The following is a 222,643-nucleotide window of genomic DNA, read 5'->3' as shown; positions in this document are numbered from 1 at the left end:
TACCGGGGCGAAATTCCTGCGCCCCTAAGGGCTTGGCCCGAAGCGGCGCGCCTCTTGAAACGTCGCGAGAGATTTCCCAAATTTATGAGTGCCGGAATGCCTGATGAGGGTTCTGGCACCCAACTGCCCGGCCCCGGAAAGGGGCGGGTTTCATAACCATCGCTCAAGAGAGGATGATGATATGCGAAGCTTTGATCTTTCGCCCCTTTACCGCGCCACCGTGGGCTTCGACCGCGTGGCTGATCTGATGGACCGTGCGCTGACCAGCGATCTCGCGCAGCCGACCTATCCGCCCTACAATATCGAGAAGACCGACGAGAATGCCTATCGCATCTCGATCGCCGTCGCGGGCTTCGGATCGGACGAGCTGACCGTCGAGATGAAGGACGGCGCGCTGATCGTGACCGGTCGCAAGGCCGAGGACGATTCCGGCCGCACCTACCTGCATCGTGGCATCGCGACCCGCGCCTTCGAGCGCCGCTTCGCGCTGGCCGATCATGTGAAGGTCACCGGGGCCACCCATGAGGATGGCATGCTCCACCTCGATCTCGTCCGCGAAATGCCCGAGGCGCTCAAACCGCGCCGGATCGAGATTGCAGGCCCGACCAAGACCGAGGCCAAGCAGGTCGAGACGGTCGACGCCTGAGGCATCTGCCATCGGTAAAAATGACGGGCGCGGGGGGTAACTCCCGCGCTTTTTGCTGTCTGGGGTTCAGGGCGGCGTGAGATCGGTGCCGCCGCGCTGGAACACCATCACATGGTCGCCGCTGCCGGTGAAGGTGACCGCCGCGCCTTCGACCTGCGCCTGCTTCATGTCGAAGAACAGCTGCGCGAGGCCCGCATCGGCCTTGAACTCCGGCGTCTCCTGCTCGCAGGCGAAAGTGGGCGAAGCCGAGGTCGGCCGGATACCAAGCGCGGGGTAGGGGGCGAACATCACCCCGGTCACGCAGAGGCAATGCCCGCAGACGGCGAAGCGCGAATTCTCCCCGATATAGAAGCGGATCGCCCGCGCGGGTGCCTTGCCATCCACCGTGGCGAGGTCATAGGCGCGCCGGGTTTCCACCTTGGCGGCAAGCGTCTGCGCGTCGGAGGTGCCGCTCGGCATACAGGCTGCGAGCGCGACTGCGAGCCCGAGAGTCGCAACGCGCGCGGCCATCTTTCTTGGAAGATCGGTCATGGTCTTGGTCCGTTACTGGCTACTTCCAGCAGGATGCGCGGTCCCGACCATAGGCGCATTGATCCGGCGCAAAGACCGCCGCGGGCTCAGTCGGCGACCATTGCGCCGATCAGGGCGATCTCTTCGGTGCCTGCCTCGCGGGCTTTCTCCTCCAGTCGCCGATAGGCTGCGAGGACCGCTTCGCCCTCGGGCGTCAGCGATGCGCCGCCGCCTTTTGCCCCGCCGCGCGCGCGGTCCACCAGCGGTTCCTTGAAACCCGCATTCATCTCTTCGACCAGCGACCACGCACGTTTGTAGCTCATTTTCATCGCGCGCCCCGCCGCCGAGATCGAGCCGTGTTCGGCGATTTCCTCCAGCAGCCGGACCTTGCCGGGGCCCAGCATCGCCTTGTCGAAATAGAGGCGCATCATCAGGCGGGTCAGTTCCATTCGGGCATCCCTCGCGCTCGTCACGTCATGCGTCCCTTATCCTGATCCTGTGCACGGGCCAAGACAAGGGGGCGGGAGCGAATAGGAAAGGGGGCGAGGGCGCATGCAACAGGGCCCGAGCGCTCTTGCCATTGCCCGCGCCTTGGGCGAGCGTGCGCGCGAAGGAGCCCCCGCATGTATATCTCGATCGCCTCGCTTGTGGGCGCCTATCTTCTGAGCCAGTTCTATCGCACCTGTTTGGCGGTGCTGACGCCCGTTCTGGGCAAGGAAATCGGCGTGACGCCGGGCGATCTCGCCGTGTCTCTGGGGCTTTGGTACGGGGCGTTCGCGCTGATCCAGATCCCGATCGGCGAGGCGTTGGACCGGATCGGGCCGCGCCGCACCGTGGGCGTGTTGATGGCGCTTGGCGGGGGCGGGGGCGCTGCCGTCTTCGCGATGGCACAGGGGCCGATGGGCATCCACATCGCGATGATCCTGATCGGGGCGGGCTGCGCGCCGGTGCTGGTAGGCAGCTATTTCATCTTCGCGCGCAGCTTCAAGCCGGCGCTGTTCGGCACGCTCGCGGCCTCGATGATCGGCGCGGGGAGCCTTGGCAATCTCGCGGGCGCGGCGCCGCTGGCGGCCTCCATCGAGGCTTTCGGCTGGCGTCCGACGCTTTGGGCGCTCTCGGCGCTGACGCTGCTTGTGGCGGCGCTGATCCTGTGGCTCGCGCGCGATCCCGAGCGGGTGGAGCAGCCCGCAGGCCGCCGCGGCACCGCGCTCGACGTGCTGCGCCTGCCGGGCTTCTGGGTGCTGCTGCCGCTGACGGTCGCCAATTACACGGCAGCCGCCGGGATTCGCGGCGTCTGGGCGGGCTCCTATCTGGCCGATGTCTTCGGCGCGGATGCGCAGTTGATCGGCAAGGTGACGCTGGTGATGGGCCTCGCGATGATCGCGGGCAATTTCGCCTATGGTCCGGCGGACAAGATTTTCGGCAGCCACAAGCGGGTCGCGCTCTATGGCAATGCGGTGCTGGCCGTGGCGCTGGCGGGGCTGTTCGTGCTGCCAGGGCAGTCGCTGTGGCTGGCGACGGTTCTTCTGGCCGCGATCGGCTTTTTCGGCGCGTCCTTCCCGGTGATCATGGCGCATGGCCGCACCTTCTACCCGCCGCATCTGACGGGCCGGGGTGTGACGCTGCACAACATGTTCTCGATCATGGGGGTGGCTGCGATGCAATTCGCCTCGCGGCCCGTGTTCGACGCGGTCTCGGTGGGGCACACGCCCGCGGTGGCCTATGGGCTGCTGTTCGCGTTCTTCTTGGCGCCGCTGATGATCGGGTTGGTTTTCTACGTTTTCGCCCGCGACAGCGGCGATGGCATGAGCTAAACCCATCGCATGACCCGGCTTGGATTTCTGATCAATCGCACGCTGCGGCGCGAGGCCCCGCTGGCCGCGCTCTCCGTCTCGCAAAAGGCGCTGCTGGGCGATCTGGCAGGCAAATCCGTCGCGCTTGTGGGCAATGCCCGCGCGCTGGCCGAGGGGCAGGCGGGGGCCGAGATCGACGCGCATGACGTGGTGATCCGGATCAACCGCGCGCCGATGCCCTCGGCGACAAGCCACGGCACGCGCACCGACTGGCTCGCGCTTGCGACCTCGCTGCCCGAAGCCGAGCGCGCCCGCATCGCGCCGTCGCGCATCCTGTGGATGAGCCACAAGCGCAAGCGGCTCGATTGGCAAACCGCCATAAGCCCCGGGTTTTACCTGCACCCGCTGGACGACTACAAGGGGCTGAAGGCCAAGCTCGGCGCGCAGCCCACCACCGGGGCGATGCTGATCGAGATGCTCCTGCGCTCGGATCTGGCGCGGCTCGACCTCTATGGCTTCGATTTCTTCGCCTCGCTTTCGCTGTCGGGGAAGCGCTCGGCGGACAAGGTGCCGCATGACTTCGCGGCAGAGGCAGAGATGGTCGGCGGGTTTCTCGCCTCCGACCCCAGGCTCATTCGGAACTGACCCTGCGTCGAATCCCTTTCATTTCCTGACATAAAGCGGTAGGAAGCCGCGTTCTATTCGAGCAAGGAGGTCCTCATGGGCTATAAAGTCGTCGTTGCAGGCGCCACGGGGAACGTGGGCCGCGAAATGCTGAACATCCTGGCCGAGCGCCAGTTCCCGGTCGATGAACTGGTGCCGCTCGCGTCGCGCCGGAGCCTCGGCACAGAGGTCAGCTTTGGCGATCAGACCCTGAAGACTAAAGATATCGATGGGTTCGACTTCACCGGCTACGACATCGCGCTGTTCGCGATCGGCTCGGACGCCACGAAGAAATACGCACCCATTGCCGCCAAGCAGGGCTGCATCGTGATCGATAACTCGTCGCTCTACCGCTACGACCCGGACGTGCCGCTGGTCGTGCCGGAGGTGAACCCGGAAGCCGTCGACGGTTACGCGAAGAAAAACATCATCGCGAACCCGAACTGCTCGACCGCACAGATGGTCGTGGCGCTCAAGCCGCTGCATGACCGCGCCAAGATCAAGCGCGTCGTGGTCTCGACCTACCAGTCGGTGTCGGGCTCGGGCAAAGAGGCGATCGACGAGCTTTGGAACCAGACCAAGGGCATGTATGTCCCCGGTCAGGAAGTGGAGCCGAAGGTCTATCCGAAGCAGATCGCCTTCAACGTGATCCCGCATATCGACGTGTTCCTCGACGATGGGTCCACCAAGGAAGAGTGGAAGATGGTCGCCGAGACGAAGAAGATCGTCGATCCGAAGATCAAGCTGACCGCGACCTGCGTGCGCGTGCCGGTCTTCGTGGGCCATGCCGAAGCGATCAACATCGAGTTCGAGGACTTCCTCGACGAGGACGAAGCGCGCGACATCCTGCGTGAAGCGCCCGGTATCATGGTTGTCGATAAGCGCGAAGATGGCGGCTACGTCACCCCGGTCGAGTGCGTCGGCGATTTCGCCACCTTCATTTCGCGCATCCGTCAGGACTCGACCATCGAGAACGGCCTGAACATCTGGTGCGTGTCGGACAACCTGCGCAAGGGCGCAGCGCTGAACGCGGTGCAGATCGCCGAGACCCTGGGCAAGCGCGTGCTCAAGAAGGGCTGAGGGTTCGGCCTTATTTGAATTGGGAAACGCCCGGTCGGAAGATCGGGCGTTTTTCTTTTGGCGGTGTTCTCTGAGACGAAGGTCCGCCCGGGCCTCCAGCCCGGGCCGCGCCCGACCCTCCCCCCGGGAGGGCGCATTGGCGATGTCAGCGCGCGCATCACCGTCACTCGGGCTTGCGAGATAAAGCGCCAGGCCACAGGCGGATCGAAGCGCCCACCCAAGGCTCGGGCGCGTCCCTTACCACGATACACAGACGGCCCACTGCGCCGCGTCTCGGGCGCGGCCCGGGGCTGGTCGCCCCGCGCTACAAAGCCTTACCGCGTGACCCGCTTAACCCCGAGATACGTCCCTTCGCCCGCCGCCGCGATCCGCGCCTTGGCGGCCTCGATGCCCTCATAGGCCACGCTCATCGTGTGACCGTTGGCATGGATCATTGTCTCGCCATCGCAGGCGAGCGCCACATGACCTTTCCAGAACAGCAGGTCGCCACGCTGCAGCGGCGCGCCCTCCGGCACGGTCTCGCCCATCTCCGCCCATTGCAGGTCGCTGTCGCCCGGCACGGACTGCCCGCACAGCGCGAAGCCGATCTGCACCAGACCCGAGCAGTCGATCCCCGCACGGCTGTTGCCGCCCCACAGATAGGGCGTGCCCAGCAGCCGCTCGGCCACCGCGACGGGATCGGCCTCGGGCTGGTCGAGCGCGCGCAGATGCTGGCGCGGCACGAAGCCCTCGGCGGTCACGGCGAACATGCCGTCGTTCCCGGTCACTGACAGATGCGCGCCCATCGAGAGCTGCATGACTTCGCCGCGCTTGATCGCCGCCTCGCGATAGACATGCGTCGCAGGTGCGGTGACGACATGGGTGGCCGGCTCGGGCGTGCCGAAGGTATCGGCGGCGATCCAGCCGCAATAGCCATCCCATGCGGCCTGCACGAAGGCGAAGCCGTCGCGCTGGTCGATCACCGTCACCGCGGCGCCAAAAAGAAGCTGCCGGTCGCGCAGGCTTCCGGGCTCGGGGCAGAGATCGGTCACGGGCACGACGATCCGCGCGGGCATGCCGTGGGTGAAGCCTTCCGCCTCGATCTGGCCGCGCAGGGCCTCCAGCGCGATCTCACCTGAATAGGGCAGGCGGCGACGGTCGGTCATTTCAGCACCTCGGGCAGGGCTGCGAGGATCGCCCGCGCGCCTTGGCCGACCCCGCCTTTCGGTCGGGCGGGGGCGGCGGCGGGTTGCCAGCCGTAGATGTCGAAATGGGCGAAGCGCTCTGTCTCGGTCACGAAGCGGCGCAGGAACAGGGCTGCGGTGATCGAGCCCGCCATGCCGCCCGAGGGCGCGTTGTCGAGATCGGCGATGCCGGGTTCGATCTTCGCCTCGTAGGGCGCCCAGAACGGCATCCGCCAGAGCGGGTCTGCCACCGCGCCAGAGGCCGTCGCCAAAGCCTGCGCGACGCCCTCGTCATCGGTGTAGAACGGGTGAATGTCCGGCCCCAGAGCGACCCGCGCGGCCCCCGTCAGCGTCGCCATGCAGATCATCAGATCGGGCGGGGTTTCATCGGCATAGGCGAGCGCATCGGCCAGCACCAGCCGCCCCTCGGCATCGGTATTGTTGATCTCGACGGTCAGTCCCTTGCGGCTGGTCAGGATGTCGCCGGGGCGGAAACTGTCGCCGCCGACCGAGTTCTCGACCGCCGGGACCAGCACCCGCAGGCGCAGCTTCGCGCCGGTCGCCATGATCATATGCGCAAGGCCAAGAACGGTGGCCGAGCCGCCCATATCCTTCTTCATCAGCCCCATCGAGGCTCCGGGCTTGAGGTTCAGCCCGCCCGTGTCGAAACAGACGCCTTTGCCGACCAGAGTCAGCGCAGGCCCTTCGCTGCCCCAGCTCAGTTCGATCAGCCGCGGCATGCGTGGCGAGGCGCGGCCCACCGCGTGGATCATCGGGAAGTTCTGCGTCAGAAGATCGTCGCCCTTGATCACCTTGGCCTCTGCGCCGTGGCGTTCGGCCAGAAGGCGCGCGGCGCCCTCCAGCTCGTCCGGGCCCATATCGGAAGCGGGGGTGTTGATCAGGTCACGGGTGAAGGCCTCGCCCTCGGCCACGGCTTCGATCTGCGCCGCGTCCAAGCCCTCCGGGCAGACCAGCCGCGCTTTCGGCGGCGCGGCTTCGGCATAGCGACCGAACCGATAGCCCGCGAGCAACCAGCCGAGCGCCGTTTCCGCTTTCAATTCTTCCGACAGATCGCCCTCGATCCGCCATGCGCCTTCGGGCAGCGCCGAGGCCGCCCGCGTCAGCGAGAACCGCTCGCGCGCCCGGGCAGCAGAGGTCCCGAGGCCCAGCAGCGCCGCCTCCGCGCCATCCGGCCCGGGCAGAAGCGCGATCTGACCCGCGCTCGCCTTGAAGCCCGTCGCCTCGACGAAGGCGCGCTGCGCGGGAGGCAGATCGGCCAGAGCCTGCTCCAACCCCTCGGGCGCAACGGCGATCAGCGTGCGCGCGGGCGCATCCGCCTCGGCGAAGCGCATCGCGGGTCGGGGGGCGAGAAAGGAAAACTCGGCGGGCATCTCTGCGGTCTTGTCTGCGCTCATGGGGGCGGCTCCTTGGCTCTGGTGGTTGCTTTCGTCCCAGAGCCTAGCGTCGCCGCGCCTGCCCGCAAGGGCCGATCGATCACGCCTCAGGAAGACAGGTTGCCGATATCCCAGACCTCGGTGAGCGAGCGTTCCGCAATCCGGCCCAGCCGCGCCATCACCGCCGCCTGCGCCACCGCATCGCCGCCCGAGATGCAGTCCAGAAGGTCGCGCGCCGTGCTGACCATCGACAGCAGCCCGACCTGTTCGGCCAGCTCCATCACCTCGACGATCGCGCGGCGCAGCTTGGCGCATTGGCCCGATTTCGTGGCCTCTTCCAACGCGCTGAGATGGAAGGCGAGATCTTCGACCGTGGCGCAGATCACCCGCTCCGCCCCGTCCTGTCCCAGCTCTGCATAGAGCACCACCAGCCGCGCCGTATCCAACGACATCTTTTCCTTGCAGCGCAAGCGAGACACCTGTGTCACCCCGACACCCCCTTTGATTTCACCATCGCCCGGGCGGTAACGTGATCGAGAGGTCTCAAGATTTCGTTGAGCGATCCGGAAAATCTACTCGAAACCGGGCGCGCAACGCGCTATTTGACGCAGCGATAAGACGCCAGACACCAGACGAGGGATCGATGAGAGAGCATGTGAAACCGCTGCCCAGCTACCTTGTGAGCCGTTATCAAGGATGGCACGCCACCACTTATAACGAGAACCGCGCCTGGTATCGCCGTCTCGCCTCCGAAGGGCAGCGCCCGCGCTCGATGATCATCGCCTGCTGCGACAGCCGCGTGCATGTGACCTCGATGTTCGGCGCCGATCAGGGCGAGTTCTTCATCCACCGCAATATCGCGAACCTCGTGCCGGAATTCACGCCCGATGGCGATCACCACGGTACCTCGGCTGCGGTCGAATATGCGGTGACCAGCCTGAAGGTCGCGCATCTGATCGTGCTCGGCCACTCCAATTGCGGCGGCGTCGCGGGCTGCCATGCGATGTGCTCGGGCCATGCGCCGGAGCTGGAGGAGAAAAGCTCCTTCGTCGGCACCTGGCTGAACCTGCTGCGCCCGGGCTACGAGCGCGTGACCGACCTGCCCGAGGATCAGCAAGTGCTGGCGCTCGAGCGTGAGGCGGTGAAAGTCAGCCTCGAGAACCTGATGACCTTCCCCTTCGTGCGCGAGGCGCTCGATGCGGATCGGATGACGCTGCACGGGCTGCGCCATGACATCGGCGAAGGCGTGCTCGAACAATATGACGCCGACACGGATCGGTTCGAGACGTTCTGAGGCTTTGCCTTTTCCGTTGGCCCCCCGCGCGGGGCCGACGGCTCCGCTGCGGCGGAAATCCGACTGGTGTTCACGGGCTGTTAAGCTTGATGCGCGAGGCTGGGGGAACCCCGCCAATGCGAACGAGCTTCGACCCGCCATGTCTCAATCTGCATCCCGCTCCTGTTCTCAGCACCGCCTTGTCTCTCTGCGCCTGCCGCTCGATCTGATCGACCGCATCGCGGCGGAAGCGCGTGCGTTCGGTCTGCCCCCGGCAGAGCTGATCCGGCGCGTGTTGCAGGACGGTCTGGCGGAGGAGGCAGCGCCCGAAGCGCCTGCTGCGAAAGCGCCGCTGCCGGAAATGCACGCGGTGCAGGAGGCGCTGGATCAGGCGCGCGACTGGTTCGATCTGCAACATCGGCTGCGGGGGGAGGGCTTCGTTCTGCGGCTTGCAGGCGGCGGGGCCTTGGGGCTGCACGCATGGCCCACCAACCGCTTCCTGATGCTGCTCGACGAGATCGGGCCGAGCCTGACGGAGCTTGTGTTGCGGTTCGGCGCGCCGTTTCCGGGCGACGATGGCGGGCGCACCAAGATCGTAGGTGCGACGGCGGGGCAGGGCGCGACCGTGGAGGAGGGCGCGTCAGCACGGGCGGCTGCTGCCGAATATGCCGCGGCTCAGGCCGCGCAGGCGGCGGGGCCGCAAGCCGCGCCGGACGAGAAGACGCCCAAGGGAACCGAAAAGACCGGGGGTGCAGAGGCGCAGCCCCCCGAGGCGGCGAAGGCCGAGCCGCCCGCGCGCGGGTTCCTGCGCCTCTCGCCGTCGCTGCTCGCGAAACTGCGCGCTGCGGCCGATCCGCGAAACGCGGCCTGATCACGCGGGCCTCGGCCGCGCGCGGGGCTGTTCGCGCAGCCTTGCCTTAGCGCAGGACCTGATCGGTGGGCCAGCTGAGCGTGGTCTCGGTGCGGATCGTCTTGGTCTCGCCTGCGCCCAGATCGAAGCGCCATGCGAGCACGCCGCGGCGATGGTCGTAATCGCTCTCGCTCGCGGGCGGGGTCGCCTTGGTCGTGATCTTCAGGTCTTCCTGTTCGGAATAGGGCACCCGGTCGATCACCCGCATCGGCCAGCCTTTGTCGGTGAGGTTCTTCACCTCGATCTCGACCACCTCGCGGCGCTCATTGGATTTCGAGATGAAGCCGCTATCGCCCTCCATCGTGTCTGGCATACGGCGGTCCACGCGGATGCCTTCGATCGGCCCGAAACCAAGCGTCAGATCGTCACCCGCCGCGACCATCGGCAGATGCGACTGGCCGACCAGCGCGCCATCGGCATAGAGGTTCGCGGGTCCGGGCAACAGGATCTCGCCGGTCGCGTTCTTGCCCTCGGCCACGCGATAGGCCTGCGGATCGGTCAGCGGCGCGGCCTCGGCGAAGACATCCATCGGCAGGGTCTTGGAATCGAGGCTCAGGCGCAGATCGTCCACCCCGTCGCGCAGGTCCACGGCGCTCGGGTAATGGTAGGTCACCGTCTCGCCCTGCATCTGCATATCGGCGCGGTCGCTGATTGCGGCCTCCATCGTCGGCTCGGGCGCAGCACCGGACGCGGCGAGGGAGCGCTTCATCGGCACCGGCGTGGGCGGCGCGTCGGGATCACCGATCCGGGCCAGCCGCGGATAGACCTCGCCGGGTTCCGCCCGTCCGCCGGGACGTGCCGTCGAGAGGGTCAGATCGACGCCGCGCCAATCCTCGCCCGTGGCCTGATGGACCGAGACGAAACGCTCCATGTCCACCGCCCCCTTGTCGCGGTCGAGCCGCAGATCATAGGAGGGCTGCCAGCCCGCATTCTGGACGTAGGAAGTGATCGTCAGCGTGCCCGAGCCCTGCACCTTGGCGCTCAGCACGTCACGATCCTGCGCCGGGTTCAGCAGCGCATCGAGCGCCGTTTGCGCCTGCTTCACCGCCTCTTTCGCAGGATCGAGCGCGGCCTCCGCGCGGCGCGCCTCGGCTTCAGCGGTAATCGCGCGCTCAGAGGCGGTGAGGATCTGATCTTCGACCATCTGCGCCAGTGCGCGCAGCTGTTCGGGCGCGGTCACCTCGGATTGGGTGTTCTTGAGATAGGTGATCTGGTCGCGCGCGGCCTGCGCCTTGGCGCGGATCACGGCCACCGAGTCCTGCTGTTCCGCCAGCGCTTCCTTCGCGGAGGCCAACCGATCCCGCGCGGATTTCACCGCCGCGCTCTCGCCATCGCCCACAGCGGGCGGGCGCCCGGAGATCAGGCTCACCGCGCCGATCTGCACACCGTCACCCGACACCCGCAGCGTCGAGATGTCGGTGCCTTCGGGAAAGCCCGGCACCAGCAGGTCATGGCTGCCCTCGGGCGCGTCCAGCGTCACCTGCCGCACCACCTGCGCGCCGCGCGGAAAGAGCGTCACGGCTGTGATCTTGCCCGGCGCCTCGATCGTGTCGGCCAAGGCGGGCAGGGCGGTCGCGGCCAGCAGGGCCGCCGTCAGGGTGATGCGCATCGGTTCCTCCCAAATCCGTACCAGATTGAGCCTGCGTCGCCCCGCGCGCAGTTGCAAGCCATTGAAATCCGGCGCGGCTCGCCACTGGCGGGAACTCGCCAGAGCGTCCGGGGCGCGGGGCAGGGACGCTGTGCCTGCTTGCCCTTGCGTCCGCAGCCGCGCGCGCTTACGTTGCGCCCTACCTCGGGGTGCCAGCGCAAGGCTGGCTGAGATGCGATCCGCGCGAACCCGTTGAACCTGAACCGGTTAAGACCGGCGGAGGGAAGGTAGCCGGATCTCCCGGCCCCACTCCGCCCGGCAAGCCCAAGGAGTGAGGCATGAAAACCCACCTGATGCTTGCGGGAGCCCTGAGCCTGATCGCCACGATGGCGGCGGCCGAGGACAAGCCCGTACTCACCGTCTACGCGCCCGATTATTTCACGAGCGAATGGGGCCCCGGCCCCGCGATCGAGAAGGGGTTCGAGGCGACCTGCGATTGCGATCTGAAATTCGTGGCGGGCGATGTGCTGCCGCGCATCCTGCTCGAAGGCGACAAGACCTCCGCCGATATCGCGATCGGACTGAACACCGACGTGACCGCGAAGGCGCGCGCCACAGGCCTGTTCGCCCCGCATAACGAGGACACCTCCGATCTGACCATGCCGGTCAAATGGGACGATCCGATCTTTCTGCCCTTCGACTGGTCGGAGCTGGCCTTCGTCTATGACAAGACCAAGCTGAAGAACCCGCCCGCGAGCTTCCAGGACCTTCTGGATGCGCCCGACGACGCCTACAAGATCGTCATCGAGGATCCGCGCAGTTCGGTCGCGGGGCTTTCTCTGCTCTTGTGGGTGAAGGACATCTATGGCGACAAGGCCGAGGAGGCCTGGACGAAGATCGCGCCCAAGGTGCTGACCGTTACGCCGGGCTGGTCCGAGGCCTACGGCATGTTCACCGATGGCGAGGCGGATATGGTGCTCAGCTACGTCACCTCGCCCGCCTATCACATCATGGCCGAGGAGGATGACAGCAAGGTCGCCGCGATCTTCCCCGAGGGGCATTACTTCACCCCCGAACTGGTCGCGCAGCTGAAGACCTCGAAGCATCCCGAGCTGGCGCAGAAATTCCTCGATTACGTGCTCAGCCCCGATTTTCAGGGCATGATCGCGACGGCGAACTGGTCCTTCCCGGCGAAACTGCCCCACGATCAGCTGCCCGAGGTGTTCCGCAACCTGCCGATGCCCGACAAGACGCTCTATCTGGGTGAGGCCGAGGCCGAGAAACTGCGCGGTCCGGCGCTGGAAGAATGGCAACGCGCCTTCTCCAAATAAGACGCACGCCCCTCTGGGCGGTGCTGGCGGGTGCGGCTTTGGCCGCGCTCGTCCTTGGCACGTTGGCGGCGGTGACGTTCCGCGCGGGCGGGCTGACGGGGCTGCGCGAGACCGACCTCGCCGCGATCCGCTTCACGCTGTGGCAGGCGGCGGCCTCGGCGCTGATCTCCTGCGCTCTCGCGATCCCGGTCGCGCGCGCGCTGCACCGGCGCCGCTTTGCGGGGCGGGGGCTGCTGATCTCGCTGCTGGGGGCGCCGTTCATCCTTCCGGTGATCGTCGCCGTCTTCGGGCTGATCGCGGTGTTCGGGCGGCGCGGGCTGGTCAATGCGGCGCTGGCGCCCTTCGGCATCGATCCGATCTCGATTTATGGCGCGCAGGGCGTGATCATCGCCCATGTCTTCTTCAACCTGCCGCTGGCCACGCGGATGATCCTGCACGGCTGGAAGGCGATCCCGGCCGAGCGGTTCCGCCTTGCGGCCACCCTCGGGTTCGGCCCGGCCGAGGTCACCCGCCACCTCGAACGCCCGATGCTGCGCTCGGTTCTGCCCGGTGCGTTTCTTGCGATCTTCCTCGTCTGCCTGACCTCCTTCGCGGTCGCGCTGACACTGGGCGGAGGCCCGCGCGCGACCACGGTGGAGCTGGCGATCTATCAGGCCTTCCGCTTCGATTTCGACATGGGCCGCGCGGCGAGCCTTGCGCTGGTGCAGGTCGCGATCTCGGTCGTGGCGCTGCTGATTGCGGCGCGCGCCACCCTGCCGTCGAGCTTCGGCGCGGGGCATGACCGCCGCGCCACGCCGATCCGGCAGTTGTCCGGCGGGGCGGATCGCGTGGCCTTCGATACGCTCGCGATCCTTCTGGCAGCCGTCTTCCTGCTGCTCCCCATCGGGGCGGTCTTCGCCCGTGGGCTGCCTGCGCTCGCCGAGCTGCCCGCGATGATTTGGCCCGCCACGCTGACCTCGCTGGTGATCGCGCTGGCCTCGACGTTTGTGACCCTCGCCATCGCCCTGCCGCTCGCGCTGGTGGCCACGCGGCGACGCTGGGCGGAGATCGCGGCGATGCTGCCGATGACCGCGTCGAGCCTCGTGATGGGGACCGGCGCCTTCTTGATCGCGCGGCCTTTCGTGAACCCCACGGACCTCGCCCTGCCGATGGTGCTGCTGACCAATGCCGCGCTGTCGGTGCCCTTCGCGACCCGCATCCTGATGCCCGAAATTCGCACGTTGCAGGCCGATTACGACCGGCTCGCCGCCTCGCTCGGGCTGCATGGCTTTGCCCGGCTGCGCCTGCTGACGATCCCGCGCCTTGCCCGTCCGCTGGGCTTTTCGGCGGGGCTGGCTGCGGCCTTCTCGATGGGCGATCTGGGCGTCATCACGCTGTTCTCGGATGGCCAGACCCGCACCCTGCCGCTGGCGCTTTTCCAGCTCATGGGTTCTTATCGCATGGATCAGGCAGCGGGCGCTGCGAGCTTGCTTCTGATCCTCACCTTCGCGCTTTTCTGGGCGCTCGACCGCGCGGGGCATTATGCTGACCCTCGATAGACTGACCCTCACACAGGGCGATTTCCGCCTCGATTCCGATCTCACCATCCAGACCGGTGCGCGGGTTGCACTGATCGGCCCGTCCGGGGCGGGCAAGTCGACGCTGCTTGCGGCCATCGCGGGGTTCTTGTCGCCCGCAAGTGGCCGCATCCTCTGGCAGGGCGAGGACATCACCGCGACGCCACCGGGGGAGCGCCCGCTCTCGATCCTGTTTCAGGACCAGAACCTCTTCCCGCATCTGCGGCTCGAGACCAATCTCGCGCTTGGCCTGAACCCGAAAGGCAAGATCGACGCCACCGACCGCGCCCGGATCGAGACGGCGCTGGCGCGTGTGGGCCTTGAGGGGATGGAGAGGCGCAAACCCGGCGCGCTGTCGGGCGGGCAGCAAAGCCGTGCGGGGCTCGCGCGGACGCTGCTCCGTGGCCGTCCGATCCTGCTGCTCGACGAGCCCTTCGCGGCGCTCGGGCCCGCGCTGAAATCCGAGATGCTGGCGCTGGTGGCCGAGATCGCGCGCGAACAGGGCACGACGGTGCTGATGGTCAGCCACGATCCCGAGGATGCGCGCGCGCTTTGCCCGCAGACGGTTCTGGTGGCCGAGGGCCGCGCCCATGCGCCGCAAGAGACCGGACCGCTTCTCGACGATCCGCCGCCTGCGCTGCGGGACTATCTGGGAGAGTAGGGGCTCTGCCCCTCTTCGCTGGCACGAATTCACCCGGGGATATTTGAACAAGCCCGAAACGGCCTGCGCTTCGGGCTTGCTGGAAATATCCCGGGGGTCCGGGGGCAGTGCCCCCGGCCTTGGGCTCAGTAGATCACGACCGAGCGGATCGACTCGCCCGCATGCATCAGATCGAAGGCCTTGTTGATGTCTTCGAGCGGCATGGTGTGGGTGATCATCGAGTCGATCTCGATCTTGTCGTTCATGTACCACTCGACGAATTTCGGCACATCGGTGCGACCCTTGGCGCCGCCGAACGCGGTGCCTTTCCACGTCCGGCCCGTGACGAGCTGGAACGGGCGGGTGCCGATCTCGGCCCCCGCGGGTGCAACGCCGATGATGACCGACACGCCCCAGCCGCGATGCGAGCATTCCAGCGCGTCGCGCATCACCTGCACGTTGCCCGTGGCGTCGAAGGAATAGTCCACGCCGCCGATCTGGTCGCGCTCGGTCTTGGTCAGGTTGACGATCTGCTGCACCACCGGAACGTCCGATTTCGAGGGGTTCACGAAATGGGTCATGCCGAACTTGCGGGCCATTTCCTCTTTACCGTCGTTCAGGTCCACGCCGATGATCATGTCGGCACCCGCCATGCGCAGGCCCTGGATCACGTTCAGACCGATCCCGCCGAGGCCGAAGACTGCGGCGGTCGAGCCGATCTCAACGCCAGCGGTGTTGATCACCGCGCCGATGCCGGTGGTGACGCCGCAGCCGATATAGCAGATCTTCTCGAACGGCGCGTCGTCGCGGACCTTGGCGAGCGCGATCTCGGGCATCACCGTGTGGTTCGCGAAGGTCGAGCAGCCCATGTAGTGATAGATCGGCGTGCCATCGAGCATCTTGAAACGCGTGGTGCCGTCCGGCATCAGGCCCTGACCTTGGGTGTTGCGGATCGCGGTGCAGAGGTTCGTCTTGCCCGAGAGGCAGGACGGGCATTCGCGGCATTCCGGGGTGTAGAGCGGGATCACGTGATCGCCCGGCTTCAGCGTGGTCACGCCTTCGCCGACCTCGAGCACGATGCCCGCGCCCTCATGGCCGAGGATGGTCGGGAAGATGCCCTCGGGGTCAGCGCCCGAGCGGGTGAATTCGTCGGTGTGGCAGATGCCGGTGGCCTTGATCTCGACGAGCACTTCGCCCGCTTTCGGGCCTTCCAGCTCCACTTCCATGATTTCGAGCGGTTTTCCCGCCTCCAACGCGACTGCGGCACGGGTTCTCATGGGCGCATACTCCTTGTATAAATTCCGCAATAGCCTGCGTTATCGGCGCGGCCAATGCAATGAAGGGTGCGACATGTTGAAACGATTTTTCGTCATGGGTTCGATGCTGGCGCTTGCGGCCTGCGATCCCGCGGGTCCGATGAGCGAGACCCCCTCGGATAGCGCCGCTCCCGCGCCTCAGGCCGAAGCGCCCGCGCCCTATGTCACCCCGCCTGTCACCCTCACCAAAGGCGGCCTGCAGGAGCGTGAGCCCGACACTTGCGGCGCGGTGAACTACACCTCGGTCCTGGGCCAGCCGGCGGCGCAGATTCAGACGCTGGGGATCACCAAACCCTATCGGATCGTGGAATGGCGCGGCGTCGAGGATCAGGTCTACAACCCGCAGCGCGTCGTGTTCCGGCTCGACTCGCGCGGGAATGTCTACAACATCGATTGCGGGTGAGCCTGATGGAACGGAGCAGGGCGCGGATCGGTCTGATCGTCACACTTGGGGTCGCAGCCTTCGGGGTCGCGGCTTGCCAGCCGCACCGCATGCCGCCGCGATCGGGTCCGCCCGCGGTTGGCGTCTGCCCGCCGCCCGGACTTGCGTCGCTCGTGGGGCGGCCTGAAACGGTGCTGGCGGGGCTAACCCTCGCGCGGCCCCATCGCATCATTCATCCGGGCGATGCGGTGACGATGGATTACGCCCCGGGGCGGGTGAATTTCGAGATCGACGAGAACGGCACGATCAAGGCGGTGCGCTGCTACTAGGGCAGGGCGTGCGGCAGATCGGAAAATGAAAAGCCCCGTGTCTGACCAGGACACGAGGCTTTTCTGCAGGAGGGAAAAGCGCCCGACGATACGAACTGGGTGGGGGCTGTTTACCGCACCGTCGGGCTTTTAGCGTTTTCCGCTGATTTGAGGGTGTCGCTGAATCCCGGCAGGAAGGCGCAGGAAATCAGGCATTTTCTAGGTCATATTCCGGCGCGGCAAAGGCGTGTGCAACCTTAGCGCGGGTGGGCTTGATTTGCGCCACGCGCGATGTACCCTTTGTAAATGACGGTTCAAACGCCTTCCCCCCATCCGAACCCTTCCGGCGTGCCGGAGCAGATCGCTTTCGATCGCTCCGAGCTTGGCGTGATCCTGTCGCTTTACGGGCGCGCGGTCGCGGCGGGGGAGTGGCGTGATTACGGGATGAGTTTCCTGCGCGATGTCGCGGTCTTCTCGATCTTTCGCCGCGCCGCCGAAGTGCCGATCTACCGGATCGAGAAACGACCCGCGCTGCGCTCGAAACAGGGGCAATATGCGGTGATCGGGCAGCAGGGGCAGGTGCTTCGGCGCGGCCACGATCTGCGTCAGGTGCTACGCGTGCTCGAGCGCAAGCTGATCCGCGCGGTCGAGTGAGCGCGTCCCGCGCGCAACCAAGGTCTTTCTAAGCAGCCGCGCGCAATGCCATGCGCGTTGCCTCGCAGCCCCTGACTTGCTAAGCCAGCGCCGAAGGAAACCTGCGAGGCGCGCGTCCCATGTCGTTCAACACTTTCGGTCACCAGTTCCGCGTCACCACCTGGGGCGAAAGCCACGGGCCCGCGCTTGGCGCGACGGTGGATGGCTGCCCGCCCGGCATCGAGATCGACGAGGCGTTCATCCAGCAATTCCTCGATCGCCGTCGTCCGGGCCAGTCGAAGGAAACGACCCAGCGCAAGGAGCCTGACGCGGTGCGCATCCTGTCGGGTGTGTTCGAGGGCCGCACGACCGGCACGACGATTCAGCTGATGATCGAGAATACCGACCAGCGCTCGAAGGATTACGGCGAGATCGCGCGGCAGTTCCGCCCCGGTCATGCCGATATCACTTATCACCAGAAATACGGTGTCCGCGACTATCGCGGCGGCGGGCGGTCGAGCGCGCGCGAGACGGCGGCGCGTGTGGCCGCCGGGGGCGTGGCGCAGGCCGCGCTGCGCCAGTTGGTCCCCGATCTGCAGATCTATGGCTACATGGTGCAGATGGGCGCGAAACATCTGGACCGCGCGAAGTTCGACCGGGACGCGATCCTGCAAAACCCGTTCTTCCTGCCCGATGGAGAGGCTGCGGATGAATGGGCCGATTATCTCGCCGCGATCCGCAAGGGGCAGAACTCGGTCGGGGCCGCGATCGAGGTGGTGGCCGAGGGCTGCCCGGCAGGTCTGGGTGCGCCGATCTACGCCAAGATGGATACTGAGCTGGCCGCCGCGATGATGTCGATCAACGCCGTGAAAGGCGTCGAGATCGGCGAGGGCATGGCTGCCGCGGCTCTGACCGGCGTCGAGAATGCCGACGAGATGGTGATGGGCCCCCCCGACGGCGTCGAATACCTGTCGAACCACGCAGGCGGCATCCTTGGCGGGATCACCACCGGCCAGCCGATCACGGTGCGCTTCGCGGTGAAGCCGACCTCGTCGATCCTGACGCCGCGCCGCTCGGTCAATGTCGCGGGCGAAGAGGTGGAGGTGATCACCAAGGGCCGCCACGATCCTTGCGTCGGTATCCGTGCGGTGCCGGTGGCCGAGGCGATGATGGCCTGCGTGATCCTCGATCAGTTCCTGATGGATCGGGCGCAGACCGGCGGTGTGCGCGGCACGATCGGCTGAAGGGGGCGCTGCCCCCGTCGCCGGAGGGCGACATTTGCGAGGAGAGAGGGGGCTCTGCCCCCGCTCCTGCGGAGCCCCCCGGGATATTTTGGCCAAGCCGAAGCTAGGCCGCGGTCTGTCGGTTCGCCGGTGCATTCCGCTATGACGTGACGTGTGCGACCTTGCGGGATGTGAACCGCCCGGTTTATTCTGCGAGCCCGGGTCGGTTTCCCGGGACCGGAGGGCAGATGTCACAGGCAGATCAGATCAATCGCGGGCGCAAGTTCGATCAGGTGCTCGAAGGGGCGCGGACGATCTTTCTGCGCGATGGGTTCGACGGGGCCTCGGTCGATGACATCGCCAAGGAAGCGGGCGTGTCGAAAGCCACGCTCTACAGCTATTTCCCCGATAAGCGGCTGATGTTCGTCGAGGTCGTGCGATCGCAGCTCAAGGAGCAGACCGACAGCGCCGTCGCCACGATCGATTTCAGCGCCGCCCCCGAGGTAGTGCTGTCGCTTGCCGCCGCGCAGATCGTCGACTCGATGAACTGCAAACTCAACCAGGGGCTCTATCGGCTCTGCGTCGCCGAATCCGAGCGGTTTCCCGAACTGGGCCGCGCCTTCTACGCGGCGGGTCCGGAACTGGTGCACGAACTGCTGATGGAGTACCTGCGCTGTGCTGCCGACCGGGGCGAGCTGGTGATCGACGATATCGATCTTGCCGCCTACCTCTTCATCGAGCTGTGCAAATCGGAACTGCACCCCAAGCTTCTGTTCGGGATTTGCGACAGCTTCACCGGTGAGCAGAAAGAGCGCGTGATCCGGGGCGCGGTCGCGATGTTCCTTGCACGCTACGGGGCGAAGGCCTGATTAGGCCAGATCGCGCACCATCCACTGATTGCCTTCACCGCGCTGCAACTGGAAGCGGCCCGTCTTGATCAGCAGGTCCGACAGCTTCGCGCTGCCATAGGTGCGGGTGTCGAAATCCGGGTTCGCCTGCGTGATGAACTGGCCGAGCTGGCCCAGCGAATACCATTCCTCTTCCAGACCGATCGCTTTCATCGCGTTGACGATGATCGGGATCGCGGCTTTGGGCTCCTGCTTGCCGCCCGAAGTTTTCGGGGCGCTGGTGCCGGTCTTGCCTGAGGTGGGCTTGGCGGCGGTGTCGGCGGTGCTGTCGCCATTGCCGAGGTTCTCGACATAGATGAAGCGTTTGCAGGCCTTGCGGAAGGCTTCAGGCGTCTTCTGTTCGCCGATGCCGTAGACGTCCAGGCCCTGCTCGCGGATGCGGGCGGCGAGGCGGGTGAAGTCGCTGTCCGAGGAGACCAACACGAAGCCGTCGAACAGGTCCGAATGCAGGAAATCCATCGCCGCGATGACGAGCCCGATATCGGAGGCGTTCTTGCCCTTCGTATTGGCGAATTGCTGATCCGCGACGAGGCCCAGTTCCGCCACACGCTTGGCCCAGCCCGCGAGGCGCTGCGCCGACCAGTCGCCGTAGATCCGGCGCACCGAGGCTTCGCCCAGCGAGGCGATCTCTTCGAAGATCGCTTCGGCATATCCGGCGGGGACGTTATCGGCGTCGATCAGCACGCACAGGCGCGGGGCGCGGGAGGCGGGGCTGATATGGGGCAGGTCGGAAATGTCGGGCATTGTTACTCCTGTTGTCCCTTCCCAGATAGCCCGCTTGCCCGCGACATCCAAGAGCGCGGACGCTTTGCGCCGCGTCAGCGGAGGGAGAATTTCAGCGCCCCTCGGGGCCGTCATACTGGCGTTCGACCTTGGCGACGCGCAGGGCGTAATGGCGATACCAGCGATCCTTGCCGAGTTGCTGCGCGAGCTGGTGCTTCGCCACCGCCTTCCACGCGATCAGCGCCGCTTCGTCGGCCCAGTAGCTGACGGTGAGGCCGAAGCCTGTTCCATCGCGTGCGCTCTCCATCCCGATATAGCCGGGCTGCTGAGCGGCGAGCGCGGCCATCTGTTCGGCCATGGCGCCATAGCCCTCATCGCTCGCTCCGGGCAGAGAGGCGAAGATCACCGCGTAATAGGGCGGGTCGGGCAGGGGCGCGAAGCCGGGGGGCGGTGTGGGCATCGGGCAGCTCCAGAGAACGGAAAACGCCCCCTCGCGGACGAGGGGGCGTTCATCAGTCTAGCAGGTCGAGCCCGGGCTTACAGGTCGAACTTCTTGCCCTTATGCGGCGCCCAGAGCTTCTTGTTGGTCAGGTAGAGCAGCGTGCTCAGCACCGCCAGCATCAGCACCGCGACGAAGCCCCAGCGCTTGCGCGATTCCAGCTTCGGCTCGGCCGTCCACATCAGGAAGGCGGACACGTCCTGGGCCATCTGTTCGACGGTGGCGGGCGTGCCGTCCTCATATTCGATGAGGTCTTCCGAGAGCGGCGGAGGCATGGCGATCCAACCACCCGGGAAGGTGTGGTTGCCGTAGAAATACGAGCCCGCCTCTTCCTTCTCTTCGCCGGTGTAACCGGTCAGGACCGAGTAGATATACTCGGGACCGCCGATGCCGCGGAAGAACTGGTTGATGCCGAGGCCGTAGGGGCCGTGGAAGCCCGCACGCGCTTTCGCCATCAGCGACAGGTCCGGACCCATGCCCATGCCGGAGATGAACGGGAAGTGGTCGGTCTCTTTGCCGGGGCGCTCTTCGCCGGTTTCCTTGTCCATCACGGTGAACTCGGCGGCATAGGCGCGCACCCAGGCCGGGTCCATCATCGGGCCGCCCTGATCAGCGAGCGTGCGGAAGGCGACATAGCGCAGGCCGTGGCAGGCCGAGCAGACCTCCCGGTAGACCTGGAAGCCGCGACGCAGCTGCTGTTGGTCGAAGGTCCCGAAGGGGCCCTCGAAGGAGAAGTCGATATCCTCGACATGGCTTTCGCCGCTTTCGGCCGCCATCGCCGGGGAGGTCAGGGCGCTTGCCCCGATCACCAGCGCCGACAGGGCAGAGATCAGAAGATGTTTCATTTGGTGTCCCTCTTCCTTACTCATTCAGCCGATTTGATGTCGTAGTGGTGGTTGAAGTCTTCCTCGATCGTCGCCGGCATCGGTTGCGGCTTCTCGATCAGGCCAAGCAGCGGCAGGATCACGAGGAAGTAGACGAACCAGTAGGTCGCGCCGATCAGCGAGATGTAGGGATAGATCCCGTCGGTCGGCATCGCGCCCACCCACATCAGCACCATGAAGTCGATCGCCAGCAGCCAGAACCACCATTTGAACATCGGGCGGTAGGCGCCCGAGCGCACTTTCGAGGTGTCGAGCCACGGGGCCAGCGCCATCACGAGGATCGCGCCGAACATCGCGAGCACGCCGAAGAACTTCGCGTCGACGATTCCGAAGGTGATCCAGTTGACGAACATCACGGCCCAGACGTCCGAGGTGAAGGCCCGCAGGATCGCGTAGAACGGCAGGAAGTACCATTCCGGCACGATGTGTGCGGGCGTCGCCAGCGGGTTCGCCTCGATGTAGTTGTCGGGGTGGCCGAGATAGTTCGGCATGAAGCCCACGACCGCGGCGAAGACCAGCAGGATCACGGCGAGCGCGAAGAGGTCCTTGATCACGAAATAGGGCCAGAAGGGCAGGGTGTCCTTCTCGGCTTCCGCTTTCGAGCCGGTGCGGACCGGAACGCCCGTCGGGTTGTTGTTGCCCGTGGTGTGGAAGGCCCAGATATGCACGATCACCAGCGCCGCGATCACGAAGGGCAGCAGGTAGTGCAGCGAGAAGAAGCGGTTCAGCGTCGCGTTGTCCACCGCCGGGCCGCCGAGCAGCCAAGCCTGGATCGACTCGCCGATGCCCGGGATTGCGCCGAACAGGCCGGTGATCACGGTCGCGCCCCAGAAGGACATCTGACCCCAGGGCAGAACGTAGCCCATGAACGCTGTGCCCATCATGCACAGGTAGATGATCATGCCGATGATCCAGGTGATCTCGCGGGGCGCCTTGTAGGAGCCGTAATAGAGGCCGCGGAAGATGTGGATATAGACGGCGAGGAAGAACAGCGAGGCGCCGTTCGCGTGAATGTAGCGCAGCATGTAGCCGCCATTCACGTCACGCATGATGTGCTCGACCGAGGCGAAGGCCAGATCGACATGCGGGGTGTAATGCATCACCAGAACGATGCCGGTGACGATCTGCAGCACGAGGCAGAAGGCCAGCACGATGCCCCAGATCCACCACCAGTTCAGGTTCTTGGGGGTGGGGATCATGATCGTGTCGTAGATCAGCCCGATGATCGGAAGACGCTTATGCGTCCATTTCTCGAAGCCCGTCTTGGGCTCGTAATGGTCGTGGGGAATGCCCGACATTTAAATGCCTCCTCAGCCCAGCTTGATGGTGGTTTCATCGGTGAACTGGGCCACCGGGATATCGAGATTGCGCGGTGCGGGGCCTTTGCGGATCCGGCCGGCGGTGTCGTAATGCGACCCGTGGCAGGGGCAGAACCAGCCGTGGTAGTCCCCGGAGCCGTTGCCGATCGGCACGCAGCCCAAGTGGGTGCACACGCCGATCATCACCAGCCACTCGCCCGCCTCGTCGAGCGTGCGGTTCTCGTCGGTCGCTTCGGCGCCCGGCTTGTTCGCGTTCTCGGCGGAGGTGTCGACCAGATCGGCGAGCGGCACTTCACGCCCCAGTTCGATCTCTTCCTCGGTGCGGCGGCGGATGAAGACCGGCTTGCCGCGCCATTTCACCGTGAGCTGCGTGCCGGTCTCGACGCCCGAGATGTCGACATAGATCGACGAGAGCGCCTTGACGTCGGCCGAGGCATTCATCTGGTTCACCAGCGGCCAGACGGCTGCGCCGGTCACCACCGCACCGGTGCCGGCGGTGGCGTAATAGAGGAAATCCCTCCGGGTGCCTGCGTTATTATCTGCGTGGGACACGTTGTCTCTCCTTCCCGGGCCCGCGAGGGGGCCGATAGTGACGTGCCGGGGCACGTCGCGAGGTGCCGCCAAACATGGCCGCTCTCATACCAATCACGAATTTGTCAGTCCAGAACACATTCGCCTGATTTTGCCCTGCGGGACAGTAAATTGTCGCTCTTGCAACAGATCACGCAGGGTCAATGGCCATACGCGCCGGGGAAGGCACCCTCGCGCGACAAGTTCGACGCGCAACTGCCGCTCCCGATTGGGGAAAAGCGATTCGTGGCCTGTAAAACATATAACAAATTCGCATTTTTGAAGATGATGGTTCTGCATCTGGCTCGGACCGTTGGCCGAGCGGAGGGCGGGCAAGCTGGAATACGCCGCCGCCATGTCGCTCAGTCGGGCGCGAGCAGGTAGCCCAGACCGCGCACAGTCTGCAGATAGCGCGGCTCGCGGGGGTCGCGCTCGATCTTTCGGCGCAGGCGCGTGATCTGAACGTCGACCGCCCGATCGCCGCCGCCTTCCTCGCCACTGCCGCGCTCGCGGCCCAGCTCCTCGATCAGTTCCGTGCGGCTGACCACGTCGCCCGCATGAGTCGCGAAGATGCGCATCAGCTGCACCTCGGTCGCGGTCAGCTTCACCAGCGCATCGCCATCCCACAGCTCGCCCCGCTCCTGATCGTATTTCAGCGGCCCCAGCGAGAGGTATTTCGGACCGCTCTCGGTCTCCTGCGGCACCCGGCGCAGGATCGCGTTGATCCGCAGCAGCAGTTCCTTCGGCTCGAACGGTTTCGCGAGATAGTCGTCGGCGCCCGCCTCCAGCCCCTCGATCCGTTCGCGCGTCTCGCCGCGCGCCGTCAGCAGCAGGATCGGCGTCGCGATCGATCTGGCGCGCAGATCGCGGGTCAGCGATAGCCCATCCTCGCCCGGCATCATCACATCCATCACGATCAGGCTGAATTCCAGCCCCGAAAGCAGCGCGCGCGCATGGCCCGCGTCGCGCGCGGCGGTAACGAGAAAGCCGTGACGCTGCAGAAAGCTCTTCAGCAGCGTCCGGATGCGCTCGTCATCGTCGACGATAAGGAGATGAGGGTCGGCCGAGTAGGGCATCAGTCGTCTTTCATCATTTGATAGAGCTTGTGCAAGTCGGGGCCCATCATCGCCTCGAGAACCTGCCGGAAGCCTGCCACCGCCTGCGGTCCTGCCGCGCGATAGGCTGAGCGCATCCGACCGCGCTGCGCCTCCGACAGCGCGCGTTCCAGCGTTTCCCCTTCCGCCGTCAGATGCAACCGCCGCTCGCGCTTGTCGCGAGTGCCGACGCGGCTTTCCACCAACCCGTCCTCGATCAGCGTGCGCAGCACCCGGTTGAGCGACTGTTTGGTCACGCCCAGAACCGCGAGCAGCGTCGTCACCGTCAGCCCCGGCTGGCGGTTGATGAAATGCAGCGCGCGGTGATGCGCGCGCCCGTAGCCGTATTCTTCGAGCAGACGGTCAGGATCGGCGGTAAAGGCGCGATAGGCGAAGAACATCGCCTCGATGCCTTTGCGCAATTGCTCGTCCGTCAGGAAAAGAAGTGTCTCGCCCCCGGGGCTTCCGCTATCTGCCATATCGTCCCTCTCTTTTGCGTGACTTTATGTCAGCCTTGTTGACTATCCAAGACTCAACTGCTACCGCAGAACAGTTTTGGCGCAACAAAGTGTCCACTTCGGACGTAAGTTGCGCAATATTCGTAAAATGGCGTGACTGCAAGGAGAGTAAGATGTCGGGCTCGTATGACGATCGTGACGGCAAGATCTGGATGGATGGACAGCTTGTGGAGTGGCGCGACGCCAATGTCCACATCCTGACTCACGCGCTGCATTACGCGTCCTCCGTCTTCGAAGGCGAGCGTTGTTACAACGGCAAGATTTTCAAAGGCGAAGAGCATTCCGCCCGCCTGCGCAAATCGGCGCAACTGCTCGACATGGAAATCCCCTATTCGGTCGAAGAGATCGAAAAGGCCAAATACGACATGCTAAAGGCCAATGGCTGGACCGACGCCTATGTGCGTGCGGTGGCCTGGCGTGGCGCGGGCGAGGATATGGGCGTCTCGGCACGCAAGAACCCCGTGCGTCTGGCCGTCGCTGGCTGGGAATGGGGCAATTACTACGGCGATGCGAAGATGCAGGGCGCCAAGCTCGACATCGCGAAATGGCGTCGTCCCGATCCGCGCACGATCCCGGCTGAAGCGAAGGCCGCCGGTCTCTACATGATCTGCACCATGTCCAAGCACGCCGCCGAAGATCGCGGCTATTCGGACGCGCTGTTCATGGACTGGCGCGGCTACGTGGCCGAGGCGACCGGTGCGAACATCTTCTTCGTTAAAGATGGTGAGGTTCACACGCCCAAGGCCGACGTGTTCCTCAACGGGATCACCCGTCAGACCGTGATCGGCCTGCTGAAGGAAAAGGGCATCACCGTCCACGAGCGCCTGATCGAGCCGACCGAACTGGCCGAGTTCGAGCAATGCTGGCTCACCGGTACCGCTGCCGAAGTGACCCCGGTCAGCCAGATCCGCGACTTCAACTTCGAGGTCGGCGCTCTGACCCGCGACATCGCCGAGACTTACGAGAAACTCGTGCGCGCCTGATCCGCGCTTGGGTCGAGAAAACAGAAGGGCGTGCCCCCCGGCACGCCCTTTCGCGTTTTCATAGCTCTCAAGCGTAAGTCAGATGGTCAGGTAGCTTCGGCCCGCTCGATCCGCAGGAACTGTTTCATCCGCGCGCCGTGGTCGGGCCGCCCGCGTTTGCTGAGCTCCTTGATCACAGGGTGGATGCCTTCGCGCCGTTGCAATTCGAGAAACCGCTTCACGCGCGGCCCTTCCGCCTTGAGTTCGGCGCGGTCGATGATGTGACGGGACATATCTTCCTCCTCTCGTCATCGCCTCTGATAGCGGGACTATAGCACGGTTCGACTGAGTCGTGACGCAGGGGCAGGCAGGTTTTTTGTCGCAGGCGGATCGGCGCTCAGCCTTGGGGCGTTGCGGCCTTGCGCGCGCGCTTGCGCTCCAGCCCCAGCCAATGCTCGCGCAGAATGATCGCGATGCCGGCCGCGATGATGAGCGCGGCCCCGGCCAAGGTCGCATGGCTCGGCACTTCCGAGAAGATGGTGTAGCCGATCACCAGCGCCAGCAGCATCGAGGCGTAGTCGAACGGCGCCACCAGCGAGGCATCGGCGAAGCGATAGGCCGAGGTGAGCATGATCTGCCCGGTGCCGCCGATCAGCCCTGCGAGGATCAGAAGCGTCGCCTCCCCCGCGGTCGGCACGACCCAACCGAAGGGCAGGGAGGCCAGCGAGAGCACCGAGGCGGTGCAGGAGAACCAGAAGACGATGGCCGAGGTGCGCTCCGTCCCGACCATGCGGCGGATCTGGATCTGCGCCAGCGCCGCGCAGGTTGCGCCCGCCAGCGCCAGCCCGGCGCCAAGCGCTTCCGCCCCGCCTTCCGGCCCGCTGCCGCCCAGCCGGGGCCAGAGCACGATCAGAACGCCGACCATGCCCAGCCCGACCGCCGAGAAGCGGAAGATCCGAACCGTCTCGCCCAGCAGGAGCGCCGCAAAGACGACGGTCAGCAAGGGGGCCGCATAGCCCAGAGCGGTCGCTTCGGGCAGCGGCAGGAAGGCAAGCGCTGCGAAACTCAGCGCCATCGCGGTTGTTCCCACGACGCCGCGCATGACGTGGTTTATCGGTTTTTCCACCCGCAACCCGCCATGCAAATCACCGCGCCACAGCAGCCACAGCAGGATCGGCACGATGCCGAAGAAGGAGCGAAAGAACACCGCCTCGCCCGGCGGCACCCGGTCCGAGACCGATTTGATAAGCGCCTGCATGATGACGAAGCCCGTGACCGTGCCGAGCTTCAGCGCGATCCCAAGGAGTGGCCGAGGGGTCTGGGTGGTAACGGGTGTCATGACCGCGATCAGATAGGCCATGCGCGGGGCGCGGCAATCGCTTTCATCGCGATACCTGCGCAAGCTGCTCGAGCGCCCATCGCGCGGCCTCGGCCACCACCGGATCGGGATCGTCCAGATGCGGGTGCGCGGCCTCGGCCAGTTTCGGATCCTCGGAATTTCCGATCGCATAGAGGACGTTGCGCAGGAACCGGTCGCGCCCGATCCGCTTGATCGGCGAGCCCGAGAACCGCGCCCGGAACCCCGCATCGTCGAGCGCGGCCAGTTCCGCCAGGGGCGGCGCGCCGACGCCGCCGTGATAGCGCGCCTCGCGCGCCTCGGCGGCGAACTTGTTCCACGGGCAGACGGCCAGACAGTCGTCGCAGCCATAGATCCGGTTGCCCATCTTGGCGCGCAGCTCCTCGTCGATCGGCCCCTTGTGCTCGATCGTGAGATAAGAAATGCAGCGCCGCGCATCGAGTTGGTACGGCGCGGGAAAGGCCTCGGTCGGGCAGATGTCGAGGCAGGCCGTGCACGACCCGCAATGGCTGATCTCCGGCGCGTCGGGCGGCAGCTCCACCGTGGTGAAGATCGCGCCGAGGAAGAACCAGCTGCCCAGATCGCGCGCCAGAAGGTTCGTGTGCTTGCCCTGCCAGCCTAGCCCCGAGGCCTCGCCCAACGGCTTCTCCATCACCGGGGCGGTATCGACGAAGACCTTGATCTCCTCGCCCTCCGGCGCCTGCTCCAGCAACCAGCGCCCGACGCGCTTGAGCCGCTTCTTCACCAGATCATGGTAATCCTTGCCCTGCGCATAGGCCGAGATCACCCCGTGATCGCGCGCCTTCAGCAGGTCCAGCGGGTCGTAATCGGGCGTGTAGGTCTCGGCCAGCATCACCACCGAGCGCCCCTCGGACCACAGCGCCGCCGGATCGCCGCGCCAGCCCATGCGCTCTTCCATCCAGCCCATCTGGCCATGCATGCCTGCGCCCACGAAGGCGGCCAGCCGCTCGGCGGCCTGCGGGATCGCGTCGGGCGTGGTGATGCGCGCCTTTGAGAAACCCTCGGCAAGGGCCGTCTCTATCAACCGCGCTTTCAACTCCGCACTCATGGCTTCGCCTTGGTCCAAATATCCCGGGGGGCCGCGCCGCAGGCCGGCGGGGGCAGAGCCCCCTCGGCGCGCGACGGATGCGGCCCGCATCGCACCGTGGCCGTATCCTTTCGAAGCCGGGCGGGCAAGGCAAGGGGCGGGGCGGCGCGCGTCAGCTGGCGAAATGCGCCGCCGCGTAAGCCGCGACCGCGCGGGCTGCGTCGGTAAGCGGCGCGCTCAGTGCCACGTAGCCGTCGGGCCGCACCAGCACCGCCGCGCCGTCGTGGCCGAAGATCTGCGCGAACGCCTCCGCGTGGTCGGGGACGGGGCGTAGTTTCAGGCTTTTGGCAAAGCGGCTCTGCGGGGCGGGGCCATCCCCCGCGCAGAGCAGGACGAACCCCGACGGATCGACCAGCTCCTGCGCGTGGGCCGGATGCCATGCCCCATCGCGGTCCACCTCCAACGGCGGGTCGGGGAGGCGCGCGCCCGGTGCGATGGTGCCGCGCGCATGCGGGCCGTCGGCGAGTGGTCCGCCCTCATAGCCGATCGCGATCTGGCCCATCCGGGCCGCGACTTTCTCCTGCACGAGATCGCGGCTGCCGAGATAGGGGCTGAGATGGTCGATCAGCATCCGGCGCATGGGCGAGGTCGAGGCCATGTTCGCGGTCAGCGCCTCGGTCCCGTGCAACAGATCGCGGATCACCGGCAGCCGCTCGGCTTCATAGCTGTCTAGCAGGCTTTCGGGCGCTTTGCCCTCAATCACCCGCGCGAGCTTCCAGCCGAGGTTCATCATGTCCTGCATGCCCGTATTCATTCCCTGACCGCCCGCGGGCGAGTGGATATGCGCGGCATCGCCGCCCAGCAGGAAGCGCCCAACGCGCAGCGTCCCGACCATCCGGCTGTTGATCGCGAAGCGCGAGGACCACTTGAGGTCATGCAGCGTCGCGGGCAGATGGGCACGGGCATCGAAGACCTGCTGCAGCGTCTGCAGATCGGGCTGCTCGCTGCCCGCGACATCGGAGGCGATGAGCCGGAAACGTCCGCCGCCCAAGGGAAACATGCCCAGAAAGCCGTCGCTGGAGGAGAAGATATGCAGTTCCTCGGGGGCGAGCGCGCCGCTGACCCTCTGGTCGCCGAGCACGAAGCCCTGACCCACGGATTTCCCCTCGAAGGGCAGATTGAGCGTGCGGCGGATCAGGCTATGCGCCCCGCCGCTGGCAATCACCCAATCGGGGCGCAGCTCTTCGAGCGTACCATTTGGACCGCGCAGCACCGCCATGGGGCGCGCCTGCGCATCGTGACCCTCGCGGGCGATCGCGACGAGTTCGGTGTCCCATTCGGTTTCGACCCCGACGGCCTTGCAGGCGTCGCGCAGCACGGCCTCGGTTTCGACCTGCGAGACGAAGAGGATGTAGGGGAAGCGGCTCTCGAGATGGGCGAAGTCGAGCCGGAAGAGCGGGGCGCCCTCGCCATAGAACTGCGCGATCCGGGTCTGCACGCCCCGCGCCACAAGGGTGTCTGCCAGACCGCGCTGCGCCAGCATCTCCAGCGTGCGGGCCTGAACCGCGATCGCGCGCGAGGTGGTGGCGGGGCGTGCAGATTTCTCGATCAGGCGGACGGGCACGCCTTGGCGGGCCAGTTCGTAAGCGGCAGTGAGACCGGTCGGGCCGGCCCCCACGATCAGCACAGGATGGGGCATGGCAGTCCTCGCTTTGCATTCCGGGCCAAGCTCCGGATCGGCTTGGGCCTGTTCCTGAGGTAGCGAAGCGAATGATTAAATCAATTGTTTGAAATTTGCGAGACGCGCACCTTTGCGTGAGCCAAGTTCGCGAAGGACCAAATGACTGCGCCGCCCGAACGGGTCGGACGGCGCGGTGTGAGACTGGCGGTGTCGGATAGAGGCGCGGGGCGCGTTCAGAAATCCAGCTCCGCATATTGCGACGCGGGCGGCATGCCGGGCAGCTGATCGGCCAGAAGCGAGCGGAAGGCCGGGCGCGACTTGATCTTCGCATACCAGTCCTTCACGGCCTCCTGCCGGTTCCAGTCGACGTCGGAGATATAGTCGAGGCAGCTCAGATGCGCGGCGGCCGAGAAATCCGCAAGCGTCATCACGTCGCCTGCGAGCCAGCGCCGCTGTTCCAGCAGCCAGCCCATGTAATCGAGGTGATACTTGATCGCGGACAGGCCCGCCTTCACGGTCTTGCTGTCCGGATAACCTTCCTTGCGGACCTTCTTCCAGACCCGCTCGCCCATGATCCGCGCGGTGACCTCGGAATTGAACTTGTCGTCGAACCACGCGCATAGGCGGCGCACCTCGTAGCGCGCGGCGGGATCGCGCGGCATCAGCGGTGCGTCGGTATGGGTCTCGTCGATATATTCGCAGATCGCCTGGCTCTCGGCCATCATCATGCCGTCCATCTTCAGCACCGGGACCTTGCCCGCCGGGTTGCGGCGCAGGAAATCGGGCTGCTGTTCCCAGTAGCGTTCCTCGACGAGTTCGACCTCGAGTTTCTTCTCGGCCAGCGTGAGGCGGACCTTGCGGCAGAACGGGGAGAGGGCGACATGGTAGAGGCGGATCATCGGGGCGACGCTCGCAATTCTCGTTTGGGGATTTGAAGAACTGATAACGGCGGGCGCGGGCGGGTTCAATGGCGACAAACCCGCCGATGGCGCTCCCTTGCCGGAAGGTGATCGGCACGGCACAGGTCGGATGTCTCCGGCGGGGATATTTTTGCCAAGCCGAAGGGGCGCGGGGACTAGGCTTTCGGTTTGGGTTTGCGCTTTGGTTTGGGGGCGGGCAGGGCGGTCTCGATCACGCTCAGAAGACCTGCGAGCCACTCCGTGTCTTCCCAGAGGTCCGGGTCGATCTGCCAGTGATCCTTGGCGCGCGGATAGGGTTTGCCTGCGACGGGCGCGTGGCCGCTGTCTTCAAGGTAGCGCGTGGCCTCGGGCAATTGCCGCACGAACAGCGTGTCGTCGCACAGAAGGGCCACTGTCTTGCCGCCCATATAGACCGCGTATTCGCCGAACATCGGCCGGGTCGCGATCCGGTCGCCGAGACAGTCGCGCAGCAGCGCCTCCGTCTCGGGCCGGGTGCCCATCAGAAGCTTTTGCGGGCGCGCAGCGCCGCCTGAATCGTGCCGTCGTCGAGATAGTCCAGCTCGCCCCCGATCGGCACGCCCTGTGCGAGGCTGGTCACTGCGATGCCGCGTCCTTCGAGCGCCTCGGCGATGTAATGCGCGGTGGTCTGGCCCTCGACGGTGGCGTTGAGGGCGAGGATCACCTCGGTGATGCCTTCCTCGGTGGCGCGCTCGAGCAGGTCGGGGATGCGCAGATCCTCCGGGCCGATCGCATCGAGCGCGGACAGCGTGCCGCCAAGGACGTGGTAGCGGCCCTTGAAGGCGTGACCGCGCTCCATCGCCCAGAGGTCGGCCACATCCTCGATCACGCAGATCTCGCCTGTGGCGCGTCTCTCGTCTTCGCAGATATCGCAGATCGGCGCGGTGGAGATATTGCCGCAGCGGCTACACTCGCGCGCGGTGCGGGCCACTTGCGCCATCGCCTCGGCCAAGGGGCCCATCAGCTGCGCACGTTTCGAGATCAGATGCAGCACCGCGCGCCGGGCGGAGCGGGGGCCGAGCCCCGGCAGCCGCGCCATCAGGGCGATCAGCGCCTCTATCTCGTCGCGCGCGCCGCTCATCGGATCAGACCGGCAGGTCCATGTTCTCGGGCAGGCCCAGCTCGCGCAGGAGGCGTTTCTGCTCTTCCTGCTCGCGGAACTTGGCCTTTTCCTGCGTGTCCTTGATCGCGGCGAGGATCAGGTCTTCGACGACTTCCTTCTCGGAGGCCTGCAGGATCGAGGGGTCGATGGAGAGCCCGGTCAATTCGCCCTTCGCGGTGGCGCGGGCCTGCACGAGACCGGCCCCGGCCTCGCCGGTGACGACGATGGATTTGAGCTCTTCCTGGAGCTCGCCCATCTTCTCCTGCATTTCCTTGGCGGCCTTCATCATCTTGGCCATGTCGCCCATGGCGCCCAATCCCTTGAACATCGCTTTCTCCGTCACGTTTGGCTTGAGTGAGAGATACGCATCGCTGCGCGAAGGGACAAGGGACAAGGCGGGAAAACGGCGCGGCAGGGCGGCGCATGCGATTGCGCAGGGCCGCCCTTGGCGTGGCTCAGCCTTCCTCGAAGGGGTCCCATTCGTCTTCGACCTCGGCCAGGGCCTCGGCCTCGATCGCGGCGGTATCTTCCTCGGGCAGGATTTCGATCTTCGCGCCGGGGAAGCGGGCGAAGATCTCCGCCACCAGCGGGTTCTTCATCGCCTCGGCTTCGGCCTTCGCCATTTCCTCGGCCTTCACCTCGGCAATCGTGGGCGCGCCGCCTTCGGAGACGACCGAGACGCCCCAGCGCGCGCCGGTCCAGCCTTGCAGCCGTGCCGAAAGCGTCGCCGCGAGATCGCGCGAGGCCTGCGGGGTCGGTTCGAACTCGATCCGGCCGGGGCGGTAATTCACGAGGCGCAGATTGCTCTCGACCTCCAGCAGCAGGGTCATGTCGCGCATCCGGGCGATCAGATCGACCACGTCGTCGAAGCTGGCGAAGCGGGCGAGCGCGTCAGCCATCGGATCGTGCTGCGGGGCAGGGGCCGCCGCAGCCACGGCCCCACCACCGGCACGCCGGGCGCGCAGCGTCGCGCCATGCACCGGCCCGGTCGAAGGCGCGGGGCCCCGGCCTGCGGCCTGGGTCTGGGTATTGCCCTGCTGGATCTTCTTGATCAGCGTTTCCGGGTCGGGCAGGTCGGCCACATGGGTCATGCGGATCACGGCCATTTCGGTCGCCATCATCGCATTGGGCGCGCTCGCGACTTCTTCGAGCGCTTTGAGCAGCATCTGCCAGAGCCGCGAGAGCACCCGCATCGGCAAAGCGGCCGCCATTTCCTGACCGCGATTGCGCTCCTCGGGCGGCACGGTCGGGTCTTCGGCGGCCTCGGGCGTGACCTTGATGACGGAGACCCAATGCGTGATCTCGGCCAGATCGCGCATGATCGCCATCGGATCGGCGCCATCGGCATATTGCGCGGCAAGTTCGGTCAAAGCCTCGGCGGCCTGACCGTGCAGGATCATGTCGAAGAGATCGAGGACGCGGGCGCGGTCGGCCAGACCCAGCATCGCGCGGACCTGTTCCGCGGTGGTCTCGCCGGCGCCATGCGCGATCGCCTGATCGAGCAGCGAGGTCGCATCCCGGGCGGACCCTTCGGCGGCGCGGGTGATCAGCGCGAGCGCGTCATCGGCGATCTCGGCGCCTTCGGCATCGGCGATCCGGCGCAGCAGCGCGATCATTTCCTCGGGCTCGATCCGGCGCAGGTCGAAGCGCTGGCAGCGCGAGAGCACGGTGACGGGCACCTTGCGGATTTCGGTGGTCGCGAAGATGAACTTCACATGGGCGGGCGGTTCCTCGAGCGTCTTCAGGAGCGCGTTGAACGCGCTCGTGGACAGCATGTGAACCTCATCGATGATGTAGACCTTGTAGCGTGCCGAGGCCGCCCGGTAATGCACGCTCTCGATGATCTCGCGGATGTCGCCCACGCCGGTGCGCGAGGCGGCGTCCATCTCCATCACGTCGACATGGCGGCCTTCCATGATCGCGCGACAATGCTCGCACACGCCGCAGGGATCGGTCGTGGGGGTGCCGTTGCCGTCGGGGCCGATGCAGTTGAGGCCCTTGGCGATGATCCGCGCCGTGGTGGTTTTCCCGGTGCCGCGAATCCCCGTCATGATGAAAGCCTGCGCGATCCGGTCGGCCGCGAAGGCATTCTTGAGGGTGCGCACCATCGGCGCCTGTCCGATCAGGTCGGCGAAGGTCTCGGGACGGTACTTGCGGGCGAGAACCTGATATTGGGTGTCGGTCATCGAAGCTCCGGTGTCATAGGCAGCCGTCAGACTAGGCCCCCGGGGCGTCGGCGTCCACCCGGCTCATTCCCATTCCATCTGGCTGAACACCGCCTGCGCGTTGCGTTTGGCGAGCGTGTCGAAATCCTCGAGATATTCGAACTGCGACTGGTCGACATTGACCGAGCCGATGATGTCACCGCCCTCGTCGATATAATCGGCCATCTGACTGCGCAGATTGGTCAGGTAATCATAGGTATCCTTCGTCGCGGTCGCGAGATCGGTGGCGGGGCCGTGGCCCGGAACGACATGAGCGGGCTCATAGGCGGCCATCGCCTCGAAGGCCTCGACCCAGCCGATCGAGGAGGACATGTCGAGCACGCCGAGGATGCGGCCCACGAAGACGATATCGCCGGTGAACATCACCTTGTCTGCAGGCAGCCAGACGAAGCTGTCGCCGGGCGTGTGGGCGGGGCCGGGATGGGTGATCTCGATCTCGCGCCCGCCGAGGGTGAGCGTGTAGCTCTCGTCGAAGGTCGTGTCGGCATAGACGGGGTCTGTGCCTGCGAGCGCCTCGTTGCCGACCAGCGCATCCAGCATCGTCAACTCCAGCGACGCGCGGGCCTCCTGGTCGGCGAGCGCATCCTCTGAGGTGATGATCTCGGCGCCATGCTCTTTCCAGTAGCCATTGCCGAGCCAGCGGTGATCCTGCCCGCCGGTGTCGATCACGTATTTCACCGGCTGGTCGGTGAGGGTGCCGATCACTTCGTCGAGCGCCGCCGCCCCTTTATAGGTGCCGCCCGCATCGACGAGCACCGCGCCCTCATCCGTGACGATCAGCCCGAAGGTCGCGTTATTGCCGAGGTTCTCGGCATCGCGCTGCCCGAAGGGGCCCTCGATGGCATAGGTGTTCGGTGCGACTTCGACGGTTTTGAGCGTGCCCGCGAAGAGCGGCAGAGGAAGAATGGCCAGAGCGGCCAGAGCGAAACGAAACATGGTGAAACCTCCCTTTTGACAGGAAGCTTAACGCGATGATGTCATCTCACAACCGGGCATGGTGACGCGGCGGCAAAACAGAAGCGAGCTTGTAGGGGATAGGGTGAGAGGCTGGACAGCGACCCAAGCGGGGCTCGTTGCGGCTGCTTCCTTCCGGACCTGACCGGGTTGGCGAGGCGCTCGCCCGCGCCAACCTCTCGAGGGGCGATATAGGAAACCCGGATCAGATTCGCAAGCGTTGTGCGGGAAGAGGTTGAAGGAGAGGGGGCGCTGCCCCCTCGGCGCGTCCGCGCCTCACCCCCGGGATATTTCAGCCAAGCCGAAAATGGGCTGATTTGCGCGGCCGGGACTTACTCGGGCTGGAAGCCGTGGATCAACTGGCGCAGGCCGATCAGCCCGCCGATCACGATAGAGGCCAGCGTGACCGGTGCGGAGAAGGAGAGCACGGCCATCGCGCTCACACCCTGGCCGATCGAGCAGCCGACCGCGATCGTGCCGCCGATCCCCATCAGGGCCGCGCCGCTGACCTGACGGCCCAGTTCGCGCGGGTCTTCGCAGGCTTCCCATTTGAAGAGGCCGCGAATGGCCGAGCCGAGGAAGGCTCCGCCCAGCACGCCCGCGACGAGACCCACGGAGAAGGTGAGCCCGCCTGCCGTGGAGGTCATGAAATAGAGGATCGTGCGCCCGAGCGGTGCGGTGAAGGACGGCGCCTCGACGCCGGTTTCGCCCATGCTCTCGGTGAAGAGATAGGAGGTGCCGACGTAGCACCAGACCACCGCGAGGCCCGCGGCCACGCCCCAGGCGAGGCGGCGCTTATCGGCGCGCAGCGGTTGATAGCTCAGCGCCCAGGCAAGGAAACCGGCGGCGACGGGCAGGGCGAAGACCAGGGGCGGAAGCCCGGTCCGCGCCGAGAGCCAATGCGCGATGCCCTGTGGAGTATCGGCGGCCTGCTGGTCGAAGATCAGAAGGCGCAGATGGGCGAGGGGGCCGGACAGCGTCACGAAGGCGAAGATGCCCATCACGACGACCACGACCATCGCACGCAGATCGCCGCCTCCGAAACGCACCAGCGCACCGAAGCCGCAATTGCCGGCGAGCGCCATGCCATAGCCGAAGACGAGCCCGCCCACGATCGAGGCGAGCGGCGACCATTTGATCGTGTGATAGAAGCTTCGGGTGATGTCGGCATAGCCGAGGGCCTCGGCCACGAAGGCGCCGGTGATCGCCACCCCTAGCACGATCCCCCAGAGACGCAGGCGCCTCTGGTCGTCGCCATAGGCCGCGCTTTCCAGCGCACCGAGGGTGCAGAAATCGCCAAGGCGCGCGGCAAGGCCGAGAATGATGCCGCCGATCGCCCCGACCATGGCTGCCAAGGCACCCATCGGAATCTGTTCCATTGCCCTTCTCCCCCCCGGATCACCCAGCGTCCGGTCTGATGGCGCACCGCGTTCAGTCGGTGGCGCAGAACATCTCGTAAATCGTCTCGACGAGGCGACGCGCACGCGGATCAGAGAGCGTGTAGTAGATCGCCTTGCCTTCGCGGCGTGCGCTGACGAGCCCCTCGAGGCGCAGCCGCGCCAATTGCTGGCTCACCGCGGCTTGGCGCGATTCCAGCAGGTTTTCCAGCTCGGTCACCGATTTCTCGCCCGAACTCAGATGGCACAGAATCATCAGCCGCCCCTCATGGGCGAGCGCCTTCATGAGGTTGGAGGCGTCTTGTGCGCGATCGAGTAGCTCTTCTGCATCCATGCGGGAACATCTCGACTCGGCCGTGGCAGAGGCAAGCTTTTCGGCATGACCGTCAGGCACCAGATGCCGCACCGCATCGTCCTTCCTTGGAAGCCGCACAGAGTGCGACCGTATTGATCGAATGACTCAGGCTTTAGCATGTCGATTCGCTGGAACAAAGCCCGAGAGCGCAAAAACCCGCCAAAAGCGAGACAAAAGCGCGCAGGTCAAACCTCAGTTCGATGGGGTCTGATACGTCGCGCCATTCTTTTTCAGGGCCTGATCGAGCAGGCCCCAGAAGAAATCTTCGCTCGCATAGCCTTCGATGCGGGCGACCTCGACCCCGTCCTGCAGCAGGATGAAGGTCGGTGTGAAAAGCGGTTTGCCCCCGGTGATCGTGATGTCGTCGGGGAAGGGTTTGTGCAGATCGACCCGCTGCAGCGGCGCAGTCTTGCCCTCGGGCGTCTTCGGATAGATCGGCGCAAGGTCGTTGTTCCACATCCGGCAATAGATGCAGCCGACCTGCTCGACCATCAAAAGCCGGAACTCGCTGTCGGCTATCGCCTCGCTGGTCTCGGCCTCGGAGGTGGCGGCGACCGTCGCGTCGGCGGCTTGCGATGCGGTATCGGCGCGCGCGACATCGCCCGTCGCGCCCAGCGTGATCGCCAGCGCCGCGATCATGGAAATCGTATGCCACACAATGCGGAACATTGACGGACCCCTTTTTACATATAAAGATCGTAATGTGTTTGACGGGCCCCTTCAAGGACGGTTGGGAGACCGAGGCCATATAGGCTAGGGCGCGTCACGAGGGAGGAAACAGTGCCGATCGATATTACCTATGGCGGGGCGTTTTTTGCTGGCCTGCTGTCTTTTCTGACGCCGTGCATTCTGCCGATGGTGCCGTTCTACCTGTCCTACATGGCCGGGCTTTCGATGTCCGAGCTGCGTGGCGACGGCAAGATCGCGCCGGGCGCGCAGGCGCGCATGGTGGCCTCTTCTGTGGCCTTTGCGCTGGGCGTGACCACGATCTTCGTGCTGATGGGGATGGGGGCGACGGCGCTGGGGACTGCATTCCGCGAATGGATGGGGCCGCTGAGCTGGGTGGCCGCGGCGATCCTGCTGGTCTTCGGTCTGCATTTCCTCGGCGTGATCCGCATCCCGTTCCTCTATCGCGAGGCGCGGATGGAGGCGAAGACCGATCCCACGACCTTCCTAGGCGCCTATGTGATGGGGCTCGCGTTCGGCTTCGGCTGGACGCCCTGTGTCGGCCCCGCGCTTGCGGCGATCCTGATGGTGGCGTCGGGCATGGGCGATATCTCGAAGGGCGGGCTGCTGCTCTTTGCCTATGGGATCGGGATGACCTTGCCCTTCATCATCGCGGCCTTCTTCACGCGGCCCTTCCTCGCTTTCATGGCGAAGCACCGTGCCAAGCTCGGCTATGTGGAAAAGGCGATGGGGGTTATGCTGATCCTGTTCGCAGTTCTCATCGTGACCGGGGGGCTGCGCTACATTGGTGAGTTTCTGATCGACGTCATGCCGAGTGGGAGTCTCGGCTGACCGTCTGTTTCTAGGGAGGACGATCATGCGTCATTTTCTGACTGCCGCTTTCACCGCCGCGATGCTGGCCCTGCCGGCCCATGCAGCCGAGATGGGCGATGACGGGCTGCACAAGGAGCCGTGGTTCCACGACACGTTCAAGGACATGTCGGACGATCTTGCGACTGCCAATGACGAGGGCAAGCGCTTCATGGTCATCTGGGAGCAGCGCGGCTGCATCTACTGCAAGAAGATGCATGAGGAGGTCTTCTCCGACCCCGAGATCGCGCAATACATCACCGACAACTACTACGTCGTGCAGATGAACCTCTTCGGCGATGTCGAGGTGACCGATTTCGACGGCGAGGCTTTGCCCGAAAAAGAGATGGCGATGAAGTGGGGCGTGATGTTCACGCCGACCATGATGTTCTTCCCCGAGGAAGCCACCGACCAGCCCGCCAACAAGCAGGCGGTCGCGCAGATGCCGGGGGCTTTCGGGAAGGGCACGACGATGGCTCTGTTCGAGTGGGTAAAGACTCACGGCTATGAGAGCGGGCAGAACTTTCAGAAGTACGTTGCCGAGAAAGTTATGGCGAAGTGAGCGCTCTCTTGGCGATTCTGACAGAGTCGTGATCGCTTGCTTGCCAGTGCAGCATTCGTGCTGCGCCCGCGAATGTTTCTGATTTTGCTAAAAAAATCTTGGGTATACGGCTGTATGCTTCGATATATCCGAGTGAACATATTGGAAAATATGCGGTTTTTTGAATTTATCCATTGCACCACTGTAGCGCGCTCGCTTAAAAGTGAGTCAGGGAGAGAATTTGGGAGGACTTCTATGAAACGCCACGTTGCGTGGGCCGCAATGGCCGTCACCTTCGCAGCCAGCGCCGCGATCGCAGAAACCGCGCCGATGGATGTCAGATTCACCGATGTGGGCGCGGTGACCGAGTCGCTGACCGGCCAGCCGGGCGATGCAGCTAAAGGCGCAGAAGTCGCGGCGACCAAGTCGCTGGGCAACTGCGTGGCCTGCCATAAGGTCTCGGCGCTCGACGCGTCGTTCCAAGGCAATGTCGGCCCGGAACTGAACGGTGCCGGTGACCGCTGGGACGAGTCGCAGCTGCGCGGCATCGTCGTCGATGCCAAGCACACGTTCGAGGGCACGGTAATGCCGGCGATGTATAAAACCGGTCCCTTCATTCGCCCCGGCGATGGTTACACCGGCAAGGCTGCGCCTGCCGATCTGCCGCCGATTTTGAATGCACAACAGGTTGAGGATGTGGTCGCTTTCTTGATGACCCTCAAGGACGAGTGACCCTCTGAACGACAAACCCGAGAGGAGAAGATACAACATGACCATGACCAGACGTGACGCGCTGGCGCTGGCGATGGGCGGCGTTGCCGCTTCCATGCTGCCGCTGCCCGCGCTGGCCGATGCCGGTGCCGACGCCATCGCCAAGTTCACCGGCGGCGCCGATGCCGCAATGGGTGACGGCGTCACCCTGACCGCGCCGGAAATCGCCGAGAACGGGAACACCGTTCCGATCTCCGTGGATGCGCCCGGCGCAACCGAGATCGCGGTCTTCGCGACCGGCAACCCGACGCCCGACGTCGTGACCTTCAAGTTCGGTCCGATGGCTGGCTCGCAGATGGCTTCGACCCGCATTCGCCTCTCGAAGACCCAGGACGTTATCGCTGTCGCCAAGATGGCTGACGGTAGCTTCGTCCAGGCGAAATCGACCGTGAAGGTCACCATCGGCGGCTGCGGCGGCTAAATTCGGTATCTGAGGAGACAAGACCATGAAAGGCGTGAGACCCCGCGTAAAAGTGCCGAAAACTGCTTCGGCCGGTGACACGATCACCATCAAAACCCTGATCTCGCACCCGATGGAATCGGGCCAGCGCAAGGATAAAGACGGCAACGTCATCCCGCGCGAGATCATCAATCGCTTCACCTGCGACTTCAACGGTGAGAACGTCGTCGACGTGACCCTCGAGCCGGCGATCTCGACCAATCCCTATATCGAGTTCGAGGCGAAAGTCCCGGAATCCGGTGAGTTCAAGTTCACCTGGTACGATGACGACGGCTCGACCTACGAAGACAGCAAAAAGATCGAAGTGAGCTGATCGGCCGTCAAGGCTAGCGGCGCGTGAGGGAGCGCGCCGCCTCACCAAAAACAGAGAACCGCGCCTGTTTGGGGAGATCGATGGGCGCGGGGCACACCCAGGGAGGACACAGAATATGACGTTGCGCACCAGCCGCACCATCCTTGCCGCCACTGCAGCCTTCGCGCTCAGCACCGCGGCGCTGCACGCCGAAATGGCGGATGACGAGCTCGTCATCAACGGCGACACCCCGATCACGGTGAAGGCGCCCGCCGCCCCTCACCTCGAAGGGCACCTCGACGAGGTCTATTCCGGCTGGCTCTTCCGTACGGATGAGACCCGCGCGATGGAACAGGACGACTTCGACAACCCGATCATGATCTTTGCCGAGCAAGGCCAGGAAGCCTGGTCGACCGCTGATGGCTCCGAAGGCAAATCCTGCGCGGATTGCCACGGCGATATCAGCGAAGGCATGAAAGGCGTCCGCGCCGAGATGCCGAAGCTGAACGAAGCCGGCAAGCTGTGGTCGATGGAAGATTTCATCAACGACTGCCGCACCAACCGCATGGGCGCCGAAGCCTGGGGCTGGGACAGCGGTTCGATGAAGAACATGACCGCCGCAATCGCGGTCGAGTCGCGTGGTATGCCGGTCGCGGTCAAGATCGACGGCGACGCCCAGCCTTTCTGGGAGAAGGGCAAGGAGATGTACTACACCCGCTACGGTCAGCTCGAGCTGTCCTGCGCGTCGTGCCACGAAGAGAACTACGGCAACTTCATCCGCGCTGACCACCTCAGCCAGGGCCAGATTCAGGGCTTCCCGGTCTACCGTCTGAAGAACGCGGGCGTGGTTTCGATCCACAACCGCTTCAAGGGCTGTATCCGCGACACGCGCGCGGAAACCTATAGCCCGGGTTCGGACGAGTTCCGCAATCTTGAGCTCTACGTCGCCTCGCGCGGCTTGGGTCTCGACATCGAGGGCGGCGGCGTCCGTCCCTGACCTTTGACTTGATGCGCGGGGCAGGGGCCTCCCTGTCCCGCGCGTTTCGTTTCAACATATTCAATTTTTAATATCTGTTTGAATTTGTTTGTCAATTTACCCGAATGAAACGACCGCCGGGCGCACGGGCCCGGTGAGAAGAAGGAGACACATCGCATGATTTCCCGGCGGGAATTTCTTCAGGCGAGCTTGGCCGCCTCGACTATCCTCGGTGCTTCGGGCCTGTCGCGCTGGTCGCGCGCCATGGCACAGCAGTCGCTGACTCAGGACCAGCTCCTGCAGTTCGAACCGCTGGGCAACGTGACGCTGATCCACATCACCGACATCCACGCGCAAGCGATGCCGATCTATTTCCGCGAGCCGGAAATCAACCTCGGCGTGGGTGAGGCCAAGGGCCGTCCGCCGCATGTCACCGGCGCGGATTTCCTCAAGATGTTCAACATCGAGCCGAACAGCCCCGACGCCTATGCGCTGACCTACGAGAACTTCACCGATCTCGCGAAGTCCTACGGCAAGATGGGCGGCATGGACCGCGTGGCGACGATCGTGAAAGCGATCAAGGCCGAGCGTCCCGAAGCGCTGCTGCTCGATGGCGGCGACACCTGGCATGGCTCGATGGTCGCGCTGAAGACCAAAGGCCAGAACATGGTCGACGTCATGAACACGCTCGGCGTCGAAGCGATGACCTCGCACTGGGAATGGACCTATGGTCAGGACCGCGTGAACGAGATCGTTGACGGCCTTCCCTTCCCCTTCCTCGGCGCGAACATCTTCGACGCGGAGTGGGACGAGCCCGCCTACGAGCCCTACAAGATCTTCGAGCGCAACGGCACGCAGATCGCGGTCATCGGTCAGGCCTTCCCCTATATGCCGATCGCCAACCCGGGCTGGATGTTCCCCGACTATTCCTTCGGCATCCGCGAAGAGCGTATGCAGGCGATGGTCGACGAGGTCCGTGCGAAGGGCGTCGATCTGGTCGTCTGCCTGTCGCATAACGGCTTCGACGTGGACCACAAGATGGCGAGCCGCGTGAAGGGCATCGACGTGATCCTCACCGGTCACACCCATGACGCCATTCCGGAGCCGGTCCTCGTGGGCGAGACGATCCTGATCGCCTCGGGCTCGAACGGCAAATTCGTCTCCCGCGTCGATCTCGACGTGCGCGACGGCAAGATGATGGGCTTCCGCCACAAGCTGATCCCGATCTTCTCCGACGTGATCGAGCCCGACAAAGAGATGACCGACGTCATCATGGGCCATCGCGAGCCCTACAAGGCCGAACTCGAGGAAGTCGTGGGCGAGACGAACTCGCTGCTCTATCGCCGCGGCAACTTCAACGGCACCTGGGACGACCTGATCTGCGAAGCGATGCTGTCCGAGCAGGACGCCGAGATCGCGATGAGCCCGGGCGTGCGCTGGGGGCCGTCGCTGATCCCGGGGCAGAAAATCACCATGGAAGACGTGCTCAACGCCACTTCGATGACCTATGGCGAGAACTATCGCACCGAGATGACGGGCGAGCTGATCAAGACCATTCTCGAAGACGTGGCCGACAACATCTTCAACACCGACCCCTACTATCAGCAGGGCGGGGACATGGTTCGAGTGGGTGGCATGGGCTACCACATCGACGTTTCGAAGCCGATCGGCGAGCGGATTTCCAACATGACGCTCCTGAAGGACGGCTCCGATATCGACCCGGCACGCAACTACGTCGTGACGGGCTGGGCCTCGGTCAACGAAGGCACCGAAGGGCCGCAGATCTGGGACGTGATCGCCGATCACCTGCGCAAGATCAAAACCGTTGACTTGAAACCGAATGACTCGGTGGTCGTGACCGGCATTTAAGCCGGTCCCGCCCGTCGATGATTGCGCCCCGCAGGGGGTTAGAGACTGGAGGAAAACACATGGACGACAAGGAACGCCAGGGCAACCCGGCCGCCAATGCCGCCCTCAGCCGCCGCGGGTTCCTCCGCGCAGGGGCTGCGGTCGGTGCGATGGCCGCAGGTGCTGGTGCCGCGCGCGCGCAAACTCAACCCGATCCGTTGATCACCGAAGTTCAGTCTTGGGCTTCGGGCTGGGGCGACGGGGTCGATGCGACCCCCTACGGCCTGCCGATCGAATTCGAAGATGACGTCATCCGCCGCAATGTCGGCTGGCTGACGGCGGATACGATTTCGTCGATCAACTTCACGCCGATCCACGCCCTCGACGGCACGATCACCCCCACCGGCTGCGCTTTCGAGCGTCACCACTCGGGCGCGATCGAGCTGAAGAAGGAAGACTACCGCCTGATGATCAACGGCCTCGTCGATAAGCCGCTGGTCTTCACCTACGAGGATCTGGAGCGTTTCCCGCGTGAGAACCGCACCTACTTCCTCGAATGTGCGGCGAACTCGGGCATGGAATGGGCTGGTGCACAGCTCAACGGTGCGCAGTTCACCCAGGGCATGATCCACAACATGCAATATTCGGGCATCCCGCTGCGGACGCTGCTCGAAGAAGCGGGGATCACCAATCTCGGCGACCAGATCAAGGACAAGTGGGTCTATGCCGAAGGCGCCGACGCGTCCTCGAACGGCCGCTCGATCCCGCTGGAGAAAGCGCTCGACGACTGTCTCGTGGCCATCAAGGCCAACGGCGAGGCGCTGCGCAAGGAGCACGGCTATCCGGTGCGCCTCGTGGTTCCGGGCTGGGAAGGCAACATGTGGGTGAAGTGGCTGCGTCGCCTCGAAGTCACCGACGAGGCCGTGCAGTCGCGCGAAGAAACCTCGAAATACACCGACACGCTCGCCGACGGCACGTCGCGCAAGTGGACCTGGGTCATGGACGCCAAATCGGTCGTCACCTCGCCCAGCCCGCAGATGCCGATCAAGCACGGCAAGGGCCCGCTGGTCATCACCGGCATGGCCTGGTCGGGTCGCGGTCACATCACCAAGGTCGACGTGTCGATCGATGGCGGTGCGAACTGGCAGGAAGCCCGTCTGGCCGAGCCGGGCACCGACAAGGCGGTCTCGCGCTTCTACCTCGAGATCGACTGGGACGGTTCGGAGATGCTCCTTCAGTCCCGCGCTACCGATTCCACCGGCTACGTTCAGCCGACCAAGGACGCGCTCCGCGCGATCCGTGGCGAGAATTCGGTCTATCACAACAACGGTATCCAGACCTGGTGGGTCAAGGAAAACGGGGAGTCCGAGAATGTCGAAGTGTCGTCGTAATCTGCTGCTGGCCACGCTTCTGGCCGCTCCGCTCGTCGCGACGCCCGCCCTGGCCGAGAAATACGGTCTGGGTCGTGAAGCGCTGCCCGAGGAAATCAACGCCTGGACCGTCGAGGTCTTCCCCGATGGCAAGAACCTTCCCGAAGGTTCGGGCTCGGTTGCCGATGGTGAGAAAATCTTCGCCGACAACTGCGCGGCGTGTCACGGCGACTTCGCCGAGGGCGTCGACAACTGGCCGAAACTGGCCGGGGGCGATGGAACGCTGGCCGACAAGGACCCGGTGAAAACCGTCGGTTCCTACTGGCCCTACCTGTCGACCGTCTGGGACTATGCGCACCGCTCGATGCCGTTCGGCAACGCGCAGACGCTGACCGTCGACGAGACCTACGCCATCGTCGCCTACATCCTCTACTCGAACTATCTCGTGGATGACGATTTCGTCCTTACGAAGGATAACTTCCTCGACGTGGAGATGCCGAACGCCGATGGGTTCATCGTGGATAACCGCGATGAGGTCGAAGTGCCGAAGTTCTCGGAAGCCGCTTGCATGAGCGACTGTAAGACCGACGTGCAGATCACCAAGAAGGCGACCGTTCTCGACGTGACCCCCGATGAGGGCAACGGCGAAGACACGGCGGCTGCCGATACTGCGGCTGAAACCGACACTGCCGAAGCTCCGGCGCAGGACGCTCCGGCGGCTGCGGAGGAAGCCAAGGCAGAGGCCGCGCCGGCGGAAAGCCTCTCGGCTGACCCGGAGCTGGTCGCAGCTGGCGAGAAGGTCTTCAAGAAGTGTAAGGCCTGCCACCAGGTCGGCGAAGACGCGAAGAACCGCGTCGGTCCCGTGCTCAACGGGCTGATCGGGCGTCAGGCCGGGACGGTTGACGGCTTCAAATACTCGAAGTCGATGACCCTGCACGGCGAAGACGGTCTGGTTTGGACTGAGCAGACGGTCGAGGAGTATCTCGCCGATCCGAAGGGCTACATTCCGAAGAACCGGATGTCCTTCGCCGGTCTGAAAGACCCCGAAGACGTCAAGGCGGTGCTCGCCTACATCGAGAGCCAAGGTGGCTAACACCCTCCCCGGGCGGGGGCTTCGGTCCCCGCTCACTTAAACCGTCAGGGGCCTTCCGCCTGATCGTGTTTCGACGCCCGCGCTCCCCGCGGGCGTCTTTTCATTTGGGCGCCGGTGCCGGGGGCTCTCCCCGCCGGGCTTGCAGCCCGCCTCCCCCCGGGGCTATCTGGACCAAAGCGAAGGGGGCAGGAATGGATCTGGAAGCACGCGCGCGCGAATTGTTCGACATCGGGGTGAAGACGGCCGACCCGGCAGCGGGGGTGACCCGCGCGATGGGATGGGCGATGGACACCCCGCCGGGGCCGGGCGGGCGCTGGCAGGTGATCGCGCTCGGCAAGGCGGCGCTTGCGATGACTGCCGCGGCGCTCGACGCGCTGCCCGCGGAGGCGCAGGCGCTGGTCGTCACCAATCCCGAGAATGCCGAAGCGGCGCCCCCGCGCGCGGGCGTTACGCTGATCGCGGGCGACCACCCCGTGCCGGGAGAGGGCAGCGAGCGGGCAGGGCGCGCGATTCTGGAATGTCTGCAGGGCTGTGGGCCGGAGGATCGCGTTCTGGCGCTGATTTCCGGCGGGGGCTCCGCGCTGGCTGTGGCGCCCGCCGAGGGGCTGAGCCTGTCGGACAAGGCCGAGGTCAGCCGCCTGCTGCTTGGCTGCGGTGCGGACATCACGCAGATGAACCTGATCCGCCAACAACTGTCCCAGCTCAAGGGCGGCGGCTGGCTGCTTGCCAGCGCGGCCCCCGTGACGGGACTGATCCTGTCCGATGTGCCCGGCGACGATCTGCGCGTGATCGCCTCTGGTCCCACGGTCGAGCCGATCGGCACGCGGGCCGAGGCGGCGCAGCTCTGTCGTGATCTCGGGATCTGGGAGGCGCTGCCCGCCCCTGTGCAGGCGCATCTGGAAGCCTCCGGCGCCGAGCCCGCTTTGCCCGCCGCCCGCAACCGTCTGATCGGGGCGAACGGGCTGTCGGTCGCGGCGATGGTCTCGGCCGGGGCCGAGGCGGCGCCCTTCGCGCTCGACGGGGATGTGGCCGATCTTGCGCCGCAGATCGTGGCTCTGCTGCGCGATATGCCCGCAGGCGCTTTGGTCATGGGCGGTGAGACCACCGTGACGATCAAGGGCGACGGGCGTGGCGGCCGCAATCAGGAACTGGCGCTGCGGGTGGCTTGCGCGGCAGAGGCGGCCGGGATCGAGGGTGCATGGCGCTTCCTCTCGGGCGGCACCGACGGCCGTGACGGGCCGACGGATGCGGCGGGCGGTCTGGTGGGGCCGGAGACCTGCGCGGCGGCGCGGGCGGCGGGCGTCGATTGCGATGCGGCGCTTGCGCGCAATGACAGCTATCACGTCCTGCAGGCGGCCGATGCGCTGCTGATGACGGGGGCAACCGGCACGAATGTGGCCGATCTCGCGGTTCTGGTGAAAGGCTAGCTTAGCCGCGCTCTGCTTCGGCAGAGCGCATCATCGGGCGCAGGCGGAGATAGGTTTCGCGAATGGCTGCGACGGTGATGATCGCGAGAGCGAGGGTGTCGAAAGCAACCATGCGTGTTTTCCTCGTAACGAAGCCTGAGTGGCGCAGCCTGATCGGCGGGCGCCCTCGGAGCCTCGGCAAAGATTGAGGCACGAAAAAGGCAGGATCACGACGATTGCGGGCCGCGCCCGCTCAGCGTTCGAGGATCAGCGTGCCGCGCGCAAATTCCACCTTCGCGAAACGGGTGAGATAGGTCATGCCCAGAAGCGAGGTATCCATCGAACCGCGATTGACCACGGCGCGCAGGTTGCTGTCGTGGATCGGTCCCAGATCGAAGCGCTCCAGCCGCACCGGCGCGGTCGCGACGATGCCATTGGCGGTGCGCGCCTGCCCGATATAGGCGAGATCGGAAGTGTTGATGCCCGCGCGCTCGGCGGCGCGTTGGGTCAGCACGATCTGGCTCGCGCCGGTATCGACGACGAAGCGGATCGGCGTGCCGTTGACCTCGGCGGTGAGGTAGTAATGCCCGTCGGGCGCTTGCGGCACCTCGATCCGGCCATCGCGCATCACCGCCTGATCGGGGATCGTCACTTGCCGCTGGATATCGGTCCAAAGCCCGACCGCGGCGAGCGTGCCGAGAAAGATCAGCCCCCAGATCGCGGCCTGTTGCATGGTGCGACCGGGACGGCGGCGGATCTCCAGCACGAAATACCCGCCCACGGCGACGAGCAGGAGGCTCAGATAGACTAGCCGTCCCCAGTTTTCGCTGATGATCGTCTCCACCATGATCCTCGTTACCCCTACCGATCTCTTTCAGATAGGTCCGCGCAGGTGACTTTCCCAGAGGGCGGATTGCCTCAGCTTGTCGGGACGCCGCCCATCAGCCCCGCACCGTGCAGCCCGTCGAGGATGAACTGGATCGCCAGCGCGGCCAGCAGCATCCCCAGAAGCCGGGTGACGACCATCGTGCCGGTGCGCCCCAGCGCGCGCTCGATCGGGGTGGCGAGCAGGAACATCACCAGGACACAGCCCAGCACCAGAAGCATCATGGCGATGATCGCCACGACATGCAGCCAGTCGCCGCCCTCGCGCCCTGCCAGCAGGATCATCGTGGCCATCGCGCCGGGGCCGGCGAGAAGGGGCGTCGCCAGCGGGAAGACGGAGGGATCGGTCTCGGGATCGGCCTCGTGCTCCTCGCCCTGCGCCTCGCGGCGCTTGGTGCGGCGTTCGAACAGCATGTCGAGCGCGGTAAGGAACAAAAGCACCCCGCCCGCAATGCGGAAGGCGGGCATGGAGATACCGATCCCGGCGAGGATCTTGTCGCCGAAGATACCGAACAGCGTCAGCAGCACGGCGGCGATGATGAGCGCGCGGAAGGCGATACGCAGACGTGCGCGGTGGCTTTCGCCCAGCGTCAGCGCGATGAAGACCGGGGCCAGACCGATCGGGTCGATGATGACGAAAAGCGTCACGAAAGCAGTGATGTATTCGGCACCGATCACGTAGGGGCATCCCTTCCAAGTTTCGCGGGCGAGCCTAGCGTGATCCCGGGTCCCCCGCCAGCCCTTCCCCGGCGTCTTCGGGAGAGGCTTCGGCGGGCGGTTCGGGCGGCGCTGAGGGCAGGGCGGCGCGGATCTTCGTGGCCAGGCTCGCAGCCCCTCCGGCGAGGCGCGGATCGTCCACCGCCTCGGCCAGATCGAGCAGGTGATCGAGCGCCGCCAGCTCCTCGCGGGTCAGCACCAGAGGCGGCAGGCCCACGGCTCGGCGCAGGATGTAGCCCACGCCGCGCTCGCCCTCGACAGGCACGCCATAGGCCGAGATTTCGGCCATGTCGCGCCAGATCGTGCGGGCGGAAACGCCCAGCCGCTCGGCCAGGTCGCTGGCGCGATGCATCTTGCCGTCGCGCAGGATGGCGATGATCTGTTGCAGCCGCTCGTCGCGGGTCATGGGGCTCTCCCGTCGGGTCGCTAGAAGGGTAACGCGAGGGAGGGCAACTGACAATGAACTGTCAGTAATCTGCCCCTCAAAGCGCCGTTTGGGCGGAATCGCTCTAGGATTGAGGCCCGCATGATCCTAAAACTCGGGACCGACATAAGGCGCGGGCGGCGGGCCCGTGACCAGAGGAGAGACAACAATGCTCAACAATATCGGCCTTCCCGGCCTTCTTCTGATCGCCGTCGTGGTTCTGGTTCTTTTTGGCCGCGGCAAGATTTCCTCGCTCATGGGTGAAGTCGGCAAAGGCATCACCGCCTTCAAGAAAGGCGTGAGCGACGGCTCGAAAGAAATCGAGGACGGCACCGTCGACGAGGCACGTGACGTGACCCCGGCTGACGAAGTCCAGAAAGAAAAAGACAAGGCCTGAGCCTGATCGCATTCGGGGTTTGCGGGCCGTGGCCCGTTTGCCTTTGCGTCCTCAATCGGCCGGAGGCCTGAGCACTCATGTTAGACATCGGTTGGAGCGAGCTTCTGCTGATCGGCGTCGTGGCGCTGATCGTGGTGGGACCGAAAGACCTGCCCAAGATGTTCCACCAGCTTGGCCGCATCACTGCGAAGGCCAAGGCGATGGGGCGCGAGTTTTCGCGGGCGATGGAAGATGCGGCGAAGGATACCGGGCTCGATGAAGCCGCGGGCTCCGTGCGCGATCTGAAATCGCTGGCGTCCAAGAAATCGCTCGGGCTCGACGCGCTGGAAAAAGCGACCGACGCTTTCGAGAAATGGGAGCCGGGCCGGTCCGAGAGCGGGAAGACCTCGCTCAAGCCCGATCCCGAGGCGGAGCCGCCCAAGCCTGAGGCGAGCCCGGCCGAGACGGCCAAACCCGAGACATCCAAGACGGCAAGCAAGCCGGCGGCCAAGCCCGCTGCGAAGAAAGCCGCGCCGAAGACCGCAGCCAAGACTGGCGCCAAGACGACTGGCACCAAGACGGGCACTTCGACCGCAGCGAAATCCAGCGCCAAGCCGGCAACCAAATCGAGCAGTAAACCCGCCGCGAAAACCGGTGCCAAACCGGCGGCCAAGAAGACGGCGGCGAAGAAACCCGCCGCGAAGAAGGGTGACGCATGAGCGACAATAACGAGATCGAGGAAAGCTCGGCCCCGCTGATCGAGCACCTTGCCGAACTGCGCACGCGCATCCTCTATTCGCTGGGGGCCTTCATCGTCGCGATGGTGGTCTGCTACACGGTCTGGAACCCGATCTTCAACTTCCTGACCCGTCCGGTCTGCTCGGCACTGGAATCGCGCGGCGAGCAATGCGGCCTCTACCTGATCAAACTGCAGGAAGGCTTCTTCGTCGCGATCAACATCTCTTTCCTCGGCGGTTTCGCCCTGGCTTTCCCGATCATCGCCTATCAGATGTGGCGGTTCGTGGCGCCGGGCCTCTATCGCAATGAGAAGAACGCGTTCCTGCCCTTCCTGGTCGCCTCGCCGGTGATGTTCTTCCTTGGCGCGGCGTTCGCCTATTACATCATCCTGCCGCTGGCCTTTAACTTCTTCCTCGGCTTCCAGCAGGGCGAGATCGGCGCGACTTCGGGCGCGAACGAGATGGCCGCGATCGGCTTCCAGGGCTCGGTGCAGGAATATCTCAACCTGACGATCAAGTTCGTCATGGCCTTTGGGATCTGTTTCCAGCTGCCCGTTCTGCTGTCGCTGATGGGCAAGGCGGGGCTCGTGTCCTCCGAAGGTCTCGGCAACATGCGCAAATATGCCGTGGTCGCGATCCTCGTGGTGGCGGCGATCGCCACGCCCCCGGATGTGATCTCTCAGGTCATCCTGTTCACGGTGGTCTATGGTCTCTACGAAGTGTCGATCCAGCTTGTGAAACGGATCGAGAAGACCCGTGAAGCCCGGATGCGCGCCGAAGGCACCTGGATCGACCCCGACGAATGGGACGATGACGAGGACGAAGCGGGCGATGACGACGCGGACGAGAAGGACGGCAAGGCATGAGTGACGCGGCGCTGACCCGCATCGCCTCGGCGCTGGAGCGGCTCTCGCCCGCGCCGCAGCCCGCGCCGGACTTCGCCTCTGCCGACGCCTTCATCTGGCACACCGCGCCGGATCGGCTGGAGCCCGTGGCGCAGGTGAACCGCGTCGATCTGAGCCTGCTGCACGGCATCGACCGCTCGCGCGACACGCTGCTGGCCAACACGCTGCAATTCGCGCGCGGGGCGGCGGCGAACAATGCGCTTCTCTGGGGCGCGCGCGGGATGGGGAAATCTTCGCTCGTGAAAGCCGCCCACGCGGCGGCGGTGGCCGAGGGGCTGCCGCTGAAACTGGTGGAGCTTGCGCGCGAGGATCTTCCCTCCGTCGGCCGTCTGCTCGCGCATCTGCGCGACGCGCCCGAGATGCGCTTCATCCTGTTCTGCGACGATCTCTCGTTCAGCCATGACGATCAGCATTACAAATCGCTGAAAGCGGTGCTGGATGGCGGGATCGAGGGGCGGCCCGTGAACGTGATCCTCTATGCCACGTCGAACCGGCGCCACCTGATGCCACGCGACATGATCGAGAACGAGCGTTCGACCGCGATCAACCCGTCCGAGGCGGTGGAGGAGAAAGTCTCGCTTTCGGATCGTTTCGGTCTGTGGCTGGGCTTCCATCCCTGTAGCCAAGACGAGTATCTCACGATGATCCGCGGCTATTGCGACAACTACGGCGTGGAGATTTCCGACGAAGACCTGCGCGCCGAGGCCATAGAATGGCAGGCCACGCGCGGGGCGCGCTCGGGCCGTGTTGCATGGCAGTATTTCACCGATCTGGCCGGGCGACGCGGCGTCGCGCTGTAAGCGCGTCACGCCGCATCGTCTGAGGCGCGGGCGGGGGGCTTAGACCCCCAGCCGGTCGCGCAGCGCATACCACCACGACCCCGCGACCGAGTAGGGCACGCGGAAGGTGCGCCCGCCGGGGAACGGGATCCACGGCAGTTTCGCGAACGTATCGAACCGGGTCAGATCGCCGTTGATCGCCTCCGAAAGGATGCGTCCGAACGTATGCGAGCCGGTGACGCCGTGGCCGGAATAGCCATGCGCGAAATAGGTGTTCTGCCCGATCCGGCCCATCTGCGGCACACGGCTGAAGGAGAGCGCGAAATTGCCCGACCACGCGTAGTCGATCTTGGTGCCCTTCAGCTGCGGGAAGACCTTCTCGAGGTTCTTCCAGAGCTTCGCCTTGATGTCCTTCGGATCGGCCCCGCCATAGACCGTGCCGCCGCCGAACAGCAGGCGGTTGTCGGCGGACATGCGGTAATAGTCGAGGATGTAGCGCACGTCCTCGATGCAAACATCGGACGGCATCAACTCGTGGGCCTTCGCCTCGCCCAGCGGCTCGGTCGCCATCACCTGCGTCGAGACGGGCATCACGCGCCGCTCCAGCGTGGGCACGACATGGCCGAGATAGGCGTTACCACACAGCACCAGCGTCTTCGCGGTGATCTGGCCTCTCGCAGTCTTGATCACCGGGCGCGCGGCTTCGGTATCGACCGAGGTCACGGGCGACATCTCGTAGATCGTGCCGCCCAGTTTCTCAATCGCCGCTGCCTCGCCAAGCGCGAGGTTCAGCGGATGCAGATGGCCGCCCTTGTGGTCGATCATGCCGCCCGCATAGAGGTCGGAATTCGCGTGTTCGCGCATCTGCTCGCGGCTCAGCATCTCCTGGCTCTCGATGCCGTAGCTGCGCCAGAGCTTCCAGCGCGCTTCCAGCTCCTGCATATGCTTACCAGTGAGCCCCGCGAAGACGTTGCCCGGTTTCAGGTCGCATTGGATGTCATAGGTCGCAACCCGCTCGCGGATGATGTCGCCGCCTTCCATCACGAGGCCGGCGACGAAATTCGCGGTGTCCTGCCCGTAGCGGCTCTCGATCACGTCGAGGCTCGCGTTCAGCCCGTTCACCACCTGACCGCCATTGCGGCCCGAGGCGCCCCAGCCGATGCGTGCGCCCTCTACGACGGTGACTTTGTAGCCCTTCTCCGCCAGATGCAGCGCGGTCGAGAGACCCGAGAAGCCTGCGCCGACGACGCAGATATCGGCCTCCTGTTCGCCCACCAGTTCCGCGCGCAAGGGTGCCGGGTTGGCCGAAGCCGCATAGTAGCTGCCGGTATGGCTGCCGTCGCCCGCATAGGGGTGGGTCTGATGGGTCATGTCGCGCACTCGTCTGAAAGGGGCGTTTGGCTTTCGGTGCCACGCGCGCGCGCCAAGCGCAAGCGGGCTCAGCCCGCCCGCGTCAGCATCCCGAACAAATCGCGCGGATCGTCGGGGTCTGCCATAAGATCGAGCATCTGCGCGTATTCGCCCCCCTTCACGCGGTCATGGATGTAGCGCAGCGCGCTGAAATCCTCGATCGCGAAGCCCACGCTATCGAACAGCGTGATCTGTTTCGCGTCGCGACGGCCCTCGGCCTCGCCGCGCATGACTTTCCACAGCTCGGTCACCGGGTGGTCTTCGTCGAGCGCCTGAATCTCGCCCTCGATGCGGGTCTGCGGCGGGTATTCGACGAAGATCTCCGAGCGGGTGAGGATGTCGCGATGCAGTTCGGTCTTGCCGGGGCAGTCGCCGCCAATCGCGTTGATGTGGATGCCGGAGCCGACCATGTTGTCGGTCAGGATCGTCGCATACTGCTTGTCGGCGGTGCAGGTGGTGATGACCTGCGCGCCCTCGACGGCTTCTTCGGCCGAGCGGCACTTGGTGACCTTGAACCCCTGCGCGGTCAGGTTCTTCGCGGCCTTCTCGGTCGCCGTCGGGTCGATGTCATAGAGCCGCAGTGTGTCGATCCCGCAGATCGCGCGGAAGGCCAGCGCCTGGAACTCGCATTGCGCGCCATTGCCGATCATGCCCATGACCGTCGCGCCTTTCGGGGCGAGGTATTTGCCCACCAGTGCCGAGGTGGCCGCAGTGCGCAGCGCGGTCAGCATCGTCATCTCGGTCATCAGCAGCGGATAGCCCGTGGCGACCGAGGACAGCACGCCGAAGGCCGTCACGGTCTGGTGCCCGGTGCGGCCGTTTTTGGGGTGGCCGTTGACGTATTTGAAGCCGTAATTCTCGGCGTCCGCGGTCGGCATCAGCTCGATCACGCCCTCCGCCGAATGGCTCGCCACGCGCGGGGTCTTGTCGAAATCCGGCCAGCGGCGGAAATCCTCTTCGATATAGGCGGCGAGGTCGCGCATCACCTGTTCGGGGCCGATCTCGTTCACCAGCTTCATCATGTTGGCGACGGAAACGAAGGGCACGAAGGCCAGTTTGGAGGGGGCGAGAGGGGACATATCCATCAAAAGCTCCGTGTCATGCGGTCGAGAACGCGGCGGCCAAAGAGGCTGGCGGCGAGGTCGCAGAGCAGTTTCGCCGTGCGGCCGCGTTCGTCGAGGAAAGGGTTGAGCTCGACAATGTCGAGCGAGGTCACGAGGTCGCTGTCGCCGACCTCTTCCATGATCAGATGCGCCTCGCGGAACGTGGCGCCGCCCGGCACGGTCGTGCCCACGGCGGGCGCGATGCCGGGGTCGAGGAAATCGACGTCGAAGCTGACATGCAGCAAGCCGTTGGCTTCGCGCACGCGGTCGAGGAAGGCGCGCAGGGGCGCCAGCACGCCGGTCTCGTCGATGGCGCGCATGTCATGGACTTCCAAGCCGATCTGCTTGATGCGCTCGCGCTCCGCCGGATCGACCGAGCGGATGCCCATCATGCAGAAATTCCTCGGATCGATGCTGGCTTCCAGCGGCGGGAAGGCCTCGAAATCGGGCTGGCCGGTGACATAGGCCACGGGCGTGCCATGCAGGTTGCCGCTGGTCGTGGTCTCCAGCGTGTGCAGGTCCGGGTGCGCATCGAGCCAAAGGACGAACAAGGGACGATCTTGCGTCTTCGCATGCCGCGCGAGGCCGCTCAGCGTGCCCGCGGCCAGCGCGTGATCGCCGCCGATGAAGATCGGGCGGTCATGGGTCTGGGCGGCGTCGAACGCCGCCTGCGAGAGCGCCTCGATCCAGGCACGGGTTTCGGCCAGATCGTGGATCGCGGGGTTCTTGTGCGGCACCGGCTCTTGCGGGGGGATCGACAGGTCGCCCAGATCATCCACCTCCCAGCCCAGCTCGGTCAGGATGTCGCCCAGCCCCGCGATGCGCAGACTGGCCGGTCCCATGATGCAGCCGGGTTGCGAAGCGCCAGTTTGAATAGGCGCGCCCAGAATCGAAACTGTGCGTGTCATCGAGATCTCCCTTGTTGGTCTTAGTCTGACGAAATGGCGCAGAGGTTTCGCTTGTCAATTTGCGCAAAACGGAACTAAATTTGGTCAATTCGACTAGGTAATTGATCAAAACGGAGGGGAAATGCAGCTCGACGATACGGACCGCGCGATCATGGCCGCGTTGCGCGCGGATGCGCGGCTTTCGATGACCGATCTCGCGCTGCAGGTGGGAGTGTCGCGCACCACCGCGCGGGCCCGGCTGGAGGCGCTGGTCGCCTCGGGGCAGATCCGGCGCTTCACCATCGAGACAGAGACCGATGTCGAGGGGCAGGTGCGCGCAATCACGCTGGTGGAGTTGCAGGGCAAGATGTCGCGCGCGGTGATCCGGGCGCTGCACCGCATCCCTGAGGTGACGACGGTCTTTGCGACCAATGGCAACTGGGATCTGGTGGCGGAGATCCGGGCCGAGACTCTGGGCGAATTCGACCGGGCCTTGCGCGATATTCGGGAAATTCCGGGAGTGCTCAACAGCGAAAGCTGTCTGCTGCTTGCGCCTGTCGCGGGTTGAGCGGGCAGGGCGTGCGGGCGGGCCGAAACATCTCCGGCCCGCCGCGCAAAATCAGTTGAGGTAGGGCATCGGATCGACGGAATCGATCCCCTTGCGGACCTCGAAATGCAGATAGCCCTGATCGCCGGACGCGACCTTGGCGATGGTCTGGCCGCGCTTGACGCTCGCGCCTTTTTTCACCGTGATGCCGGTCACGTTGTAATAGACCGTCACCAGATTGTCGGGATGCTTGATCGCGAGGAAGGCGACATCGTCGGTGTCCTGGCTGATCAGCAGCACGGTGCCGCTCTCGGCGGCTTTCACCGCCGTCCCGGCCGAAGCCGAGATATCCACGCCGTCGTTCGAGCCCTTCTTGTAGGGGCGGATGATCGAACCCGGCACCGGCATCGCCATCTTCGACGTGTCCGACGCCTTGGTGCGATCGGTGCTCATGTCCGGGGTCTGCGTCTTGACCGGCGCAGAGGCTTTCGGCGGCGTCTTGTCGGGCAGGGGCTCCGCCGCGGAGGGCGGCACCGGGGTCGGCGAGCCGGTGCCCGGCGCTGTCGTGGCCGTCGCGGTCTCGACCCTCGCGGGCTGGCGGTTCGACGCGACCGGGATGATCAGCACCTGACCTTCACGCACGCGCAGGTCGTTGGGCAGCCCGTTCCATTCGGCCAGCGCCTTCACCGGCACCGAGTAGTAGCGCGCGATCGAATAGGCGGTCTCGCCGCGTGCTACCTTGTGACGGATCGGCTCGGCGCTGTTGGTGGAGACCGGAGCCGAGGCCGGGGTCGATTTGGCGGGCTGGTTCGCCTGCGCCTTGTCGATCGCGTTCGAGGCGAGCGAGGTGATGTCGATCGTCTCCGAGGTCAGTGCGCTGGAGTTGCCCGGCGCCGCGGAGCCGCCCGTGGTTGCGACCTTGTTGGGCAGAGCCAGCACTTCGCCCGCGTTCAGCACCGCATCGGGGGCGACCGCGTTATAGCGGGCCAGCGCGCCGGGATCGGTGCCGATCCGCTGCGCGACGGAGTTGACCGTATCGCCGCGGCGCGCCACGACGACCTGATAATTCGGGTAGGTAATGATGCCCTGCGCGTTCGGGCGCGGGCGATCCTGCACCGCCTGCCGGGCGGCGGCGCTCGTGTCGAGCCCGCCATTGCCATAGCCGCGCATGTCCAGATCGAACCCGTTCGGGTTACAGGCGGCCAACGCCGTCAGCGCGACGCCACCTGCCAGGATCAGCCGCAGCCGGGAAATCTTCGTTGCCATCCGCTCGTCCTCACTGTCTCTCAGACCTCTTCGGGGTCCGTTCTTACCTGCCACTCAATCGTTTGCCACGCCCTCGACGAGGGGGACAAAACGCACCGGGCGCAATTCTTCGTAATCGAAACCCGTCTCGAGCCGGCGCACCCGGATCAGGCTTTGCACCGTGTCCGACTGGCCCACGGGTAGAACCATGATACCCCCGATCTTCAGCTGGGCCAAGAGTGGCCCGGGAGGGTCTTCCGCAGCGGCAGTCACGATGATTCGATCAAAGGGCGCCTGATCGGGTAGCCCGTGCGAGCCGTCCCCGGAAATCGCGACGATATTGGTGAGCCGCAGCGCGTTAAAGACGCCTTCGGCCTCGCGCACCAGCCTGCGATGCCGGTCCACGGTATAGACGCGGCGGGCGAGCTGGCTCAGGATCGCGGCCTGATAGCCCGAGCCGGTGCCGATCTCGAGCACGGTGTCGCGCGGACCCACATCGGCAGCTTGCGTCATCAGTCCGACAACCGAGGGTTGAGAGATCGTCTGCCCGCAGGCGATGGGCAGGGGCATGTCCTCATAGGCGCGGTCGGCGAAGATGCCGCGCACGAACTGGCCGCGGTCGATCCCCTCCATCGCGTGCAGGGTGCGCGCGTCGGTCACGCCCTTGGAGCGCAGCGCGAAGAGGAACCGCATCTTGCGCTCGGCCAGATCCTCTTCCGCACCCTCGCTCATCCCAGACGGGCCTCCAGATCGGCGATCACGTCATGCGCGGTCAGATCGGCGCGCATCGGCGTGACCGAGATATAGCCGTCGAGATTGACGGCGGCATCGGTGCCCGGCTGCGTCGGCGTGTGTTGCGGGCCGCCCTTGATCCAGAGGAAACGCCGTCCCGAGGGCGCGTGATGCGCCTCGGTCGAGAAGAAGCAATCCTTGCGGAAGCCTTGGGCCGCGACCTTGTGGCCTTTGACGTTTTTGGCCAGCACCGGCGGGAAATTGACGTTGTAGAAGACCCGGTAATCGCCATCGTCCCAGATGCCCTGATCGATCAGCTTGCGCACCAGCGCCGCGCCATGGACCCGGGCTGCCTCGAACATGTCGGGGGCGTTGAAGACCTCGGGGCCGATGAATTGCGACAGGGCGATCGCGGGCACGCCTTGCAGCGCCGCCTCCATCGCGCCGCCCAATGTGCCGGAATAAAGCGCGTTATCGGCGGAGTTGTTGCCCCGGTTCACGCCCGAGAGTACCAGATCGGGCCGCTGCTCCTCCAGCACGTCGTACAGCCCGGCCATCACGCAATCGGCGGGGCTGCCTTCGGCTGCGAAACGGCGCTCTGCCAGTTTCGAGATCATCATCGGCCGGGTGTAGGAGATGCAATGGCCCACGCCCGATTGCTCGAAGGCCGGCGCGACCGTCCAGACCTCGCCATCGGGGCCTGCAAGTTCTTCGGCGATCTCGCCCAGAACGGCCAGTCCCGGTGCGTCGATCCCGTCGTCATTGGTGATGAGAATACGCATGTTGCCCCCAGTTCGCCGTCGCGTCACCCGATGCTTACCGTGCGGCGGATGAAGGGTAAAGCGGGGGCGGGCGACAGCGCGGATGTGTCGCCAAAGCGCCGCAGCCGAAGGCCAATTCGGCGGCGCTTTGGTTGCGATCAGAGCGTGTCGAGGATGCGCCGCGCTTCGGCATGGCGATCGGCCAGCGCGTCGCGATCTTCGCCGGGGAAGAACCGTCCGCGCAGCGCGGTCGCCATCGGCGCAGGCTCCGCAATCACCACGCGCGGCCCGATCTTCACCGTCTCGGCCTGCCACGACCGCATCATCGCCATCTGCGCGGCTTTCGTCGCCCCATAGATGCCGAAGAATTTCTGGCCCGCACGCGGATCGTCGAAGGCCAGCGCGGTGCCTTCGCGCGCAAGCAGCAGCGGCTCCATCTGCCCGATGAGCTGCGCGGTCGCGGTCACGTTCACCTTGACCGAATTGGCCAGTTCCTTCGCGTCGATATGACCCGTCGGCGAGAGCGGCGCGGCATGGATCGCCGTGTGCACCCACAGATCGAGCCCGCCCCAGCGCGCGCCGATCGACTGTGCGAGATGCGCCATCTGATCGGGCTCGGTCACGTCGAGCGGACCGAGCGAGGCGGAACCGCCCTTCGCCTGAATACGGTCGTCGAGCTCTTCCAGCGCACCGGTGGTCCGTGCGACGGCCATGACATGCCAGCCGTCTGCGGCCAAAGCTTCGGCGATCGCCCCGCCAAGGCCACGCGAAGCGCCTGTGACAAGCGCCAGTTTCTTGCCCTGAGAAGGGTCTTGGGTCTGATCCGTGCTCATGGCGCATTTCTTGCCACCACGCCCGCCGTCGCGCAAGCGTGCAGATGCACGTCCCACGCCTTTCCCGCTGTTTTGCAAATTTGCCCGCGCGCGACTTTGTCAGCTTTGCAGTGCCGCGCATTGATAGGCTCGGTGCGTTGACAGGAAAGGGCGCGATGCGAAGGCTGCGATCATCAGAAACGTAATACGGACAATGACATGACCCTATCGCAAGCCCTTCTACCCTCGACCTCGTTGCCGACCCGCATCGCGATGATCCTGGCCGGGTCGCTCTTTATCGCTCTCTCGGCGCAGGCGAGCGTGCCGATGTTTCCTGTGCCGATGACGCTGCAGACTTTGGCGATCTCGATCGTTGGGCTCGCCTTCGGGGCGCGGCTCGCGGCTGCGACGCTGATCGCCTATCTCGTGGAAGGCGCGATGGGGCTGCCGGTCTTCGCCGATGGCAAAGCGGGCGCGATGGCGCTGATTGGGCCCACGGGCGGCTATCTCTGGGGCTTTGTTGCGATGGCGTGGATGACCGGTTGGATGGTCGAGCGCGGCTTCGATCGCGGGCTGTTTCGGCTGTTCATCGCGGCGCTGATCCCGGCCGCGCTCCTCTTCGTGCCGGGCGTCGCGATGCTGCAGGTCGTGACCGGGATGAGCGTCGGAAAAGCCATTGTGCTCGGTGCTACGCCATTCCTGCTGGGCGGTGTCGTGAAAGCGGCACTGGCGGCGCTCGTCGTTGCGGGCGGCTGGTCGGTGCTGCGCAAGCGCGGCTGAGCCCTTGGCTCAAATCAAAGTGCCGCCCTCCTGACCGGGGGCGGCGCTACGCTTTGTCCTGAAGTCGCGCGAGGGCGGCGGCGCACATGCCCGCGCTCAGCCATTGGCATTCGGCACAGATCGTCTGATGCACATCGGCGGGCAGGGCGGCCATCCGCTCCAGCGCCTCGCCCCATGTCAGCACATCGCCCGGCGCAATCTCCATCGCCTCGGCATGGGCCGCGTCCAGCCGGTCGATCTTCGCCTGCGCGGTGCAGCCCGATCCGCGCCGCGACGGGCAGGGGCCGCAGATGTCATCCGCCGCATCCACCACTTCGATCTCCACCGCCGCGCCGTTCCGGTGCCGCAACCGTCCTTCGACGATCTCGGTCATATTCGCGGTGAAGCGATCCGAATATCCTTTCCCCTCGAAGCCAAGCGAGCAGAGGAAATGATGCGGGCGATATGTCAGGCGATCGGTGATGTCTTCGCTCTTGGGCAAATATCCCGGGGGATGAATGGCGCAGCCAGAAGGGGGCAGCGCCCCCTTGTCCCGGGTATCAGAATAGAAAACGGGCCGGAAGGTCTCCCCTCCGGCCCGCAATGATTTGGCTTACGCTCAGCGCTTGGCGATATCGACGTAATCGCGATAGGTCGCGCCGGTATAAAGCTGACGCGGGCGACCGATCTTGCCGGTCGGATCCTCGATCATCTCTTTCCACTGCGAGATCCAGCCGACGGTGCGCGAGAGCGCGAAGATCGGGGTGAACATCGAGGTCGGGAAGCCCATCGCCTCGAGGATGATGCCCGAGTAGAAGTCGACATTCGGATAGAGCTTCTTGGAGACGAAATAGTCGTCCTCCAGAGCGATCTTCTCGAGTTCCTTGGCGACCTGAAGGGTCTCGTTATCGTGGATGCCGAGCAGGTCGAGCACCTCGTCCGCCGATTCCTTCATGACCTTCGCACGCGGGTCGAAGTTCTTGTAGACGCGGTGACCGAAGCCCATCAGGCGGAAGGGGTCATCCTTGTCCTTGGCGCGCTTGATGTATTCCGGGATCTGATCGACGGTGCCGATTTCGCGCAGCATCTCGAGGCAGGCCTGGTTGGCGCCACCGTGGGCCGGGCCCCAGAGGCAGGCGATGCCGGCTGCGATACAGGCGAACGGGTTCGCGCCCGAGGAGCCTGCCAGACGCACGGTAGAGGTCGAGGCGTTCTGCTCGTGATCGGCGTGGAGCGTGAAGATACGGTCCATCGCCTTCGCGAGCGCCGGCTCGATCTTGTAGTCTTCGGCCGGGACCGAGAAGCACATGTGCAGGAAGTTCTCGGCGTAGCTCAGCTCGTTCTTCGGATAGACGAAGGGCTGACCGATCGAATACTTGTAGGCCATCGCGGCGATCGTCGGCAGCTTTGCGATCAGGCGGATCGAGGCGACTTCGCGCTGCCACGGGTCCGAGATGTCGAGGCTGTCGTGATAGAAGGCCGAGAGCGCGCCCACGACGCCGACCATGGTCGCCATCGGGTGGCTGTCACGGCGGAAGCCCTGGAAGAACTGCTTCATCTGCTCGTGGATCATCGTGTGACGGGTCACGCGATATTCGAAATCTTCCATCTGCTGCTTGCTCGGCAGTTCCCCGTAGAGAAGCAGGTAGCAAACTTCGAGGTAATGCGATTCCGAGGCGAGCTGGTCGATCGGGTAGCCGCGATACAGCAGCTCGCCCTTGCCACCATCGATGAAGGTGATCTTGGACTCGCAGGCTGCGGTCGAGGTGAAGCCCGGATCGTAGGTGAAGACGTCGGCTTGACCGTAGAGCTTGCGGATATCGAGCACGTCGGGACCAGCCGAGGGCGAGAGCACGGGAAGCTCATAGGTTTGTCCGTCAAGCGAGAGCGTGGCGGTCTTCGAGTTGTCTGCCATGTAAATTCCCTTTCATCCTCCGGCTGGGCCGCGCCGGTCTATCGCGTCCGGACAGGCGTCCGGAGAGGGCGGCCAGGCCTCAGGCCGCCTGATCGTCGAGTCGTGCCAGAGTCTCCTCTCGGCCCAAAACGAGCATCATATCGAATACGCTGGGGGTAGCCGCTCGCCCCGCCAAGGCCGCCCGCATCGGAGCAGCGACCTTCCCAAGGCCCAGTCCGTGCGCTTCGGCAACCTGTCCGACGGCGGCTTCCAGGTCTTCCCGCGACCAATTAGCGCGTTGCAGCGCAAAGGTCAATTCACTCAGTATACCACGGGATACATCATTGAGCGCCTTGGCCGCTTTCTCCTCGATCTCGATCGGGCGCTGCGTCAGCGAGAAATGCGCCTTTTCAAGGAGTTGCGGGAGCATTTTCGCCGACCCCTTCACGACGGGGAGCGTGCGCAAAAGCGCAGATTTCTGTGCGTCACCCAGCGGCGGTTTTTCTGCAGCTGCGAGATAACCCTCGATTTCGCGCAGCAATTCGGCCTCATCGGTGATCGCGATATGCTGGCCGCAGATATTTTCGAGCTTCTTGAAGTCGAGCCGCGCCGGCGCCTTGTTGATGCCGGTGATGTCGAACCATTCCTTCGCCTGGTCGTCGGTGAAGAATTCGTCGTCGCCATGGCTCCAGCCGAGCCGCGCGAGATAGTTGCGCATCCCCGTCGCGGGATAGCCCATCGCCTGATACTGCTCGAGGCCGACCGCGCCGTGGCGCTTCGACAGCTTCTTGCCGTCGGGGCCGTGGATCAGCGGGATATGCGCGAAGGTGGGCACGTCCCAGCCCATCGCGCGATAGACCAGCATCTGCCGCGCGGCATTGACGAGATGGTCGTCCCCGCGGATCACATGGGTCACGCCCATATCATGGTCATCGACGACAACGGCCAGCATGTAGGTCGGTGTGCCATCAGAACGTAAACAAATCATGTCATCGAGCTGATCGTTGCGGATCGTCACCTCGCCCTGCACCGCGTCGGTGATCACGGTCGTGCCCTCGCGGGGCGCTTTCAGGCGGATCACATAGGGCGCATCCGGGTGCGTCGCGGGATCGGCATCGCGCCACGGCGAGGGGAACATCTGCCCCTTGTTCGCCGGATCCTCGCGGAAGGCCGCGATCTCCTCCTGCGTGGAGAAGCACTTATAGGCGTGGCCTTTCTCCAGCATCTGATGGGCGACCTCGGCATGGCGGGCCGCGCCCGCAGCCTGGCTCACCACCTCGCCGTCATAATCGAGCCCCAGCCATTCGAGCCCCTGCAGGATCGCTGCCGTGGCCTCGGGGGTGGAGCGTTCGCGATCGGTATCCTCGATACGGAGCAGGAATTTGCCGCCGCGCCCACGGGCATAGAGCCAGTTGAACAGGGCCGTGCGCGCACCGCCGATATGCAGATAGCCGGTGGGCGAGGGGGCGAAACGGGTGACAATCTGGTCGGACATGTCGGGACCTTTCTTCGCGGGCTCTTACCGGCCCGCGTTAACCTATCGGAAACCATCAAGCGCATAGGCTTTCTCGGCTCGATGCATAAGCAGGGACGGGGCCGAGGACAAGCATGGCGATCAATGCCGAACCCGGCGACTGGGCGCAGGCGGAGGGTGCGACGGGCGCGGGCCGCGCTCCGCGTCTGATCGCGGCGCTCTTCGGGGGCTCTCCGATCCGCTGGGCGCGCTGGCGCGGGCGCGCGCGCAGCTTTTCCTGTGGATGCCGGTGGCGCTAGGCGTCGGGGTCGGGGCGTATTTCTCCCTCGGGGTCGAGCCGGGATGGCCTATCTACCTGAGCACGCTCGTAATCTGCGCACTCTCGCTGACGCTTTGGCTGCGCGCTGCGGTGTGGTTTCGGCTGCCCGCGGCGCTGATCGCACTCGCGGCTCTGGGGCTGTTGCTCGCGGGGCTGCGCGCCCATCTCGTTGCTGCCCCGGTGCTGCAGTATCGCTATTACGGCCCCGTCAGCGGACGGATCGTGAAGATCGACCGCGCGCGGTCGGACCTGATCCGGCTGACGCTGGACCGGGTGCGGATCGACCGGATTCCGCCCGCCAAGACCCCGGCGCGGGTGCGGGTGACGCTGCATGGCGATCAAAGCCATTTCAGTCCCGAGCCCGGCACGCAGGTCATGCTCACGGCGAATCTCTCGCCCCCGCCGCCGCCAGCCGCGCCCCGGGATTACGATTTTCGCCGGACAGCCTGGTTCGACCGGCTCGGCGCGATCGGCTATACCCGCGCGCCGGTGCTGCGGGTGGCGCCGCCCGATCCCGGCGATTGGGCGATGGCGGCGCATCGCGCGCGGATGCGGCTCTCGGCGGCGATCCAGTCGCGGATCGCGGGCCAGCCCGGTGCGGTCGCGGCGGCGCTGATGACCGGCGACCGCTCGGGGTTGAGCGAGGCCACGCGCGAGGTGATGCGCCGCTCCAGCCTCGCCCATCTGATCGCGATTTCTGGGCTGCATATGGGGATGCTCGCGGGCTTCGTCTTCGGTCTGGTGCGCTACGGTCTGGCGCTGGCGGGGCGCCCCGCCCTGATCTGGCCTACGAAGAAACTGGCCGCCATCGCGGCGCTGATTGCGGCCAGCGCCTATCTCTGGCTCGCGGGGCCTGCTGTCTCGACCCAGCGCGCGTGGATTATGGTGTCGATCATGCTCCTCGCCGTGCTCTTCGACCGGCGCGCGCTGAGCCTGCGCACCGTCGCGCTCGCCGCCACGCTCCTCATGATCTGGCAGCCCGAGAGCTTGACCGAACCCGGCTTCCAGATGTCCTTCGCGGCCACCACTGCGCTGATCGTGGCGCTGGGGCCGTGGACCCGCGGGGCGCGCCATCTGCCGCGCCTGCTGCGCCCGGTGCTGATGCTGGTCGCGACCTCTCTGATCGCAGGCGCGGCCACCGCACCGATCGTGGCCGCGCAGTTTCACAGGCTCTCGGAATACGGGGTGCTGGCCAATCTCTTCGCCGTGCCCGCGATGGGGCTGGTGATCATGCCGATGGGCGTGCTCGCAGCACTGCTCGCGCCCCTCGGTCTGAGTGGTCCCGCGCTTTGGGCGATGGGGCAGGGCACCGCGTGGATCTTACGCGTAGCCGAGTGGGTGAGCGGCCTCGACGGGTCGGTTCTCGCGATCGTTCAGCCGGGACCGTGGGTGATCCCTTTGATTGCGCTTGGCGCGTTGGGGGCGATCCTGACGCGCGGGGCCGGGCGCAGTGCGAGCGTCGGTCTGATCCTTCTGGGCGGCGCCCTTTGGCTGCGCGCCGGCGCGGAGCGTCCGGCGCTACTGATCGCGCCCGAGGCGCAGCAGGTCGGTCAGATGACGCCGCTGGGCCGGGCGCTGTCGAAGCCGGGTGCGGGGTTCATCTCCGAGCGCTGGCTGGCGGCGGATGGCGACGAAGCCACGCTGGAAGTGGCCGTCGCACGCCCCGCTTTCTCTGGGCCGCGCGGCGCGCGGATTACGCAGTTTAGGCGCGCGCCGCTCTCCCATCTCACCGGGAAATCGGCAAAAGAGGCCCTGCCTGCGATTTGCGCGAAGGGCGGCATCGTCGTGATCTCCAGCAAGATCGAAGCGCCCACCGGCCCATGCGATCTGTGGGACGCCGCGCGCCTGCGCGACACTGGCGCGGTCACCATCAGTGCCACAGGCGAAGTCACGACGACCGCGCAAATCAAGGGCCGTCGCCTCTGGACGCGCCCCTGATCTTCGCTCTTTCCAAATATCCCCGCCGGAGGCTCCTGCCTACGCCACCGGCGCGACAAACGAAAAGAGCGCCCCGCAGGCGCTCTTTCCAAGGAATTCACCAAATCTCAGTAGCTGCGGATCAGCCCGACGAGCCGCCCCTGCACCTTCACCTGATCGTCGCGCAGCAGCCGCGTCTCATAGGCCGGGTTCGCGGCTTCCAGCGCAATCATCCCGCTGCGCCGGTAGAAGCGTTTCAGCGTCGCCTCATGTCCTTCGACCAGCGCGACGACGATATCGCCATTGTCGGCGGTACCCTGTTCGCGGATCACCACGACATCGCCGTCGTTGATCCCGGCTTCGATCATCGAGTCGCCTTTGACTTCGAGCGCGTAATGTTCCCCGCGTCCGCCCAGCATGGAGCCGGGGACGGCGACGTGATGCGAGACTTCCGAGATCGCCTCGATCGGGACACCGGCGGCGATCCGGCCCATCACCGGCAGTTCCAGCGCGTGGATCACATCGACCGGCATCGCGCCGCGCGGCGGGTCGGTCTTGTCACCCTCGATCACCTGCGGCGCGAAACTGCCAGCACTGTCGCCCGCGGGCGCGCCGAATTTCTTCTCCAGCGCCTCGGGCAGTTTCACGATCTCGATCGCGCGGGCCCGATGGGCGAGGCGGCGGATGAAGCCACGTTCTTCCAGAGCGGTAATCAAACGGTGGATGCCGGATTTCGAGCGCAGGTCCAGCGCGTCCTTCATCTCGTCGAAAGAGGGTGGAACACCGTCCTTCATCATCCGTTTTTGAATGAATTCCAGCAATTCCAGCTGCTTGCGCGTCAGCATCCGCGACCCTCCGTTCCCCGGTCAAGGCACATGTTCAAGGATTGTTCTACCCTTGTTCACGGGGCCTGTCAACGCCCGAGGCGGGCGCGGCTCAGTCCAGCGGCAGGATTTCGACGGTCTCGCCTGCCTTGCGCGGCCCATCGCCCAAGGGTCGGATCAGCAGGCAATCGGCCTGCGACAGGATACTCAGCATCGCGGAGTCCTGATTGTCGAAGGGCGTGACGCGGGGCAGGGGGGCGCCGGGTGCGAGGGTTGCGCGCATGTAATGGGTGCGCGGGCCGGTCGGGCCGGTATCGGTCGCGAGGATCGCCTCTTGCACGCGGCTTTCCGGCGGCAGACCCGCGAGCTTTCGCAGCATCGGGCGCAGGAACAGCTCGGCGCAGACCGTGGCCGAGACCGGGTTGCCCGGCAGGCCCAGCATGGCCGCTTCGCCGATCCGGCCCGCCATCAAGGGTTTGCCGGGGCGCATTGCGATCTTCCAGAAGCTGCGCTCAAGGCCCAGCTCCCCGGCCACTTCGCCCACCAGGTCATGCGCGCCGACCGAAGCGCCGCCCGAGGTCACCACCAGATCGGCGCCTTTCGCAAGGTCGAACACGGTGCGCAGGCTCTCGCGGTCGTCGCGCGCGATCGGCAGCATGCGGGCCTCGGCGCCCATGCGTTCGGCCAGTGCCGCGACGATGAAGCTGTTGGAGCAGATGATCTGGTCCGGCCCCGGCTCTTCGCCCGGCATCACCAGCTCGTCGCCTGTGGCGATGATCGCGACGATGGGGCGGCGGCGCACGGTGACCGCGGCCACGTTCATCGCGGCCAGCAGCCCGAGGTCGCGCGCGGTCAGCGGGCGGTCGGGGCAGAAGCTTTCGCCTTGCGCGAAATCCTGACCCTTGGGGCGGATATTGTTATGGGTTTCAAGCACGTGCGGCAGGGTGATCGTGTCGCCTTCACGCGTCACGTTCTCCTGCAGAACGACCACGCCATTCGGCCCCGGCACCGGTGCGCCGGTGAAGATGCGCACGGCTTGGCCCGGAGTCGGCGTGCCGTCATAGGCGCGACCGGCGGCGGCCTCGCCCTCGACGGTGAGCGTCGCGCCGGGCAGGTGGTCGGCCACGTCGATCCAGTAGCCATCCATCGCGGAGCCCGAAAAGGGGGGCTGGGTGAGCTGCGCCGTAGCGGGCTCCGCCATCACGCGGCCAAGCGCATGGCGCAGGCTCACGCGTTCGGTGCCCAGCGGCTCGACCAGTGCCAGAACCTTTTCCAGCGCCTCTTCGACGGGCAACAGGCTCATGATGCGCTCCCTTCGGCCTCGTATTTGCCGGATTTCCCGCCGTCTTTCAGCACGACGCGGATACCCTCGATCTGCATGGATTTCTCGACCGCCTTGAGCATGTCGTAGACCGTCAGCGCCGCCGCCGAGACCGCCGTCAGCGCCTCCATCTCGACGCCGGTCTGGCCGGATGTCTTCACGGTGGCGCGGATACGCACGCCGGGCAGCGCCTCGTCGGGCTCCAAGTCCAGCGTGACCTTGGTGATCGGCAGCGGGTGGCAGAGCGGGATCAGGTCGGAAGTCTTCTTCGCGGCCATGATGCCCGCGATCCGCGCGATGCCCAGAACGTCGCCCTTCTTCGCGGTGCCCTTCAGCACATAGTCCAGCGTCTCGGGCAGCATCACCACGCGGCCCTCGGCCACGGCGATGCGGTCGGTCACCTCCTTATCGGAGACGTCGACCATATGGGCCTGACCGTCCTTGTCGAAATGCGACAGGCTCATGCGACCTCCAGAAGCGTCCGGGTAGCGCCTGCGACATCGTCCTGCCGCATCAGGCTTTCGCCGATCAGGAAGCGGCGCGCGCCGACCTCGGCCATCGCGGCCATGTCGTCGCGGGTGAAGATGCCGCTCTCGCAGACCAGATCGCGGCCTTCGGCGAGGATGCTCGGCGCGAGTTCGCGGGTCACGTCGAGCGTAACCTCGAAGGTCTTCAGGTTGCGGTTGTTCACGCCCAGAAGCGGCGATTTGAGATGTTTGAGCGCGCGTTCGGTCTCGTCTATGTCATGCACTTCGACGAGCACATCCATGCCCCAACCGAAGGCTGCGTCTTCCAGCTCGGCAGCCAGATCATCCTCGACCGAAGCCATGATGATCAGGATGCAATCGGCACCCCATGCACGGGCTTCCGCGACCTGATAGGTGTCATAGAGGAAATCCTTGCGCAGAGCGGGCAGCGAACAGGCCGCGCGCGCCGCACTCAGGAATTCCGGCGCGCCCTGGAAAGAGGGCGTGTCGGTCAGCACCGACAGACAGGCCGCGCCACCGGCCTCATAGGCCTTGGCCAGCGCGGGCGGGTCGAAATCGGGGCGGATCAGCCCTTTCGAGGGCGAGGCCTTCTTGATCTCGGCGATCAGCCCGTAGCCCGTTTCCGCCTTCGCGGTCAGGGCGTTGGCAAAACCGCGCGTGGGCGCTTGCGCCTTGGCCTGAGCTTCAACTTCGCTCAGCGGGCGCGCGGCTTTGGCCGCTTTGATCTCTTCCAGCTTATAGGCTTTGATCTTGTCGAGGATCGTGCTCATCCGGCGACCTCCTGCGTGATGCGGGCGAGCGTTTCCAGCGCGGTCTTTGCCTTCCCGCTGTCGATGCTTTCGGCGGCCATTTCCGCCCCGGATTTCAGGTCTGCGACCTTATCGGCCACGACGAGCGCGGCGGCGGCGTTGAAGATCACCGCGTCGCGATAGGCCGAAGCCTCGCCATCCATCAGCGCGCGCAGGGCGGTGGCGTTCTCGGTCGCCGTGCCGCCGACCAGATCCTTGAACTTGTGCACGGGCAGGCCCGCATCCTCGGGGTGGATCTGCAGCGACTCGATGCGGCCATTTTCCAGCGCGGCGACCTCAGTGGTGCCGCAAATGGTGATTTCGTCGGTGCCGTCCGAGCCATGCACCAGCCATGCCTTTTCGGAGCCCAGCATCTGCAGCGTCTCGGCCATCGGGAAGATCAGGTCGGGCGCGAAAGCTCCGGTCAGCTGCCGCTTCACGCCTGCGGGGTTGGTCAGGGGGCCGAGGATGTTGAAGATGGTCTTGCAGCCCAGTTCCTGACGCACCGGCATGACGTGGCGCATCGCGGGGTGGTGGATCTGCGCCATCATGAAGCCGATCCCGGCCTCGGCCAGACCGCGCTCGGTCGCCTCGGGGCCGGCCATCACGTCGATGCCCAGCTCGGATTGCACATCCGCCGTGCCCGATTTCGACGAGGCCGCGCGGTTGCCGTGTTTCGCGACCGGAACGCCCGCGCCCGCCACGACGAAGGCCGCAGCCGTCGAGATGTTGAGCGTGTGCATCCCGTCGCCGCCGGTGCCCACGATATCCATCGCGCCTTCGGGGGCTTTGACCGGCACGCATTTCGCACGCATCGCGGCGGCAGCTGCGGCATATTCCGACACGGATTCCCCGCGCGCCCGCAGCGCCATCAGCAGCCCGCCGATCTGTGCCGGCGAGGCTTCGCCGTCGAACAGCAACTGGAATGCCATTTCGGCCTGCGCGCGGCTCAGCGGGCCTTCGCTTGCGGCGAAGATCAGCGGCTTCATCGCTTCGCTCATCGGCTGGCTCATGCGGGCACCTTCAGGCTCACGCCTGCCTCTGTCAGGAAATTCTTCAGCATTGCGTGGCCGTGCTCGGAGGCGATGGATTCCGGGTGGAACTGTACGCCCTCGATCGGCAGCTCGCGATGACGCAGGCCCATGATCGTGCCGTCGTCCAGCTCGGCGGTGATCTCGAGGCAGTCGGGCAGGCTCTCGCGCTCCACGATCAGCGAGTGGTAGCGCGTCGCTTTCAGCGGAGAGGGCAGACCCTTGAAGCAGCCTTTGCCCTCGTGGCGGATTTCGCCCATCTTGCCATGCACGATCTCGGAGGCGCGCACGACTTTTCCGCCGAAGGCCTGACCGATGGTCTGATGCCCCAGACAGACGCCGAACAGCGGCAGTTTCGCCTCGGCCGCGGCCATCACCAGCGGCAGGCAGATGCCCGCCTGATCGGGGTCGCAGGGGCCGGGCGACAGCACGATCGCCTCGGCGCCCATGCCCATCGCTTCCTGAACGTTCAGCGCGTCGTTACGCCAGACCTTCACATCGGCGCCCAGCTCGCCAAAATAGTGCACCAAATTATAGGTGAAGCTGTCATAATTATCGATGAGCAGCAGCATGGCCGGGCCCTTTCGTTTGTTGGCCCCCGGCGTCCCCCACGCATACAAGCGCCGATGCGCTCATCAAGGGGGGTGAACCGGGGATCGGGTCGGGCTATAGATGCTATCAGCGAAGGGCCGGGGTCAAGGGCAGTCCCCGCGAAAAGCCGCGCATCAAGAGCGGTGAAGATGGAGGCAGGCAATGATGCGATCTGTGATGAAGGGCGGACTGGCCGGTCTGCTGGTCGCGGTTCTGGGGGCGGGTGTGATGTCGTTGATCTTCCCGGCGCCGAAAGAGCCCGGCGAAGAGATCAAGCTCGCCGGAAGCCCGACGCCCGAAGAACCGGCGAATGTGGACCTGCCTGCGGGCTCCGATTTCTCGCGCCCTGCGACCGATCGCACGCCCGCGATGCCGACGCCGGACGGGGCGCCGCTGTCGGCGCCGACCAAGACGCCGCGCGTATCCGAGCCGCAGCCGAGCCTTGCGCCGCCCAGTGCCGACGAAATCCAAAGCGCCGCGCGCCCGGAGATGGCGACCGACATGGCCGAGCCGCGCCCCGAGGCGGAAGGGGAGACCGTCGCGCTCGCAGAGCCGGTCGCGCCGGAGGCAGGGGCCCAACCCGACAGCGCCCCGCCTGCCTCTTTGCAAGGCGCGCCCACGCCCGATGCCACGCCCGAGGTTGCCGCTGCGCGCGCGCCTACGCCCGAAACGCAGCCGCAGCGGACCGCTGAAACTCTGCCAGCAGCCGAGATGCCCGCGTTGCCCGACGTGACCCTGCAGCCGCCGAAAGCGTCCGAGCAAGCGACGCCGCCTGCGGAGGAGGGCGACACGATTGTCGCGGCGAGCGAGATGCCCGCATTGCCCGAGGCCGAGATGACGCCCCCCGAGACGGAGCCCCAAGCGGCCCCGTCGCTCGGTGATATGCCCGCGCCCGATCAGTTGCCGCCCGAGGGCGAGGGGATCGACACCGCGCAGGCCGACAAACCCGAGATATCAAGCGATCCGGCCACAAGCCCGGACCTGCCCGCCGGGCGCGCCCTTCCGCAAGCCGGGGATGCAGCCCCGATCAAGCCGCGCATCTTCTCGTTGCAAGACGCCCCGTCGCTGCCGGGCAAGCCGATGGGTGGGTTCAAATCCGCGCCCGGCGTGGTGGTGGATCGCCTGCCGCAAGTGACACCTTCGACCGCGCCATCGCCCGAGGAGGGCCCCGATGCGCAGCCCGCGCAGGAAATGCCCGAAGTCGCGGCGGTCGATGCGGCCGATCTGAACCCGATCCGAAAATTCGCAGCCCCCGCACCGATCAGCGACAAGCCGCAAATCTCGCTGGTGCTGATCGATCCGGGCGTGGCGGCAGGCGGGCTCGACCCGGCGACGATCACCGCGAGCGATCTGCCGATGACAATCGCGATCGATCCCACCCGCGACGGCGCTGCCGACGATGCGAAAGCCTTCCGCGCGGCAGGGTTCGAGGTTGCGATCCTTGCCGCCGGACTGCCCGCCAATGCCGCGCCCGAGGATATCGAGGTGGCGCTGGAGGCCTGGCGTCACGTGATCCCCGAGGCTGTCGCCGTCGTGGAGCCGCCGCAGCCGCAATTCCAGAACAACCGCCCGCTCGCGCGCCAGATGATCTCGGCGCTCAGCCGTGGCGGGCTAGGTGTTGTCACCCAGAAGAAGGGCTTCGACAGCGCCAACCAGATCGCGACCTCGGCAGATCTGCCGCGCGCGCAGGTCTGGCGCGTGATCGATGACGGGCGCGAGAAGGCCGCGGTAATCTCGCGGATGCTGGCGCGCGCCGATTTCGAGGCGGAGCGCAACGGCTCGGTCGTGGTGATGCTCTCGGCCTGGCCGGAATCGGTTCAGGGGATCGAGGACTGGTATGTCGATGCGCAGAACAAGGTAACGCTGACCCCGGTATCGGCTCTGGCGCTGGATAGCATGGCGGCTGGCACTCCGGAGACCGGGCCGAAAATGGAAAACGCGGGCCAGTAAGCCCGCGTTCTCAAAGCTTGGGAAAAGGCGGCTGCCTCAGCCGTTGCCGCGAGTGGCCACGAACAGCCCCGCATCCTCGGCCGCCTTGCGCAGCGCCTTGGACTTGTTGACCGTCTCCATCCATTCGGCCTCGGGGTCGCTATCATAGACCACGCCGCCGCCTGCCTGAATGTAGAGCGTCTTGTCCTTAACCACCGCCGTACGTAGCGCGATGCACATGTCCATCTCGCCATTGGCCGCGAAATAACCCACGGCGCCGCCATAGATGCCGCGTTTTTCCGGCTCCAGCTCGTCGATGATCTCCATCGCGCGGACCTTGGGCGCGCCGGACACGGTGCCTGCGGGCAGACCGGCCAGCAGCGCCGAGAGCGCATCCTGATCGTCGGCCAACTCGCCCACGACGTTCGAGACGATATGCATGACGTGGCTGTAGCGCTCGATGATGAATTTCTCGGTCGGGTGGACCGAGCCGATCTTGGCGACGCGCCCCACATCGTTGCGACCCAGATCGAGCAGCATCAGATGTTCCGCTAGTTCCTTCTTGTCGGCCAGCAGGTCTTCTTCCAGCGCCTTGTCCTCGGCAGGGGTCGCGCCGCGCGGACGGGTGCCCGCGATCGGGCGGATCGTCACTTCGCCTTCGCGCACGCGCACGAGGATCTCGGGCGAAGCGCCGACGATCTGGAAGCCCCCGAAGTTCAGGAAGAACATGAAGGGGGAGGGGTTGGTGCGTCGCAGCGAACGATAGAGCGCGAAGGGCGGCAGCGGGAAATGCGCCGACCAGCGCTGCGCCGGGACCACCTGGAAGATGTCGCCCGCGCGGATGTAATCCTTCGCGGCCTCCACGGCGGACATGTAGCCCTCTTTCGTGAAGTTCGAATGCATCTCGCCGACCTGCAGGCTCTCGCCCAGATCGCGGCTCTCGACCGGCGTGCGGTCGAGATCGCGCAGCGCATCCGAGACCCGCTCGGCGGCCTGCGCGTAGGCGGCGCGTGCGGACATCCCCTCGGCCTGGAAGGCAGGCGCGCAGATGATCACGTCGCCCTTCACCCCGTCGAGTACGGCCACGACCGACGGGCGCAGCAGCATCGCATCGGGCACGCCCAGCGGATCGGGGTTCACGTTCGGCAGCTTCTCGACCAGACGGATCGTGTCATAGCCGAGATAGCCGAAGAGACCCGCCGCCGCAGCGGGCAGATCGTCGGGCATCTCGATGCGGCTCTCCGCGATCAGCGCGCGCAGGCTGTCGAACGGGTGGCCCGGAAGGTCTTCCCACGCCTCGTCAAAGCGCGCCGAGCGGTTGATCCGCGCCTGCTCGCCCCGGCATTCCCAGATCACGTCAGGCTTCATGCCGACGATCGAGTAGCGCCCGCGCACCTCGCCGCCGGTCACCGATTCCAGCATGAAGGAATTGGGCTGCGCCTCGGCGAGCTTGAGCATCAGCGAGACGGGCGTGTCCAGATCGGCCGCGAGACGCGCGTAGACTAGCTGGTTTTCACCCTTGGCCCAGCGTTCCTCGAACGCCTCGAAAGAGGGGGAGAGAGCGACCACGGCGGGCCTCCTTACTGCATCTGCGACTGCACGGCGGTCACGGTCTGGTTGTCGAGATCGAGCCCGGCCTCCGACTCCACGGCGGTCGCGTAGAAATTGAGCAGGTCATTGGCCAGCGAGTTCGACAGCTGGGTGCCGATCTGACCCGAGATCAGCTTGGTGTCGGCATCTTCCATATCCGCCGGAATGACCTTGTCGGTGACGAAGACATAGACCTTGCCGTTGGCGGTGATCTGCGCGGGCTTGCCCGGCTCGGTCTTGAAGACCTTCGAGATCACCGGCGGCGGCAGTTCGTCGGAATAGCCGCCCCGGCCGATGCTCGCGACCTTGGTGGTCAGCACGCCGGTCTCGCCCAGCGACTTGCCGCCCTCGACCGCCGAGACGATCTCCTTTGCGCGGTCCTCTTCGGCCTGCACCACCTGATCGGCGCGCCAGGCCGCTGCGACCTCGTCCTTCACATCGGCGAAGGGCTTGGGCTGGGGCGGCACGATCTTGTTGAGGCGCAGCGCGAAGACACCGCCATCCGAGAGCGTCTGCAGATCGGGATAGGCGTCGGTCGTGGCCTCGTCGGCCGCTTTGCGGAATTCGTCATAGCCCGCGATGCCGTCGGTGCTGTCGGCGGTGTAGGCGATCTGGCCGAGCTCCATATCGGTTTCCTTGGCCATCTCTTCGAGCGTCGCGCCGCCTGCCAGACGGTCCTGCAGGTCTTCGCTCATCTTGCCGATCTCGTTGCGCGCCTTCTCGGCTTCGGCATCGCCTGCGAGTTCGTCGCGCGCTTCGGCAAAGGAGGTTTCCTGCGCATCGATGATGCCGTTCACCTTGAACAGGGCCGGGCCCAGATCGGTCTCGACGGGGCCGACCACGGCGTTGTTCTCAGCCGAGAAGACCGGATCGGCGGCCTTGCCCAGATCGTCACGGGTCACGTCGCCCAGATCGGCATCGGCCAGCGTCAGGCCGCGATCCTTGGCGAGATCGGCGAAGGTCGCGCCGCCATCCAGCTTGGCTTTCGCGGCCTTGGCCGCGTCCATGTCAGAATAAACGAGACGCTCCACGAGGCGCTTTTCGGGCTGCTTGAACTCGTCGGCGCGGCGCTCGTATTCGGCTTTCAGCGTGGCGTCGTCGATCTTGACCTTGTCGGCCAGCATGTCCGGCGTCAGCCACGCATAGGTGATGTCGCGCGTCTGGGGCGCGGTGAACTGATCGATATGGTCGTTGTAATAGCTCTGAAGCTGATCGTCGGTGGGGTCCGGGATCGCCTTGCTCAGATCGCTCTCGCTTACCTCGGCCCAGGTGAAGCCGCGCTTCTCGCTGACATATTTGGTATAGGCGTCGACCACCGGCTTGGGCGCATCCACGCCCCCTGCAACGGCGCCCTGAATGATCGAGCGCGAGAGATCGTCGCGCAGCTGAGCCTCGAATTGCGGCTCGGTATAGCCCTGCTGGCGCAGCGCGAACTTATAGGTCTCGCGGTCGAACTCGCCCGAAGCGTTCTGGAAGGCCTGCACCTTGTAGATCTGCTGCTGCAGCTCCTTGTCGCCGACCGATACGCCCAGACGGCGCGCGCTTTCGCCGATCGCGGCCTGACCGATCAGCTTGCCCAGCACCTGCTGGTCGACGCCGGAGGACCGCATCTGCGCCATCGTGACCGGCTGGCCAAGCTGTTGGCTGCGCTGCTGCATTTCCTGACGCAGCGCGCGGGCGTAATCGTCGACGGTGATCTGGGTGTCGCCCACCGCGCCGACCGATTTGGCCGAACCGGAGAAATTGCGTAGCCCGAAACCGCCGAGACCAAGGATCAGCATGGCCAGCAAGATCCAGACGACGACACTCTTGCCGTGGCTGCGCATCTTCATCGGGGGTCCTCCTCGGGCATTGTTTGTTGGGCGCTGTTTAGGGCTTTGATTACTGGCCTGCAAGGCTAGCTGCGCGCGAGGCCCGCCAGCCGGTCGCGCAGCGTGGCGATCCCGTCCGCGTCGACATTGGCGAATGCGATCCGCATCTGCTGCGCGGCCCCGTTTGCACCTTGCGGCATGAACATCGTGCCGGGCAGCATCAGCACGCCCGCCTCGCGCACCAGAGCCTGCGCGAAATCGGGGGAGGGGCGGGGATCGGGATGGGTGACATAGGCGAAATACGCCCCGCAGCCGAGCATCTCCCAGCCTTCCAGATCGGCGAAAGCGGCCTCCATCGCCGCACGCCGGCGCAGGATCTCCGCGCGCTCGCCCGCGACCCATTGCGACAGGTGCAGCATGCCCCAGAGCGCCGCCATCTGACCGAGCTGCGAGGGGCAGATCGCCACCGTGTCGAGGAATTTCTCGACCTCGGCGAGGCGCGCCTCGCCCGCGACGATGGCGCCGACGCGGTGGCCCGTCAGGCGATAGGCTTTCGAGAAGGAATAGAGATGGATGAAATAGTCCGTCCAGTCGGGATCGGAGAACAGGTCATGTGGCGCACCGCTGCGCGAGTCGAAATCGCGATAGGTCTCGTCCACGATCAGCGCGAGCTTGTGACGCTTGGCCAGATCGGCAAAGGCGCGTAGCAGTTCGGCCGGATATTCCGCCCCGCCCGGATTGTTCGGCGAGACCAGCACGATCGCGCGGGTCTTGTCGGTGATCTTCGCGGCCGCCTCCTCCGGGTCGGGCAGAAGCCCCGCGCCGGGGGCCAGCGGCACCGTCTGCACGCCCGCCATGTCGAGCCACATCTTGTGATTGAAATACCACGGCGTCGGCAGGATCACCTCGTCGCCCGGACCTGCGAGCGTGGCGAGCGTCGCGCAAAACGCCTGATTGCAGCCTTGGGTGATCGCGACCTGACGCGCTGCGATCTCGCCGCCATAGGCGAGGCCCCATTGATGCGCCAGTTCGGCACGCAGATCGGGCAGGCCCAGAACGGGGCCGTAGAGATGCGCCTGCGGATCGTTCAGCGCGGCCTCGGCGATCGCCTGACGCAGCGCCTCGGGCGGCGGATCGACAGGGGCTGCCTGAGAGACGTTGATCAGCGGGCGATCGGCAGTGAACTCGACCCCGTCGAGCCAGCGCCGCGCCTCCATGACCGGGGGCGGGAAGGTGGCGGCGAGCGCGGGGTTGAGCGGATGGGGCATGAAGGTCCTCTTGGCTGATCGGCGCGAGATCAGCAGAGCGTCGCGCGCTTGGCAAGAGGCGGGAGCCTCCGGCGGGGATATTTGGATCGAGAAGAAGGGTCGTTTTCTGCCTCTTGGCGGAAATATCCCGGGCAGGCGAAGGGGGCAGCGCCCCCCTAGCTGCGCCCCTCACGGGGTTTGCGCCAGGCGAAGTTATGGCGCACCGACCATTCGCGGATCGTCAGCGCGATCACCAGAAGGTCCAGCGCGGTCAGCGCCAGCATGCCAGCGCCGTGGTTCAGGCTGTAGAGATACATCTGGTAGGCTACGAAACCCGACATCATCACGATCGCCAGCGGATAGGCCCAGATCAGCCCGCGGATCAGCAGTATCACCACGACGAGTTTCAACAGCCCGTGGCTGGTGAAATAGAAGCCGTAGAAATCCTGCGTCTGGATCGAGAAGTGATGCGCCGCGCTCAGAAGCGCATTGGCGATGCGGTCATTGGGGTCTTCGCGTAGCTCGCGCGCGGTTATCCAATGCGCCGCATCGAAGAGCGCGTTTTTCGGCATGCCGAGAAGTGCGAGACCCGACAGGGTCTCGGCCGTCTCGAACAGAGCCTTGAGGATCAGGCTTACCTCGAAGAGCCAGTGCAGGAACCGACCCAGAGGGGTTCCGGGGGCGCCGAATTTCACCGATCAGTCCGTGCCGCGATAGGGCTGCACATATTGCAGCGCCATGTCCCAGGGGAAGAAGATCCAGGTGTCCTGGCTGACCTCGGTGATGAAGGTGTCGACCAGCGGCGCGCCCATCGGCTTGGCGTAGACGGTGGCGAATTGCGCCTTCGGGAAGAGGTCGCGCACCAGCTTCAGTGTGTTGCCGGTATCGACGAGGTCGTCGACGATCAGCACGCCCTCGCCGCCGTTTTCCATCAGGCTGTCTTGCGTCGGCTTGATGACCTGCGCTTCGCGCTGTTCCTGATGGTTGTAGCTTTTGACCGAGATCGTATCGACCGTGCGGATGTCCAGTTCGCGCGCGACGATCGCCGCCGGAACGAGGCCGCCACGGGTGATGCCCACCACGGCGCGCCAGCTGCCGTCGCCCGGGCCCTTGCCGTCGAGGCGCCATGCCAGCGCACGGGCATCCCGGTGGATTTGGTCCCAGCTGACGTGGAAGCCTTTTTCATGCGGCAGACGATCGGACATCGGGGGTCTCCTCAGCTCAGAGCGAGTTTCAGACCGAGCAGCGCCAGCAGGCCGCCAAAGCAGCGCTCGATCACGGTTTTCAGGTTCAGATAGGCCGCGCGCGTCTTCTCGAGCGAGAAGATCCGCGCGACGATGACGTTCCATCCCGCATCGTTGAACATCACGATGCCGAGGATCGCGACATAGGCCCATGCGGGCGCCGACGGCGGGATGAAGGTCAGGAAGACAGTGCCGAAGAACACGGCGGGTTTGGGGTTGGCGAGCTGGGTCGAGATGCCGAGCCAGATCAGCCGGGGGATCGAGCGGGTGCGCGGCAGGTCGGGGATCTCTTCATCCATCGGATCGCCCGCATGGCGCCACATCTTATAGGCGAGCCAGAGCAGATAGGCCGCGCCCGCGATCTTGAGCGTGGTCAGCAGGGCAGGGGCGACCTTGAAGACGAGGGCGAGGCCGAACAGCGCCGCCGCCGCCCAGATCACCGCGCCCAAGCCGATGCCGAGCGCGAGCCAGATGCCGCGTCCGAAGCCTTCGCGCAGACCCGTGCGCGCAGCCAAAAGCACAGCTGGCCCCGGCGACATCGCCGCGGCCAGATGCACGAAATAGATCGCGGTGAGGGCCGCGAGGGTCATCTCATTCCTTCCGCTTGGTGACCACGTCGATATCGGGCGCGTCGACCGCTTTCATGCCCACCACGTGATAGCCAGCGTCGACATGCAGCGTCTCGCCGGTGGTGCCGGAACCGAGATCGGAGAGCAGGTAGAGCGCGGCCTTGCCGACCTCTTCCTGCGTCACGTTGCGACGCAGCGGCGAGTTCAGCTCGTTCCACTTCATGATGTAGCGGAAATCACCGATGCCCGAAGCCGCGAGGGTCTTGATCGGGCCGGCGGAGATCGCGTTGCAGCGGATGCCGTCCTTGCCCAGATCTTCGGCGATATACATCACGCTGGCTTCCAGCGCCGCTTTCGCCACGCCCATCACGTTGTAATGCGGCATGACCTGCTCGGCACCGTAATAGGTGAGCGTGAGCAGCGAGCCGCCCTCGTTCATCATCGCGGCGGCTTCCTTGCACACGGCGGTGAAGGAATAGACCGAGATGTCCATCGTGGATTTGAAATTGTCGCGCGACGTGTCGACGTAGCGCCCGCGCAGCTCTGACTTGTCGGAGAAGCCGATCGCGTGGACGACGAAATCGATGCTGTCCCAATGGGTGCGCAGCGTCTCGAAGAGCGTCTGGATCGAGTCGCCGCTGGCGACGTCGCATTCCACGAGGATATCGGAGCCGAGCTGTTCGGCCAGCGGCCCCACGCGCTTCTTGAGCGCCTCGCCCTGGAACGAGAAGGCCAGCTCCGCACCAGCATCCGCGAGGGCTTTGGCGATGCCCCAGGCGATGGATTTGTCATTCGCAAGGCCCATAATCAGCCCGCGCTTGCCTGCCATCAGGTTGTTTGACATGTCAGGTTTTCCCCCGCTTCGCTCTGGTAAGTCCGAATGCTTTAGGCGAAAGGTGGAGACGCATCAAGGCTACTGACCTCCGGTCAAGCATGATCGTGTGGATCGTGTTGCAGATCGGGGCGTTGAGCCGGATGTGCGATGCGGCGACGAGACTGGAGGCGAGTATGAGTGACAGAACCGGAATTTTCGCAGGCGACGATCCCTTTGCCATCGCGCAGACATGGCTGGACGAGGCCGCGGACACCGAGATCAACGATCCCAACGCGATTGCCCTGGCGACGGTCGATCCGGACGGGTTGCCCAATGCGCGGATGGTTCTTCTCAAGGAAATCGAGGGGCGCGACATGCCCTCCGGCGGGGCTTTCGTCTTCTACACCAACTACGGATCGGTGAAGGCGCAGGAGATCGAAAGCGCCGGAAAAGCCGCCTTCGTGATGCATTGGAAATCGCTGCGCCGCCAGATTCGGGTTCGCGGTATGGTTGAGCGCGAGGAGGGGCCGCAGGCGGACGCCTACTACAAGTCGCGCTCGCTGAAATCGCGTCTCGGCGCCTGGGCCTCGCGACAAAGTGAGCCGCTGAGTTCGCGCAGCGCCTTGATGGCGGAGGTCGCGAAGGTAACCGCGAGCCACGGTGCGAATCCCGATCGACCGCCGTTTTGGGGAGGGTTCAGAATCAAGCCGTTGGAGCTGGAATTCTGGGCAGACGGTTCTTTTCGCCTTCATGATCGCTTCCGCTGGAGCCGGCAAACCCTTGCCGATCAGTGGGTTGTGACCCGCTTGAACCCCTGAAACTCGCGCTTCGTGAATTGCATAGGGTCTTGAAACTTTGGGCAATCTCTTGAAGTGTCCCCTAAACACCGCATTTCCAGAAGGACGTGCGGAGGAAATGCGAACAGGAAAGCCCGCGAATGCAAACGGGATGGAATATGCTGGGGGAGTCCGAGGCAGAGCTTCGTGAGGTGACCGGCACCGTCAAATGGTTCGACCCTGTCAAAGGGTTCGGCTTCATCGTCGATGGCGAAGGAGGGCCGGACATCCTGCTTCATGCGAATGTTCTGCGCAATTTCGGTCAGGGCTCGATTGCCGATCACGCGCGGATTCGCGTCCAGATGCAGCTGACCCCGCGCGGCGCGCAGGCGGTCGAGGTTTTGGAGATTCTACCTCCGGAAGGCGAGCCCGTCGCGCCGATTGAGGATCTGGGCGACAACACGTTCGACGATATCGCGGCGCTGCCATTGGAGCCCGCGCGGGTGAAGTGGTTCGAAAAGTCCAAGGGCTTCGGCTTTGCCAATGTCTTCGAGAATGACGAGGACATCTTCATCCATATGGAAGTTCTGCGCCGGTCGGGTTTTGCCGATCTGACCCCCGGCGAAGCGGTGTGCCTGCGGGTGATCGAAGGCAAGCGCGGTCGGATGGCGGCACAGGTTCTCGCATGGGATGCAGGCTTGAAATCCGGGCGCTGAGCGCCGCGCTTTTCCTTGCCGTAACGCCGGGCCTCGCCGCGGCGGAAGGGGCGCAGTGCCGCGATGACCTCGCTATTCTGCGCACCGGGAACCAGCCGGTCAGCTTCACGGTCGAGATTGCCGATAGCAGCGCCGAGCGCGCGCAGGGCCTGATGGGGCGGCGCGAGATGGACGAAGGGGCAGGGATGCTCTTCATCTATGAGCATGCGCGGGAGGTGGCTTTCTGGATGCATGACACGCCGCTGCCGCTCGATATGGTGTTCATCGATCCGACGGGCGAAGTGGTGAAGGTCGCGGCCAATACTACGCCCAATGACGACACCCCGATTCCCTCCGGCGCACCGGTGCGCTACGTGCTCGAGATCAATGCCGGAATGGCGGCGCGCCACGGCATCGCGCCGGGCACGCAGCTGGCGCATCCCAGCGTCGATCCCGCGCAGGCCGCATTTCCCTGCGAATGACCCTTTCCTTGGGGCGAGCCTCTTTGTAAGGAGAGGGCGTCGGGGCGTAGCGCAGCCTGGTAGCGCGTCTGTTTTGGGTACAGAAGGTCGTGAGTTCGAATCTCGCCGCCCCGACCATCCCCTCGAAATCGCCGGAATCGGGCCCGCTATATCTAGTGGTAGGCTCTTGATTGTGACACTAGCGACACGCTCTTCGGCGTTGCCCAATTTTTGCGCAACCCCGGCGAGGCTATCCACAAGATATTGCGTTCTGTGGATTGAAATTGCCAGATGAGCGGCAAAAGCCCCCGAATCTTCAATGAAATTTGGCTCTTATTGGTGCCGCAGTGCAGCGCCCATGCGTTAACCAAATGTGGAGGAATCGTGCAGCGTCCTTCCCTTGGGGCCGGTCAACTGAAAAATGGACTGACTCTAGGTGAAAGTTTCGTTGACGGCTCGGTGCGCCTACGGCAGGTTGTGTGGTGTCGGAGGCTAACCCACCAGATGTAGTGGAGCCTAGGGCCAAGGGACAGATTTCGGACATTGCACCCCCGAATCCGGGGCGCGCAGCCCTCGCGGTGTCGACTGCGAGGCCCGGGCTTCTTTGTCTTCTGCGGCTCCCGCCGGCACCTGATTGGACTGACTGCAACGGGGACAGGGCAATGAAGATCGAACGGAAGTTCACCACCGACGAAACCGGCGCTTACGGCGCGCTGGAATTCACGACGACCACGTCTGAGATTCGCAATCCCGACGGGAAAGTGGTGTTCCGAAACGAGTCGGTCGAAGTGCCCGGCCGCTGGAGCCAGGTGGCGTCCGACGTGCTCGCGCAGAAATACTTCCGCAAGGCCGGCGTTCCGGCGGCGCTGAAGAAGGTCAAGGAAAAGGGCGTGCCGGAATTCCTGTGGCGCTCGGTCCCCGATGAAGAGGCGCTTGCTCAGCTCCCCGAAGAGGCGCGCTACACCGGTGAAAATTCGGCCAAGCAAGTGTTCGACCGTCTCGCCGGTGCCTGGTGCTATTGGGGCTGGAAGGGCGGCTACTTCTCCACGGAAGCTGATGCGCAGGCTTACTATGACGAGATGCGCTTCATGCTGGCCGAACAGATGGCCGCGCCGAACTCGCCGCAATGGTTCAACACCGGCCTGCATTGGGCTTACGGCATCGACGGCCCCGGTCAGGGTCACTTCTATGTCGATCACAAGTCGGGCAAGCTGACCTCCTCGACCTCGGCCTACGAGCATCCGCAGCCCCATGCCTGCTTCATCCAGTCGGTCTCGGACGATCTGGTGAAAGAGGGCGGGATCATGGACCTCTGGGTCCGTGAGGCGCGCCTGTTCAAATACGGCTCGGGCACCGGCACCAACTTCTCGAGTCTACGCGCCGAGGGCGAGAGCCTGTCTGGCGGCGGCAAATCCTCGGGCCTGATGGGCTTCCTCAAGATCGGCGACCGTGCGGCGGGCGCGATCAAGTCGGGCGGCACCACGCGCCGCGCGGCGAAGATGGTGATCTGCGACATGGATCACCCCGATATCGAGGAATTCGTCAACTGGAAGGTCATCGAAGAGCAGAAAGTGGCCTCGCTGGTCGCGGGCTCCAAGCTGCATGAGCGTGAGCTGAACGGCATCTTCACCGCGATCCGCGAATTCGACGGCTCGACGGAGACCTCGGTCGATCCTAGCCAGAACGAGGCGCTGAAAGACGCGATCAAATCCGCCAAGCGCGTGATGATCCCGGAGACCTATATCAACCGCGTGCTGCAATACGCGCGGCAGGGTTACGCCAGCATCGAATTCCCGACCTACGACACGGATTGGGACTCGGAAGCCTATGTCTCGGTTTCGGGTCAGAACTCGAACAACTCGGTGCGCGTCACCAACGCTTTCCTGAAAGCGGTGAAGGACGATGCCGATTGGGAACTGATCCGCCGCACCGATGGCAAGGTCGCCAAGACCGTGAAGGCGCGCGATCTGTGGGAGCAGGTCGGCCACGCCGCCTGGGCCTGCGCCGATCCGGGCATCCAGTTCCACGACACCGTCAACGAATGGCACACCTGCCCCGAAGACGGTGCGATCCGCGGCTCGAACCCGTGCTCGGAATACATGTTCCTCGACGACACGGCCTGCAACCTCGCCTCGATGAACCTGCTGACCTTCTACAAGGATGGCAAGTTCGACGCGGAAAGCTACATGCACGCCACCCGCCTGTGGACCGTGACGCTGGAAATCTCGGTGCTGATGGCTCAGTTCCCCTCGAAGGAGATCGCGCAGCGCAGCTATGACTTCCGCACGCTGGGCCTCGGCTACGCCAATATCGGCGGCCTGCTGATGAACATGGGTCTGGGCTACGACAGCAAAGAGGGCCGGGCGCTGTGTGGCGCGCTGACCGCGGTGATGACCGGTGTCTCTTACGCCACTTCGGCCGAGATGGCGGGCGAGCTGGGCGCCTTCCCGGGTTACGAGAAGAACGCCAAGCACATGCTGCGCGTCATCCGCAACCACCGCAACGCGGCCTACGGCAAGACCGAGGGCTACGAGGCGCTCGAGACCAAGCCGGTCGCGCTCGATCACAAGGGTTGCCCCGATCAGGATCTGGTCGCGCTCGCCACCCAAGCCTGGGACGAGGCGCTGGCGCTGGGCGAGAAGCACGGCTACCGCAACGCGCAGGTGTCGGTGATCGCGCCGACCGGGACGATCGGTCTGGTGATGGATTGCGACACCACCGGGATCGAGCCGGACTTCGCGCTGGTGAAGTTCAAGAAGCTCGCAGGCGGCGGTTACTTCAAGATCATCAACCGCTCGGTGCCGGGCGCGCTCGAGACGCTGGGCTACGGCTCGGCGCAGATCGAAGAGATCATCGCCTATGCGGTGGGGCACGCCAGCCTCGGCAACTGCCCCGACATCAACACCACGGCGCTGATCGGCCACGGCTTCGGCCCGCGCGAGATCGAGAAGGTCGAGGCCGCGCTGCCGACCGCCTTCGATATCCGCTTCGTCTTCAACCAGTGGACGCTGGGCGAGGAGTTCTGCACCCAGACGCTGGGCATCCCGGCCGAGAAGCTGAACGATCCGACCTTCGACATGCTGCGCCACCTCGGCTTCACCAAGAAGCAGATCGACGCCGCCAACGACCATGTCTGCGGGACGATGACGCTGGAAGGGGCGCCTCACCTGAAGGACGAGCACCTGAGCGTGTTCGACTGCGCCAACCCCTGCGGCAAGAAGGGCAAGCGCTACCTCAGCGTCGACAGCCACATCTACATGATGGCCGCCGCGCAGAGCTTCATCTCGGGGGCGATCTCGAAGACGATCAACATGGCGAACCACGCCTCGATCGAAGACGTGAAAGCGGCTTACGAGCTCAGCTGGTCGCTCGGCATCAAGGCCAACGCGCTCTATCGTGACGGTTCCAAGCTGTCGCAGCCGCTGGCCGCCGCGCTGGTCGAGGATGACGAGGAGGCCGAGGAAATCCTCGCCACCGGTTCGACCCAGGAAAAGGCCGCCGTGCTCGCCGAGAAGATCGTCGAGAAGGTGCTGGTCAAGGAGATCGTGCGCAGCCACCGCGAGAAGCTCCCCGAGCGCCGCAAGGGCTACACCCAGAAGGCGGTCGTGGGCGGCCACAAGGTCTATCTGCGCACCGGCGAATACCACGACGGCACGCTGGGCGAGATCTTCATCGACATGCACAAGGAAGGCGCTGGCTTCCGGGCGATGATGAACAACTTCGCGATCGCCGTGTCGGTCGGCCTGCAATATGGCGTGCCGCTGGAGGAGTTCGTGGACGCCTTCACCTTCACCAAGTTCGAACCCGCCGGCATGGTTCAGGGCAACGACTCGATCAAGAACGCGACCTCGATCCTCGACTACGTGTTCCGCGAACTGGCCGTGTCCTATCTCGACCGCACGGACCTCGCGCATATCAAGCCCGAGGGCACCAGCTTCGACGATCTGGGCGGTGGCGAGAACGAGGGCAAGCGCGCCGATGGCAATGTCGAGCCGATCTCGGAGAACGCCTCGAAATCGCTCGAAGTGCTGCGCCAGATTTCCTCGACCGGCTACCTGCGCAAGCGCCTGCCGCAAGAGCTGATGGTGCTGCAGGGCGGCGTGGACGTCGTGACCTCGCAGATGCCCGCGCAAAGCGCGCAGGCCCGTGCCTCCAGCTCCACCGCGGTCTCCTCTGGCGGTGTCCAGATGGATGCCCGCGCCAAGGCTAAGATGCAGGGCTACGAGGGCGAGGCCTGCGGCGATTGCGGCAACTACACGCTCGTGCGCAACGGCACCTGCATGAAGTGCAACACCTGCGGGGCGACCAGCGGTTGCTCTTGAGGGACAGGGGTCTCGGTCTGGCGGCCGGGGCCCCGACGACGACCACACGCGATCCGCGTGGCGGGGACTGGGACGTGAAGACTGGGGGCCCCTCTCGCATGACGGGCCCGAGGGACAGAACGACCGCCAAAGGCGGCAAAAGGAGCGGAAATTGGACCTGATCGTCGGCAATAAGAAGGTGACCCCGAAAGCCACGCGCCGGATTCCCGGTGGCATCGAGGCCGAGCTGGTGGGCGAGGAACTGACCTCGCTGATCGACGCGACCTTCACCGGCATCGAGATCGCCTGCCTCGGCGGCGACCTCGATCACCACGCGCTCGACGTGACCGATATCCGCATGGCCGGTAGCGCGACGACCGTCACGCTGATGACTGCGCGCGAGATGGCGCTGCACTGAGCGCCGCGCGCGAAAACGAGATCCGGGGCGGGTGCGCTCGCCCCAGACGCTGAGAAGGCCCAGGCAAAACGACGATAAGCTCGGGCGGTCAACGAATGAGCCTGATCGGCGAAACTGGCCCTCTCCAACCCCCCGGAGAGGGCCGCATTATTTCTTGGGGGGAGGGCAAGGACGGGCTCTGGTCATTTGCGCAGCCTCGCGTCACGATATGCGCAGTGGCCCGAGGGGGCCGAGGATCGAAACCCGCAACCGGAAGGACCGCAGATGACCGCATCCGGACCGACAGTCTCCTTCACCCAGATGAAAGACGGCACCCGCGAGGATTACGAACTGCTCGAAGAGCTGGAAAAGCCCTTCCTTGCAGGCACGGCGGACCGGCTGTTGCGCGAATTGGCCGCACAGGCGGAGGAGACGCTGTCGGGCTACCAGATCACGCGGCTCGAACACGGGCTGCAGGCGGCAACGCGGGCGCGGCGCGACGGGGCGGATCTCGACTGGGTCGTGGCGGCGCTGCTGCACGATATCGGCGACCGGCTCGCCCCGCAGAACCACGACCGGATGGCCGCCGAAATCCTGCGCCCCTATGTCCGCGAGGAGGTCTCGTGGGTGGTGGAGCATCACGGCATCTTCCAGATCGCCTATTACGGCCATCACTACGGCTGGGACCCGGAAGAGCGGCAGAAGTTCAAGGATCATCCCTGTTACAACAGCTGCGAGCAATTCTGCGAGCGCTGGGATCAGTCGAGCTTCGATCCGGCCTATCCGATGGACCCGCTGGAGAGCTTCGTCGAGGATGTCCGCACGGTATTTGCCCGCAAGGCCTATGCGCCCGAAGTGTTGCGCGCGGGCGAGGTTCACGGCCTGCCAGACCCGGCCTGAGCGGGCCGGCGTCGCATCGGCCACATCGGTCCTCTCCCGCTTTTTGTCGCAGGTGGAGAGATTTTTCTGGCGATAACACGCGTGTGAGAGTACGGGCATGACCCATGAGCGATACCTTGCCCCCGTGCCCCGAATGCAACTCGTCCTTCACTTACGAGATGGACGCCCTCCTGATCTGTCCCGAATGCGGCCATGAATGGTCGGCCTCGGGTGACGCGGATGCGCCCGCCGAGGTGCGCGACGCGGTCGGCAACGTGCTGAACGACGGCGACACGGTGACCGTGATCAAGGACCTCAAGGTGAAGGGCTCCTCCTCGGTCGTGAAGGTCGGCACCAAGGTGCGCGGCATTCGTCTCGTGGACGGCGATCACGACATCGACTGCAAGGTGCCCGGCATCGGTCAGATGGGGCTGAAGTCGCAATTCGTGAAAAAGGTTTCCGAGTAAGCCTGCTCACTGTCGGGTGGCGACCCAGCTGCCCCTGCACCCGTCGACGTTTTCATAATTCCCCACGAGGCGCCCTTTGACGAGGTGCCCCTTGAGCGAGCCGACAGAGCGTGTCCGGAAGTAGAAATTCCCGACGATCCGGTCGGCTCCGATGACATGCCCGGAAATCCTGTAGGATGCTCCGTAGGTGTTGGTGGCGTAGCCCGAAAGCCGGCCGTCCTGGATGCGTATCCCGCCATAGCCCGGCGTGCAGGGGCGATCCATCACTTGCATGGTCTGGGGGGTGTACCTTCCGACCCAGTGCCCATCGAGCGGGCTTGGCCGCCCGTCGGGTGGCTCTGGAACGCAGGCTGCGAGCGCGATCAGGGTCACACCTGCGAGGGTCGCGGTGGCGGCCCTGCGTGTGAGTGTCGTCATCTTCGTCATCGAACTGTCCTCCCCGATTGGCGCTGCCTGCGTTCACTCGATCCCGACGATCATCGTGAAGGGGGCCGGGGCGTCGCCGATATTGTAGACCGTGATCCGGTTCTCGCCGTTCAGCCAGAGCTGCCCGCGATAGTCGCGCCTGCCGCCGCGGCTCTCGTATAGAAGCTCGCCATCCGGGGTGAAGATGTTGAAATGCACCGCAGGCGAGCCGGTCTGTAGCTGTGCCGTCAGGAATTGCTTTTCCCGCGCGCCGAGCCGGTAATTGACCGCTGCTCCGGGGGCGAGGGTCGATCTCAGCACCGCGCCGCTCGTGCCGGGGGCGAACTGGACCTGCTGATCGCGCGTCTCGGGTTCGACCCTGCGCGGCGGTGGGGCAGCGCCTTCGCGCAGGTAGCGTCCGGCGACCCAGCCGGTCAGAGAGCCTTCGGTTGCCGCAACATTGCACCAGCGCTGACCCTCGGACATGCGGCAACCCATGTTGCGCAGGATCGCCCCCTCGGGGAACCGCCCGATGATCGTAGCTCCGGTCGAGGGCCCCGCGCGCAGGTTCAGCGGATCGTTGATATCGCCAGTCTGGACCTGCCAGAAATCCGGCCCGCCCTGCAGCCCGTCGGCATAGTCGCCCTGCACGATCGCGCCGGTCGCCCCGGTGATCCCGATCCGGATCTCGAAATTCGCGACCTCGTCGCGCCGCGCCGCCGAGCGCATCATGTATACCGAAATCTTGTAGGTCCCCGAGCTGGGCAGCGTGCCGGTATAGTGATTGATCTCGGGCGTGAACTGGCTGTTCATGATCGCCTGATCTCCGGGCTCCGTTCCGGGGCCGTAGAGGTTGAAATAGGTGGCGGTGTGGTTCGTGGACAGCTTGATATCGATCGTCTGACCGGCCTCGGCGCCGATCGTGTAGATCACGCTGTCATAGCCCTTGATGCGATCGCTCAGAACCGCGTTATCCGCTCCGGCTGCGAAATAGACCGGAACCTCGCGCATCTCTTCCGCCAGAACGGGCGCCCCAAGGCTGAGCGCCGCGACGAAGACATATCCCAGAAGCCGGTTCATACCGATCCTCCCCCTTGGTGTATGGCGCGCGTCTTGGGGGAGTATAGCACGAAAATCACGCACAGGCGCGAGTTCAGGCAGTGCTGGTTTGCGGGCGTCCGAAATAGGCCCGCAGATGGGGCAGGGCGGCAAGGTGCACCGCGATCAGGATCAGCGCGATCGGCCAGATCACCAGCGCGCCGGGCGCGGCAAGTGTGATCACCGGGATCGCGATCAACACGAGCGCGGTCGTCAGCGCGGCGCGGCCAACCTGAGGCAGCGCCATGACCCGCGACAGCCGCCAGAGCGCCACGCCAAGACCGATCGCCTCGCCCGCGACCCCGAGCCAGATCACCGGCACGACCGAACCGGTCTCGATCAGCGCCCAATAACTCAACGGGAGAACCGCGATCCGGGGCAGGTTCCCCCAAAAGCCGTTATCGGTCTGCCCCGCCGAGAGCGCGACCGTGCTCGGCCCGTTCTTGATCGCGCGGAGCGCATTCATCAGCGCGAAGGGGATCAGGAGCGGCAGGAGGCTCGCATATTTCGCCCCCAGAAGGGCCGTGACGACGAGCGGTCCGATCAGGACCGTGCCCAGCAACAGGATCGATCCGGTGAGGAACATCCCCTCGAAGGTCGCCCCGGCAAGCTGGCGATGCGCGAGGGCGTCCGCACGGCCATGTGCGGCCGAGAGTTTCGGCAGAAAGAGGTTCTGCACCGATTTCGCGCCGATCAGCGTGGGCGTCAGCGTCAGCGTCATGCCCATCGCGAAGACCGCCAGCGCCTCCATCCCCGCCAGCCGCCCGACGATGATCTTGTCGCCCTGAAAGACCAGATACATCAGGGCCGCATTGGCCAGAAGCGGCGCGCCGAAACGCAGGTTCGCGCGCATCTCGGCGCGGTCGAGGCGCAGGCGGTAGCGGCGCTCGGCCATCAGGTGCGAGACCAGAACGCCGAGGGCTGCGTGCAGCAGGATCGCCCAAAGCGCCACCTGCCAGCCGTCGAAGAGGCGCGAGAGCGGCCAGATCGCGATCAGCGCGGCCAGTGCGGGCAGGGCGCCCGTCAGCAGCATCGGGCGATAGTGGCCCCTGCGCTGGGCGCGGTGGATGTCGAAATGCTGCGCCGCCGTCAGGAGCGGCACCAGCGCGAGCCAGCGATAGGCAGGGGCGGCCTCTGGGATAGTGAGGAAGCCGGCGATCGGCCCGGCCAGCACGAACAGCGCCGCCGCCGCGATCACGCCGCGCAGCAGTTGGAAACCTTGCAGTGCCGCCTGAAACGCCGGGTCGTCGCCGCGCTTCGACTGCACGATCTGCTGCTGCAGCCCCAGCGTCGAGCCCATCTCGATCACCGCCATCACCATCGCGAAGGTCGCGGCCACGCCGTAATCGGCGACCGGGATCAGCCGCGCGATCGCGAGGTTGCGCGCGAGCATCAGCGCCGAGGTGGCGGCGTTCCCGCTGAGGATGAGGATCGCGGTGCGAAGCATGTACTGTCCGATATGGCGCGGGGTTTGGCCGCCCGCGCATGTTTTGCGCCCATAATCCCGCCCGAGGGGCCGTCGGGTCAAGCGCGCTGTGGCGGCTGTGGCTTGATGGCCACGTCACGCGCGGCGACCGACCCAGCCAAGCCTTGCCAGATTCACGGCTTTGCTGTTCAACTCCTTGAAAAACCAGATCGGCCGAGCATGACCCATCACAGCCCCATTTCGACGCCTTCGAGCGATGCGCTCGCCCATGTCGCGGCGGGCGATCTCTGCGCGGGCTGCGGGCTATGCGCCGGGGTCGCGCCGGATGAGATCGCGATGGCGCCCGATGCGCGCGGCTTCCTGCGCCCGGTGCAAAGCGCCGAGATCAGCGCCCGTGCCGAGACCGCGATTGCCGCGTGCTGCCCGGGCTTGGGCCAGAGCGCGCAGCGCGTCGCGCCCGGAGAGGAACCGCTCTGGGGGCGCTTTGCCGAGATGAAAGCGGGCCATGCCACCGACGCGGACCTGCGCCATGCGGGCGCGTCGGGCGGGGCGCTCTCGGCGCTGGCGCTGCATCTGCTGCAATCGGGCCGCGTCGATGCCATCGCCCAGATCGAACCCGATCCCGAGAACCCGATTGGCAACCGGATGCGGCTGAGCACCACGCGCGACGAGGTTCTGGGGGCGGCGGGCTCGCGCTATGCGCCCTCGGCCCCGTTGGCCGATCTGTCGGCGCTGATCGCGGATGGGCGGCGCTTCGCGGTGATCGGCAAGCCTTGCGATGCGGTGGCTTTGCGGGCGCTGGTCGCGCGGGACCCGAAACTCGCACGGACGTTCCCGGTGATCCTGTCCTTCTTCTGCGCGGGCGTTCCCAGCGCGGAGGGCGCGCGGGAGTTGCTGGCGGAGATGGGCGCGCCCGAGGATCAACTGGCGGGCCTGCGCTATCGCGGCAATGGCTGGCCGGGCAAGACGGTGGCCGCGCTGCACGATGGCTCCACCCGCGAGACGAGCTATCACGCGGCCTGGGGCGGGGTGCTCTCGCGCCATGTCCAGCACCGCTGCAAGATTTGCGCCGATGGCACCGGCGTCGCCGCCGATCTGGTCTGCGCCGATGCGTGGGAGGCCGACGATGCGGGCTATCCGCTGTTCGAGGAGGCGCCGGGGCGCAGCCTGATCGTGGCGCGCACGCGGCTTGGCGCGGAGATTCTGCGTGAGGCCGAGGCGGCGGAGGCGGTCGAGACTGCACCGTTCGATGTGGCGGAATTGGCCGCGATCCAGCCCGGTCAGCGCGAACGTCGCCGTGCCCTTTTCGCGCGCCTTGCGGCGCTCAAACTGATGGCCCGCCCGATCCCGCGCTACGAGGGGATGAACCTGCGCGCCTGCGCATTGCAAAACCCGGTCACGCGGAACCTGCGCAATTTCGCGGGCACGGTCCGACGTGTGTTGCGGGGCCGAAAATGAGCCGCACGCTGCGCGTCTGCCTGATCTTCCACTCGACGCGCTCGGACAATCTTGGCGTCGGCGCGCTGACCGTGTCGGAGATCGCGCTGCTGCGCGATCTTGCCGCCAAAGCGGGACGCGAGATCACGATCACCGTGCTCGACTGGAAGGACCGGCGCGCGCCCTATGTGGCAGGCGATGACTTGCGGCTGATCGAGGTGGATGGCGCGTTTCTGAAGTCCCCCAAAGGGTTGTGGGCCGAAGTTAAGGCAGCCGATCTGGTGATCGACATTGGCGGCGGCGACAGTTTCGCGGATATCTACGGGGCCTCGCGGCTGGTGAAGATGTTCTGGATGAAGTTCGCCACCCATCTCGCGGGCACGCCTCTGGTGGTCGCGCCGCAGACCGTGGGGCCCTTCACCAAGGGCTGGTCGAAGCGGCTGGCGCGGATGAGCCTCAACCGCTCAGCTTTGGTGGCGGTGCGCGACGAACGCTCGCGCGCGGCGCTGGACGATCTGGGCTATCGTGGCGCACCGGTTCTGGCCTCCGATCTGGCGCTGCGGCTGCCCTATGACCCGCCCGCGCCGCGTGATGGTGGGCCGGTGCGCGTCGGGGTCAACGTCTCGGGGCTGTTGATGGCGGGGGGCTATCACGGGGGCAATGATTTCGGGATGGCGCTGGATTATCCCGCGCTGATCTCGCGCGCGATCGACTGGTTCAAGGGGCAGGGGGCCGAGGTCCATCTGGTCCCGCATGTGATCGTGCCCGAAGGCCCGATGGTGATCGAGGATGACCTGCGCGCCTGTGAGACGCTGGCAGCCGAGCATGACGTGATCTGCGCGCCCGCCTTCGCGAGCCCGTCCGAGGCGAAGAGCTATATCGCGGGGCTCGATTTCTTCACCGGGGCGCGGATGCATGCCTGTATCGCGGCGTTTTCCGCGGGCGTCGCGGTGGTGCCGCTCGCCTATAGTCGCAAATTCGCGGGGCTGTTCGGCGCGCTGGGATATGACCACACGGTCGATGCGACTTCGGCAGATTCCGATGCGGTGATGGCGGCGCTGGAACAGGGTTTTGCCAATCGCGAGACGCTTGCGGCAGAGGCGAAGGCGGCGCTGGCGCGCGGGATCGACCGGCTTGCGGCCTATGATGCGGCGCTGCTTGAGTTGATGGAGGTGCTGTGATGGCCGAGGCCGCGATCATCATCCCGCATTTCAACGATGTCACGCGGCTCATGCGCTGCCTCGAGACGCTTGCGCCGCAGCTGGATGCACGGTGCGAGCTGCTCGTGGTCGATAATGGCTCGACCGATGATCTGGGCCCCGTCCGCGCCGCCTATCCCGACCTTCGGATCGTGACCGAGACCAAGAAGGGCGCGGCAGAGGCCCGCAATCGCGGCGTGGCGGAGACGACAGCGGCGCGGCTGTTCTTCATCGACAGCGACTGCGTGGCAGACCCGGACTGGATCGCGACCGCCTTCGCCGTGGCCGGGCAGGGCGATCTGGTCGGCGGGCATGTCTTCGTGTTCGACGAGACCCCGCGACCACGTTCCGGTGCGGAGGCGTTCGAGACCGTCTTCGCCTTCGATTTTCGCCGCTATATCGAGGAGAAAGGGTTCTCCGGCACCGGCAACCTGCTGACCCGGCGCGATGTCTACGAGGCCACCGGCCCCTTCATCGCGGGGCTGTCGGAGGATCTCGACTGGTGCCGCCGGGCGACCGCGAAGGGCTATTCGCTGATCTATGCGGACGGGCTGCGCGTGGGCCATCCGTCACGGCAGGACTGGGCGGCGCTGTCGCGCAAATGGCGGCGGCTGACCGAAGAAGGCTTCGGCGTGAATGGATCAAACCTGCCCGCGCGGCTGCGCTGGGGGGCAAAGGCGCTCTTGATGCTCGTCTCGATCCTAGCACATCTGCCCAAGGTGCTGCGCCATCCCGAACTGCGCGACGCGACCGAGCGGTGGCGCGCCGTGGCGACGCTCGCGAGACTGCGGCTCGCACGGATGGGCTGGATGCTGCGGCAGGCGGTTTTCGGGCGGCTTTAGCGGCGCGAAGGCCACAATGGCGATGTGCAAAGTTTCATCTGGGTTAAAGCGCTTGCCGCGTTCATCTTCCTCACGCTAGCGTGACGGCAAGATATCAGAGCCGCAAAAAGCGGCCCGGAACAGGCAGGCAGCGATGGAGCAGATCGCATTCACCACGAGGCATGCAGCCCGCGTCGGACGGCGTGGGCTTCTGGCCGTCGGTCTTCTCGTGCTCGGGGCGTGGCCCGCACTGGCGCGCGACTGGCAGGTCTCGGATACGGCCGGGCTGGCGCGGATCGAGGCCAAGCTGGCGCCGGGCGACACGGTTCTGATCGCGCCGGGCGACTATGACGCGCTCGATCTGCGGGGGCTGACGGGGCGCGAGGACGCGCCGATCACCTTCCGCTCTGCCGATCCGGACAACCGGGCGGTGATCGCGCAGATGAGCCTGCGGGAAGTCAGCCATGTCGTGATCGACGCCGTGACCTTCGATTACCGTTACACCGAGGGCGACCGGTCCAATATCCGCCCGTTTCAGGTCTTCACCACGCGCGATCTGACGATCCGCAACGCGCTGTTCGATGGAGACCTCGCCCCCGCCGATCCCGAGCTGATCGAGCAGGGGCCGCTGCCCACGGCCTTTGGCCTCGCCGTGCGTGCCTCGACCGCGATCACGGTCGAACGCTCCGAGTTTCGTCGCTTTTACCGTGGCGCGATCTTCACCGACTGCACCGATCTGGTGGTGGTCGCCAACGACATCCATGACATGCGGATGGACGGGCTGAACTTCGCCCAGATCGAACGCGCAGAGATCGCAAACAACCACATTCACGATTTTCGCCGTGCCGTCGCCTCGGGCGATCATGCCGACATGATCCAGTTCTGGACCGCCGGCACCGAACGGCCCAGCCGCGACATCGCGATCACGAACAACCTGCTCAATTCCGGCGAGGGCGGCTTCACCCAGTCGATCCTGATGCGCAACGAGCTGGTCGATCGCGGCAAGGCGGGCGCGGAGATGTTCTACCGAAATGTCGAGATCAGCGGGAACGTCATCATCAACGCCCATCTGCACGGGATCACGGTGGGCGAGGCGGAGGGCGTGAAAATCGCCAACAACACGCTCATCCATGACGTCTATTCCGAGGGCGAGAAACGCGATCCGGTTCTCTGGATTCCGCAGATCCGCGTCGCGCGCGACGCTCGCGCCGTCGAGATCGCCCGCAATGCGGTGAGCGAGATCGCAGGCCCGGCGGGGCAGCCCGACTGGAAGCTCCGCGACAACCTGCTGATCCAGGACATCACGCCGCAGCGGGCGAGCTATTACGACCAGCTCTTCGTTGCCGCGCGCACCGGTGCGCCGCGTGAGATCATGAATTACGCCTATCTTCCGGGTGGGGCCTTGGCCGGGAGCGGGATCGGCGCGCCGATGCTCGATATCCTCGGCGGTCCGGAGGCGCTCCAGCCGATCATGCGGTTCGCGCGCAGCGAAGGCGGCGGCACCACGCTGCAATTCGACGCGCGCGAGAGTGTGCTGCCCGAGGGGGTGGACCCTGCCGAGGTCGCCTATCGCTGGGGGATCGACGGGCAGACCAGCCTCGACGGCGCGCAGGTGCCGGTGGGCTTTCGCATGCCGGGGCGGCACAAGGTGACGCTGTCGCTGACGCTGCCCGATGGGCGGAGCGCGCAGAGCAGCGGCTATGTCATGGTCCGCGACGACCGTATCCTCAGCTATGACCCCGAGCTGGGTCGTCTGATCTCGCATGCCGGGGCGCAGCCGGAGGCGCTCGACTCGATCCCGCTCAGCCCCGGTGCGCTGGAATTCGGGTTGGGCGGCGGGGCCGTGGTGATCCCGCGCGAGATGGTCGCGCCGCTCTACGGGGCGGATCGCTTCGCCCTGCATATGAAGCTGCGCGCGGTGGGCGATTACAAATCCGCCGGAGAGCTGTTGCGCCTTCATCAGTCGCTGATCGTGCGGGTGACCGGGCGCGGCACGTTCGAGGTCGAGTTCTGGCCCGAGAGCGGGCAGCGGCTGTTCCTGCGCACCAAGCGCGTGCCGATCTATGACGGCAAGTGGCACGACATCACCTTCCGCTATTCCTCCGAGGATAGCCTGTTCGAGGTGCTTTCGGGCGAGGAGGTGATCGGCAAGGGCACCGTGTCGGGGCGGCTCAAGCCGATGGAATACTGGGGCCTCGCGCTGGGCAATCCTTTCGGGAAGGGCAGCTTCCACGGCGAGCTTGAGGCGCTGGACCTGACCGCGAGCCGCCCGGCGGTGAGCGGGGCGATGCGCTGATGCGCGCCGGGGCGATTGGCAGTGCCACGCCGCAACGTGCGCGCCCGACAAGCCGCGCGGGCGGGCGAAATCGTATCGCAGAGACCGCCGCGCTCGCGACCGCGAAACTGCCGTGGCCGGTCTTGCTGTTCGTGCTGTCGATCCTGCTGCCCTTCAAGTTCAACCTCGGCCCGCTTGCGATCACCGGAAGCCGCCTCGTGTTGATGGCCTTCATCCTGCCCGCCTTCGCGCGGGTCTTCAGCGGGCGGGCAGGGCGGATACTGCCGGTCGATTGGCTGTTCCTGTTCCATGCGCTGTGGCTGTCGGTCGCGCTGGCCGTCAACAATCCCGACCGGGTGATCCAGCAGGCGGGCTCTGTCGGGCTGGAGGTTCTGGGCGGCTACCTGATCGGGCGCGCCTATATCCGCTCGCGCGAGGATTTCGCGGCGCTGGGCAAGGTACTGATCTGGTCGGTGCTGCTCCTCACGCCCTTCTCGCTTTACGAGACGAAGACCGGCACGACCCTGATCCCGACGCTGATCGACAAGCTGCCGGGGATGGGCACGATCACCTACAACTTTCAGGAGCCGCGCCTGGGGCTGGAACGTGTGCAGGGCCCCTTCGCGCATCCGATCCATTTCGGGCTCTATTGCTCGGTCGTCTTCGCCTTCGCCTTCGTGGCCTTCGACGGGATCAAGTCGCTCGGCTGGCGGGTGGTGGCGAGCGGGCTGATCCTGCTCAACGGCTTTCTCGCGCTCTCCTCGGGGGCGCTCCTGTCGCTACTGCTGCAGCTGGGGCTGATCGGCTGGTACGTCAGTTTCGTGCGGATCGAATGGCGCTGGTGGCTGCTGACGGGGCTCTTCGCCTTCGCCTATGTCACGGTCGATCTGCTGTCGAACCGCTCGCCGATCATGGTGTTTCTCAGCTACGCGACCTTCTCGGCCCATACCGCCTATTGGCGCACGATCATCTTTGACTGGGGGCTGAAGAATGTCTGGGCCAACCCGATCTTCGGCATCGGCCTGAACGACTGGGTGCGGCCGTGGTATATGTATTCCGGCTCGATGGATAATTTCTGGCTGGTGATGGCGGTGCGCTATGGCATCCCGGGCTTCCTGCTGGTCACGAGCGGCTATGTCTGGGGGCTGTTCAAGGTGATGTTCCGCGATTTCAGCGGCGATACGCGGATGCAGAATTTCCGCCGCTCCTGGGTGTTCACCTTTGCGGGCATGACCTTCACGCTCTGCACCGTCTATGTCTGGGAGTCGATCTACGCCTTCACCTTCTTCCTGTTCGGCGCGGGCATGTGGATGCTGACCGAGGCGGTGAAGGAACGGGCCGATGAACCCGAGGATGCGGCACGGCCTGAGCCGCGGGGCACCAGCTTCACGCGGTTTGCGCAGACGCATCGGCGGCGGGATTAACGCCCGATCTTCGCGCGGGCATCGGGGCTGAGCGCGGCCAGAACTGGCGCGGGCGGTGCCATCCCGAAGAAGCCCCGCAAGAGGGCTGCGGCTTCCGCCCCATGCCCCTGGGCGCGCAGCTGCGCGGCTTTCGCCAGCGACCACGCCGCACCGCCGATCAGCCCGGCGGGGAAATGGCGGCGCAGGAACATCGCCCGTGCCCGATGCTTGAAATATTGCGAGAACGGCGAGGCGACCGAGCCCATCCGCTGCGAGCCGATCGCCGTGCCCGCGACGTGATGAACGACCGCGCCGTCGCAATAGGAGATCGGCAGATCGCCCCGGCGCAGCGCCCAGTCGACCTCTTCGTAGTAAAGGAAATAGTCCTCCGTCATCGGCCCCGCGCGCTCGAGATGGGCGCGCGTCGCGACGAGGCTCGCGCCGGTGACGAAGTCGATGCGCGACGGGTCCGGGGCAGGGCTGTCGGCGGGGGCGAACTGGTTGAGGTTATGGGTGATCCCGGTGCGCCGGTCGATCACCCCGCCGTCGATCTGGATCGTGCCCGGATCATCGCCATAGACCACCCGATGCGCGATCATCGCGGCGCCTCGCGGTCCGGGATCGTGGGTGGCGAGAAGCGCCGGCGTCTCGGGCGGCACCACGCAATCGGGGTTGAGGAGCCAGAACCGGTCGAGCGCGGGATTGGCCGCGAGCCGCGCCAGCCCCAGATTGACGCCCGCAGCAAACCCGCCATTGGCCCCCGCCTCGATCAGCGCGATGCCTTCCTGACCCGCCTCCGCCGCGCCCATCAGATCGGGGACAGCCGCGCGGATCACCTCGACCGTGTCGTCGGGCGAGGCATTGTCGACCACCACCACATGCAGCGTCACGCCGGTCGCTGCCCGCAGCGAGGCGAGGCAGGCCGCGATCACGTCCGAGGACCGATAGGTGACGATGACGACACCCAGAGAAGGACCGGTGGCGGGATGCGGCTCGGCCATGTCGCTCGGGCTCAGGCCCCGCGCGAGAGGGCCGCGACCCCGGTGCGGGCCACTTCGGCCAGCCCCAGCGGGCGCATCAGATCGGCGAACGCGTCGATCTTCTCCGGCGTGCCGGTGATCTCGAAGACAAAGCTCTCCAGCGTCGAGTCGACCACATTGGCGCGGAAAATCTCGGCCAGACGCAGCGCCTCGATGCGCTTGTCGCCGGTGCCCGCGACCTTGATCAGCGCCAGTTCGCGCTCGACCGGGTAGCCCTCGACGGTGAGGTCCTTCACCTCGTGAACCGGCACGATCCGACCCAGCTGCGCCTTGATCTGGTCGATCACGTTCTCGGTGCCGCGGGTGACGACGGTGATCCGGCTGCGATGCCCCTTATGATCCACCTCGGCGACGGTCAGGCTGTCGATGTTGTAGCCCCGGCCCGAGAACAGCCCGATCACACGGGCCAGAACGCCCGCCTCGTTGTCGACGATCACGGCGAGCGTATGGCTGCGCTCGTGTTGGTCGTGGCTGTCGCGCAGGTCGTAAGCGGAATGGCTCGAGGAGCCTTTCTTGATCTTCAGAGCGGCCATTGCCTCTCTCCTTTTCTCTGTTCGGACCCGATCTTCGGCTTGGTCCAAATATCCCGGGGGTCCGGGGGCAGCGCCCCCGGCGTCGCTCACACCAGCGCCGCGCCTTCCTTGAAGACATCGGCATCGGCCGCCAGCAGCATCTCGTTATGCGGCTTGCCGGACGGGATCATCGGGAAGCAGTTCTCGTGCTTCTCCACGAGGCAGTCGAACAGCACCGGGCCGTCATGCTTGATCATCTCCATGATCGCATCGTCGAGATCGGCGGGGTCGGAGACCTGCATCCCCTTCCAGCCGAAGCTCTCGGCGAGCTTCACGAAATCGGGCAGGCTTTCGGACCAGCTATGCGAGTAGCGCTCGCCATGCAGCAGTTCCTGCCACTGGCGGACCATGCCCAGACGCTCGTTATTGAGGATGAACTGCTTCACCGGCACGCGGAACTGGGTCGCGGTGCCCATCTCCTGCATGTTCATCAGCCAGCTCGCCTCGCCCGCCACGTTGATCACGAGGCTTTCGGGATGGGCGATCTGTACGCCGATCGAAGCCGGGAAGCCGTAGCCCATCGTGCCCAAGCCCCCGGAGGTCATCCAGCGGTTCGGATCCTCGAAGCCGAGGAACTGCGCGGCCCACATCTGGTGCTGGCCCACCTCGGTGGTGATGTAGCGATCCATGCCCTTGGTCAGCTCTTCGAGACGCTGCAGTGCATATTGCGGTTTGATGGTCTTTTCCGAGTTGGTGTAGGCGAGGCAGTTCACCTTCTTCCACTCGTCGATCTTCTTCCACCACTTCTCGATCGCGGGCTTGTTCACCTTGCGCCCGCGGGCCTTCCAGACCTTGAGCACGTCTTCGAGCACATGGCCGATATCACCGAGGATCGGCAGGTCGACGGCAATGATCTTGTTGATCGAGGAGGCGTCGATATCGACATGCACCTTGGTCGATTTCGGCGAGAAGTCCGCCACGCGGCCGGTGATCCGGTCGTCGAAGCGCGCGCCGAGGTTGATCATAAGGTCGCAGCCATGCATCGCGAGGTTGGCCTCGTAGAGACCGTGCATCCCGAGCATCCCGAGCCAGTTCTTGCCCGAGGCGGGATAGGCGCCCAGGCCCATCAGGGTCGAGGTGATCGGGAAGCCGGTGGCATCGACAAGCTCGCGCATCAGCTGGCTCGCGGCGGGGCCCGAGTTGATCACGCCACCGCCGGTATAGAAGACCGGCTTCTCGGCGGTTTCGATCAGCTCGACCAGCTTGGTGATCGCGTCGAGATCGCCTTTCACCTGCGGCTGGTAATGGTCGACCTTCGCGGCTTTCGGCTCGGTATAGGTGGCCACCGCGAATTGCACGTCCTTGGGCATGTCGATCAGCACCGGGCCGGGACGGCCCGAGGTCGCCACGTGGAAGGCCTGATGGATCGTCTCGGAGAGTTTCGCTGGGTCCTTCACCAGCCAGTTATGCTTGGTGCAGGGCCGCGTGATGCCCACCGTGTCGGCCTCCTGGAAACCGTCGGTGCCCACGAGGAAGGTCGGCACCTGGCCCGACAGCACGATCAGCGGGATCGAGTCCATCAGCGCATCGGTCAGCCCGGTCACCGCATTGGTCGCGCCCGGGCCCGAGGTCACCAGCGCCACGCCCGGCTTGCCGGTCGAGCGCGCATAGCCTTCGGCCATGTGGATCGCGGCCTGCTCGTGGCGGACGAGGATGTGACGGATGTCGTTTTGCTGGAAAATCTCGTCATAGATCGGAAGGACCGCGCCGCCCGGATAGCCGAAAATTACCTCGACCCCGTGATCCTTCAGCGCCTGAACCACCATCTTCGCGCCGGTCATCTGCCGTGCCATATGCTCACTCCATCCTTGCGCGAGGGCCACGCCGCCCGCCGCTACCTGTCAAGCATCCACCTGTCCAAGAAAAAGCCCCCGGCTTTGAGGCGGGGGCGCATGGGAACCTTCATGGTTGTACCGTTACCGGCCCATGCGCTTGGCTCCTACGACGACAAGAAGAATCGCATCCATTGCGGATCCCTTTCGGACTGCTTTGCGCGGACATTAGGATCGGGCGTTGGGGGCGTCAATGCCCAAACGCTGAATAAAATGTCGCGGGCGGCGGATTTTCCTTCCCGATTATTGCGCGCCGCGACCTGCGAGTCGCAACTTTGAGAAACCGGAAGAGGCGATCGAGGCGACTGCCGCAAGGGAAGTCGCGGGAAGTTGATCATATTGACGCTTGGTCAGCCTCCAGAACGGCCCCGGAGACCGCGTTTTCTGCCCGATCTGGTCAAGTGAACAGACCAGATGAAGCCTTAATTGCTTGACCTTTGTTGCCCACTCGGCCAATCACGGGCAAAGCCTCGCGCAGGCTTTCGGGACAAAATTAGGGAGGAAGTGAGATGGGCGCTTTGCTGGCCCTTTCACGCGCGATCGACCGGATAAACGAGACCATCGGCAAGGCGGTGTCGTGGCTTATTCTGGTGTCGGTCCTCGTGAGTGCGACCAACGCCATTGTACGCAAAGCCTTCGACATGTCGTCGAACGCTTGGCTGGAACTGCAATGGTATCTTTTCGGCGCGGCGTTTCTGGGCGCTGCCGCTTACACGCTCAAGCAAAACGAGCATATCCGCATCGACATCATCTATGGTGCGTTCTCGCGGAAAGTGCAGCACTGGATCGATCTGCTCGGGCATATCTTCTTCCTGATGCCGTTCGTCGTGCTGATGCTGTTCAAGCTGACGCCCTTCGTGATGATCTCGATCCGCTCGGGCGAGATGTCGACGAACTCGGGCGGTCTGATCCTGTGGCCGGCCAAGATCCTGCTGCTGATCGGCTTCTGGCAGCTGTTCTTCCAAGGCGTGTCCGAGATCATCAAGAAGATCGGCGTGATGCGTGGGTTGATCGACGATCCCCATGCCGACAGCGCGGGCCATCACGGCCATGATCCCATCGCCGAAGAGGAGGGTCTGTAATGCTCGAGCTTATCGCTCAGAACATGGCCCCGATCATGTTCATCTCGCTGATCGTCTTCCTGCTGATCGGCTATCCTGCGGCCTTCGCACTTGCGGCCAACGGTCTTTTGTTCTTCGTCATCGGCGTTGAACTGTCGGGTTACTCCGGCGGGACGATCAATCTTGACTGGCCGTTGTTGAATGCGATGCCGCAACGGTTCTACGGGGTCTTGTCGAACGAGACCTTACTTGCGATTCCATTCTTCACATTCATGGGCATCGTGCTCGAGAAATCGGGCATGGCCGAGGATCTCCTCGACACGATCGGTCAGCTGTTCGGCCCGGTGCGCGGCGGTCTCGCCTATGCGGTGATCATCGTGGGCGCGCTTCTGGCGGCGACCACGGGCGTCGTTGCGGCCTCGGTGATCGCGATGGGCCTGATCTCGCTGCCGATCATGTTGCGCTACGGCTATGATCGGAAGGTGGCCACAGGTGTCATTGCGGCGTCAGGGACACTGGCGCAGATCATCCCGCCCTCGCTCGTGCTGATCGTTCTGGCTGACCAGCTGGGCGTTTCGGTGGGCGACATGTACAAGGGCGCGCTGATCCCCGGTATGGTGCTGACCGGCATCTACCTCAGCTATGTGCTCGTGATGTCGATCATCAAGCCGAAGTCGATGCCGGCTCTGCCGAAAGAGGCGCGTACGCTGGGGTCCGGCGTGATGTCGCTCCTGGTGGCGCTGGCCGGTGCGGTCGCGATCTTCATCTTCGCCGAGAAGTATTTCGAGGCGAGCGGGTCGAGCGTCAACAACTCCGAGATCCTCGCAGCCGGTGTGGCCGTGATCGCGATCTATATCGTGGCGTTGCTGGACAAGGCGCTGAAAACCAACCTGATGAGCCGTCTGGCCCAGCAGGTGGTGATCGTGCTGATCCCGCCGCTGGCGCTGATCTTCCTCGTGCTGGGCACGATCTTCCTCGGCGTCGCGACGCCCACCGAAGGCGGCGCAATGGGCGCGGTCGGCGCGCTGGTGCTGTCGGCGGTGAAGAAGCGTCTGACCTTCCCCGTCGTGCGTGACGCGCTGGCGGCGACGACGCGCCTGTCGGCCTTCGTGCTGTTCATCCTTCTGGGCGCGCGGGTCTTCTCGCTCACCTTCTACGGGGTGAACGGGCAGGTCTGGGTCGAGCATCTGCTGACCTCGCTTCCGGGTGGCCAGTTGGGCTTCCTGATCGTGGTGTCGTTCCTGGTGTTCTTCCTTGCCTTCTTCCTCGATTTCTTCGAGCTGGCCTTCATCATCGTGCCGCTTCTGGCGCCTGCCGCGCAGGCACTGGGGATCGATCTGATCTGGTTCGGGGTGATCCTGGGCGTGAACATGCAGACCTCGTTCATGCACCCGCCATTCGGCTTCGCGCTGTTCTATCTGCGCTCGGTCGCGGCCAAGGTGCCCTATATCGACAAGGTCACCGGCAAGAAGATGGAGCCGGTGAAGACCTCGCAGATCTACTGGGGCGCTATTCCCTTCGTGTTCATTCAGGTTGCGATGATTGCCATCGTGATCGCCTTCCCGGCCATGGTGATGCACTACAAGGGGCCGCAGGTGGATCTGAAGGATGTCGAGATCAAGCTGCCGCAGATGCCGGGCATGGGCGATGGGGGCGGCCTCGGTGGCCTGCCGTCGCTGGCGCCTCTGGGTGGCTCGACCTCTGGCGGGTCGGGCTCGGGAAGCGCGGCTCCGGGCGGGCTGCCCCCGCTTCCGACACCGGGCAGCAACTGATCGACCGGAAAACGAAAGATCGGGGCGGCCTTCAGGGGCCGCCCCTTTTTTATAGAGAGAGTGGAGGGCGAGGGATGCGGTATCCTCTTTTCGTTATCGTCGGGGTTTCGTTGCTTGCGCTGGCGGGCTGCGGCGAGACCAAGGAACAGCGCGCGGCGACGGGCGGCGTGGCCGGTCTCGTGGTGGCGGGACCTGTCGGAGCGGTCGTCGGAGCCGGGCTGGGCGTCGTGACGCGCAAGAACTGACGGCCAGCCATTCGCGGTACTTGGGAACCGCGGCGGGCGTTTCGGCGTCTTGTCCTTGGGGAAGCCGCGCGTAGCGGCTGCAATCGAAAGGACGAGAAGATGCGAATTGCGACGATCTTGATGGCGGGCGGCCTGCTGGTTTCGCTCGCGGCATGTGGTGACAACGCGACCGAACGTGCAGCCACCGGCGGTGTCGGCGGCCTCGTGGTTGCAGGTCCGGTTGGCGCCGTGGCCGGTGCCACGGTTGGCGCCGCCACGACGAAGTAAGATTTGTAACCAGACCAATAGAAAAGGCCCCGGGGCGCGAACCCCGGGGCCTTCTCAATTCACGCGAGACGCGGCTCAGAGCTTGAGGTTGCCCGCAGCCTGCTGGCGCATCATGAAGTAGTCGAAGTTGAACTCCGACAGCTGCCACCAGCCATAGGCGTCGTTGCGGAATGCGAACTGGCTGTCGTAGATCTTCTTGAACGCTGCGTTCGAGCTGTTGATCTCGGCATAGACTTCGTTCGCCGCGTTGAAGCAGGCTTCCAGGATTTCCTGGCTGAACGGACGCAGCTGCGCGCCTTGGCCCAGCAGCTTCTTCAGCGCGCTCGGGTTCTTGTAGTCATAGGACGCCATCATGTCCGAGTTCGCCGCCTGCGTCGCCGCCGTCAGCGCGACCTTGTAGGCCTCGGGCAGTTGCTCATAGGCGTTCTTGTTGAACATGGCGTGCAGACAGGCGCCGCCTTCCCACCAGCCGGGGTAGTAGTAATAGGGCGCGACTTTGTAGAAGCCGAGCTTCTCGTCGTCGTACGGGCCGACCCATTCGGTGGCGTCGATCGTGCCTTTTTCGAGCGACGGGTAGATGTCGCCGCCCGCGATCTGCTGCGGCACCACACCGAGCTTCTCGACGACCTTGCCGCCGAAGCCACCGATGCGCATTTTCACGCCCTTCATGTCTTCGACGGTGTTGATTTCCTTGCGGAACCAACCGCCCATCTGGGCGCCGGTGTTGCCGCACGGGAAAGCCGTGATGTTGTAGTTCGAATAGAACTCGTTCATCAGGTCGTTGCCGCCGCCATAGTAGAACCAGGCGTTCTGCATGCGCATGTTCAGGCCGAAGGGCACTGCGGTCGCGAAGGCGAAGGTCGGATCTTTACCCCAGTAGTAGTAGGAGGCGGTGTGGCAGGCCTCGACGGTGCCGTTCGACACCGAGTCCATCGCCTGCAGGCCGGGGACGATTTCGCCCGCCGCGAAGACCTGAATGTTGAATTTCCCGTCGGTCATGCCCTTGACGTAGTTCGCCATCGTCTCGGCGGCGCCGTAGATCGTGTCGAGCGATTTCGGGAAGGACGAGGTCAAGCGCCACGTCACGGTAGGGGTTTCTTGCGCGATAGCCGGTGCGGCGAGTGCGCTACCAGCAGCTGCGGCTGCCCCGCCAAGCGCACCTTTGCGCAGGAAAGAACGACGATCCATATGGTATCCTCCCAAGTCGTGGATGTCTGTCAATTTTTCTGACCACACCGCTCCATTTATTGCGTTCCCTCCGGTGTGGGCATTGCGGTCACAATACTTGACCGGTTCCACGTGTAAACCGGCCTGCAAGTAATTTTATGTCGCATATGGTCACAGTTTCGAAAGCTTGCTGCAGCACAGCATTGCAAGCGCAGAATTTCCTCGATACATCTCCCGCCGTTGAGGCAAAGAAAAAGCCCCGACGCACAGGGCGCCGGGGCTTCGGTTCTCTGGCTTGACCAGTTTGGGCGGCTTACAGCTCGCCTTTGTTGGCTTCGCTCATCATGAAGTAATCGTAGTTGAACTCGGCCAGCTGTTCCCAGGTGAACCAGTCCTTGCGGAAGTCCTTGATCGAACCCCAGATCTTCGCGAATTCCGGGTTGTTCGCTTCCATTTCCGAATAGACCTCGTTGGCTGCCTTGAAGCAGGCCTGCATGATCTCGGGGGAGAAAGCGCGCAGCTGGGTGCCGTTGGCGACCAGCGTCTTGAGCGCCTTGGGGTTCTTCATGTCGTATTTCTGCAGCATGTCCGCATCGGCCGCCTGCGAGGCGGTGTGCAGGAGCTGCTGGTACTGTTTCGGCAGGCTTTCCATCTTCTCTTTCGAGAACATGAAGTGGACCGTCGGGCCGCCTTCCCACCAGCCGGGGTAGTAGTAGTAGGGCGCGACCTTGTAGAAGCCGAGCTTCTCGTCGTCATAGGGGCCGACCCATTCGGTCGCGTCGATCGTGCCTTTTTCGAGCGCCGGGTAGATGTCGCCGCCGGCGATCTGCTGCGGCACGAGGCCGAGCTTTTCCATCACCTTGCCCGCGAAGCCGCCGACACGCATCTTGAGGCCCTTGAGGTCTTCGACCGTCGAGATCTCCTTGCGGAACCAGCCGCCCATCTGTGCGCCGGTGTTGCCGCCCGGCAGACCGTAGAGGCCCTGCTTGCCGAGGAACTCGTTATAGAGCTCGATGCCGCCGCCGTGGTAGTGCCATGCGTTCATGCCGCGCGCGTTGAGCGAGAAGGGCACAGCTGCGCCGAGCGCCCAGGTCGGGTCTTTGCCCCAGAAGTAGTAGCCGACGGTGTGGCAGGCTTCGACCGTGCCGTTCATCACCGCGTCGGCGACCTGCAGGCCGGGGACGATCTCGCCTGCGGCGAAAACTTGAATCTTGAAGTTGCCGTCCGAGGCTTCCTCGACCATCTTCGACATCACTTCCGCGCCGCCATAGATCGTGTCGAGCGACTTGGGGAAGGACGAGGCGAGACGCCAGGTGATCTGCGGGTTGCTTTGTGCGATCGCGGGCGCTGCCAGCGTGCTCGCGGCCGCGCTACCCAGCGCGGCTTTCGTCAGAAACGAACGACGGTCCATTTAGGAACCTCCCATAGTTACTCCGGTTCGCGAGGCGAGGCCTCGCCGCCCACCTCGTATCCTCCGTGGTGGGGCTGCGGGGACCGTTTCACCACGGGCCGGGAGTGTCCAGAGATCACGGGCCCGTAATCGCCGGAAGTCACGGAATAGTTTTGAAAAAATGAGTTGACAGAGGGCGCCTGCCGAGCCGTTGAGCAACTGCCTGCAAGAGCGGCGCCCGCAGCCGGGTATCGCTCAACTATTGCGTGTGTCGGGGAGTTGAATCCGGGCGACCTGCTCGGCGATCGGCGGCACGGAAAGCGGGTGAGTCTCGGTCTCGTGTCTGGCCGGGTCGCCGATATCGGTCCACTGACCGCCCTTGTAGATCTCGAGCGCGGAGAAGTTCGCCTTGTAGTTCATCTTCGGCGAGCCGGGCACCCAATATCCCAGATAGACGTAGGGCAGGCCCACGCGTTTCGCGATCTCGACATGGTCGAGGATCAGGTAGGTCCCGAGGGAGTCGCGGATCCGCTCGGGCTCGTAGAAGGAATAGACCATCGACAGCCCGTCATCGAGCACATCGGTCAGGCAGGTCGCGATCAGGGCGCGCATGCTGTCGGGCGTGGCGGCGGTCTCGCGATATTCGATCACGCGCGACTTCACGGGCGTCTCCTCGATCATCGCGGCGAATTCGAAGATGTCCATGTCAGCCATGCCGCCATCGGCGTGGCGCGCATCGAGATAGCGGCGGAACAGCGCGAATTGCTCCTCGGTCGCCCAAGGAGAGGTCGCGGTGCGCCGCAGGTCGCCGTTCTTCTTCATCACACGGCGCTGCGATTTCGACGATTTGAAATCGGCGACCCGGATGCGGGCCGACAGGCAGGCGGTGCAATCTGCGCAGGAGGGCCGATACAGCACATTCTGCGAGCGCCGGAAGCCTTGCCGTGACAGGGCGTTGTTGAGCTTCTCGGCCGTGTCCCCCTGCAATGCGGTGAACAATTTCCGTTCCGACCTGCCGTCCAGATAGGGGCAGGGCTGCGGCGCGGTTACATAGAACTGCGGGGCAAGCGGAAGCGAATGGCGCATGAATAGCCTCGTCGGGGAGGGGTCGAGGCAGGCTAGCAAAGGAGTGCGCACCCGCCAAGTGTTTCATGTTGATGACATAGAAAGCGCCCCGGTTAGGTCAACCGGAGCGCTCAAATCATGTCTCAAACTGTCTATATGGTTAGGCTTTCGCCTCTTCGGAGCTGTCCTCCGACTGAGCCGCTTCCTTGGCGCGCTCTTCCATGTACTGGTCGAACTCTGCCTTGTCGCGGGCTTCGCGCAGACGGCCGAGGAACTCTTCGAATTCCTGCTGTTCGCGCTGCAGCCGCTCGAGCGTGTCGGCCTTGTAGGCGTCGAACGCGGCGTTGCCGGTCGAGCGCGAGACATGGACATTGGTGTTGCCGCAGCAGCCGAAGCTCCGCTTGTGCACCGCCTGCCCCGTGCGCCAGCGACGCCCGAAGCGGCCGGTGAACAGGATGAAAGCGAGAATGACGAGGCCGAGGGGGCCTGCGAAAATGAAACCGGCCACCATCAGCGCGATCCAGGCGCCGGGGCCGTTCCCATCCATCCAGTTAACGGCGCGGGTAAACCAGTTACCAACCGCGACGGGCATGGAGTTGGTGGAATAGGCGGACATTTGAACCTCCGGGTTGAGCATGTGAATTCCTTTCACATACCCAAGATCGGAAGTCTGGGCGGTTCTTGCAAGAGGGTATGTAAATGTTTTTTACATTTTTCGCGCAAGCCACCGGATTCGCTTTGTTTTATTCGGTGAAATCGGCCTGTTTCGCGCCGCTGATCCGTTCCAGATCGGCCGGGGAGATGGCGAAAACATGCCGTGGCGTGCCCGCTGCGGCCCAAACGGTGTCGAAATCGAACAGCCGGGAGTCGAGGAAAGCCGTCACCGGGCCGACATGGCCAAGGGGCGCGACGCCGCCGATCGCGAAGCCCGTCTCCGCCCGGATCAGCGCCGCATCGGCCTTGCCCAAGGGCTGGCCCGCGACGGCGTTTGCCTTCTCGGCGCTTACCCGGTTGCCGCCTGCGGTGATGAACAGTACGACATGGCCGCTGTTTTCGCCGCGAAAGATGATGGATTTGGCGATCTGGTCGACCTCGCAGCCCACCGCCTGTGCGGCCATCTCGGCGGTACGGGCCTCGCCCGGCTCGGTGATCTCGAATTTCGCGCCTGCGGCTTCGAGGGCGGCACGGACGCGTTTGAGGGATTTGCTCATGGCGAGGCTCCGGATGGTCTGAAGTCGGGCGCGGGCGCGCCGGTGCGGGTGTAGTTATGGCCAGATGTCGCGCGACAGCAATCCCCATTGACCGGCCCGCTTGGCGGCGTAAGCATGGCGCCATGCCGTTTGCCTCGCGTCTCACCTGTTCGCCCCTGCCTTTCGAGCGCGACCGCGCCGCCGAAGCCGAAGAGCTGTTTTCCGACCTCGCGCCGGAGTTGCGCGAATTGCTCGGGGGCACGGCAGGTTGCAGCCCTTATCTCAAAGGCCTGATGGAGAAAGAGGCCGAGTGGCTTCGCCCCGCGATTTCGGGCAATCCCGAAGCGGCGCTGGCCGAGGAATTCGCGCGGATCACGCCCGTGCCCCTCGCCGATCTGCCGTCAGAGCTGCGTCGGGCGAAGCGTCGCGTCGCGTTGCTGGCCGGGCTTGCCGATCTCGGCGGCGTCTGGTGCCTCGAGGAAGTGACCGGCGCTCTGACGCGGCTTGCCGATATTGCGGTCGATCTGGCGATGAAGCGGCTGGTGGCCGAGGAAATCCGCCGCGGCAAGATCCCCGGGGCGACCAATGAGGATATAGAGAGTGCCGCCGGGATGGTCGCGCTCGCGATGGGTAAGATGGGCGCGCGGGAGCTGAACTACTCCTCCGATATCGACCTGATCTGCCTGTTCGACGAAAGCCGCTACGATCCCGACGATGCGATGGAGGCGCGCAGCGCGCTGATCCGGGCGACGCGCAAGATGGCGGCGATGCTCAACGACCGCACCGCCGAGGGCTATGTCTTTCGCACCGATCTGCGTCTGCGCCCCGATGCCGCCGTCACGCCGGTCTGTATTTCGATGGGCGCGGCGGAGCTTTATTACGAGGCCGAGGGCCGGACATGGGAGCGCGCGGCCTATATCAAGGCGCGGCCCTGCGCGGGCGACATCGCGGCGGGGGAGCAGTTCCTCGAACGGCTGCGGCCTTTCGTCTGGCGCAAGCACCTCGATTTCGCGGCCATTCAGGACGCCCATGACATGCGCCTGCGCATCCGCGAGCATAAGGGGCTGCACGGCCCGATCGAGGTTGCGGGCCACAATATCAAGCTCGGCCAGGGCGGTATCCGCGAAATCGAGTTCTTCACCCAGACCCGGCAATTGATCGCAGGCGGGCGCGACGAGAGCCTGCGCGACAGGACCACCGTGGGCGGTCTGCGCGCGCTCGCGGCGAAGACTTGGGTGCCCGAGGACGTGGCGGAGGAGTTGATCGATCATTACCGCGAGCATCGCGAGATCGAGCACCGTCTGCAGATGGTGGGCGACGCCCAGACCCAGATTCTGCCCGGCAACGAAGAGGGGCTCGCGCGGATCGCCGCGATGATGGGCGAGGCGGATGTGGCACGCTGGCGTGACCGGCTGCGCGACCGGCTGGAGCGGGTCGAAGGGCTGACGAATGATTTCTTCGCCCCCGATGCCGCCGCCGAGCGTCCCGACCTGAGCGAAGCCGCGCGCGAGATTGTCGAGGGCTGGACGGGCTATCCGGCGCTGCGATCCGAACGCGGGCGTGCGATCTTCAAGCGGCTGGAGCCGGAACTTCTCGACCGGATGCGGCGCGCGGCAAATATGGAGGAGGCGCTGACCCAGTTCGACGGCTTCCTCAAGGGGCTGCCCGCCGGGGTGCAGTTGTTCTCTCTCTTCGAGGCCAATCCCCAACTCGTCGATCTGATCGTCGACATCTGCGCCACGGCGCCGGGGCTGGCGAGTTACCTGTCGCGCAATGCCGGGGTGCTGGACGCGGTTCTGGGCGGCTCGTTCTTCGCGCCTTGGCCGGGCAAGCCGGCGCTGGAGGCCGATCTTGCGCGGCTGCTGGAGCGGGCGGGCGATTACGAGGCCGCGTTGATCGCGGCGCGGCGCTGGGCGAAGGAATGGAAGTTCCGCGTGGGCGTGCATCATCTGCGCGGCCTCGTCGATGCGTCCGAGGCCGCAGGCCAATATGCCGATGTGGCCGGCGCGGTTCTGGGCGCGCTCTGGCCAGCCGTTCAGGGCGAATTCGCGCGCCGCTACGGGCCGTGCCCGGGCAAGGGTGCGGTGGTTCTGGGGATGGGCAGCCTTGGCGCGGAACGCCTGAACGCGCAGTCCGATCTCGATCTGATCGTGATCTACGACGCGGACGGGCAGGAGTTTTCCGAAGGCAAGAAGCCCATCGCCTCAAGGGCTTACTACGCGAAGCTCACGCAGGCCCTGATCACCGCGCTCAGCGCGCCGATGCCGGAGGGGATGCTCTACGAGGTCGATATGCGGCTGCGGCCTTCGGGGCGACAAGGGCCCGTTGCGACCTCGGTGCAAAGCTTCGAGAGCTACCAGATGGAAGAGGCCTGGACCTGGGAGCATCTGGCGCTGACCCGGGCGCGGCCCGTCGCGGGATGCGCCGATCTGGCCGACCGGGTCGAGGCGATCCGCCTCAAGGTTCTGGAGGCGAAAGGCGGCGGAGACGCGGTGCTCCACGATCTGGCGCAGATGCGCGCCCGGATCTTCGCGGCCAAGGCCCCCGATGGCGATTGGGAGGCGAAGGTCGGTCCCGGACGGCTGCAGGATATCGAGCTTCTGGCGCAAAGCTTCGCGCTCCGTGCGGGCGTCCCGGCGCGTAAGGTCGAGGCGCAACTGCGCGCAGGACCGCGCGGCGGGTTCGTGACGCGCGAGGAGGGCGAACAGCTCGCCACCGCCTATCGTTTCCTGTGGCGGCTGCAGGCAGGCGGGCGCTTGCTGAGCGAAAAACGTCTGGATATGGCGGCGATCGGGGAGGGCGGCCGCGCTTTCCTGTTGCGCGAGACGGGGCTGGATGATCTCGATGCTCTGGCGGCGCGTCTGAACGAGGTCACGACCGAGACGGCCGCCATTGTGGACAGGGCTCTGGAGGGCTGAATGGCGCGCAAACTGATGGAATTGATCGAGGCGGACCCGAAGGGGCTGATCCGCGAGAGCTTCAAGATCGACGGGATCAGCACGGAAGAGTGCCGCTCGATCTTCATGGATTGGGCGCTGAGCCTTGGCCCCGGGATGGATGCGAGCGAAGCGATGCGCACCGTGCTCGCGGCGTATCAAGCGCCGCCCGAGCACCCGATGACCCGGGTGCTCGAAGAAGGTCTGACCCGCGAAAGCAGCCCGCCGATGCGGCGGGGCGGCTGGCGGGCGCGCCGTCCTTGAAGGTGATCAGCGCGGCAGCGCCGCCGCCTCGCGTGCGAGCGCCTCGATCCCGGCCCAGTCGCCCGATTGCACCATCGCATCGGGCGCGACCCAGGAGCCGCCTGCGCAAAGAACGTTGGGCAGGCTCAGGTAATCATTGGCGTTTTTCATGCTGACGCCGCCCGTCGGACAGAAGCTGACCTGCGGGATCGGGGCGCCGATCGCCTTCAGCGCAGGCGCGCCGCCCGAAGCTTCCGCCGGGAAGAACTTCAGCACGTCGTAACCCATCTCCAGAAGCTTCATCACCTCCGACGCGGTGGCGGCACCGGGCAGAAGCGGCAGGCCTTCATCTTCGCAGGCTTTCACCAGCGTCTCGGTCGCGCCGGGTGACACACCGAATTTCGCGCCCGCGGCTTTCGCGGCCTTCACATCGGCCGGGGTCAGCAGCGTGCCCGCGCCCACCACGCCGCCTTCGACGTCGGCCATCGCACGGATCGCGTCGAGCGCGCAGGGCGTGCGCAGGGTCACTTCCAGCGCAGGCAGCCCGCCCGCGACGAGCGCCTTGGCCAGAGGGGCGGCATGGGCCACATCCTTCACCACGATCACCGGCACGATCGGGGCCAGTTCGCAGATCTTGCGGGCGGATGCGGATTGTTCGCTAGGGGTCATCGGATCACTCCAGTCTGGGCCGCCCGCGCGGGCGGAGAGGGCAGGACGCTCCGCGGGGGATATTTATCGCCAAGCCGAAAGCAGAACCCTGTCTTCGCCTTGGTACAAATATCCCCGCCGGAGGCAAGAAAACTCACAGCACCACGGAGGCGCCTTTGGTGGACGGGCCGACATGGGTGCGGAAGGCGCCGAACAGCTCGCGGCCGAGGCCGTACTGGTTGCCGCTGAGGTCGGGCACGACTGGCGTGCGGCTCTCGAAACCTTCGGTCAGGCAGGTCAGCTCGCCCGTCGTCGCGTCGAGCCGCACCATATCGCCGTCTTGCAGCTTCGCAAGCGATCCGCCATCGGCGGCCTCGGGCGAGACATGGATCGCCGCCGGAACCTTGCCCGAGGCGCCCGACATCCGGCCATCGGTGACCAGCGCCACTTTCAGCCCGCGATCCTGCAGCACTGCGAGGGTCGGGGTCAGCGAGTGCAGCTCCGGCATCCCGTTCGCTTTCGGCCCCTGGAAGCGCACGACGACGATCGTGTCGGAGGTGAACTCGCCCGCCTTGAACGCGTCCTTCACCTCGTGCTGTTCCTTGAAGACGCGCACCGGCGCTTCGATGATGTGGCGCTCGGGCTTGACGGCGGAGACCTTGATCACGCCGCGCCCGAGATTGCCCTCGAGCTGCTTGAGGCCGCCCGTTTTCTGGAACGGATCGGCGGGTTTGCGCAGGATTTTCTCGTTCTGGCTCTCGGGATCGGCCTCTTCCCAGATCAGCCCGTTCTCGGTGATCTTCGGCTCCTGCGTGTAGCGGGTGAGGCCGTCGCCCGCGACGGTCTTCGCATCCTCGTGCAGCAGGCCCGCACTAAGCAGATGACGGATCATGAATTGCAGCCCGCCCGCCGCGTGGAAGTGGTTCACGTCGGCGAGCCCGTTCGGATAGACCTTCGCCATCAGCGGCACGACCGAAGAAATCTCGTCGAAATCTTCGAGATCGAGCACGATCCCAGCAGCCCGCGCCATCGCGGGCAGGTGCAGAATGTGGTTGGTCGAGCCGCCCGTGGCCATCAGCCCCACGAGGCCGTTCACGAAAGCTTTCTCGTCGAGCACTTCCGAGGCCGGGCGGTAGTCGTTGCCAAGCGCAGTGATCTCGGCGGCGCGTTTCGCGCCTGCGACCGTCAGCGCCTCGCGCAGCGGCGTGTTCGGGTTCACGAAGGACGCGCCCGGAAGGTGCAGCCCCATGAACTCCATCAGCATCTGGTTGGTGTTCGCCGTGCCGTAGAACGTGCAGGTGCCGGGGCCGTGATAGGAGGCCATCTCGGCCTCCATCAGCGCGTCGCGGCCCACTTCGCCCGCGGCGAATTGCTGGCGGACCTTGGCTTTCTCGTCATTGGGCAGGCCCGAGGTCATCGGCCCGGCGGGAATGAAGATCGCCGGGATATGGCCGAAGGTCGCCGCCGCCATGATCAGGCCGGGCACGATCTTGTCGCAAACGCCCATGTAGAGCGCCGCGTCGAAGGTGTTGTGGCTCAGCGAGACCGCCGCCGCCATCGCGATCACGTCGCGCGAGAAGAGCGACAGGTCCATCCCCGGCTGGCCCTGCGTGACCCCGTCGCACATCGCGGGCACGCCGCCCGCGACCTGTGCGGTGGCGCCGACTTCGCGCAGCGCCGCCTTGATCGTCTGCGGGAAGGTCTCGAAAGGCTGGTGCGCCGAGAGCATGTCGTTATAGGCCGTCACGATGCCCACATTCGGCGCGCGCTCTGCCGCGAGCGCGTCTTTGTCCTCGCCCATGGCCGCATAGGCGTGGGCCTGATTGCCGCAGCTGAGATGCGCGCGGGCGGGGCCTGCATCGGCTGCCGCCTGCATCCGGGCAAGATAGTCGCCGCGCGGGCCTTCGGAGCGGGCGCGGATTCGGTCGGTCACACGGGCGATTGTGGCATCGAGGGTCATCGGCGGGGCCTTTCCTTGCTATGCATCTGATGCGGAATATGCAGCCCTTGCGGGCCGCTCGCGCAGCGGGCGCGGATCGCGGTCGCCTCTTCGCTATCATGTTAGCGCTAACGCCGCAACCCGTTCCCTTTGTCGATTATCTGGGGCAGAGCGGGGAGGCGGCAAGCGCGAGGGCTTTCGCGCCCCGTCGCTTGGCGCTAGGAAGGCGGCGCTTGAGACAGCGCGCGCAAGGAGCATCCGATGAGCCAGTCCGAAGACACCGCCACCCGCCCGACCGTTCGGCTACGCCCGAAGGCCGAGGCTCGCGCGATCCGCCACGGCTTTCCTTGGGTCTATGCCGATGAGCTGGTGACCGACCGGCGCACCAAGGCGCTGGCGCCCGGCACGATCGCGACGCTGGAGGATGGCGAGCGCCGCCCGCTCGCGACGGTGACGGTCAACCCGAACTCGAAGATCATCGGCCGGGTGATGAGCCGCGACGCGGAGGCGGTGATCGACCGCGATTGGATCGCCGCGAAGCTGACCCGCGCGCTGGAGATGCGTGCCCGTTTGTTCGATGCGCCGTTCTACCGGCTCGTGCATGCCGAGGCGGACGGGCTGCCCGGCGTCATCATCGACCGCTTCGGCGATGCGGCGGTGATCCAGCCGAATGCGGCATGGTCGGAGGTCATGATCGCCGATCTCGAGGCCGCGTTGGCCGAGGTGACGGGCGTCACGACGATCATCAAGAACGCGGCGGGGCGCGCGCGCACGCTCGAAGGGCTGGACGAGGACATGCTCACCCTGCGCGGCGGGATCGAGGCGCCGGTCGAGGTGCCGATGAACGGCGCGATCTACCTTGCCGACCTGATGGGCGGGCAGAAGACGGGCCTGTTCTATGACCAGCGCCCGAACCACGCTTTTGCCGCACGGCTGGCCGAGGGCGCGCGGGTCCTCGACGTGTTCTCCCATGTGGGCGGCTTCGCGTTGGCCGCGCTGGCAGGTGGTGCGACGTCGGCGCTGTCGGTCGATGCCTCGGCCCCGGCGCTGGATCTTGCGACCAAGGGCGCGGCCGCGATGGGCATGGCGGACCGCTTCGCCACGCGTCAGGGCGATGCCTTCGACACGCTCGACGCTTTGGGCCGGGAAGGGGAGCGCTTCGATCTGGTGATCTGCGACCCGCCCGCCTTCGCGCCCGCCAAGCCCGCACTGCAGGCGGGGCTGCGCGCGTATGAGCGGATCGCGCGCATGGCCGCGCCGCTGGTCGAGCCGGGCGGCTATCTGGTGCTGTGCTCCTGTTCGCACGCTGCCGATCTGTCGCAATTCCGCGCAGCCTGCACACGGGGTATCGGCAAGGCGGGGCGGTCGGCGCAGCTGATCCATACCGGCTATGCCGGGCCCGATCACCCGATGCTGCCGCAGCTGGCGGAATCGGGCTATCTGAAATCCCTGTTCTTCCGGCTCGACTGATGCGGGTCGTGCTCGATGCCTGCGTGCTCTACCCGACGGTGCTGCGCGAGATCCTGATCGGGGCGGCCAAGGCGGGGCTCTACCGTCCGCTCTGGTCGGCGCGGATTCTCGAGGAATGGGCGCGCGCGGCGGCCCGTCGCGCGCCTGCCGACGAGGCCATCGCACGCGGCGAAATCGCGCTTTTGCGTGCGGGGTTCCCGAAGGCCGAGATTTCCGCCCAGCCGGGGATCGAGGCGCGGCTGGTGCTGCCCGACGAGAATGACCTTCACGTGCTGGCGGTAGCGATTGCGGGCAGTGCCGACGCGATCCTCACCTTCAACGCGCAGGATTTTCCGCGCGGCACATTGGCGGGCGAGGGGCTGGAGCGGCGCGATCCGGACGGCTTCCTCTGGCAGCTTCTGTCCGAACATCCTGAGCAGATGCGTGCCGTCACCGAGGCCGTGCGCGCCGAGGCCGAGCGCCTGTCGGGCGAGCCGCAGCCGATCCGGGCGCTGATGAAACGCGCGCGTCTGCCGCGTTTCGGTAAGGCGCTGGCGGCGTGAGCTCGCGACGCGTGTCGGGGTGTGGCCCCTTGACCGCCCGCGAAAGCCTCGCCAAACAGGCGCAATGATCGGGTTCATCACATGCCAAGAGCGCGGCGCGGCCGACAAGCTCCTTGCCCAGCTCGCCGACAGGCTGCTGTCGCAGGGGCGCGACGTGATCGGCATGGTGCGCGCAGAGGTGCCGCAGCGCTTCGAGTGCGAGATGCATCTGCGCCTCTTGCCCGAGGGCGAAACCCGCACGATCTCGCAGGATCTGGGGCAGGGCGCGGGGGCCTGTTCGCTCGATGCAGGCGCGCTCGAAGAGGTCGTCGCACAGGTCGGCCATGCGCTTGAGATGGCGCAGCCGGGTGCCATCGTGATCCTCAACAAATTCGGCAAACAGGAGGCCGCAGGGCGCGGGTGTCGCGACCTGATCGCGCAGGCGATGGCCTCCGATTTTCCGGTGCTTCTGTCCGTTCCGCCCGAAACGCGCGCCGATTTCATGACTTTCGCAGAAGGTATGGCCGAAGAAATCGTGCCGGAAATTCAGGCGCTTGAGGCGTTTCTCTCGCGTGAGGGCGCTTAATCCGCGCCCTCGCGTTGTCTCATGTCGCTCCCATGCTAGACTTGTTCAGGTAAGGTGAGTAAAAGGGGGTCGTTAGCGCTAACGGACCCCAAACACGGAGCAGCCCATGGTTTCGCGCGTCATTCCCGTCGATCGTTTCGACCTGGTGATTTTCGGCGCCACTGGCGACCTCGCCAATCGCAAAATTCTCCCCGGCCTGTTTCGCCGCTATTGCGCCGGACAAATTCCCGAAGGATCCACCATAATCGGGGCTGCGCGCTCGGAGATGACCGCAGAGGAATTCCGCGATCAGACCCGCGCCGCAATCGCCGAATTCGGCGGCAGTAAATGCGACGACGAAGGCGCGCTGGATGGTTTCCTGCCGATGCTCGACTATGTCGCGATCGACGCGAAAGGCGATGGCGGCTGGGACGATCTGAAGTCGAAAGTCCGCGGCGACACCGTCAATGCGTTCTACTTCTCGGTCGCGCCGGCGCTGTTCGGCGATCTGGCCGAGCGCCTGCACACGCGCGGTATCGCGGGGCCGGAGGCGCGGATCGTGGTCGAGAAACCTTTCGGGCGCGACCTCGCCTCGGCCAAGGCGCTCAACGCGGCGCTGGCGGAGTATTTCGACGAGACGCAGATCTACCGGATCGACCATTATCTCGGCAAAGAGACGGTGCAGAACCTGATGGCGGTGCGCTTTGCCAACATCCTGTTCGAGCCGCTCTGGAACAGCCAATTTGTTGATCATGTGCAAATCACCGTGGCCGAAACGGTCGGCGTCGGCGGTCGCGGGTCGTATTATGACAAGTCGGGCGCGATGCGCGACATGGTCCAGAACCACATGATGCAGCTTCTGTGCCTGATCGCGATGGAGCCGCCCTACCACTTCGACCCCGATGCGGTGCGCGACGAGAAGCTCAAGGTGATCCGCGCGCTCCAGCCCGTCCAGCCCGCCGATATCGTGCGGGGCCAATACGCGGCGAGCAAGGATGCGCCCGGCTATCTCGAAGATGCCGAGGACCCGGAGTCGACGACCGAGAGCTATATCGCGATGAAATGCCATGTCGCGAACTGGCGCTGGGTGAACACGCCCTTCTATCTGCGCACCGGCAAGCGGCTGCGCGCGCGCACCTCCGAGATCGCGATCACCTTCAAGGAGCCGCCGCACCAGATCTTCGACGACGCCGAGGGCGAGTGGCGCGAGAACGTGCTGGTGATCCGGTTGCAGCCCAATGAGGGCATGAACCTGAAGATGATGATCAAGGAGCCGGGGCCGGGCGGGATGCGCTTGGTTCAGGTGCCGCTCGATATGTCCTTCGCGGAAGCTCTGGGCGACGAGGCCGACATCACCGACGCCTATGAGCGCCTGATCATGGACGTGATCCGCGGCAACCAGACGCTGTTCATGCGCGGCGACGAGGTCGAGGCGGCCTGGGCCTGGACCGACCCGATCATCGAGGGCTGGGAGGCGCGCGGCGACAAACCTCAAACCTATGACAGCGGCGCGTCGGGGCCCGATGACGCGTTGATGCTGATGCATCGCGACGGACGCCGCTGGCGGGAGATTCGCGAATGAACTTTGAGAGTTATCCAGATCGCGAGATGCTGATGATGGGGCTCGCGGATCGCATCGCGAGCCAGTTGCGCGCGTCGATCAACAACGAGGGCCGCGCGACCTTGTCGGTGCCCGGCGGCTCCACGCCCGGTCCGATCTTCGATATCCTTTCCGACATTGATCTGGACTGGTCCAAGGTCGCGGTGCTCCTCAATGACGAGCGTTGGGTGCCCGAGAGCTCGGAGCGGTCTAACACGCGCCTGATCCGTGCGCGGCTCCTGAAGGGGCGGGCGGCAGCGGCGACGCTGGTGCCGCTTTATGCCGAGGCGGAGCGGCCCGAAGACAAGATGGCGGAACTGGCCGAGGGCATCGCGCCGCATCTGCCGATTTCCGTCCTGCTTCTGGGCATGGGCGCGGATATGCATACGGCGAGCCTTTTCCCGGGCGCCGACCGGCTGAAAGAGGCGCTGTCGAACGATGCGCCGATCTTGCTGCCGATGCGGGCCGAAGCTGCGGGCGAGCCGCGTATCACCCTGTCCGCACCCGTGCTGCGCGACGCGATGTATACGCATATCCTGATCACCGGCGCGGAGAAGCGCGCGGCGATCGAAGCGGCCGAGAGGCTCCCCGTGGAACAGGCGCCGGTGCGCGCCGTTCTCAAGGACGCGACCGTTCACTGGGCTGAATAACTGGGCAGAGCAAGCGATGACCATCTGGCAAGACCTCCTCGACAAGGCGCAATCCGTACAATCCCGCGAAATCGGGGAATTGTTCGAAAAGGGTAATCGCGCTGCGGGGTTCTGCCGCGAAACCGGGCCGTTTCTGTTCGATTTCTCCAAGACCAATATCGATGCGGAGACGCTCGATCTGCTGGTGAAGCTGGCCGAGGAGAAGGAAGTCGCGGCCCGCGCCGAGGCGATGTTCACCGGTGAGAAGATCAACGACACCGAGGGCCGTGCGGTGCTGCATACCGCGCTGCGCAATCTCGACACGGACGTGTTCGTCGATGGCGAGAACGTCATGCCCGAGGTCCGCGCGACCTATGCCCGTATGGAGGCGTTCGCGCGCGATGTCCGCGAGGGCACCTTCACGGGGCAGGGCGGCGCGATCACCGATGTGGTGAATATCGGCATCGGCGGCTCGGATCTGGGCCCGGCGATGGCGACGCTCGCGCTCGCGCCCTATCACGACGGGCCGCGCTGCCATTTCGTCTCCAACGTGGACGGGGCGCATATCCATGACACGCTGGCCGGTCTGAACCCGGAGACGACGCTGGTGATCGTGGCCTCCAAGACCTTCACCACCATCGAGACGATGACCAATGCCGAGACCGCGAAGCGGTGGATGGCCGAGAAGGTCTCGGACCCGGCGCAGCAATTCGCGGCGCTCTCGACCTCGGCTGAGAAGACCGCCGCCTTCGGGATCGATCAGGCCCGCGTCTTCGGGTTCGCCGATTGGGTCGGCGGGCGCTATTCGATGTGGGGGCCGATCGGGCTGTCGCTGATGATCGCGATCGGGCCGGAGGGTTTCGCGGATTTCCTCAAGGGCGCGGCGGTGATGGATGCGCATTTCCGCAAGGCCGAATTCAAGGACAATCTGCCGGTGCTGCTGGCGCTGGTCGGCATCTGGCACAACCAGTTCTGCGATTATGCCACGCGCGCGGTTTTGCCCTATGATCAACGGCTTGCGCGTCTTCCGGCCTATCTCCAGCAGTTGGAGATGGAGAGCAACGGCAAGCGCGTCAGCATGGATGGCAAGGACCTGCCTTACAATTCCGGCCCCGTCGTCTGGGGCGAGCCGGGCACCAACGGCCAGCACGCGTTCTATCAGCTGATCCACCAGGGCACGCGGGTCATTCCCTGCGAATTCATGGTCGCCGCCGAGGGGCACGAGCCCGATCTGGCGCATCAGCATCTGCTGCTCGTGGCCAACTGTCTGGCCCAATCCGAGGCGCTGATGCGGGGCCGCTCGCTGGCCGAGGCGACCGAGATCATGCGCAAGAAGGGCTTCGAGGGCGACGAGTTGGACCGCCAGGCGCGCCACCGTGTCTTCCCGGGCTCGCGGCCGTCGACGACGCTGCTCTATCCGAAACTGATCCCCGAGGTCTTCGGCGGGATCGTCGCGCTTTACGAGCACCGCGTCTTCGTCGAAGGCGTGATCCTCGGCATCAACAGCTTCGATCAATGGGGCGTGGAGCTGGGCAAGGAACTGGCGCTGGCACTGGCTCCGGTTCTGAAGGGCGAGGATGCGGGCGAGGGCAAGGACGGCTCCACCCGGCAGCTTGTCGCGCGTGTGCAATCGCTGCGCGGCTAGATCAGGCTTCGTTGACGGTGCCGCCTCCGGGCGGAACCGGGGCGTACATCCGTCCGTTCAGCTTGGAGGTGGGGCGAAGCGCCTCGCCGACTGGTGTTCGAACAAAGGAATTCCACGATGATCGACTCGATGGAAGATAGCCCCGAAGGCGTGGTCGGTCTGATCGCCTCCGGCACCGTTCTTAAACATGATGTGACCGAGGCGATGCGCCTCGTCGGGTCCGCGGATCGGATGATGGTGGTCGTCGCGCCGCGCTTCGACGGCTACATGGCGGAGCTGATCGGCGGGCTGCGCCAAAGCTGCGAAGACGGTCAGGCCGGGCGCTGCGCGCTGGTCGTGCCGGAGGATATGCGCTCCGAGGCGAGCATGCAGGGCGAGGGCGGAGCATTTCGCATCTTCACCGCGCAAGGAGAGGCGGAAAGCTGGCTCGCCGCTTAACGCAGGCCGATCTCGGACAGTGCCACGGCAAGCTCGCGGGGCAGGGCCTCTTCGCGGGCGCGGCCTTTGGGCAGATCGCGGGGCGCATCCTCGGGGCTGAGGTAACGCCAGCCCTGGAAGGGGCGGCGCATCAGCGCCTCGGTGCGGACGACCTCGCGGTCGAGAACGATCGCGCAGCGCGCGATACCGTCGGCGCCCATCACTTCGGACAGCTCCAGCACGCGCTGGCGCGCCAGCACCGCGCCCTTGAAGACCCAGTATAGCGACCCGCCGTTCAGGATCTCGTCCGCGCGTTTCGGCCACATGCGCGTGACATGCATGGCCGGACCCTGGCCGTAGCGGCTGGCCTGCCACGCGATCAGGTCTTCGACCTTCTCGGCGCCGACGCACAGTTTGATCAGATTCACCACTTTGTCACCCATGCTCCCTAATTAGGTTTTCGGTCTCGCGACGGCAATGTCCGATTTGCGTCTGGTCATGCGAAGAGGCCTTAGGTATAGTGTCAGCCCGCCCCCGACGCACGATATGCGGAGGGGGTTTTCGATTTTTACCTCACTCGAACTGCTGCCAACGAGGACCTCATGAGCCGTTTTGCCGCCCCGATTGCCGAACAGATCTGGGACATGAAATACCGTCTGAAGGAACAGGACGGGACCCCGATCGACGCGACCGTTGAGGATAGCTGGCGCCGGATCGCGCGCGCCTTGGCCGAGGTCGAGGATAAGCCCGCGAAATGGGAAGAGAAATTCTACGGCGCGCTGGAAGATTTCAAATATCTCCCTGCAGGCCGGATCGCCGCGGGGGCCGGCACCGGCCGCGCGGTGACGCTGTTCAACTGCTTCGTCATGGGAACGATCCCTGACAACATGGGCGGCATCTTCGACATGCTGAAGGAAGCCGCGCTGACGATGCAGCAGGGCGGGGGAATCGGCTACGACTTCTCCACCATCCGCCCGCGCGGGGCCGAGGTTAAGGGCGTCGCCGCCGATGCGTCCGGTCCGCTGAGCTTCATGGATGTCTGGGATGCGATGTGCCGCACGATCATGTCGGCGGGCTCGCGGCGCGGCGCGATGATGGCGACGATGCGCTGCGACCACCCCGATATCGAGAGCTTCATCACCGCCAAGCAGGATTCGGCGCGGCTGCGGATGTTCAACCTGTCCGTGCTGGTGACCGACGCGTTCATGGAGGCCGTGAAGGCCGACGGTCCGTGGGACCTGAAATACGGCGACAAGGTCTATCACACGCTGAACGCCCGCGATCTTTGGAATAAGATCATGCGCGCGACCTATGACTACGCCGAGCCGGGCGTGATCTTCATCGACCGCATCAACAAGATGAATAACCTCAACTATGTCGAGCAGATCGCCGCGACCAACCCCTGCGGCGAGCAGCCCCTGCCGCCCTATGGCGCGTGCCTGCTGGGCTCGATCAACCTCGCACGTCTGGTGACGAACCCGTTCGAGGCGGATGCGGGTCTGGACCCCGAGCAGCTCGACGAGATGGTGCGCCTTGCGATCCGCATGATGGATAACGTGGTCGACGCCTCGCGCTTCCCGCTGGAGCAGCAGCGCGTAGAGGCGCAGAACAAGCGTCGCATCGGTCTGGGTGTGACCGGTCTTGCCGACGCGCTCCTGATGCTGGGCCTGCGCTATGGCTCGGAAGAGGCCGCCGCACAGACCGAAGTCTGGATGAAGCAGATCGCGCGGGCGAGCTATCTCGCCTCGGTCGATCTCGCGAAGGAAAAGGGGCCGTTCCCGCTGTTCGATGCCGAGAAATACCTCGCCTCGGGCAACATGATGCAGATGGATGACGACGTCCGCGAGGCGATCCGCGAGCACGGTATCCGCAACGCGCTGCTGACCTCCATCGCACCCACGGGAACCATTTCGCTTTACGCGGGCAACGTCTCGAGCGGTATCGAGCCGGTCTTCGCCTATGCCTACAAGCGCAAGGTGCTGCAGCCCGACGGTTCGCGCACCGAAGAAGAAGTGGTCGATTACGCGGTGCAGATGTGGCGCGACAAGTTCGGGGACAAACCGCTGCCCGACTATTTCGTCAACGCCCAGACCCTCGCGCCGATGGATCACGTCCGGATGCAGGCCGCGGCGCAGAAATGGATCGACAGCTCGATCTCCAAGACCATCAACTGCCCCGAGGATATCCCCTTCGAGGCGTTCAAATCGGTCTATATGGAAGCCTGGGACACCGGCTGCAAAGGCTGCACCACCTACCGTCCGAACGACGTGACGGGCTCGGTTCTCAGCGTGTCGGAAACCTCCGAGGCCGCGCCGGAAGTCGATGAGGGCGCCGATGTGGTCTACCTGACCGAGCCGCTGGACCGTCCCGCGGCGCTGGAAGGCTCGACCTACAAGATCAAGTGGCCGGGTTCGGAGCACGCGATCTACATCACGATCAACGATATCGTCCAAGGCGGTCATCGTCGTCCCTTCGAGGTCTTCATCAACTCGAAGAACATGGAGCATTTCGCCTGGACCGTGGCGCTGACCCGGATGATCTCGGCGGTGTTCCGGCGCGGTGGCGATGTCTCCTTCGTGGTCGAAGAGCTCAAGGCCGTGTTCGATCCGCGCGGCGGGGCCTGGATGCAGGGCAAATACATCCCTTCGATCCTTGCGGCGATTGGCGGCGTGATCGAGCGTCACATGATCTCGATCGGTTTCCTCGAAGGCGAAGGGCTGGGCCTGAAATCCGACCCCGAGGCCGACCGCATGGCCATCGGCGAAGCCCCCCGCGGCAAAGCCTGCCCGTCCTGCGGCTCCTACGCCCTGCGGATGGTCGAAGGCTGTATGACCTGCGCCGATTGCGGCCACTCCAAATGCGGCTGAGCCGGGTGAGTTGAAGAGCCATATGTGGCCACTACTAATTAGTGGCCACCGGCGGGCTTATGAGGTCCATTCGGCAAGCGAATAAGGTCAATCGGGCGTAAGCGCCCGATTTTCCGTTATTTCGGCCGTTTCTCGCGAGAACGAGGGTTCGACTTTGTCCTGTGAGTTATGGGCACAAGAAACAGGCGGGGAAACGGTTTTCAGAATTTTTCTTCGGCTTGGTCGTAGCCGATGGCGTTCTTGGGCTGGCGGCGTAGCTTCCGCTGCCACCCACCGTGGGCCAGTTCTCCAGGACGAGCAGAACAGCGACCGTTTCGAAGACTTGCCGAGACGTTGATGCGCAATGTCGGCATGCCTTGCACCAACGAACGCAAGGCATGCAAAAAGGGCGGCTTGCGCCGCCCTTGTCCGAGGTGTTCAAGTATTTGTTATTGTGATCGCCAGAGCCTCAGCAAGTCCTCGATGCGCGCATAGGCCTGAATTATCTCGTGCCTTGAGTGATGGCCGTCGCAGAACTGGTGGCCGTAAGTGTCTGCGCGAGTGTCTTCGATCGTGTAGCCGAGCGCGAGAAACGCGTCGTGCGCCGCGTCGCTCAGCCGTGCGGGGTGGCTCGGCGAAGTCATGACGGTCACGCCGGCGATCTCCCGGCCGATCTGGGTGTAGTGCCGGTCCACCCACACGTGGACACGAGACAGGCTGTGCTTCTCGATGAGCCACAGTGTCACGTCGCAGATATCCTGCTCCATCCCGAACTCGTCAGGATAGACGCTCAGGCGGCGCTGGCGCGCCACCTGTAGGGCACAGCGTGCCCCAGTCTCAGTCAGCATGACGGAACCGCGCGAGAAGGTCGCTGACCCGCGCGCCATGCCAGAGGGTCATGTCGGAGGCTGGCAAGCCCCTCTCATGACCTATCCTGTCGAGCGACGTCGGCGCCTGGTCAGCCAGGATGCGACGGATGTCGCGGAGGGCGACCTCGATGGCATCTGTATCCGGGATCGGTTGCCCGAACGCGCCGTGCAGGTCACAGAGCGCCGCGAACCCACTCGGATCATCGAGCGCGTCGAGGAGGTCGCAGAGGCTCGCACCGTGGCGGCGGAGGTGCTGCTCCACCGCATAGGCGGCGCCGAGACGCGCATCGGCGGTGTCGAGTGTGGTGGTGTCGGGCATGATGATCTCCCTTTCATGCGGTGGCGGAAACGGTGCTGGTGTGCCTGATTCATCGGCGTCATGTTCCGTCGCGGGGAGATGCTGGGGCGTTGGCAGGGTCCTTTCGGCTGGTTGCGAAGGCTGTTCTTGGGTGCTGGTGACGAGAACATTGGTCGTTCATCGGGATGACGAAGAAGAAATCTGCTGGGCGCATGATTTTTTCTGTTCTTGGGCCGTACCGCCGCCGATGGTGCCCTGTCGGGAGGCTGCGCTTTGCGCTCATCCCGGAGCATGACGCCGACCGTGCAAACTGCGCATGGTCGGCGCTGCAGTTCAGGCCGCGTCCTGCGCTGGGAGGGCAAGCGCCAGCGCATCCCGCTCATCGTTCAGTTCACCGATCTCGACCAGAAGGTCATAGAGCCGGTCGGTGAGCAGGCAGAGCTCTTCCACCTCCGGGCTCGCGGGATCGAGAAGAACCCAGGACGAAAGGTCGGGTTCGAACCCATCGATGACCGGGTCGAGAGACAAAAGGCGGTGCAGATCGACCAGCCTGCGGCGCGTCGCCCAGTCCAGGCGCGCGGCTTCGCGCAAGCGGGACATGAGGCGCAGGACACGGGCCGTTCCGGCGTCGCCGTCGATCAGCCCCGCGGCGTTGCACAGCGCGGATCCGTGCTTGTCGAAATGCGCGCGAACGGCAGCGAGTTGTAGATCTGCGGGCAGGGTCTTCGTTGGGAACTTACGCAGCATGGTGGTCCTCCTTGGTTGCGCGTCTGCCGTTCGTGGCAGCATCAAGCCTGTCCGCAGTCGTTTCCGGGGTGCCCCTCCTTCTCTTCTCTTGGGCTCACCGGTCTTTGTTTCGGTCCTCGAAATGGAGATTGGCCAATAGTCTGCGGGGCGAAGAAAAAACTTCGCCATTGCCCGTGGCAATCGGGTGTCCCGGCCCAGCAAGTCGCCGGTCAGATGTATTCTCGGAAATAAATGAGCAGGGCAGGCGCCCATTCGCGTCTGAAATGCGTCCGGAAAGGTTCCCGGCTGTCCGAAATCTGCTACACCTTGGAAAAGACTGGTAGTTTGGTGCAAATGAACCTCGCCTCAAAATCCTTCCTGAGGTTCTTGGTTGACCCTCTCGGTCGACATCCAAGGTCCCTGACGCTGCGAGACAGGGGCATTGCCGCACGCGGGGCGGGTTCGCCCTGGATAGGGTTTGACGCTATCGCGACGCGCCCCTCAGTGAGGAAAGGCCTTCTTTCGTCGTCGCTGTTGCTCGATCTTGGCGGCGGCGGCAACCTGTCCTTGCCAGCGGTGGATGCCTCTGCGGCCAGAACGTTTGCAGAGGCGGCTACGACCGCCTGGGCGAGTTTCAATCGGGCGGAGCTGGAGAAGGAGGACGCCGCGGTCAGACGCATCCTGGATGCGCTCGATGTGTTCAAGGTGCCGGATGTCTATCCTGCCGCATGCCATGTAGCGCCGCTGGCGCGCGACGCAGCCGATCTGAACAGCCGCGTGCTTTCCAAGCTGAACGCCGAGGCCGTTGGCGACGGGGTGATCTCCCGGATCGCCCCGATCGCGGCCTTCGCTGCTGATCCGAACGCCGTCCGGGACGCGGCTATCGAGACGTTCGTGGAAGCTCAGCTGCTTCGGTGGAAAGACTTCTTCGACACGGTCGAATCCATGCCGCTGACACCGGAACAGCGCCTGTCGGTGGTCGTCGACGAGGATGCAACGTTGGTTCTGGCCGGCGCCGGGTCCGGCAAGACCAGCGTTATCACGGCCAAGGCCGCATACCTGGTGAAGACGGAGATACGGAAGCCAAGCGAGCTCCTGCTCTTGGCCTTCGCCAAAGATGCTTCAACCGAGATGTCCGAGCGCATCGAGGCGCGGTGCGGGGTCCCCGTGGCGGCGCGCACCTTCCACGCATTGGCCTACGAGATCATCGGTGAGGTGGAAGGGGAGAAGCCCCCCTTGGCGCCGACCGCGACGGACGACAAGGCCTTCCTATCCCTCATGAAGGAGATCCTTCGGCACATCGTGGCGACCGCCAGTGACATCGCGCAGACCGTGATCGGATGGTTCGCCGGTTTTTTCGACGACTTCCCGACAGAGTGGGACTTCAAGACCAAGCACGAATGGTATGCGCAGATCGAAAGTCGCAACCTGCGGACGCTGCAAGGGGAGACGGTGAACAGCTTCGAAGAGCTGCTGATCGCCAACTGGCTGTTCCGGAACGGCATCGCCTACGAATACGAGCCGAGCTACGAGCACAAGCTCCAGAAGACCGGGCGTCGCGTCTACACGCCAGATTTCCGGCTGACAGAAAGCGGCGTCTACATCGAGCATTTCGGCGTACGCAAAAAACGCGGCAGGGATGGTAAGGAGGAGTTGACCACGGCGCCCTATGTCGACCGCGATGAATACCTTGAGGGCATGGATTGGAAGCGGCAAGTCCATGCCGAGCACGAGACGATTCTGATCGAAACCTACAGCTGGGAGCGTGAAGAAGGGCGACTGCTCGAGGCTCTTGCCGAAAAGCTCAACCCCCACGTCACGCTGCGGCCGGTCCCGGACATCCAGATCTACGACCGTGTGGCCGAGGTCGGCGCGGTCGACAGCTTTACCTCGCTAATGGGCACCTTCCTGCGTCATTTCAAGAACGGCGGGTACCGGGTCGAGGACTGTTCGGACAAGGCGCAAACGCTGAAGATGGGGAAGCGTGCCGAAGCATTCCTGAAGATATTCGGCGCCGTCTTCCGGGAATATCAATCCCGCCTGGGTGATCGGATCGACTTCGAGGACATGGTGAACCGCGCCACGGCCTTTGTAGAAAGTGGGCGCTATCAGAGCCCGTTCAAGCATATCCTCGTCGACGAGTTTCAAGACATCTCGACCGGGCGAGCGAAACTGATTCAGGCACTCAAGCGCCAGCATTCCGACGCCAAGGTGTTCGCCGTCGGCGACGACTGGCAGTCGATCTACCGCTTCGCCGGGTCGGACATTCACATCATGCGCAACTTCGGCGCGGAGTTCGGCGGCACCTTTGCAGGAGCCACTGGTGTCCATCGCACCGTCGACCTCGGCCGGACCTTCCGGTCCGTGGACAAGATCGCCTTGGCCGCCCGTCACTTCGTTCTCCGTAACCCCGCTCAGATCACCAAGACGGTGATCCCGGCAGGCGAGACGGACGAGCCGTCGATCAGGATCGCCTGGACGCGCCGCGACACCGGGGAGACGACCTTGAACGACACGGTGGCAGCTCTCGCCGCCACAGAAGGAAAGGGTGGTGGGAAGCCGTCCATCCTCATCCTCGGGCGTTATCGTTTCCTGCGGCCCGATATCGGGCGGCTTCAGCGCCAGAACCCCGGGGCGACGATCACCTTCAAGACCATTCACGCATCGAAGGGCCTCGAGGCCGATTACGTCATCATCCTTGGCGTCGACAACGCCAGGATGGGCTTCCCGTCGATGATCGTCGACGACCCCCTGCTCAGCCTGGTATCGCCCGAGGCCGAGCCATATCCGAACGCCGAAGAACGGCGCGTCATGTATGTCGCCGTGACCCGGGCCCGTCGGACCGTGACCATCCTTGCATCGGAGACGCGACCCTCCGTCTTCGTCGAAGAGCTGGTGAAAGAACCGGAGTTCGGCGTGACTGTGCCCTTGGAGGCCCAGAAGCACACCCACACCTGTCCGGGTTGCGGCGGGCGTCTGCTTCACATGGCAGGCAAGGACGGTCGCGACTGGTATCGCTGCGAGCATGTGAAGTTGTGCGGTAGTCGCATGCCCGCTTGCCCGGCCTGCGGTGTCGGCCTTCCGGTCCGTTCCCGAACCAGTGGAGATCTGGTTTGCGCTGATTGCGGCGAGAGCCAGCGGGCCTGCCCCAGTTGCGAAGCAGGATGGTTAGTCGAACGGCGCGGCCGATATGGAGCATTCCTCAGTTGTGTCCGCTTCCCAGACTGCGATGGAAAAGCCAAGCTGCAGAAATGCGTATGACATGCTGAGAGAGCGCTATCCAAACGCCATCGGTGTAATCTGCGATGAAGGCCCGTTGGGAGCCCCTCGCTGCCCTTCCTGCAAGACGCAGCATCACACCCAAGGTCGACCGGAAGGGCGGAGAGCGGCCGTTCGCTGCTACCGCGAAGGCAAAGCCGATCTATCGAGAAAGTGGACCTTCAGCGCGGCCAACGGTTCGGGACCAGGCTGATCGACACAAAGGGCGGGAAGAGGGCTTTCGCCGCACTCACTTTGGATTTTTGTTTCGGGTTAGCAAGTTTCGAGCCTAACGGTTTTACGTTGACCCGGCCCCGTTGATCAAAACCTCCCCCAGCTTGTGAAAGAGCGATCTGCGTGCCGAACCCGGACGCGAGGCAAGGACGACTTGTCTGGGGCAGGCATTGGGCAGCGGAGACAAATGTATCTCTGCCGCGCACACGGCGACTGCACGCACCGCCAGATCGGGCAGCAAGGTGATGCCGAGGCCCTCGGAAACCATTGCGACATCGTCGAAACTGGCCATGAGAGCTGGCGGTTCAAGCCCCGCGAGTGACCGAAGACCCGCTGGTCCGATACGGCGGCGCCATGTGATGGCTACACCGCATCGGTCCAGCTCTCGTTGCGCCAAGGTAGGGAGGCAAATTCGGGCGACGATTGGGGGTCAAGATTTCTTGCTGATTGACAGGTAGGCGATGTCCGAGCGCCAAGTTTAGTTTAGGCGCTCCACCCACGGACCTCTTAGCGGGGAAGTATAGGTCTTGTGCTTCTGCTTTGGCGTGCCGGCATTGGACCACTGGTAGATCCGTATGAACTCCATAAGCTTCACCAGCCGACGTATCCGCTTTTCACTTATTTAAGATTTCGAAAATTAAGGGGTGGCGCAGTCAATCGTTTCAACCCCCGCGCGAAATTGCGCGCAAAATTGCGCGAACATATGTTTTTTTGCCCGAAAATTAGTCTTTTTATCTCAGTCACTTGGCGTTACCTCAACGTAAACTTCGGACCTCACGGAGGTTCTTGACAATTGCGAATCACTCTTTTCAGACGCAAAGTTAACAACAGTACAAAGGCCCGTGAGATGATTTCTCGTGTTCAAGGGCTGGAAAATTTTAGACCATCGGTGGGGTAATTTTGATGGTTGGGGATAGGACGACATTCGGCTTCGTCGCGCTTTTTCTTTTGGTGGGCGCGCCGCTGACATTCCAAGCGAGTTGCGCTTCGGCGCAAGATCTTACCTATAGCTTCACGAGCCCAAGTTTTGGTGGAAGCTCTTTCAATTCCAGCCACCTGCTCGCGCTGGCAGATATCCAAAATCAGTACAAAGACGACGGAAGCAGCAAGAGTTCGAGTTACAGCTCCCAATCCGACCTGTTCGTGCGGCAACTCCAGAGCCGCCTCTTGTCGTCGCTGTCATCAGGCTTGTCGGAGGTCATCACCGGCGCGCAGCCGGGAGATAGCGATACGATCACCATCGGCGATCAACAGATTTTCTACGAGCGTACGCTCGAAAATATCCGGGTTGAAATCACCAATCTCCTTGATGGCTCCACGACAGAGATCGTGCTGCCGGTTGTAGAGCAGGCAGCGGCGAACTGACGATGAAGAGCAGATTTGAATTACTCCGGGCGCATGTGCTCAGTGCGGCAACGCGGATCGCCTGCGTGACCAGCGTCGCTCTCGCGCTGTCAGGTTGCGCACAGCTCTCGGCGCAGCTTGCGCAGAACGAACAGCCTCCGACCCTTCCGCAGCCGACGGTGACGCGCAATACGTTGCTGCAGCTTCCGCCACCCGAGAGCCGGATAGACGTGGCCGTCTACGATTTTGAAGACCTGACCGGGCAATTCAAACCCTCCGAAAACTACCAGTCGCTTTCCAAGGCAGTATCGCAGGGCGGTGGCGCGATCCTTATGAAGGCCCTCCGGGACGCAGGCGACGGCAAGTGGTTTCGCGTCGTGGAACGCAGCAGCCTCAAGAATTTGCTGCAGGAGCGGCGGCTCATCCAGGAAATGCGCAAAATCTATCTCAAGGAACAGGAGATCAACCCGAAGGCGCTTCCGCCCATGCTCTTCGCCGGGGTGATCATCGAAGGGGGGGTCATAGGTTTCGACTCGAACATTGAGACCGGCGGCGCGGGCGCGGCCCTGTTGGGGATCGGCGCGAAGACCGAGTATCGCAAAGACAGCATTAGCGTGAACCTGCGAACTGTGAGCGTAAAGACCGGCGAGGTCCTGGCATCCGTCGTGGTTCAAAAATCCATTCTGTCGACGAGCGTCGGCGCCAATGTCTTCCGCTATGTCGACACGGACGAGATTCTGGAATTGGAAGCTGGCATTACCGCAAACGAACCCGATTTCGTGGCGCTTCGGCGAGCAATCGAGAAAGCCTTATATACGCTTGTTATGGAAATGGCAGAGCGGGATTATTGGAAATTCAAGGATCCTCAAGCCGAGAGGCGGCTGGTCACTCAATACAAGATTGAAGACGGTCGGCTCTCCCCCTCGCGGATCACGGATCAAACCTATTCTGGCAGCAATAAGCCGGAACTTACGTCGGCTGTAACATCGCCAGCCGAAACCAGAAAAACAATCTGAGCAGAGATGACATATCGCCTGTAGGCAGGGCGAGTTTCGGGGGCGTGGCGTCTACTTGGCTGGACACCTGCAACGCCACGCCTTGATTTGTGGTCGCATTCGCGGCCGCCAAACCGGCACCAAAGATGCCTTTGGTGCTTATACTGGAGGATTGCCTCATGAAAAAGCACTTTATCACGGGTGTATCACTGCTTGCGCTCACTCTCGCTGGCCAGGCTTATGCAAATGAAAGCTCCATCGATCAGATCGGCGGGCTTAACGAGGCTACGATCAATCAGACCGGAGGAAACGAAGGTGTATCCACAGTTGATCAGATCGGTAGCGCACATATTGCCAACGTGACCCAGTCGGACGATCCCAATAACGGGACGCCGGGCTTCAACACCGCGTCGAATACCTCGACCATCTACCAGGAAGGCCAGCAGGCACAGGCGACGGTGAACCAGACCGGTGATCCCGGCGAAGCGCCTGGCAACATATCGGAAATCACTCAGTGGAATGACGGTCCGCCATTGGCCGAAGCGGACGTAATGCAGAACGGCGCGAACAACTTCTCGAGCGTTGTGCAGGGTCGCGATACGGATCCGGTCGATCGTCGTGGGCAATATGCGTCGGTCACCCAGGATGGCACCGACCATATCTCAACGATTGAACAGAAGGGCAATCTCAATACCGCTAACGTTACGCAGGCGACCACCGGGAACTCCTCGGATATCTCTCAAAGCGGCTTGGACAACGACGCAACCGTTGCACAGACGGGCGCGGGGAACATCAGCACCATCTCGCAAAGCGCGAATTTCGGTATGACGTCGGTGGAACAGTCGGGCGACAATAACACGAGCGATGTCACTCAATCGGGCCGGGCGAACAGCTCGATCGCCGCGTTGATTTTGCAAGACGGTAACGGCAACACCAGCTCTGTTCTGCAAACCTCGCTGATCTCGGGGCCAGGCAGTGCTGATCAGTTCGCCGAAGTCACGCAATCCAGCGACAACAACAGCTCGATCATCGAACAGGATGGCGGAGACCCCGTCGTGGATGCCGTGAATACCGGCAACAGTGCAAGCGTGTTCCAGATGGCGACGAACGGCAACTTCTCGACCGTCACGCAATCGGGTGCCGGCAACATGGCCACCGTCAACCAGTGATGCGCTGAGCTTCACCTCGATTAGGTGCCGAGAGGCGCCTGATCCGTGGGGCTCTTTCCAACAGGAGTAAAGAAGATGAAGAACGTTCTTATTTCCAGCGCCTCGGCGCTCGCGCTGGCGGTCTGCGCCTCGGCCGCATTCGCTAATGACAGCATGATCGACCAGATCGGAGGGCTTAACACTGCATCCGTGGATCAGACCGGTGGCGTTGAAGGGTTTGCTACGGTTTCACAAAACGGCAACGCAAACGTCGCGGAGGTAACCCAGTCTGAGAACCCGAACGGAATTCCCGGCTTCACCGTCCCGACCAACAGCGCGCAAATCGATCAGCTTGGCGACAACGCGAGAGCACGGATCGAGCAATCCAATCCCGACCAACCTAATGCACCGACAAACACGGCCTCCATTTACCAAGAATCGAACGGCACCGCGCAGGTGCCGCCGGATGGTATTCCCTCAGGCTACAGCTTGAACGGTCGCATCATCCAGACCGGGTCCGGCAACGCCTCGTCCATTGCGCAGTTTGATAATCCGAACCGGGTTCCGGATGCCGGTGCGTCAGGCGTGACGGCCCGAAATGATCAGTTCGGTCAGGACAACAGTTCCACGATCACCCAGAACGTTTTCGCGGAAGACGCAAATCCGTACTCTGATGTGAATGTCTATCAGGACGGAATCGCAAACGTCTCCGACGTCACCCAGCGCGGCTCAGACGCCCTCGTCGACGTGTTCCAAATCGGCAGCAACAACCAGTCGCTCGTGGAGCAAGGAGCGAACACGGAGATGACGGCCTCTGTAAGACAGGACGGCTCCGACAACGAGAGCACGATCTCGCAAGTCGCCCGTACTGTCACGGCCACCGTCGACCAATCGGGTACGAGCCAATTCTCCGACATCTCGCAGGGTCCACAAAGCCGGTTCGCAACCGCGACTGTCACGCAGAGCAATGACAACAACACGAGCTATGTCGATCAAACCAACACGAGTGCGACGGCGATGGTCACGCAATCGGGAATCGATGGCATGAGCACCATCAACCAGTCTGATGGTTCGGGCGCGGAAGCTATTCTTGAGCAAGCGGGCTTCGCGAACGAAAGCCTCATCACGCAGACCGGTGACGACCAATATGCCTTTGTCTCCCAAATCGGTGATCTCAACGAGAGCACCATCTCGCAAATCGATGACAATCAGTTTGCCAGCGTGACCCAAGGCATGGATCACAATGTCAGCATGATCGACCAATCCGGTGCTGGCGGGAACTCCGCGACTGTCTCGCAGCTCATGACCAGCGGAAACCATTCCACGATCACCCAGGCGGGTACTGGTAACGTCGCCACCGTGATGCAGTAACCTTCATGAAAATGTCCCGCGCGTATTGCGCGCGGGACAGCTCGATTACGCGGATGTTCGGCCGGGGACGGAGATAGACCGTCCGAAGTAAAGCCAGCTATGAAAATACGTGATATCCTCGACCTGTCAGGGTCTCGCATCATCCAAAAGCGGAGCCAGTGATATGATCTCCAGATACGTGCTTGCCGCACTGCTTCTCGTGTTCGGTGCCACGTCCGTTTTCGCTCAGGAAAACCTCAATCAGGTCGATGGTGGTTCCTCGAGCGAGACGTCGCGACCGTGGGCCAACGCGAACGATGTGTTGATCGAGCAGATCGGAACAGACAATATCGCCGAGGTCGTCGCATATAGTGACTCCAGTGCGCTCGTCGTGGAGCAGCATGGCGACGAGCACCGCGCCAACGTGCGCTTGAGCGGGTCGGACAACCAAGGCGACATTTCGCAACAAGGCGACCGGAATGCCGCCGATGTCACGATCGACGGCATGATCAATTCCTTTAGCATCAGCCAGACGACGGCGCAGGTACCGTTTGCCGGAGACAACCTCGTCTCGCTGGACCAATCGGGGCTTGGTAACATCGCGTTTCAGACGCAAATCGGTCGAGACAACGATATGAAGCTGCGCCAGAACGGTGCCGACAATTTCGCGGACCTCTATCAGGAGGGCCAAAGCAATCGGATGGAGTTGGAGCAGAACGGAGACGACAACTCCGCCCGACTGAAACAGTTCGGCCTCTCCGCCGCGCCGATCATCGTCACACAGACCGGTGGCATGTCCGTCGAGATCACTCAGACCGGCGAGTGAGAACCTCAACCGACCGAGGCGCCCCGTGTTCACAGGAGCTCATAATGAAACTGAAGACCTATCTTCTCGCCTTTCTGCTCGTCGCGCCGTGTCAGGTTCTGGCCGACGGGGCCGAGCGCGCATGGATTTCGCTCTCGGAAGACGAGGGCCTTGTCACGATCGAGACCTTCTCCCGGCTCGAGCCCGGCCATTCAGGGAAATATCTCCTTGAGGTAATGAAAACCGGCCCCCATGGACGATCCGTCAATCGACAATCCGGATCAGTTCCCGTGTCTCACGGAGACGCAACCGGCCCTCTTTCGACGGCGAAGATATCACTGGAGACGAATGCCAATCTCACAATCCATCTACGCATAATAGATAGCGAGGGGCAGGTGTTCGAGGATACAAAGATGACTTCCGTTGAGTAAAGAGGAATAAGGATTCCTTGGTAGACATTTGCAAACTGAAAACAAAGAGCCTTGTTCTTCGCTTTGAAGCCCTGCTCAAAACGCAATTTTGCGAAGCTGGGTTTGATATTTATGGAGATGGGCTGAATAGGGTCGCGTACCGTTGGCATCTTCTTCGATACTTATTTTCCGCAGAAGGCTTTACGAGCAGCAGAGAGTCGCGCCAGCAGCCGCGTGGAAGTGCTTCACGAATGGCAGGTTTGGGACAACTGTACTGCAGAAGGTCGCAACGGTCTTGACCTGCCCCCCTTGGGTCCCTCGTTCATAACGAGAGTCTGCAGGTTTGCGATTGGTAGTCGGGTCGGTTGCTGTGGGCAAGCGCGCCGGGCGCGGAGCCCTCAAATTGCTCAAGCGCCCGGCGCGCTTCGAGCGGCGTCTGGTTTCCCAGAGACGAGTGCGGTCTGACGGCGTTGTAGTCGTAGCGCCAGAGCGCCAAACTGCGCCGGGCATCGTCCAGGGTGTCGAAGATCTCCTCGTTTAATAATTCGTCGCGCAGGCTTCCGTTGAAGGACTCGATGAACGCGTTCTGCTGCGGCTTGCCGGGGTCGATGTAGTGCCAGGGAATGGCGTTCTGGTCGGCCCATCTCAGGATGGCCCGACTGGTGAACTCCGTCCCGTTGTCGCTGACAATGCAAGCAGGCTTTCCGTAGATCCGCACCAGCGCATCCAGTTCACGGGCAACACGCGTGCCCGATATGCTGGTATCGGCGACCAGGCACAGGTTCTCTCTGCAACAATCGTCGATCACGGCCAAAATACGGAACTTGCGCGAGGCGCCGAAGCTGTCCGCCAGGAAGTCGAGCGACCAGCGCGCATTGGGATGCGCCGCCGCAGGCATCGGTGTGCGTGACCCGCGAGCCCGCTTGCGTCCACGCCGTCGCTTCACCGATAACCCTTCCTCCCGATAGAGCCGATACAGCTTCTTGTGGTTCATGGTCATGTCCTTGCGCTCCAGCAGGATGCCGATCCGGCGATAGCCAAACCGGCGCCGCTTCCCGGCGATCTCCTTCATCTCCTCGCGGATCTCGGGGCAGTCCGGCGGGCGTGTGCGCCGGACCGTCTTGGGGTCGACACCGACAAGCTGGCAGGCCCGACGCTGCGAGATGGCATGATCCCGCATCGCCCTGAGCGCCGCCTCTCGCCGCCTGGTCAATGTCGTCAGTTCTTTCCCAGCAGATCCTTCAGAACCACGTTGTCGAGCATGGTGTCGGCCAACAGACGTTTGAGCTTGGCGTTTTCGTCTTCGAGCGCCTTCAGCCTGGCCGCCTCGGAGACCTCCATGCCACCATACTTGGCCTTGAACTTGTAAAAGGTCGCCGGGCTGAGGCCATGCCTGCGGCACACATCAGCTGTCGGCATGCCTGCCTCCTGCTCCTTGATCATCCCGATAATCTGCGCCTCGGTGAAACGGCTTTTTCTCATTCGTCTGCTCCTTCAGAGTTGGCGCAGACTCTACACTACGTTGAGGGATCCCGCGGGGGGCAGGTCACGGGGCGTCAAGCGGTGCGCATCGGGGCGCTCTCGACGCTTTCGCGCAACTTCCAGATCGGGTTTCTCGCACCGATCATCGGGTGTCAGGATGTGGAGATCGTGTTGCGGTCAGGCAGCGCGAACGTGCTGTTCGAGGCGCTGCAGGTGATGGCGCTCGACGTGGTTCTGACGACCGAGCCGCCCGCCCGCGACGTGTTCTCGAGCTTCATCGCGCATCGCGTCGCAGAACAGAAGGTTCTCTTGCATGGCACACCGCACCGGCTGCGGCACGCCACGCTTGAGGAGATGCTGCGCGAGGAGCCTGTGATCCTGCCCACCGACAGTTCGATCCGGACCGGGTTCGACAGTCTGATCACGCGACTCGGGCTGCGCCCGCAAGTGGCGGCGGAAGTCGACGACATGGCCATGATCCGCCTTCTGGCCCGGGAGGATGCAGGCCTTGCGATCACGCCCGCGGTGGTTCTGGCCGACGAGCTTCGCGAGGGCTTGCTGGTGACCGCGCCCTTCGATCTCGATATCGGCGAGGATTTCTACGCCGTGACCCTGTAGCGCCGGTTTCCTAACCCGTTGGTTACGGACCTGCTGGAGAAGGCGCGCAAGGCCGAGGCGGCGAAAGCTGACTGACGCCGCAGTCCATCGACTTTACGGCCCTTACCTAACGCCGCTCGGCGCAGGCCGAGCGATTGCCCGACGCAGGGAGGGCCACGTCACGGGCGAGACCGTCCGTGACGGCGCATTTCGTCACGGATGCGGCACTCAGATCAGCATCCGGCGCGGGTCCGCCATCAGCGTCGCGTAGCGCGTCAGGAAACGCGCGGCATCCGCCCCGTTGATGACCCGATGGTCATAACTCAGATCGAGCGGGCAGAGCGGCACCGGCACCCATTCGCCCTCCCAGACCGGCGTGACCTGACTGCGGGTGATGCCGAGGATCGCGACTTCCGGCGGGTTCACGATCGGGGTGAAGGCGCTGCCGCCGATCCCGCCGAGATTGGAGATCGTCATCGAAGCGCCGCCCATCTCGTCGGGGCGCAGCTTGCGGCCCTGCGCCTTGCGAGACAGATCGGTGATCTCCGCCGCGATGTCCCACAATCCCTTGCGATCGGCGTCACGGATCACCGGGACCATCAGCCCGTTCGGCGTGTCGACCGCGATTCCCACATGGACGTAATCCTTCAGCACCAGCGTCTCGCCGCTTGCATCGAGCGAGGCGTTGAAGCGGGGGAATTCCCTCAGACAGCGCGCCAGAACCCGAACGTGGAAGGCCAGCGCCGTCAGGCGGGTGCCACGTTCGCGCGCCTCGTCGCGCAGGCCTTTGCGGAACGCCTCGACCGCGCGCATGTCGGCGCTGTCGTGATGCGTGACCTGCGGGATCAACGCGTTTGCCGCGGACAGGTTATCGGCGGCCACGCGGGCGATCCGCGAGAGCGGCTCCTCGGTGACGGGGCCGTAAGCCGCGTGATCGACATCCCAGTAGCGCGCGGCATCCGGTGCGGGGCCGGGCGCGACACCGGAGCCCGCCCCGTCGGCCTTGCGATCCACATCCTCGCGCGCGAGCGTCTCGCGTCCGGTTTCCTGTGCGAGGCGGTCGAGGTTCACCCCGCGCTCGGCGGCGTAGCTGCGCACCGACGGGCTTGCGACATAGCTCATGGCTTCCTCCTCACCAGCTGGCCGAAATATATTGCGTTTCCATGAATTCGAGCATGCCCTCATGCCCGCCCTCGCGGCCCAGCCCCGATTGCTTGGAGCCCCCGAAGGGCGCTGCGGGGTCACTGACGAGGCCGCGATTGAGCCCGACCATCCCGTAGTCGAGCCGTTCGCAGACCCGCATTCCGCGCGCCATGTCCTGCGTGAAGACATAGCCGACCAGCCCGTATTCGGTGTCATTTGCGCGCGCGATCACGTCCTCCTCGTCGGTGAAGGTCTGGATCGCGGCGACCGGACCGAAGATCTCGTCATGCACGCATGCGGCATCCTGCGGCACCTTCGTCAGCACGGTCGGCGGGTAGAAATAGCCCGGTCCGTTCGGGACCTTGCCGCCCAGTTTCAGCTCAGCGCCGCGTTCGAGCGCGTCAGTCACGAAGCTCGCCACCTTGTCGCGGGTTTTGGCGTTGACCAGCGGGCCGACATCGACATCCGTCTCGACGCCGTTGCCCACCTTCAGCGCACCCATCGCCGCGGTCATCTTCGCGGTGAATTCCTCGGCCACCGCCTCATGGACATAGAACCGGTTCGCGGCGGTGCAGGCCTCGCCGAGATTGCGCATCTTGGCCAGCATCGCGCCTTCGACCGCCACGTCGATATCGGCATCCTCGAAGACGATCAGCGGCGCGTTGCCGCCCAGCTCCATCGCCGGTTTCAGCACCTGATCGGCGGCAGAGCGCAGGAGCTTGCGGCCGACCCCGGTGGAGCCGGTGAAGCTGACGACCCGCACCCGCGGATCGTGCAGCATGTGATCGACGATCTCCGCGGAGTTCTCGGACGGCAGCACGTTCACGAGGCCCTTGGGCACGCCGGCCTCTTCCAGCAGCGGCATCAACGCGAGCATCGTCAGCGGCGTCTCGGAGGCGGGCTTGATGATGACCGGACAGCCCGCGGCCAGCGCAGGCGCGATCTTGCGGGTGCCCATTGCGGCGGGGTAGTTCCACGGCGTCACCAGCACCGCGATGCCCGCCGGTTTATGCTGAACCACGATCCGCGCGCCGGAAGCGGGGGCGCGGGTGATCATGCCGTCGGCGCGCACCGCTTCCTCGGCGAACCAGCGGAAGAACTCGGCCGCGTAGCGCGCCTCGCCCATCGCATCTGTGCCGGCCTTACCGTTCTCCAGCGTGATGAGATGCGCGAAGTGATCGAGCCGTTCGGTCATCAGCTCGAACGCCTTGCGCAGGATTTCCGAACGTTCGCGGGGCGAGCGTGCCGCCCAGTCCCCGAAGGCTTTCTGCGCGGCATCGAGGGCCGCATCCGCGTCTTCGATCTCGGCAGAGGCGACGGAGGCGAGCACCTCCTCGGTCGCCGGGTTGATCACGTCGAAACGGGTGCCTTTCGCGCCCGGGCGCCATGCGCCGTCGATATAGAGGTCGGTCTGGTCCATGTCGGTCCGGTTCCTTCTATCAAAGGAGATGGCGCAGCGGCTCGTCCAGCCGCGCGGCAAATCCGGTTATCAGGTCGAGCGCCGCCTCGGGCGCGAGTTGGCCGGGATCGGCCTCGAGCGTGAGGGTCAGCGGATCGGAGCCGGTGAGGGTAAGCACCGGCTGCGCCTCCCCGCCGAGCGAGATCCGCTGCAACGCGCTGCCGCGCAGATCGCGGATCAGCAGCGCAGGCATGGCATCTTCGTCCACCTGGGGGGCCTGGCCCAGCGGGTGACGCGCCGGGTCGACGAAGCAGCGGCTGCGGCCGTGGCGCGAGACCGCGACCGGGCCGGACAGCGTCGCGCTCGCCGCAAGACCGGCGAGCAGCGCGCCCGGATCGGGGTCCTCGCCCGTCTCCTCCGCAATCCAGTCGCAAAAAGCGGCGAAGCCTTGGGCCGAGACTTCGGCGCTCAGATGCAGCGCTTGAGCGGTCGGAGCCGTCGCTGCCGCTGCTTGCGGTGCGGGCAGGGCGCGCAGCGTTTCGAGATCCGAGACGTGGTAGGGTTGCGCGATGCCAGCCTCGGTCAGCCGAGCGAGGTCGAGCCCTTGCTCGCGGGCCAGCCGTTTCGCCTTCGGTGAGGCGAGGATGCGACCGCCGGGCGCGGGCGCTGCCGCAGGTTTCGCAGACGGCTTGGCCGCTTCTGACGTCGGTGCAACCTCTTTCTCCGGCTTGGGTTTGTTCGCCGGGGCTTCTGTCTTGGCAAGCTTGGGCGTGGCCGGTTTTTGCGCATGGCTGAGGCGGACAGGGTTCGCGGGCGCCTCCGCCGAGATGATTGCGATCGGCGCGCCGACCGGAACTTCCTCGCCGGGTTCAGCGAGGATAGCGGCGAGATAACCCGTGGCACCGGCAGGCACTTCGACGGCGCTCTTGTCGGTCTCGACCTCGAAGAGAATGTCGTCGGCACCGACCGCGTCGCCCGGCTCCTTGAGCCATGTCGTGATCTGCCCGGTCTCCTGCGCCATGCCCAGCGCGGGCATGATAACCTCGGCGCCTTCGGGGAGCGTGTCGTCGCTGTCGGTCTCGGACGCGGTTTCAGGGGCGTCTTGAGCAACCTCTCCGCCAGCCTCGGCTTCCGCAGCCTGCTGGCTCTCGGCGATCACCGCGACGACCGCGCCCACGGGCACATCATCGCCCGCCTTCGCGCGAAGCCCGCCGAGATAGCCGTCGGCCTGTGCCTCGACCTCCATCGTCGCCTTGTCGGTTTCCACCTCCATCAGTGGCTCGCCCGCCTTCACGGCATCGCCCGGCGCTTTCAGCCAGGCGACAAGCTGGCCCGATTGCTGGGCCATGCCGAGCGCGGGCATGATGACCTCATGCGGCATCGCTCACCTCCTGCCGGACCAGCCGGCGGGCCGCTTGCGCCACGCCATCGGCCGTGGGCACGGTCAGATCCTCGAGCGCGGGCGAGAAGGGCACGGGCACGTCCATCGCACCCATCCGCAGCACCGGCGCGTCGAGATGGTAGAAGGCCTTCTCGGAGATGCGCGCGGCGATCTCGCCGGTGATGCCGTAGCTCTTGTGGCCTTCGTCGATGACGATGGCGCGGGATGTCTTGCGCACGCTGTCGAGGATGGTTTTCTCATCGAGAGGCACGATTGTGCGCGGGTCGATCACCTCGGCCGAGATGCCCTCGGCGGCCAGCGTCTCGGCGGCGGCCTGCGCCACCTGCACCATCGACGAGGTCGCGACCAGCGTGATGTCTTTGCCCTCGCGCAGCACGTTGGCCTCACCGAAGGGGATCAGGTATTCCTCCTCGGGCACCGGGGCCTTGTCGTTATACATCAGCTTGTCTTCGAAGATCACGACCGGGCTGTTGTCGCGGATCGCGGTCTTCATCAGCCCCTTGGCCTCATAGGCCGAGGAGGGCAGGGCGACCTTCAGCCCCGGGATATGCGCCACGAGCGCATGCAGCGACTGGCTGTGCTGGGCGGCCGAGCGTCGGGTCGCGCCGAGGTTCGTGCGCAGCACCAGAGGCACGCTCAACTTGCCGCCCGACATGTAATGGGTCTTGGCGGCCTGATTGCAGAGCTGATCCATAACGAGGAACAGGAAGTCTCCGAACATCAGATCCACGATGGGTCGCGATCCGGTCATCGCCGCACCTACAGCGAGCCCCATGAAACCGGGTTCGGAGATGGGGGTGTCGATGATCCGCTCGGTGCCGAATTCCTCGACGAGGCCCGAGAGGACCTTGAAGGGTGTGCCGGCTTCGGCCACGTCCTCGCCGATCAGGAAGATCGTGGGATCGCGGCGCATTTCTTCCGCGATGGCCTCGTTGACGGCCTTGGACAGGGTGATCTCGCGCATGATTTCCTCCTCAGGCGGCGTCGTTGGGGGCGTAGACATGCATGTCGACCTCGCCCACGTCGGGGTAGTCGGCGGCGAGCGCATATTCGACGGCATCGGCGGCGTCTTTCTTCACCGCCTCGCGGATCTCCTCGAGTTCCGCGTCGCTCGCGACGCCCTCACCAACAAGCCATTTTCCGAAATTGATGATCGGGTCGCGCTGCTCCTTCCAGATCGTCTCTTCGTCCTTGGAACGGTAGTAGTCGCGGTTGATGTCGCCGACATGGTGGCCGTGATAGCGATAGGTCTTGAGTTCGATGAAGAACGGGCCTTCGCCCTTGCGGGCGCGAGCGACCAGTCGCTGCGCCAGTTCGTTGACTGCCAGTACGTCCTGACCGTCGACCTCGAAGGCTTCGATCCCGAAGGCCTCGGCGCGCGCGGTTAGCGAACCTGCGGCGATCTCGTCGGTCTTGGTGTATTCGGAGTAACCGTTGTTCTCGCAGGCATAGATGACGGGCAGCTTCCAGAGTGCGGCCATGTTCATCACCTCGTACCAGAGGCCCTGCGCGGTCGCGCCGTCGCCGAAGAAGCAGACGGTGACGTCGTCGCGCCCGAGCCGCCGGGCCGAGAGCGCGGCCCCCGTGGCGATCCCCATCGAGCCGCCGACGATGGCGTTGGCGCCGAGGTTACCGTGGCTCTGGTCGGCGATATGCATCGAGCCGCCCTTGCCGCGGCAATAGCCCTCGACCTTGCCCAGAAGCTCGCAGAACATCTGCTTGAACTCGGCCCCCTTAGCGACGCAATGGCCGTGGCCGCGGTGTGTCGACGTGATCTTGTCGTCGTCGGTCAGTGCCTCGCAGATGCCCACAGCCACGGCCTCCTCGCCGGAATACATGTGGGTCAGGCCCGGCATCTTGGCCGAGAGATACAGCTGGTTGGCGTTGTCCTCGAAACTGCGGATGCGCACCATCTGGCGATACATGCGCAGGTAGTCTTCGGTATTCGTCTTGCGCTTGGTGGCTTTGGCCATGGCGCGCTCCCCCCTTTGGCGTAGGCGTTTTGCGTAAGGTCCGGGTCCGCGCGGGATGGCGCGGACCCGGGAGCCGGTCAGTAGCGGGCCGCGATCGGCAGGTCCTCGGCCGGGAAGAGGCTGATCACGGTGCAGCCCTTGTCGGTCACCACGACCTCTTCCTCGATCCGCGCGGCCGAGTAGCCGTCAGAGGCCGGGCAATAGGTCTCGAGCGCGAAGACCATGCCGGTCTGGATCTCCATCGGATTGTCGAGCGAGACCGCCCGGCTAATGATCGGGCGTTCGTGCAGCGCCAGACCCAGACCGTGGCCGAATTGCAGACCGAAGGCCGACAGCTCGTCGGGGAAGCCGAATTCTTCGCATTTCGGGAAGGCCTTCGCGACGACGTCGGTGGTCACACCGGGCTTGATCAGCGCGATCGCGTTGTCGAGCCACTCGCGGCACCGGATATAGGCGTCGTTCTGCGAGGGCGTCGCGCGACCGATGTTGAAGGTCCGGTAATAGCAGGTGCGATAGCCCTGATAGCTTTGCAGGATGTCGAAGAAGGCCTGATCGCCGGGGCGGAACAGACGGTCGGTGAAGTTGTGCGGGTGCGGGTTGCAGCGCTCGCCCGAGATCGCGTTGATCGCCTCCACGTCGTCCGAGCCCATCTCGTATAGGAGCTTGTTCGACATTGCGACGATATCGTTCTCGCGCACGCCCGGTTTCAGCTCCTCGTGGATCATGTGATAGACGCCATCGACCATCGAGGCCGCCTGATTGAGCAGCTGGATCTCGTCGATATTCTTGATCTCGCGGGCGCCGAGCATGACCTGCTGGCCATCGACCACGTTCAGCCCGGCTTCCTTGAGCGCGAAGAACATCGCCGTCTCGGCATAGTCCACGCCCACCGGCATGTCGGCCATTCCCGCCTTCTTGATCAGCGAGGCGATTTCCTCCGCATATTTCTTCATCAGCCCGAAGGAGGGCGGGATCGTGCCGCGCATGCCCACGACGCCGGCCAGCATCCGCTCGGGGTCGAGCCAGTCGCAATATTCGCGGTGGTGAACGGCGGCGGAGCCGAAGTCCCAGACGTAAGGCTCTTCGTCGCCCGCGAGCAGGCAGAACCGGCACATCTTGTCGCGTTCCCACTCGCCGATCTTGGTGCCGGAGATGTAGCGGATGTTGTTCACATCAAAGAGCAGCAGCGAGCCGCAGCCTGATTTCTTCAGCGCATCCTTGGCGCGGCTGAGGCGGTAACGGCGCAGCCGGTCGTGATCGACGCGGCGTTCGAAATCTACCGAGGTGTGGCCCCAGGCGGGGATATGCTTTTCCCAGCGCCAGTTCGGGTCGATATCGCCGGGTTGCAGAATGCGCGGGTTGAGGGCGGTTGTGTTCATGATAGGTCTCCCGGCGCTGCCGTGACGGCGCGCCTGTTTGATTGAAAATGCGTAAGTTGGTCGGGGGCGATCTCGCCTCAGCGGGGGGTCACTGGATCACCCAGCCGCCGTCGATATGGATCATCTGCCCGGTCATGTAGTCGCTGTCGGGACTGACGAGGAACGCGGCCGTGCCCTTGATGTCATCCGGGTAGGAGACCTTCTTGAGCGCGAGAATTTCGGCCAGATCGTCGAAGGCCTGACCTTCACGCTCCTTGAAGCCGATATCCACGAGATCCTTGTCGAGTTGCTCCCAGAGTGGCGTCTTCACCACGCCGGGTGCATAGCCGTTCACGGTGATGCCATGTTCCGCCAGCGCGATCGCGCCGCAATGGGTCAGCGCGAGGCAGCCGTATTTAGAGGTGCAGTACACGGTCACGTCGACCAGCGGCTTGCGCGACGCGACGGAGCCCACGTTGATCAGCTTGTAGGGATAGTCCTGCTTGCCCTGCGCGATCATCTGCTTCGCGGTTTCCTGCATGCCAAGCCACATCCCCTTGGTGTTGACCGTCATGATGTGATCCCAATTGTCCTCATCGATATCCATGAAGAACCGGGGTTTGTTCAGGCCCGCATTGAAAAGACCCACATTGATCATCCCGAAGGCATCCACGGTGGCGCCGACCGCCGCTGCGTTGTCTTCGCGCTTGGTGACATCCATGCGCACCGCGATCGCTTTGCCGTTGCCGCCCTTGTTGATCCGGTCGGCGGTCTCCTGCGCGGCATCGAGGTCGATATCGCCAAGGCAGACATTCGCGCCTTGCTGCGCGAAATATTCGGCGTTGCACGCGCCCATCCCCTGGCCTGCGCCGGTAATCAGGATGTTCTTTCCCTTCAGTCGATCGGGGTCCATGTTATTCCTCCCTAACTTGATGGTGTTCTGAGCACCCGGTCAGCGCGTTGCTGGATCTTTCCGAGTGCCTCGCGCGGGGGGATCACCCCGCGCAGCATGTCGTGGATTTCCTGTCCGCAGATCTCGATCACCTCGCAGATGCGCGGCAGCGGCGGGCGCGGCCAGAATTGCAGCTCGTCGCGCCAGGACATCGCGTCCACCGCCTCGAATATCGGGGACAGGTTCTGCACCTGCGGGTCGGCGCCCACCGAGTAGCGCGGCACCGTCCGGCTGCCATTGAGCACGTAAAGCTTCTGCGCCGCGGGCGAGGTGAAGGCGATCAGCGCCTCTGCGGCGGCGGCGCGCCGCTCCTCGGGCAGGTTGACCGGGATCGCGAGCACATAGCCGCCCACCGGTGCGACCGGCTGCGCGCCCAGCCCGGTCGGGTGGGGCAGGTAGCCGGTGGTGTCATGGGCGGGCGAGTTCGGGTCGAGTTCGAAATACGGGGCGAGCAGCGTGTAGCCATAGGCCATCGCGACCTTGCCCGCCGCATAGGGGCGCACGCGCTCATACCAGGACATCGACAGGATGTCGGGCGGCGAGACGCTCATCAGTTGCAGCAAATACTCGGCCGCGGCCTCGGTTGCGGGCGTGTCGAACTGTGCGATGAAATCGTCGCGGTCCAGATTGTCGGCGTCGAACCCGCCCGCGATCGGGTCGAGATTGACCACCGGCTGGCCGAAATCGGCCATCGCCATGATGAACGTATGTCCCAGCGCCGTGCCGCGCGCCGCGTTCCAGGCGATCCCGTAGCGGCCACGCGCCGGATCGTGGAAATGGCGCGCGATCTCGAGTACCTGATCGGTCGTGGTCGGCGGTTTCAGCCCGGCCTCGGCAAACAGATCCTTGCGATAGAAAAACAGCTCCGGCGTGGTCTGGCTCGGCACGCCATAGGGACGGCCTTTCCAATGCGCGCCGCGCCAGCCCGCGGTGTGAAAATCGCTTGGATCGAGCCGCGAGATGTCCATCACGTCGTCGAGCGGCATCAGAAGACCCTTTTTCGCGAATTCTCCGATCCAGGGCAGGTCGACGGCGATGATGTCGTAATGGCTGGTCTTGCGCGCCGCGTTGCGCAGCGTTTCCTCATGCAGCCGGTCGATCGAGAAGGCACGCTGCGAAATCGAGGTGCCGACGATATGCTCGAACTGGCGTTTGAGGTTCTCCATCACCATGAAGGTCGGATCGCCATGCACCAGCACTCGGATGCCACCGGGCACTGTGAGCGGATCGGGTAGTACCGCGGGCGGGGCGATCGAATGCCCGGCCAGATAGGTGCCGCCGAAATAGTAGTCGCGCTCCGCGCCGTCGGACTCCGCGAGATGACGCCGCGCCAGACGGCCGACACGATCGGTGAGCTGCCCCCAATTCGTCAGGAGTTGCCTGCTGGCATGGAGCGAGACCGTCTTGCCCGAGCGGGTCCGCGGACGCTGTTCGATCATGCCGGCATCGACCATGTCCGACAGTTTGCGCATCGCGGTCGCGTAGGGAACGCCCGAGGCCGCGACGAGCGAAGACGGCGTTACTGTCTTGCCTTCGAGGTGACACCGCACCAGATGCGCGGCCATCGCGAAATAGGGATTGGGGGTCGATAGCGACAGCGTCGTCTCGATCTCGTCCGTAAGCGATTCCAACAAATCGATCATCGAAAGCGCCGCACCCTTATCGCCCACACCCGGCGTGGCCGGGGCAGAGCCCTCGATATGACCATTTTGGATATTTTTCGGATCGAGATTGCTCACGCGTTTGTGTCCGGGCTTGGGTTTGGGTTGCGTCATCTTGATGTCCTCCGAAAGATGTCCAGATCGAGGGTCGTGATCCTCACCGAAAATAACCATAATGGATATTCGGATGTCCAAAATGGATAAAATCCGGGCGGAAACCCCGCTGGGCTGACGGGATGATCTGAGGGTGCCGCCGGTGGATTCGGGCTGCATGGCGAGAGCTCAGGAGGGGGCGATCGCCACAGTCTCACCGGCCGGACTGAAACTTCATGGGAGGATAACGATGAAAAGAACGATGAAGGCGCTCGTCGCCGGAACCACCGCAGTCGCAACGCTCGCGCTTGCTGGCGGTGCATGGGCCGAACAGATGAAGATCGGCATTACGCAGAACAACGTTGGGGTGGACAGCTACCAGACCACCTATGAGAAGGCGTTCAAGGAAGCGGCCGCGGCCAATCCCGACGTCGATGCGGTCGTGCTCGATGCGGGCGGCGACGTGGCGCGCCAGATCGCGCAGATCCAGGATCTCGTGCAGCAGAACGTGCAGGCGATCATCGTCTGGCCGACCAACGGCAAGGCCGTGGTCCCAGCAGTCAAGAAGGCGCATGACGCTGGCATCCCCGTCATCATCACCAACTCCAACATCGCCGAGCAGGGCATGCCCTTCATCGCGGCCTTCTCGGGCCCGAACAATATCGAGCAGGGCAAGGAAGCCGCGGACATGATGTGCACCGGCCTCAACGGCAAGGGCGAGATCGTGCAGATCTCGGGCAAGCCGGGCTACACCACCGCGATCGAACGCCAGAAGGGCTTCGAGGACGAGCTGGCCAAAGCCTGCCCGGACGTGAAGATCATGGATACCCAGCCGGGTGACTGGAACCGTGAGAAGTCGCAGCGCGTCATGGAAGATTTCCTCGTGAAATATCCCAAGATCGACGGCGTCTATGCGGCCGATGACAACATGGGCGTCGGTGCGCTCAACGCCGCCAAGGCTGCGGGCCGTGCCAAGGACATCAAGTTCGTCGGCGCCACCAACTTCGCGGTCGGTTACGAGGCGATGAAGAAGGGCGAGTATTACGGCTCGGTCTACCAGTCGCCGATCGACGATGCGAAGAACGCGCTTCAGACCGCGATCGACGTGATCCAGGGCAAGGACGTTCCGAAGATGAACTACTTCAAGACGCCCCAGATCACCGAGAAGAACATGGACCAGTTCAAGAAGCCTGCCTTCTGATCTCTCCTCCCCGCGGGCATGGGCTAAGGTATCAGTACCGGCCCATGCCCATCTCATTGCAGATAAAACGGAGAATTCGATGGGACGCGTATCTGGACGGGTCTGTCTTGTGACGGGCGCTGCGCGCGGAATTGGGCGCGCGATCACAGAGGCATTGCTGGATGAGGGCGCCGATGTGTGTTTCGCCGATCTCAACGGCAAGAGGGTGGCCGAACTGGCGCAGGAGAATGCCGCGCGGGCGCAAGCCGCCGGGGGCCGGGTGATGTCGGCGCAGGTCGATGTGACGCAGCGCGATCAGGTGCGCGCGATGATGGAACGGGTGGCAGAACAGTTTGGCCGAGTTGACGTGGTTTTCAACAATGCCGGGGTGAACCGCCCGATGAATTTCCTCGATGTGACCGAGGAAAACTGGCATTTCATTATGGATATCAATGCGCTCGGCACGCTGATCGGGATGCAGGAAGCGGCCCGGCAGATGATCGCGCAGGGCGGGGGTGGCAAGATCGTCAACACCGCCTCGATCGCGAGCCGTCAGGGCTTCGACAATGTCGCGCCCTATTGCGCTTCGAAATGGGCGGTTGTCTCGCTCACGCAATCGGGTGCGCGCGATCTCGCGAAACACGATATTACGGTGACAGGTTTTGCTCCGGGCGTGGTGGCGACCGAGATGTGGGAAGAGGTCGATCGCGACCTGATGGAGATCGGTGCGGCGGAGATGCCGGGACAGGCGATGGAGGAATTCGCCTCCGGTATCCTGCGCGGGCGCGTGGCCCGACCCGTCGACATCACCGGAACGACGACGTTCCTCGCCTCGCCCGACAGCGACTACATGACGGGGCAGATCGTGATGATCGACGGCGGCATGACGCTTATCTGAAGCGCCGCGAGCGGCAGCGGGGAGGCTGCCCGACGGGAGGAGAAAATGGCGAATATTCATACGGAAAAGCGGGCCGCGGTGAGCGGTCAGCGCATCGCCCGCGTGGAACGTGAGAGCAGGGGAAGAGGAATGAACCGAGATCGGTGGAAGAAGGTTGCAGATCTACTGGCGCGTCAGGGCATTCTGGTGGCCTTCGCGCTGTTCCTGATCGGATTTTCGATCTTTTCGGACCGGTTTCTGTCTCCCGAGAACATCCTTTCGGTGATGCGCTCCTCGGCGATCATCGGGGTGATGGCTTTGGGCGTGACGGTGGTGGTGATCGGCGGCAACCTCGATCTGTCCGTGGGCTCGATGTTGTCCTTCTCGACGGTTCTGGTGGTCGATCTGCATGACAAGATCGGCCCGGCCCCGGCCATCGGCGTGATGCTTGTGGCAACTTTGGCGCTCGGGGCGGTGAACGGCCTTCTGGTCGGTGTCGCGCGGCTGAACTCGCTGATCGTAACGCTCGGGATGCTTTCGGCGATTCAGGGGCTTACGCTGATCTATTCGGGCGGCAAGAACGTCGACATCGTCAATCAGGATCAGACCTGGTTCAAGATCTTCGGGCGCGGCACGATCGCGGACATCCCGACGCCCATCGTGATCTTCGCGGTCGGCGCGATCCTGCTGCATCTGATGATGGCCTACACGCCCTTCGGGCGACGCATCTACGCCACGGGCGGCAATGCGACGGCGGCGGTGTTCTCCGGCGTGCGGCGCTCGCGCGTGGTGTTCCTGACCTATCTGATCTCGGCCTCCGGGGTCGCGATCGCCGCGATCATCCTCGGCAGCCGGGTCATGGGCTCGCAGAACAATGTCGGCCAAGGCTACGAGCTGCAGGTGCTGGCCGGGGTGATCCTTGGCGGGACCTCGCTGCTGGGCGGCGCGGGCACGATCTGGAAGACGGTGATCGGCGTGCTGATCCTCGGCTTCATCCAGAACGGCCTGCTGCTGATGGGCTTCGAATATTACGTGCAGTGGCTGGTGACCTGGGTGGTGATCATCCTCGCTGTCTGGCTCGACATCGCGGCCAAGCGTGGCCGGCTGCTTTCCCCGATCGCCTGAGGAGGAGACAATGGCGGATACCGTTATCAAGTCGCCCGTGCGTTGGCTCGCTGCCAACCCGATATGGGGCTTCATCGTTCTGATCTTCGTGTTCTTCAGCTTCGCGAACCCCTATTTCTTCGCGCTGCAGAACTTCCAGAACATCCTCGTTCAAACCTCGACCATCGGGTTGATCGCACTCGGCATGACGCTGGTGATGATCAACGGCAATATCGACCTGAGCGTCGGCGCCGTCGTGGCGCTTGCAGCCAGCCTCTGCGTCGATATTCAGGGCTGGCCGATGTTTGCGGACTGGGGCAACTGGGCGATTGCGCCGGGCGTGATCGCGGCGCTGATTGCAGGGACGGCGCTTGGCGCGCTCAATGGCTTCATCGTCTGGAAGACCGGGGTCGATGCCTTCATCGTCACACTGGGCGCGATGCTCGGGGTGCGGGGCCTCGTCTTCGTCTACACCAAGGAGCAATCCTTCTTCGCGATGAACTTCGCCTTCTCGGATTTCGGCTCAAGCAGCATGGGGCCGTTGCCGACATTGGCGGTCTTGTTCCTCGTCTGCACGGTGGCTGTGTATTTCCTGCTCGCGCGGACGGTTCATGGCCGAAACACCTATGCGGTGGGCGGCAACCGCTCGGCTGCGGTGAATGCCGGGATCCGGGTCGGGCCGCATATGCTGATCAACTTCATGATCGTCGGCTTCTTCGCGGCACTCGCGGGGGTGACGCTGTCGAGCCAGATGGGCGCTGCGACTCCGAACCTCGGCACCAATTACGAGCTTTGGGTGATCACCTCGGTCGTTCTTGGCGGCACCAAGCTCAACGGTGGGGCTGGCACGATCATTGGCACGCTGGGCGGGGTACTCGCGATCGGCATCCTGCGCAACGGGATGAACCTGATGCAGGTGCCCGCTTTCTACGTGCTGGTGATCCTCGGGACGATCCTGATCGCCGTGCTGCTCTTGGACAAGCAGCTGAACCGCAAGGGTAAAGAGGAGCTTCGGCTATGACACAGGCAACCGAAACCCCGGCGCTGCAACTCACCGATATCGTCAAGACGTTCCCCGGCGTGCGCGCGCTCGATGGTGTAACCTTCGATGTCCGCGCAGGCGAGGTGCATGCGCTTCTGGGCGAGAACGGCGCGGGGAAATCCACGCTGATGAAAGTGCTCGCCGGGATGTATCAGCCTGACGAGGGCACGATCGAGATCGAGGGAAAACCCGCCACCATGCGCACGCCGCTCGAGGCGAAGGGCCGCGGCGTGGTGCTGATCCACCAGGAGCTGTCGCTGGCCGAGGAAATGACGGTCGCCGAGAACATATATCTGGGTGAGTTGCCGCGCCGCTCTCTCGGGCGGGTCGACTGGAAAACCCTCTATGAGCGCTCGCAGGAAATTCTCGATCGGCTCAAATGCGGTTTCGGCCCGCGCGACCGTGTCGGGGATCTTTCGATCGCGAACCGTCAGATGGTGGAAATCGCGCGCGCCCTGACCGTCGATGCCAAGGTCGTGGTGTTCGACGAGCCCACGGCCTCGCTCACCGACGCCGAGAAAGTCGTGCTGTTCGACATCATCAACGATCTGAAAGCGCGCGGTGTGGGGATCGTCTATATCTCGCACCGGATGGATGAGATTTTTACGCTCGCCGACCGCATCTCGGTGCTGCGCGACGGCGCCTATCGCGGGACGCTCGTGGCGGCCGAGACCAATGAAGACGAGGTCATTCAGCTGATGATCGGGCGCTCGCTCGATCTGTCGCGCCGCGAACATGCCGAGGTGGAGACCGGCGAGGTCGCTCTGCGCGTCGACGGGCTGAGCTGCGGCGAGCTGTTCCACGATGTCAGCTTCCAGCTGCGCGAGGGCGAGGTGCTGGGTTTCTACGGTCTTGTCGGCGCCGGGCGCACCGAGATCGCCGAGACCCTGTTCGGCCTGCGCCGCCCCACGGCTGGCAAGATCGAGATCGACGGCAAGGAGACCACGATACATTCGCCAGCCGACGCGATCGCGAAGGGTATCTCGCTGGTGCCCGAAAGCCGCAAAGAGCAGGGGCTGGTGCTTGGCATGAATTGCCGCGACAACATCACTCTGCCACAGGTCGGCGATCTGACCTCGGGGCCCTTCGTCTCGGACGGGGCCGAGATCGCGATCTTCGACCAGTATCGCGACACGCTGAAGATCAAGACGCCCAGCTGGCGGCAGGCGGTCGGCAATCTCTCGGGCGGCAACCAGCAGAAGATCGTGATCGGGAAGTGGCTGGCGATGCATCCGCGCATCCTGATCGTGGACGAGCCGACGCGCGGCATCGACGTGGGCTCGAAATCCGAGATCCACGACCTGATCCGCGAATTGGCCCGTTCGGGCTATGCGGTGATCGTGATTTCCTCGGAGATGCCCGAGGTGCTGCATGTCTCGGACCGCATCCTCGCGATGTATCATGGCCGGGTGATGCGCCGCTTCACCGCAGACGAGGTGACAGAAGACAGCCTCGTCGCCGCGATTTCGGGGATTGAGCAAGACCAGGTGGCGTGATGCGGATCGGTTTTGCAGGTTTAGGGCGCATGGGCGCCCCGATGGCGCGCAACCTGATCGCCAGCGGCCATGATGTCACGGTCTGGAACCGCTCGCCCGAACGGGCCGAGGCCTTCGCCAAGGGCACCGGGGCAGGGGTGGCCACCACCCCGCGCGAACTGGCCGAGGGCGCGGAGGTCGTTGTCACGATGCTTGCCGACGATGCGGCGTCCTCTGCCGTGCATCTTGGCGAGGATGGGCTGTTCGCCGCAACCAGGCCGCTGACGGTTCTGGAGATGGGCACGATGAGCCCCGGGCATATCGCCGATCTCGCGGGCAAGGCCCCTGCGGGCTGGCAGGTGATCGACGCGCCGGTCTCCGGCTCCACCGCTGCGGCGGAGGGGGCGAGCCTGATGATCATGGCTGGCTGCTCCGACGCACAGGCCGCGCCGCTGCGTTCTGTGCTCGACGCGATGGGCAAGGCGGTGATTTGTCTGGGCAATGTAGGCGATGGCGCGGTGATGAAGCTCGCCGTCAACATGCTGATCCACGGGCTCAATCAGACACTGGCCGAGGCGCTGAGCCTCACCGACGCGGCGAGCATCGACACCGGCACGGCCTTCGCCGCGATCGAGGCTTCGGCCGCTGCGGCCCCGATGCTGAGCTATCGCAAACCCCTTTATCTCGATGAGGCGGCGCATCCCGTCAGCTTCACCGTGGCGCTCGCGCGCAAGGATATGGAGGTGACCCAGGCGCTGGCCGCGCAGCTTGGTGTCGAACTGCCGCAGGGCGACGTGGTGCTGGAGCGGCTGCGCGCCGCCGAAGCCGAGGGACGCGGAGCGCGCGACATGGCTTCGATGGTCGATTTCACGCGAAAGGATAAGACATGAAAGCCGTTCTTTTTGTTGGGGGCTGGGAAGGCCACGCACCGACCGATTTCGCCGACTGGTGCCGCGATCTGCTGGAGGCCGACGGGTTCGAAGTGATCGTGCATGACACGCTCGCCCCGCTCGCAGAGCCCGAAAAGATGGCCGGTTGCGACCTGATCGTGCCGATCTGGTCCTCGGCCCGCTCCGCACACCAGCCTGAATTCGGAAACATGACCAAGGCCGAGGAAGACGGGCTTCTGAAACTGGTCGCCGATGGCTGCGGCCTGGCCGGTTGGCACGGCCATATGGGCGATGCGTTCCGCGACCGTCCGACCTATCACTTCCTGATCGGCGGGCAGTTCGTGGCGCACCCGCCGGGCTGGCCCGACAACGTCGTGCCCTCGGACGATTACGTCGATTACGACGTGACGATCTGCCGCCCCGCCGATCCGATCGTGAAAGGCATCCGCAGTTTCCGTCTGAAGTCCGAGCAATATTATATGCTTACCGATCCGTCGAACGAGGTCCTCGCGACGACGACCTTCTCGGGCGATCACCTGTGGTGGATCGAGGGCACCGTGATCCCGGTCGTGTGGAAACGGCGTTGGGACAAGGGACGCATCTTCTATTGCTCGATCGGCCATACGCTCGACGATCTGCGGGTCGATCAGGTGACCGAGATCATCCGGCGCGGGATGCGGTGGGCGGCGCGGAGGCGCTCGCTCGAGGACGCCCGATAAGGACGGCAGTCAGATGCTAAAACATCGATTTACTGATGCAAGCCGATGCGGTCTTGCGGTTACTGTATCAGTCGCTCTCACCGATATATCTCGAAGACGACGAGGGTTGAGCGTCGTCGTTACAGTCCGAGGTGATCGGGTTCGGCACGGTGAGCCTTGACCTGGATCTCGCACTCGCAAGCGCGGCCACCGATCGGGAGGATGCTGTCAACGCCGGGCTTGGCGAGGTCGAAAGTGTGTGTCGTTCAATACTCGTTTTAGATTGGGTGAGGCATTTCCCTCCAGTGAGGAAGTGCATTTGCTCTATAGCGCCGAAGCGCCCTGAATAGACCCGCGTGGCTTTTTGCCGGACCGCTCAGATGTCGATCCTTTGATCGCCAATGATGTCTGGCAGGTTCTTTCTGGGCTGGCAAAGATTACGGGCGGAGGAGAGGTCCTTCGGACGCATGGCGGCGATGCCCATGGTCGCGAAAAGGGCATTGCGCCTGTTCATGCGCGGAGTGTCAGCTCGTTAGTTCATATGGCGAGCATCCCTACGCTCTTCGTATGCTCTACGCCTCCAACCATCACCACCTTCAAGCCCAACGGGGCAATTTAGTGAATGACCTGCCCCCCGCGGGATCCCTCAACGTAGTGTAGAGTCTGCGCCAACTCTGAAGGAGCAGACGAATGAGAAAAAGCCGTTTCACCGAGGCGCAGATTATCGGGATGATCAAGGAGCAGGAGGCAGGCATGCCGACAGCTGATGTGTGCCGCAGGCATGGCCTCAGCCCGGCGACCTTTTACAAGTTCAAGGCCAAGTATGGTGGCATGGAGGTCTCCGAGGCGGCCAGGCTGAAGGCGCTCGAAGACGAAAACGCCAAGCTCAAACGTCTGTTGGCCGACACCATGCTCGACAACGTGGTTCTGAAGGATCTGCTGGGAAAGAACTGACGACATTGACCAGGCGGCGAGAGGCGGCGCTCAGGGCGATGCGGGATCATGCCATCTCGCAGCGTCGGGCCTGCCAGCTTGTCGGTGTCGACCCCAAGACGGTCCGGCGCACACGCCCGCCGGACTGCCCCGAGATCCGCGAGGAGATGAAGGAGATCGCCGGGAAGCGGCGCCGGTTTGGCTATCGCCGGATCGGCATCCTGCTGGAGCGCAAGGACATGACCATGAACCACAAGAAGCTGTATCGGCTCTATCGGGAGGAAGGGTTATCGGTGAAGCGACGGCGTGGACGCAAGCGGGCTCGCGGGTCACGCACACCGATGCCTGCGGCGGCGCATCCCAATGCGCGCTGGTCGCTCGACTTCCTGGCGGACAGCTTCGGCGCCTCGCGCAAGTTCCGTATTTTGGCCGTGATCGACGATTGTTGCAGAGAGAACCTGTGCCTGGTCGCCGATACCAGCATATCGGGCACGCGTGTTGCCCGTGAACTGGATGCGCTGGTGCGGATCTACGGAAAGCCTGCTTGCATTGTCAGCGACAACGGGACGGAGTTCACCAGTCGGGCCATCCTGAGATGGGCCGACCAGAACGCCATTCCCTGGCACTACATCGACCCCGGCAAGCCGCAGCAGAACGCGTTCATCGAGTCCTTCAACGGAAGCCTGCGCGACGAATTATTAAACGAGGAGATCTTCGACACCCTGGACGATGCCCGGCGCAGTTTGGCGCTCTGGCGCTACGACTACAACGCCGTCAGACCGCACTCGTCTCTGGGAAACCAGACGCCGCTCGAAGCGCGCCGGGCGCTTGAGCAATTTGAGGGCTCCGCGCCCGGCGCGCTTGCCCACAGCAACCGACCCGACTACCAATCGCAAACCTGCAGACTCTCGTTATGAACGAGGGACCCAAGGGGGGCAGGTCATGAACGACGTGATTGACCTCTGAGGTCAGCCCAGACAAGCCGATCGCCCAGCTCCCGGGGGGGGGCGCAGACTTCGTCGGCACCGCGGAATATTTCCCAGCGCGCCTTCGTCTATGTATCGCACCATCGTTGGGTGGCCTGCTCCCTAACGTTAGACTGTTGGAACTTCGCCGAGGGTCTTGGCAATAGCTACCCAGTATCCTCGCGATCCAGACGATCCATTTCAGCCTCGAGCTCTTCTCTGGTCATCTCTCCCCGGATATGCCGCTCTTGGAGTGCGCGAAATTCTGGAGAAATGGTGCCACCCTCGATCCGGATCGACGCGTTCGCTTGACGCCAGGATTCCCTTCGGCGGTCCTGCTCTTCCTGTGACAGCTGATCCACGGATAATTTCCTCGCTGTACTTCTTCTGGCTTCGTTGTAGAGGCATGCTCTGCGCGAAAACCCTACCACATCCCCCTGCCAGCCAGTCAGAGAGGCTTTCGATTCGCCTCGAAACGACATGCCGACGGCGAAACTGCGCTGGCTACGGGTCCTCATTTCTCACCCGTTTCTTCAGGCCGAGTGGCAAAAAAGTCTCACGTGTCCTCCCGGCTCGGCGTCGTTTTAGGGCCAGTTTGCACTTCACAGAAATTAGTGCGACCGCCCGCGCAACGAGAGGTGGCGTCTCTCGATAGGATTTTATCTAAAAAATCATAAGGTTATGAAGAAATGGAGGTTTCCATGGGTTCGTTTTTCTTCGGGAAGAAATGATTTCAGAAAACTTTTTTCAGCCAAAATCAGCTGTTGCTGGAAGGTCCGTTATGGGTAGTTTCTCGGCCTCAAGCGAAGGCTGAACGGCAGATCACACCGACCGGGAAGCAAATTTTTCTTCGTGAAACAGGCAGACAGCCAACCTCTCAATCAGCAACGTCGGGGTTCGGCGGACGGTCGAGAGATCCGGGTCAAGAGGAGACCAGACATCACGGTCACCGGAACAGGGTAGGCCACGAGACACCGCAGGAAGATCCGATGTGACGCCTGCAGCCGGAGCCACCGGAATACACTGTGCTCCGTGACTGAAACCAGAAATCAGTATCGCAGCCCTCGGGCAGCGTCGGAGCGCATTCCGGCGAACGATACTCTCATGCCGAAAGGAATATGAGCATGATGAAGATGCCAGATGGCGGGATCACGATGCCGGAGCGCGTGCATCTTGCACGGAAAACGGCCGTCGGCGCCCGCGAACACCAAAGCGGGCAGATAACTTCCGGCCCCGATGAGGGGTATACCGTGGGTTACGACAGTAACACCGAAATGAAGTGGAAGCTTGTCCTTCTCGCCCGCCCGGGAGTGGCCTGGATTGAAAGCCAGGTGCATTTCAAGTGGGTCAAGCCCGACGGGGCAAAAGGCAACCACTTCTTCGACTTCCGCGTTCTGATGGCCGACGGCAAACGCGTCGCGATCATGGTGAAGTCGGAGTATCGCCGCAACCAGTCCAAGGTTCAGGATGAGCTTGCGGACGTCGCGGCTCGGGTTCCTCGGAGTTTCGCGGATCAGGTCGTGGTGATGACCGAACGCGACATCGACCCCGTGGAATACTTCAATGCCGAGTTAATGCACGAGATGCGTCGTCCCGATCCTGATGCTGACGCCATCGCACGGAGGCTCCTCGGCGAGATCGTCGGGGCTGTCCGGGTCCAAGATCTGGTCGATGCCATTGGCCTCGGCGCGCGCGGCTTCCGCGCCGTGGTTCGCCTGCTCCGCTCTCACGAACTCGAACTCACTCTCAACGTGCCCATCACGCACGAAGCTTATGTCCGCCGGAGGATGTCCAAATGATCGCCGTCAAACCCAGCCCCGTTCAGCCCAAGTTCTCCTTTTCGAAATACGATGGCATTACCATCGGGGGTCAGCCTTTCCGCTACTTCGAGACCCGCGAAAACGGCCACATGTTCGTCAGAGTGACGGGCGAGGGCGTGCCACAAGTCATGACCAATGCCGAGATCAGCCGCTACTTAACGGTCGGAAATTTCAAGTGCATTCCGAATGAGCATCAGCCTGAGCATCTGCGCCAGCGTATTCTGCCGAGTAGTGAGCTTCTCTCGCTGAAGAACACCAAGATTCAGAAGAAAGCGGCCATGCGTCTGGCCGTGGTCCGCGCATTCCGTGAGTTACTGGATGACGAGTCCAATAATATCACCCGGACTGCGACATCTATCAGACCTCACCTGCGAGCTATTAGGTTTCGTGCTGGCGAGATTCTCGAAGAGGGCGAGTCCGACGAGGAAGATGACACTTTCTCCGTGCCGAAAAAGCTTGGCGCGAAGACCGTGCTGGAATGGGAGCGTAAGGAACGGCGTTTCGGTCTGGCAGGCCTTTATGACCGGAACACCGAGCGCGGTAATCGGGACCGCCGGATGACGGCAGATGAACTCATGATCATGGGCAAGGTGGTGAGTAAGTATCTCGACGACCAACGCCCGTCGCAGTCCTCCATTTTCGAAGAGGTAAAAACCGCCTTCCACAAGGAGAATGATCGGCGTCGTGCCGCAGGCGAACCGGAAATAGTCTGCCCGTCCCGTGAAACCGTGCGGCAGGCGATCCGGAAGCTCAACCCTTTCCACGTGACCCTGACCCGGAAGGGGCGGGAGGCTGCAAACCGGCAGTTCGCCCCGGTCGGCATGGGGCTGGATATCACGCGCCCGATGCAGCGTGTTGAGTTCGATGAGTGGGAAGTCGACGCCATCACTCTCATGGCCGAAGGCGGGCTGTTCCATCACCTGACCGAAGAGGAGAAGAAGGCCCTCGGTCTGGACAAGAAGAAGGCGCGGTGGTGGATCACCGTGGCCATCTGTTGTGCGACGCGCTGCATCGTCGGGATGGTCGTCTCCAGGCAGCCGAATTCTCAGAGCGCGCTTCGGGTCATCGAGATTATGATGCGCGACAAGGGTGTCTGGGGAGATGCCTGCGGCGCTCTCACGCCGTGGAACCAGTTTGGCTGGCCGTCGGTCATCGTGACCGACTGCGCGAGCTACAACATCTCGAGCCTTGTACAAGCACGCGTGTCCGATCTCGGCATCACACTGCAGTATTGCGCCGCTGCAAATCCGGAAGCCAAAGGCACGATCGAACGCGTTTTCGGCACTTTCGCGACCCAGCTCATGCCTCGGCTGAGCGGGCGCACCTTCAGCAACGTCGTCGAGCGGGGCGATTACGACTCAGTGAAACGTGCCGCGCTCAACCCGGAGGAGTGCTGCTCGGTCCTGGTCCGCTACATCGTCGACGTCTACCACCGTACTCCGCATGGCGGGCTGAACGGCGAGACGCCGCTGGACTGCTGGAACCGGTTGGTGGAGAAATTCGGTGTGCAGCCGCCCCCTGACCTCGGCCGCCGACGCCTGATTTTCGGCCAAGACCGAGAACGCACCGTGAATCGCCAGGGCATCACCATCCTGGGGATCCGCTATCACTCGGAAGTCCTGGCACGGTTCATGAACAGTACGCAGGAGCGCAAGGTCGCGATCCGGTGGTATCCCGAGGATATTGGCGCCATCTGGGCCGAACTGAATGGGCGGTGGTTCGAGATTCCCGCCGTATTCGATCGGTATCAGGGCGTCTCTGCCCAGGAGTGGGTGGATGCCGCAGCAGAAATCCGGGCCCAGAACGCGCGCAACGCCGAAGTGAACTTCGCGGTCGTCCGCCAGGCGCTGGACTTCATCAAGGAAACCAACAGCGCTGCCATGACCCGTGTCGGGCTCATCATGGAAGACTGGTCCGAGAAACGCATGGACTACGAGGAAGACCGCCTGTTCATCGGGTTCAATACCTCGGAGACGGAGCCTGAGAACCCCTGTGACGGGGGCCGGGATGAATGGGGGACCCGCCTTGCCACGGCCGATTTCACCCCTTCAGGCGACCCCACCGATGAAAATCACTCCAGTGCGGAAGATTCTGCTTCCGGCAAACTCGGCCCGATCCAATTTCCGGAACATCAGCCCGTCGATGGTGCCGATGCGGCTGGCGACGGCGACCATTGGACCCTGGAGGACGAATGACCATGAGTGCATCAACTCTCTCCATCAACGCGAAGCTCGCAGCCGTGGATCGGCTGCGAGACAAGTACCTCTCAACCCCGCGGGACGCTCAGTTCCGGAGTTACCTGGACCGGCTGCTGCAGCGCGATGAGCAGGGTAACCTGCTTCCGAAGCCTCGTCTTTTCAACAAGGCTGGCGATGCACGTGGCATCGCGGTCGTGGAGCCCGCTGGCGGAGGCAAGACCTCGCTCGTCCTTCATGGCCTCAAGACCCATCCGGCCCTGCAACCGCGCGATGCGGCGCATCAGCCTTGGGTCGGGGTACGGGTTCCAAGCCCGTCGACAGCGAAGAGCCTCGGGCTCGAGATTCTCAAAGCGAGTGGGTATCCTTCGGTGTCGCGCCGGTCCGAGACCGAAATCGAAATTACCCGCAAGGTGCGACACCATTTCAAATTGCGCGGCACCACCGTCCTCTGGATCGACGAGGCACATGATCTGTTCGGTGCGGGCAGCAAGTACAAAGTCGACGTCTCCTTGAAGATTCTGCGCAACCTGATGCAAGGGGACGGTGCGGTTAGTGTGGTGCTGAGTGGTATCGAAAGCCTCTGGCAGATCGCGTCCTGCGATGCGCAGGTCACCCGCCGATATTGGCGGCTGCCGCTCGCCGACGTTTCGCCGCATTCCGACCGCAAGGCATTCACCAAGGTCATCGCCAGTTTCTGCGATGCCGTCGGTATGCGTGCGCCGTCGAATGAGGATCTCGTGGATCGGCTCGTCTATGCGAGCCGGAACCGTTTCGGCCGCTGCATCGAAAACATCCTCGCGGCCCTCGAAGCTGCGGCTCTTGAGGATGCCGATGTATTGACCATTAACCATTTCGCCGAGAGCTGGGGCATGCAGGAAGGCTGCAGCATAGGCCAGAACGTCTTCCTTGCTCGTCACTGGGCAAAAATCGATCTGGGTGAGGCGCAGCTGAATTGGGCAGAAGCCCTGTGATGCTCGCGCCCCAGATCCCCTTTGACCCGCAGGAAAGTCCCTTGTCCTATGCGGCGCGGCTCGCCGGGGTTCATACCGGTGGTCGGCTGGTTCAGTTCTTGAAGGACTTTGGAATCGAGCCGCAAGACATGGCTGCCAACAAGGATGAGGCACTCAGCCTTCTGGCTGATCTCTCGGGTGTTGCCCTTGGTGACTTGCGCGCCAATGCGGCCGTTCCTGTCGGGAAGCGGACCTACGATCTTCGGGGCGAGCTGGTCGCCGCAGAGTTTCTCGCAAACCCCCACACCGTCTTCTGTCCGGCGTGCCTCGCAGAGGATGACCGGTCTGGCTGGCGTCGCGGCCATTGGGAATGGTCTTTATCGGTTGTGCGGACATGCTCTCGCCATGGTATTCCGCTCGTGCGGCAAGCTAAGGGGCCTTGGGATGACGTCTTCCATGAGCTTGAATATATCGTACCTGAGCGCGGCGAAGACCTTCAGGCCCTTATCAAAAAAGCGAAGCCACGCTCGGTCTCGCCACACCAAGAATATGTCATCCGTCGTCTCAACGGGAAGGCTGGTCCCGAATGGTTGGATGCGCAAACACTGGAGCAGGCGGTCCGGGCGACGGAGCTTCTGGGCGTGCTCGTCGCTTACGGGCCGACACAGAAACTTCCGGAGCTGGAAGCAGACGACTGGGATCACGCCGGGAGCATTGGCTTCGAATTCACGTCGCGCGGCGAAGAAGGCATTCGGGAAGCTTTGGAGGCGCAGTTTCGGAAGTTCGACGATGCGTCCGGTACGCCGGGCGCTCGCAAGATCTTCGGCTGTTTCTATAATGCCTTGGCCCATTCGAAGTCACTCAAGGAACCCGGTGACATCGCACGCATCCTGCGCGACATCGTCATCGAGAATATCGCCATGCCAGCCGGAACCAAGGTTTTGGGTGTCACGCTCCCCGAGCGCTGCCTTCACACGGTCGCGTCGCTGGCGAAGGATGAAAACCTCGACTCTCGGACCCTGCGTGACGTGCTGGTTGCTGCGAGTCTGATCCCGGAGAAGGCACCCGCCCACTACCCGATCCCGTTGCAAAAGGGGCGTGACGTAGCCAGTCGCGTGAAACGGATAGTGAATGTCAGCTCGCTGCCCGACGTGTTGGCTTGTGCGCGGCCCTTGGTTGATCAGCTTTTTGCTGATCGGATGCTCACTCCCATCTACTACGGGAGGCCGGGAACGAAGGGGCGGACCCAGAAGGCCGTGGATCGCGATGAGATTGCCATGCTGGTTGGTAAGCTACATGCGAAGGCGGTCGAGCTGGATTCCGAAAACGACGGGCTGGTGCCGGTCTCGAAAGCCGCAGAGAAAGCCAAGGTGCCGGCCGTCACTGTGGTGCACATGATCCTTGGCGGCTTCCTCGAGCGCGTCTTTCGCCTGGCTGGTCAGGACGGGATCGCCGCGGTTCGCGTGGACCCGGCAGAGGTCAAACGGCATAGGGCAACCTGCTCGAAGGGTCTTTCGGCCATGGAAGCGTTCGCTGCGCTCAAGATCTCGCGGAACATCCTCTGGCGTCTGGTCGATCGGTGCCCGGAAGAGGTGAGCCTTGCCGTCAACTGGATCGTCGGCCCGGACGACGAACACAGAATCCTGTGGTTCGACCCGGCTGTGGTTGAGGATTTCAAAGATCGGTTCATCCATCCGGCAAGGCTTGCCGAGTTGCATGGTCTTCAGCTTTGGGAGGTGGCAAGTCGGCTGAAGCGCCGTGGCGTTCAACCTGCATTGTTGGGGGAAGAAGTCGGTGAAAATTTCTACCGGACCCGCGATTTGAAGACGGATCTGTTTACTTAACAAAAGGGGCCTTACCGGCCAGTCATACTGTCGAGTTTCAACGGCCGCCCGTTCGGGTGGTCTTTTTTTGTTTCGTTCTTTAGAAAAAGATCACTCCCAAGAACGCGGTTAGTGTCTTCGAAAACGACCTATTCGCGCCGAAGGAAATGGACGTCTTTCGACTGCAGAATGGACAACGTATTGGCCGGGTTCCATTTTGGGATGAATAAAATCAAACACTTAGGTTATCTGAATGGCCAAATAACGGTTGTCCCGATACCAGAAAAAGCAAATGAGTGCGCAGGCGAAAGCATAAGCCTGCGCATGGGTTGCCCAAGCTGGTCTATCGTTGATCCCAAGGCGTCAGGCTGAAACAGGAACGGAGCGAGGATGCATATCCTCGCCCCGTTTGGTTTTCGGCTGTCTCCCGCTTCAGAACTGCTTGGACAGTCTCAGCGAGATGCTGTTGCTGTGGCTGTTCGACCCCGAGGTGTTGCGCAGGTCGATGCTGAGCTGCGTGCCCCCCTCGAAGGCGATATTCGTGCCCAGCCCGATCGTCAGCAGGTCCTGATCGGATTGCGGCAGGTTCAGCACATATTGCGAACCGTTCACCAGATCCGCATAGCTCATCCCCGCGGCGATATCGCGGTTCATCACCCGGTTATATTCCAGCCGGAAGTTCGGCGAGACCGTCCCGAAGCTCGTTTTTCGGGTGAAGCCGCCGCGCAGGCCGAAGTCGAGCTGGGTCGAGCCGAAGCTTTGGCGGTCGAAGCTCAGCGCATCGGCCGGGTCCGCAGTGCGCTCGGTAAAGGCATTCAGATGCCCCGAGATCACCTGCATCCCCGCATAGGGCGAGAGCATCCAGTTATCCTGACGGAACTCCATCCCGGCGCGGACCTGTGCGAAGACCTGAGAGCCATCGCGCGAACCGTAGGCCATATCCGGCCCGCCGGAGATCGCGCGGCGGCTGTCGAAGCCCAGCGTGCCATAGCCCGCCAGCACATCGACAAAGCCGCGTTCGCCGGTGCGGAAGGTTCCGTAGGCCACCGCGTTCACGCTATGCCCGCTGGTCTTCGAGCCATCGCTGCCGATATCCGAGCGCCCGTTGCCATAGCCGAGCCCGAGCCCGAGGATCGCATCCGCGCTGGGTTGGTAGTCGAGACCCGCGCTGAGCCCGTTGCTATGGAGGTCGATTGCGCCGTCCTTCGTCAGGTTCAGCGTGCCCGCCGTCCAGATCGCGGTTCTCGGGCCGAACAGGTTCTCGGAGGTGCCGCTGGTCGAGACGTATGGCGTCGGCGCAGCAGCTGTGCCACGCGTGGCCCCTCGGCTCGGCGCGGGCGTGCCGCCGGTCTTTTCCTCGAACGGATCGACCGGGTCGGCCAAACCGCGCGCGCGGGTCACGCTGGGAAAGCCCAGACGCGCGCCGAAACTGTCGCGCAGGCCATTGCCGTCGCGCAGCGCTTCGAGATGCGAGGAGAAGTTCCCGATCTGCGTGCGGGCGAATTGCATCGCCATCGTGTTCTGCGCAGTCACGATCCCGATCACATCCGGATCCTGTGTCGGATCGGGGGCCACCTCGACCAGAACCGTCAGCGTGGCGCTGCCTGGCGCGTAGCTCGCATTGCCGGCGGTCGTGCCGGTGATCTGGCAGCTACCCGCCGCGACCGGCGTGACCACAGCGCCGCTGAGCGTGCAGACCGACGGCGTCGCGTTGCTCAGCGTCACGGTCAGGCCGGAGCTCGCCGTCGCGGTTGCTGCGAAAGGCGCACTGCCGATCCGCACCGGAGAGCTGACCGGGGTGAAGGTGATCGTATCGGTCTGGCGCGCCACGGTGGCGGTGATCTTGTAGCTCTGCGTCGCGATCCCGTCGGCTGCGGTGGCTGCCACGGTGATCGTGTTCGCCCCCGTCGCCAGAGAGACCGGCGCCGAGGCGCTGCCCGAGGCGGTCGCATTGCCGTTCACGGTGAGGCTCGCGCCGCTATCCGTGGCCGTCGGCGTGACGGTGATCGAGCCCGTGCCATAGGGCAGGTCTACTGAATAGCCGCTCGTGCCCGAGCTGAACCCGGGGCTCAGAGTGCCGTGGCTCACGCTCAGCGCCGAGAGCGTCGCGACATTCGACAGATAGGCGAACTGATCCGCGCTGGTGGCCGCCGAGGTGCCGCCCGGCGCGGTCACGCTCACATGCACCGTGCCCGTGCCCGAAGGCGCGGTCGCGGTGATCTGGCTGTCGGAATCGACGGTGAAGCCGCTCGCGGGCGTCCCCCCGAAGCTGACTGCCGTCGCGCCGGTGAAATCGCTCCCTGTCAGCGTGACCGAGGTGCCGCCGCTGGCCGAGCCCTGTGCCGGGCTGATCGCGGTGATCGTGGGGGCGGCGCGCTGGATCGCGATGGTGATCGTGGCGCTTTGGAAGCTCGCATTCGGCGTGCTGGCATCATGGCCGCTTACGGTGAAGCTGTAGCTGCCATTGGCCGTGGGCGTGCCGCTGAGCGTGCCGGTGGCTGAGAGCGACAGCCCCGGCGGCAGCGAGCCGCTCGCAGGGGGCTGGTCGAAGCTGTAGGGCCCGGTGCCCCCCGAGACGCTCAGCGTGGCCGAGTAGCTCGTGCCGACCTGCCCATCCGACAGCGCGCCCGACGTGACGGTGAAGGTGGGCGCCGAGACGGTGATCGTGACGGTCGCGGGGGCGGAGGTGCCCGTCGCGTTCGTGCCGGTATAGGTGAAGCTGTCCGCGCCGTGATAGCCCGCCGTGGGCGTATAGCTGATCGCGGTGCCGCTCACCTTGGTCGAGCCGTGGCTGGGCCCGGAGGCGACCGTGACCGATGTCGCCGCGCCGCCGGAGAAATTCAGCGGCACCGCGTTGTCGGTCGAGGCATATCCTGCGGTGAGGCTCACGGCATTCGCGGTCGGCGCCGCCAGCGGCGAGACGCTGTTCGACGCGGTCGAGGCCGGGCCGGTGCCCGCAGCGTTGGTCGCGGTGACGGTGAAGCTGTAGCTGGTGCCGTTCGTGAGCCCCGTTACCGTAATCGGCGAGCCGGTCCCGGATCCGGTGAACCCGCCCTGCGTGGAGGTCACGGTGTATCCGGTGATCGTCGCGCCGCCATCGGAGGCGGGCGCGGTGAAGCTGACCTCGGCTTGGCTATCGCCCGCCTTCGCGGTGCCGATCGTCGGCGCGCCCGGTACGACCGCGTTCACGGCGAAGCTCTGCGTGACGGTCGGGGCAGGGTTATAGGTGCTATCGCCCCCCTGATCGGCATCGATCGAGCAGGTGCCGGTCGAGGCGAAGGTGAGTGCGCCACCTGTGGTGATGGTGCAGACGCCCGTCGTCGAGGACGAGAAGCTGACCGGCAGGCCGGAGGACGCGGTTGCGCTCAGCGTTGGCGAGGTGCCGTAATCCTGCGCGCCCGGATTGGCGAAACTGATGGTTTGGCCCGCCGTCGGCGTGACGCTGTTCGAGGGGGCCGAGAACCCGGCCGATCCATGGCCGTTATCGGCGCTGACCGTGAAGGTATAAGGTGTACCGGCGGTCAGCCCGGGGACTACGATCGACGTGCCGGTGCCAGTCGCGGTCTTGCCACCGGGAGAAGACACCACTGTGTAATCCTGGATCGGCGCCCCCCCGGTATCGGTGGGCGGGGTGAAGCTGACCGTGGCGCTCTCGACGCCGGCGACGGCCGTGACATTGGTGGGCGGCGGGGCCGTGGTCGGGTCGACCGAGAAGCTCTGCGTGACGGTTTGGGCTGCCTGATAAGTGCCATTGCCCCCCTGATCGGCATTGATCGAGCAGATGCCCCCTGAGACGAATGTCAGTGCGCCGCTCGAAGTGATCGTGCAGACGCTCGTCGTGGAGGACGTGAAGCTGACCGGCAGACCGGACGAAGCGGTTGCGCTCAGCGTCGGCGAGGTGCCGTAGGTCTGCGCGCCCGGGTTGGTGAAGGTGGTCGTCTGTGCGGCCTTCGGGATCACCGAATTCGAGGGGCTGGAGGCCGGACCGGTGCCCGCAGAGTTGGTCGCGGTGACGGTGAAGCTGTAGCTGGTGCCATTCGTGAGGCCTGTAACCGTGATCGGCGAGCCGGTCCCGGTTCCGGTAACCCCGCCCTGCGTGGAGGTCACGGTGTATCCGGTGATCGTCGCGCCGCCGTCGGAGCCGGGCGCGGTGAAGCTGACCTCGGCTTGGCTATCGCCCGCCGTCGCGGTGCCGATTGTGGGCGCTCCCGGTACGACCGCGTTCACGGTGAAACTCTGCGAGACGGTCTGGGCAGGGTTATAGGCGCTATTGCCCGCCTGATCGGCGTCGATCGTGCAGGTGCCGGTCGAGATGAAAGTCAGGGTGCCGCTCGAGGTGATGGTGCAGACGCCCGTCGTCGAGGACGAGAAGCTGACCGGCAGGCCGGAGGACGCGGTTGCGCTCAGCGTCGGCGAGGTGCCGTAATCCTGCGCGCCCGGATTGGCGAATGTGATCGTCTGCGCGGCCTTCGGCGTTACCGCGTTCGAGGGGCTGGAGGCCGGGCTCGTTCCGACGGAATTCGTCGCGGTGACGGTGAAGGTATAGCTGGTGCCGTTGCTCAGGCCGTTCACCGTGATCGGGGAGGCGGTCGTGCTGGTGCCGGTCGACCCGCCCGGCGTGGCGGTCGCGGTATAGGTGGTGATCGGATCGCCGCCATTCGAGGCCGGGGCGGAGAAGCTGACCTGCGCGCTGCTATCGCCTGCCGTCGCGGTGCCGATCGTCGGCGCGCCCGGTACGACCGCGTTCACGGCGAAACTCTGCGTGACGGTCGGGGCAGGGTTGTAGGCGCCATTGCCCGCCTGATCGGCGTCGATCGTGCAGGTGCCGGTCGAGATGAAAGTCAGGGTGCCGCTCGAGGTGATCGTGCAGACGCCCGCCGTGGAGGACGAGAAGCTGACCGGCAGGCCGGACGAAGCGGTTGCGCTCAGCGTCGGCGAGGTGCCGTAGGTCTGCGCGCCCGGGTTATTGAAGTTGATCGTCTGCGCCGCCTTCGGCGTTACCGCGTTCGAGGGGCTGGAAGCCGGGCTCGTTCCGACGGAATTCGTCGCAGTGACGGTGAAGGTATAGCTGGTGCCGTTGCTCAGGCCGTTCACCGTGATCGGGGAGGCGGTCGTGCTGGTGCCGGTCGACCCGCCCGGCGTGGCGGTCGCGGTATAGGTGGTGATAGGGTCGCCGCCATTCGAGGCCGGGGCGGAGAAGCTGACCTGCGCGCTGCTATCGCCGGCCGTGGCCGAGACATTCGTCGGCGCATCCGGCGCGGTCGCGGGGACCGGGAAGGTGAAGGTGACGGTGTAGGTGGTATTGGTTGTGCTGTTTCCGCCCGACGAGATGCCCGTCGCATAATACAGGGGGACGCTGAAGCCGCTGGCCACATAGGTCGTTGGAGGTGTTACAAGAGTGATTGTGTAGGTCGGGAATGTCCATAAAGTGTTGTTGTGGTTGTCCAAGTTCGGATGAATCTTCACTTGAGCGCCGGAACTCAAATCTGTGAAGATCTGGTCTGATACGTCATTCCCATTCAAGGTGCCTGTTCCCTGAATTGGATACGCTCCGTTCGCGTTGATCCCCGTCGCGTCATAGAGGCCATATTGGACATCGAGACATTCCAAGCTCACGTCGAGCGTCTTTGTCGAACCCTGCCCACCGTCCAATAACAGCGTCGTGCCGGTGCCGCAGGCGGCCAGAGAGGCGCTCGCCCCGGCGCTCGCCAGAAGCACACCCGCCAGAAGTCGCAGAATGAAAATCCGAAGCGTCGAAATTCGCGTTATGCGAGAAAACCGGTTGGATGCCTGATTGACGGCGCATGCAATGCGACCGCTCAGCGTCAATGCCCTGAACATATCTTGTCGTCCCCACTGAAATTGCAGCGCGGCTCGGACGCATCAATGCAAATCGTCTGAAAATCCCCGTGGGGCAATTGAAAAAATAATGCGCGAGTCTCTGCTCCCTGACAGCGACGCTATGTCGCGCCGAAATTTTCGTCAATCTTTAGCGCGTATTGCCGGGCTCTTGCCGAAACGTGCCGAGAGGGCTGTGGCGCGAAGAGCGCAGTGCCCGGGGAGGCGTTGGCGCCATCCGCAGCGCTCTCGCGCGCGCAGCGCGAGCTCCCGTTTGGGTGTTTTGTCAATATGGCATAACAACACTTAGTTGTAAGTTGTCGGAGGACATATTCGCCCATAGCCTCGCCTTAGAGGAGAATTTAAGGAAATACTTCGATGGAACCATTTCTGGGCATGATCATGCCCGTAGCCTTCGATTTCGCGCCGCAAGGCTGGGCGTTGTGTAATGGGCAGTTGATGAGCGTCGCGCAAAATTCGGCGCTTTTCTCGCTTCTCGGGACCGAGTTCGGCGGGGACGGGCGGACCACGTTCGGCCTTCCGGATCTTCGTGGGCGCAGCCCGCGCGGTGCCACGATGCAGACGCGCGGGCAAAAGCCGGGGAGCGAGGCGGTCACGCTCACGGACGCCACGATGCCCAGCCACAGCCACCCTTTCGTGGCCTCGCAATTGGCGATCGCGGGACGCGCGCCGATCGCGCCCGACGACATGGTGATCGCTTCGGGCAACATTCCCGCTGGCAATCTCTATGGCAGCGCAGAGGCGCCTGTCGCGCTGGCGCAGACCAATATCGGTCGCACGGGCGGCGGCATTGCCCATCCCAACATGCAGCCCTCGCTTTGCGTCAATTACGTCATCGCCCTCCAGGGCATCTTCCCGCAGCGCTCGTAAGGCGCAACGGATCCGCCGGAACGGAGAGGATATATTCATGGAACCCTTTATCGGACAGATCATGCTGTTTGCCTTCACGCGTGTGCCGCGCGGCTGGCTCAGTTGTCAGGGGCAGTTGTTGCACATCGCCCAGTATCAGGCGCTGTTCGCGCTTATCGGAACCCAATATGGCGGGGACGGCATCTCGAGTTTCGCGGTGCCGGATCTGCGCGGGCGCATCCCGCTCGGCATGGGACACGCGCCGGGGCTTTCGGTCTACAAGGTCGGCGATAAGGTCGGGGAGGAGACGGTCACGCTGAACGTCGCGGAGATGCCGTCGCATTCCCACGCGATCCAGGCGTCGAGCCAGAGCCCGGCGGCCAACGCGACCGCCGTGCCCGGCCCGGAGGTCGAGTTCGCGACCGCAGATGGCGCTGGTGTCACGCGCTACGCGGCCCAGCCCGGTGGCGCGCCCGCGACGCTGAACCCGGCCTCGATCGGGTCGAGCGGTGCGTCCCACCCGCACCAGAACATGATGCCGACCACGGTGATGAACTACTGCATCGCCTATGACGGTATTTTCCCTTCGCGCTCGTAAGCGAGCCCGGTCTTTTCGGAAAGGACAGGATATGGACCCCATTCTTTGCACGGTCATGCCATTTCCCTACAATTTCATCCCCCAGGGTTGGATGCCTTGTGACGGGCAGGTCTTGCCGATGTCACAATACTCGGCGGTCTACTCGTTGATCGGGACGACCTATGGCGGGGACGGGCGCACGACCTTCGGGCTGCCCAATCTCAACGGGGGCAGTGGTTTGTCCTCGAGCGTCGTCGCAGGGCAGGGCGCGGGGCCGGGGCTGACCCCGCGCGCGCTCGGCCAGCGGGTGGGTAGCGAAACGGTGACGCTGACCGAGGCCGATCTGCCGCCGCATTCGCATTCGCTTTCGGTGTTTCCCGAAGGCGCGGATGCGAGTGCCGCGCCGGCTGCGGGCGATACCTGGATCTCGACCGGGGCCAATGGTTATGCCGGCGCGCCGATCCAGGATGCGACCAGCTTTGCGCCTGGTGCGATCGTGCCCACTGGCGGCAGCCAACCGCATGAGAACGACCAGCCGACGCTCGGGCTCGTCTATTGCATCTGCGTGCAGGGCATCTACCCGAGCTTCGACTGAAAAATTTGCGCGCCCCGCGAGGCGCGCGGTTTGCAAGCGAAAGGGGCGGCTGCAGAGCGGCGCGCCCCTTTTTCGTGGGATGAGGGGCCGAGAGAGAGCGTGACTCGATCCGATCTGATCCGAAAGCCGTGCCGAGTGGGCTCAATCCAGCGTCTGTCGATAGCGCAGCATCGAGATCAGCATGATCACCACCCCGATGATGGCGATCGCGCGCAGGTCGCCGGTAATGTCGGCCAGATGGGCGCCTTTGAGCATCACCTTGCGCACGATGCGCAGGAAATGTGTGGCGGGGATCGCCGAGCCGATCACCTGCGCCCAGCCGGGCATGCCTGCGTAGGGGAACATGAAACCCGAGAGCAGGATGGTGGGCAGGATCGTCATGAAGCTCGCCTGCATCGCCTGCATCTGGGTGCGCACGAGGGTCGAGATCAGGAAGCCGAGGGCGAGGTTCACCACGATATAGAGGTTGAAGCCGATGAAGAAGGCCAGCCCCGATCCGAGGAACGGCACCCCGAACAGAAGCTTCCCGGCGATCAGGAAAACGACGGTCTGGATGTAGCCGATCACGACATAGGGCAGGATCTTGCCCAGCATCACCTCGAGCGGCCGGACCGGCGTCGCGATCAGGGTCTCCATCGTGCCGCGCTCTGTCTCGCGCACGATCGCGATCGCGGTGATCAGCACCATCGTCATCGCGAGGATCACGGCGATCAGGCCGGGCACGATGTTCAGCGAGGTCTTGCTCGCCGGGTTGAATTGCTTGTGCACCACGACCGAGAAGGGCGGGGGCTGGCCTGCGACCGGGGCGAGGGGGCCCTGGAAGGTCTGTTTCACCGCAGTGTCGATGATCCCCGACAGCGCGCCGACAGCGGTGCCCACGGCCGTCGGGTCGGACGCGTCGGCGCTGACGAGCAGCTTCGGCGACAGGCCCCGCACGATGTCGCGCTCGAAATTGGGCGGAATGACCACGACGAAATTCGCCGTGCCGTCGCGAAGGGCGCGATCACCCTCTTCGGCGCTGGTCACGATGCCCTCGAATTTGAAGTAATCCGAGGTCTCCATTCCCGACAGCACCGCACGCGCCACCGGGCTTTCATCGGCCATCTCGATCAGGGTCGGCAGGTGATGCGGGTCGGAATTGATGATGTAGCCGAACATGACCAGCTGCAGGATCGGGATGCCGATCATCATCGCGAAGGTCATCCGGTCGCGCCGCATCTGGATGAATTCCTTGTAGAGCACCGCTCCGAAACGCGACAAAGAGAACCAGCTCATGCGGAGGGGCCTCCGTTGACACCGAAATTGTCGGCCGCTGTCGCCATCAGGTAGATGAAGACCTCTTCAAGCTCGGCCTCTTTCTTCTCCCATTTGCGCGCGTCGGTCTCTCCGCTCTTTTCAGCGACGACCGCGTCGAGCCCGGCACTGTCGGTCGAGGAAACATGAAGCTGGGCGCCGAAACGCGCGACCTGTTCGACGCGCGGATCGGCGCGCAGCTCTTCCTCCAACTGGATCAAGTCGGGGCCGGAGACCCGCCATGTCGTCAGGCCGACCTGATGCGGGATCTCGGTCGCGGGGCCGTCGATCAGCTTCTTCCCATAGGCGATATAGGCGATGTAATCGCATTGCACGGCCTCATCCATGTAATGCGTCGAGACCAGCACCGTGACGCCCTGCTTGCTGAGCTGGCGGATCTCGTCCCAGAAGTCGCGCCGCGCCTTCGGGTCGACTCCGGCGGTGGGTTCGTCGAGAAGCAGGAGCGCGGGCTTGTGCTGCATGCAGGCGGCCAGTGCCAGACGCTGTTTCCAGCCCCCCGACAAAGTGCCCGCCAGCTGCTTGCCGCGCCCTTCGAGGCCGAGGGTCCGCAGGGTCTCGTCCACCACTTTTTTGCGGTCCTTCACCCGATACATCCGCGCCATGAAGTCGAGGTTCTCGCGGATCGTCAGGTCGCCATAGAGCGAGAACTTCTGCGTCATGTAGCCGACGTTTTCCTTGATCGCGCGCGCCTCCTTGTGGATATCGTAGCCAAGGGTGTGACCCTCGCCGCCATCGGGGGTGAGCAGGGCGCACATCATCCGGATCGTGGTGGTCTTGCCCGAGCCGTTGGGGCCGATGAAGCCGTAGATCGCGCCTTTCGGCACCGACATATCGACCGCGTTCACCACCTTCTTGCCGTTGAAGATCTTCGTGAGCCCTTTGACGACGATCGCGGGCTCGCTCTGGGTGCTCACGCTGTCGGCGGCTGTCGTGCTCATTTCATCCGCCTCAGGCTGACCGGCTGGCCCGGCAGGAGCGACGCGCCCGCCGGGATGCGCGCCTCGGCCCGGAACACGAGCCGCGAGCGTTCTTCGCGCGAATAGATGATCGGGGGCGTGTATTGCGGCTCGGAGGCCATCTTGCTGATCGTCACCTTGATGCCCGGATCGCAGCCGTCGCATTCCATCTCCAGCTGATCGCCAATGGCGAAATCCGCGCGCTCGGCCTCGGGCAGGAAGAACAGGACCTTGAGCGCATTCGGCGGCAGGATCGACAGCACGGGCGCCCCGGCTGCGGCCACTTCACCGGCCTTGTAATAGACCGTCTCGATCCGACCGGCCACGGGGGCGGTGACCGTCATGTCGTCGAGCTGCGAGCGGGCGAGATCGGCATCGGCCTGTGCCGCCTCGAGCGTTTTTTGGGCTGCGAGGACCTGCGCGCTGCGCGCGGGCAGGGCCGCCACTTCGAGCTGGGCCTTGAGTTGCGCCACCTGCGCCTCGGCCTCTTCGAGCGCTGCGCGGTCGACATCCACCTTGGCCTGGGCGACGATTTCTCGGGCGAACAGATCCTCGGTGCGTTTGAGCGCGGATTCCGCGAGATTGCGATGGGCGATGGCTTGCTCCAGCGAGGCCTTGATCACGTCGATCTCGGGGTCGCGCGACCCGGTTTCGAGGTTGTTGAGATTGGCGTTGGCAGTGCCGATCTTGGCCTCGGCAGCCCGCAGCGCCGCCTGCTGTTTCGTCGAATCCATGTCGAAGAGGAACTGATCGGCCTTCACACTGTCGCCTTCGATCGCCGCAAGCGTCTTGATGCGTCCGGTGACCGAGGGGGCGACATAGACATATTCGCCCTCCACATAGCCCGAGTAATGCGGCACCGGGGCGTCCCCGTAGCCGGGAATGATCGCGGTGAGCAGGGCGCTGATCCACGCAACAATGGTATCAAGCATCGGTCGAACCCTCCGGTGACAGGAAAACGCCGTGGAATAGAATGTCGAGGTGGTTCTCGATCAACTGATCGAGCGAGAGCCCGTCCTCCGGCACGATGCCGAAGATCTCCGCAAGCAGGAGATGCACGACGATCGGGCCGATGATCGAGCGCAGGGTCAGTTCGGGATCGACCGGGCGCAGTTGGCCCGAGGCGATGCCCTGTCGGATGATTTCGGTCGCCGCGGGCAGGACGTGGTCGAATACCTCGCGCCGATACATCGCGGCGATCTCGGGGGCGACGACGGCCTCGCGGATCACGACCTTCGGGACCGCCAGCACTTTCGGATCCCCCAGCGAGGTCGCGATCAGAGAGAACAGCGCACGCAGCGTGGCGCGCGCATCATCGGGGGTCGGTTCGACGAGCGCTTGCGCCCGCGTGGCGATCGGGGAAACCGCCCGGCGCACCAAGCCTTCGAGGATCGCCTGCTTCGACGGGAAATAGAGATAGACGGCCCCCTTCGAGAGACCCGCCGTCTTGGCGATCTGCGCCACCGACGTATGGGCGTAACCCTTTTCATCGAAGAGCGAGAGCGCCGCGTCGAGCACCTCGTCAGGCCGCGCCTCTGCGCGACGGCGAAACTTGGGCTCGGGCGAGTCGGGGTCTGTCATGGGGAGAAAGTAACTGACCGGTCAGTCAGTAGCAAGAGTTTTAGATGGCCGATGGGCAGGCTGCGCGAGGTGGGCGACGCGGCGCTCGCGCGACCTGATGTCATTGAGCGACCAGCCGAGACGGCTGGCCGCCCGGGGCAGGGCTCAAGCCGCAGGCCGCCGCCAGCTTTCGCGGTGGTAAGCGCTGTCCCAGAACCGCCATTCATGCCAGCAGCTGCGGGCGAAGGCCCGGTGCATCCGCTGGCGGGTGGCCTCATCGGCACGCGCGCCCAGCCTGTCGGTCAGCGCCAGCATCCGTTCCACGCTGTGATCGAAAGCCTCGCCCGAATAGGTCGCGATCCAGGCCGCATAGGGGTTCGTGTCCCCGCTGACCTGCGCAATTTCCCGACCGATGTCGCGGTAAATCCAGAAGCAGGGGAGTAGCGCCGCCACCGCCTCGGGGAAATCGCCGGTCGTCGCACTGCGCAGCAGGAAGGACACGTAGTGATCGCAGGCGGCTGAGGGCTCTATGTTTGCGAAATCGTCGGCCGAGACGCCGAACAGCCCCATGTAATGCGCATGCAATTCCCGCTCGACCGCGATCGCGCCTGCTGCCGAGCCTGAAAGCTGCGCGACGGTCGGTGCATCGGGGGCCTTCGCGGCGGCGAGTGCGAGCGCACGGGCGAAGCCTTCGAGGTAATGGGCGTCCTGAATGATGTAGCCTTGGAATATCTCCCGATCGAGGCGGCCCTCTGCAAGTTCGCGATTGAAGGGCATGTCGTGGATCTGGCGGCGCAGCGGCGCGGTCGCCTGCGCGAGGTCTTGGGTGAAGCTCATTGGCCTGCCTCCTGTATGGCGTGGAAATGGTGCACCGGCCCGTGGCCCGAGCCGACGGACAGCCGATCGGCCCCGGCAATCGCGGCGCTCAGATAGGCCTTCGCGCGGCAGGTGGCGTCGGGAAGCGGAAGGCCCGCGCCGAGCCACGTCGCCAGCGCCGAGGACAGGGTGCAGCCGGTGCCATGCGTGTTGCGCGTCGCGATGCGTGGCGCATTCAGCCAAACTTCGTCGCGCGCGGTGACCAGCAGGTCTGGGCTTTGTTCGCCCTGCAGATGCCCGCCCTTCAGCAGCACCGCACGCGGCCCGAGCGCGCGCAGCGCATGGGCCTGTTCGCGCATCTCCTCGAGCGTCGTCGCCTCGGCGCAGCCCAGGAGATCGGCGGCCTCGGGCAGGTTCGGCGTGATCAGATCGGCGCGCGGCAGCAGGTTGCGAAGCGCAGTCACTGCCGCCGCTGCCAGCAGCCGATCGCCGCCTTTCGCGACCATCACCGGGTCGAGCACCACCGGACAGTCGAGCCCGGCCAGCCCCTCGGCCACGGTCTCGATGATCGCGGCATCGCCGAGCATCCCGATCTTGATCGCGTCGATCCGGATGTCGTCGCGCAGCGAGGCCATCTGAATCGCGATCAGGCCGGTGCTGCACAGGCTGACCGCCTGCACGCCGCGCGTATTCTGCGCGGTCAGCGCGGTGATCACGCTCATCGCATAGCCGCCATTGGCAGAAATGGCCTTGATATCGGCCTGAATGCCCGCCCCGCCCGATGGGTCGGAGCCAGCGATGGTGAGAATATTCGGGGTCATAGGTCGCTCCATGCGCTGCGCAGGGTTCGGGTGGCACGCGCCATGTCAGGGGCGCGCGAGATGGTGGAAATCACGGCAAGACCGGCACCGCCCGCCGCGCGGATCGCAGGCGCGTCGGTGGCGGTGATCCCGCCGATCGCGAGACAGGGGAGGTCCGTGCGTACGGCGATCGCGGCAAAGCCCGCATGGCCGATCGGGGCGGCGTGATCGGGCTTCGAGCCGGTCGCATGGATCGGCCCGACGCCGAGATAATCGACGCCGGGAGGCACGGCACCGATCTGTGCTTCGGTCTCGATCGAGAGGCCAAGGATCGTGTCGGGCCCGATCCGGCGACGGATCGCGGCGGGATCTCCATCGCTTTGGCCGATATGCAGCCCGGCGGCGTCGATCTCGATGGCCACCGCGACCCGGTCATTCACGATCAGCGGGACATCGTAGGGGGCGAGCGCTTCGATCAACGTCCGGGCCAGTGCTGCGAATTCCGCATCGGGGAGCGTCTTGTCGCGCAGCTGCACCCAGCCCGCGCCGCCCTCGGCCGCCGCGATAGCCTGCGCGATCACGGGCTGCGGGGCGTCCGGGTCGGTGACGAAACAGATGGGCGGGATCATGCGGGTTCGATCCGAGCTCCGGCGCTCAGCGCGTCGGCGTCAATCGCATGGAGCGCATCGAGGAAGGCGACCTGAAAGCTGCCCGGACCTTGGGCGATCGCGCCCGCGCGTTCGCCCGCAAGCCCGAAATAGGCCAGCGCCGCGACGACCGCCTCGAACCGGGGCTGGCCTGCCAGAAAGGCGGCGACGACACCGGTGAGCGAACAGCCCAAAGCGGTCACGCGGGGCATCATCGCATGGCCATTCGCAACCCGCGCGGCCTGCGTGCCGTCAGTCACGAAATCCACCGCGCCGGTCACCGCTACCACGGCGCCGCTCACACGGGCCAAGGCCCGCGCGGCGCTTTCCGCGGTCTCGACGCTCTCGGTGGAATCCGCCCCTTTCCCCGCGCCGGCCTCGCCTGCAAGCGCAAGGATCTCCGACGCGTTGCCGCGGATCACCGTTGGACGCAGGTCCACGAGGTGCGCCCCGAGCGCGCGCCGATAATCCGTCGCGCCGACCGCGACAGGGTCGAGCACCCATGGGATGCCCTGCGCGCGCGCGACCGTGGCCGCCGCCTCCATCGCCTCGGCCCAGGCGGGCGAAACCGTGCCGATATTGATGCTGAGCGCCTGCGCGAGCCCGGCGAACTCGGCGGCCTCCTCGCGCGCATGGACCATCGCGGGCGAGGCGCCCGAGGCCAGCAGCACATTCGCCATCACGTTCATCGCGACATAGTTGGTGATGTTGTGAACGAGCGGCGCTTTTTGCCGCATCTCCGCGAGATATTGTCCGGGGTCTTCCATCGCACTCTCCTTGGCTGCGGGCAGCAAGAGGAGTGCGAGGGGGCAAAGGCGGGACTGCGCCTGACCGTCTCACGCGCCTCCCTCCGCTGGCATTATCCGGTTCAGGTTCTAAGGGTTCGTCTCAGCCCGGTTGCCCGAGCGCCCCTGTCGCTTCGTGCAAAGAGGTGACACCCTCCGAGCCGCCCGTCAAGCCGGGTCAGGTGAGGTTGGTGTTTTGCGACGGGTTCGCGCCATCAACCGGCGCGCTGTTTCCCAAGCCTCGGTGCGCCGAGCATGAACAGCACGCCCAAGGCGCTGAACAGAACGGTCATCACTACCGCCTCGTGCCAGCCTGCGAAGAAGCGCTCGCCATCGCGGCCGGCAATCAGCACCGAGATCAAGGCGATCCCGAGGGCGGAGCCGAGATAGCGCGCGGTATTGTTGGCCGCCGACCCCATCGCGGCGCGCTCGGGAGGGACGGATTGCACGGCCTCATGCCCCAGCGCGGCGTTCAGGACCCCGTTCGCAACCCCGGCGATCAGCAGCCCCGGCACGAGGATCGCCCAACTCGCCGCAGGTGTCGCGAGCAGCATCAGGGCCTGCCCGAGCCCGCAGCCGACGATCCCGCCGATCACGCGCTGGCGCGAGGCCCAGCGCGCGGGGAAGCGATGCGCGTTGAGCGCGGCGATCACGGTCAGGGCGGACCATGCGAGCAGGACGAAAGCGGCCGTGAGTGGCGTCTGGCCCATGCCGCGCACCAGCACGGTCGGCACCAGAGACATCAGCGCAAGCACACCCGCGCCCGACGCAAACGCCGCGAGGGTTGCGCCGGTGAAGGGCGCATGGGCGAAGAGGTCGAGCCGCAGGATCGGGTTTGGATCGCGGCGTTCGGTGCGCAGGAAAAGGGTCAGAAAGGCCAGTGCGCCCAACACGAGCAAGCCGACTACGCCGAAGGCCCCCAGCCGCAACTCGGTCAGCGCCGAGAGCAGGCAGCCGAGGCCGAGCATCAGAAGCAGACCGCCCGTGAGGTCGACCCTATGCGGGCTGCGCGGGCTCTCTGGCAGGCGCGCAGAAGCGCTCAGCGCAAGACCCGTCGCGGCAAGTGCGATCGCCCAATGCCCTGCCGGCCAGCCGCCAATCGGCAGCAGCGCCGCGGCGAGGATCGGCCCCAGCGCCACGCCCGCGCCAAGGCCCGCGGCCCAGATTGTGGCGGCGCGGCGGCGTGGCTCGCCCTCGTAGATCTGGCCCAGAAGCCCGAGGCCGCAGGCCATGATCCCGGCGCTGCCGAGCCCCTGCACGACACGCGCGACGATCAGGAACAGACCGGTCGGCGCGAGCGCGGCGGCAACGGAAGCGAGCGCGGTGAGCCACAGCCCGCCCACGAAGGTCCGCCTGCGCCCCAGCGTATCGCCAAAGGCCCCTGCGATTAGAAGCCCGCAGGCGGCTCCCAGCGGCATCCCCGACATGATCCACGCCTGCTGCGCGGGGCCAAGCCCGAGCGATGCGGTCATCGCCTCGAGCGTGGTCAGCGGCAGGGTGAAGACGACGAGTGATAGCATGGTCGCGAGCGCCACGATGGCGAGCGGGGCTTTCGGGGTGACGGGCATCTCAGCTGTCCTTGCTCACGCGATGGCGGAGCCAGACGACACCGTTCTCCAGCGTCTCGGCCTGCACCAGCTCCAGCGATTGCGCGGGGCCGGTGCCTTGTTCGTAGATCGCAGGCGCGCCGCTATTGCCGTCGATCACCGGCAGGATCAGGGTGCTGGTCGCGTCGATCAGCCCCTTGGCGAGGAAGGTGCCGTTCAGCGTGCCGCCGCCTTCCAGAAGCAGCCGGTCGATCCCGAACCCCTCGGCGATGCGGCTCAGCGCGCCCTCGATGTCTTCCCCGTCGGGGCCGCCGAACACGACCGAGATGCCACGCTCTGTCAGCCGCTCGACATGCGCCTGCGCGACGCGCTCGGAGAGAACGATCACCAGATGGTCGCCCTCAAGTTCGTCCGTATCCGGCAAGAGCCGCCCCTTGCGGTCGAATACGACGCCGAGGGTGCGTCCCGCCAGATCCGCCAGTCGATCGGGGCGTGGGGTCGGCGCAGGATCGAGCATCGGTTCGACATGCGGCACCCAGCCTTCGAGCGAGGCGCGCCCGATGATCCAGCCTTGCCCCTCCAGACGGCTGCCGACGGCATCGTAGATCGTGAGCAATTCGTCTTCGGAATAGGGCCACCCTTCGGTCTTCAACCGTCCGTCGAGCGTGGTGATCATATGGCAAGTGATATGCGGCCGGGGCATTGCGGGGCCTCGTGCTTTGAAAAATCTTGGGAAAACGAAAGAGAAGGCCGAGCCGCGCGGGCCCGGCCCTCAAGGTCAGCCGTTATAGTCTTCGTCGGCGACTTTCTCGAGCCAGGTGACCGGCGAGCCGTCGATGCTTTCCTGCACCGCGATATGGCTCATCGCGGTCTCGGACGAGGCGCCGTGCCAGTGCTTTTCGCCTGCCGGGAACCACACGACATCGCCTTGGCTGATCTCTTCGACGGGGCCGCCTTCGCGCTGGACGCGGCCGCGCCCGAAGGTGACGATCAGGGTCTGGCCCGCCGGGTGGGTGTGCCATGCGGTGCGTGCGCCGGGCTCGAACGTGACATGGCTGCCCGAGGTGCGGCCGGGCTCTTCGGCCTGAAACAGCGGGTCGACGCGGACGGTGCCGGTGAACCAGTCTTCGGGGCCCTGCATCGAGGCGTTGGTGCCGGAACGAATGATTTTCATGGGAAAACTCCTTTCTTGGGTAGGGGCGCGCGGGCTTAGCCGCGCAGTTTTTCGAAACGGTAGGTCAGGGCGGGACCGCCGGGTTGCCCATAGGCTAGCTCGGCGGTGACCATTGCAAAGGGTTCGACGAAACGCCCGGTGCGCAGCCCGCCCGCTTCAAGCGGCGCAAAGCCGATATCTTCGATCAGCCCGCGCGCGACGGATTTCGCGCCGTCGTCGTCGCCGTAGATCAGAAGCTGCGGCGGGTCGGCCTGTCCCTTGCGGGCGAAGACCGGGGCGAAGCTCTCGGAGGGAGAGGTGTTGAATGTGGCCACCCAGCGCGCATCGGGGCGCATCGTGGCGAGTTGCTCGGCCCCGGAGGTCTTGGGGCCGAGCACGAGATCGCTATTGCTCGCATCGAGCGGGACGCAGCAGTTGAGCACCACCTGGCCTGCCATGTCACCGGCCTGAGACAGCACATCCTCGATGCGGCTCCAATGCACGGCGAGCAGGATCGCATCCGCATCCGCGACCGCTTCGGCGACGCTGGTCGCGCGCCCGCCGGTTTCGGCGGCGAGCCGGTCCAGCTTGGCCGGACTGCGCGAATAGGCGAAGCGCAGCTCGTGGCCGCATTGCGCCCAGATCCGTCCGAGCTTGGCGCCCATCAGTCCCGATCCGAGAATGGCGATCTTCATGGCAGGGTCCTTTATTCGGCGCGGTTCTCGAAGACGTCCTTGGCCACCGGCAGGGCGGAGAACACTTTCGGCCAGCCCGCGTAGAAGGCCAGATGCGAGAGCATCGCGCCCGCTTCTTCCTGCGTCAGCCCGTTATCCATCGCACGGTTGAGGTGGAAGGTCATCTGCTCGGGCTGGCCCGCTGCGATCAGGGCCGCGACGGTGACCATCGAGCGGTCGCGCGGCGCGAGATCGGGACGCAGCCAGAGGTCGCGGAACAGAAGCTCGCGCGTATTGTCGACCACGCCCATCGAGACATCGCCATAGGTGCCGCGCACGAAATTCTCGCGCGATTCCTCGGCCTCTTCATCGAGCGGCAGCAGGTCGACCTCTGCGCCGGGAAGGCTGTCGGCGGCGATCCCGCGGGCCTCGTAGACCGGGGCCATCGCCTCGGCCGCGGCGGTGGCGTTGCCCCAGCCGGTGTAGAAGGCGAGATGAGTGACGGTTTCCGACAGTTCGGCAGGCGTCACGCCGCTGTCGAGTGCGAGTTCGACGAAACGCTCGAGGTTACCGGTCTCGTGGCGGGTCATCAGCGCTGCGAAGGTTACGAGCGAACGGTCCCGCATGGACAGCTGTTCGCCGGTCCAGACCGAGCCGAGAAGGTCATTGCTGGAATAGGCCTCGAGCGCGGGGGCCGCGCGGCCAACGGCGTCGGGGATGGTGCGATCGAGCGCCTCGCCGGAGGCCGAGGACGCGATCAGGGCGAAAGCAGGAGCTGCAAAACGGGTTTTCATATCATCTCTCCTGTCGGGTTGATCTTGTCCTTCAGAGATGGGGTAGGCGGCACTCAGGTTAATGCCGCATCAAGCCAAGTCACTCATGAGCGAGATTCATCGAAAGGCTTGAGAGGCACCGCCGGGACAGGCCCGGCGGTGCGATGGTCTGGCTCAGAGCTGCCCGCCATAGACGGGGAACATGCTCGCCTCGCCGTAATCCTTGATCTCTTCGACCGATTTCAGCGCCTCCATATCGGCGTCGGAAATCTCGAAATCGAGCGCCGCATTGGAGCGCATATGATCGGGATTGGCGGTCTTCGGCAGCGCGACCATGCCCAGTTGCAGCACGTAGCGGATCGAGAGCTGCGGAACGCTGACGCCGTATTTCTCGGCCATCGACTTGATCTCGGCATTGTCGAGGATCTGGCCGTGGCCGATCGGCGAATAGGCCTCGGCGACCATGCCGTGGCTCTGGATGTAGTCGATCAGTTCGAAGGGCGTGTTCGACACGTGCGCGAGGATCTGGTCGATCATCGGCTTGACCTTTGCGTTGTCCAACAGGTTGTTGAGATCCGCCTTCTCGAAGTTCGACACGCCGATCGCGCGCAGCTTGCCCGCCTCATAGGCTTCTTCCAGCGCGCGCCACGCCTCGAGGTTGCCCTCGAAGTAGCCATCGTCACCGTGGAACTCGGTCCAGAGCTTCGGGCTGTGGATGATCATCAGGTCGATCTTGTCGAGCCCGAGCGTCTCGAGCGAGCCGTCGATGGCGGCTTTCGCATCGGCATAGTTCTTGATGCCCGCGTCGAGCTTGGTGGTCAGGAAAATCTCGTCGCGCGGAACGCCGCAATTGCGGATGCCTTCGCCGACGCCGCGCTCGTTGCCATAGGCCTGCGCGGTGTCGATGTGGCGATAGCCCATCTCGACGGCGGCCTTCACCGCATCGGCCACCTTGTCATCGTCGATCATCCAGGTGCCAAGGCCCAGTTTCGGGATCTCGACGCCATTGGGGAGGGTAAGGGTTTCGTTCAGGATCATGTCTGGCTCCTTGCATTGGAGTGCGCCGCGCCCCCCATTTTTCAAGAGCACGGCTTCGGTTCATGTCCTACAATCTAGAGCGCGCTGCGCCTCAGGATAATCGGCGGAATTTTTATAGCACTCATGAGTGACAAGCATGAATGCGCACGTTCATTCACCCGGGCGTGATAATAGGGAGCCGTTCAACTCCGCTCGCGCAGCGCTTCCAGCACGGCGCCGAAGGCCGAAGAAGGGCGTTGGCGGCTGGGGTAATAAAGGTGAAATCCCGGGAAATAGGGGCAATATTCCTCGAGGCAGGCTTGCAGGGCGCCGCTTTCCAGATGGGGCGCGGCGAGTCGGTCCGGCACCAGCGCCAGCCCGTGCCCGTCTATCGCTGCGTGCTGGACGAGGCCGATCGTGTTGAAACAGGCCTGACCGGAGACCTTCACCCGGATCTCGTGGCCCTCGGCATCCTCGAATTCCCAGGCATAGAGCGCGCCATGCGTCGCCAGCCGCAGGTTGATACAGTTATGCTCGCTTAGATCATGCGGGGTCTGGGGAACGCCAGCCGCTTCGAAATAGGACGGCGCGCCGACGCAGAGCATCCGCTCGTCCGGGCCGATCCGGGTGGCGATCATCCCCTCGCTCACACTGTCGCCATAGCGCACCCCGGCATCGCATTGCGCCGAGGCCAGATCGGTGAAGCCGTAATCCATCACCAGCTCGACATTGATAGAGGGGTATTGTTTGAGAAGCGGCGAGAGCTTCGGCCAAAGCACGGTCTCGATCGCGTAATCGGTCGAGACGATGCGCACCGTGCCCGTGGGCTCGTCCTGCGCGTCATCGAGGGCGCGCAGCCGTGCTTCGATCATCTCGAAACAGGGGTTGAGCGTGGCCAGAAGATCCTCGCCCTCGAGCGTCGGCGCGACCGAGCGCGTGGTGCGCGTCAGCAGCCGCAGCCCCAGCCGTTGCTCCAGCGCCTTGATCGTATGGCTCAGCGCGGATTGCGACACGTTGAGCCGCGCCGCGGCCTTGGTGAAGCTGCGCTCTTCGGCGACGGCGGCCAAGGCGATCAGATCGTTGATATTTTCGCGCAGCATGAGGGAGGCCTCGCTAAATGTTGGTGTCGCCATCGGGCGGGTCTCCCTCACGATATATGCGCGTGGTTCATGACGTCCACGGATTATTCAGCCGTGGGTCAGGCGACGTCACTCCAGATAATCCGCGTCGCTCACCTTCTCGCCCCAGGTTACGGCGGAGCCATCCACCACCTGCTGGATCGCGAAATGCGTCACATGGGTCGTGTCGGTCGCGCCATGCCAATGCTCGATGCCGGGCGGGCACCAGATCACGTCGCCCGCCTGCATCAGCTGCTTGGGCTGGCCGCGTTCCTGCACCCAGCCGGAGCCTGCCGTCACGACGAGCTTCTGGCCCGCCGGATGGGTGTGCCAGGCCGAGCGCGCGCCGGGAAGGAAGGTCACTTCGCCCGCGCTCACATCGCCCATGTCAGGGCCGAAGACGGGGGCGACGAGCGCGGTGCCGGTGAAGGTATCAGAGCTGCCGATCGTGGCCGCACGGCTCTCCGCCGGGGTCAGTTCCATCGACTGCGCGACGGCGGCGGGGGCGGCGAGAAGGACGGCGAGCGTCGTGAAGGTGCGGATCATCAGGGGTCTCCCTTGGATTGCGTTTCAATGGCAAGGCCGTGATCTCCCTGGCCTCGCTTTCATTGAGGTAAGGACCGCAGGCGCGGGGTTAATGCCGCAAAAGCCGGAAAGCCTCATGAGCAGGATTCATGGATGCTGTGCGCAAAGCGGTGATTATCTGCGGCGCGTTTCGCGGCATGTTGGAAGACAGGCGCCACCCTTGTTCCGGCGCTCTTCGTCAGTTCCCGAAAAAGGAGGCCCGAGATGTGCCAATCCTGCAATGACACGTTCCAAACCCTGACCCGCGATGGCGAGAGCCGCCGCAATTTCCTGCGCAGCGGCGCCGCGCTGGCCGCTGCCCCTTTGGCGGCGAGCGTCGCCACGCAAGCGGCCGCGCAAGAGGCCGGCGCATCGCTCGAAGCCTCCGAGGTGCAGGCTTGGGCGGCCTTCGACACGGAGGGCAGTTTCGCGCCCCATACGATCCCGCGCCGTGCGGCTGGCCCGAAGGATGTCGTGGTCGAGATCATGTATAGCTCGATCTGCCACTCGGACATCCATACCTACAAGGGCGACTGGGGGATGCCGCAGTTCCCGCTCGTGCCCGGTCACGAGATGGTCGGCCGGGTCGTCGGCATCGGCGCTGAGGTCACCAAGTTCCGCGAGGGGGATATCGCCGGGGTCGGCACGATGGTCGACAGCTGCGGCACCTGCGCCAATTGCCTGGCCGACCGCGAGCAGAACTGCCTCAACGGCACGACCTTCACCTATAATTCCGAGGACAAGATCTCGGGCGGGGTGACCTATGGCGGCTATTCCAAGAAGATCGTCGTGAAGGAAGACTTCGCGCTGCGCATCCCGCCGGGGGTCGATCTGGCCGGGTTCGCGCCGCTGCTTTGTGCTGGGATTACCACTTTCTCGCCGATCAACCACTGGGATCTGCAGCCCGGCCAGCGCTACGGCGTGATCGGCATGGGCGGTCTGGGCCATCTCGCGGTGAAGCTGGCGGCGGCGAAAGGGGCCGAGGTCGTCGTCTTCACCACCTCCGAGGACAAGATCGCCGACGCCAAGGCTTTCGGCGCCGCCGAGGCCTATCTCTGGTCCGACGAGGCCGCGATGCGGAGCCAGATGGGCAGTTTCGATCTGATGCTCTCGACGGTTCCGGTGGCCTATCCGATGCAGCAATTCCTGAACCTGCTCAAGCTCGACAAGACGCTGGTCAATGTCGGCGCGCTGTTCCCGATCGAAGGGGCGCAGGGGATGATGATGGGCTTCGGACGTCAGAGCCTCGCGGGCTCGATGACGGGCGGCATTGCCGAAACCCAGCGCGTGATTGACTTCGCCGCGCATCACGGGGTCGCGGCCACCTACGAGATGATCACCCCCGATCAGATCGGCGAAGCCTGCGAGAAGGTCGTGAACAAGCAGGCGCGCTATCGCTATGTGATCGACATGACCAAGGCCTGAAAAGGCGACTGATGAGCGCCGCTCATCTGTGGCAGTATTGCGCGGGGGGGTAATCCTCCCGCGCAATCGCGCTTAGATTTGTCTCCACCAGCAGGAGGGCATCGGCCATGAGCTTCACGAAGTTTCTGACACCCGTCGCGGCGCTATGCGTCGCCGCCAGCATGGCCTGCGCTCAGGAGACGAAAGGAGACAGCATGATCCCGATCACCGTGACCGCGGGCGAGACGGTTCTGACCGCCACGCTCGACGACACCCCTGCAGGGCGCGATTTCGCGGCGCTCATGCCGCTGGAGCTGACCCTGCGCGACTACCACGGCATCGAGAAGATCGCCGATCTGCCGCGCAAGCTCGACACCACCGGCGCGCCGCGCGCCTACGAGCCGAAGACGGGCGACATCACGCTTTATGCGCCGTGGGGCAATCTCGCGATCTTCTACAAACCTTTCGCCAACTCGCCGGGCCTCGTGCGGCTGGGCGCGTTCGACGGGTCGCTCGAGGCGCTGATGAGCAATCCGACGGTTCGGTTCGAGCGCGCGGAGTGATCGCATACGGCCCTCGCGGCGTAGATCGGTAGCCTGACCCGGAAGGAGATGCCGTGACCGCCGCCGAGCCTTTGCGAATACCAGCCGCCACCCGCGCGGCTGGCGAGGACCGTCTGACGCGGTTCGCCCCGAAGACGGGTGCGGATTACGCGCAGGGGCGCAATTTCGATCACGGGGCGGGGCGGCACTCGGCGGTCTCGCAACTGTCGCCCTATCTGCGGCGGCGTCTTGTGCTCGAGCGTGAGGCGGTGGCGCGGGCGTATCAGGCGCATGGGCCGGAGGCTGCGGAGAAATTCGTGCAGGAGGTGCTCTGGCGGGGCTATTTCAAGGGCTGGCTGGAGCATCGCCCTGAGGTCTGGGCGCGCTATCGGGACGGGTTGGCGCAAGACCTCGCCGCGCTCGACGATGCGCCCGATCTGGCCGCGCGCGTGGCCGAGGCCGAGGCGGGGCGCAGCGGGATCGCCTGTTTCGACGCGTGGGCGTGTGAGCTGCGCGAGACCGGCTATCTGCACAATCACGCCCGGATGTGGTTCGCCTCGATCTGGATTTTCACCCTGCGCTTGCCGTGGCGGATCGGGGCGGATTTCTTCTATCGCAATCTGCTCGACGGTGATCCGGCCTCGAATACGCTCAGCTGGCGCTGGGTCGCGGGGCTGCATACGCGGGGCAAGTTCTACGCCGCCGAGGCCGGAAATATCGCGCGCTATACCGGAGGGCGGTTCGCGCCCGATCCCGCGCAATTGGCGAAGGTGAGCGCGGGGCTGGAGGCGGAAGAACCCGAGGGGCTGCCCCCGGTCACGCCATTGCGCGCGCCGCGCGCCCCGCAGCCGGGATTGCCCACGGCGCTTCTGATCACCGAGGAAGATTGTCGCATCGAGGATTTCGATCTGAGCGCGTTCGATCTGCGTGGGGCCGCGACCCTCAGCGCCAGCCACCTGCGCTCGCCGCGCAAGGTGGCGCCGCATGTCCCGCGGTTCGAACGCGACGCGCTCGCCGATGCTGCTGAGCGCGCCGGGGTGCCGGACGTGCAACGCCTGAACGCCGGTGATCCGTCAGTGCTGGTCGAATGGGCGCGAAGCCTCGGCGTGCGGCAACTCGTGACGCCCTACATTCCGGTCGGACCGCTCGGCGATTGGCGCGAGAGTGCGGAGGCGGCGCTGGGCGGGTTCGACATCGCGCTGTGCGAGCTGACGCGGGAGTGGGATCGCGTGATCTGGCCCCATGCCACGGCCGGGTTCTTCAAGGTCAAAAAGAAACTCCCCCAAATCCTTGCAGAGCTCGGCCTGGCCTGAGGGCAGGGGGAATTGCGCGCGCCCTTGCCGATCATCGCCGAGTGATCGCGCATCTTCGGAATTTTCCTAGTCATCTCAAAGCTTTTGGGCTACGATTCCGATCAGACCCGGAAAACGGGCGTATTCGAGGCAGTAACGGCAGTATAGCCCATGACAGAAATGGCATTCGGCACCGTCCCCGTGCGGGCCGGTGAACCCGTCCTACCGAAATGGTGGCGCACGATCGACAAATGGGCGCTCGGCGCCGTTTTGGCGTTGTTCGGCCTTGGAATGTTGCTGGGGCTCGCAGCCTCGGTGCCGCTGGCAGAGCGCAACGGCCTTGAGCCCTTCTATTACGTCAAGCGACAGGCCTTCTTCGGGGTGGTGGCGCTGGGCGTGATGCTGGGCATCTCGATGCTCGACCCGAAACAGGTGCGCAGGCTGGGCGTGATCGGCTTCGTCGGCGCCTTCGTCGCGGTGATGCTGCTGCCGGTGCTGGGCACCGATTTCGGCAAGGGCGCGGTGCGGTGGTATTCCTTCGGCTTCGCCTCGATCCAGCCGTCCGAATTCCTCAAGCCCGGTTTCGTCATCATCTCCGGCTGGTTCATGGCCGCAGCCCATGACGTCGGTGGGCCCAAGGGGCGGCTCTATTCCTTCCTGCTGATGGTCATCATCGTGGTGGCGCTCGCGCTGCAGCCCGATTTCGGGCAGGCCTCGCTGGTGCTGTTCGCCTGGTCGGTGATGTATTTCATCTCGGGCGCACCGATTGCGCTGCTCACGGGGATCGGGGCGCTGACCGTGGCGGGCGGCTTCTTCGCCTATAACTTTTCGGAACACTTCGCGCGCCGGATCAACGGCTTCCTGTCGACGGATGTCGATCCGCGCACCCAGATCGGCTACGCGACGAACGCCATTCAAGAGGGCGGGTTCTTCGGCGTCGGCGTGGGGCAGGGCTCGGTGAAATGGTCGCTGCCCGATGCGCATACCGACTTCATCATCGCCGTCGCGGCCGAAGAATACGGCCTGATCCTCGTTCTGGTCATCATCGCGCTTTATGCGACGGTCGTGATCCGGTCGCTGCTGCGCCTGATGCGCGAGCGCGATCCCTTCACCCGACTCGCAGGCGCGGGTCTGGCCTGCGCCTTCGGCGTTCAGGCGATCATCAATATGGGCGTCGCGGTGCGCCTTCTGCCCGCGAAAGGCATGACTTTGCCGTTCGTCAGCTACGGGGGCTCTTCGGTCATTGCTTCGGGGATTGCGGTGGGTATGTTGCTCGCGCTGACTCGGACCCGGCCGCAGGGACAGATTTCGGATATTCTCGCCCGTCGCGGTCGCTAAAACCCTCAGGAGGGGGACATGGCCAAGGACACGACCCCGCTACTGCTGATCGCCGCTGGCGGCACCGGCGGGCATATGTTCCCCGCACAGGCGCTGGCCGAGGCGATGGTGCGCCGGGGCTGGCGCGTCAAGCTGTCCACGGATGCGCGCGGGGCGCGCTACGCGGGCGGCTTTCCCCATACGGTGACGGTGGAGCAGATCGCCTCGGCGACATTCGCACGCGGCGGCGCGCTCGGGAAACTTGGCGTGCCGTTCAAGATCGCGGGCGGCGTGGCCTCCGCGATCCGCAAGAACCTGTCGGACAAGCCGACGGTGGTGGTGGGCTTCGGCGGCTATCCGACGATCCCGGCGCTGTCCTCGGCGGTGGTGCTGGGCATCCCCCGTGCCATTCACGAACAGAACGGCATCATGGGCAAGGTCAACCGCGTCTTCGCCAAGAAGGTGAACCGCTTCGCCTGCGGCACCTGGCCGACCGATCTGCCCGAGGGGGTGCAGGGCGAGCATACGGGCAACCCAGTGCGGGCTGCCGTGCTGGAGCGGGCGGGCGCGGCCTATATCCCGCCGGGCGATTACCCGATGTCGGTCCTCGTGATCGGCGGCTCTCAGGGCGCGCGCATCCTCTCGGACACGGTGCCGGCGGCGATGGCGAGCCTTCCGCAAGCCGCCCGCGCCAACCTGCGCGTCTCCCATCAGGCGCGCCCCGAAGATCTCGACCGGGTCGTGGCCGCCTATGACGCGGCGGGCATCAGCGCCGAGGTCGAACCCTTCTTCAACGACGTGCCGCGCCGTCTCAGCGAATGCCAGCTGGTGATTTCGCGCGCCGGTGCGTCCTCGGTCGCGGATATCTCCGTCATCGGCCGTCCCGCGATCCTGATCCCCTATGCCGCCGCCGCGGGCGATCACCAGGCGGCCAATGCGCGCGGTCTGGCCAAGACCGGCGGCGCGATCACCATCCCCGAGAGCCAGCTTTCGACCGAGAGCCTCGCGGAGCAAATTTCACTGGTGCTGGACAACCCCGAGGGTGCGCTGCAGATGTCGCGCGCCGCCCTCTCCTACGGGGTGCCGGACGCCACCGAGCGGCTCGTCGCCCTCGTCGAAGACCTAGCAGGAAAGACCAAATGAACGCGACCAAACTGCCCGGAGAACTCGGCCCCATCCATTTCGTCGGTATCGGCGGGATCGGCATGTCTGGCATCGCCGAAGTGCTGATGACGCAAGGCTTCACGGTTCAGGGCTCGGATGCGAAATCCTCCAAGATCACCGACCGTCTGGCGAAGCTGGGCGCGACCATCTTCGAGGGCCAGCGCGCCGAGAATATCGGTGAGGCGGGCGTCGTGGTGATCTCCACCGCGATCAAGCCGGGCAATCCCGAGCTGGAAGAGGCGCGCCGCCGCGGTCTTCCGGTCGTGCGCCGCGCCGAGATGCTGGCCGAGTTGATGCGCCTGAAATCGAACATCGCGATCGGCGGCACCCACGGCAAGACGACGACCACGACGATGGTCGCGACGCTTCTGGACAAGGGCAATTTCGATCCGACCGTGATCAATGGCGGGATCATCCACGCCTATGGCTCGAACGCGCGCGCAGGCGCGGGCGAGTGGATGGTGGTCGAGGCCGACGAGAGCGACGGCTCGTTCAACCGTCTGCCCGCGACCATCGCCATCGTCACCAATATCGACCCCGAGCATATGGAGCATTGGGGCTCTTTCGATGCGCTGCGCAAAGGGTTTTACGATTTCGTCTCGAATATCCCGTTCTACGGGTTGGCTGTCTGCTGCACCGATCACCCGGAAGTGCAGACGCTGGTCGGCAAACTCAATGACCGCCGCGTCGTGACCTTCGGCTTCAACGCGCAGGCCGATATTCGTGCGATCAACCTGCACTACGATGCTGGCGTCGCGCATTTCGACATCGCGCTGCAGGGCGAAGAGGGCAAACCGGTGATCGAGGGCTGCACCCTGCCGATGCCGGGCGATCATAACGTCTCGAACGCGCTGGCCGCCGTCGCGGTGGCGCGTCACCTCGGGATGAAGATGGGCGAGATCAAGGAGGCTTTGGCGAGCTTCGGCGGCGTCAACCGGCGCTTCACCAAGGTCGGCGACGTGCTGGGCGGGGTCACGCTCATCGACGATTACGGCCACCACCCGGTCGAGATCGCCGCCGTGCTGAAAGCCGCGCGTCAGGCGGTGAAGCCCGGTGCGCGGGTGATCGCGGTCCACCAGCCGCACCGCTATTCGCGTCTGCATTCGCTGTTCGACGATTTCTGCACCTGTTTCAACGAGGCCGATGTGGTCGCCATCGCCGAGGTCTTCTCGGCGGGCGAGGAGCCGATCGAAGGGGCGACGCGCGACGATCTGGTCGCCGGGCTGATCGCGCATGGTCACCGTCATGCTCGTGCCATTTTGTCGGAGGATGATCTGGCTCGGCTGGTGCGTGAACAGGCGCGTCCCGGCGATATCGTCGTCTGCCTCGGGGCGGGGACGATCTCGACCTGGGCGAACAACCTGCCTGCGAAGCTGGGGGGCTGAGCAGGCGCCGGGGTGACCCGGCACGACATCAAGAAAGTTTGCGGCGCTGCCACGTCGTCTTATGTGGGCAAGAAGGGCCGCGTCATGCGTGACGAGACGCATCTGAAACGCCGATTGGGTCCGTGGCTGATGACCGGCTACGGGGTCGGCGTCATGGTCGGTGCGGGCATCTATGTGCTGGTCGGCGCGGTCGCCGCGCAGGCCGGGATCTGGGCGCCGCTGGCTTTCGTGCTGGCGGGGCTGATCGCGGCGCCGTCGGCGCTCTCCTATGCCGAACTGTCCTCGCGCATCCCCGAAGCCGCTGGAGAGGCCGCCTTTGTCGAGGAAGGGCTGCGCAGCCACGCGCTGGCTCTGATCGTGGGGCTTGGCATCGTGGTTGCGGGGACGGTGTCGGCTGCGGCGGTGCTGCGTGGTGGGGCGGGCTATTTGACGCTGCTGGTGCCGCTGCCGGTCGAGGGCGTGATGATCGCCTTCGGGCTGGTGCTGATCGGCGTGGCGTGCCTCGGCGTGCTGGAATCCGTGGGGCTCGCCGTGGCGCTGACGCTGGTCGAGGTGGTCGGGCTCGCGCTGGTGATCTGGGCGGGGGTCTCCGCCGATCCGAGCACCGATCTCACGCCGCTGCCCGCGCCGCATTGGGCCGGGATCGCGGCCGCCGCGTCGCTCGCTTTCTTCGCCTTCATCGGCTTCGAGGACATGGTGAACATGTCCGAGGAGATGCGCGACCCGATCCGCGACATGCCGCGCGCGATCCTCGCCGCGCTTGCGATCACCGCCGTTCTCTATCTGACCGTAAGCTACGCTGCCGTGCGCGCGGTGCCGCTGGCCGACCTTGCCCGCTCCGAGCAGCCGCTGGCGCTGGTCTGGCAATCGGCGGGGCACGGGCCGGGCATCCTCGCCGCGATCGCGGTGGCGGCGGCGTTGAACGGGGTCTTGGCGCAGGTGGTGATGGCGGCGCGCGTGCTGTTCGGTCTCGGCCGCCGCAGCCCTGCGCTGTCGGTCTTCCATCAGGCGCATCCGCGCTTCGGCACGCCGGTCCTCGCGACTCTTCTTTGCGGTATGGCGATGATTGCACTTGCGCTCGCCGCTCCGGTCGAGCAATTGGCCGGCATCACGTCGAAGGTGCTTCTGGGCGTCTTCCTTCTCGTTAACTTGTCTCTCGCCGCGCTGAAAAGCCGGTCCGACTATGCGCCGTTCAAGGTGCCGATGGCGGTGCCGGTGGTGGGCGCATTGGTCGCCGGAGCGGCCCTGATCGCAGCCCTGGGAGGTTTCTCATGACCGTCTCGCTCGTTCTCGCCTGTGTCTGGGCGCTCGTCGCCACGCTGATCGCGATGGGGCCGAGGCGGTTCCATTGGCCGGGCGCCTGGGGGTTGATCGCGGTGGGCGTGCCGCTGGTGGGCTGGGTGACGTTTCAGAACGGCCCGATCTGGGGGCTGCTGGTTCTGGCGGGTGGCATGTCTGTGCTGCGCTGGCCGGTCATTTTCCTTGTCCGTGCGCTGCGCGGCACGCGCGACACCGCCGAATGAGATAGGCAGCGCTTGCCTCGCCGCGCGCGCGAGGCTACGTCATCGGCCATGACAGATTGCCCTTCGACCTATACCCCGCGCGGCGCGCTGACGCCGAACCGTCCGCTCGACTCGCTGACCTGGCTGCGCGTGGGCGGCCCGGCGGACTGGCTGTTCCAGCCTGCCGACGAGGAGGACCTTGCAGAGTTCCTCAAAGGGCTGCCCGAGGAGATCGCGGTCTTCCCGATGGGCGTAGGCTCGAACCTGATCGTGCGCGACGGTGGTCTGCGGGCGGTGGTGATCCGGATGGGGCGGGGCTTCAACGGCATCGCCTGCGAGGGCGACACGGTCACCGCAGGCGCCGCGGCGCTCGACGCCCATGTCGCGCGCAAGGCGGCGCAGGCGGGGCTCGATCTGACCTTCCTGCGCACCATTCCCGGCGCGATCGGCGGGGCGGTGCGGATGAACGCGGGCTGCTACGGCACCTATGTCGCCGATCACCTGATCGAAGCGCGCGCGATCACGCGGGCAGGGGAGCGGGTCACGCTCACGCCCGGGGATCTGAACTTCGCCTACCGTCAGAGCGACCTGCCCGAAGGCTGGGTGCTGATCGGCGCGACTTTCCGCGCGGAGGCGGGCGAGCCGGAGGCGCTCGAGGCGCAGATGGCCGATCAGCTCGCCAAGCGCGACGCGACCCAGCCCACCAAGGAGCGCACCGCCGGATCGACCTTCCGCAACCCTGCCGGTTTCTCTTCGACGGGGCGGGCCGATGACACGCATGAGTTGAAGGCGTGGAAGGTCATCGACGATGCCGGAATGCGCGGCGCGCGCATCGGCGGCGCGCAAATGTCGGAAAAACACAGCAACTTTATGATCAACACTGGCGGGGCGACCGCGGCCGATCTCGAAAATCTCGGGGAAGAGGTGCGCAAAAAGGTTGTGCAATCGAGCGGAATTTCGCTAGAGTGGGAAATCATGCGTGTAGGAGAATTCGAGGCGTAAGACCTCCACCCTGCAACGCAATTACCGGACGGGGGCCAACCCCCGCATGAGGCGAAAGTAGCGGGTATGTCGAGCAGGGCATCCCACCGTGTGGCGGTTCTTCTGGGCGGCCCTTCTGCTGAGCGGGAGGTGTCTCTGTCCTCGGGGCGCGAATGCGCCAAGGCGTTGCGCACGGCGGGTTTCGAAGTGATCGAGATCGACGCGGGAGAGGATCTTCCGCAACGGCTGAGCGATGCCGTGCCCGGTTGCGTTTTCAATGCTTTGCATGGTCGCTGGGGCGAGGATGGCTGCGTTCAGGGCATGCTCGAATGGCTCCGCATTCCTTATACGCATTCCGGTGTACTGGCCTCGGCGCTGGCGATGGACAAGGCGCGCGCCAAGCAGGCCTATGCCGCCGCGAACCTGCCCATCGTGCAATCCGTGATCGCGACCAAGGACGACGTGATGGCGCGCCATGTGCTGCCCGCGCCGTATGTCGTGAAGCCAAATAACGAGGGCTCTTCGGTCGGTGTCTATCTGGTGATGGACGGGGCGAACTCGCCGCCGCAACTGTCGGCCGAGATGCCCGAAGAGGTGATGGTCGAGACCTACGCCCCGGGCCGCGAACTGACCGTTTCCGTGATGGGCGATCGCGCGCTCTGTGTGACCGAGATCATCACCGAGGGCTGGTACGACTATGACGCGAAATACCGCCCCGGCGGCTCGCGTCACGTTCTGCCCGCCGAAATCCCCGTCGAGATCACCGAAGCCTGCCTCGATTACGCGGTCCGCGCGCATCAGGTGCTGGGCTGCCGGGGGCTCTCGCGCACCGATTTCCGCTGGGACGAGGGCAGGGGGCTCGCCGGTCTGGTGCTGCTGGAGACCAACACCCAGCCGGGCATGACGCCCACTTCGCTTTCGCCCGAACAGGCCGCCCATTGCGGCATCGACTTCCCCGAGCTCTGCGCGTGGTTGGTGGAGGACGCCTCATGCGGCCGCTGAACGGGACCCCGCCGCGCGAGGCCCCCGGGCATCGCCAAGGCCCCTCGGGCGGTAGGGGGCCGCGCGTCTATCAGCGCTCCAAGCGTCCCGCCCGTCGCGATCCCGCGCCCTCGCGGCTGGCTTTCAAGCTCGAGCGTCTGTGGCTCACGCCTGCGGTGCGCGCCTTCACCCGGATCGGTGTGCCGATTGTTCTGATCGTCGCGGGCCTCGGAGTATGGCTCGGCGATCCGGGCCGCCGCGCCGATCTCGTCGCGCAGGTGCAGGATGTGAAGGACGCGATCGAGCACCGCCCCGAATTCATGGTCAAGCTGCTCAAGATCGAAGGCGCCAGCCCCGAGGTCGCCCATGCCGTGCGCGCGATGCTGCCGGTGGGGCTGCCCGCGTCCAGCTTCGATATCGACCTCGACGCCTATCGCGACACGATCCGTCGCCTCGATGCGGTGGCCGATGCACGGCTGGTGATCCGCCCGGGCGGTGTGCTCGAGGCCGACGTGACCGAGCGCGTGCCCGCAATCCTCTGGCGCCAACCTGCGGGTCTCGAGATGCTCGATGCGTCGGGCCACCGGGTCGCCACGCTGATTTCCCGCGAAGCGCGCCCCGACCTGCCGGTGATTTCCGGCATGGGCGCGGATAAGGCGGTGCCCGAGGCGCTGGAAATCATTGCCGATGCCGGTCCGCTTCTGCCGCGTCTGCGCGGGCTGGAACGGCTGGGCGAGCGCCGCTGGGACATGGTGCTCGATCATAACCAGCGCATCATGCTGCCCGAGACAGATCCCGTCGCCGCACTCGACCGCATCCTCGCGCTCAACACCGCCGAGGATCTGCTCGCCCGCGATTTCACCGTGATTGATTTTCGAAACAAGGACCGTCCGACGATCCGGCTCAGCGATAACGCGCTCGCCGAATTCCGCCGGGTGCAGTCTGACATTCTCAAAGCGAGGGCCACGCAATGACCGATCTCTACGAGTTCCAGCGCGCAATGCGCAACATGCGTAAGGCAGCGATGCAACGGGGCGTGATCGCGCTTCTCGATATCGGCAGTTCCAAGATCGCCTGCCTCGTTCTGAAATTCGACAATCCCAACGGGTCCGAGGACGAGGACTCGCTGGCCGGGCACGCCTCGGTGCGGGTGATCGGGGCCGCGACGACCCGTTCGCGCGGCGTGCGCTTCGGCGAAATCGACGCGATGGCAGAGACCGAACGCGCGATCCGGACCGCCGTGCAGGCCGCGCAGAAGATGGCCAATACCCGCGTCGATCACGTCATCGCCTGCTTCGCCGGTGCCGAGCCGCGCTCCTACGGGCTGGCGGGCGAGATCGAAGTGCAGGGCGATCAGGTCACCGAGGTCGATGTGAGCCGCGTGCTGGCGTCGTGCGATATCCCGCCGCTCGGGGCAGGGCGCGAGGTGCTGCATGCGCAGCCGGTGAACTTCGCGCTCGATCACCGCTCGGGTCTGGCCGATCCGCGGGGCCATGCGGGGCAGCGCCTCGCGGTCGACATGCATCTGCTGACCGTCTCCGACACCGCGATCCAGAACCTTATCTATTGCATCCGGCGCTGCGATCTCGAACTCGCGGGTATCGCAAGCTCTGCCTATGTGTCGGGCGTCTCCAGCCTCGTCGAAGACGAGCAGGAACTGGGCGCGGCCTGCATCGACATGGGCGGCGGCGCGACCGGCGTGTCGATCTTCATGAAGAAACACATGATCTATGCCGACGCGGTGCGGCTGGGCGGCGAGCATGTCACCCGCGACATCGCGGCGGGGCTGCGGGTGCCGATGTCGGTGGCCGAGCGGATCAAGACCTTCCACGGCGGCGTCGTCGCCACCGGCATGGACGATCGCGAGATGATCGAGCTGGGCGGCGACTCCGGCGACTGGGAGAAGGACCGCCGCCAGGTTAGCCGCGCCGAACTGATCGGAATAATGCGCCCGCGGGTCGAAGAGATCCTCGAAGACGTGCGCGCGATCCTCGATGCCGCGGGCTTCGAGCATCTGCCCTCGAAGCAGATCGTGCTGACGGGCGGGGCGAGCCAGATCCCCGGTCTCGACGGGCTGGCTGCGCGAATCCTCGGCCAGAATGTGCGGCTCGGACGGCCGATGCGGGTGCAGGGTCTGCCGCAGGCCGCGACCGGGTCGGGCTTCTCTTCCGTGGTGGGTCTGTCGCTTTTCGCGGCGCATCCGCAAGACGAGTGGTGGGATTTCGAGATGCCCCCCGAAACGCTGGGCGGGCGCTCGCTGCGTCGGGCCATCCGCTGGTTCCGCGATAATTGGTGAAATGTTGCAAAAGTGAAAATCGACTGATCTCAGACGCCTGTCGCGCGAACTTCAAGTTCGCGTAGCGGCGGCGGTCTGACTGCATCATCCACACAATATCCTGACGCTTGCGCGAAATACCGCTGGTAACGGAATCTGGAGCTCCAGATTTTGTGGTCCGAAGCGGTTTTTTGCGTGACGCTGCGGCGATTCATCGCTAAAATCGGTCTAATTTCCATTGAAATCGGCCTGGGACAGGGTCGGGCAGCAACAACAGGCGGACATACCACATGGCGTTGAATTTGATGATGTCAGAGCACGAGGACCTGAAGCCCCGGATCACCGTATTCGGCGTCGGGGGCGCGGGCGGGAACGCGGTCAACAACATGATCGAGCAGCAGCTCGAGGGCGTGGAATTCGTGGTTGCGAATACCGACGCTCAAGCGCTGCAGCAGTCCAAGTCGCAGGCCCGGGTCCAGATGGGCACCAAGGTCACCGAGGGTCTGGGCGCCGGCGCGCGTCCCACCGTGGGTGCCGCGGCCGCCGAAGAGAGCATCGAGGCGATCGTCGACCATCTCGCCGGCGCGCATATGTGCTTCATCACCGCCGGCATGGGCGGCGGCACCGGCACCGGGGCGGCTCCGATCATCGCGCAAGCCGCGCGTGAGTTGGGCGTGCTGACCGTCGGCGTCGTGACCAAGCCGTTCCAGTTCGAAGGCTCCAAGCGGATGCGTCAGGCCGAGCAGGGCCTCGAAGAGCTCCAGAAGGTCGTCGACACGCTGATCATCATTCCGAACCAGAACCTGTTCCGTCTGGCCAATGAGAAGACCACCTTCACCGAAGCCTTCTCGATGGCGGACGACGTTCTGTATCAGGGCGTGAAGGGTGTGACCGACCTGATGGTCCGTCCGGGCCTGATCAACCTCGACTTCGCCGACGTGCGCGCGGTGATGGACGAGATGGGCAAGGCGATGATGGGCACCGGCGAGGCGACGGGCGAAGATCGCGCGGTTCAGGCCGCCGAGAAGGCCATCGCGAACCCGCTCCTCGACGAGATCTCGCTGGCAGGCGCCAAGGGCGTGCTGATCAACATCACCGGCGGCTACGACCTGACGCTGTTCGAACTCGACGAAGCGGCCAACCGCATTCGCGAAGAGGTCGATGCGGATGCCAACATCATCGTCGGCTCGACGCTGGACCCCGAAATGGAAGGCGCGATGCGCGTCTCCGTGGTCGCGACCGGTATAGACGCGCTGGCCACCCCGGCAGAAGTTCCGGTGCCGCGCCGCACGCTCGCCGAGCCGCTGAAGCCCGCGGAAACCGCAGCCGAGGCCACCATCGAGCATGCACCCGCTCCGGCGCCGCAGCCCGCTCCGGCCCCGCAGCCCGCGCCGCAACAGGCACCGGCCGCTCAGGCAGCCCCGCAGCCCGCGCCGCAACCGCAGCAGGCCGCACAAGAGCGGACCCTGTTCGACGCGCCCGCAGCCCGCGCCACGATGGAGCAGCCGCGCGCTCAGGAAGCCGCTGACGACCTGCCGCCGCCGGCCTATCGTCCGCAGCCCGCGCCCGCGCAGGATCTGCATGTCGAAGACGGCGCGCATGACTATGTCGCACCGCGTCCGCGGCAGCCCGGCACCCCGTCGCCGGAAGCCCTGCGTCGTCTCGAGGCGGCGGTGAACAAGGCTCCGTCGAGCGCGCCCGCGCAGCGTCCGATGGCGGCGACTCGCCCGGCCGCACCGCAGCAGCCGCAACCGCAGCCGCAGGCAGAGCGTCCGCGCTTTGGCATCAACTCGCTGATCAATCGCATGACCGGCCACGGCCATGCCGAGCAGGGCCACGCGCCCCAGCAGCCCGCTCCGCAGCAGCCCGCGCCGCAGCAGCGTCCGCAGACCGCTCAGCCGCGCGCCGAAAGCTATGACGACGAGCAATCCGAGGATCAGGATCGTATCGAGATCCCGGCATTCCTGCGCCGTCAGGCGAATTAATCGCTCACAAAGTCTTCACGAAACGTCGAAAAAGGCCTGCGAGAGCGGGCCTTTTTCTATTCTAAATCAGGGATTTATGTGCGTTTGCGCGGCGTTCCGCCTGATCGCGGACGCAATGTTTCAGGCCGTTACAAAGAGTGAATTGTTAACCCCGCCGTCTCTGACTAACTGATGCTGCGGCTCTCGGACCCGTGTGTTCGTGGATCGCCAGAGAAAAAAGTTGTGAGGTTATCGTGCAGACGACGCTTGCCAAATCCGTGGCCTTTTCCGGCGTTGGGCTCCATTCGGGCGCCCCGGTCGAGATGCATGTGCATCCGGCGCCTGCGGGCCATGGGATCGTGTTCCGTCGCACCGATGTGTCGGGCGTGAACCCGCGCGTGCCCGCTTTGTGGAGCAACGTGCCGAGCGCGACGCTCTGCACGCTGATCGAAAACGAGGACGGCGTTCAGGTCTCCACGATCGAGCACCTGATGGCGGCTCTCGTGGGCTCGGGCATCCACAACGCGCTGATCTCGCTCGACGGGCCGGAAGTGCCGATCCTCGACGGGTCTTCGGCCCCGTTCGTCGTGGCGTTCCGCGCGGCTGGTTTGCGTGAGCTTGCCGCTGAACTGCGTGCGATCCGCATCCTCAAACCGGTCGAAGTGCGTAACGGTCAGGCCGTAGCGCGCATCGAACCTGCCGCGGGCCTCGAGATCGATTTCGCAATCGACTTCACCGATGCCGCGATCGGTCGTCAGAGCAAGCGCCTCAAGATGGCCAATGGCGCTTTCGTGCGCGAGCTGATGGACAGCCGCACCTTCTGCCGCCTCGCCGATGTCGATGCGATGCGCGAGAAGGGGCTCAGCCTCGGCGGCACGTTCGAGAATGCCGTGGTCGTCGATGGCGACAAGGTGCTCAGCCCCGGCGGCCTGCGTCATGCGGATGAGCCCGTGCGCCACAAGATGCTCGATGCGCTTGGCGATCTCGCGCTTGCGGGCGCGCCGATCCTCGGACGCTATCGCGGCAACCGCGCGGGTCATGCGATGACCAACCAGCTTCTGCGGGCGCTGTTCGAGCGCCCCGATGCGTGGTGCTGGGAAACCTGCTCGCCCGCACAGGCTTACAGCCTGCCCGGCGCGGGTGTATGCTCGGCAGAGGCACTGGCATCGGCCTGAACGCATCGCGGCCCGGTCACGGGTTCGCGGGCATCGGGAAAAGGGGCGTCAAAACCCGCAAAGGCATTTTGCGCCCCGGATTTTTCTATGCTAGGACATGCCGAACGGCCTCCGAAACGGGGTAGTGATTGACGGGTCCGGGGCCTTTCTCCGGCAACGAAAGAGGGATGGGGCAGGGCATGGCGCGCGGCAAACTGGCGGCAGCGAAACTCGGGGCTCTTGGTCTTGTAATGGCGCTTTCCGCCTGCGGTACTGACCCGAACAAAACACCGAACCTCGAAAACTTCACGGCCAAGCAAATCTACGAGCGCGGCGAGTACGAGCTTGAGGTCGGCAATCCGCGCCGTCCCAATACCGCGCTGAAGTATTTCTCCGAGGTCGAGCGGCTTTACCCCTATTCGCAATGGGCCAAGCGCGCGTTGATCATGGAAGCCTATGCCCAGCATAAGGCGAAGAATTACGAAGAGGCCCGCGCTTCGGCGCAGCGATTCCTCGACACCTATCCGGGCGACGAAGATGCGGCCTATGCGCAATATCTTCTGGCGCTCAGCTATTACGATCAGATCGACGAGGTCGGCCGCGATCAGGGCCTGACCTTCCAGGCGCTGCAGGCGCTGCGCGACGTGATCGAGAAATACCCGGATTCGGAATACGCCCAGTCGGCGATCCTGAAATTCGACCTCGCCTTCGACCACCTCGCGGGCAAGGAGATGGAGATCGGGCGCTACTACCTCAAGCGCGGTAACTACACCGCGGCGATCAACCGCTTCCGCGTGGTGGTGGAGCAATTCCAAACGACGAGCCACACGCCCGAGGCGCTGGAACGTCTGGTGGAGGCCTATCTGGCACTCGGCATCACCGATCAGGCGCAGACCGCAGGCGCGATCCTCGGCCACAACTTCCAGTCCTCGCCCTTCTATCAGGACGCTTACAACCTGCTGCAAAAGCGTGGGTTGAAGCCCGAGGCGAAGGGCGACGGTTGGCTGTCCAGCGTGTATCGGCAGGTGGTTCAGGGTAAGTGGCTCTGATCGGGGCCCTAATGGTCTGACATGCTGCATTCGCTGGATATCCGCGACATTCTGATTATCGAGAGGCTGGAGCTGGACTTCGGCCCCGGCCTCAATGTGCTGACCGGCGAGACCGGGGCGGGTAAGTCGATTCTGCTCGACTGTCTGGGCTTCGTTCTGGGCTGGCGCGGACGGGCCGAACTCGTGCGTCAGGGCGCCGATCAGGGCGAAGTGACGGCCGTGTTCGAGCTGCCCTCCGATCACCCCGCGCGCGAGGTGCTGGCCGAAGCTGGCATTCCTGTCTCAGACGAATTGATCCTGCGCCGGGTGAATGCGCGCGACGGCCGCAAGACCGCGTGGATCAACGACCGCCGGGCGTCGGGCGACGTTCTGCGGCAGGTCTCCGCCTCGCTGGTGGAACTGCACGGCCAATCCGACGATGGCGGTCTGCTCAACGAACGCGGGCACCGGGCGCTGCTCGATGCCTTCGCGGGCCATTCCGATCTGCTGGAGGCCACCCGCGCGGCGTGGAAAGCGCGGGCGGCCGCGGCGCGCAAACTGGAGGCGGCACGCAGCTCGCTCGCGGCGGTGAAGGAGGAAGAAGAATTCCTGCGCTATGCGGTGAAGGAATTCGACACGCTCGATCCGAAACCCGGCGAGGAAGCCGAGCTCGACAGCCAGCGCCGCCTGATGCAGGGCGCCGCGAAAATCCGCGAGGATGTGTCGCGCGCCTTTGCCGCCCTCGGCCCGGAAGGGGCGGAGGGGATGATGCGCGACGCCGATCGCTGGCTGCAGGGCGCTGCGGACCGGGCCGAGGGACGTCTCGATGCGCCGCTGGAGGCCTTGGAGCGCGCCTTCCTCGAATTGGGTGAGGCCGCACAGGGGGTGGAAACCGCGCTGGATGCGCTCGATTTCGATCCCCATGCCTTGGAGGCCTGCGAGGAACGGCTGTTCGCGATCCGTGGCCTTGCGCGCAAGCATGGCGTACTCGCCGATGACCTGGCCGATTTCGCCGAAGGCCTTCGCGAGAAGCTGGCCGCTCTGGATGCGGGCGAGGAAGGGATTGGCGCGCTCGAAGCCGATCTCGCGAAAGCAGGCGCGACCTATGACAAGGCCGCCGCGGCGCTATCGAAGGCGCGCGCAGAGGCCGCGGGGCAGCTCGATGCCGCGATGGCTGGCGAGTTGGCGCCGCTGAAGATGGACCGCGCCGTGTTCGAGACGCGGATCTCCGAGGGCGAGCCCGGCGCCGAGGGCACCGATACCGTGCGCTTCACCGTCGCCACCAACCCCGGCGCGCCGGCAGGGCCGCTCAACAAGATCGCGTCGGGCGGCGAGCTGTCACGCTTCCTGCTCGCGCTGAAAGTCGTGCTCGCGCGCGGCGCCGATACGCTGACCCTGATCTTCGATGAGATCGACCGGGGTGTGGGCGGGGCCACCGCCGATGCCGTGGGGCGCCGTCTGGCCAAGCTGGCCGAGGGCGCGCAGGTCCTCGTCGTCACCCATTCCCCGCAGGTAGCCGCCCGCGGCGCGACCCATTTCCGCGTCGCGAAATCGGTCAACAACGATATGACGACCTCCGAGGTCCGCGCGCTCGCCGCAGCCGAGCGCACCGACGAAATCGCCCGCATGATCGCAGGCGCCGAAGTCACCGAAGCCGCCAAGGCCGCCGCGCTGGATCTACTGAAGGGTTAAGCCTTGCCCGCGCGCGCTCTACGGCGTTTGGACTGACAGCATTGTAGCTGATTGCGCAGGGTCTTGCGGTGCATCGAGAAATAGTACCGCGTTACCGAAAACGCCCCGCCGGAGCGGCCGCTGTAATGCGGCATGCGGATGAAATGCCGGTTCGGATCGCGGAAGGACCAGTTCCAGCGATGCACCGGCAGATCGACCCGCCGCAAAACCCAAGGCAGAGACAGCTGATCGCGTTTTGAATTCTGACGATATTCTTCCCACCAGAGGCGCATCGCTTCCGGAAGTTTAGTCGCCCGATGGTTGCGGAAGATGATGCTGTTCTCGGAGAGCGGGACGCCGGATTCGGGCGGGAGATCTGCGCTATAGCGTTTCACCTGCGCGACCATCGCGGCCTTGTCCTCAGCCGAAAAGCGCTCGGAGTCGCATAGCTCGATGCATTCGTCGCTGATCGTGTCTCGCGTCGGGTGTTTGAACAGACCGATCGCGGCACCCGAGGCGGTGAATTCGTCGAGCAACTTCTCGAGCCTGCCGATGACCCGGATATTGCCGTCGAGATAGATCGAATAGGCGTATTCGGGGAAAATCTCGTGGGCGAACATCTTGCACCACCGGTTGGCGTCGCAGGAGGGCAGGCCGCGGGTGGGCTCGGGAAGCGGCCGGACGGTCCAGCCGCGCGCATTGGGCATCGGCGTATTCGACAGCAAAATGTAGTCGAAGGCCGGGTTGGGCCGACGCGGTGGCATGGGGAGGTCGTAATTGTCGGTGATGGTCGTGTAGACGACCATCCGAGGCGGATCGGAGGGCTGCGGGTCGGTCGTCATGGTGTATTCCGCTTCCGGAAAGAACCGTTCAGCTAATCTTGAGGATAGTCGGGCATGAGGATTCTCACTAGTTCTCTGAACCTTTCAGCAATGGCTGGGGCGGAAACACGCGCAGCCATCGCCTGCGTCGCGCTCAGGGCCTGTGTCCAGTTTGGACCGCCGAACTCGGCGGCCATCTTCTGGAAAGCCGCTTCGACGGCTGCGTCGTCGTCCCCTTCGGTGAAATAGGGATAGTCCGCACCAAGCAGCGCTTCCGCGTCGGGCACCGAGCGGTTCACCAGCGGAACGGCTCCGCAGGCGGCGGCGATCATCCCCTTGGTGAATGGCTTCGTCACGCGGCCGCCTTGCGCGTCGGGACGGACACAGTAATGCGCGCTGTAATCTCCAAGCGCCTCGAATGTGGCGTCGAAATCCTCGGCATGGGCCGCATTGAGCACGTCGATCTCGCCCTGCTGCGCCGCGCTCATCCGGCAGTTCAGCGGGTCGCCGAAATAGACCATGCGGAACGTGTCCTGCTGTGCGCGCACAGCCTGATTGGCAAGGCGAATATCGGGGCCGTGCAGGATCGTATGAACCTTGGGTGACACGCTCGGGGCGTTGGCGTTACGCTCGGCGATGAGGTCGTGCAGTTGACGCTCGGATTGATACGAGCTTGCGATATGCAAATCGGCGGCGGGCGACAGAAGTCGGTCGAGATCGCCATCGACATAGTCGACGCAAATCTTCCCGCCGCGTTTTTTCAGGATCGCGGCGACCTCGGGGCGCAGCACGGGCAGGGCGCTCTTCGTGACGAAGAAGATCGCGTCTCTGGGTTGGCGTGCGGCCCAGAGACGGCGCGCGATCTTGCCCCAAAGCTTCGACTTGCGTGGCGCGAGGGAAATGGAGAGATCGATCTCTTCGCCAAGCTCGGGCGCGATCAGCTCGATCAGCTGATGGGCGCGCATGTACGTGCTGCCCAGCGAGAGGTGCCGGTCGCTGCAAACGAAGACGATTCTTGGTCTGAATTCTCCCATGACTCAACCATAGGTTAAGTGGTCGGGAGCCGCCATACGATGTCTTACCCCGCCTCCACCACGAATTGCGCGGCGACGATTTCCCAGCCCGCTGGCGTCAGCCCGAGCGTTGCGGCCAGTGTGCAGCCGATCCGGCCCGCATCGGCGCCGTTTTCGGTGATGATCCCGGTCAGGACGAAGCGTTGAAGGACGACTGCGGCCTCGGCGCCGACGGCGCGCGATTTGGCCTTGCCGGTCACCAGCCGCGCGCGCGAGAAGGCGCCGGCGAGTTCGCCTGCGAACAGTTCCGCGATCTGGGTGCGGCCCGAGGCGATCCCGCCGGTGAGCGAGATGAAATCGGCATCTTCCGCGAAGAAGCCCGCAAGCGCCTGCGCGTCGCGCGCGCCCCAGGCTTTCGCAAAGGCGCGCGGCAGCGCGTCCGGGGTCTCGAAGCTCATTCGTCCTGCTCCACCAGTTTGCCGGGATTGAGAATGTTCTGCGGGTCGAGCGCGCGCTTGATCTGGCCCATCACGTCCCAGCCCGCGCCATGCTCGCCACGCATATAGCTCATCTTGCCCATGCCGATGCCGTGCTCGCCGGTGACGGTGCCCTGCATCTCCAGCGCGCGTTCGGCCATCTTCGCGGCCACTTGCTTGGCGCGTTTGAACTCGTCCTTATCCTCGGGATCGAGCAGCAGGACCGAGTGGAAATTCCCGTCGCCGACATGGCCCACCACGGGGCCGATCAGCCCGGCCTCGAGGATGTCGTGCTTCGTCTCGGCCACGGCCTCCGCCAGTCGCGAGATCGGCACGCAGATATCGGTCACCAGCCCCATGCAGCCGGGGCGATGCGCGATCGTGGCGGGGTAGGCGCCGTGACGCATCTTCCACAGCTTGTTGCGGTCCTCGGTCGTCGTCGCCCATTGGAAATCGGCGCCGCCCATCTCGGCCACGACTTCGCCGAAGCGCTCGGAGGCCTCGGCCACGCCGCTTTCCGATCCGTGAAACTCGATCATCAGATGCGGTTTCGCGGGGAAATCGGTGCCGTTGGCCTCGTTGAAAATCTGCGCGGTGAGGTCGTCGACGAATTCGATCCGGGCCATCGGGATGCCCATCTGGATCGTCATCTGCACCGTCTCGACCGCCGCTTCCAGCGTGTCGAAGGCACAGACCGCAGACGAGATCGCCTCGGGCTGGCCATGCAGGCGCAGCGTCAGCTCGGTGATGATCCCGAGCGTGCCTTCCGAGCCCACCATCAGCGCGGTCAGATCGTAGCCCGCCGAGGATTTCTTCGCGCGGCTGCCGGTGCGGATGATGCGACCGTCGGCCAGCACCACCTCCAGCGCCGCCACATTGTCGCGCATCGAGCCATAGCCCACCGTCGTCGTGCCCGAGGCCCGGGTCGCGGCCATCCCGCCAAGTGAGGCATTCGCGCCCGGATCGACCGGGAAGAACAGCCCCGTCGCGCGCAGGTCCTCGTTCAGCGCCTCGCGGGTCACGCCGGGCTGGACGCGCACCTGCATATCTTCGGCCAGAACGTCGAGCACGCGGTTCATCTTCATCAGATCGAGGCTGATCCCGCCGCGCACCGGCACGGCATGGCCTTCCAGCGAGGTGCCCGTGCCATAGGGCGTGATCGGCACGTCATGGGCGGCGCAGGTTTTCACGATCGCGCTGACTTCCTCGGCGCTGATCGGATAGGCCACCGCATCGGGCGGCGCGAAAGCGAACCATGTCTCGTTGCGGCCGTGCTGGTCACGCGCGCCTTTCGAGGTGTCGAGCCGGTCGCCCAGCAAAGTTTCGAGTTCCGCCAGCGCCTCTGCCAATGCCATGCACGCCTCCCATTTTTTGCTGCCCAAGCTTTAGGCTCAGCCGCGCGCGAGTGAAAGGGTTCCTGCGGTTTGTCGGCGGTTTTTGTCTCGGATCAAGGATTTGTCGCGAATCTCTGCCTAGCTAGCAGCGCGCAGGTCCGGCAGACTTGCGCGGCAGGCAATGAAGAAGGAGCGCGCAATGATTTTCGAGAGCCGGAAATGGGACGAGATCGAGGTCGGTCAATCGGCGGAGTTGAAGCGGCTGTGCACGGCCGACGATTTCTACGTCTTCGCGGCGGCCTCGGGCAATCACAACCCGGTTCATCTGGAGGCCGAGGACGGCGATGGCGACGGTCAGAAGGAGGCCTATGCGCCGGGCATGTTCGTGGCCTCGCTGATCACCGCCGTGCTGGGCAATCTGCTGCCGGGGCCGGGGACGCTCTACCGGTCGCAAAGCCTGCGCTTCCACGATCTCGCGGCCGCCGGGCAGGAGCTTTGCGCCCGCGTCGAGGTGCTCGAAAAGCTGCCCGGCGATCTTCTGCGGATGAAGACGGAAGTGCGCCGCGTGGGCGATGACGCGCTGATCGTCGAGGGCGAGGCCGAGGTCCATGCCCCGCAGAAACACCTGAAATTCGATGCGCTCGAAGTGCCGGGCCTGATCTCGCAGCGCCACCGCCATTTCGAGAAACTGCTGGAGAAAGCCGAGCCGCTGCCCGATCTGGTCACCGCCGTCGTCTGCCCCGAAGAGCCGGTGTCGCTCGACGGTGCGCTCCTCGCCGCCGAACATCACCTGATCGAGCCGCTGCTGATCGGCCATCCCGAAAAGATCATGTCCGTCGCGAAGGAACTGGGCCGCGACGTGACCAAGTTCGAGATTCTGCCCGCCGAGACCGCCCGCGATGCCGCCCGCATGGCGGTGCAGCTGGTCAACGAGGGGCGCGCCGGCGCGGTGATGAAGGGCCATCTGCACACCGATGCGTTGCTGAAGCCGATGCTCGACAAGGCGACGGGACTGCGGGTCGGCAAACGCTTCACCCATGTCTTCGTGATGGACGTGCCCGGCGTCGTGCATCCGCTGATCGTCACCGATGCCGCGATCAACATTGCGCCCGATCTCGAGACCAAGGTGCATATCGTGCAAAACGCGATCGACGTGGCGATCTCGATCGGGATCGAGGTGCCGAAAGTGGGCGTGCTGTCGGCGGTCGAGACCGTGACGCCCGCGATCCCGTCCTCGCTCGATGCGGCGCTTCTGTCGAAAATGGCCGAGCGCGGCCAGATCACCGGGGGCGAGGTCGACGGACCGCTGGCGATGGACAATGCCGTCGATCTGGCCGCCGCGCGCACCAAGGGCATCCGTTCGGCCGTGGCGGGCCGGGCCGAGGTGCTGGTAGCACCCGGGATCGATTCCGCGAATATGCTGGCCAAGCAGCTCGCCTATATCTCCCACGCGGAAGGGGCGGGGCTGATGCTGGGCGCGAAGGTGCCGGTGATCCTGAACTCGCGCTCGGATAGCGGGATGGCGCGGCTGGCCTCCGCCGCCGTGGCCTCGATCCACTACCACCGCACCTGTGGGGACCGCGCATGAGCACCCGCGCGATCCTGACGCTGAATTCCGGCTCGTCCTCGCTGAAACTGGGGCTGTTCTCGGAAGATCTCGACACGCTCGCACTTGGCCATGTCGACCGGATCGGACGGCGCGAGGCGGCGATGAAACTCAGCGGCCCGGACGGCGCGCCGCTGCCGCTGCCCGCCTCGGCCCCGGACGATTTCGCGACCAATGCGGCGGCGCTCCAGACCGCGCTCGCGGCGTTTCAGGCGGCCTTTCCAGGCCTCGAGGTGATCGCGGTCGGCCACCGGATCGTGCATGGCGGGATCGACCATGCCGCCCCCGAGCCCCTGTCCGAACCGCTGATGAAGGAGCTGGCCAAGCTCGCCCCCTTCGCGCCGCTGCACCAGCCGCATAACCTCGCGGGCGTGCGTGCGGCGGTCGATACCTTCCCCGGCACACCGCAGGTCGCCTGCTACGACACGGCCTTTCATCGCGGCCATCCCTTCGTCAGCGACACCTTCGCGCTGCCGCGCCGCTATTACGAGAAAGGCGTGCGCCGCTATGGCTTTCACGGGCTGAGCTACGATTTCATCAATGGCGAGCTGACCCGCGCCGAGCCAGACCTACACAAGGGGCGGATGATCGTGGCGCATCTGGGCTCTGGCGCGTCGATGTGCGCGATCGAGAACGGCCAGTCCGTCACCTCGACGATGGGGTTCTCCGCGCTCGAAGGGCTGCCGATGGGCACCCGGCCGGGCGAACTCGATCCCGGCATCCTGCTCTACATGATGGATCAGGAGGAGATGAGCGCGTCCGAGATCTCGACGCTGCTCTACAAAGAATCCGGGCTTCTGGGCATGTCCGGCATCTCCAACGATATGCGCACGCTGGAAGGATCAAGCGACCCCAAGGCGAAAGAGGCGATCGACTATTTCTGCTTTCGCATCAAGCGTCAGATCGGCGCGATGGCGGCGGCGATGGGCGGTTTGGACGGGATCGTCTTCACCGGCGGGATCGGCGAAAATTCGGCGCGCGTGCGCGCGCAGGCCTGCGACGGTCTGGGCTTCCTCGGGGTCAAGATCGACGCCGAGGCCAATGCCGAGAATGCGCGCGAGATCGGGGCGGGCGCGGTGCGGGTGCTCGTGATCCCGACCAATGAGGAAATAGTCATCGCGCGGGCTGCGAAGGCGGTGCTCGACCTGTAGGCGACGGCGCATGCGGCCCCTACGGGACGCTCCGCGGGGGATATTTGGGCCAATACGAAAGAGGGCGCCCTGTTTTCGGCTTGGCAGAAATATCCCCGCCGGAGGCATCCGACGGCTTGCCGCGCACGCCGCCTCAGAGCGGCGCGCAGGCGGTTTGCAGCCAGGTCTTGGCGCGCTCGCTGACCTTCGGCGCGATCCGCTCCAGCACCTCGGCGTGATAGGCATTGAGCCAGTCGCGCTCCTCGGGGCCAAGCAGATCAACGTCGATCAGGCGGCGGTCGATCGGCACCCAGGTCAGCGTCGAGAAGGAGAGCTGGTCGCGATTGTCGCCCTTGGCCTCGGCCTCTTCGGTCAGGATCAGGTTCTCGATCCGGATGCCGAATTCGCCCTCGCGGTAATAGCCCGGCTCGTTCGACAGGATCATTCCGGGTTCGAGCGGCAGGGTCGAGACGCGGGAAATCCGCGCGGGGCCTTCGTGCACGCAGAGCGCAGCGCCGACGCCATGGCCGGTGCCGTGGTCGTAATCCCAGCCCTCGGCCCAAAGGGGCGCACGGGCGAGCGCATCGAGATGGGCCCCTGCCACGCTGCGCGGGAAGCGCGTGCGCGACAGCGCGATCATGCCCTGCAACACGCGGGTGAAGGGGCGTTTGGCGTCTTGCGGCACATCGCCCACGGGCACGGTGCGGGTGATGTCGGTCGTGCCGTCGACATATTGCCCGCCCGAGTCCACCAGCAGCAACTCGCCCGGTTTCACGGGCCGGTTGGTGTCCTCGTTCACGCGGTAGTGGACGATCGCGCCATTGCCGCCCGCGCCGCAGATCGTGTCAAACGAGATGTCGATCAGCGCGTTGGTATCGCGGCGGAAGCCTTCGAGCGCGGTGACCACGTCGATCTCGGTCAGCTCGCCTTTCGGGGCCTCCGCATCGAGCCAGCTCAGGAACTCGACCATCGCCGCGGCGTCGCGCAGATGGGCGGCCTCCATGCCTGCGACTTCGGCAGCGTTCTTGCGCGCTTTCGGCAGGATGCAGGGATCGCGCGCCTCAACGATCTTGGTGTCGTGATCGGCCAGCAGCAGCGAGATGGCGACTGGTGCAGAGTCGGGATCGACCAGCACCGGGCCTTCGATCGCTTCGAGTGCGGCGGTCAGGCTGCCGGGTGGCAGGATCGAGACCCCGTCGCCCAGATGGGCGCGCAGATCGGCGTCGAATTTCGCGTCCTCGGCAAAGAGCTTCACCGCGCCATCGTCGAAGAGCACCGCGAAGGATTGCACCACCGGGTTGCGGGGGATGTCCGCGCCGCGGATGTTCAGCAGCCAGCAGATCGAATCCGGCAGGGTGAGCACGGCGGCGGCGATATCGTCGTCGCGCAGCGCCTTTGCCAGACGGGCGCGTTTCTCCGCCGCGGTCTCGCCTGCGAATTCCGGCGGGTGAATGCGGGCCGGTTCGGCGGGCGGGGCAGGGCGGTCGTCCCAGACGCGGTCCACGAGGTTCTCGCTCTCGATCAGCGCGATGCCGGTGCCGTCCAGCCCCTCGCGGATTTTCGCGATTTCGGATTTCGTGTGCAGCCACGGGTCGAAGCCGATCTGGGCGCCTGCATGGGCGTTTTCCGTCAACCACTCGGCCGGTTTCATCTCGGGCCAGTTCACCGGCGTGAAATGGTCGAGCGAGACCTCGGCGCGCACCTGCACCCGGTAACGCCCATCGACGAAGACGCCCGCGATCTCGGGCAGGGCGATGCAGAAGCCTGCCGATCCGGTGAAGCCCGTCAGCCAGCCCAGCCGCGCATCGCACGCGGCGACATATTCGCCCTGATGCGCATCGGCGCGCGGGATGATGAAGCCGTCGAGCCCGGCTGCGGACATGGCTTCGCGCAGCGCCGCCAGCCGGGGCGGGCCCAGTTCGGGGCGCGATTGCACCGAGAAATCCTGAAACATCAGATAGCCTTCTTGATCCCGAGGAAGCGGGCGCGCGCCCGCGGATCGCTGTCGAAGAGGGAGGCGAGCTGTTCGGTCATGGCGCCCGCCAGTTGCTCCACATCGGTGATCGTCACCGCGTGCTGGTAATAGCGCGTAACGTCATGGCCGATGCCGATGGCGATCAGCTCCACCGCGCGGCGGCGCTCCACCATCGCGATCACGTCGCGCAGGTGTTTCTCCAGATAGATCGCGGGGTTCACCGACAGCGTCGAGTCGTCCACCGGTGCACCGTCCGAGATCACCATCAGGATCTTGCGCTGCTCGGTGCGGGCGAGCATCCGGCGATGCGCCCATTCCAGCGCCTCGCCGTCGATATTCTCCTTCAGCAGACCTTCCTTCATCATCAGGCCCAGGTTGGCCCGCGTGCGGCGCATCGGAGCGTCGGCGCGTTTGTAGATGATGTGGCGCAGGTCGTTGAGGCGACCGGGGCTTTGCGGGCGGCCATCGGCGAGCCATTTCTCGCGCGATTGCCCGCCTTTCCAGGCGCGGGTGGTGAAGCCGAGGATTTCGACCTTCACGTCGCAGCGCTCCAGCGTGCGGGCGAGCACGTCGGCGCAGATCGCCGCGATCGAGATCGGGCGGCCGCGCATCGAGCCGGAATTGTCCAGCAGCAGCGTCACCACCGTGTCGCGGAATTCGGTATCCTTCTCGACCTTGAAGCTGAGCGGCGTCGTCGGGTTCGCGACGACACGGGCGAGGCGGCCCGCATCGAGCATCCCTTCCTCGCGGTCGAATTCCCACGACCGGTTCTGCTGTGCCTGCAGGCGGCGCTGCAGCTTGTTGGCGAGCCGCGAGACCGCGCCTTTCAGCGGGTCGAGCTGCTGATCGAGATAGAGGCGCAGACGCTCCAGCTCGGCCGGTTCGGCCAGGTCCTCGGCGGCGATCTCCTCGTCGAATTCGGTCGTGTAGACGGCGTAATTCGGATCGGCCTGCGAATGCGGCGGGGGCGGCGGCGGCTCCAGCGGCGCATCGGCCTGCGGCATGTCCATCTCGTCGCTCATTTCCTGATCGGCGAGATCGTCGGAACTGACGGAGGTCTGGGTCTGGTCGTCCTGCGCTTCCTGGCTGGATTCCGGCGTGGCCTCGGCCTCGTCGTCCTCCTGCTCGTCGCGGGCCTGCTCTTCGCCCTGTTCCTCGTCGGCGTTCTCTTCCTGCTCGTCCTCGGACTCGTCGCCCATATCCTCGTCGGGATCGTCGCCCAACTGATCGGCATAGCCGAGGTCGGCGATCACCTTGCGGGTGAGGCGCGCGAAGGCGGCCTGATCGGCGAGGACGTGGTTGACGTTCTCCAGATCGTCGCCTGCCGATTGCTCGATGAAGGGGCGCCACAGGTCGAGCACGTTATCTGCGCCGGGCGGCAGTTTCCGGCCCGTCGCCAGTTCGCGCACGAAATAGCCCGCGGCGACCGAGAGCGGCGCCTCTTCGGGGGCGCGGATCTGGGCGTAGCCCTTGCGCTCGGCCTCATGGGCGATCTTGGCGTCGATATTCGACAGCGTGCCGGGCATGTCGCGCGCGCCCAAGGCTTCGCAGCGCGCGGTCTCCATCGCCTCGTAGATCGCGCTCGCCAGATCGCCCGAGGGCGCATAGCGGCTGTCGATCGCGGCATCGTGGTGGCGGCGGCGCATCGCCATCGCATCGGCCGTGCCGCGCGCGAGCAGAACCTCGTCGCGCGTCATCCGGCGCGAGACCTGCGGCAGGCGCATCGTGTCGGCGGTCATCCCGGCAGGGTCGACCGAATAGCTCACCGTCATATCGGGCGCGTCGGCCATCGTCTTGGTGGCCTCGGCCAGCGCCTTTTTGAAGGGATCCGCGGGGTTGTCGGAGGGCTTGCTCATAGCCTCAGATAAAGCATCGCGCGCGTCCGCCCGCAAGAGCCGATCGCGTGAGACGCGCGCGGCAGATCGGCCCGGTTTGCGCGGGGCGGCGAGGGCGGGAAAGTTCCCGCTGCTGGCGCGCGGCAGCCGTTCACCTGTGCACATAAAGGGCGGGTTGGATGGGCCGGAACATAGCTTACGTAGAGTTGAACACGAGACGCACGCCTCCCCCTGTGGCCCGACTTCCCCAATCGAGGGCCCCGTGCAACACACCGGACGACATACCGGAAAGGAGTTCGACATGAGCGAGACTTTGAACATCGGCCTGATCGTCGGCACGACGCGCGAAGGGCGCTTCGCTGACCGCGCACTCGAATGGTTCGAGACCAAGATCGATGCGCGCGACGACATGCGCTACCAGGTTCTGGATCTGCGCGAAGCCGCGCTGCCCTTCTTCGACGAGGCGGCGCCGCCCGCAGCAAAACCCGTGACCAGCGAGAAGGCGCAGGCCTGGGGCGAAAAGCTCAAGGAATTCGATGGATTCATCGTAGTGACGGCGGAGTATAACCACTCGATCCCCGCCACGATCAAGAACGCCTTCGACTATGCGTTCGAGGGCTGGCGTCGCAAGCCGCTGGGCACCGTCGGCTATGGCGGCGTGGGCGCTGCCCGCGCGGTCGAGCATCTGCGGCTCGTCGCGATCAATTTCGGCATGGTCCCGGTCGCAGGCGCGGTCAGCATCGGCGGTGCGGATTTCGTTAAGGCCGCGCAAGGCACGCCGATCGCGGAGCTGGGCGATCACCTGGACGGTCCGGCGACAACGCTGCTCGACGACATGGCGTTCTGGGGACAGGCGGCGAAGCTGGCCAAGGGCGAGACAGAAAATCGTCAGGCCGCGTGATCCAAACGGATCTGCCACACGTAGTAGTAGAGTAACGAGTTTGCCCGGCCCCCGCGCCGGGCGTTTTTATGCGCGCCTCTTTTATGCGCCTCAGGGGGGCTGCGATTACTGGAAAAGCCCAGTGCAGATCATCGGCATCCAGTCCGCGTGCAACGTGCTCAGCGGGAAGGCCCGGCGATCCTGCGAGCCCTTCGCGGTCTGGCCACGCCGCGTCATGACGTAATCGCCATTGAGCAGGTTCACGTCGCAGGTGCCGGTATCCTCGGGATCGATCCGGTCGTAATAGCGGTAGCTGTAGCCCGAGACGACGAAGCCGCCATTGCGCCACGCAATGGAATAGGCGCTTTCCCACGGGGTGCGCCCGATCCCGATCTGTTCGGAATGCAGCTTGAACGCGCTGTCGGAAAGCGGCTCGAGCGCGGGCGTCTGCCCGCCCATCTGGCCCGAAAAGACCACCCGTTTGACCGTCATCTCGCGTTTCAGCCCGAAGGTCGGGTCACCGAGATAGATCACCAGATCGGCCGCATCCGCGCCGTTCTGCACCAGCATCGCCGCATCCTGCGTGCCGTCGCCGTTCCAGTCGCCGGTGAGCGCCGCGAAAATCTCGCCATCCTTGGGCGCCTCCTGAGCTGCCGCCGCGAAGGGCAGCAACGCCGCGAGAAGCGCGCCCCGGATCGCGAGGCGCGGGATCACGAGGCGAGGAAGCAGGCTTGTACCGTTTGTTGTCGTTTGTGCTTTCATCGGGCGCGTTCCTCTCCTTCGGCTTTTTTGCCTCGTTCGACAGTACACAAAAAGTCAGCCTCTGCGGCGGGTGGCCCATGCGGGCACGGAGGGGTTGAGATCGAGTGTAGGGCCGGAAAAATGATCACTCTCGAAATAGGTGACCGCGGTTCCATTCAGTTTATGAAGCAAGCTGGCAATGCTTTGATCATGCCGGTGCTCTTTGAAATCCGGGTGGTTCTCTGCCCGTGAAGGCGTGTCGTCGGAGAAATGATAACCTTCGCTCGTGGCAATATCAGCCCATTCCTCCAGGAATTCGCGGTTTTTCGCGGTATTCAGCAAGACGAGGAAGCCAGAGCCGCATTGGCTGGTCTTCGCTTCGACGGAGGCGAGGGACAATCCGAGGCGCGCAAACAGATCGGCTTTCGTCCAATGAGATTCCGTAAGGGGGTGAACGAAGGAAAGCATCCCGCTTGGGTGGGACTGCGCGATTTCAAGATATTCCTGGAAACGACGTCCGCCGTTGGGGTTGAGAGTAAAACCTGCGTCGAGATAGACAACGCATTCGCCCGGTTCGGCTCGTTTCAGAGTTTCGAGTATGACGATGGGTTTCCAGACCCAGTATCCGAAGCCACGCGGCGTTTCATGCATGTAAGCGCCATGCTTTGCGCGGAAATCGTGAGGCAGGGATGCAAAAGAATAAATATCTACGTCAGAGAAAAAATCACTCTGGCGCGCTTCGTTATAAAATTGGCCTTTGCGCTTCGTGAACTTCCCGTCTGCAAAGGAGACAAGACGGGGTTTCGGAGCCGAGATTTGGAAAGTGGGGGCGACCTCCGGAAACTTATATAAGCTCTTTTCCGATTGTCGGCGGAATGCTTTTTTAAGAAGGCCGCCCATTATTCCCTTATCCGATTAACTCGCGATGGCCGCCGCCGATTCCGGCAGTTCCTCGTCGAAGAGGCGCTGGTAGAACTCGGCCACGGTCTGGCGCTCCAGCTCGTCGCATTTGTTGAGGAAGCTCAGGCGGAACGCATAGCCGATATTGCCGAAGATGCGCGCGTTCTGCGCCCAGGCGATCACCGTGCGCGGCGACATCACCGTCGAGAGATCGCCATTCATGAAGGCGGTCCGGCTGAGATCGGCCACGGTCACCATCTGGCTGATCGTCTTGCGCCCGGCCTCGGTGTTGTATTGCGGGTTCTTCGACAGAACGATCGCGACCTCGGCGTCATGGCTGAGATAGTTCAGCGTCGAGACCAGCGACCAGCGGTCCATCTGACCTTGGTTGATCTGCTGGGTGCCGTGGTAGAGGCCGGTCGTGTCGCCCAGGCCCACCGTGTTCGAGGTCGCGAACAGGCGGAAATAGGGGTTCGGCGTGATGACTTCGTTCTGGTCGAGCAGCGTCAGCTTGCCGTCGGCTTCCAGCACGCGCTGGATCACGAACATCACGTCGGCGCGGCCCGCATCGTATTCGTCGAAGACGATCGCGGTCGGGTTGCGCAGCGCCCAGGGCAGGATCCCCTCGTGGAACACGGTGACCTGCTTGCCGTCGACCAGCTTGATCGCATCCTTGCCGATCAGGTCGATCCGGCTCACGTGGCTGTCGAGGTTGACGCGCACGCAGGGCCAGTTCAGGCGGGCGGCGACTTGCTCGATATGCGTCGATTTACCGGTGCCGTGATAGCCTTGGATCATCACACGGCGGTTATAGGCAAAGCCTGCGAGGATCGCCATCGTGGTGTCGGGATCGAACTTGTAGGTGCTATCGATCTCCGGCACGCGGTCGGTGCGCTCTGCAAACCCTTTGACCTTCATGTCGGAATCGAGGCCGAACACCTCGCGCAGGTCGATTTCTTCGGTGGGCTTGGCGGTCTGGTCGAGCATCGCGGACGTCCTTTCGTGGTTGGGTCGATTTGTGAACCATCGCGCGCGGGCGTGCAAGGGGGCGAAGGCGTGTATCGCGCGGGCGATGACGCGTGAGGCGCGAGGCCGCTATCGGCCGAGGCTGTGTGGAAACTGAAGTCCATGGTATATTTCCGCAAGGCAGCGGGAGGCACGGATGGCGGGTTTCATTGATGGCATCGACCGGGAGCAAGCCACGCTTTTCCCCGAGCGTCTCGAAGATTGGATTGGGGAGGATCATCTGGTCCGTGTCGTCGACCTCTTCGTCGATGAGCTCGATCTTCTCGCGCTCGGGTTCGGACGCTGTGTGCCTGCTCGAACCGGTCGCCCGGGCTACCATCCATCCGTCCTCCTGAAGCTCTTCATCTATGGCTACCTGAACCGGATCCCGTCCAGCCGCCGCCTGGAACGCGAAGCCGGTCGCAATGTCGAGCTGATGTGGCTAACCGGTCGCCTGGTGCCCGACCACAAGACCATCTCCGACTTCCGGCGGGACAATGGCCCGGCCATCCGCAGGACCTGCGCACAGTTTGTGGAACTATGCCGCCGGATTGGCGTGCTGAAGGGGGATTGCGTTGCCATCGACGGCAGCAAGTTCAAGGCAGTGAATAACCGCGACCACAACTTCACGAAGAACAAGATCGCCAGCCGTCTGGCACATCTCGAGCGCGATGTTGAGCGCTACATCGATGAGATGGTGCGCATAGACCGTCAGGAGGAGGGTAAGGCCCGGGCCGAAAAGGTTGCCCATCTCGCCCGTCGCTATGGCCGCATCCGGCAGGAGATCGCGCGGCTGAAGTCAATGGAGAAGGCTTTGGCCGATGCGCCCGACGGGCAGATATCGCTGACCGATCCCGATGCCCGCGCCATGTCGACCAGCGCCCGGCACAGCGGCATGGTCGGCTACAATGTGCAGACAGCGGTCGATACCGAGACGCATCTGGTCGTGGTGCACGACGTTACCAATCAAGGTTTCGATCGAGACCAGCTCAGCCCAATGGCGACCGCCGCCAAGGAAGCCCTGCGGCGCGACGACCTGCACGCCGTCGCCGACAAGGGATATTTCAGTGGGGCTCAAATCCTGGCTTGCCATCAAGCGGGGATCACCACGACCGTGTCGCGCCCGGAAACCTCGGGCAACCGGGCCAAAGGTATGTATGTGAAGGCCGATTTTGCCTATGACCCGGCACGCGATGTCTATACCTGCCCCGCGGGTGAAGAGTTGACCTACCGCTACACGCGCGAGGAAGACGGGCTGCAGGTCGGTCGCTACTGGACCAATGCCTGTCAGCATTGTCCGGTCCGGCACCGCTGCACCAGTGGTAAGGAACGCCGGATCACGCGATGGGAGCATGAGCATCTGGTCGATGCGATGCGCGAAAGGCTGAGCGGGGACGCGGACCCGATGACCCTGCGCCGCTGCACGGTCGAACACCCGTTCGGCACGATCAAGGCTTGGATGGGGCACACCCATTTCCTGACGCGGAGGCTGAAGAATGTCAGCACCGAAATGGCGCTCAATGTTTTGGCCTATAATATCAAGCGAGTGATCGCGCTGATTGGCCTCCGGCGCCTGATGCAGGCCATTCCGGCCTGATCGGGCAGCCGCCCCGGGCTCAGTCGTCATGCTCTGCCCAGCAAGGGCTCACCAGGCCGCGATGCGCGCGAAGGAATGGTCGAAGGCCGCGAAAAACGAGCCGTGCGGAAAACTTGCATCAGAAAGCCCTCGTCGACGGGTTTCCACACAGCCTCGGCCCGTTCCCGCCGCCGCGCGGTCCTTTGAGTTGACCCTTTCCCGCCTTCCGCTAGAAAGACGCGAAAGCTTGAGGTGCATCATGCAGCATTACGAATACAAGGTCATCCCGGCACCCGCGCGCGGCGACAAGGAGCGCGGCCTCAAAACCGGCGCGGACCGCTTCGCCCATGCGCTCTCGGGCGTGATGAACGAGATGGCCACGCGTGGCTGGGAATACCTGCGCGCAGAGACCCTGCCCGCGGAAGAGCGCACCGGCCTGACCGGCAAATCCACGGTCTATCACAATCTGCTCGTCTTCCGTCGTCCCACCAGCGCCGATCCGGCGCGCGCGGTCGGTGCGCATCCCGATCCCGAGGATGCGGCCAATGACGAGGATGCGCCCGAGGCCAAGCGCCGCGCGCTTCTCGCCGATGCGCCGGAAGGCCGCGCGCCGAAACTGCGCGCCAATCGCGACGGAACTTCCAAAGACGAAGACTGACGCGGGGCAGGGGCGTTGCGAAGTCGGCGTCCCGAAACCGGGGCCGCGCGCCCTGAGCCGCGAGGTCCAAAACCTGCCGCGCGCCCCATGTCGGCGCGCCGGTTGCGTTGCCGTAGCGGCGGCCCGCGCCGCCCCTTGATCCCAGCAAATAGCGGCCCCATTTCCGCCCGACCCCCTTTCAACATCCGTCATTTCCAGTAGACTGCGTGACCCGACTCGGAGGCAGGCCTCAAACGCCGCCCCGAAGTGGCGTTCGGGCAGCAGGCAAGAGGCAAGCATGAGCAACAGCGATCCTTTCGGCTTCAACATTTCGGCCGCGGCGGACAAGAAACGCCGCTCGCGTGGCAGGCGCGGCATGTCGGGGGCGTTCGAGACCTCGACCCGGATCTGCGACAAGGAAGGCTGCAACGAGCCGGGCAAGTACCGCGCGCCGAAAAGCCCGAAGATCCTCGATGACTACTACTGGTTCTGCAAGGACCACGTCCGCGAGTACAATCTGAACTGGAATTACTTCCAGGGTCAGTCCGAGGAGGAATTCCAGGCCTTCCTCGACAATGCGACCGTCTGGGAACGCCCCACGAAGCCCTTCAGTAAGGCCAAGGAAGAGGCCGGCTGGGCGCGTCACGGCATCTCGGACCCGCATGAGATCCTCGGCGACAACGCCACGAAGAACCCGGGCCGGACGATGGGGCGCAAGCTGCCGCCGACCGAACGCCGCGCGCTCGACATTCTTGAGGCGAAGGATTCGATGAGCAAGGCCGAGATCCGCAAGTGCTACAAGGCGCTGATCAAGGTGCTGCACCCGGATATGAACGGCGGCGACCGCTCTCAAGAAGAGATGCTGCAAGAGGTCGTCTGGGCTTGGGATCAACTGAAAGACAGCCGCAACTTCAAGTGACGGTAGGGGCTCTGCCCCCCGTCGCCGGAGGGCGGCAAATCTTGTCTTAAGGAAGTGGGGGCTCTGCCCCCCGCGCTAACGCGCGTCCCCCGGGATATTTGCGCAAGAGCGAAGACGCCTTTTTACATGTCTTCGCTCTTCTAAAATATCCCGGGGTGAATGCCGCAGGCAGAGGGGCCGCGCCCCTCACACCCCTTCCCATCCTGCGCCCCCGCCCCATCTCTAGGGGAGGAGGTGCTTCATGAACCCGTTCCCGAGCCTGCGCGCCGCTCTGGCGCTCGCCCTGACGATCCCCGTTCTCTCGAGCCTCGGCCTCGCGCCGCTCGCCACGCCTGCCGCCGCGCAGAACGTCGGCGAGAAACCCGCGAGCCGCGATTTGCCTTTCGTGCTCAAGCCGATAGCGCAGCTGGAAAACCCCTGGGCCATTGCGCCCTTGCCCGACAGTTCGGTTCTGGTGACCGGCAAGGCGGGCAAGATGTGGCATGTCACGGGCGGCGGGGCGCAGGCGATCAGCGGGCTGCCCGAGGTGCAATATCGCGGTCAGAACGGGCTGCTCGACGTCGCGGTGCCGCCCGATTTCCCGAAGACGCGCGAGGTCTATATCACCTATGTCGCGCCGGATAACGCGCTGCATCTGGCGCGCGGGCTGCTCGACGGCAGCCAGCTGACGCAGTTGAAAACGATCTGGCAGCAGACGCCGGGCGGCCGTGGTCAGCCCGGCGGGATCGTGGCGTTCGGGCCGGACGGGATGCTCTACCTCACGGTGGGCGACCGGATGCAGCCCGACACCGCACAGGACCCCGACAATCCGCG

215 protein-coding genes, 1 tRNA gene, 1 other RNA gene and 2 riboswitches (2 of these 219 only partly in view) are annotated in these 222,643 nt (G+C 64.7%); of the genes, 110 read left to right on the top strand and 107 right to left on the bottom strand.

All coding sequences use genetic code 11. The features are described from left to right. Positions 1-28: the end of a serine protease gene (locus AXZ77_RS13705; RefSeq protein WP_098411575.1), read on the top strand. It extends 854 nt beyond the left edge of the window; only the last 28 of its 882 coding nucleotides appear in the window; its start codon lies off the left edge, out of view; its stop codon occupies positions 26-28. 153 nt (positions 29-181) lie between these two features. Next, a complete protein-coding gene (locus AXZ77_RS13700) occupies positions 182-646 on the top strand; it encodes an Hsp20 family protein (protein WP_098411574.1) in 465 nt (154 codons plus the stop codon). A 66-nt stretch (positions 647-712) separates the two neighbouring features. On the opposite strand, the gene AXZ77_RS13695 is transcribed toward AXZ77_RS13700, so the two are convergent. Beyond that, positions 713-1,177 (bottom strand): hypothetical protein, encoded by a 465-nt coding sequence (locus AXZ77_RS13695; RefSeq protein ID WP_141536279.1) that lies wholly within the window; start codon positions 1,175-1,177, stop codon positions 713-715. An 86-nt stretch (positions 1,178-1,263) separates the two neighbouring features. Continuing rightward, the gene (locus tag AXZ77_RS13690) at positions 1,264-1,605 is read right to left on the bottom strand and encodes a winged helix-turn-helix domain-containing protein (RefSeq protein WP_246831773.1); all 342 of its coding nucleotides are present in this window, start codon (positions 1,603-1,605) and stop codon (positions 1,264-1,266) included. Between the two features lie 174 nt (positions 1,606-1,779). On the opposite strand from AXZ77_RS13690, the gene AXZ77_RS13685 reads away from it, so the two are divergent. The 3 genes from AXZ77_RS13685 (at position 1,780) to AXZ77_RS13675 (ending at position 4,692) form a co-directional block, all read left to right on the top strand. Further along, on the top strand, positions 1,780-2,970 hold the full coding sequence (locus tag AXZ77_RS13685) for an MFS transporter (RefSeq protein WP_098411572.1): 1,191 nt from the start codon (positions 1,780-1,782) through the stop codon (positions 2,968-2,970). Between the two features lie 9 nt (positions 2,971-2,979). Beyond that, entirely contained in the window at positions 2,980-3,594 is a 615-nt protein-coding gene (locus AXZ77_RS13680) for a glycosyltransferase family 29 protein (protein WP_098411571.1), read from the top strand. A 75-nt stretch (positions 3,595-3,669) separates the two neighbouring features. Continuing rightward, positions 3,670-4,692, top strand: a complete 1,023-nt coding sequence (locus AXZ77_RS13675) for an aspartate-semialdehyde dehydrogenase (RefSeq protein WP_098411570.1) — start codon at positions 3,670-3,672, stop codon at positions 4,690-4,692. A gap of 314 nt (positions 4,693-5,006) precedes the next feature. On the opposite strand, the gene AXZ77_RS13670 is transcribed toward AXZ77_RS13675, so the two are convergent. From AXZ77_RS13670 to AXZ77_RS13660, 3 genes are all read right to left on the bottom strand, one after another. After that, positions 5,007-5,837: a C40 family peptidase gene (locus AXZ77_RS13670; protein WP_098411569.1), complete on the bottom strand. Its 831-nt coding sequence runs from the start codon at positions 5,835-5,837 to the stop codon at positions 5,007-5,009. After that, positions 5,834-7,270, bottom strand: a complete 1,437-nt coding sequence (locus AXZ77_RS13665) for a M17 family metallopeptidase (RefSeq protein ID WP_255266504.1) — start codon at positions 7,268-7,270, stop codon at positions 5,834-5,836. The genes AXZ77_RS13670 and AXZ77_RS13665 overlap by 4 nt, the downstream gene beginning before the upstream one ends. A gap of 86 nt (positions 7,271-7,356) precedes the next feature. Next, on the bottom strand, positions 7,357-7,701 hold the full coding sequence (locus AXZ77_RS13660) for a hypothetical protein (RefSeq protein WP_098411568.1): 345 nt from the start codon (positions 7,699-7,701) through the stop codon (positions 7,357-7,359). Positions 7,702-7,892: 191 nt separating this feature from the next. Here AXZ77_RS13660 and AXZ77_RS13655 point away from each other — a divergent pair, with 191 nt between their 5' ends. After that, positions 7,893-8,543, top strand: a complete 651-nt coding sequence (locus tag AXZ77_RS13655) for a carbonic anhydrase (RefSeq protein WP_098411567.1) — start codon at positions 7,893-7,895, stop codon at positions 8,541-8,543. Positions 8,544-8,682: 139 nt separating this feature from the next. Continuing rightward, the gene (locus tag AXZ77_RS13650; protein WP_098411566.1) at positions 8,683-9,393 is read left to right on the top strand and encodes a hypothetical protein; all 711 of its coding nucleotides are present in this window, start codon (positions 8,683-8,685) and stop codon (positions 9,391-9,393) included. 46 nt (positions 9,394-9,439) lie between these two features. Here AXZ77_RS13650 and AXZ77_RS13645 read toward each other — a convergent pair whose 3' ends face one another. Then, a complete protein-coding gene (locus AXZ77_RS13645) occupies positions 9,440-11,041 on the bottom strand; it encodes a DUF4139 domain-containing protein (protein ID WP_098411565.1) in 1,602 nt (533 codons plus the stop codon). 174 nt (positions 11,042-11,215) lie between these two features. Next, a riboswitch (TPP riboswitch) is annotated at positions 11,216-11,322 on the top strand. Between the two features lie 36 nt (positions 11,323-11,358). Here AXZ77_RS13645 and thiB point away from each other — a divergent pair. Genes thiB through AXZ77_RS13630 form a run of 3 tightly spaced genes read left to right on the top strand, consistent with a single transcriptional unit; the run spans position 11,359 to position 14,568 of the window. Next, a complete protein-coding gene (gene thiB / locus AXZ77_RS13640; RefSeq protein WP_098411564.1) occupies positions 11,359-12,351 on the top strand; it encodes a thiamine ABC transporter substrate binding subunit in 993 nt (330 codons plus the stop codon). After that, positions 12,327-13,889, top strand: a complete 1,563-nt coding sequence (locus AXZ77_RS13635) for a thiamine/thiamine pyrophosphate ABC transporter permease ThiP (RefSeq protein WP_098411563.1) — start codon at positions 12,327-12,329, stop codon at positions 13,887-13,889. The genes thiB and AXZ77_RS13635 overlap by 25 nt, the downstream gene beginning before the upstream one ends. Next, complete coding sequence (locus tag AXZ77_RS13630) at positions 13,873-14,568, top strand: ATP-binding cassette domain-containing protein (RefSeq protein ID WP_098411562.1); 696 nt, start codon at positions 13,873-13,875, stop codon at positions 14,566-14,568. The genes AXZ77_RS13635 and AXZ77_RS13630 overlap by 17 nt, the downstream gene beginning before the upstream one ends. Positions 14,569-14,693: 125 nt before the next feature. Here the strand turns inward: AXZ77_RS13630 and AXZ77_RS13625 are convergent, their stop codons facing one another. Beyond that, a complete protein-coding gene (locus AXZ77_RS13625; RefSeq protein ID WP_098411561.1) occupies positions 14,694-15,824 on the bottom strand; it encodes an S-(hydroxymethyl)glutathione dehydrogenase/class III alcohol dehydrogenase in 1,131 nt (376 codons plus the stop codon). 73 nt (positions 15,825-15,897) lie between these two features. Here AXZ77_RS13625 and AXZ77_RS13620 point away from each other — a divergent pair, with 73 nt between their 5' ends. The 5 genes from AXZ77_RS13620 to AXZ77_RS13600 all read left to right on the top strand — a co-directional run bounded on the left by AXZ77_RS13620 (position 15,898) and on the right by AXZ77_RS13600 (position 19,278). After that, a complete protein-coding gene (locus AXZ77_RS13620; RefSeq protein ID WP_098411560.1) occupies positions 15,898-16,266 on the top strand; it encodes an I78 family peptidase inhibitor in 369 nt (122 codons plus the stop codon). Positions 16,267-16,271: 5 nt separating this feature from the next. Continuing rightward, the gene (locus tag AXZ77_RS19410; RefSeq protein WP_176536043.1) at positions 16,272-16,574 is read left to right on the top strand and encodes an I78 family peptidase inhibitor; all 303 of its coding nucleotides are present in this window, start codon (positions 16,272-16,274) and stop codon (positions 16,572-16,574) included. 285 nt (positions 16,575-16,859) lie between these two features. Further along, a complete protein-coding gene (locus AXZ77_RS13610; RefSeq protein ID WP_078547833.1) occupies positions 16,860-17,207 on the top strand; it encodes a DUF2794 domain-containing protein in 348 nt (115 codons plus the stop codon). 119 nt (positions 17,208-17,326) lie between these two features. After that, positions 17,327-18,430: a chorismate synthase gene (aroC, locus tag AXZ77_RS13605; RefSeq protein WP_098411559.1), complete on the top strand. Its 1,104-nt coding sequence runs from the start codon at positions 17,327-17,329 to the stop codon at positions 18,428-18,430. Positions 18,431-18,657: 227 nt separating this feature from the next. Continuing rightward, a complete protein-coding gene (locus tag AXZ77_RS13600) occupies positions 18,658-19,278 on the top strand; it encodes a TetR/AcrR family transcriptional regulator (protein WP_098411558.1) in 621 nt (206 codons plus the stop codon). Here AXZ77_RS13600 and AXZ77_RS13595 read toward each other — a convergent pair whose 3' ends face one another. The 7 genes from AXZ77_RS13595 to AXZ77_RS13565 all read right to left on the bottom strand — a co-directional run bounded on the left by AXZ77_RS13595 (position 19,279) and on the right by AXZ77_RS13565 (position 24,885). Beyond that, positions 19,279-20,061 carry an NYN domain-containing protein gene (locus AXZ77_RS13595; RefSeq protein ID WP_098411557.1) on the bottom strand — a complete coding sequence of 261 codons (783 nt, stop codon included), beginning with the start codon at positions 20,059-20,061 and terminating at the stop codon, positions 19,279-19,281. 91 nt (positions 20,062-20,152) lie between these two features. Continuing rightward, positions 20,153-20,500: an antibiotic biosynthesis monooxygenase gene (locus tag AXZ77_RS13590; protein WP_098411556.1), complete on the bottom strand. Its 348-nt coding sequence runs from the start codon at positions 20,498-20,500 to the stop codon at positions 20,153-20,155. 77 nt (positions 20,501-20,577) lie between these two features. Further along, a complete protein-coding gene (locus AXZ77_RS13585) occupies positions 20,578-21,384 on the bottom strand; it encodes a cytochrome c1 (RefSeq protein WP_078542806.1) in 807 nt (268 codons plus the stop codon). A 20-nt stretch (positions 21,385-21,404) separates the two neighbouring features. Then, a complete protein-coding gene (gene petB / locus AXZ77_RS13580; protein WP_098411555.1) occupies positions 21,405-22,721 on the bottom strand; it encodes a cytochrome b in 1,317 nt (438 codons plus the stop codon). Between the two features lie 12 nt (positions 22,722-22,733). Further along, positions 22,734-23,294 carry a ubiquinol-cytochrome c reductase iron-sulfur subunit gene (gene petA, locus AXZ77_RS13575; RefSeq protein WP_098411554.1) on the bottom strand — a complete coding sequence of 187 codons (561 nt, stop codon included), beginning with the start codon at positions 23,292-23,294 and terminating at the stop codon, positions 22,734-22,736. 380 nt (positions 23,295-23,674) lie between these two features. After that, complete coding sequence (locus tag AXZ77_RS13570) at positions 23,675-24,388, bottom strand: response regulator (protein WP_098411553.1); 714 nt, start codon at positions 24,386-24,388, stop codon at positions 23,675-23,677. Then, positions 24,388-24,885, bottom strand: a complete 498-nt coding sequence (locus AXZ77_RS13565; protein ID WP_075775697.1) for a MarR family winged helix-turn-helix transcriptional regulator — start codon at positions 24,883-24,885, stop codon at positions 24,388-24,390. The genes AXZ77_RS13570 and AXZ77_RS13565 overlap by 1 nt, the downstream gene beginning before the upstream one ends. A 152-nt stretch (positions 24,886-25,037) precedes the next feature. Between AXZ77_RS13565 and AXZ77_RS13560 the strand changes: the two genes are divergently transcribed. Further along, positions 25,038-25,907: a branched-chain amino acid aminotransferase gene (locus AXZ77_RS13560; protein ID WP_078547823.1), complete on the top strand. Its 870-nt coding sequence runs from the start codon at positions 25,038-25,040 to the stop codon at positions 25,905-25,907. A gap of 86 nt (positions 25,908-25,993) precedes the next feature. Here the strand turns inward: AXZ77_RS13560 and AXZ77_RS13555 are convergent, their stop codons facing one another. The 14 genes from AXZ77_RS13555 to AXZ77_RS13490 all read right to left on the bottom strand — a co-directional run bounded on the left by AXZ77_RS13555 (position 25,994) and on the right by AXZ77_RS13490 (position 37,612). After that, a complete protein-coding gene (locus AXZ77_RS13555; protein WP_078520166.1) occupies positions 25,994-26,179 on the bottom strand; it encodes a hypothetical protein in 186 nt (61 codons plus the stop codon). 104 nt (positions 26,180-26,283) lie between these two features. Continuing rightward, positions 26,284-27,225, bottom strand: a complete 942-nt coding sequence (locus tag AXZ77_RS13550) for a DMT family transporter (protein WP_255266503.1) — start codon at positions 27,223-27,225, stop codon at positions 26,284-26,286. 43 nt (positions 27,226-27,268) lie between these two features. Then, the gene (gene queG / locus AXZ77_RS13545) at positions 27,269-28,312 is read right to left on the bottom strand and encodes a tRNA epoxyqueuosine(34) reductase QueG (RefSeq protein ID WP_098411551.1); all 1,044 of its coding nucleotides are present in this window, start codon (positions 28,310-28,312) and stop codon (positions 27,269-27,271) included. 151 nt (positions 28,313-28,463) lie between these two features. Continuing rightward, positions 28,464-29,990: an FAD-dependent oxidoreductase gene (locus tag AXZ77_RS13540; RefSeq protein WP_098411550.1), complete on the bottom strand. Its 1,527-nt coding sequence runs from the start codon at positions 29,988-29,990 to the stop codon at positions 28,464-28,466. 215 nt (positions 29,991-30,205) lie between these two features. Continuing rightward, positions 30,206-30,871 (bottom strand): glutathione S-transferase family protein, encoded by a 666-nt coding sequence (locus AXZ77_RS13535; protein WP_098411549.1) that lies wholly within the window; start codon positions 30,869-30,871, stop codon positions 30,206-30,208. Between the two features lie 176 nt (positions 30,872-31,047). After that, positions 31,048-31,392 carry a TfoX/Sxy family protein gene (locus tag AXZ77_RS13530; RefSeq protein ID WP_098411548.1) on the bottom strand — a complete coding sequence of 115 codons (345 nt, stop codon included), beginning with the start codon at positions 31,390-31,392 and terminating at the stop codon, positions 31,048-31,050. Further along, positions 31,392-31,991 carry a recombination mediator RecR gene (gene recR / locus AXZ77_RS13525; RefSeq protein WP_098411547.1) on the bottom strand — a complete coding sequence of 200 codons (600 nt, stop codon included), beginning with the start codon at positions 31,989-31,991 and terminating at the stop codon, positions 31,392-31,394. The genes AXZ77_RS13530 and recR overlap by 1 nt, the downstream gene beginning before the upstream one ends. 4 nt (positions 31,992-31,995) lie before the next feature. After that, positions 31,996-32,340 (bottom strand): YbaB/EbfC family nucleoid-associated protein, encoded by a 345-nt coding sequence (locus tag AXZ77_RS13520; protein ID WP_078520159.1) that lies wholly within the window; start codon positions 32,338-32,340, stop codon positions 31,996-31,998. Between the two features lie 127 nt (positions 32,341-32,467). Beyond that, positions 32,468-34,228: a DNA polymerase III subunit gamma/tau gene (locus AXZ77_RS13515; RefSeq protein ID WP_303741011.1), complete on the bottom strand. Its 1,761-nt coding sequence runs from the start codon at positions 34,226-34,228 to the stop codon at positions 32,468-32,470. A 33-nt stretch (positions 34,229-34,261) separates the two neighbouring features. Continuing rightward, on the bottom strand, positions 34,262-35,173 hold the full coding sequence (locus AXZ77_RS13510; RefSeq protein WP_098411546.1) for an MBL fold metallo-hydrolase: 912 nt from the start codon (positions 35,171-35,173) through the stop codon (positions 34,262-34,264). A 102-nt stretch (positions 35,174-35,275) separates the two neighbouring features. Beyond that, positions 35,276-35,372: signal recognition particle sRNA small type (ffs, locus tag AXZ77_RS13505), an RNA gene on the bottom strand. A 151-nt stretch (positions 35,373-35,523) separates the two neighbouring features. Then, entirely contained in the window at positions 35,524-36,570 is a 1,047-nt protein-coding gene (locus tag AXZ77_RS13500; RefSeq protein ID WP_098411545.1) for a YeeE/YedE family protein, read from the bottom strand. A 52-nt stretch (positions 36,571-36,622) separates the two neighbouring features. Further along, entirely contained in the window at positions 36,623-36,922 is a 300-nt protein-coding gene (locus AXZ77_RS13495) for a helix-turn-helix transcriptional regulator (protein ID WP_098411544.1), read from the bottom strand. A 213-nt stretch (positions 36,923-37,135) separates the two neighbouring features. Then, a complete protein-coding gene (locus tag AXZ77_RS13490) occupies positions 37,136-37,612 on the bottom strand; it encodes a hypothetical protein (RefSeq protein ID WP_255266502.1) in 477 nt (158 codons plus the stop codon). 111 nt (positions 37,613-37,723) lie between these two features. Here AXZ77_RS13490 and AXZ77_RS13485 point away from each other — a divergent pair, with 111 nt between their 5' ends. From AXZ77_RS13485 to AXZ77_RS13440, 10 genes are all read left to right on the top strand, one after another. Then, positions 37,724-38,461 (top strand): cytochrome c biogenesis CcdA family protein, encoded by a 738-nt coding sequence (locus AXZ77_RS13485; protein WP_255266501.1) that lies wholly within the window; start codon positions 37,724-37,726, stop codon positions 38,459-38,461. Between the two features lie 25 nt (positions 38,462-38,486). Beyond that, positions 38,487-39,041 carry a thioredoxin family protein gene (locus tag AXZ77_RS13480; protein ID WP_098411543.1) on the top strand — a complete coding sequence of 185 codons (555 nt, stop codon included), beginning with the start codon at positions 38,487-38,489 and terminating at the stop codon, positions 39,039-39,041. A 234-nt stretch (positions 39,042-39,275) separates the two neighbouring features. After that, positions 39,276-39,752, top strand: coding sequence for a sulfur oxidation c-type cytochrome SoxX (soxX, locus tag AXZ77_RS13475; protein ID WP_098411542.1), 477 nt, complete (start codon positions 39,276-39,278; stop codon positions 39,750-39,752). A 37-nt stretch (positions 39,753-39,789) separates the two neighbouring features. After that, positions 39,790-40,212: a thiosulfate oxidation carrier protein SoxY gene (gene soxY / locus AXZ77_RS13470; RefSeq protein ID WP_098411541.1), complete on the top strand. Its 423-nt coding sequence runs from the start codon at positions 39,790-39,792 to the stop codon at positions 40,210-40,212. Positions 40,213-40,237: 25 nt separating this feature from the next. Then, a complete protein-coding gene (gene soxZ, locus AXZ77_RS13465; protein WP_098411540.1) occupies positions 40,238-40,564 on the top strand; it encodes a thiosulfate oxidation carrier complex protein SoxZ in 327 nt (108 codons plus the stop codon). A gap of 115 nt (positions 40,565-40,679) precedes the next feature. After that, entirely contained in the window at positions 40,680-41,540 is an 861-nt protein-coding gene (gene soxA, locus AXZ77_RS13460; protein ID WP_098411539.1) for a sulfur oxidation c-type cytochrome SoxA, read from the top strand. Positions 41,541-41,696: 156 nt separating this feature from the next. Then, on the top strand, positions 41,697-43,388 hold the full coding sequence (soxB, locus tag AXZ77_RS13455; protein WP_098411538.1) for a thiosulfohydrolase SoxB: 1,692 nt from the start codon (positions 41,697-41,699) through the stop codon (positions 43,386-43,388). Positions 43,389-43,447: 59 nt separating this feature from the next. Beyond that, the gene (soxC, locus tag AXZ77_RS13450; protein ID WP_098411537.1) at positions 43,448-44,758 is read left to right on the top strand and encodes a sulfite dehydrogenase; all 1,311 of its coding nucleotides are present in this window, start codon (positions 43,448-43,450) and stop codon (positions 44,756-44,758) included. Continuing rightward, complete coding sequence (locus AXZ77_RS13445) at positions 44,739-45,830, top strand: c-type cytochrome (protein WP_098411536.1); 1,092 nt, start codon at positions 44,739-44,741, stop codon at positions 45,828-45,830. The genes soxC and AXZ77_RS13445 overlap by 20 nt, the downstream gene beginning before the upstream one ends. Positions 45,831-46,021: 191 nt before the next feature. Further along, positions 46,022-47,257, top strand: a complete 1,236-nt coding sequence (locus AXZ77_RS13440) for a glycerate kinase (protein ID WP_098411535.1) — start codon at positions 46,022-46,024, stop codon at positions 47,255-47,257. Between the two features lie 232 nt (positions 47,258-47,489). Here the strand turns inward: AXZ77_RS13440 and AXZ77_RS13435 are convergent, their stop codons facing one another. The 3 genes from AXZ77_RS13435 to AXZ77_RS13425 form a co-directional block, all read right to left on the bottom strand. After that, positions 47,490-48,083: a TIGR02281 family clan AA aspartic protease gene (locus AXZ77_RS13435; RefSeq protein ID WP_098411534.1), complete on the bottom strand. Its 594-nt coding sequence runs from the start codon at positions 48,081-48,083 to the stop codon at positions 47,490-47,492. 71 nt (positions 48,084-48,154) lie between these two features. After that, positions 48,155-48,799 (bottom strand): MarC family protein, encoded by a 645-nt coding sequence (locus AXZ77_RS13430; protein WP_078547797.1) that lies wholly within the window; start codon positions 48,797-48,799, stop codon positions 48,155-48,157. Between the two features lie 34 nt (positions 48,800-48,833). Continuing rightward, the gene (locus tag AXZ77_RS13425) at positions 48,834-49,244 is read right to left on the bottom strand and encodes a YafY family protein (RefSeq protein ID WP_098411533.1); all 411 of its coding nucleotides are present in this window, start codon (positions 49,242-49,244) and stop codon (positions 48,834-48,836) included. 187 nt (positions 49,245-49,431) lie between these two features. On the opposite strand from AXZ77_RS13425, the gene AXZ77_RS13420 reads away from it, so the two are divergent. The 4 genes from AXZ77_RS13420 to AXZ77_RS13405 all read left to right on the top strand — a co-directional run bounded on the left by AXZ77_RS13420 (position 49,432) and on the right by AXZ77_RS13405 (position 52,080). Further along, positions 49,432-49,659 carry a twin-arginine translocase TatA/TatE family subunit gene (locus tag AXZ77_RS13420; RefSeq protein ID WP_078520142.1) on the top strand — a complete coding sequence of 76 codons (228 nt, stop codon included), beginning with the start codon at positions 49,432-49,434 and terminating at the stop codon, positions 49,657-49,659. Positions 49,660-49,736: 77 nt separating this feature from the next. Continuing rightward, positions 49,737-50,357: a Sec-independent protein translocase protein TatB gene (tatB, locus tag AXZ77_RS13415; RefSeq protein WP_098411532.1), complete on the top strand. Its 621-nt coding sequence runs from the start codon at positions 49,737-49,739 to the stop codon at positions 50,355-50,357. Next, a complete protein-coding gene (gene tatC, locus AXZ77_RS13410) occupies positions 50,354-51,241 on the top strand; it encodes a twin-arginine translocase subunit TatC (RefSeq protein ID WP_078571945.1) in 888 nt (295 codons plus the stop codon). Before tatB ends, tatC begins: the two co-directional genes overlap by 4 nt. After that, complete coding sequence (locus tag AXZ77_RS13405) at positions 51,238-52,080, top strand: ATP-binding protein (RefSeq protein WP_098411531.1); 843 nt, start codon at positions 51,238-51,240, stop codon at positions 52,078-52,080. The genes tatC and AXZ77_RS13405 overlap by 4 nt, the downstream gene beginning before the upstream one ends. A 39-nt stretch (positions 52,081-52,119) precedes the next feature. Here AXZ77_RS13405 and AXZ77_RS13400 read toward each other — a convergent pair whose 3' ends face one another. The 3 genes from AXZ77_RS13400 to rocF all read right to left on the bottom strand — a co-directional run bounded on the left by AXZ77_RS13400 (position 52,120) and on the right by rocF (position 55,480). Then, positions 52,120-53,430 carry an FAD-binding oxidoreductase gene (locus tag AXZ77_RS13400; RefSeq protein WP_098411530.1) on the bottom strand — a complete coding sequence of 437 codons (1,311 nt, stop codon included), beginning with the start codon at positions 53,428-53,430 and terminating at the stop codon, positions 52,120-52,122. Positions 53,431-53,498: 68 nt separating this feature from the next. Next, a complete protein-coding gene (locus AXZ77_RS13395) occupies positions 53,499-54,548 on the bottom strand; it encodes an ornithine cyclodeaminase (RefSeq protein ID WP_098412557.1) in 1,050 nt (349 codons plus the stop codon). 5 nt (positions 54,549-54,553) lie between these two features. Continuing rightward, positions 54,554-55,480: an arginase gene (gene rocF / locus AXZ77_RS13390; RefSeq protein WP_098411529.1), complete on the bottom strand. Its 927-nt coding sequence runs from the start codon at positions 55,478-55,480 to the stop codon at positions 54,554-54,556. A gap of 121 nt (positions 55,481-55,601) precedes the next feature. Here rocF and AXZ77_RS13385 point away from each other — a divergent pair, with 121 nt between their 5' ends. After that, on the top strand, positions 55,602-56,027 hold the full coding sequence (locus tag AXZ77_RS13385; protein ID WP_078520136.1) for an Lrp/AsnC family transcriptional regulator: 426 nt from the start codon (positions 55,602-55,604) through the stop codon (positions 56,025-56,027). Positions 56,028-56,078: 51 nt separating this feature from the next. Here the strand turns inward: AXZ77_RS13385 and AXZ77_RS13380 are convergent, their stop codons facing one another. The 4 genes from AXZ77_RS13380 to AXZ77_RS13365 all read right to left on the bottom strand — a co-directional run bounded on the left by AXZ77_RS13380 (position 56,079) and on the right by AXZ77_RS13365 (position 59,577). Continuing rightward, complete coding sequence (locus tag AXZ77_RS13380; RefSeq protein WP_098411528.1) at positions 56,079-57,272, bottom strand: LysM peptidoglycan-binding domain-containing protein; 1,194 nt, start codon at positions 57,270-57,272, stop codon at positions 56,079-56,081. A 54-nt stretch (positions 57,273-57,326) separates the two neighbouring features. Next, positions 57,327-57,983 carry a protein-L-isoaspartate(D-aspartate) O-methyltransferase gene (locus tag AXZ77_RS13375; RefSeq protein WP_098411527.1) on the bottom strand — a complete coding sequence of 219 codons (657 nt, stop codon included), beginning with the start codon at positions 57,981-57,983 and terminating at the stop codon, positions 57,327-57,329. Beyond that, complete coding sequence (gene surE, locus AXZ77_RS13370) at positions 57,980-58,765, bottom strand: 5'/3'-nucleotidase SurE (RefSeq protein WP_078520133.1); 786 nt, start codon at positions 58,763-58,765, stop codon at positions 57,980-57,982. Before surE ends, AXZ77_RS13375 begins: the two co-directional genes overlap by 4 nt. 137 nt (positions 58,766-58,902) lie before the next feature. After that, entirely contained in the window at positions 58,903-59,577 is a 675-nt protein-coding gene (locus AXZ77_RS13365) for an SDR family oxidoreductase (protein WP_098411526.1), read from the bottom strand. Between the two features lie 198 nt (positions 59,578-59,775). On the opposite strand from AXZ77_RS13365, the gene AXZ77_RS13360 reads away from it, so the two are divergent. Continuing rightward, the gene (locus AXZ77_RS13360) at positions 59,776-60,336 is read left to right on the top strand and encodes a biotin transporter BioY (RefSeq protein WP_098411525.1); all 561 of its coding nucleotides are present in this window, start codon (positions 59,776-59,778) and stop codon (positions 60,334-60,336) included. Positions 60,337-60,382: 46 nt separating this feature from the next. Here AXZ77_RS13360 and AXZ77_RS13355 read toward each other — a convergent pair whose 3' ends face one another. The 3 genes from AXZ77_RS13355 to gltX all read right to left on the bottom strand — a co-directional run bounded on the left by AXZ77_RS13355 (position 60,383) and on the right by gltX (position 63,704). Next, positions 60,383-60,817 (bottom strand): DUF1284 domain-containing protein, encoded by a 435-nt coding sequence (locus tag AXZ77_RS13355; protein WP_255266500.1) that lies wholly within the window; start codon positions 60,815-60,817, stop codon positions 60,383-60,385. Positions 60,818-60,934: 117 nt separating this feature from the next. After that, positions 60,935-62,230 (bottom strand): citrate synthase, encoded by a 1,296-nt coding sequence (gltA, locus tag AXZ77_RS13350; protein WP_078520131.1) that lies wholly within the window; start codon positions 62,228-62,230, stop codon positions 60,935-60,937. 79 nt (positions 62,231-62,309) lie between these two features. Continuing rightward, positions 62,310-63,704: a glutamate--tRNA ligase gene (gene gltX, locus AXZ77_RS13345; protein WP_098411524.1), complete on the bottom strand. Its 1,395-nt coding sequence runs from the start codon at positions 63,702-63,704 to the stop codon at positions 62,310-62,312. 113 nt (positions 63,705-63,817) lie between these two features. Here gltX and AXZ77_RS19620 point away from each other — a divergent pair, with 113 nt between their 5' ends. Together AXZ77_RS19620 and AXZ77_RS13340 are read left to right on the top strand one after the other, a co-directional pair. Next, entirely contained in the window at positions 63,818-63,982 is a 165-nt protein-coding gene (locus tag AXZ77_RS19620) for a hypothetical protein (protein WP_176536042.1), read from the top strand. Further along, positions 63,967-65,940 (top strand): ComEC/Rec2 family competence protein, encoded by a 1,974-nt coding sequence (locus AXZ77_RS13340; protein WP_098411523.1) that lies wholly within the window; start codon positions 63,967-63,969, stop codon positions 65,938-65,940. The genes AXZ77_RS19620 and AXZ77_RS13340 overlap by 16 nt, the downstream gene beginning before the upstream one ends. A 107-nt stretch (positions 65,941-66,047) precedes the next feature. On the opposite strand, the gene lexA is transcribed toward AXZ77_RS13340, so the two are convergent. From lexA to AXZ77_RS13310, 6 genes are all read right to left on the bottom strand, one after another. Continuing rightward, positions 66,048-66,764, bottom strand: coding sequence for a transcriptional repressor LexA (gene lexA, locus AXZ77_RS13335; protein ID WP_098411522.1), 717 nt, complete (start codon positions 66,762-66,764; stop codon positions 66,048-66,050). Between the two features lie 91 nt (positions 66,765-66,855). Then, complete coding sequence (glp, locus tag AXZ77_RS13330; protein ID WP_098412555.1) at positions 66,856-68,040, bottom strand: gephyrin-like molybdotransferase Glp; 1,185 nt, start codon at positions 68,038-68,040, stop codon at positions 66,856-66,858. Between the two features lie 2 nt (positions 68,041-68,042). After that, positions 68,043-68,528 carry a cyclic pyranopterin monophosphate synthase MoaC gene (gene moaC, locus AXZ77_RS13325; RefSeq protein ID WP_078520127.1) on the bottom strand — a complete coding sequence of 162 codons (486 nt, stop codon included), beginning with the start codon at positions 68,526-68,528 and terminating at the stop codon, positions 68,043-68,045. Further along, positions 68,525-69,322, bottom strand: coding sequence for an indole-3-glycerol phosphate synthase TrpC (gene trpC, locus AXZ77_RS13320; protein WP_098411521.1), 798 nt, complete (start codon positions 69,320-69,322; stop codon positions 68,525-68,527). Before trpC ends, moaC begins: the two co-directional genes overlap by 4 nt. Further along, positions 69,319-70,341 carry an anthranilate phosphoribosyltransferase gene (trpD, locus tag AXZ77_RS13315; protein WP_098412554.1) on the bottom strand — a complete coding sequence of 341 codons (1,023 nt, stop codon included), beginning with the start codon at positions 70,339-70,341 and terminating at the stop codon, positions 69,319-69,321. The genes trpC and trpD overlap by 4 nt, the downstream gene beginning before the upstream one ends. Before the next feature lie 8 nt (positions 70,342-70,349). Beyond that, entirely contained in the window at positions 70,350-70,943 is a 594-nt protein-coding gene (locus tag AXZ77_RS13310; protein ID WP_078520124.1) for an aminodeoxychorismate/anthranilate synthase component II, read from the bottom strand. 181 nt (positions 70,944-71,124) lie between these two features. On the opposite strand from AXZ77_RS13310, the gene AXZ77_RS13305 reads away from it, so the two are divergent. After that, the gene (locus tag AXZ77_RS13305) at positions 71,125-72,912 is read left to right on the top strand and encodes a divergent polysaccharide deacetylase family protein (protein ID WP_098411520.1); all 1,788 of its coding nucleotides are present in this window, start codon (positions 71,125-71,127) and stop codon (positions 72,910-72,912) included. A 36-nt stretch (positions 72,913-72,948) separates the two neighbouring features. On the opposite strand, the gene trpE is transcribed toward AXZ77_RS13305, so the two are convergent. The 7 genes from trpE to fabI form a co-directional block, all read right to left on the bottom strand. After that, entirely contained in the window at positions 72,949-74,460 is a 1,512-nt protein-coding gene (trpE, locus tag AXZ77_RS13300; protein WP_098411519.1) for an anthranilate synthase component I, read from the bottom strand. Between the two features lie 11 nt (positions 74,461-74,471). Then, complete coding sequence (locus tag AXZ77_RS13295) at positions 74,472-76,313, bottom strand: SurA N-terminal domain-containing protein (protein ID WP_098411518.1); 1,842 nt, start codon at positions 76,311-76,313, stop codon at positions 74,472-74,474. Between the two features lie 65 nt (positions 76,314-76,378). After that, positions 76,379-77,560 carry an aminotransferase gene (locus AXZ77_RS13290; RefSeq protein ID WP_098411517.1) on the bottom strand — a complete coding sequence of 394 codons (1,182 nt, stop codon included), beginning with the start codon at positions 77,558-77,560 and terminating at the stop codon, positions 76,379-76,381. A 155-nt stretch (positions 77,561-77,715) separates the two neighbouring features. Next, positions 77,716-78,234 carry a DUF2127 domain-containing protein gene (locus tag AXZ77_RS13285; protein ID WP_098411516.1) on the bottom strand — a complete coding sequence of 173 codons (519 nt, stop codon included), beginning with the start codon at positions 78,232-78,234 and terminating at the stop codon, positions 77,716-77,718. Between the two features lie 3 nt (positions 78,235-78,237). Beyond that, positions 78,238-78,744, bottom strand: a complete 507-nt coding sequence (gene gpt / locus AXZ77_RS13280) for a xanthine phosphoribosyltransferase (protein ID WP_098411515.1) — start codon at positions 78,742-78,744, stop codon at positions 78,238-78,240. An 11-nt stretch (positions 78,745-78,755) separates the two neighbouring features. After that, the gene (locus tag AXZ77_RS13275) at positions 78,756-79,373 is read right to left on the bottom strand and encodes a LysE family translocator (protein ID WP_083078132.1); all 618 of its coding nucleotides are present in this window, start codon (positions 79,371-79,373) and stop codon (positions 78,756-78,758) included. A 1-nt stretch (position 79,374) separates the two neighbouring features. Continuing rightward, a complete protein-coding gene (fabI, locus tag AXZ77_RS13270) occupies positions 79,375-80,196 on the bottom strand; it encodes an enoyl-ACP reductase FabI (RefSeq protein ID WP_098411514.1) in 822 nt (273 codons plus the stop codon). Positions 80,197-80,360: 164 nt separating this feature from the next. Between fabI and pdxH the strand changes: the two genes are divergently transcribed. From pdxH to AXZ77_RS13230, 8 genes are all read left to right on the top strand, one after another. Further along, positions 80,361-80,984 carry a pyridoxamine 5'-phosphate oxidase gene (pdxH, locus tag AXZ77_RS13265; RefSeq protein WP_078542894.1) on the top strand — a complete coding sequence of 208 codons (624 nt, stop codon included), beginning with the start codon at positions 80,361-80,363 and terminating at the stop codon, positions 80,982-80,984. Between the two features lie 137 nt (positions 80,985-81,121). After that, the gene (locus AXZ77_RS13260; RefSeq protein WP_078520559.1) at positions 81,122-81,658 is read left to right on the top strand and encodes a cold-shock protein; all 537 of its coding nucleotides are present in this window, start codon (positions 81,122-81,124) and stop codon (positions 81,656-81,658) included. Further along, positions 81,628-82,119 carry a DUF192 domain-containing protein gene (locus AXZ77_RS13255; RefSeq protein ID WP_098411513.1) on the top strand — a complete coding sequence of 164 codons (492 nt, stop codon included), beginning with the start codon at positions 81,628-81,630 and terminating at the stop codon, positions 82,117-82,119. The genes AXZ77_RS13260 and AXZ77_RS13255 overlap by 31 nt, the downstream gene beginning before the upstream one ends. A 40-nt stretch (positions 82,120-82,159) precedes the next feature. Next, positions 82,160-82,236: transfer RNA gene (locus tag AXZ77_RS13250), tRNA-Pro, on the top strand. 524 nt (positions 82,237-82,760) lie between these two features. Beyond that, the gene (locus AXZ77_RS13245; protein ID WP_098411512.1) at positions 82,761-86,420 is read left to right on the top strand and encodes a vitamin B12-dependent ribonucleotide reductase; all 3,660 of its coding nucleotides are present in this window, start codon (positions 82,761-82,763) and stop codon (positions 86,418-86,420) included. Between the two features lie 151 nt (positions 86,421-86,571). Then, positions 86,572-86,817 carry a hypothetical protein gene (locus tag AXZ77_RS13240; protein WP_078601734.1) on the top strand — a complete coding sequence of 82 codons (246 nt, stop codon included), beginning with the start codon at positions 86,572-86,574 and terminating at the stop codon, positions 86,815-86,817. Positions 86,818-87,081: 264 nt separating this feature from the next. Further along, entirely contained in the window at positions 87,082-87,696 is a 615-nt protein-coding gene (locus AXZ77_RS13235) for an HD domain-containing protein (protein ID WP_255266499.1), read from the top strand. Between the two features lie 104 nt (positions 87,697-87,800). Next, on the top strand, positions 87,801-88,142 hold the full coding sequence (locus AXZ77_RS13230) for a zinc ribbon domain-containing protein YjdM (protein WP_075775641.1): 342 nt from the start codon (positions 87,801-87,803) through the stop codon (positions 88,140-88,142). 6 nt (positions 88,143-88,148) lie between these two features. Here AXZ77_RS13230 and AXZ77_RS13225 read toward each other — a convergent pair whose 3' ends face one another. From AXZ77_RS13225 to AXZ77_RS13215, 3 genes are all read right to left on the bottom strand, one after another. Continuing rightward, a complete protein-coding gene (locus tag AXZ77_RS13225) occupies positions 88,149-88,559 on the bottom strand; it encodes a hypothetical protein (protein WP_141536277.1) in 411 nt (136 codons plus the stop codon). Between the two features lie 42 nt (positions 88,560-88,601). Further along, a complete protein-coding gene (locus AXZ77_RS13220) occupies positions 88,602-89,627 on the bottom strand; it encodes an SH3 domain-containing protein (RefSeq protein ID WP_098411510.1) in 1,026 nt (341 codons plus the stop codon). A gap of 73 nt (positions 89,628-89,700) precedes the next feature. Beyond that, complete coding sequence (locus tag AXZ77_RS13215) at positions 89,701-91,092, bottom strand: oligosaccharide flippase family protein (protein ID WP_098411509.1); 1,392 nt, start codon at positions 91,090-91,092, stop codon at positions 89,701-89,703. A 198-nt stretch (positions 91,093-91,290) separates the two neighbouring features. On the opposite strand from AXZ77_RS13215, the gene AXZ77_RS13210 reads away from it, so the two are divergent. From AXZ77_RS13210 to AXZ77_RS13190, 5 genes are all read left to right on the top strand, one after another. After that, on the top strand, positions 91,291-92,529 hold the full coding sequence (locus tag AXZ77_RS13210; RefSeq protein WP_098411508.1) for a Coenzyme F420 hydrogenase/dehydrogenase, beta subunit C-terminal domain: 1,239 nt from the start codon (positions 91,291-91,293) through the stop codon (positions 92,527-92,529). Continuing rightward, on the top strand, positions 92,526-93,689 hold the full coding sequence (locus tag AXZ77_RS13205; protein WP_098411507.1) for a polysaccharide pyruvyl transferase family protein: 1,164 nt from the start codon (positions 92,526-92,528) through the stop codon (positions 93,687-93,689). Before AXZ77_RS13210 ends, AXZ77_RS13205 begins: the two co-directional genes overlap by 4 nt. Continuing rightward, complete coding sequence (locus tag AXZ77_RS13200) at positions 93,689-94,549, top strand: glycosyltransferase family 2 protein (protein ID WP_098411506.1); 861 nt, start codon at positions 93,689-93,691, stop codon at positions 94,547-94,549. Before AXZ77_RS13205 ends, AXZ77_RS13200 begins: the two co-directional genes overlap by 1 nt. Before the next feature lie 133 nt (positions 94,550-94,682). Next, the gene (locus tag AXZ77_RS13195) at positions 94,683-96,824 is read left to right on the top strand and encodes a right-handed parallel beta-helix repeat-containing protein (protein WP_098411505.1); all 2,142 of its coding nucleotides are present in this window, start codon (positions 94,683-94,685) and stop codon (positions 96,822-96,824) included. After that, a complete protein-coding gene (locus tag AXZ77_RS13190; RefSeq protein WP_098411504.1) occupies positions 96,824-98,227 on the top strand; it encodes an O-antigen ligase family protein in 1,404 nt (467 codons plus the stop codon). Before AXZ77_RS13195 ends, AXZ77_RS13190 begins: the two co-directional genes overlap by 1 nt. Here AXZ77_RS13190 and AXZ77_RS13185 read toward each other — a convergent pair. The 3 genes from AXZ77_RS13185 to AXZ77_RS13175 all read right to left on the bottom strand — a co-directional run bounded on the left by AXZ77_RS13185 (position 98,224) and on the right by AXZ77_RS13175 (position 101,611). After that, positions 98,224-99,207 (bottom strand): glycosyltransferase family 2 protein, encoded by a 984-nt coding sequence (locus AXZ77_RS13185; RefSeq protein WP_098411503.1) that lies wholly within the window; start codon positions 99,205-99,207, stop codon positions 98,224-98,226. The two genes, AXZ77_RS13190 and AXZ77_RS13185, sit on opposite strands and share 4 nt — an antisense overlap. Before the next feature lie 11 nt (positions 99,208-99,218). Beyond that, entirely contained in the window at positions 99,219-99,779 is a 561-nt protein-coding gene (gene ilvN / locus AXZ77_RS13180; protein WP_098411502.1) for an acetolactate synthase small subunit, read from the bottom strand. Between the two features lie 86 nt (positions 99,780-99,865). After that, positions 99,866-101,611 carry an acetolactate synthase 3 large subunit gene (locus AXZ77_RS13175; RefSeq protein WP_098411501.1) on the bottom strand — a complete coding sequence of 582 codons (1,746 nt, stop codon included), beginning with the start codon at positions 101,609-101,611 and terminating at the stop codon, positions 99,866-99,868. 99 nt (positions 101,612-101,710) lie between these two features. Between AXZ77_RS13175 and AXZ77_RS19405 the strand changes: the two genes are divergently transcribed. From AXZ77_RS19405 to AXZ77_RS19610, 5 genes are all read left to right on the top strand, one after another. Next, positions 101,711-101,929: a hypothetical protein gene (locus tag AXZ77_RS19405; protein WP_141536276.1), complete on the top strand. Its 219-nt coding sequence runs from the start codon at positions 101,711-101,713 to the stop codon at positions 101,927-101,929. A 230-nt stretch (positions 101,930-102,159) separates the two neighbouring features. Further along, on the top strand, positions 102,160-102,732 hold the full coding sequence (locus AXZ77_RS13170) for a TRAP transporter small permease subunit (protein ID WP_098411500.1): 573 nt from the start codon (positions 102,160-102,162) through the stop codon (positions 102,730-102,732). Next, positions 102,732-104,483: a TRAP transporter large permease subunit gene (locus AXZ77_RS13165; RefSeq protein WP_098411499.1), complete on the top strand. Its 1,752-nt coding sequence runs from the start codon at positions 102,732-102,734 to the stop codon at positions 104,481-104,483. The genes AXZ77_RS13170 and AXZ77_RS13165 overlap by 1 nt, the downstream gene beginning before the upstream one ends. 74 nt (positions 104,484-104,557) lie before the next feature. After that, positions 104,558-104,728 (top strand): hypothetical protein, encoded by a 171-nt coding sequence (locus AXZ77_RS19615; protein ID WP_098411498.1) that lies wholly within the window; start codon positions 104,558-104,560, stop codon positions 104,726-104,728. A gap of 99 nt (positions 104,729-104,827) precedes the next feature. Further along, positions 104,828-104,995: a hypothetical protein gene (locus AXZ77_RS19610; RefSeq protein WP_158522199.1), complete on the top strand. Its 168-nt coding sequence runs from the start codon at positions 104,828-104,830 to the stop codon at positions 104,993-104,995. 75 nt (positions 104,996-105,070) lie between these two features. On the opposite strand, the gene AXZ77_RS13150 is transcribed toward AXZ77_RS19610, so the two are convergent. The 5 genes from AXZ77_RS13150 to AXZ77_RS13130 all read right to left on the bottom strand — a co-directional run bounded on the left by AXZ77_RS13150 (position 105,071) and on the right by AXZ77_RS13130 (position 109,828). Further along, positions 105,071-106,183 (bottom strand): TRAP transporter substrate-binding protein, encoded by a 1,113-nt coding sequence (locus AXZ77_RS13150; protein WP_098411497.1) that lies wholly within the window; start codon positions 106,181-106,183, stop codon positions 105,071-105,073. Positions 106,184-106,475: 292 nt separating this feature from the next. Continuing rightward, positions 106,476-107,573 (bottom strand): TRAP transporter substrate-binding protein, encoded by a 1,098-nt coding sequence (locus AXZ77_RS13145; RefSeq protein WP_098411496.1) that lies wholly within the window; start codon positions 107,571-107,573, stop codon positions 106,476-106,478. Between the two features lie 234 nt (positions 107,574-107,807). Then, complete coding sequence (locus tag AXZ77_RS13140) at positions 107,808-108,638, bottom strand: arginyltransferase (RefSeq protein ID WP_098411495.1); 831 nt, start codon at positions 108,636-108,638, stop codon at positions 107,808-107,810. A 139-nt stretch (positions 108,639-108,777) separates the two neighbouring features. After that, positions 108,778-109,233: a DUF2852 domain-containing protein gene (locus AXZ77_RS13135; RefSeq protein ID WP_098412552.1), complete on the bottom strand. Its 456-nt coding sequence runs from the start codon at positions 109,231-109,233 to the stop codon at positions 108,778-108,780. Positions 109,234-109,360: 127 nt separating this feature from the next. Beyond that, positions 109,361-109,828 (bottom strand): YbaK/EbsC family protein, encoded by a 468-nt coding sequence (locus AXZ77_RS13130; protein ID WP_098411494.1) that lies wholly within the window; start codon positions 109,826-109,828, stop codon positions 109,361-109,363. 122 nt (positions 109,829-109,950) lie between these two features. On the opposite strand from AXZ77_RS13130, the gene AXZ77_RS13125 reads away from it, so the two are divergent. Both AXZ77_RS13125 and AXZ77_RS13120 read left to right on the top strand, forming a co-directional pair. Further along, positions 109,951-112,725: a glutamine-synthetase adenylyltransferase gene (locus tag AXZ77_RS13125; RefSeq protein WP_098411493.1), complete on the top strand. Its 2,775-nt coding sequence runs from the start codon at positions 109,951-109,953 to the stop codon at positions 112,723-112,725. A 15-nt stretch (positions 112,726-112,740) separates the two neighbouring features. Further along, complete coding sequence (locus tag AXZ77_RS13120; protein WP_098412551.1) at positions 112,741-113,007, top strand: hypothetical protein; 267 nt, start codon at positions 112,741-112,743, stop codon at positions 113,005-113,007. 6 nt (positions 113,008-113,013) lie between these two features. On the opposite strand, the gene eda is transcribed toward AXZ77_RS13120, so the two are convergent. Continuing rightward, positions 113,014-113,655 (bottom strand): bifunctional 4-hydroxy-2-oxoglutarate aldolase/2-dehydro-3-deoxy-phosphogluconate aldolase, encoded by a 642-nt coding sequence (gene eda, locus AXZ77_RS13115; RefSeq protein WP_075775624.1) that lies wholly within the window; start codon positions 113,653-113,655, stop codon positions 113,014-113,016. Between the two features lie 133 nt (positions 113,656-113,788). Then, positions 113,789-115,594, bottom strand: a complete 1,806-nt coding sequence (gene edd / locus AXZ77_RS13110) for a phosphogluconate dehydratase (protein WP_098411492.1) — start codon at positions 115,592-115,594, stop codon at positions 113,789-113,791. Between the two features lie 240 nt (positions 115,595-115,834). On the opposite strand from edd, the gene AXZ77_RS13105 reads away from it, so the two are divergent. The 7 genes from AXZ77_RS13105 (at position 115,835) to AXZ77_RS13075 (ending at position 122,441) form a co-directional block, all read left to right on the top strand. Next, positions 115,835-117,043 (top strand): RSP_2647 family RNA methyltransferase, encoded by a 1,209-nt coding sequence (locus tag AXZ77_RS13105; RefSeq protein ID WP_098411491.1) that lies wholly within the window; start codon positions 115,835-115,837, stop codon positions 117,041-117,043. Continuing rightward, on the top strand, positions 117,043-117,585 hold the full coding sequence (locus tag AXZ77_RS13100; RefSeq protein ID WP_098411490.1) for an RSP_2648 family PIN domain-containing protein: 543 nt from the start codon (positions 117,043-117,045) through the stop codon (positions 117,583-117,585). The genes AXZ77_RS13105 and AXZ77_RS13100 overlap by 1 nt, the downstream gene beginning before the upstream one ends. 64 nt (positions 117,586-117,649) lie before the next feature. Beyond that, positions 117,650-118,150, top strand: coding sequence for a DUF2478 domain-containing protein (locus AXZ77_RS13095; RefSeq protein WP_098411489.1), 501 nt, complete (start codon positions 117,650-117,652; stop codon positions 118,148-118,150). A 106-nt stretch (positions 118,151-118,256) separates the two neighbouring features. Then, positions 118,257-119,711 (top strand): glucose-6-phosphate dehydrogenase, encoded by a 1,455-nt coding sequence (zwf, locus tag AXZ77_RS13090; RefSeq protein ID WP_098411488.1) that lies wholly within the window; start codon positions 118,257-118,259, stop codon positions 119,709-119,711. Next, entirely contained in the window at positions 119,708-120,379 is a 672-nt protein-coding gene (pgl, locus tag AXZ77_RS13085) for a 6-phosphogluconolactonase (protein ID WP_078542867.1), read from the top strand. The genes zwf and pgl overlap by 4 nt, the downstream gene beginning before the upstream one ends. Before the next feature lie 16 nt (positions 120,380-120,395). Then, a complete protein-coding gene (gene pgi / locus AXZ77_RS13080) occupies positions 120,396-122,003 on the top strand; it encodes a glucose-6-phosphate isomerase (protein WP_098411487.1) in 1,608 nt (535 codons plus the stop codon). Between the two features lie 117 nt (positions 122,004-122,120). Further along, positions 122,121-122,441, top strand: a complete 321-nt coding sequence (locus tag AXZ77_RS13075; RefSeq protein ID WP_098411486.1) for a hypothetical protein — start codon at positions 122,121-122,123, stop codon at positions 122,439-122,441. Here AXZ77_RS13075 and AXZ77_RS13070 read toward each other — a convergent pair. Continuing rightward, on the bottom strand, positions 122,438-122,863 hold the full coding sequence (locus AXZ77_RS13070; RefSeq protein ID WP_098411485.1) for a DUF1489 family protein: 426 nt from the start codon (positions 122,861-122,863) through the stop codon (positions 122,438-122,440). The two genes, AXZ77_RS13075 and AXZ77_RS13070, sit on opposite strands and share 4 nt — an antisense overlap. 159 nt (positions 122,864-123,022) lie before the next feature. On the opposite strand from AXZ77_RS13070, the gene AXZ77_RS13065 reads away from it, so the two are divergent. Then, the gene (locus tag AXZ77_RS13065; protein ID WP_098411484.1) at positions 123,023-125,287 is read left to right on the top strand and encodes an adenosylcobalamin-dependent ribonucleoside-diphosphate reductase; all 2,265 of its coding nucleotides are present in this window, start codon (positions 123,023-123,025) and stop codon (positions 125,285-125,287) included. Positions 125,288-125,715: 428 nt separating this feature from the next. Here AXZ77_RS13065 and AXZ77_RS13060 read toward each other — a convergent pair whose 3' ends face one another. From AXZ77_RS13060 to AXZ77_RS13050, 3 genes are all read right to left on the bottom strand, one after another. Next, positions 125,716-126,033, bottom strand: coding sequence for a hypothetical protein (locus AXZ77_RS13060; protein ID WP_141536275.1), 318 nt, complete (start codon positions 126,031-126,033; stop codon positions 125,716-125,718). Between the two features lie 70 nt (positions 126,034-126,103). After that, positions 126,104-126,454: a hypothetical protein gene (locus AXZ77_RS13055; RefSeq protein WP_098411482.1), complete on the bottom strand. Its 351-nt coding sequence runs from the start codon at positions 126,452-126,454 to the stop codon at positions 126,104-126,106. 312 nt (positions 126,455-126,766) lie between these two features. After that, positions 126,767-127,180 carry a hypothetical protein gene (locus tag AXZ77_RS13050; protein WP_098411481.1) on the bottom strand — a complete coding sequence of 138 codons (414 nt, stop codon included), beginning with the start codon at positions 127,178-127,180 and terminating at the stop codon, positions 126,767-126,769. A gap of 555 nt (positions 127,181-127,735) precedes the next feature. Between AXZ77_RS13050 and AXZ77_RS13045 the strand changes: the two genes are divergently transcribed. From AXZ77_RS13045 to csgH, 7 genes are all read left to right on the top strand, one after another. Then, on the top strand, positions 127,736-130,420 hold the full coding sequence (locus tag AXZ77_RS13045; protein ID WP_098412550.1) for a UvrD-helicase domain-containing protein: 2,685 nt from the start codon (positions 127,736-127,738) through the stop codon (positions 130,418-130,420). A gap of 1,134 nt (positions 130,421-131,554) precedes the next feature. Continuing rightward, positions 131,555-132,016, top strand: coding sequence for a curli assembly protein CsgF (locus tag AXZ77_RS13035; protein WP_098411480.1), 462 nt, complete (start codon positions 131,555-131,557; stop codon positions 132,014-132,016). Between the two features lie 2 nt (positions 132,017-132,018). Continuing rightward, a complete protein-coding gene (locus tag AXZ77_RS13030; protein ID WP_098411479.1) occupies positions 132,019-133,011 on the top strand; it encodes a CsgG/HfaB family protein in 993 nt (330 codons plus the stop codon). A gap of 158 nt (positions 133,012-133,169) precedes the next feature. Beyond that, the gene (locus tag AXZ77_RS13025; protein WP_176536041.1) at positions 133,170-134,159 is read left to right on the top strand and encodes a hypothetical protein; all 990 of its coding nucleotides are present in this window, start codon (positions 133,170-133,172) and stop codon (positions 134,157-134,159) included. A gap of 75 nt (positions 134,160-134,234) precedes the next feature. Beyond that, positions 134,235-135,509 (top strand): hypothetical protein, encoded by a 1,275-nt coding sequence (locus tag AXZ77_RS13020; protein WP_098411477.1) that lies wholly within the window; start codon positions 134,235-134,237, stop codon positions 135,507-135,509. A gap of 163 nt (positions 135,510-135,672) precedes the next feature. After that, positions 135,673-136,314: a hypothetical protein gene (locus AXZ77_RS13015; protein WP_098411476.1), complete on the top strand. Its 642-nt coding sequence runs from the start codon at positions 135,673-135,675 to the stop codon at positions 136,312-136,314. A 44-nt stretch (positions 136,315-136,358) separates the two neighbouring features. Next, positions 136,359-136,724, top strand: a complete 366-nt coding sequence (csgH, locus tag AXZ77_RS13010; protein WP_098411475.1) for a curli-like amyloid fiber formation chaperone CsgH — start codon at positions 136,359-136,361, stop codon at positions 136,722-136,724. Positions 136,725-137,025: 301 nt separating this feature from the next. Here the strand turns inward: csgH and AXZ77_RS13005 are convergent. Next, positions 137,026-138,185, bottom strand: a protein-coding gene (locus AXZ77_RS13005; RefSeq protein WP_255266453.1) for an IS3 family transposase whose coding sequence is annotated in 2 segments (ribosomal slippage) — positions 137,026-137,936 and positions 137,936-138,185 — 1,161 coding nt in all. Because the reading frame shifts where the segments join, the coding sequence is not laid out codon by codon here. A gap of 81 nt (positions 138,186-138,266) precedes the next feature. Between AXZ77_RS13005 and AXZ77_RS13000 the strand changes: the two genes are divergently transcribed. Then, positions 138,267-138,803, top strand: a complete 537-nt coding sequence (locus tag AXZ77_RS13000) for a substrate-binding domain-containing protein (RefSeq protein WP_255266498.1) — start codon at positions 138,267-138,269, stop codon at positions 138,801-138,803. Between the two features lie 207 nt (positions 138,804-139,010). On the opposite strand, the gene AXZ77_RS12995 is transcribed toward AXZ77_RS13000, so the two are convergent. The 8 genes from AXZ77_RS12995 to AXZ77_RS12960 all read right to left on the bottom strand — a co-directional run bounded on the left by AXZ77_RS12995 (position 139,011) and on the right by AXZ77_RS12960 (position 148,784). Then, positions 139,011-139,904 carry a 2-oxo acid dehydrogenase subunit E2 gene (locus AXZ77_RS12995; protein WP_255266497.1) on the bottom strand — a complete coding sequence of 298 codons (894 nt, stop codon included), beginning with the start codon at positions 139,902-139,904 and terminating at the stop codon, positions 139,011-139,013. Positions 139,905-139,914: 10 nt separating this feature from the next. Further along, entirely contained in the window at positions 139,915-141,345 is a 1,431-nt protein-coding gene (locus AXZ77_RS12990) for an NAD-dependent succinate-semialdehyde dehydrogenase (RefSeq protein WP_098411473.1), read from the bottom strand. Positions 141,346-141,364: 19 nt separating this feature from the next. Then, on the bottom strand, positions 141,365-142,705 hold the full coding sequence (locus tag AXZ77_RS12985; RefSeq protein WP_098411472.1) for a biotin/lipoyl-containing protein: 1,341 nt from the start codon (positions 142,703-142,705) through the stop codon (positions 141,365-141,367). Further along, a complete protein-coding gene (locus AXZ77_RS12980) occupies positions 142,695-143,690 on the bottom strand; it encodes an alpha-ketoacid dehydrogenase subunit beta (protein WP_098411471.1) in 996 nt (331 codons plus the stop codon). Before AXZ77_RS12980 ends, AXZ77_RS12985 begins: the two co-directional genes overlap by 11 nt. 10 nt (positions 143,691-143,700) lie before the next feature. Continuing rightward, positions 143,701-144,699, bottom strand: a complete 999-nt coding sequence (locus tag AXZ77_RS12975) for a thiamine pyrophosphate-dependent dehydrogenase E1 component subunit alpha (RefSeq protein ID WP_098411470.1) — start codon at positions 144,697-144,699, stop codon at positions 143,701-143,703. Between the two features lie 77 nt (positions 144,700-144,776). Beyond that, positions 144,777-146,078: a Xaa-Pro peptidase family protein gene (locus AXZ77_RS12970; protein WP_098411469.1), complete on the bottom strand. Its 1,302-nt coding sequence runs from the start codon at positions 146,076-146,078 to the stop codon at positions 144,777-144,779. 88 nt (positions 146,079-146,166) lie between these two features. Beyond that, positions 146,167-146,970 carry an SDR family NAD(P)-dependent oxidoreductase gene (locus tag AXZ77_RS12965; RefSeq protein WP_098411468.1) on the bottom strand — a complete coding sequence of 268 codons (804 nt, stop codon included), beginning with the start codon at positions 146,968-146,970 and terminating at the stop codon, positions 146,167-146,169. A gap of 11 nt (positions 146,971-146,981) precedes the next feature. Then, positions 146,982-148,784: an ABC transporter substrate-binding protein gene (locus tag AXZ77_RS12960; RefSeq protein WP_098411467.1), complete on the bottom strand. Its 1,803-nt coding sequence runs from the start codon at positions 148,782-148,784 to the stop codon at positions 146,982-146,984. A 229-nt stretch (positions 148,785-149,013) separates the two neighbouring features. Between AXZ77_RS12960 and AXZ77_RS12955 the strand changes: the two genes are divergently transcribed. The 9 genes from AXZ77_RS12955 (at position 149,014) to AXZ77_RS12915 (ending at position 157,879) form a co-directional block, all read left to right on the top strand. Further along, the gene (locus tag AXZ77_RS12955) at positions 149,014-149,964 is read left to right on the top strand and encodes a sugar ABC transporter substrate-binding protein (RefSeq protein WP_098411466.1); all 951 of its coding nucleotides are present in this window, start codon (positions 149,014-149,016) and stop codon (positions 149,962-149,964) included. Between the two features lie 79 nt (positions 149,965-150,043). After that, positions 150,044-150,841, top strand: coding sequence for an SDR family NAD(P)-dependent oxidoreductase (locus tag AXZ77_RS12950; RefSeq protein WP_098411465.1), 798 nt, complete (start codon positions 150,044-150,046; stop codon positions 150,839-150,841). 129 nt (positions 150,842-150,970) lie between these two features. Continuing rightward, positions 150,971-151,945, top strand: coding sequence for an ABC transporter permease (locus AXZ77_RS12945; protein ID WP_218000487.1), 975 nt, complete (start codon positions 150,971-150,973; stop codon positions 151,943-151,945). A gap of 10 nt (positions 151,946-151,955) precedes the next feature. Next, the gene (locus AXZ77_RS12940; protein WP_098411463.1) at positions 151,956-152,945 is read left to right on the top strand and encodes an ABC transporter permease; all 990 of its coding nucleotides are present in this window, start codon (positions 151,956-151,958) and stop codon (positions 152,943-152,945) included. After that, positions 152,942-154,462 (top strand): sugar ABC transporter ATP-binding protein, encoded by a 1,521-nt coding sequence (locus AXZ77_RS12935; RefSeq protein ID WP_098411462.1) that lies wholly within the window; start codon positions 152,942-152,944, stop codon positions 154,460-154,462. The genes AXZ77_RS12940 and AXZ77_RS12935 overlap by 4 nt, the downstream gene beginning before the upstream one ends. Then, a complete protein-coding gene (locus AXZ77_RS12930; protein WP_098411461.1) occupies positions 154,462-155,331 on the top strand; it encodes an NAD(P)-dependent oxidoreductase in 870 nt (289 codons plus the stop codon). The genes AXZ77_RS12935 and AXZ77_RS12930 overlap by 1 nt, the downstream gene beginning before the upstream one ends. Next, positions 155,328-156,050 carry a ThuA domain-containing protein gene (locus AXZ77_RS12925; RefSeq protein ID WP_098411460.1) on the top strand — a complete coding sequence of 241 codons (723 nt, stop codon included), beginning with the start codon at positions 155,328-155,330 and terminating at the stop codon, positions 156,048-156,050. Before AXZ77_RS12930 ends, AXZ77_RS12925 begins: the two co-directional genes overlap by 4 nt. Before the next feature lie 343 nt (positions 156,051-156,393). Further along, positions 156,394-156,648: an abortive infection family protein gene (locus tag AXZ77_RS19855; RefSeq protein ID WP_369679780.1), complete on the top strand. Its 255-nt coding sequence runs from the start codon at positions 156,394-156,396 to the stop codon at positions 156,646-156,648. Between the two features lie 71 nt (positions 156,649-156,719). Beyond that, positions 156,720-157,879 (top strand): IS3 family transposase gene (locus AXZ77_RS12915; RefSeq protein WP_255266453.1). Its coding sequence is split into 2 segments (ribosomal slippage): positions 156,720-156,969 and positions 156,969-157,879, totalling 1,161 coding nucleotides; the frame shifts between segments, so codons are not numbered across the junction. A 215-nt stretch (positions 157,880-158,094) separates the two neighbouring features. Here AXZ77_RS12915 and AXZ77_RS19850 read toward each other — a convergent pair. After that, complete coding sequence (locus AXZ77_RS19850) at positions 158,095-158,409, bottom strand: antitoxin VbhA family protein (RefSeq protein ID WP_369679786.1); 315 nt, start codon at positions 158,407-158,409, stop codon at positions 158,095-158,097. 636 nt (positions 158,410-159,045) lie between these two features. On the opposite strand from AXZ77_RS19850, the gene AXZ77_RS12905 reads away from it, so the two are divergent. The 4 genes from AXZ77_RS12905 to AXZ77_RS12890 are packed head-to-tail and all read left to right on the top strand — an operon-like array spanning position 159,046 to position 164,739. Next, positions 159,046-159,726, top strand: a complete 681-nt coding sequence (locus AXZ77_RS12905; protein ID WP_098411457.1) for a hypothetical protein — start codon at positions 159,046-159,048, stop codon at positions 159,724-159,726. Then, the gene (locus tag AXZ77_RS12900; protein ID WP_098411456.1) at positions 159,723-161,942 is read left to right on the top strand and encodes a Mu transposase C-terminal domain-containing protein; all 2,220 of its coding nucleotides are present in this window, start codon (positions 159,723-159,725) and stop codon (positions 161,940-161,942) included. The genes AXZ77_RS12905 and AXZ77_RS12900 overlap by 4 nt, the downstream gene beginning before the upstream one ends. Continuing rightward, positions 161,939-162,916: a TniB family NTP-binding protein gene (locus AXZ77_RS12895; RefSeq protein ID WP_098411455.1), complete on the top strand. Its 978-nt coding sequence runs from the start codon at positions 161,939-161,941 to the stop codon at positions 162,914-162,916. The genes AXZ77_RS12900 and AXZ77_RS12895 overlap by 4 nt, the downstream gene beginning before the upstream one ends. Beyond that, the gene (locus AXZ77_RS12890) at positions 162,916-164,739 is read left to right on the top strand and encodes a TniQ family protein (RefSeq protein ID WP_098411454.1); all 1,824 of its coding nucleotides are present in this window, start codon (positions 162,916-162,918) and stop codon (positions 164,737-164,739) included. The genes AXZ77_RS12895 and AXZ77_RS12890 overlap by 1 nt, the downstream gene beginning before the upstream one ends. A gap of 411 nt (positions 164,740-165,150) precedes the next feature. On the opposite strand, the gene AXZ77_RS12885 is transcribed toward AXZ77_RS12890, so the two are convergent. Continuing rightward, positions 165,151-170,091, bottom strand: a complete 4,941-nt coding sequence (locus AXZ77_RS12885; protein WP_176536039.1) for an S-layer family protein — start codon at positions 170,089-170,091, stop codon at positions 165,151-165,153. An 843-nt stretch (positions 170,092-170,934) separates the two neighbouring features. On the opposite strand from AXZ77_RS12885, the gene AXZ77_RS12880 reads away from it, so the two are divergent. From AXZ77_RS12880 to AXZ77_RS12870, 3 genes are read left to right on the top strand one after another with little or no spacing between them, the layout of a single operon-like run. Further along, on the top strand, positions 170,935-171,447 hold the full coding sequence (locus AXZ77_RS12880) for a phage tail protein (RefSeq protein ID WP_098411452.1): 513 nt from the start codon (positions 170,935-170,937) through the stop codon (positions 171,445-171,447). A gap of 37 nt (positions 171,448-171,484) precedes the next feature. Next, the gene (locus AXZ77_RS12875) at positions 171,485-172,024 is read left to right on the top strand and encodes a phage tail protein (RefSeq protein ID WP_098411451.1); all 540 of its coding nucleotides are present in this window, start codon (positions 171,485-171,487) and stop codon (positions 172,022-172,024) included. Further along, on the top strand, positions 171,996-172,598 hold the full coding sequence (locus AXZ77_RS12870) for a phage tail protein (RefSeq protein ID WP_369679779.1): 603 nt from the start codon (positions 171,996-171,998) through the stop codon (positions 172,596-172,598). Before AXZ77_RS12875 ends, AXZ77_RS12870 begins: the two co-directional genes overlap by 29 nt. Positions 172,599-172,739: 141 nt before the next feature. Here AXZ77_RS12870 and AXZ77_RS12865 read toward each other — a convergent pair whose 3' ends face one another. The 16 genes from AXZ77_RS12865 to AXZ77_RS12790 form a co-directional block, all read right to left on the bottom strand. After that, positions 172,740-173,873 (bottom strand): ABC transporter permease, encoded by a 1,134-nt coding sequence (locus AXZ77_RS12865; protein WP_098411449.1) that lies wholly within the window; start codon positions 173,871-173,873, stop codon positions 172,740-172,742. After that, positions 173,870-174,850 carry an ABC transporter ATP-binding protein gene (locus AXZ77_RS12860; protein WP_098411448.1) on the bottom strand — a complete coding sequence of 327 codons (981 nt, stop codon included), beginning with the start codon at positions 174,848-174,850 and terminating at the stop codon, positions 173,870-173,872. The genes AXZ77_RS12865 and AXZ77_RS12860 overlap by 4 nt, the downstream gene beginning before the upstream one ends. Then, entirely contained in the window at positions 174,847-175,800 is a 954-nt protein-coding gene (locus AXZ77_RS12855) for an HlyD family secretion protein (protein WP_098411447.1), read from the bottom strand. Before AXZ77_RS12855 ends, AXZ77_RS12860 begins: the two co-directional genes overlap by 4 nt. Next, positions 175,793-176,449: a TetR/AcrR family transcriptional regulator gene (locus AXZ77_RS12850; protein ID WP_098411446.1), complete on the bottom strand. Its 657-nt coding sequence runs from the start codon at positions 176,447-176,449 to the stop codon at positions 175,793-175,795. Before AXZ77_RS12850 ends, AXZ77_RS12855 begins: the two co-directional genes overlap by 8 nt. A gap of 144 nt (positions 176,450-176,593) precedes the next feature. Next, a complete protein-coding gene (tenA, locus tag AXZ77_RS12845) occupies positions 176,594-177,265 on the bottom strand; it encodes a thiaminase II (protein ID WP_098411445.1) in 672 nt (223 codons plus the stop codon). Further along, positions 177,262-178,065 carry a bifunctional hydroxymethylpyrimidine kinase/phosphomethylpyrimidine kinase gene (gene thiD / locus AXZ77_RS12840; RefSeq protein WP_098411444.1) on the bottom strand — a complete coding sequence of 268 codons (804 nt, stop codon included), beginning with the start codon at positions 178,063-178,065 and terminating at the stop codon, positions 177,262-177,264. Before thiD ends, tenA begins: the two co-directional genes overlap by 4 nt. Then, positions 178,062-178,673 (bottom strand): thiamine phosphate synthase, encoded by a 612-nt coding sequence (thiE, locus tag AXZ77_RS12835; RefSeq protein ID WP_098411443.1) that lies wholly within the window; start codon positions 178,671-178,673, stop codon positions 178,062-178,064. Before thiE ends, thiD begins: the two co-directional genes overlap by 4 nt. Continuing rightward, entirely contained in the window at positions 178,670-179,458 is a 789-nt protein-coding gene (gene thiM / locus AXZ77_RS12830) for a hydroxyethylthiazole kinase (protein ID WP_098411442.1), read from the bottom strand. The genes thiE and thiM overlap by 4 nt, the downstream gene beginning before the upstream one ends. 61 nt (positions 179,459-179,519) lie before the next feature. After that, positions 179,520-179,614: riboswitch (TPP riboswitch) on the bottom strand. A gap of 77 nt (positions 179,615-179,691) precedes the next feature. Beyond that, the gene (locus tag AXZ77_RS12825; RefSeq protein WP_098411441.1) at positions 179,692-181,044 is read right to left on the bottom strand and encodes an MFS transporter; all 1,353 of its coding nucleotides are present in this window, start codon (positions 181,042-181,044) and stop codon (positions 179,692-179,694) included. 1 nt (position 181,045) lies between these two features. Next, on the bottom strand, positions 181,046-181,726 hold the full coding sequence (locus AXZ77_RS12820; protein WP_098411440.1) for a dihydrofolate reductase family protein: 681 nt from the start codon (positions 181,724-181,726) through the stop codon (positions 181,046-181,048). 75 nt (positions 181,727-181,801) lie between these two features. Continuing rightward, a complete protein-coding gene (locus AXZ77_RS12815) occupies positions 181,802-182,197 on the bottom strand; it encodes a cupin domain-containing protein (RefSeq protein WP_078601764.1) in 396 nt (131 codons plus the stop codon). A gap of 35 nt (positions 182,198-182,232) precedes the next feature. Then, entirely contained in the window at positions 182,233-182,871 is a 639-nt protein-coding gene (locus tag AXZ77_RS12810) for an NADPH-dependent F420 reductase (protein ID WP_098411439.1), read from the bottom strand. Between the two features lie 11 nt (positions 182,872-182,882). Next, the gene (locus tag AXZ77_RS12805; protein WP_098411438.1) at positions 182,883-183,644 is read right to left on the bottom strand and encodes a carboxymuconolactone decarboxylase family protein; all 762 of its coding nucleotides are present in this window, start codon (positions 183,642-183,644) and stop codon (positions 182,883-182,885) included. 153 nt (positions 183,645-183,797) lie between these two features. Further along, complete coding sequence (locus tag AXZ77_RS12800) at positions 183,798-184,661, bottom strand: aldo/keto reductase (protein WP_098411437.1); 864 nt, start codon at positions 184,659-184,661, stop codon at positions 183,798-183,800. A 182-nt stretch (positions 184,662-184,843) separates the two neighbouring features. Further along, positions 184,844-185,740 (bottom strand): LysR family transcriptional regulator, encoded by an 897-nt coding sequence (locus AXZ77_RS12795; protein WP_098411436.1) that lies wholly within the window; start codon positions 185,738-185,740, stop codon positions 184,844-184,846. Between the two features lie 108 nt (positions 185,741-185,848). Continuing rightward, complete coding sequence (locus AXZ77_RS12790) at positions 185,849-186,304, bottom strand: cupin domain-containing protein (protein ID WP_098411435.1); 456 nt, start codon at positions 186,302-186,304, stop codon at positions 185,849-185,851. 243 nt (positions 186,305-186,547) lie between these two features. On the opposite strand from AXZ77_RS12790, the gene AXZ77_RS12785 reads away from it, so the two are divergent. The 16 genes from AXZ77_RS12785 to recN all read left to right on the top strand — a co-directional run bounded on the left by AXZ77_RS12785 (position 186,548) and on the right by recN (position 205,003). After that, positions 186,548-187,747 carry an NAD(P)-dependent alcohol dehydrogenase gene (locus AXZ77_RS12785; protein ID WP_098411434.1) on the top strand — a complete coding sequence of 400 codons (1,200 nt, stop codon included), beginning with the start codon at positions 186,548-186,550 and terminating at the stop codon, positions 187,745-187,747. Positions 187,748-187,854: 107 nt separating this feature from the next. Further along, complete coding sequence (locus AXZ77_RS12780; protein ID WP_255266496.1) at positions 187,855-188,289, top strand: cyclophilin-like fold protein; 435 nt, start codon at positions 187,855-187,857, stop codon at positions 188,287-188,289. Positions 188,290-188,342: 53 nt separating this feature from the next. After that, complete coding sequence (locus AXZ77_RS12775) at positions 188,343-189,581, top strand: FAD-binding domain-containing protein (RefSeq protein WP_255266495.1); 1,239 nt, start codon at positions 188,343-188,345, stop codon at positions 189,579-189,581. A 150-nt stretch (positions 189,582-189,731) separates the two neighbouring features. Continuing rightward, on the top strand, positions 189,732-190,898 hold the full coding sequence (locus tag AXZ77_RS12770) for a putative peptidoglycan glycosyltransferase FtsW (RefSeq protein WP_098411433.1): 1,167 nt from the start codon (positions 189,732-189,734) through the stop codon (positions 190,896-190,898). A gap of 18 nt (positions 190,899-190,916) precedes the next feature. Next, positions 190,917-192,020 carry a UDP-N-acetylglucosamine--N-acetylmuramyl-(pentapeptide) pyrophosphoryl-undecaprenol N-acetylglucosamine transferase gene (locus AXZ77_RS12765; protein ID WP_098411432.1) on the top strand — a complete coding sequence of 368 codons (1,104 nt, stop codon included), beginning with the start codon at positions 190,917-190,919 and terminating at the stop codon, positions 192,018-192,020. Then, positions 192,017-193,426, top strand: a complete 1,410-nt coding sequence (gene murC, locus AXZ77_RS12760) for a UDP-N-acetylmuramate--L-alanine ligase (RefSeq protein WP_098411431.1) — start codon at positions 192,017-192,019, stop codon at positions 193,424-193,426. The genes AXZ77_RS12765 and murC overlap by 4 nt, the downstream gene beginning before the upstream one ends. An 84-nt stretch (positions 193,427-193,510) precedes the next feature. Further along, complete coding sequence (locus AXZ77_RS12755) at positions 193,511-194,701, top strand: APC family permease (RefSeq protein WP_098412547.1); 1,191 nt, start codon at positions 193,511-193,513, stop codon at positions 194,699-194,701. Further along, positions 194,698-194,949 (top strand): DUF2484 family protein, encoded by a 252-nt coding sequence (locus tag AXZ77_RS12750; protein ID WP_098411430.1) that lies wholly within the window; start codon positions 194,698-194,700, stop codon positions 194,947-194,949. Before AXZ77_RS12755 ends, AXZ77_RS12750 begins: the two co-directional genes overlap by 4 nt. 48 nt (positions 194,950-194,997) lie before the next feature. Continuing rightward, entirely contained in the window at positions 194,998-195,930 is a 933-nt protein-coding gene (murB, locus tag AXZ77_RS12745; RefSeq protein ID WP_098411429.1) for a UDP-N-acetylmuramate dehydrogenase, read from the top strand. Positions 195,931-195,996: 66 nt separating this feature from the next. Continuing rightward, positions 195,997-196,911, top strand: a complete 915-nt coding sequence (locus AXZ77_RS12740) for a D-alanine--D-alanine ligase (protein ID WP_098411428.1) — start codon at positions 195,997-195,999, stop codon at positions 196,909-196,911. Next, complete coding sequence (locus tag AXZ77_RS12735; RefSeq protein WP_098411427.1) at positions 196,899-197,864, top strand: cell division protein FtsQ/DivIB; 966 nt, start codon at positions 196,899-196,901, stop codon at positions 197,862-197,864. Before AXZ77_RS12740 ends, AXZ77_RS12735 begins: the two co-directional genes overlap by 13 nt. Further along, a complete protein-coding gene (gene ftsA, locus AXZ77_RS12730) occupies positions 197,861-199,186 on the top strand; it encodes a cell division protein FtsA (protein WP_078522995.1) in 1,326 nt (441 codons plus the stop codon). Before AXZ77_RS12735 ends, ftsA begins: the two co-directional genes overlap by 4 nt. Before the next feature lie 269 nt (positions 199,187-199,455). Next, positions 199,456-201,150: a cell division protein FtsZ gene (gene ftsZ, locus AXZ77_RS12725; protein ID WP_098411426.1), complete on the top strand. Its 1,695-nt coding sequence runs from the start codon at positions 199,456-199,458 to the stop codon at positions 201,148-201,150. A gap of 233 nt (positions 201,151-201,383) precedes the next feature. Beyond that, entirely contained in the window at positions 201,384-202,304 is a 921-nt protein-coding gene (gene lpxC, locus AXZ77_RS12720; protein WP_098411425.1) for a UDP-3-O-acyl-N-acetylglucosamine deacetylase, read from the top strand. A gap of 179 nt (positions 202,305-202,483) precedes the next feature. After that, a complete protein-coding gene (locus tag AXZ77_RS12715) occupies positions 202,484-203,332 on the top strand; it encodes an outer membrane protein assembly factor BamD (protein WP_176536038.1) in 849 nt (282 codons plus the stop codon). A 21-nt stretch (positions 203,333-203,353) separates the two neighbouring features. Further along, positions 203,354-205,003 carry a DNA repair protein RecN gene (recN, locus tag AXZ77_RS12710; RefSeq protein ID WP_098411423.1) on the top strand — a complete coding sequence of 550 codons (1,650 nt, stop codon included), beginning with the start codon at positions 203,354-203,356 and terminating at the stop codon, positions 205,001-205,003. Here the strand turns inward: recN and AXZ77_RS12705 are convergent. The 4 genes from AXZ77_RS12705 to AXZ77_RS12690 form a co-directional block, all read right to left on the bottom strand. Further along, positions 205,000-205,824, bottom strand: coding sequence for a glycosyltransferase domain-containing protein (locus AXZ77_RS12705; RefSeq protein ID WP_098411422.1), 825 nt, complete (start codon positions 205,822-205,824; stop codon positions 205,000-205,002). The two genes, recN and AXZ77_RS12705, sit on opposite strands and share 4 nt — an antisense overlap. A 32-nt stretch (positions 205,825-205,856) precedes the next feature. Then, on the bottom strand, positions 205,857-206,768 hold the full coding sequence (locus tag AXZ77_RS12700) for a hypothetical protein (protein WP_098411421.1): 912 nt from the start codon (positions 206,766-206,768) through the stop codon (positions 205,857-205,859). 113 nt (positions 206,769-206,881) lie between these two features. Next, positions 206,882-207,274 carry an SgcJ/EcaC family oxidoreductase gene (locus tag AXZ77_RS12695; protein WP_078542649.1) on the bottom strand — a complete coding sequence of 131 codons (393 nt, stop codon included), beginning with the start codon at positions 207,272-207,274 and terminating at the stop codon, positions 206,882-206,884. Next, positions 207,271-208,647, bottom strand: a complete 1,377-nt coding sequence (locus AXZ77_RS12690) for an FAD-binding oxidoreductase (protein ID WP_098411420.1) — start codon at positions 208,645-208,647, stop codon at positions 207,271-207,273. The genes AXZ77_RS12695 and AXZ77_RS12690 overlap by 4 nt, the downstream gene beginning before the upstream one ends. A 178-nt stretch (positions 208,648-208,825) precedes the next feature. On the opposite strand from AXZ77_RS12690, the gene AXZ77_RS12685 reads away from it, so the two are divergent. Together AXZ77_RS12685 and AXZ77_RS12680 are read left to right on the top strand one after the other, a co-directional pair. Next, a complete protein-coding gene (locus AXZ77_RS12685; protein WP_078547606.1) occupies positions 208,826-210,214 on the top strand; it encodes a bifunctional enoyl-CoA hydratase/phosphate acetyltransferase in 1,389 nt (462 codons plus the stop codon). Further along, the gene (locus AXZ77_RS12680) at positions 210,211-211,383 is read left to right on the top strand and encodes an acetate/propionate family kinase (RefSeq protein ID WP_098411419.1); all 1,173 of its coding nucleotides are present in this window, start codon (positions 210,211-210,213) and stop codon (positions 211,381-211,383) included. The genes AXZ77_RS12685 and AXZ77_RS12680 overlap by 4 nt, the downstream gene beginning before the upstream one ends. A gap of 133 nt (positions 211,384-211,516) precedes the next feature. On the opposite strand, the gene AXZ77_RS12675 is transcribed toward AXZ77_RS12680, so the two are convergent. Together AXZ77_RS12675 and cobT are read right to left on the bottom strand one after the other, a co-directional pair. Beyond that, entirely contained in the window at positions 211,517-213,316 is a 1,800-nt protein-coding gene (locus AXZ77_RS12675; RefSeq protein WP_098411418.1) for an aminopeptidase P family protein, read from the bottom strand. Beyond that, on the bottom strand, positions 213,316-215,193 hold the full coding sequence (gene cobT / locus AXZ77_RS12670) for a cobaltochelatase subunit CobT (RefSeq protein ID WP_098411417.1): 1,878 nt from the start codon (positions 215,191-215,193) through the stop codon (positions 213,316-213,318). Before cobT ends, AXZ77_RS12675 begins: the two co-directional genes overlap by 1 nt. Before the next feature lie 280 nt (positions 215,194-215,473). On the opposite strand from cobT, the gene AXZ77_RS12665 reads away from it, so the two are divergent. Then, positions 215,474-216,073 (top strand): NADPH-dependent FMN reductase, encoded by a 600-nt coding sequence (locus tag AXZ77_RS12665; RefSeq protein WP_098411416.1) that lies wholly within the window; start codon positions 215,474-215,476, stop codon positions 216,071-216,073. Between the two features lie 105 nt (positions 216,074-216,178). Here AXZ77_RS12665 and AXZ77_RS12660 read toward each other — a convergent pair whose 3' ends face one another. From AXZ77_RS12660 to cobS, 3 genes are read right to left on the bottom strand one after another with little or no spacing between them, the layout of a single operon-like run. After that, positions 216,179-216,814 carry a hypothetical protein gene (locus tag AXZ77_RS12660; RefSeq protein ID WP_098411415.1) on the bottom strand — a complete coding sequence of 212 codons (636 nt, stop codon included), beginning with the start codon at positions 216,812-216,814 and terminating at the stop codon, positions 216,179-216,181. A 54-nt stretch (positions 216,815-216,868) separates the two neighbouring features. Beyond that, the gene (locus AXZ77_RS19400) at positions 216,869-217,693 is read right to left on the bottom strand and encodes a hypothetical protein (RefSeq protein WP_141536273.1); all 825 of its coding nucleotides are present in this window, start codon (positions 217,691-217,693) and stop codon (positions 216,869-216,871) included. Between the two features lie 15 nt (positions 217,694-217,708). Continuing rightward, entirely contained in the window at positions 217,709-218,680 is a 972-nt protein-coding gene (gene cobS, locus AXZ77_RS12645) for a cobaltochelatase subunit CobS (RefSeq protein WP_078542657.1), read from the bottom strand. Between the two features lie 175 nt (positions 218,681-218,855). Here cobS and AXZ77_RS12640 point away from each other — a divergent pair, with 175 nt between their 5' ends. The 4 genes from AXZ77_RS12640 to AXZ77_RS12625 all read left to right on the top strand — a co-directional run. Continuing rightward, positions 218,856-220,295 carry an IS1182-like element ISPse1 family transposase gene (locus AXZ77_RS12640; RefSeq protein ID WP_098410118.1) on the top strand — a complete coding sequence of 480 codons (1,440 nt, stop codon included), beginning with the start codon at positions 218,856-218,858 and terminating at the stop codon, positions 220,293-220,295. 238 nt (positions 220,296-220,533) lie between these two features. After that, positions 220,534-220,932 (top strand): DUF4177 domain-containing protein, encoded by a 399-nt coding sequence (locus tag AXZ77_RS12635; protein ID WP_098411412.1) that lies wholly within the window; start codon positions 220,534-220,536, stop codon positions 220,930-220,932. A 277-nt stretch (positions 220,933-221,209) separates the two neighbouring features. Beyond that, positions 221,210-221,830 carry a DnaJ domain-containing protein gene (locus AXZ77_RS12630; protein WP_075775588.1) on the top strand — a complete coding sequence of 207 codons (621 nt, stop codon included), beginning with the start codon at positions 221,210-221,212 and terminating at the stop codon, positions 221,828-221,830. A gap of 241 nt (positions 221,831-222,071) precedes the next feature. Next, positions 222,072-222,643 carry the 5' portion of a PQQ-dependent sugar dehydrogenase gene (locus tag AXZ77_RS12625; RefSeq protein ID WP_098411411.1) on the top strand. Its footprint extends 553 nt past the window's final position, so 572 of the gene's 1,125 nt are visible here — the first part of the coding sequence; it begins with the start codon at positions 222,072-222,074; its stop codon lies off the right edge, out of view.

Origin of the sequence: Thioclava sp. ES.031 (assembly GCF_002563775.1) — a bacterium.
Lineage (GTDB): Bacteria > Pseudomonadota > Alphaproteobacteria > Rhodobacterales > Rhodobacteraceae > Thioclava.
The sequence above is the reverse complement of the archived record's forward strand: the minus strand, read 5'-3'. Positions and strand labels throughout refer to the sequence as shown.

What these genes read in the sequence shown, in the direction of transcription:
- AXZ77_RS13700 (WP_098411574.1), top strand. Translation starts at nt 182, where the DNA reads ATGCGAAGCTTTGATCTTTCGCCCCTTTACCGCGCCACCGTGGGCTTC.
- AXZ77_RS13695 (WP_141536279.1), bottom strand. Translation starts at nt 1,177, where the DNA reads ATGACCGATCTTCCAAGAAAGATGGCCGCGCGCGTTGCGACTCTCGGG.
- AXZ77_RS13690 (WP_246831773.1), bottom strand. Translation starts at nt 1,605, where the DNA reads ATGGAACTGACCCGCCTGATGATGCGCCTCTATTTCGACAAGGCGATG.
- AXZ77_RS13685 (WP_098411572.1), top strand. Translation starts at nt 1,780, where the DNA reads ATGTATATCTCGATCGCCTCGCTTGTGGGCGCCTATCTTCTGAGCCAG.
- AXZ77_RS13680 (WP_098411571.1), top strand. Translation starts at nt 2,980, where the DNA reads ATGACCCGGCTTGGATTTCTGATCAATCGCACGCTGCGGCGCGAGGCC.
- AXZ77_RS13675 (WP_098411570.1), top strand. Translation starts at nt 3,670, where the DNA reads ATGGGCTATAAAGTCGTCGTTGCAGGCGCCACGGGGAACGTGGGCCGC.
- AXZ77_RS13670 (WP_098411569.1), bottom strand. Translation starts at nt 5,837, where the DNA reads ATGACCGACCGTCGCCGCCTGCCCTATTCAGGTGAGATCGCGCTGGAG.
- AXZ77_RS13665 (WP_255266504.1), bottom strand. Translation starts at nt 7,270, where the DNA reads ATGAGCGCAGACAAGACCGCAGAGATGCCCGCCGAGTTTTCCTTTCTC.
- AXZ77_RS13660 (WP_098411568.1), bottom strand. Translation starts at nt 7,701, where the DNA reads ATGTCGTTGGATACGGCGCGGCTGGTGGTGCTCTATGCAGAGCTGGGA.
- AXZ77_RS13655 (WP_098411567.1), top strand. Translation starts at nt 7,893, where the DNA reads ATGAGAGAGCATGTGAAACCGCTGCCCAGCTACCTTGTGAGCCGTTAT.
- AXZ77_RS13650 (WP_098411566.1), top strand. Translation starts at nt 8,683, where the DNA reads ATGTCTCAATCTGCATCCCGCTCCTGTTCTCAGCACCGCCTTGTCTCT.
- AXZ77_RS13645 (WP_098411565.1), bottom strand. Translation starts at nt 11,041, where the DNA reads ATGCGCATCACCCTGACGGCGGCCCTGCTGGCCGCGACCGCCCTGCCC.
- thiB (WP_098411564.1), top strand. Translation starts at nt 11,359, where the DNA reads ATGAAAACCCACCTGATGCTTGCGGGAGCCCTGAGCCTGATCGCCACG.
- AXZ77_RS13635 (WP_098411563.1), top strand. Translation starts at nt 12,327, where the DNA reads ATGGCAACGCGCCTTCTCCAAATAAGACGCACGCCCCTCTGGGCGGTG.
- AXZ77_RS13630 (WP_098411562.1), top strand. Translation starts at nt 13,873, where the DNA reads ATGCTGACCCTCGATAGACTGACCCTCACACAGGGCGATTTCCGCCTC.
- AXZ77_RS13625 (WP_098411561.1), bottom strand. Translation starts at nt 15,824, where the DNA reads ATGAGAACCCGTGCCGCAGTCGCGTTGGAGGCGGGAAAACCGCTCGAA.
- AXZ77_RS13620 (WP_098411560.1), top strand. Translation starts at nt 15,898, where the DNA reads ATGTTGAAACGATTTTTCGTCATGGGTTCGATGCTGGCGCTTGCGGCC.
- AXZ77_RS19410 (WP_176536043.1), top strand. Translation starts at nt 16,272, where the DNA reads ATGGAACGGAGCAGGGCGCGGATCGGTCTGATCGTCACACTTGGGGTC.
- AXZ77_RS13610 (WP_078547833.1), top strand. Translation starts at nt 16,860, where the DNA reads ATGACGGTTCAAACGCCTTCCCCCCATCCGAACCCTTCCGGCGTGCCG.
- aroC (WP_098411559.1), top strand. Translation starts at nt 17,327, where the DNA reads ATGTCGTTCAACACTTTCGGTCACCAGTTCCGCGTCACCACCTGGGGC.
- AXZ77_RS13600 (WP_098411558.1), top strand. Translation starts at nt 18,658, where the DNA reads ATGTCACAGGCAGATCAGATCAATCGCGGGCGCAAGTTCGATCAGGTG.
- AXZ77_RS13595 (WP_098411557.1), bottom strand. Translation starts at nt 20,061, where the DNA reads ATGCCCGACATTTCCGACCTGCCCCATATCAGCCCCGCCTCCCGCGCC.
- AXZ77_RS13590 (WP_098411556.1), bottom strand. Translation starts at nt 20,500, where the DNA reads ATGCCCACACCGCCCCCCGGCTTCGCGCCCCTGCCCGACCCGCCCTAT.
- AXZ77_RS13585 (WP_078542806.1), bottom strand. Translation starts at nt 21,384, where the DNA reads ATGAAACATCTTCTGATCTCTGCCCTGTCGGCGCTGGTGATCGGGGCA.
- petB (WP_098411555.1), bottom strand. Translation starts at nt 22,721, where the DNA reads ATGTCGGGCATTCCCCACGACCATTACGAGCCCAAGACGGGCTTCGAG.
- AXZ77_RS13570 (WP_098411553.1), bottom strand. Translation starts at nt 24,388, where the DNA reads ATGCCCTACTCGGCCGACCCTCATCTCCTTATCGTCGACGATGACGAG.
- AXZ77_RS13565 (WP_075775697.1), bottom strand. Translation starts at nt 24,885, where the DNA reads ATGGCAGATAGCGGAAGCCCCGGGGGCGAGACACTTCTTTTCCTGACG.
- AXZ77_RS13560 (WP_078547823.1), top strand. Translation starts at nt 25,038, where the DNA reads ATGTCGGGCTCGTATGACGATCGTGACGGCAAGATCTGGATGGATGGA.
- AXZ77_RS13555 (WP_078520166.1), bottom strand. Translation starts at nt 26,179, where the DNA reads ATGTCCCGTCACATCATCGACCGCGCCGAACTCAAGGCGGAAGGGCCG.
- AXZ77_RS13550 (WP_255266503.1), bottom strand. Translation starts at nt 27,225, where the DNA reads ATGACACCCGTTACCACCCAGACCCCTCGGCCACTCCTTGGGATCGCG.
- queG (WP_098411551.1), bottom strand. Translation starts at nt 28,312, where the DNA reads ATGAGTGCGGAGTTGAAAGCGCGGTTGATAGAGACGGCCCTTGCCGAG.
- AXZ77_RS13540 (WP_098411550.1), bottom strand. Translation starts at nt 29,990, where the DNA reads ATGCCCCATCCTGTGCTGATCGTGGGGGCCGGCCCGACCGGTCTCACT.
- AXZ77_RS13535 (WP_098411549.1), bottom strand. Translation starts at nt 30,871, where the DNA reads ATGATCCGCCTCTACCATGTCGCCCTCTCCCCGTTCTGCCGCAAGGTC.
- AXZ77_RS13530 (WP_098411548.1), bottom strand. Translation starts at nt 31,392, where the DNA reads ATGGGCACCCGGCCCGAGACGGAGGCGCTGCTGCGCGACTGTCTCGGC.
- recR (WP_098411547.1), bottom strand. Translation starts at nt 31,991, where the DNA reads ATGAGCGGCGCGCGCGACGAGATAGAGGCGCTGATCGCCCTGATGGCG.
- AXZ77_RS13520 (WP_078520159.1), bottom strand. Translation starts at nt 32,340, where the DNA reads ATGTTCAAGGGATTGGGCGCCATGGGCGACATGGCCAAGATGATGAAG.
- AXZ77_RS13510 (WP_098411546.1), bottom strand. Translation starts at nt 35,173, where the DNA reads ATGTTTCGTTTCGCTCTGGCCGCTCTGGCCATTCTTCCTCTGCCGCTC.
- AXZ77_RS13500 (WP_098411545.1), bottom strand. Translation starts at nt 36,570, where the DNA reads ATGGAACAGATTCCGATGGGTGCCTTGGCAGCCATGGTCGGGGCGATC.
- AXZ77_RS13495 (WP_098411544.1), bottom strand. Translation starts at nt 36,922, where the DNA reads ATGGATGCAGAAGAGCTACTCGATCGCGCACAAGACGCCTCCAACCTC.
- AXZ77_RS13490 (WP_255266502.1), bottom strand. Translation starts at nt 37,612, where the DNA reads ATGTTCCGCATTGTGTGGCATACGATTTCCATGATCGCGGCGCTGGCG.
- AXZ77_RS13480 (WP_098411543.1), top strand. Translation starts at nt 38,487, where the DNA reads ATGCGTCATTTTCTGACTGCCGCTTTCACCGCCGCGATGCTGGCCCTG.
- soxX (WP_098411542.1), top strand. Translation starts at nt 39,276, where the DNA reads ATGAAACGCCACGTTGCGTGGGCCGCAATGGCCGTCACCTTCGCAGCC.
- soxY (WP_098411541.1), top strand. Translation starts at nt 39,790, where the DNA reads ATGACCATGACCAGACGTGACGCGCTGGCGCTGGCGATGGGCGGCGTT.
- soxZ (WP_098411540.1), top strand. Translation starts at nt 40,238, where the DNA reads ATGAAAGGCGTGAGACCCCGCGTAAAAGTGCCGAAAACTGCTTCGGCC.
- soxA (WP_098411539.1), top strand. Translation starts at nt 40,680, where the DNA reads ATGACGTTGCGCACCAGCCGCACCATCCTTGCCGCCACTGCAGCCTTC.
- soxB (WP_098411538.1), top strand. Translation starts at nt 41,697, where the DNA reads ATGATTTCCCGGCGGGAATTTCTTCAGGCGAGCTTGGCCGCCTCGACT.
- soxC (WP_098411537.1), top strand. Translation starts at nt 43,448, where the DNA reads ATGGACGACAAGGAACGCCAGGGCAACCCGGCCGCCAATGCCGCCCTC.
- AXZ77_RS13445 (WP_098411536.1), top strand. Translation starts at nt 44,739, where the DNA reads ATGTCGAAGTGTCGTCGTAATCTGCTGCTGGCCACGCTTCTGGCCGCT.
- AXZ77_RS13440 (WP_098411535.1), top strand. Translation starts at nt 46,022, where the DNA reads ATGGATCTGGAAGCACGCGCGCGCGAATTGTTCGACATCGGGGTGAAG.
- AXZ77_RS13435 (WP_098411534.1), bottom strand. Translation starts at nt 48,083, where the DNA reads ATGGTGGAGACGATCATCAGCGAAAACTGGGGACGGCTAGTCTATCTG.
- AXZ77_RS13425 (WP_098411533.1), bottom strand. Translation starts at nt 49,244, where the DNA reads ATGACCCGCGACGAGCGGCTGCAACAGATCATCGCCATCCTGCGCGAC.
- AXZ77_RS13420 (WP_078520142.1), top strand. Translation starts at nt 49,432, where the DNA reads ATGCTCAACAATATCGGCCTTCCCGGCCTTCTTCTGATCGCCGTCGTG.
- tatB (WP_098411532.1), top strand. Translation starts at nt 49,737, where the DNA reads ATGTTAGACATCGGTTGGAGCGAGCTTCTGCTGATCGGCGTCGTGGCG.
- tatC (WP_078571945.1), top strand. Translation starts at nt 50,354, where the DNA reads ATGAGCGACAATAACGAGATCGAGGAAAGCTCGGCCCCGCTGATCGAG.
- AXZ77_RS13405 (WP_098411531.1), top strand. Translation starts at nt 51,238, where the DNA reads ATGAGTGACGCGGCGCTGACCCGCATCGCCTCGGCGCTGGAGCGGCTC.
- AXZ77_RS13400 (WP_098411530.1), bottom strand. Translation starts at nt 53,430, where the DNA reads ATGACCCATCAGACCCACCCCTATGCGGGCGACGGCAGCCATACCGGC.
- AXZ77_RS13395 (WP_098412557.1), bottom strand. Translation starts at nt 54,548, where the DNA reads ATGTCCCCTCTCGCCCCCTCCAAACTGGCCTTCGTGCCCTTCGTTTCC.
- rocF (WP_098411529.1), bottom strand. Translation starts at nt 55,480, where the DNA reads ATGACACGCACAGTTTCGATTCTGGGCGCGCCTATTCAAACTGGCGCT.
- AXZ77_RS13385 (WP_078520136.1), top strand. Translation starts at nt 55,602, where the DNA reads ATGCAGCTCGACGATACGGACCGCGCGATCATGGCCGCGTTGCGCGCG.
- AXZ77_RS13380 (WP_098411528.1), bottom strand. Translation starts at nt 57,272, where the DNA reads ATGGCAACGAAGATTTCCCGGCTGCGGCTGATCCTGGCAGGTGGCGTC.
- AXZ77_RS13375 (WP_098411527.1), bottom strand. Translation starts at nt 57,983, where the DNA reads ATGAGCGAGGGTGCGGAAGAGGATCTGGCCGAGCGCAAGATGCGGTTC.
- surE (WP_078520133.1), bottom strand. Translation starts at nt 58,765, where the DNA reads ATGCGTATTCTCATCACCAATGACGACGGGATCGACGCACCGGGACTG.
- AXZ77_RS13365 (WP_098411526.1), bottom strand. Translation starts at nt 59,577, where the DNA reads ATGAGCACGGATCAGACCCAAGACCCTTCTCAGGGCAAGAAACTGGCG.
- AXZ77_RS13360 (WP_098411525.1), top strand. Translation starts at nt 59,776, where the DNA reads ATGACCCTATCGCAAGCCCTTCTACCCTCGACCTCGTTGCCGACCCGC.
- gltA (WP_078520131.1), bottom strand. Translation starts at nt 62,230, where the DNA reads ATGGCAGACAACTCGAAGACCGCCACGCTCTCGCTTGACGGACAAACC.
- gltX (WP_098411524.1), bottom strand. Translation starts at nt 63,704, where the DNA reads ATGTCCGACCAGATTGTCACCCGTTTCGCCCCCTCGCCCACCGGCTAT.
- AXZ77_RS19620 (WP_176536042.1), top strand. Translation starts at nt 63,818, where the DNA reads ATGGCGATCAATGCCGAACCCGGCGACTGGGCGCAGGCGGAGGGTGCG.
- AXZ77_RS13340 (WP_098411523.1), top strand. Translation starts at nt 63,967, where the DNA reads ATGCCGGTGGCGCTAGGCGTCGGGGTCGGGGCGTATTTCTCCCTCGGG.
- lexA (WP_098411522.1), bottom strand. Translation starts at nt 66,764, where the DNA reads ATGCTGACGCGCAAGCAGCTGGAATTGCTGGAATTCATTCAAAAACGG.
- moaC (WP_078520127.1), bottom strand. Translation starts at nt 68,528, where the DNA reads ATGAGCCTGTCGCATTTCGACAAGGACGGTCAGGCCCATATGGTCGAC.
- trpC (WP_098411521.1), bottom strand. Translation starts at nt 69,322, where the DNA reads ATGAGCACGATCCTCGACAAGATCAAAGCCTATAAGCTGGAAGAGATC.
- trpD (WP_098412554.1), bottom strand. Translation starts at nt 70,341, where the DNA reads ATGAGCGAAGCGATGAAGCCGCTGATCTTCGCCGCAAGCGAAGGCCCG.
- AXZ77_RS13310 (WP_078520124.1), bottom strand. Translation starts at nt 70,943, where the DNA reads ATGCTGCTGCTCATCGATAATTATGACAGCTTCACCTATAATTTGGTG.
- AXZ77_RS13305 (WP_098411520.1), top strand. Translation starts at nt 71,125, where the DNA reads ATGATGCGATCTGTGATGAAGGGCGGACTGGCCGGTCTGCTGGTCGCG.
- AXZ77_RS13295 (WP_098411518.1), bottom strand. Translation starts at nt 76,313, where the DNA reads ATGAAGATGCGCAGCCACGGCAAGAGTGTCGTCGTCTGGATCTTGCTG.
- AXZ77_RS13290 (WP_098411517.1), bottom strand. Translation starts at nt 77,560, where the DNA reads ATGCCCCATCCGCTCAACCCCGCGCTCGCCGCCACCTTCCCGCCCCCG.
- gpt (WP_098411515.1), bottom strand. Translation starts at nt 78,744, where the DNA reads ATGTCCGATCGTCTGCCGCATGAAAAAGGCTTCCACGTCAGCTGGGAC.
- AXZ77_RS13275 (WP_083078132.1), bottom strand. Translation starts at nt 79,373, where the DNA reads ATGACCCTCGCGGCCCTCACCGCGATCTATTTCGTGCATCTGGCCGCG.
- fabI (WP_098411514.1), bottom strand. Translation starts at nt 80,196, where the DNA reads ATGTCAAACAACCTGATGGCAGGCAAGCGCGGGCTGATTATGGGCCTT.
- pdxH (WP_078542894.1), top strand. Translation starts at nt 80,361, where the DNA reads ATGAGTGACAGAACCGGAATTTTCGCAGGCGACGATCCCTTTGCCATC.
- AXZ77_RS13260 (WP_078520559.1), top strand. Translation starts at nt 81,122, where the DNA reads ATGCTGGGGGAGTCCGAGGCAGAGCTTCGTGAGGTGACCGGCACCGTC.
- AXZ77_RS13255 (WP_098411513.1), top strand. Translation starts at nt 81,628, where the DNA reads ATGGGATGCAGGCTTGAAATCCGGGCGCTGAGCGCCGCGCTTTTCCTT.
- AXZ77_RS13245 (WP_098411512.1), top strand. Translation starts at nt 82,761, where the DNA reads ATGAAGATCGAACGGAAGTTCACCACCGACGAAACCGGCGCTTACGGC.
- AXZ77_RS13235 (WP_255266499.1), top strand. Translation starts at nt 87,082, where the DNA reads ATGACCGCATCCGGACCGACAGTCTCCTTCACCCAGATGAAAGACGGC.
- AXZ77_RS13230 (WP_075775641.1), top strand. Translation starts at nt 87,801, where the DNA reads ATGAGCGATACCTTGCCCCCGTGCCCCGAATGCAACTCGTCCTTCACT.
- AXZ77_RS13225 (WP_141536277.1), bottom strand. Translation starts at nt 88,559, where the DNA reads ATGACGACACTCACACGCAGGGCCGCCACCGCGACCCTCGCAGGTGTG.
- AXZ77_RS13220 (WP_098411510.1), bottom strand. Translation starts at nt 89,627, where the DNA reads ATGAACCGGCTTCTGGGATATGTCTTCGTCGCGGCGCTCAGCCTTGGG.
- AXZ77_RS13215 (WP_098411509.1), bottom strand. Translation starts at nt 91,092, where the DNA reads ATGCTTCGCACCGCGATCCTCATCCTCAGCGGGAACGCCGCCACCTCG.
- AXZ77_RS13210 (WP_098411508.1), top strand. Translation starts at nt 91,291, where the DNA reads ATGACCCATCACAGCCCCATTTCGACGCCTTCGAGCGATGCGCTCGCC.
- AXZ77_RS13205 (WP_098411507.1), top strand. Translation starts at nt 92,526, where the DNA reads ATGAGCCGCACGCTGCGCGTCTGCCTGATCTTCCACTCGACGCGCTCG.
- AXZ77_RS13200 (WP_098411506.1), top strand. Translation starts at nt 93,689, where the DNA reads ATGGCCGAGGCCGCGATCATCATCCCGCATTTCAACGATGTCACGCGG.
- AXZ77_RS13195 (WP_098411505.1), top strand. Translation starts at nt 94,683, where the DNA reads ATGGAGCAGATCGCATTCACCACGAGGCATGCAGCCCGCGTCGGACGG.
- AXZ77_RS13190 (WP_098411504.1), top strand. Translation starts at nt 96,824, where the DNA reads ATGCGCGCCGGGGCGATTGGCAGTGCCACGCCGCAACGTGCGCGCCCG.
- AXZ77_RS13185 (WP_098411503.1), bottom strand. Translation starts at nt 99,207, where the DNA reads ATGGCCGAGCCGCATCCCGCCACCGGTCCTTCTCTGGGTGTCGTCATC.
- ilvN (WP_098411502.1), bottom strand. Translation starts at nt 99,779, where the DNA reads ATGGCCGCTCTGAAGATCAAGAAAGGCTCCTCGAGCCATTCCGCTTAC.
- AXZ77_RS13175 (WP_098411501.1), bottom strand. Translation starts at nt 101,611, where the DNA reads ATGGCACGGCAGATGACCGGCGCGAAGATGGTGGTTCAGGCGCTGAAG.
- AXZ77_RS19405 (WP_141536276.1), top strand. Translation starts at nt 101,711, where the DNA reads ATGGGAACCTTCATGGTTGTACCGTTACCGGCCCATGCGCTTGGCTCC.
- AXZ77_RS13170 (WP_098411500.1), top strand. Translation starts at nt 102,160, where the DNA reads ATGGGCGCTTTGCTGGCCCTTTCACGCGCGATCGACCGGATAAACGAG.
- AXZ77_RS13165 (WP_098411499.1), top strand. Translation starts at nt 102,732, where the DNA reads ATGCTCGAGCTTATCGCTCAGAACATGGCCCCGATCATGTTCATCTCG.
- AXZ77_RS19615 (WP_098411498.1), top strand. Translation starts at nt 104,558, where the DNA reads ATGCGGTATCCTCTTTTCGTTATCGTCGGGGTTTCGTTGCTTGCGCTG.
- AXZ77_RS19610 (WP_158522199.1), top strand. Translation starts at nt 104,828, where the DNA reads ATGCGAATTGCGACGATCTTGATGGCGGGCGGCCTGCTGGTTTCGCTC.
- AXZ77_RS13150 (WP_098411497.1), bottom strand. Translation starts at nt 106,183, where the DNA reads ATGGATCGTCGTTCTTTCCTGCGCAAAGGTGCGCTTGGCGGGGCAGCC.
- AXZ77_RS13145 (WP_098411496.1), bottom strand. Translation starts at nt 107,573, where the DNA reads ATGGACCGTCGTTCGTTTCTGACGAAAGCCGCGCTGGGTAGCGCGGCC.
- AXZ77_RS13140 (WP_098411495.1), bottom strand. Translation starts at nt 108,638, where the DNA reads ATGCGCCATTCGCTTCCGCTTGCCCCGCAGTTCTATGTAACCGCGCCG.
- AXZ77_RS13135 (WP_098412552.1), bottom strand. Translation starts at nt 109,233, where the DNA reads ATGTCCGCCTATTCCACCAACTCCATGCCCGTCGCGGTTGGTAACTGG.
- AXZ77_RS13130 (WP_098411494.1), bottom strand. Translation starts at nt 109,828, where the DNA reads ATGAGCAAATCCCTCAAACGCGTCCGTGCCGCCCTCGAAGCCGCAGGC.
- AXZ77_RS13125 (WP_098411493.1), top strand. Translation starts at nt 109,951, where the DNA reads ATGCCGTTTGCCTCGCGTCTCACCTGTTCGCCCCTGCCTTTCGAGCGC.
- AXZ77_RS13120 (WP_098412551.1), top strand. Translation starts at nt 112,741, where the DNA reads ATGGAATTGATCGAGGCGGACCCGAAGGGGCTGATCCGCGAGAGCTTC.
- eda (WP_075775624.1), bottom strand. Translation starts at nt 113,655, where the DNA reads ATGACCCCTAGCGAACAATCCGCATCCGCCCGCAAGATCTGCGAACTG.
- edd (WP_098411492.1), bottom strand. Translation starts at nt 115,594, where the DNA reads ATGACCCTCGATGCCACAATCGCCCGTGTGACCGACCGAATCCGCGCC.
- AXZ77_RS13105 (WP_098411491.1), top strand. Translation starts at nt 115,835, where the DNA reads ATGAGCCAGTCCGAAGACACCGCCACCCGCCCGACCGTTCGGCTACGC.
- AXZ77_RS13100 (WP_098411490.1), top strand. Translation starts at nt 117,043, where the DNA reads ATGCGGGTCGTGCTCGATGCCTGCGTGCTCTACCCGACGGTGCTGCGC.
- AXZ77_RS13095 (WP_098411489.1), top strand. Translation starts at nt 117,650, where the DNA reads ATGATCGGGTTCATCACATGCCAAGAGCGCGGCGCGGCCGACAAGCTC.
- zwf (WP_098411488.1), top strand. Translation starts at nt 118,257, where the DNA reads ATGGTTTCGCGCGTCATTCCCGTCGATCGTTTCGACCTGGTGATTTTC.
- pgl (WP_078542867.1), top strand. Translation starts at nt 119,708, where the DNA reads ATGAACTTTGAGAGTTATCCAGATCGCGAGATGCTGATGATGGGGCTC.
- pgi (WP_098411487.1), top strand. Translation starts at nt 120,396, where the DNA reads ATGACCATCTGGCAAGACCTCCTCGACAAGGCGCAATCCGTACAATCC.
- AXZ77_RS13075 (WP_098411486.1), top strand. Translation starts at nt 122,121, where the DNA reads ATGATCGACTCGATGGAAGATAGCCCCGAAGGCGTGGTCGGTCTGATC.
- AXZ77_RS13070 (WP_098411485.1), bottom strand. Translation starts at nt 122,863, where the DNA reads ATGGGTGACAAAGTGGTGAATCTGATCAAACTGTGCGTCGGCGCCGAG.
- AXZ77_RS13065 (WP_098411484.1), top strand. Translation starts at nt 123,023, where the DNA reads ATGAGCCGTTTTGCCGCCCCGATTGCCGAACAGATCTGGGACATGAAA.
- AXZ77_RS13060 (WP_141536275.1), bottom strand. Translation starts at nt 126,033, where the DNA reads ATGGAGCAGGATATCTGCGACGTGACACTGTGGCTCATCGAGAAGCAC.
- AXZ77_RS13055 (WP_098411482.1), bottom strand. Translation starts at nt 126,454, where the DNA reads ATGCCCGACACCACCACACTCGACACCGCCGATGCGCGTCTCGGCGCC.
- AXZ77_RS13050 (WP_098411481.1), bottom strand. Translation starts at nt 127,180, where the DNA reads ATGCTGCGTAAGTTCCCAACGAAGACCCTGCCCGCAGATCTACAACTC.
- AXZ77_RS13035 (WP_098411480.1), top strand. Translation starts at nt 131,555, where the DNA reads ATGGTTGGGGATAGGACGACATTCGGCTTCGTCGCGCTTTTTCTTTTG.
- AXZ77_RS13030 (WP_098411479.1), top strand. Translation starts at nt 132,019, where the DNA reads ATGAAGAGCAGATTTGAATTACTCCGGGCGCATGTGCTCAGTGCGGCA.
- AXZ77_RS13025 (WP_176536041.1), top strand. Translation starts at nt 133,170, where the DNA reads ATGAAAAAGCACTTTATCACGGGTGTATCACTGCTTGCGCTCACTCTC.
- AXZ77_RS13020 (WP_098411477.1), top strand. Translation starts at nt 134,235, where the DNA reads ATGAAGAACGTTCTTATTTCCAGCGCCTCGGCGCTCGCGCTGGCGGTC.
- AXZ77_RS13015 (WP_098411476.1), top strand. Translation starts at nt 135,673, where the DNA reads ATGATCTCCAGATACGTGCTTGCCGCACTGCTTCTCGTGTTCGGTGCC.
- csgH (WP_098411475.1), top strand. Translation starts at nt 136,359, where the DNA reads ATGAAACTGAAGACCTATCTTCTCGCCTTTCTGCTCGTCGCGCCGTGT.
- AXZ77_RS12995 (WP_255266497.1), bottom strand. Translation starts at nt 139,904, where the DNA reads ATGAGCTATGTCGCAAGCCCGTCGGTGCGCAGCTACGCCGCCGAGCGC.
- AXZ77_RS12990 (WP_098411473.1), bottom strand. Translation starts at nt 141,345, where the DNA reads ATGGACCAGACCGACCTCTATATCGACGGCGCATGGCGCCCGGGCGCG.
- AXZ77_RS12985 (WP_098411472.1), bottom strand. Translation starts at nt 142,705, where the DNA reads ATGCCGCATGAGGTCATCATGCCCGCGCTCGGCATGGCCCAGCAATCG.
- AXZ77_RS12980 (WP_098411471.1), bottom strand. Translation starts at nt 143,690, where the DNA reads ATGCGCGAGATCACCCTGTCCAAGGCCGTCAACGAGGCCATCGCGGAA.
- AXZ77_RS12975 (WP_098411470.1), bottom strand. Translation starts at nt 144,699, where the DNA reads ATGGCCAAAGCCACCAAGCGCAAGACGAATACCGAAGACTACCTGCGC.
- AXZ77_RS12970 (WP_098411469.1), bottom strand. Translation starts at nt 146,078, where the DNA reads ATGAACACAACCGCCCTCAACCCGCGCATTCTGCAACCCGGCGATATC.
- AXZ77_RS12965 (WP_098411468.1), bottom strand. Translation starts at nt 146,970, where the DNA reads ATGGACCCCGATCGACTGAAGGGAAAGAACATCCTGATTACCGGCGCA.
- AXZ77_RS12960 (WP_098411467.1), bottom strand. Translation starts at nt 148,784, where the DNA reads ATGACGCAACCCAAACCCAAGCCCGGACACAAACGCGTGAGCAATCTC.
- AXZ77_RS12955 (WP_098411466.1), top strand. Translation starts at nt 149,014, where the DNA reads ATGAAAAGAACGATGAAGGCGCTCGTCGCCGGAACCACCGCAGTCGCA.
- AXZ77_RS12950 (WP_098411465.1), top strand. Translation starts at nt 150,044, where the DNA reads ATGGGACGCGTATCTGGACGGGTCTGTCTTGTGACGGGCGCTGCGCGC.
- AXZ77_RS12945 (WP_218000487.1), top strand. Translation starts at nt 150,971, where the DNA reads ATGAACCGAGATCGGTGGAAGAAGGTTGCAGATCTACTGGCGCGTCAG.
- AXZ77_RS12940 (WP_098411463.1), top strand. Translation starts at nt 151,956, where the DNA reads ATGGCGGATACCGTTATCAAGTCGCCCGTGCGTTGGCTCGCTGCCAAC.
- AXZ77_RS12935 (WP_098411462.1), top strand. Translation starts at nt 152,942, where the DNA reads ATGACACAGGCAACCGAAACCCCGGCGCTGCAACTCACCGATATCGTC.
- AXZ77_RS12930 (WP_098411461.1), top strand. Translation starts at nt 154,462, where the DNA reads ATGCGGATCGGTTTTGCAGGTTTAGGGCGCATGGGCGCCCCGATGGCG.
- AXZ77_RS12925 (WP_098411460.1), top strand. Translation starts at nt 155,328, where the DNA reads ATGAAAGCCGTTCTTTTTGTTGGGGGCTGGGAAGGCCACGCACCGACC.
- AXZ77_RS19850 (WP_369679786.1), bottom strand. Translation starts at nt 158,409, where the DNA reads ATGTCGTTTCGAGGCGAATCGAAAGCCTCTCTGACTGGCTGGCAGGGG.
- AXZ77_RS12905 (WP_098411457.1), top strand. Translation starts at nt 159,046, where the DNA reads ATGAGCATGATGAAGATGCCAGATGGCGGGATCACGATGCCGGAGCGC.
- AXZ77_RS12900 (WP_098411456.1), top strand. Translation starts at nt 159,723, where the DNA reads ATGATCGCCGTCAAACCCAGCCCCGTTCAGCCCAAGTTCTCCTTTTCG.
- AXZ77_RS12895 (WP_098411455.1), top strand. Translation starts at nt 161,939, where the DNA reads ATGACCATGAGTGCATCAACTCTCTCCATCAACGCGAAGCTCGCAGCC.
- AXZ77_RS12890 (WP_098411454.1), top strand. Translation starts at nt 162,916, where the DNA reads ATGCTCGCGCCCCAGATCCCCTTTGACCCGCAGGAAAGTCCCTTGTCC.
- AXZ77_RS12880 (WP_098411452.1), top strand. Translation starts at nt 170,935, where the DNA reads ATGGAACCATTTCTGGGCATGATCATGCCCGTAGCCTTCGATTTCGCG.
- AXZ77_RS12875 (WP_098411451.1), top strand. Translation starts at nt 171,485, where the DNA reads ATGGAACCCTTTATCGGACAGATCATGCTGTTTGCCTTCACGCGTGTG.
- AXZ77_RS12870 (WP_369679779.1), top strand. Translation starts at nt 171,996, where the DNA reads ATGACGGTATTTTCCCTTCGCGCTCGTAAGCGAGCCCGGTCTTTTCGG.
- AXZ77_RS12865 (WP_098411449.1), bottom strand. Translation starts at nt 173,873, where the DNA reads ATGAGCTGGTTCTCTTTGTCGCGTTTCGGAGCGGTGCTCTACAAGGAA.
- AXZ77_RS12860 (WP_098411448.1), bottom strand. Translation starts at nt 174,850, where the DNA reads ATGAGCACGACAGCCGCCGACAGCGTGAGCACCCAGAGCGAGCCCGCG.
- AXZ77_RS12855 (WP_098411447.1), bottom strand. Translation starts at nt 175,800, where the DNA reads ATGCTTGATACCATTGTTGCGTGGATCAGCGCCCTGCTCACCGCGATC.
- AXZ77_RS12850 (WP_098411446.1), bottom strand. Translation starts at nt 176,449, where the DNA reads ATGACAGACCCCGACTCGCCCGAGCCCAAGTTTCGCCGTCGCGCAGAG.
- tenA (WP_098411445.1), bottom strand. Translation starts at nt 177,265, where the DNA reads ATGAGCTTCACCCAAGACCTCGCGCAGGCGACCGCGCCGCTGCGCCGC.
- thiD (WP_098411444.1), bottom strand. Translation starts at nt 178,065, where the DNA reads ATGACCCCGAATATTCTCACCATCGCTGGCTCCGACCCATCGGGCGGG.
- thiE (WP_098411443.1), bottom strand. Translation starts at nt 178,673, where the DNA reads ATGATCCCGCCCATCTGTTTCGTCACCGACCCGGACGCCCCGCAGCCC.
- thiM (WP_098411442.1), bottom strand. Translation starts at nt 179,458, where the DNA reads ATGGAAGACCCCGGACAATATCTCGCGGAGATGCGGCAAAAAGCGCCG.
- AXZ77_RS12825 (WP_098411441.1), bottom strand. Translation starts at nt 181,044, where the DNA reads ATGCCCGTCACCCCGAAAGCCCCGCTCGCCATCGTGGCGCTCGCGACC.
- AXZ77_RS12820 (WP_098411440.1), bottom strand. Translation starts at nt 181,726, where the DNA reads ATGCCCCGGCCGCATATCACTTGCCATATGATCACCACGCTCGACGGA.
- AXZ77_RS12815 (WP_078601764.1), bottom strand. Translation starts at nt 182,197, where the DNA reads ATGAAAATCATTCGTTCCGGCACCAACGCCTCGATGCAGGGCCCCGAA.
- AXZ77_RS12810 (WP_098411439.1), bottom strand. Translation starts at nt 182,871, where the DNA reads ATGAAGATCGCCATTCTCGGATCGGGACTGATGGGCGCCAAGCTCGGA.
- AXZ77_RS12805 (WP_098411438.1), bottom strand. Translation starts at nt 183,644, where the DNA reads ATGAAAACCCGTTTTGCAGCTCCTGCTTTCGCCCTGATCGCGTCCTCG.
- AXZ77_RS12800 (WP_098411437.1), bottom strand. Translation starts at nt 184,661, where the DNA reads ATGATCCTGAACGAAACCCTTACCCTCCCCAATGGCGTCGAGATCCCG.
- AXZ77_RS12795 (WP_098411436.1), bottom strand. Translation starts at nt 185,740, where the DNA reads ATGCTGCGCGAAAATATCAACGATCTGATCGCCTTGGCCGCCGTCGCC.
- AXZ77_RS12790 (WP_098411435.1), bottom strand. Translation starts at nt 186,304, where the DNA reads ATGATCCGCACCTTCACGACGCTCGCCGTCCTTCTCGCCGCCCCCGCC.
- AXZ77_RS12785 (WP_098411434.1), top strand. Translation starts at nt 186,548, where the DNA reads ATGTGCCAATCCTGCAATGACACGTTCCAAACCCTGACCCGCGATGGC.
- AXZ77_RS12780 (WP_255266496.1), top strand. Translation starts at nt 187,855, where the DNA reads ATGAGCTTCACGAAGTTTCTGACACCCGTCGCGGCGCTATGCGTCGCC.
- AXZ77_RS12770 (WP_098411433.1), top strand. Translation starts at nt 189,732, where the DNA reads ATGACAGAAATGGCATTCGGCACCGTCCCCGTGCGGGCCGGTGAACCC.
- AXZ77_RS12765 (WP_098411432.1), top strand. Translation starts at nt 190,917, where the DNA reads ATGGCCAAGGACACGACCCCGCTACTGCTGATCGCCGCTGGCGGCACC.
- murC (WP_098411431.1), top strand. Translation starts at nt 192,017, where the DNA reads ATGAACGCGACCAAACTGCCCGGAGAACTCGGCCCCATCCATTTCGTC.
- AXZ77_RS12755 (WP_098412547.1), top strand. Translation starts at nt 193,511, where the DNA reads ATGCGTGACGAGACGCATCTGAAACGCCGATTGGGTCCGTGGCTGATG.
- AXZ77_RS12750 (WP_098411430.1), top strand. Translation starts at nt 194,698, where the DNA reads ATGACCGTCTCGCTCGTTCTCGCCTGTGTCTGGGCGCTCGTCGCCACG.
- murB (WP_098411429.1), top strand. Translation starts at nt 194,998, where the DNA reads ATGACAGATTGCCCTTCGACCTATACCCCGCGCGGCGCGCTGACGCCG.
- AXZ77_RS12740 (WP_098411428.1), top strand. Translation starts at nt 195,997, where the DNA reads ATGTCGAGCAGGGCATCCCACCGTGTGGCGGTTCTTCTGGGCGGCCCT.
- AXZ77_RS12735 (WP_098411427.1), top strand. Translation starts at nt 196,899, where the DNA reads ATGCGGCCGCTGAACGGGACCCCGCCGCGCGAGGCCCCCGGGCATCGC.
- ftsA (WP_078522995.1), top strand. Translation starts at nt 197,861, where the DNA reads ATGACCGATCTCTACGAGTTCCAGCGCGCAATGCGCAACATGCGTAAG.
- ftsZ (WP_098411426.1), top strand. Translation starts at nt 199,456, where the DNA reads ATGGCGTTGAATTTGATGATGTCAGAGCACGAGGACCTGAAGCCCCGG.
- AXZ77_RS12715 (WP_176536038.1), top strand. Translation starts at nt 202,484, where the DNA reads ATGGCGCGCGGCAAACTGGCGGCAGCGAAACTCGGGGCTCTTGGTCTT.
- recN (WP_098411423.1), top strand. Translation starts at nt 203,354, where the DNA reads ATGCTGCATTCGCTGGATATCCGCGACATTCTGATTATCGAGAGGCTG.
- AXZ77_RS12705 (WP_098411422.1), bottom strand. Translation starts at nt 205,824, where the DNA reads ATGACGACCGACCCGCAGCCCTCCGATCCGCCTCGGATGGTCGTCTAC.
- AXZ77_RS12700 (WP_098411421.1), bottom strand. Translation starts at nt 206,768, where the DNA reads ATGCGCGCCCATCAGCTGATCGAGCTGATCGCGCCCGAGCTTGGCGAA.
- AXZ77_RS12695 (WP_078542649.1), bottom strand. Translation starts at nt 207,274, where the DNA reads ATGAGCTTCGAGACCCCGGACGCGCTGCCGCGCGCCTTTGCGAAAGCC.
- AXZ77_RS12690 (WP_098411420.1), bottom strand. Translation starts at nt 208,647, where the DNA reads ATGGCATTGGCAGAGGCGCTGGCGGAACTCGAAACTTTGCTGGGCGAC.
- AXZ77_RS12685 (WP_078547606.1), top strand. Translation starts at nt 208,826, where the DNA reads ATGATTTTCGAGAGCCGGAAATGGGACGAGATCGAGGTCGGTCAATCG.
- AXZ77_RS12680 (WP_098411419.1), top strand. Translation starts at nt 210,211, where the DNA reads ATGAGCACCCGCGCGATCCTGACGCTGAATTCCGGCTCGTCCTCGCTG.
- AXZ77_RS12675 (WP_098411418.1), bottom strand. Translation starts at nt 213,316, where the DNA reads ATGTTTCAGGATTTCTCGGTGCAATCGCGCCCCGAACTGGGCCCGCCC.
- cobT (WP_098411417.1), bottom strand. Translation starts at nt 215,193, where the DNA reads ATGAGCAAGCCCTCCGACAACCCCGCGGATCCCTTCAAAAAGGCGCTG.
- AXZ77_RS12665 (WP_098411416.1), top strand. Translation starts at nt 215,474, where the DNA reads ATGAGCGAGACTTTGAACATCGGCCTGATCGTCGGCACGACGCGCGAA.
- AXZ77_RS12660 (WP_098411415.1), bottom strand. Translation starts at nt 216,814, where the DNA reads ATGAAAGCACAAACGACAACAAACGGTACAAGCCTGCTTCCTCGCCTC.
- AXZ77_RS19400 (WP_141536273.1), bottom strand. Translation starts at nt 217,693, where the DNA reads ATGGGCGGCCTTCTTAAAAAAGCATTCCGCCGACAATCGGAAAAGAGC.
- cobS (WP_078542657.1), bottom strand. Translation starts at nt 218,680, where the DNA reads ATGCTCGACCAGACCGCCAAGCCCACCGAAGAAATCGACCTGCGCGAG.
- AXZ77_RS12640 (WP_098410118.1), top strand. Translation starts at nt 218,856, where the DNA reads ATGGCGGGTTTCATTGATGGCATCGACCGGGAGCAAGCCACGCTTTTC.
- AXZ77_RS12635 (WP_098411412.1), top strand. Translation starts at nt 220,534, where the DNA reads ATGCAGCATTACGAATACAAGGTCATCCCGGCACCCGCGCGCGGCGAC.
- AXZ77_RS12630 (WP_075775588.1), top strand. Translation starts at nt 221,210, where the DNA reads ATGAGCAACAGCGATCCTTTCGGCTTCAACATTTCGGCCGCGGCGGAC.